Source organism: Demequina maris, assembly GCF_000971155.1.
Lineage (GTDB): Bacteria > Actinomycetota > Actinomycetes > Actinomycetales > Demequinaceae > Demequina > Demequina maris.
The window spans coordinates 1-226263 of record NZ_BBLX01000004.1 but is presented as its reverse complement, the minus strand read 5'-3'; the positions used below and the strand labels follow the sequence as shown (position 1 = coordinate 226263).

210 protein-coding genes, 1 tRNA gene and 1 pseudogene (1 of these 212 only partly in view) are annotated in these 226263 nt (G+C 72.8%); 79 read left to right on the top strand and 133 right to left on the bottom strand.

Going from position 1 to position 226263, the window contains the following annotated elements; all coding sequences use genetic code 11:
* Positions 1 to 200, bottom strand: partial view of a hypothetical protein gene (locus tag AOM02_RS06760; protein ID WP_156156123.1) — the 5' end (the start) only. It extends 385 nt beyond the left edge of the window; 200 of the gene's 585 nt are visible here — the first part of the coding sequence; the start codon lies at positions 198 to 200; its stop codon lies beyond the left edge, outside the window.
* A 308-nt stretch (positions 201 to 508) separates the two neighbouring features.
* Between AOM02_RS06760 and AOM02_RS06755 the strand changes: the two genes are divergently transcribed.
* The gene (locus AOM02_RS06755) at positions 509 to 4672 is read left to right on the top strand and encodes an nSTAND1 domain-containing NTPase (protein WP_169746607.1); all 4164 of its coding nucleotides are present in this window, start codon (positions 509 to 511) and stop codon (positions 4670 to 4672) included.
* A 58-nt stretch (positions 4673 to 4730) separates the two neighbouring features.
* Here the strand turns inward: AOM02_RS06755 and ilvC are convergent, their stop codons facing one another.
* The 6 genes from ilvC to AOM02_RS06725 form a co-directional block, all read right to left on the bottom strand.
* Positions 4731 to 5762 carry a ketol-acid reductoisomerase gene (gene ilvC, locus AOM02_RS06750; protein ID WP_062298034.1) on the bottom strand — a complete coding sequence of 344 codons (1032 nt, stop codon included), beginning with the start codon at positions 5760 to 5762 and terminating at the stop codon, positions 4731 to 4733.
* Between the two features lie 85 nt (positions 5763 to 5847).
* Complete coding sequence (ilvN, locus tag AOM02_RS06745) at positions 5848 to 6369, bottom strand: acetolactate synthase small subunit (protein ID WP_062298032.1); 522 nt, start codon at positions 6367 to 6369, stop codon at positions 5848 to 5850.
* A gap of 5 nt (positions 6370 to 6374) precedes the next feature.
* Positions 6375 to 8246, bottom strand: coding sequence for an acetolactate synthase large subunit (locus tag AOM02_RS06740; protein ID WP_062298030.1), 1872 nt, complete (start codon positions 8244 to 8246; stop codon positions 6375 to 6377).
* Positions 8247 to 8637: 391 nt separating this feature from the next.
* Positions 8638 to 10116, bottom strand: a complete 1479-nt coding sequence (locus tag AOM02_RS06735) for a TolB-like translocation protein (protein ID WP_062298028.1) — start codon at positions 10114 to 10116, stop codon at positions 8638 to 8640.
* A 148-nt stretch (positions 10117 to 10264) separates the two neighbouring features.
* Positions 10265 to 11884 (bottom strand): hypothetical protein, encoded by a 1620-nt coding sequence (locus AOM02_RS06730; protein ID WP_062298026.1) that lies wholly within the window; start codon positions 11882 to 11884, stop codon positions 10265 to 10267.
* A gap of 118 nt (positions 11885 to 12002) precedes the next feature.
* A complete protein-coding gene (locus AOM02_RS06725) occupies positions 12003 to 13343 on the bottom strand; it encodes a TolB family protein (RefSeq protein ID WP_156156122.1) in 1341 nt (446 codons plus the stop codon).
* Here AOM02_RS06725 and AOM02_RS14275 point away from each other — a divergent pair.
* The gene (locus AOM02_RS14275; protein WP_156156121.1) at positions 13321 to 13728 is read left to right on the top strand and encodes a hypothetical protein; all 408 of its coding nucleotides are present in this window, start codon (positions 13321 to 13323) and stop codon (positions 13726 to 13728) included. The two genes, AOM02_RS06725 and AOM02_RS14275, sit on opposite strands and share 23 nt — an antisense overlap.
* A gap of 92 nt (positions 13729 to 13820) precedes the next feature.
* Here the strand turns inward: AOM02_RS14275 and AOM02_RS06720 are convergent, their stop codons facing one another.
* From AOM02_RS06720 to ilvD, 3 genes are all read right to left on the bottom strand, one after another.
* Complete coding sequence (locus tag AOM02_RS06720) at positions 13821 to 14129, bottom strand: zinc-ribbon domain-containing protein (RefSeq protein ID WP_062298022.1); 309 nt, start codon at positions 14127 to 14129, stop codon at positions 13821 to 13823.
* An 83-nt stretch (positions 14130 to 14212) separates the two neighbouring features.
* On the bottom strand, positions 14213 to 15448 hold the full coding sequence (locus AOM02_RS06715; protein ID WP_156156120.1) for a PD40 domain-containing protein: 1236 nt from the start codon (positions 15446 to 15448) through the stop codon (positions 14213 to 14215).
* Positions 15449 to 15683: 235 nt separating this feature from the next.
* The gene (ilvD, locus tag AOM02_RS06710) at positions 15684 to 17381 is read right to left on the bottom strand and encodes a dihydroxy-acid dehydratase (protein WP_062298017.1); all 1698 of its coding nucleotides are present in this window, start codon (positions 17379 to 17381) and stop codon (positions 15684 to 15686) included.
* 295 nt (positions 17382 to 17676) lie between these two features.
* Here ilvD and AOM02_RS06705 point away from each other — a divergent pair, with 295 nt between their 5' ends.
* The 10 genes from AOM02_RS06705 to AOM02_RS06660 all read left to right on the top strand — a co-directional run bounded on the left by AOM02_RS06705 (position 17677) and on the right by AOM02_RS06660 (position 26661).
* Positions 17677 to 19350: a choice-of-anchor I family protein gene (locus tag AOM02_RS06705; protein WP_228373791.1), complete on the top strand. Its 1674-nt coding sequence runs from the start codon at positions 17677 to 17679 to the stop codon at positions 19348 to 19350.
* Positions 19351 to 19567: 217 nt separating this feature from the next.
* Positions 19568 to 20317 (top strand): MerR family transcriptional regulator, encoded by a 750-nt coding sequence (locus AOM02_RS06700; protein ID WP_062298013.1) that lies wholly within the window; start codon positions 19568 to 19570, stop codon positions 20315 to 20317.
* A gap of 104 nt (positions 20318 to 20421) precedes the next feature.
* Positions 20422 to 21168, top strand: coding sequence for an NADPH-dependent FMN reductase (locus AOM02_RS06695; protein WP_062298010.1), 747 nt, complete (start codon positions 20422 to 20424; stop codon positions 21166 to 21168).
* A gap of 157 nt (positions 21169 to 21325) precedes the next feature.
* Positions 21326 to 21880, top strand: coding sequence for an NADPH-dependent FMN reductase (locus AOM02_RS06690; RefSeq protein ID WP_062298007.1), 555 nt, complete (start codon positions 21326 to 21328; stop codon positions 21878 to 21880).
* Between the two features lie 175 nt (positions 21881 to 22055).
* Positions 22056 to 22373 (top strand): hypothetical protein, encoded by a 318-nt coding sequence (locus AOM02_RS06685; RefSeq protein ID WP_062298005.1) that lies wholly within the window; start codon positions 22056 to 22058, stop codon positions 22371 to 22373.
* A gap of 49 nt (positions 22374 to 22422) precedes the next feature.
* Entirely contained in the window at positions 22423 to 23751 is a 1329-nt protein-coding gene (locus AOM02_RS06680) for a cryptochrome/photolyase family protein (RefSeq protein WP_062298002.1), read from the top strand.
* Positions 23752 to 23886: 135 nt separating this feature from the next.
* The gene (locus tag AOM02_RS06675) at positions 23887 to 24213 is read left to right on the top strand and encodes a hypothetical protein (protein WP_062298000.1); all 327 of its coding nucleotides are present in this window, start codon (positions 23887 to 23889) and stop codon (positions 24211 to 24213) included.
* Between the two features lie 109 nt (positions 24214 to 24322).
* Entirely contained in the window at positions 24323 to 25801 is a 1479-nt protein-coding gene (locus AOM02_RS06670; protein ID WP_062297997.1) for a DNA-3-methyladenine glycosylase 2 family protein, read from the top strand.
* Positions 25798 to 26292, top strand: a complete 495-nt coding sequence (locus AOM02_RS06665) for a methylated-DNA--[protein]-cysteine S-methyltransferase (protein ID WP_062297995.1) — start codon at positions 25798 to 25800, stop codon at positions 26290 to 26292. The genes AOM02_RS06670 and AOM02_RS06665 overlap by 4 nt, the downstream gene beginning before the upstream one ends.
* Positions 26293 to 26301: 9 nt before the next feature.
* Complete coding sequence (locus tag AOM02_RS06660; protein WP_062297993.1) at positions 26302 to 26661, top strand: DUF1801 domain-containing protein; 360 nt, start codon at positions 26302 to 26304, stop codon at positions 26659 to 26661.
* Between the two features lie 153 nt (positions 26662 to 26814).
* Here AOM02_RS06660 and AOM02_RS06655 read toward each other — a convergent pair whose 3' ends face one another.
* Positions 26815 to 27765 carry a 2-hydroxyacid dehydrogenase gene (locus AOM02_RS06655; protein WP_062297990.1) on the bottom strand — a complete coding sequence of 317 codons (951 nt, stop codon included), beginning with the start codon at positions 27763 to 27765 and terminating at the stop codon, positions 26815 to 26817.
* Positions 27766 to 27805: 40 nt separating this feature from the next.
* Positions 27806 to 28966 carry an ROK family protein gene (locus AOM02_RS06650; protein WP_062297987.1) on the bottom strand — a complete coding sequence of 387 codons (1161 nt, stop codon included), beginning with the start codon at positions 28964 to 28966 and terminating at the stop codon, positions 27806 to 27808.
* Between the two features lie 228 nt (positions 28967 to 29194).
* Here AOM02_RS06650 and xylA point away from each other — a divergent pair, with 228 nt between their 5' ends.
* Together xylA and AOM02_RS06640 are read left to right on the top strand one after the other, a co-directional pair.
* On the top strand, positions 29195 to 30385 hold the full coding sequence (gene xylA, locus AOM02_RS06645) for a xylose isomerase (protein ID WP_062297985.1): 1191 nt from the start codon (positions 29195 to 29197) through the stop codon (positions 30383 to 30385).
* A 90-nt stretch (positions 30386 to 30475) separates the two neighbouring features.
* A complete protein-coding gene (locus AOM02_RS06640) occupies positions 30476 to 31888 on the top strand; it encodes a xylulokinase (RefSeq protein WP_062297982.1) in 1413 nt (470 codons plus the stop codon).
* 18 nt (positions 31889 to 31906) lie between these two features.
* Here AOM02_RS06640 and AOM02_RS06635 read toward each other — a convergent pair whose 3' ends face one another.
* Positions 31907 to 32686, bottom strand: a complete 780-nt coding sequence (locus AOM02_RS06635; protein ID WP_062297980.1) for a CYTH domain-containing protein — start codon at positions 32684 to 32686, stop codon at positions 31907 to 31909.
* A 197-nt stretch (positions 32687 to 32883) separates the two neighbouring features.
* On the opposite strand from AOM02_RS06635, the gene AOM02_RS06630 reads away from it, so the two are divergent.
* Positions 32884 to 34230, top strand: a complete 1347-nt coding sequence (locus AOM02_RS06630; protein WP_062297978.1) for an anaerobic C4-dicarboxylate transporter family protein — start codon at positions 32884 to 32886, stop codon at positions 34228 to 34230.
* A gap of 40 nt (positions 34231 to 34270) precedes the next feature.
* Positions 34271 to 35614: a M20/M25/M40 family metallo-hydrolase gene (locus tag AOM02_RS06625; RefSeq protein WP_062297976.1), complete on the top strand. Its 1344-nt coding sequence runs from the start codon at positions 34271 to 34273 to the stop codon at positions 35612 to 35614.
* A gap of 11 nt (positions 35615 to 35625) precedes the next feature.
* On the opposite strand, the gene AOM02_RS06620 is transcribed toward AOM02_RS06625, so the two are convergent.
* Positions 35626 to 37731, bottom strand: a complete 2106-nt coding sequence (locus AOM02_RS06620; protein WP_228373790.1) for a heavy metal translocating P-type ATPase — start codon at positions 37729 to 37731, stop codon at positions 35626 to 35628.
* Between the two features lie 231 nt (positions 37732 to 37962).
* Here AOM02_RS06620 and AOM02_RS06615 point away from each other — a divergent pair, with 231 nt between their 5' ends.
* Positions 37963 to 39483, top strand: coding sequence for an HNH endonuclease (locus AOM02_RS06615; protein ID WP_062297973.1), 1521 nt, complete (start codon positions 37963 to 37965; stop codon positions 39481 to 39483).
* Between the two features lie 149 nt (positions 39484 to 39632).
* Here AOM02_RS06615 and AOM02_RS06610 read toward each other — a convergent pair whose 3' ends face one another.
* The 8 genes from AOM02_RS06610 to ligA all read right to left on the bottom strand — a co-directional run bounded on the left by AOM02_RS06610 (position 39633) and on the right by ligA (position 47475).
* Positions 39633 to 40292, bottom strand: a complete 660-nt coding sequence (locus tag AOM02_RS06610) for a polysaccharide deacetylase family protein (RefSeq protein WP_082104926.1) — start codon at positions 40290 to 40292, stop codon at positions 39633 to 39635.
* Between the two features lie 73 nt (positions 40293 to 40365).
* Positions 40366 to 40749: a nuclear transport factor 2 family protein gene (locus AOM02_RS06605; protein WP_062297969.1), complete on the bottom strand. Its 384-nt coding sequence runs from the start codon at positions 40747 to 40749 to the stop codon at positions 40366 to 40368.
* Between the two features lie 260 nt (positions 40750 to 41009).
* A complete protein-coding gene (gene gatB, locus AOM02_RS06600; protein ID WP_062298158.1) occupies positions 41010 to 42518 on the bottom strand; it encodes an Asp-tRNA(Asn)/Glu-tRNA(Gln) amidotransferase subunit GatB in 1509 nt (502 codons plus the stop codon).
* Positions 42519 to 42523: 5 nt separating this feature from the next.
* Positions 42524 to 44047, bottom strand: a complete 1524-nt coding sequence (gene gatA / locus AOM02_RS06595) for an Asp-tRNA(Asn)/Glu-tRNA(Gln) amidotransferase subunit GatA (protein ID WP_062297967.1) — start codon at positions 44045 to 44047, stop codon at positions 42524 to 42526.
* Positions 44047 to 44346 carry an Asp-tRNA(Asn)/Glu-tRNA(Gln) amidotransferase subunit GatC gene (gatC, locus tag AOM02_RS06590; protein WP_062297965.1) on the bottom strand — a complete coding sequence of 100 codons (300 nt, stop codon included), beginning with the start codon at positions 44344 to 44346 and terminating at the stop codon, positions 44047 to 44049. Before gatC ends, gatA begins: the two co-directional genes overlap by 1 nt.
* Positions 44347 to 44447: 101 nt before the next feature.
* Complete coding sequence (locus AOM02_RS06585; RefSeq protein WP_228372734.1) at positions 44448 to 45014, bottom strand: GNAT family N-acetyltransferase; 567 nt, start codon at positions 45012 to 45014, stop codon at positions 44448 to 44450.
* A complete protein-coding gene (locus AOM02_RS06580) occupies positions 45011 to 45241 on the bottom strand; it encodes a DUF6479 family protein (RefSeq protein ID WP_062297961.1) in 231 nt (76 codons plus the stop codon). Before AOM02_RS06580 ends, AOM02_RS06585 begins: the two co-directional genes overlap by 4 nt.
* A gap of 128 nt (positions 45242 to 45369) precedes the next feature.
* Entirely contained in the window at positions 45370 to 47475 is a 2106-nt protein-coding gene (ligA, locus tag AOM02_RS06575; protein ID WP_062297959.1) for an NAD-dependent DNA ligase LigA, read from the bottom strand.
* A gap of 82 nt (positions 47476 to 47557) precedes the next feature.
* Between ligA and AOM02_RS06570 the strand changes: the two genes are divergently transcribed.
* Together AOM02_RS06570 and AOM02_RS06565 are read left to right on the top strand one after the other, a co-directional pair.
* Positions 47558 to 48442, top strand: a complete 885-nt coding sequence (locus AOM02_RS06570) for a M15 family metallopeptidase (RefSeq protein ID WP_062297957.1) — start codon at positions 47558 to 47560, stop codon at positions 48440 to 48442.
* Between the two features lie 33 nt (positions 48443 to 48475).
* Positions 48476 to 49834 (top strand): 8-oxoguanine deaminase, encoded by a 1359-nt coding sequence (locus AOM02_RS06565; RefSeq protein ID WP_062297954.1) that lies wholly within the window; start codon positions 48476 to 48478, stop codon positions 49832 to 49834.
* Between the two features lie 129 nt (positions 49835 to 49963).
* On the opposite strand, the gene AOM02_RS06560 is transcribed toward AOM02_RS06565, so the two are convergent.
* The 5 genes from AOM02_RS06560 to AOM02_RS06540 are packed head-to-tail and all read right to left on the bottom strand — an operon-like array spanning position 49964 to position 54135.
* Positions 49964 to 50539 carry a helix-turn-helix domain-containing protein gene (locus AOM02_RS06560; RefSeq protein WP_062297952.1) on the bottom strand — a complete coding sequence of 192 codons (576 nt, stop codon included), beginning with the start codon at positions 50537 to 50539 and terminating at the stop codon, positions 49964 to 49966.
* A gap of 1 nt (position 50540) precedes the next feature.
* On the bottom strand, positions 50541 to 51416 hold the full coding sequence (locus AOM02_RS06555) for an ABC transporter permease (RefSeq protein ID WP_062297950.1): 876 nt from the start codon (positions 51414 to 51416) through the stop codon (positions 50541 to 50543).
* Positions 51416 to 52213, bottom strand: coding sequence for an ABC transporter permease (locus AOM02_RS06550; protein ID WP_062297947.1), 798 nt, complete (start codon positions 52211 to 52213; stop codon positions 51416 to 51418). Before AOM02_RS06550 ends, AOM02_RS06555 begins: the two co-directional genes overlap by 1 nt.
* Complete coding sequence (locus tag AOM02_RS06545) at positions 52213 to 53037, bottom strand: ABC transporter ATP-binding protein (RefSeq protein WP_062297945.1); 825 nt, start codon at positions 53035 to 53037, stop codon at positions 52213 to 52215. The genes AOM02_RS06550 and AOM02_RS06545 overlap by 1 nt, the downstream gene beginning before the upstream one ends.
* Positions 53038 to 53052: 15 nt before the next feature.
* On the bottom strand, positions 53053 to 54135 hold the full coding sequence (locus AOM02_RS06540) for an ABC transporter substrate-binding protein (RefSeq protein WP_062297942.1): 1083 nt from the start codon (positions 54133 to 54135) through the stop codon (positions 53053 to 53055).
* A gap of 230 nt (positions 54136 to 54365) precedes the next feature.
* On the opposite strand from AOM02_RS06540, the gene AOM02_RS06535 reads away from it, so the two are divergent.
* Both AOM02_RS06535 and AOM02_RS06530 read left to right on the top strand, forming a co-directional pair.
* Positions 54366 to 55166, top strand: a complete 801-nt coding sequence (locus tag AOM02_RS06535; protein ID WP_062297939.1) for an FAD binding domain-containing protein — start codon at positions 54366 to 54368, stop codon at positions 55164 to 55166.
* On the top strand, positions 55163 to 57823 hold the full coding sequence (locus AOM02_RS06530; RefSeq protein ID WP_062297936.1) for a molybdopterin-dependent oxidoreductase: 2661 nt from the start codon (positions 55163 to 55165) through the stop codon (positions 57821 to 57823). Before AOM02_RS06535 ends, AOM02_RS06530 begins: the two co-directional genes overlap by 4 nt.
* On the opposite strand, the gene AOM02_RS06525 is transcribed toward AOM02_RS06530, so the two are convergent.
* Positions 57798 to 58718 (bottom strand): XdhC family protein, encoded by a 921-nt coding sequence (locus AOM02_RS06525; RefSeq protein ID WP_062297934.1) that lies wholly within the window; start codon positions 58716 to 58718, stop codon positions 57798 to 57800. The two genes, AOM02_RS06530 and AOM02_RS06525, sit on opposite strands and share 26 nt — an antisense overlap.
* 35 nt (positions 58719 to 58753) lie before the next feature.
* On the opposite strand from AOM02_RS06525, the gene allB reads away from it, so the two are divergent.
* Complete coding sequence (gene allB / locus AOM02_RS06520; protein WP_062297932.1) at positions 58754 to 60076, top strand: allantoinase AllB; 1323 nt, start codon at positions 58754 to 58756, stop codon at positions 60074 to 60076.
* A gap of 186 nt (positions 60077 to 60262) precedes the next feature.
* Positions 60263 to 61165, top strand: coding sequence for a factor-independent urate hydroxylase (gene pucL, locus AOM02_RS06515; protein ID WP_062297929.1), 903 nt, complete (start codon positions 60263 to 60265; stop codon positions 61163 to 61165).
* Positions 61166 to 61253: 88 nt separating this feature from the next.
* Here pucL and nrdF read toward each other — a convergent pair whose 3' ends face one another.
* Genes nrdF through nrdH form a run of 4 tightly spaced genes read right to left on the bottom strand, consistent with a single transcriptional unit; the run spans position 61254 to position 65038 of the window.
* Entirely contained in the window at positions 61254 to 62228 is a 975-nt protein-coding gene (gene nrdF / locus AOM02_RS06510) for a class 1b ribonucleoside-diphosphate reductase subunit beta (RefSeq protein ID WP_062297927.1), read from the bottom strand.
* Between the two features lie 33 nt (positions 62229 to 62261).
* On the bottom strand, positions 62262 to 64367 hold the full coding sequence (gene nrdE / locus AOM02_RS06505) for a class 1b ribonucleoside-diphosphate reductase subunit alpha (protein ID WP_062298156.1): 2106 nt from the start codon (positions 64365 to 64367) through the stop codon (positions 62262 to 62264).
* A 20-nt stretch (positions 64368 to 64387) separates the two neighbouring features.
* A complete protein-coding gene (gene nrdI, locus AOM02_RS06500) occupies positions 64388 to 64789 on the bottom strand; it encodes a class Ib ribonucleoside-diphosphate reductase assembly flavoprotein NrdI (RefSeq protein WP_062297924.1) in 402 nt (133 codons plus the stop codon).
* Positions 64790 to 64801: 12 nt separating this feature from the next.
* Positions 64802 to 65038 (bottom strand): glutaredoxin-like protein NrdH, encoded by a 237-nt coding sequence (nrdH, locus tag AOM02_RS06495; RefSeq protein WP_062291240.1) that lies wholly within the window; start codon positions 65036 to 65038, stop codon positions 64802 to 64804.
* Between the two features lie 287 nt (positions 65039 to 65325).
* On the opposite strand from nrdH, the gene AOM02_RS06490 reads away from it, so the two are divergent.
* The 5 genes from AOM02_RS06490 (at position 65326) to pgi (ending at position 69754) form a co-directional block, all read left to right on the top strand.
* The gene (locus AOM02_RS06490; RefSeq protein WP_062297922.1) at positions 65326 to 66759 is read left to right on the top strand and encodes an amidohydrolase family protein; all 1434 of its coding nucleotides are present in this window, start codon (positions 65326 to 65328) and stop codon (positions 66757 to 66759) included.
* A gap of 115 nt (positions 66760 to 66874) precedes the next feature.
* Positions 66875 to 67183 carry a hypothetical protein gene (locus AOM02_RS06485; protein ID WP_062297920.1) on the top strand — a complete coding sequence of 103 codons (309 nt, stop codon included), beginning with the start codon at positions 66875 to 66877 and terminating at the stop codon, positions 67181 to 67183.
* Between the two features lie 13 nt (positions 67184 to 67196).
* A complete protein-coding gene (locus AOM02_RS06480) occupies positions 67197 to 67475 on the top strand; it encodes a hypothetical protein (RefSeq protein WP_062297917.1) in 279 nt (92 codons plus the stop codon).
* A gap of 131 nt (positions 67476 to 67606) precedes the next feature.
* Positions 67607 to 67951: a carboxymuconolactone decarboxylase family protein gene (locus tag AOM02_RS06475; RefSeq protein ID WP_062297915.1), complete on the top strand. Its 345-nt coding sequence runs from the start codon at positions 67607 to 67609 to the stop codon at positions 67949 to 67951.
* Between the two features lie 123 nt (positions 67952 to 68074).
* A complete protein-coding gene (pgi, locus tag AOM02_RS06470; protein WP_062297912.1) occupies positions 68075 to 69754 on the top strand; it encodes a glucose-6-phosphate isomerase in 1680 nt (559 codons plus the stop codon).
* Positions 69755 to 69822: 68 nt separating this feature from the next.
* Here pgi and AOM02_RS06465 read toward each other — a convergent pair whose 3' ends face one another.
* The 5 genes from AOM02_RS06465 to AOM02_RS06445 all read right to left on the bottom strand — a co-directional run bounded on the left by AOM02_RS06465 (position 69823) and on the right by AOM02_RS06445 (position 72112).
* Positions 69823 to 70035 carry a helix-turn-helix domain-containing protein gene (locus tag AOM02_RS06465; RefSeq protein ID WP_062297910.1) on the bottom strand — a complete coding sequence of 71 codons (213 nt, stop codon included), beginning with the start codon at positions 70033 to 70035 and terminating at the stop codon, positions 69823 to 69825.
* A complete protein-coding gene (locus AOM02_RS06460) occupies positions 70035 to 70511 on the bottom strand; it encodes a DUF2975 domain-containing protein (protein WP_062297908.1) in 477 nt (158 codons plus the stop codon). The genes AOM02_RS06465 and AOM02_RS06460 overlap by 1 nt, the downstream gene beginning before the upstream one ends.
* A 56-nt stretch (positions 70512 to 70567) precedes the next feature.
* On the bottom strand, positions 70568 to 71218 hold the full coding sequence (locus AOM02_RS06455; RefSeq protein ID WP_228373789.1) for a DsbA family oxidoreductase: 651 nt from the start codon (positions 71216 to 71218) through the stop codon (positions 70568 to 70570).
* Positions 71219 to 71318: 100 nt separating this feature from the next.
* Positions 71319 to 71639, bottom strand: coding sequence for a hydroxyisourate hydrolase (gene uraH / locus AOM02_RS06450; protein ID WP_062297906.1), 321 nt, complete (start codon positions 71637 to 71639; stop codon positions 71319 to 71321).
* Entirely contained in the window at positions 71636 to 72112 is a 477-nt protein-coding gene (locus AOM02_RS06445) for a 2-oxo-4-hydroxy-4-carboxy-5-ureidoimidazoline decarboxylase (protein ID WP_062297904.1), read from the bottom strand. Before AOM02_RS06445 ends, uraH begins: the two co-directional genes overlap by 4 nt.
* A 23-nt stretch (positions 72113 to 72135) precedes the next feature.
* Here AOM02_RS06445 and AOM02_RS06440 point away from each other — a divergent pair, with 23 nt between their 5' ends.
* The gene (locus AOM02_RS06440; RefSeq protein WP_062297901.1) at positions 72136 to 72696 is read left to right on the top strand and encodes a nucleotidyltransferase family protein; all 561 of its coding nucleotides are present in this window, start codon (positions 72136 to 72138) and stop codon (positions 72694 to 72696) included.
* A 12-nt stretch (positions 72697 to 72708) separates the two neighbouring features.
* On the opposite strand, the gene AOM02_RS06435 is transcribed toward AOM02_RS06440, so the two are convergent.
* The 7 genes from AOM02_RS06435 to AOM02_RS06405 all read right to left on the bottom strand — a co-directional run bounded on the left by AOM02_RS06435 (position 72709) and on the right by AOM02_RS06405 (position 80039).
* The gene (locus tag AOM02_RS06435) at positions 72709 to 73557 is read right to left on the bottom strand and encodes a PhzF family phenazine biosynthesis protein (protein ID WP_062297899.1); all 849 of its coding nucleotides are present in this window, start codon (positions 73555 to 73557) and stop codon (positions 72709 to 72711) included.
* A 124-nt stretch (positions 73558 to 73681) separates the two neighbouring features.
* Positions 73682 to 73885 carry a hypothetical protein gene (locus tag AOM02_RS06430; protein ID WP_062297897.1) on the bottom strand — a complete coding sequence of 68 codons (204 nt, stop codon included), beginning with the start codon at positions 73883 to 73885 and terminating at the stop codon, positions 73682 to 73684.
* Between the two features lie 234 nt (positions 73886 to 74119).
* Positions 74120 to 74830, bottom strand: a complete 711-nt coding sequence (locus tag AOM02_RS06425) for a TetR/AcrR family transcriptional regulator (RefSeq protein WP_062297894.1) — start codon at positions 74828 to 74830, stop codon at positions 74120 to 74122.
* Complete coding sequence (locus AOM02_RS06420; RefSeq protein ID WP_062297892.1) at positions 74830 to 76122, bottom strand: allantoate amidohydrolase; 1293 nt, start codon at positions 76120 to 76122, stop codon at positions 74830 to 74832. Before AOM02_RS06420 ends, AOM02_RS06425 begins: the two co-directional genes overlap by 1 nt.
* Complete coding sequence (locus AOM02_RS06415) at positions 76119 to 77345, bottom strand: pyridoxal-phosphate-dependent aminotransferase family protein (RefSeq protein WP_062297889.1); 1227 nt, start codon at positions 77343 to 77345, stop codon at positions 76119 to 76121. Before AOM02_RS06415 ends, AOM02_RS06420 begins: the two co-directional genes overlap by 4 nt.
* Before the next feature lie 28 nt (positions 77346 to 77373).
* Entirely contained in the window at positions 77374 to 78954 is a 1581-nt protein-coding gene (locus AOM02_RS06410) for an AtzH-like domain-containing protein (protein WP_228373788.1), read from the bottom strand.
* Positions 78951 to 80039 (bottom strand): acetamidase/formamidase family protein, encoded by a 1089-nt coding sequence (locus tag AOM02_RS06405; RefSeq protein ID WP_062297886.1) that lies wholly within the window; start codon positions 80037 to 80039, stop codon positions 78951 to 78953. The genes AOM02_RS06410 and AOM02_RS06405 overlap by 4 nt, the downstream gene beginning before the upstream one ends.
* Positions 80040 to 80167: 128 nt before the next feature.
* Between AOM02_RS06405 and AOM02_RS06400 the strand changes: the two genes are divergently transcribed.
* Both AOM02_RS06400 and AOM02_RS06395 read left to right on the top strand, forming a co-directional pair.
* Positions 80168 to 80860 carry a YoaK family protein gene (locus AOM02_RS06400; protein ID WP_062298149.1) on the top strand — a complete coding sequence of 231 codons (693 nt, stop codon included), beginning with the start codon at positions 80168 to 80170 and terminating at the stop codon, positions 80858 to 80860.
* Positions 80861 to 81144: 284 nt separating this feature from the next.
* Complete coding sequence (locus tag AOM02_RS06395; RefSeq protein ID WP_062297884.1) at positions 81145 to 81591, top strand: Hsp20/alpha crystallin family protein; 447 nt, start codon at positions 81145 to 81147, stop codon at positions 81589 to 81591.
* A gap of 54 nt (positions 81592 to 81645) precedes the next feature.
* Here the strand turns inward: AOM02_RS06395 and AOM02_RS06390 are convergent, their stop codons facing one another.
* Together AOM02_RS06390 and AOM02_RS06385 are read right to left on the bottom strand one after the other, a co-directional pair.
* Complete coding sequence (locus tag AOM02_RS06390; protein ID WP_062297881.1) at positions 81646 to 82239, bottom strand: gamma carbonic anhydrase family protein; 594 nt, start codon at positions 82237 to 82239, stop codon at positions 81646 to 81648.
* A gap of 92 nt (positions 82240 to 82331) precedes the next feature.
* Entirely contained in the window at positions 82332 to 83405 is a 1074-nt protein-coding gene (locus AOM02_RS06385; RefSeq protein WP_062297879.1) for an SDR family NAD(P)-dependent oxidoreductase, read from the bottom strand.
* A 212-nt stretch (positions 83406 to 83617) separates the two neighbouring features.
* Between AOM02_RS06385 and AOM02_RS06380 the strand changes: the two genes are divergently transcribed.
* Positions 83618 to 84184, top strand: a complete 567-nt coding sequence (locus AOM02_RS06380) for a TetR family transcriptional regulator (RefSeq protein ID WP_062297876.1) — start codon at positions 83618 to 83620, stop codon at positions 84182 to 84184.
* Here the strand turns inward: AOM02_RS06380 and AOM02_RS06375 are convergent.
* The 4 genes from AOM02_RS06375 to AOM02_RS06360 all read right to left on the bottom strand — a co-directional run bounded on the left by AOM02_RS06375 (position 84181) and on the right by AOM02_RS06360 (position 88574).
* A complete protein-coding gene (locus AOM02_RS06375) occupies positions 84181 to 85221 on the bottom strand; it encodes a LacI family DNA-binding transcriptional regulator (RefSeq protein ID WP_062297874.1) in 1041 nt (346 codons plus the stop codon). The genes AOM02_RS06380 and AOM02_RS06375 overlap by 4 nt on opposite strands.
* Positions 85222 to 85277: 56 nt before the next feature.
* A complete protein-coding gene (locus AOM02_RS06370) occupies positions 85278 to 86096 on the bottom strand; it encodes a carbohydrate ABC transporter permease (RefSeq protein WP_082099575.1) in 819 nt (272 codons plus the stop codon).
* Positions 86097 to 86152: 56 nt separating this feature from the next.
* Positions 86153 to 87160, bottom strand: coding sequence for a carbohydrate ABC transporter permease (locus AOM02_RS06365; RefSeq protein WP_062297869.1), 1008 nt, complete (start codon positions 87158 to 87160; stop codon positions 86153 to 86155).
* Positions 87161 to 87242: 82 nt separating this feature from the next.
* The gene (locus AOM02_RS06360) at positions 87243 to 88574 is read right to left on the bottom strand and encodes an ABC transporter substrate-binding protein (protein ID WP_062297867.1); all 1332 of its coding nucleotides are present in this window, start codon (positions 88572 to 88574) and stop codon (positions 87243 to 87245) included.
* Positions 88575 to 88824: 250 nt separating this feature from the next.
* Here AOM02_RS06360 and AOM02_RS06355 point away from each other — a divergent pair, with 250 nt between their 5' ends.
* A complete protein-coding gene (locus AOM02_RS06355) occupies positions 88825 to 89253 on the top strand; it encodes a hypothetical protein (protein WP_156156119.1) in 429 nt (142 codons plus the stop codon).
* On the opposite strand, the gene mnmA is transcribed toward AOM02_RS06355, so the two are convergent.
* Positions 89254 to 90330 (bottom strand): tRNA 2-thiouridine(34) synthase MnmA, encoded by a 1077-nt coding sequence (gene mnmA, locus AOM02_RS06350; RefSeq protein ID WP_062297862.1) that lies wholly within the window; start codon positions 90328 to 90330, stop codon positions 89254 to 89256. It abuts the gene before it with no gap.
* A gap of 195 nt (positions 90331 to 90525) precedes the next feature.
* Positions 90526 to 91266: an IclR family transcriptional regulator gene (locus AOM02_RS06345; RefSeq protein ID WP_267127684.1), complete on the bottom strand. Its 741-nt coding sequence runs from the start codon at positions 91264 to 91266 to the stop codon at positions 90526 to 90528.
* 120 nt (positions 91267 to 91386) lie between these two features.
* On the opposite strand from AOM02_RS06345, the gene hutH reads away from it, so the two are divergent.
* From hutH to hutI, 5 genes are read left to right on the top strand one after another with little or no spacing between them, the layout of a single operon-like run.
* On the top strand, positions 91387 to 92949 hold the full coding sequence (hutH, locus tag AOM02_RS06340; protein ID WP_228373786.1) for a histidine ammonia-lyase: 1563 nt from the start codon (positions 91387 to 91389) through the stop codon (positions 92947 to 92949).
* A 10-nt stretch (positions 92950 to 92959) separates the two neighbouring features.
* Entirely contained in the window at positions 92960 to 94648 is a 1689-nt protein-coding gene (gene hutU, locus AOM02_RS06335; RefSeq protein WP_062297858.1) for a urocanate hydratase, read from the top strand.
* Positions 94648 to 95898: an allantoate amidohydrolase gene (locus AOM02_RS06330; RefSeq protein WP_062297856.1), complete on the top strand. Its 1251-nt coding sequence runs from the start codon at positions 94648 to 94650 to the stop codon at positions 95896 to 95898. Before hutU ends, AOM02_RS06330 begins: the two co-directional genes overlap by 1 nt.
* Positions 95895 to 97211, top strand: a complete 1317-nt coding sequence (locus AOM02_RS06325; RefSeq protein WP_062297854.1) for a formimidoylglutamate deiminase — start codon at positions 95895 to 95897, stop codon at positions 97209 to 97211. The genes AOM02_RS06330 and AOM02_RS06325 overlap by 4 nt, the downstream gene beginning before the upstream one ends.
* Positions 97204 to 98388 (top strand): imidazolonepropionase, encoded by a 1185-nt coding sequence (gene hutI / locus AOM02_RS06320; protein WP_062297852.1) that lies wholly within the window; start codon positions 97204 to 97206, stop codon positions 98386 to 98388. Before AOM02_RS06325 ends, hutI begins: the two co-directional genes overlap by 8 nt.
* Positions 98389 to 98521: 133 nt before the next feature.
* Here the strand turns inward: hutI and AOM02_RS06315 are convergent, their stop codons facing one another.
* The 5 genes from AOM02_RS06315 to phnD form a co-directional block, all read right to left on the bottom strand.
* Entirely contained in the window at positions 98522 to 99223 is a 702-nt protein-coding gene (locus AOM02_RS06315) for a tyrosine-protein phosphatase (RefSeq protein WP_062297849.1), read from the bottom strand.
* 185 nt (positions 99224 to 99408) lie between these two features.
* A complete protein-coding gene (locus AOM02_RS06310; RefSeq protein WP_062297846.1) occupies positions 99409 to 100122 on the bottom strand; it encodes a tyrosine-protein phosphatase in 714 nt (237 codons plus the stop codon).
* Positions 100119 to 100976, bottom strand: coding sequence for a phosphonate ABC transporter, permease protein PhnE (gene phnE / locus AOM02_RS06305; protein ID WP_082104922.1), 858 nt, complete (start codon positions 100974 to 100976; stop codon positions 100119 to 100121). Before phnE ends, AOM02_RS06310 begins: the two co-directional genes overlap by 4 nt.
* Positions 100973 to 101758 carry a phosphonate ABC transporter ATP-binding protein gene (gene phnC / locus AOM02_RS06300; protein ID WP_062297844.1) on the bottom strand — a complete coding sequence of 262 codons (786 nt, stop codon included), beginning with the start codon at positions 101756 to 101758 and terminating at the stop codon, positions 100973 to 100975. The genes phnE and phnC overlap by 4 nt, the downstream gene beginning before the upstream one ends.
* Positions 101755 to 102627, bottom strand: coding sequence for a phosphate/phosphite/phosphonate ABC transporter substrate-binding protein (gene phnD, locus AOM02_RS06295; RefSeq protein ID WP_062297842.1), 873 nt, complete (start codon positions 102625 to 102627; stop codon positions 101755 to 101757). The genes phnC and phnD overlap by 4 nt, the downstream gene beginning before the upstream one ends.
* A gap of 160 nt (positions 102628 to 102787) precedes the next feature.
* On the opposite strand from phnD, the gene AOM02_RS06290 reads away from it, so the two are divergent.
* Positions 102788 to 103501, top strand: coding sequence for a GntR family transcriptional regulator (locus AOM02_RS06290; protein ID WP_062297840.1), 714 nt, complete (start codon positions 102788 to 102790; stop codon positions 103499 to 103501).
* A 145-nt stretch (positions 103502 to 103646) separates the two neighbouring features.
* On the opposite strand, the gene AOM02_RS06285 is transcribed toward AOM02_RS06290, so the two are convergent.
* The gene (locus AOM02_RS06285) at positions 103647 to 104804 is read right to left on the bottom strand and encodes a cysteine desulfurase family protein (RefSeq protein ID WP_062297837.1); all 1158 of its coding nucleotides are present in this window, start codon (positions 104802 to 104804) and stop codon (positions 103647 to 103649) included.
* 77 nt (positions 104805 to 104881) lie between these two features.
* On the opposite strand from AOM02_RS06285, the gene AOM02_RS06280 reads away from it, so the two are divergent.
* Genes AOM02_RS06280 through AOM02_RS06270 form a run of 3 tightly spaced genes read left to right on the top strand, consistent with a single transcriptional unit; the run spans position 104882 to position 106530 of the window.
* Complete coding sequence (locus tag AOM02_RS06280; RefSeq protein WP_062297834.1) at positions 104882 to 105238, top strand: hypothetical protein; 357 nt, start codon at positions 104882 to 104884, stop codon at positions 105236 to 105238.
* Between the two features lie 56 nt (positions 105239 to 105294).
* Entirely contained in the window at positions 105295 to 106122 is an 828-nt protein-coding gene (locus AOM02_RS06275; RefSeq protein WP_062297832.1) for an oxidoreductase, read from the top strand.
* Positions 106123 to 106125: 3 nt separating this feature from the next.
* Positions 106126 to 106530, top strand: a complete 405-nt coding sequence (locus tag AOM02_RS06270) for a hypothetical protein (RefSeq protein ID WP_062297829.1) — start codon at positions 106126 to 106128, stop codon at positions 106528 to 106530.
* Positions 106531 to 106556: 26 nt separating this feature from the next.
* Here the strand turns inward: AOM02_RS06270 and AOM02_RS06265 are convergent, their stop codons facing one another.
* From AOM02_RS06265 to AOM02_RS06220, 10 genes are all read right to left on the bottom strand, one after another.
* Complete coding sequence (locus AOM02_RS06265; protein ID WP_062297827.1) at positions 106557 to 107510, bottom strand: electron transfer flavoprotein subunit alpha/FixB family protein; 954 nt, start codon at positions 107508 to 107510, stop codon at positions 106557 to 106559.
* Positions 107507 to 108295 (bottom strand): electron transfer flavoprotein subunit beta/FixA family protein, encoded by a 789-nt coding sequence (locus AOM02_RS06260; protein ID WP_062297823.1) that lies wholly within the window; start codon positions 108293 to 108295, stop codon positions 107507 to 107509. Before AOM02_RS06260 ends, AOM02_RS06265 begins: the two co-directional genes overlap by 4 nt.
* 24 nt (positions 108296 to 108319) lie before the next feature.
* Positions 108320 to 109771, bottom strand: a complete 1452-nt coding sequence (locus AOM02_RS06255) for a glycoside hydrolase family 43 protein (RefSeq protein ID WP_156156130.1) — start codon at positions 109769 to 109771, stop codon at positions 108320 to 108322.
* Between the two features lie 10 nt (positions 109772 to 109781).
* Positions 109782 to 111239, bottom strand: a complete 1458-nt coding sequence (locus AOM02_RS06250) for a nucleoside hydrolase-like domain-containing protein (protein WP_062297818.1) — start codon at positions 111237 to 111239, stop codon at positions 109782 to 109784.
* Positions 111236 to 113665, bottom strand: a complete 2430-nt coding sequence (pgmB, locus tag AOM02_RS06245) for a beta-phosphoglucomutase (protein ID WP_082104921.1) — start codon at positions 113663 to 113665, stop codon at positions 111236 to 111238. Before pgmB ends, AOM02_RS06250 begins: the two co-directional genes overlap by 4 nt.
* Positions 113662 to 114900: a family 1 glycosylhydrolase gene (locus AOM02_RS06240; RefSeq protein WP_062297814.1), complete on the bottom strand. Its 1239-nt coding sequence runs from the start codon at positions 114898 to 114900 to the stop codon at positions 113662 to 113664. The genes pgmB and AOM02_RS06240 overlap by 4 nt, the downstream gene beginning before the upstream one ends.
* Positions 114901 to 114955: 55 nt before the next feature.
* Positions 114956 to 115816, bottom strand: a complete 861-nt coding sequence (locus AOM02_RS06235) for an ATP-binding cassette domain-containing protein (protein WP_062298141.1) — start codon at positions 115814 to 115816, stop codon at positions 114956 to 114958.
* Between the two features lie 11 nt (positions 115817 to 115827).
* Positions 115828 to 117624, bottom strand: a complete 1797-nt coding sequence (locus AOM02_RS06230) for a dipeptide/oligopeptide/nickel ABC transporter permease/ATP-binding protein (protein ID WP_062297812.1) — start codon at positions 117622 to 117624, stop codon at positions 115828 to 115830.
* Complete coding sequence (locus AOM02_RS06225; protein ID WP_062297810.1) at positions 117621 to 118562, bottom strand: ABC transporter permease; 942 nt, start codon at positions 118560 to 118562, stop codon at positions 117621 to 117623. The genes AOM02_RS06230 and AOM02_RS06225 overlap by 4 nt, the downstream gene beginning before the upstream one ends.
* Positions 118563 to 118625: 63 nt before the next feature.
* Positions 118626 to 120179 carry an ABC transporter substrate-binding protein gene (locus AOM02_RS06220; protein ID WP_062297808.1) on the bottom strand — a complete coding sequence of 518 codons (1554 nt, stop codon included), beginning with the start codon at positions 120177 to 120179 and terminating at the stop codon, positions 118626 to 118628.
* Between the two features lie 108 nt (positions 120180 to 120287).
* On the opposite strand from AOM02_RS06220, the gene AOM02_RS06215 reads away from it, so the two are divergent.
* The 5 genes from AOM02_RS06215 (at position 120288) to AOM02_RS06195 (ending at position 126295) form a co-directional block, all read left to right on the top strand.
* Positions 120288 to 120908: a TetR/AcrR family transcriptional regulator gene (locus AOM02_RS06215; protein WP_062297805.1), complete on the top strand. Its 621-nt coding sequence runs from the start codon at positions 120288 to 120290 to the stop codon at positions 120906 to 120908.
* 64 nt (positions 120909 to 120972) lie between these two features.
* Positions 120973 to 123750 (top strand): alpha-L-rhamnosidase, encoded by a 2778-nt coding sequence (locus AOM02_RS06210; protein WP_062297802.1) that lies wholly within the window; start codon positions 120973 to 120975, stop codon positions 123748 to 123750.
* Between the two features lie 125 nt (positions 123751 to 123875).
* Entirely contained in the window at positions 123876 to 124805 is a 930-nt protein-coding gene (locus AOM02_RS06205) for a LysR family transcriptional regulator (RefSeq protein WP_062297800.1), read from the top strand.
* 118 nt (positions 124806 to 124923) lie between these two features.
* On the top strand, positions 124924 to 125478 hold the full coding sequence (locus tag AOM02_RS06200) for a quercetin 2,3-dioxygenase (protein ID WP_062297798.1): 555 nt from the start codon (positions 124924 to 124926) through the stop codon (positions 125476 to 125478).
* Positions 125468 to 126295 carry an alpha/beta hydrolase gene (locus AOM02_RS06195; protein WP_228373785.1) on the top strand — a complete coding sequence of 276 codons (828 nt, stop codon included), beginning with the start codon at positions 125468 to 125470 and terminating at the stop codon, positions 126293 to 126295. Before AOM02_RS06200 ends, AOM02_RS06195 begins: the two co-directional genes overlap by 11 nt.
* A gap of 5 nt (positions 126296 to 126300) precedes the next feature.
* Here AOM02_RS06195 and AOM02_RS06190 read toward each other — a convergent pair whose 3' ends face one another.
* Both AOM02_RS06190 and AOM02_RS06185 read right to left on the bottom strand, forming a co-directional pair.
* On the bottom strand, positions 126301 to 127092 hold the full coding sequence (locus AOM02_RS06190) for an IclR family transcriptional regulator (RefSeq protein WP_062297794.1): 792 nt from the start codon (positions 127090 to 127092) through the stop codon (positions 126301 to 126303).
* A gap of 39 nt (positions 127093 to 127131) precedes the next feature.
* Complete coding sequence (locus AOM02_RS06185; RefSeq protein ID WP_062297792.1) at positions 127132 to 127686, bottom strand: carboxymuconolactone decarboxylase family protein; 555 nt, start codon at positions 127684 to 127686, stop codon at positions 127132 to 127134.
* 115 nt (positions 127687 to 127801) lie between these two features.
* On the opposite strand from AOM02_RS06185, the gene AOM02_RS06180 reads away from it, so the two are divergent.
* The 5 genes from AOM02_RS06180 (at position 127802) to glgX (ending at position 133569) form a co-directional block, all read left to right on the top strand.
* Positions 127802 to 128713: an alpha/beta hydrolase fold domain-containing protein gene (locus tag AOM02_RS06180; RefSeq protein WP_062297790.1), complete on the top strand. Its 912-nt coding sequence runs from the start codon at positions 127802 to 127804 to the stop codon at positions 128711 to 128713.
* Between the two features lie 24 nt (positions 128714 to 128737).
* Positions 128738 to 129517 carry an SDR family NAD(P)-dependent oxidoreductase gene (locus tag AOM02_RS06175; protein WP_062297787.1) on the top strand — a complete coding sequence of 260 codons (780 nt, stop codon included), beginning with the start codon at positions 128738 to 128740 and terminating at the stop codon, positions 129515 to 129517.
* 30 nt (positions 129518 to 129547) lie between these two features.
* Positions 129548 to 130423, top strand: a complete 876-nt coding sequence (locus AOM02_RS06170; protein WP_062297785.1) for a fumarylacetoacetate hydrolase family protein — start codon at positions 129548 to 129550, stop codon at positions 130421 to 130423.
* On the top strand, positions 130420 to 131271 hold the full coding sequence (locus AOM02_RS06165; RefSeq protein ID WP_062297782.1) for a fumarylacetoacetate hydrolase family protein: 852 nt from the start codon (positions 130420 to 130422) through the stop codon (positions 131269 to 131271). Before AOM02_RS06170 ends, AOM02_RS06165 begins: the two co-directional genes overlap by 4 nt.
* Positions 131272 to 131415: 144 nt before the next feature.
* Positions 131416 to 133569: a glycogen debranching protein GlgX gene (gene glgX / locus AOM02_RS06160; RefSeq protein ID WP_062298139.1), complete on the top strand. Its 2154-nt coding sequence runs from the start codon at positions 131416 to 131418 to the stop codon at positions 133567 to 133569.
* Positions 133570 to 133632: 63 nt separating this feature from the next.
* On the opposite strand, the gene AOM02_RS06155 is transcribed toward glgX, so the two are convergent.
* The 5 genes from AOM02_RS06155 to AOM02_RS06135 all read right to left on the bottom strand — a co-directional run bounded on the left by AOM02_RS06155 (position 133633) and on the right by AOM02_RS06135 (position 143726).
* Positions 133633 to 137238, bottom strand: coding sequence for a glycosyl hydrolase 53 family protein (locus tag AOM02_RS06155; protein WP_082104918.1), 3606 nt, complete (start codon positions 137236 to 137238; stop codon positions 133633 to 133635).
* 437 nt (positions 137239 to 137675) lie between these two features.
* Entirely contained in the window at positions 137676 to 138572 is an 897-nt protein-coding gene (locus tag AOM02_RS06150; protein WP_062297778.1) for a sugar ABC transporter permease, read from the bottom strand.
* Complete coding sequence (locus tag AOM02_RS06145) at positions 138572 to 140170, bottom strand: ABC transporter permease subunit (RefSeq protein WP_062297776.1); 1599 nt, start codon at positions 140168 to 140170, stop codon at positions 138572 to 138574. The genes AOM02_RS06150 and AOM02_RS06145 overlap by 1 nt, the downstream gene beginning before the upstream one ends.
* Before the next feature lie 96 nt (positions 140171 to 140266).
* On the bottom strand, positions 140267 to 141529 hold the full coding sequence (locus AOM02_RS06140; RefSeq protein ID WP_062297774.1) for a sugar ABC transporter substrate-binding protein: 1263 nt from the start codon (positions 141527 to 141529) through the stop codon (positions 140267 to 140269).
* A gap of 163 nt (positions 141530 to 141692) precedes the next feature.
* Complete coding sequence (locus AOM02_RS06135) at positions 141693 to 143726, bottom strand: beta-galactosidase (RefSeq protein WP_062297772.1); 2034 nt, start codon at positions 143724 to 143726, stop codon at positions 141693 to 141695.
* Positions 143727 to 144050: 324 nt separating this feature from the next.
* Here AOM02_RS06135 and AOM02_RS06130 point away from each other — a divergent pair, with 324 nt between their 5' ends.
* Both AOM02_RS06130 and glgB read left to right on the top strand, forming a co-directional pair.
* On the top strand, positions 144051 to 146051 hold the full coding sequence (locus AOM02_RS06130) for an alpha-1,4-glucan--maltose-1-phosphate maltosyltransferase (RefSeq protein ID WP_062297771.1): 2001 nt from the start codon (positions 144051 to 144053) through the stop codon (positions 146049 to 146051).
* A gap of 34 nt (positions 146052 to 146085) precedes the next feature.
* On the top strand, positions 146086 to 148251 hold the full coding sequence (glgB, locus tag AOM02_RS06125; RefSeq protein ID WP_062297768.1) for a 1,4-alpha-glucan branching protein GlgB: 2166 nt from the start codon (positions 146086 to 146088) through the stop codon (positions 148249 to 148251).
* Between the two features lie 118 nt (positions 148252 to 148369).
* On the opposite strand, the gene AOM02_RS06120 is transcribed toward glgB, so the two are convergent.
* From AOM02_RS06120 to AOM02_RS06110, 3 genes are read right to left on the bottom strand one after another with little or no spacing between them, the layout of a single operon-like run.
* Entirely contained in the window at positions 148370 to 149248 is an 879-nt protein-coding gene (locus tag AOM02_RS06120) for a co-chaperone YbbN (protein WP_062297766.1), read from the bottom strand.
* A gap of 25 nt (positions 149249 to 149273) precedes the next feature.
* The gene (locus AOM02_RS06115; RefSeq protein WP_062297763.1) at positions 149274 to 150251 is read right to left on the bottom strand and encodes a DUF8094 domain-containing protein; all 978 of its coding nucleotides are present in this window, start codon (positions 150249 to 150251) and stop codon (positions 149274 to 149276) included.
* Positions 150248 to 151198: a hypothetical protein gene (locus tag AOM02_RS06110; RefSeq protein WP_156156118.1), complete on the bottom strand. Its 951-nt coding sequence runs from the start codon at positions 151196 to 151198 to the stop codon at positions 150248 to 150250. Before AOM02_RS06110 ends, AOM02_RS06115 begins: the two co-directional genes overlap by 4 nt.
* A 147-nt stretch (positions 151199 to 151345) precedes the next feature.
* Between AOM02_RS06110 and AOM02_RS06105 the strand changes: the two genes are divergently transcribed.
* Both AOM02_RS06105 and AOM02_RS06100 read left to right on the top strand, forming a co-directional pair.
* Entirely contained in the window at positions 151346 to 154489 is a 3144-nt protein-coding gene (locus AOM02_RS06105; protein WP_062297760.1) for a hypothetical protein, read from the top strand.
* A gap of 2 nt (positions 154490 to 154491) precedes the next feature.
* A complete protein-coding gene (locus AOM02_RS06100; protein ID WP_228373053.1) occupies positions 154492 to 154896 on the top strand; it encodes a hypothetical protein in 405 nt (134 codons plus the stop codon).
* A gap of 221 nt (positions 154897 to 155117) precedes the next feature.
* Here the strand turns inward: AOM02_RS06100 and AOM02_RS06095 are convergent, their stop codons facing one another.
* From AOM02_RS06095 to rpmE, 19 genes are all read right to left on the bottom strand, one after another.
* Positions 155118 to 155885, bottom strand: coding sequence for an alpha/beta fold hydrolase (locus tag AOM02_RS06095; protein WP_062297754.1), 768 nt, complete (start codon positions 155883 to 155885; stop codon positions 155118 to 155120).
* A gap of 40 nt (positions 155886 to 155925) precedes the next feature.
* Positions 155926 to 156633, bottom strand: a complete 708-nt coding sequence (locus tag AOM02_RS06090) for an alpha/beta hydrolase (RefSeq protein ID WP_169746609.1) — start codon at positions 156631 to 156633, stop codon at positions 155926 to 155928.
* 19 nt (positions 156634 to 156652) lie between these two features.
* On the bottom strand, positions 156653 to 156964 hold the full coding sequence (locus tag AOM02_RS06085; RefSeq protein ID WP_062297750.1) for an Rv1322 family protein: 312 nt from the start codon (positions 156962 to 156964) through the stop codon (positions 156653 to 156655).
* A 78-nt stretch (positions 156965 to 157042) separates the two neighbouring features.
* Positions 157043 to 158494, bottom strand: a complete 1452-nt coding sequence (locus tag AOM02_RS06080) for a glycoside hydrolase family 1 protein (RefSeq protein WP_062297748.1) — start codon at positions 158492 to 158494, stop codon at positions 157043 to 157045.
* A gap of 156 nt (positions 158495 to 158650) precedes the next feature.
* Entirely contained in the window at positions 158651 to 159346 is a 696-nt protein-coding gene (nucS, locus tag AOM02_RS06075) for an endonuclease NucS (RefSeq protein WP_062297746.1), read from the bottom strand.
* Positions 159346 to 159645 carry a F0F1 ATP synthase subunit epsilon gene (locus tag AOM02_RS06070; protein WP_062297744.1) on the bottom strand — a complete coding sequence of 100 codons (300 nt, stop codon included), beginning with the start codon at positions 159643 to 159645 and terminating at the stop codon, positions 159346 to 159348. Before AOM02_RS06070 ends, nucS begins: the two co-directional genes overlap by 1 nt.
* Before the next feature lie 2 nt (positions 159646 to 159647).
* On the bottom strand, positions 159648 to 161126 hold the full coding sequence (atpD, locus tag AOM02_RS06065) for a F0F1 ATP synthase subunit beta (RefSeq protein ID WP_062297740.1): 1479 nt from the start codon (positions 161124 to 161126) through the stop codon (positions 159648 to 159650).
* Positions 161127 to 161143: 17 nt separating this feature from the next.
* Positions 161144 to 162040, bottom strand: a complete 897-nt coding sequence (locus AOM02_RS06060) for a F0F1 ATP synthase subunit gamma (protein ID WP_062297738.1) — start codon at positions 162038 to 162040, stop codon at positions 161144 to 161146.
* A 3-nt stretch (positions 162041 to 162043) separates the two neighbouring features.
* Positions 162044 to 163675, bottom strand: coding sequence for a F0F1 ATP synthase subunit alpha (gene atpA, locus AOM02_RS06055; protein ID WP_062297736.1), 1632 nt, complete (start codon positions 163673 to 163675; stop codon positions 162044 to 162046).
* 47 nt (positions 163676 to 163722) lie between these two features.
* Positions 163723 to 164535 (bottom strand): F0F1 ATP synthase subunit delta, encoded by an 813-nt coding sequence (locus AOM02_RS06050; protein ID WP_062297733.1) that lies wholly within the window; start codon positions 164533 to 164535, stop codon positions 163723 to 163725.
* A gap of 4 nt (positions 164536 to 164539) precedes the next feature.
* Entirely contained in the window at positions 164540 to 165106 is a 567-nt protein-coding gene (locus AOM02_RS06045) for a F0F1 ATP synthase subunit B (protein ID WP_062298137.1), read from the bottom strand.
* Between the two features lie 2 nt (positions 165107 to 165108).
* Positions 165109 to 165336 (bottom strand): ATP synthase F0 subunit C, encoded by a 228-nt coding sequence (locus AOM02_RS06040; RefSeq protein WP_062291419.1) that lies wholly within the window; start codon positions 165334 to 165336, stop codon positions 165109 to 165111.
* Positions 165337 to 165392: 56 nt separating this feature from the next.
* A complete protein-coding gene (gene atpB, locus AOM02_RS06035; RefSeq protein ID WP_062298135.1) occupies positions 165393 to 166169 on the bottom strand; it encodes a F0F1 ATP synthase subunit A in 777 nt (258 codons plus the stop codon).
* 162 nt (positions 166170 to 166331) lie between these two features.
* Entirely contained in the window at positions 166332 to 166739 is a 408-nt protein-coding gene (locus AOM02_RS06030) for a Cg1360 family ATP-synthase-associated protein (protein WP_062297730.1), read from the bottom strand.
* Positions 166736 to 167992 carry an MraY family glycosyltransferase gene (locus AOM02_RS06025; protein WP_062297727.1) on the bottom strand — a complete coding sequence of 419 codons (1257 nt, stop codon included), beginning with the start codon at positions 167990 to 167992 and terminating at the stop codon, positions 166736 to 166738. Before AOM02_RS06025 ends, AOM02_RS06030 begins: the two co-directional genes overlap by 4 nt.
* Complete coding sequence (locus AOM02_RS06020) at positions 167989 to 168636, bottom strand: L-threonylcarbamoyladenylate synthase (protein ID WP_156156129.1); 648 nt, start codon at positions 168634 to 168636, stop codon at positions 167989 to 167991. The genes AOM02_RS06025 and AOM02_RS06020 overlap by 4 nt, the downstream gene beginning before the upstream one ends.
* Before the next feature lie 16 nt (positions 168637 to 168652).
* Complete coding sequence (prmC, locus tag AOM02_RS06015) at positions 168653 to 169543, bottom strand: peptide chain release factor N(5)-glutamine methyltransferase (protein WP_228373052.1); 891 nt, start codon at positions 169541 to 169543, stop codon at positions 168653 to 168655.
* A gap of 17 nt (positions 169544 to 169560) precedes the next feature.
* Positions 169561 to 170643 (bottom strand): peptide chain release factor 1, encoded by a 1083-nt coding sequence (gene prfA, locus AOM02_RS06010; RefSeq protein WP_062297723.1) that lies wholly within the window; start codon positions 170641 to 170643, stop codon positions 169561 to 169563.
* Positions 170644 to 170656: 13 nt separating this feature from the next.
* Positions 170657 to 170866, bottom strand: a complete 210-nt coding sequence (gene rpmE / locus AOM02_RS06005) for a 50S ribosomal protein L31 (protein ID WP_062291434.1) — start codon at positions 170864 to 170866, stop codon at positions 170657 to 170659.
* Positions 170867 to 171231: 365 nt separating this feature from the next.
* On the opposite strand from rpmE, the gene AOM02_RS06000 reads away from it, so the two are divergent.
* The 3 genes from AOM02_RS06000 to AOM02_RS05990 all read left to right on the top strand — a co-directional run bounded on the left by AOM02_RS06000 (position 171232) and on the right by AOM02_RS05990 (position 173426).
* On the top strand, positions 171232 to 172122 hold the full coding sequence (locus tag AOM02_RS06000) for a DUF559 domain-containing protein (RefSeq protein WP_156156116.1): 891 nt from the start codon (positions 171232 to 171234) through the stop codon (positions 172120 to 172122).
* A 117-nt stretch (positions 172123 to 172239) separates the two neighbouring features.
* Positions 172240 to 172938: a hypothetical protein gene (locus AOM02_RS05995; protein WP_062297719.1), complete on the top strand. Its 699-nt coding sequence runs from the start codon at positions 172240 to 172242 to the stop codon at positions 172936 to 172938.
* A 14-nt stretch (positions 172939 to 172952) separates the two neighbouring features.
* Positions 172953 to 173426: an RNA polymerase sigma factor gene (locus tag AOM02_RS05990; RefSeq protein ID WP_228373784.1), complete on the top strand. Its 474-nt coding sequence runs from the start codon at positions 172953 to 172955 to the stop codon at positions 173424 to 173426.
* A 93-nt stretch (positions 173427 to 173519) separates the two neighbouring features.
* On the opposite strand, the gene rho is transcribed toward AOM02_RS05990, so the two are convergent.
* Positions 173520 to 175277, bottom strand: coding sequence for a transcription termination factor Rho (gene rho / locus AOM02_RS05985; RefSeq protein ID WP_156156128.1), 1758 nt, complete (start codon positions 175275 to 175277; stop codon positions 173520 to 173522).
* A gap of 379 nt (positions 175278 to 175656) precedes the next feature.
* On the opposite strand from rho, the gene AOM02_RS05980 reads away from it, so the two are divergent.
* The 3 genes from AOM02_RS05980 to AOM02_RS05970 are packed head-to-tail and all read left to right on the top strand — an operon-like array spanning position 175657 to position 177514.
* Positions 175657 to 176085, top strand: coding sequence for a DUF6325 family protein (locus tag AOM02_RS05980; RefSeq protein ID WP_062297714.1), 429 nt, complete (start codon positions 175657 to 175659; stop codon positions 176083 to 176085).
* Positions 176086 to 176099: 14 nt separating this feature from the next.
* Positions 176100 to 176474 carry an SHOCT domain-containing protein gene (locus tag AOM02_RS05975; protein ID WP_369344410.1) on the top strand — a complete coding sequence of 125 codons (375 nt, stop codon included), beginning with the start codon at positions 176100 to 176102 and terminating at the stop codon, positions 176472 to 176474.
* Positions 176471 to 177514, top strand: coding sequence for a TIGR00341 family protein (locus AOM02_RS05970; protein ID WP_062297713.1), 1044 nt, complete (start codon positions 176471 to 176473; stop codon positions 177512 to 177514). Before AOM02_RS05975 ends, AOM02_RS05970 begins: the two co-directional genes overlap by 4 nt.
* Before the next feature lie 40 nt (positions 177515 to 177554).
* Here the strand turns inward: AOM02_RS05970 and AOM02_RS05965 are convergent, their stop codons facing one another.
* From AOM02_RS05965 to AOM02_RS05940, 6 genes are all read right to left on the bottom strand, one after another.
* Positions 177555 to 178016, bottom strand: coding sequence for a GyrI-like domain-containing protein (locus AOM02_RS05965; protein WP_062297712.1), 462 nt, complete (start codon positions 178014 to 178016; stop codon positions 177555 to 177557).
* Between the two features lie 82 nt (positions 178017 to 178098).
* The gene (locus AOM02_RS05960; protein ID WP_082104916.1) at positions 178099 to 180084 is read right to left on the bottom strand and encodes an ABC transporter ATP-binding protein; all 1986 of its coding nucleotides are present in this window, start codon (positions 180082 to 180084) and stop codon (positions 178099 to 178101) included.
* Positions 180084 to 181814, bottom strand: coding sequence for an ABC transporter ATP-binding protein (locus AOM02_RS05955; RefSeq protein WP_062297711.1), 1731 nt, complete (start codon positions 181812 to 181814; stop codon positions 180084 to 180086). The genes AOM02_RS05960 and AOM02_RS05955 overlap by 1 nt, the downstream gene beginning before the upstream one ends.
* Positions 181815 to 181818: 4 nt before the next feature.
* A complete protein-coding gene (locus AOM02_RS05950) occupies positions 181819 to 182418 on the bottom strand; it encodes a TetR/AcrR family transcriptional regulator (RefSeq protein ID WP_156156115.1) in 600 nt (199 codons plus the stop codon).
* 25 nt (positions 182419 to 182443) lie between these two features.
* The gene (locus AOM02_RS05945) at positions 182444 to 183046 is read right to left on the bottom strand and encodes a GNAT family N-acetyltransferase (protein ID WP_062297707.1); all 603 of its coding nucleotides are present in this window, start codon (positions 183044 to 183046) and stop codon (positions 182444 to 182446) included.
* On the bottom strand, positions 183043 to 183996 hold the full coding sequence (locus AOM02_RS05940) for an FUSC family protein (protein ID WP_156156114.1): 954 nt from the start codon (positions 183994 to 183996) through the stop codon (positions 183043 to 183045). Before AOM02_RS05940 ends, AOM02_RS05945 begins: the two co-directional genes overlap by 4 nt.
* A 36-nt stretch (positions 183997 to 184032) precedes the next feature.
* Between AOM02_RS05940 and AOM02_RS05935 the strand changes: the two genes are divergently transcribed.
* Together AOM02_RS05935 and AOM02_RS05930 are read left to right on the top strand one after the other, a co-directional pair.
* Positions 184033 to 184971: a trimeric intracellular cation channel family protein gene (locus tag AOM02_RS05935; protein WP_062297704.1), complete on the top strand. Its 939-nt coding sequence runs from the start codon at positions 184033 to 184035 to the stop codon at positions 184969 to 184971.
* Between the two features lie 149 nt (positions 184972 to 185120).
* A complete protein-coding gene (locus AOM02_RS05930) occupies positions 185121 to 186044 on the top strand; it encodes an endonuclease domain-containing protein (RefSeq protein ID WP_062297701.1) in 924 nt (307 codons plus the stop codon).
* A 65-nt stretch (positions 186045 to 186109) separates the two neighbouring features.
* Here AOM02_RS05930 and thrB read toward each other — a convergent pair whose 3' ends face one another.
* The 4 genes from thrB to AOM02_RS05910 form a co-directional block, all read right to left on the bottom strand.
* The gene (gene thrB / locus AOM02_RS05925; protein WP_062297699.1) at positions 186110 to 187042 is read right to left on the bottom strand and encodes a homoserine kinase; all 933 of its coding nucleotides are present in this window, start codon (positions 187040 to 187042) and stop codon (positions 186110 to 186112) included.
* 2 nt (positions 187043 to 187044) lie between these two features.
* Positions 187045 to 188103: a threonine synthase gene (gene thrC / locus AOM02_RS05920; protein WP_062297697.1), complete on the bottom strand. Its 1059-nt coding sequence runs from the start codon at positions 188101 to 188103 to the stop codon at positions 187045 to 187047.
* Positions 188103 to 189398, bottom strand: coding sequence for a homoserine dehydrogenase (locus AOM02_RS05915; RefSeq protein ID WP_156156113.1), 1296 nt, complete (start codon positions 189396 to 189398; stop codon positions 188103 to 188105). The genes thrC and AOM02_RS05915 overlap by 1 nt, the downstream gene beginning before the upstream one ends.
* Before the next feature lie 75 nt (positions 189399 to 189473).
* Positions 189474 to 189863: a winged helix-turn-helix transcriptional regulator gene (locus tag AOM02_RS05910; RefSeq protein ID WP_062297692.1), complete on the bottom strand. Its 390-nt coding sequence runs from the start codon at positions 189861 to 189863 to the stop codon at positions 189474 to 189476.
* 117 nt (positions 189864 to 189980) lie between these two features.
* Between AOM02_RS05910 and AOM02_RS05905 the strand changes: the two genes are divergently transcribed.
* On the top strand, positions 189981 to 190838 hold the full coding sequence (locus AOM02_RS05905; protein WP_062297690.1) for an NAD(P)H-binding protein: 858 nt from the start codon (positions 189981 to 189983) through the stop codon (positions 190836 to 190838).
* Between the two features lie 37 nt (positions 190839 to 190875).
* On the opposite strand, the gene AOM02_RS05900 is transcribed toward AOM02_RS05905, so the two are convergent.
* The 6 genes from AOM02_RS05900 to AOM02_RS05880 all read right to left on the bottom strand — a co-directional run bounded on the left by AOM02_RS05900 (position 190876) and on the right by AOM02_RS05880 (position 195619).
* Positions 190876 to 191085 (bottom strand): hypothetical protein, encoded by a 210-nt coding sequence (locus AOM02_RS05900; protein ID WP_062297688.1) that lies wholly within the window; start codon positions 191083 to 191085, stop codon positions 190876 to 190878.
* Positions 191086 to 191182: 97 nt separating this feature from the next.
* A complete protein-coding gene (locus tag AOM02_RS14270) occupies positions 191183 to 191338 on the bottom strand; it encodes a hypothetical protein (protein WP_156156112.1) in 156 nt (51 codons plus the stop codon).
* A gap of 86 nt (positions 191339 to 191424) precedes the next feature.
* Positions 191425 to 192765, bottom strand: coding sequence for a diaminopimelate decarboxylase (gene lysA / locus AOM02_RS05895; protein WP_062297686.1), 1341 nt, complete (start codon positions 192763 to 192765; stop codon positions 191425 to 191427).
* A 2-nt stretch (positions 192766 to 192767) separates the two neighbouring features.
* Positions 192768 to 194441 carry an arginine--tRNA ligase gene (argS, locus tag AOM02_RS05890; RefSeq protein ID WP_062297684.1) on the bottom strand — a complete coding sequence of 558 codons (1674 nt, stop codon included), beginning with the start codon at positions 194439 to 194441 and terminating at the stop codon, positions 192768 to 192770.
* A 9-nt stretch (positions 194442 to 194450) separates the two neighbouring features.
* Entirely contained in the window at positions 194451 to 195233 is a 783-nt protein-coding gene (locus AOM02_RS05885; protein WP_062297682.1) for an MBL fold metallo-hydrolase, read from the bottom strand.
* Between the two features lie 32 nt (positions 195234 to 195265).
* Complete coding sequence (locus AOM02_RS05880; RefSeq protein WP_062297681.1) at positions 195266 to 195619, bottom strand: hypothetical protein; 354 nt, start codon at positions 195617 to 195619, stop codon at positions 195266 to 195268.
* A gap of 107 nt (positions 195620 to 195726) precedes the next feature.
* On the opposite strand from AOM02_RS05880, the gene AOM02_RS05875 reads away from it, so the two are divergent.
* Positions 195727 to 195799: transfer RNA gene (locus AOM02_RS05875), tRNA-Arg, on the top strand.
* A 238-nt stretch (positions 195800 to 196037) separates the two neighbouring features.
* The gene (gene pyrD, locus AOM02_RS05870; RefSeq protein WP_062297675.1) at positions 196038 to 197180 is read left to right on the top strand and encodes a dihydroorotate dehydrogenase (quinone); all 1143 of its coding nucleotides are present in this window, start codon (positions 196038 to 196040) and stop codon (positions 197178 to 197180) included.
* Between the two features lie 17 nt (positions 197181 to 197197).
* Here pyrD and AOM02_RS05865 read toward each other — a convergent pair whose 3' ends face one another.
* The 7 genes from AOM02_RS05865 to AOM02_RS05835 form a co-directional block, all read right to left on the bottom strand.
* Positions 197198 to 197524 carry a DUF202 domain-containing protein gene (locus AOM02_RS05865; RefSeq protein WP_062297673.1) on the bottom strand — a complete coding sequence of 109 codons (327 nt, stop codon included), beginning with the start codon at positions 197522 to 197524 and terminating at the stop codon, positions 197198 to 197200.
* The gene (locus AOM02_RS05860) at positions 197521 to 197883 is read right to left on the bottom strand and encodes a YidH family protein (protein ID WP_062297670.1); all 363 of its coding nucleotides are present in this window, start codon (positions 197881 to 197883) and stop codon (positions 197521 to 197523) included. The genes AOM02_RS05865 and AOM02_RS05860 overlap by 4 nt, the downstream gene beginning before the upstream one ends.
* Positions 197884 to 197911: 28 nt before the next feature.
* Complete coding sequence (locus AOM02_RS05855) at positions 197912 to 198379, bottom strand: hypothetical protein (RefSeq protein ID WP_062297668.1); 468 nt, start codon at positions 198377 to 198379, stop codon at positions 197912 to 197914.
* A gap of 9 nt (positions 198380 to 198388) precedes the next feature.
* The gene (gene ald, locus AOM02_RS05850) at positions 198389 to 199477 is read right to left on the bottom strand and encodes an alanine dehydrogenase (RefSeq protein ID WP_062297666.1); all 1089 of its coding nucleotides are present in this window, start codon (positions 199475 to 199477) and stop codon (positions 198389 to 198391) included.
* A 288-nt stretch (positions 199478 to 199765) separates the two neighbouring features.
* A complete protein-coding gene (locus AOM02_RS05845; protein WP_169746606.1) occupies positions 199766 to 200557 on the bottom strand; it encodes a M15 family metallopeptidase in 792 nt (263 codons plus the stop codon).
* A gap of 176 nt (positions 200558 to 200733) precedes the next feature.
* The gene (locus AOM02_RS05840; protein WP_062297662.1) at positions 200734 to 201774 is read right to left on the bottom strand and encodes a hemolysin family protein; all 1041 of its coding nucleotides are present in this window, start codon (positions 201772 to 201774) and stop codon (positions 200734 to 200736) included.
* Complete coding sequence (locus AOM02_RS05835; RefSeq protein ID WP_062297660.1) at positions 201771 to 203069, bottom strand: hemolysin family protein; 1299 nt, start codon at positions 203067 to 203069, stop codon at positions 201771 to 201773. Before AOM02_RS05835 ends, AOM02_RS05840 begins: the two co-directional genes overlap by 4 nt.
* Positions 203070 to 203180: 111 nt before the next feature.
* Here AOM02_RS05835 and AOM02_RS05830 point away from each other — a divergent pair, with 111 nt between their 5' ends.
* From AOM02_RS05830 to AOM02_RS05815, 4 genes are all read left to right on the top strand, one after another.
* Entirely contained in the window at positions 203181 to 204071 is an 891-nt protein-coding gene (locus AOM02_RS05830; RefSeq protein WP_062297657.1) for an ATP-binding cassette domain-containing protein, read from the top strand.
* Complete coding sequence (locus AOM02_RS05825; RefSeq protein WP_062297655.1) at positions 204068 to 204865, top strand: ABC transporter permease; 798 nt, start codon at positions 204068 to 204070, stop codon at positions 204863 to 204865. Before AOM02_RS05830 ends, AOM02_RS05825 begins: the two co-directional genes overlap by 4 nt.
* A gap of 302 nt (positions 204866 to 205167) precedes the next feature.
* The gene (locus AOM02_RS05820; protein ID WP_082104914.1) at positions 205168 to 208812 is read left to right on the top strand and encodes a multifunctional oxoglutarate decarboxylase/oxoglutarate dehydrogenase thiamine pyrophosphate-binding subunit/dihydrolipoyllysine-residue succinyltransferase subunit; all 3645 of its coding nucleotides are present in this window, start codon (positions 205168 to 205170) and stop codon (positions 208810 to 208812) included.
* The gene (locus AOM02_RS05815; protein ID WP_062297653.1) at positions 208809 to 209405 is read left to right on the top strand and encodes a GDSL-type esterase/lipase family protein; all 597 of its coding nucleotides are present in this window, start codon (positions 208809 to 208811) and stop codon (positions 209403 to 209405) included. Before AOM02_RS05820 ends, AOM02_RS05815 begins: the two co-directional genes overlap by 4 nt.
* Before the next feature lie 187 nt (positions 209406 to 209592).
* Here the strand turns inward: AOM02_RS05815 and AOM02_RS05810 are convergent, their stop codons facing one another.
* Entirely contained in the window at positions 209593 to 210681 is a 1089-nt protein-coding gene (locus AOM02_RS05810) for a type IV pilus twitching motility protein PilT (protein ID WP_062297651.1), read from the bottom strand.
* Between the two features lie 141 nt (positions 210682 to 210822).
* Here AOM02_RS05810 and AOM02_RS14755 point away from each other — a divergent pair, with 141 nt between their 5' ends.
* Positions 210823 to 210897, top strand: coding sequence for a 50S ribosomal protein bL37 (locus AOM02_RS14755; RefSeq protein WP_416812274.1), 75 nt, complete (start codon positions 210823 to 210825; stop codon positions 210895 to 210897).
* Between the two features lie 103 nt (positions 210898 to 211000).
* Here the strand turns inward: AOM02_RS14755 and rsrA are convergent, their stop codons facing one another.
* Together rsrA and AOM02_RS05800 are read right to left on the bottom strand one after the other, a co-directional pair.
* Positions 211001 to 211249, bottom strand: coding sequence for a mycothiol system anti-sigma-R factor (rsrA, locus tag AOM02_RS05805; protein ID WP_169746605.1), 249 nt, complete (start codon positions 211247 to 211249; stop codon positions 211001 to 211003).
* Positions 211242 to 211847 (bottom strand): sigma-70 family RNA polymerase sigma factor, encoded by a 606-nt coding sequence (locus tag AOM02_RS05800; RefSeq protein WP_062297646.1) that lies wholly within the window; start codon positions 211845 to 211847, stop codon positions 211242 to 211244. Before AOM02_RS05800 ends, rsrA begins: the two co-directional genes overlap by 8 nt.
* A gap of 152 nt (positions 211848 to 211999) precedes the next feature.
* Between AOM02_RS05800 and AOM02_RS05795 the strand changes: the two genes are divergently transcribed.
* Both AOM02_RS05795 and aroA read left to right on the top strand, forming a co-directional pair.
* Complete coding sequence (locus AOM02_RS05795; protein ID WP_062297644.1) at positions 212000 to 212518, top strand: DoxX family membrane protein; 519 nt, start codon at positions 212000 to 212002, stop codon at positions 212516 to 212518.
* Positions 212515 to 213840: a 3-phosphoshikimate 1-carboxyvinyltransferase gene (gene aroA, locus AOM02_RS05790; protein WP_062297642.1), complete on the top strand. Its 1326-nt coding sequence runs from the start codon at positions 212515 to 212517 to the stop codon at positions 213838 to 213840. Before AOM02_RS05795 ends, aroA begins: the two co-directional genes overlap by 4 nt.
* Before the next feature lie 7 nt (positions 213841 to 213847).
* On the opposite strand, the gene AOM02_RS05785 is transcribed toward aroA, so the two are convergent.
* The gene (locus tag AOM02_RS05785; RefSeq protein ID WP_062297640.1) at positions 213848 to 214831 is read right to left on the bottom strand and encodes a Gfo/Idh/MocA family protein; all 984 of its coding nucleotides are present in this window, start codon (positions 214829 to 214831) and stop codon (positions 213848 to 213850) included.
* A gap of 103 nt (positions 214832 to 214934) precedes the next feature.
* On the opposite strand from AOM02_RS05785, the gene rsgA reads away from it, so the two are divergent.
* A complete protein-coding gene (gene rsgA, locus AOM02_RS05780) occupies positions 214935 to 215954 on the top strand; it encodes a ribosome small subunit-dependent GTPase A (protein ID WP_062298129.1) in 1020 nt (339 codons plus the stop codon).
* Between the two features lie 180 nt (positions 215955 to 216134).
* Complete coding sequence (gene hisN, locus AOM02_RS05775) at positions 216135 to 216920, top strand: histidinol-phosphatase (RefSeq protein WP_062297638.1); 786 nt, start codon at positions 216135 to 216137, stop codon at positions 216918 to 216920.
* Positions 216921 to 216939: 19 nt separating this feature from the next.
* Here the strand turns inward: hisN and AOM02_RS05770 are convergent, their stop codons facing one another.
* The 3 genes from AOM02_RS05770 to AOM02_RS05760 are packed head-to-tail and all read right to left on the bottom strand — an operon-like array spanning position 216940 to position 219162.
* Complete coding sequence (locus AOM02_RS05770; RefSeq protein ID WP_062297636.1) at positions 216940 to 217380, bottom strand: DUF6912 family protein; 441 nt, start codon at positions 217378 to 217380, stop codon at positions 216940 to 216942.
* A 4-nt stretch (positions 217381 to 217384) separates the two neighbouring features.
* Complete coding sequence (locus AOM02_RS05765; protein ID WP_062297634.1) at positions 217385 to 218563, bottom strand: CpaE/TadZ family protein; 1179 nt, start codon at positions 218561 to 218563, stop codon at positions 217385 to 217387.
* Positions 218560 to 219162: a CpaB family protein gene (locus AOM02_RS05760; protein ID WP_062297631.1), complete on the bottom strand. Its 603-nt coding sequence runs from the start codon at positions 219160 to 219162 to the stop codon at positions 218560 to 218562. The genes AOM02_RS05765 and AOM02_RS05760 overlap by 4 nt, the downstream gene beginning before the upstream one ends.
* 109 nt (positions 219163 to 219271) lie before the next feature.
* Between AOM02_RS05760 and AOM02_RS05755 the strand changes: the two genes are divergently transcribed.
* Positions 219272 to 219484 (top strand): helix-turn-helix domain-containing protein, encoded by a 213-nt coding sequence (locus AOM02_RS05755; RefSeq protein WP_062297629.1) that lies wholly within the window; start codon positions 219272 to 219274, stop codon positions 219482 to 219484.
* A gap of 3 nt (positions 219485 to 219487) precedes the next feature.
* Here AOM02_RS05755 and AOM02_RS05750 read toward each other — a convergent pair whose 3' ends face one another.
* The gene (locus tag AOM02_RS05750; protein ID WP_062297627.1) at positions 219488 to 219994 is read right to left on the bottom strand and encodes a hypothetical protein; all 507 of its coding nucleotides are present in this window, start codon (positions 219992 to 219994) and stop codon (positions 219488 to 219490) included.
* A 116-nt stretch (positions 219995 to 220110) separates the two neighbouring features.
* Here AOM02_RS05750 and AOM02_RS05745 point away from each other — a divergent pair, with 116 nt between their 5' ends.
* Positions 220111 to 220860, top strand: coding sequence for a LysM peptidoglycan-binding domain-containing protein (locus AOM02_RS05745; RefSeq protein WP_156156109.1), 750 nt, complete (start codon positions 220111 to 220113; stop codon positions 220858 to 220860).
* Entirely contained in the window at positions 220857 to 221249 is a 393-nt protein-coding gene (locus tag AOM02_RS05740) for an Rv3235 family protein (RefSeq protein ID WP_062297623.1), read from the top strand. Before AOM02_RS05745 ends, AOM02_RS05740 begins: the two co-directional genes overlap by 4 nt.
* Before the next feature lie 74 nt (positions 221250 to 221323).
* On the opposite strand, the gene secA is transcribed toward AOM02_RS05740, so the two are convergent.
* The 4 genes and pseudogenes from secA to AOM02_RS14635 all read right to left on the bottom strand — a co-directional run.
* Positions 221324 to 224164, bottom strand: coding sequence for a preprotein translocase subunit SecA (gene secA, locus AOM02_RS05735; RefSeq protein WP_062298127.1), 2841 nt, complete (start codon positions 224162 to 224164; stop codon positions 221324 to 221326).
* A gap of 73 nt (positions 224165 to 224237) precedes the next feature.
* Entirely contained in the window at positions 224238 to 225128 is an 891-nt protein-coding gene (locus AOM02_RS05730; RefSeq protein WP_156156108.1) for a DMT family transporter, read from the bottom strand.
* 39 nt (positions 225129 to 225167) lie between these two features.
* A complete protein-coding gene (hpf, locus tag AOM02_RS05725; RefSeq protein ID WP_062297619.1) occupies positions 225168 to 225815 on the bottom strand; it encodes a ribosome hibernation-promoting factor, HPF/YfiA family in 648 nt (215 codons plus the stop codon).
* 127 nt (positions 225816 to 225942) lie between these two features.
* Positions 225943 to 226263, bottom strand: a pseudogene (locus AOM02_RS14635) (ComF family protein); the annotation flags it as partial.

Here is a 226263-nt window from a genome sequence, read left to right as displayed (position 1 = left end):
GTGTCGCCGCACGGCTGACGCGGGGCCAGCGGGTCCGCGAAGATCGTCACGGCGGGGACACCGAAGCTGCCGGGGGCCACCCACTCGGGCAGGTGGAGGATCACGTCGCCGGAGTCGGTCTCGGTAGCGGACCACCCCGGGAGAAGCGTGTACGAGACATCGAGAGCGGACCCGGCCGCGTCCGCGTTCCAGCCGAGCACGCCGGCCAGGTCCGACGGGACGCAACGCGACTCACGACAGACGAGCTCCGGGCCGCTCGGCGAGGCAACGGGTTCCGCGCCGGCGTGAGCCGCCAGCGCCGTACCCAGGAGCAATCCGCCTGCGGCAAGTGTGGCTCCGCCGACCGATCGGGCGATAGTGATGGACATGTCGACCTCCTTCAGATCGCCTCCAGTCGAGCGCCCGGACGTATGCACCTGGTCTCGAATAGCGGCGCCCGGGTATGCATCCGGTATGCGTTCGCGCGGCAGGTGTTGACCACCCGGAACCACAGCCCGACACTCAAGGCGTGAGGGTCGCAGTCCTCGGGGGGAGGGGCGTCTCGGACGAGCCGAGAGTCAGCCCGCGGGAGCGCGCTGTGCTCGAGGCGCTGCTCGTGTGCCGGCCGGCCGAGGTCGATGCCGACGCGCTTGCCGAGGCCGTGTGGCATGGGGCGCCGCCCACGACGTGGGCGAAGCAGCTCCAGGCATCGATCGGCCGCCTGCGCAAGGCGCTCGGCACCAGCGCGATCGCGACGGTCGCGGGTGGCTATCGCATCGTCCCGCGCCGGGAGGGCGGCGTGCTCGACATCGACGCCGACGACTTCGAGGCCGCCGTGAACCGCGCCCGCGAGCTCGCCTCCGACGGCGAGCAACAGCGCGCGGTCACCAGCCTCGAGCACGCCATCGGCATGTGGCACGGGCGGCCCTACGCGGTCCTCGAGGACTGGCCGCCCGCTCGCGACGAGGCGGATCGGCTCCGCGAGCTGCGCGCATCGGCCGACGACGATCTGCTCGAGGCGCGCCTCGCCGCAGGCGACCACCGGGCCGTGGCCGAACAGGCCGTCGGCCTGTGCGCCGCCGAGCCCTATCGCGAGCGCCGGTGGCACGCGCTCGCGCTCGCGCAGTACCGATGCGAGCGGCAGGCGGAGGCGCTTGCGACCGTGCGCCGTGCGCAACGGCTGCTCGTCGACGAGCTCGGCATCGACCCCGGGCCGTCGCTCGTCTCGCTCGAGGAGGCGATCCTGCGGCACGACGAGCGGCTCCTGGCCGCCCCCGCCGCGCGGCCTCCGAGCCGCGCCTGCCCCTACAAGGGCTTGGCGGAGTACGAGCCCGAGGACGCGGAGCTGTTCTTCGGGCGAGAGGACGACGTGGACACGGTGCTCGAGGCGCTGGACCGCACGCGCTTCGCGGCGGTGTCGGGGCCCTCGGGGATCGGGAAGTCCTCGATCCTCCGGGCGGGCGTCGTGCCCGCCCTGAGGCGGCGCGGGCTCGAGCCGGTGCTGCTGGATGCCACGGCCACCGCGTCCGACGTCGCCCTCGCCTCGGCCTCACGACCGCTGATCGTGGACGACGTGGGCGCGGCGCTCACCGACGAAGGACGCGCGGCGGCACTGTTCAAGTCGCTGGCATCCGCTCATGCGGACGGGGTGCCGGTCGTCGTGGCGCTCCAGTCGCGGCACCTCGACGCCTGCGCCGCGCAAGCGGCGATCGGCCCCCTCGTGACCTCCGGGCTCCATCTCGTCGCGCCACCGACCGCGGCGGCGATCCGGGCGGTCGTCGAGCAGCCCGCATTGCGGTCCGGCCTCGCGATCGAGCACGGCCTCGTCGACGTGATCCTGCACGACGCGCAGCGAGTCGACTCGGCGCTCCCGCTGCTCTCCCACGCGCTCGCCGCGACATGGGAGCGCCGCGAAGGGGCGACCTTGACGATCCAGGCGTACGAGGCCACCGGCGGGCTCGCGGGCGCCGTCGCCCGCTCGGCCGAGCGCGTGTTCGTGAACCTCACCTCCGCCCAGCGCGACGAGTGCCGGGCCGTCATGCGCCGCCTCGTCACCGTCGACGCCACCGGCACCGTGGCGCTCCATGCCGCCGACAGCGCGGCGGTCGAGACCACGCCCGCCCGTGCGGAGGCGGTCGCGCGGCTCGTCTCGGCACGTCTGCTCGTCGCACGCGCCGACGACTACCTCCTCGCGCATGAGGCGCTCACCCGCGAGTGGCCTCGGCTCACGGCGTGGCTCGACGAGGACGCGGAGACCCACCGCCTCGTCGCTCACCTGGCGGCGGCGGCGCGCACGTGGGAGGCCGGAGGAAGGAACGCCGACGATCTCTACCGTGGCTCTCGGCTCGACGCGGCGCGCTCCTGGCAGCACGCATCGACCGACACCTTGGCCGAGGTCGAAAGCGAGTTCCTCTCCGCATCCGAGGTCGAGCGGCAGCGCGAGGCGAGCGTGGTCGCCGACGCGGCGGCCCGCGACGCGCGGAATCGCCGACGGGTGCGCTTCGCCAACGCGGCCGGTGGAGTCGCCGCCGTCGCCGCTCTCGTGCTCGCCGCGGTGGCGATCCTGAACCACCGCACGGCGACCGCCCGGGCCGACGACGAGCTGGTCGCGGCGCTCGCCGACGACGTCACAGCGCTCGCCGGCGCGTCGAGAGAGACCGCCGCTCTCCTCGCGGTCGAGGCCTACGAGCGCTGGCCCGACGACCCGCGCTCGCGCGCGGCATTGTTCGACGTCGCGGCCTCGCATCCCGAGCTCATCCAATCGATCGTGCTGCCGGCGGCTTCGGGCATCGCGGGCGCGGCCGACGCGGAAGGCGACATCGTCGTCGCATCGGCGCGCGGCATCGAGGTGAGGGACGCCGCCGAGCTCACGGCGTTCCGCACCGTCACGAACGATGCGATCGAGGCGGGTGATCGTGCCGTCGCGGTGGCTGCGGACGGATCGCTCGCGGTGGTGCTCGCGCAGTCGACTGGATGCGACCATCCCACCGCGTGCGGCACCCTCACCGCATACGACCTCGTCGAGGGCACCGTCCTCGCCACCGCGGAAGCGACCGTGCCGGAGGGCGCCGATGTCCCGCTCCATGTCGCGATCGGCGCGGGCGGTGCGGTGGTCGCGACCGTCGACCACCCGTCCGGTTCGGTCGACCTGTGGGACGCGCGCACCCTCGCGCTGCGCACGTCGGTGCGGCTGTCGGCGGACGACCCCGACGGCATCGCGGTGGCGGCCGCACCCGACGGCAACCTCGTGGCCGTGGCCGCGGGCACCGTGCACGTCATCGACCCGGCGACCGGGCGCGAGCTCGACGCGTGGCCGGTCGACGAGGCGGCAACCGGGCTGGGCATCGCCGTCACGGCGAACGGCCGGCTGCTGACCTCGGGCGCGTTCCACGTGGCCCTCGTCGACCTCGGCTCCGGCGACGTGGCGTGGACGGTCACGCTGCCGAACGATCAGGAGGGTGCGTGCTCGACCATGGCCGCGCGTCCGGCGGGCCGGACGTACTACTGCGGCGGCTGGTTCGGCGAGATCCAGGAGCGCACACTGGCGCTCGGCGGGCCGACGCAGACAAGATTCGACGTCCAGCACGGCGCGACCGGATCGCTGGTGGCCTCCAACGCCGAGCTCCTCGCCTTCGGCCGGCGCGAGCCGGTCGCGACCCGATGGGCGCTCGACGGGCACGGCCCGGTCCACCGCATCGTCGCGGGACCCGGCTACATCGTCGGAGACGGGTACCGGTCGGACGGGGACGCGTTGCTGGTCTGCAGGCTCGGGCGTGACGGCGACCCGTGCGGGTGGTCGGTGTGGAACGTGCGGTCGGACGAGGTCGAGGCCGAGGTCGAGGGCGATGCCGACGGCCTGAGTTGGGCCTCGGATGACGCGGTCGTCGCCTACTTCCCCTCGACGAACGACATCGGCCGCTACGACCTCGAGGCGCAGCGGCGCACCCTCACCTATCCGATCGGTGCGGACGTCTACGAGCATTTCCGTACCGGTGCGGGCGACCGGCAGATCGCCGCGGACCCTGACGGGACGGTGTGGCCCTTCGACCTGGAGACGGGTGAGCCCGACGGCCCCGTGATCGACGTGCAGGGCATCGCCTCGCACATCGTCGCTTCGCCGAACGACGACTACGTCGTCGTGTCCTCGCACCTCGCCGGGGTCGGCGTCGGAGCGCAGGTCTTCGACCTCCGCACCGGCGAGGCGCTCTCGCCCTTCGTCGACGGCCTCGAGAACGCGGCGATCAACGACGACGGCATGGTCGTGGCTCAGGTCGGTCCGATGATCGGTCGCTTCACGACGGAGCTGGAGCCGATCGCCACCAGCGAGGGGTCGCGCGCGGAGATCGGACGCTTCCAGTTCTCTCAGGCGGGGGACGTGTTCCTCACCGCAGACCTCGACCAGAGCAGCGTGCTCTACGAGTCGGAGACCGGGGCCCGCGTCGCCGGTCCGTTCGTGTCACACGCGCCGCTCGCCTGGCCGGTGTGGCTTCGGTCCGACGGGCTCGAGGTCGCCGTGGACGAGGTGGAGGGCATCGGCATCTGGACGCTCGACCCCGAGATGCTGCGCGACGCCGCCTGCGCGTCTGCGGGACGCGACCTCACCGCCGACGAGTGGCAGACCTATCTCGCGGCCGTCGGCGAGTGGCGCTCGACGTGCGGCTTCGGGGACAAGCCGTCCGCCGCATCGTCCTGAGGCACGACGAAGGGGAGGCCCCCTGCGGGACCTCCCCTTCGCGTTCGGGTAGAGCGGATCAGCGCGCGGCGGAGCCGTCCACGTAGTCCTTGTCCTGGGTCGCGGCCGACCACGAGAACAGCGAGCGCAGCTCCTTGCCGGTCTTCTCGATCGGGTGCGACTCCTCCTTCGAGCGGAGCTCCTTGAACTCCGGCGCGCCGGCGTCCTGGTCCGCGATGAAGCGGGTCGCGAAGGCGCCCGACTGGATGTCCGCGAGGATCGCCTTCATGCTCTCCTTCACCTCGGGGGTGATGACGCGCGGGCCGGAGACGTAGTCGCCGTACTCGGCCGTGTCGGAGATCGACCAGCGCTGCTTCGCGATGCCGCCCTCCCACATCAGGTCGACGATGAGCTTGAGCTCGTGGAGCACCTCGAAGTAGGCGATCTCAGGCTGGTAGCCGGCCTCGGTGAGGACCTCGAAGCCCGCCTGGACCAGGTGCGACATGCCACCGCAGAGGACGGCCTGCTCGCCGAACAGGTCGGTCTCGGTCTCCTCCGTGAAGGTGGTCTTGATGACGCCGGCACGGGTGCCGCCGATCGCCGCCGCGTAGGACAGCGCGAGCGCCCAGGCCTGGCCCGACTCGTCGCGCTCGACGCCGATGATGTCCGGGATGCCGCGGCCCGCGACGTACTCGCGGCGGACGGTGTGGCCCGGGGCCTTCGGGGCGATGAGGATGACGTCGACGCCCTCGGGGGCGTCGATGTAGCCGAAGCGGATGTTGAAGCCGTGCGCGAACGCGAGGGCCTTGCCCGGCGCGAGGTTCGGCGCGATCTCGTCCGCGTAGATGCCGCGCTGGTGCTGGTCCGGCGCGAGGATCATGATGACGTCCGCCCACGCGGTCGCGTCGGCGACGTTCTGGACGGTGAAGCCGTCCTCCTCGGCCTTCGCGATGGACTTCGAGCCGTCGCGCAGCGCAACGTGGACCTCGACACCCGAGTCGCGCAGGTTCTGCGCGTGGGCGTGGCCCTGCGAGCCGTAGCCGACGATGGCCACCTTCTTGCCCTGGATGATCGAGAGGTCGGCGTCCTTCTCGTAGAACAGCTCAGCCATGCTGGGGATCTCCTTCATTTCATGTCGTACGTAGGTGAGAACTGCGGAGGGACGATGCGGCGGTCACCCGCGCATCGTCCGGCGGCTAGGCGGTGGCGACGCGGTCGAGAGCGCGCTCCGTGATGGAGCGGGCGCCGCGGCCGATGGCGACGGTGCCGGACTGGACGATCTCGCGGACGTCGTGCGGCGCGAGGGCCGCAAGCAGCGCCTCGAGCTTGTCCGGCGTGCCGACGGCCTCGATGACGACCGAGTCCGTGGAGACGTCGACGATGTGCGCGCGGAACAGGTCCACGATCTGGAGGACGTCGGTGCGCTGGCGGGCGTCCGCGCGCACCTTGACCAGCAGCAGGTCGCGCTGGACCGAGCGGTCGCGCTCGAGCTCGACGATCTTGAGCACGTGGACCAGCTTGTTGAGCTGCTTGGTCACCTGCTCGAGCGGGAGCTCGTCGACGTCGACGACCACGGTGATGCGCGAGATCTCCGGGTGCTCGGTCTGGCCCACGGCGAGCGAGTGGATGTTGAACGCGCGGCGCGAGAAGAGGCCGGCGACGCGCGCGAGCACGCCGGGCTTGTTCTCGACGAGCACGGACAGGGTGTGCTTGGTCATGGGGGTCAGTCCTCCCGGTCCCACTTGGGGGCGATGCCCTGGGCGTACTGGATCTCGTCGTTGCTGGTGCCGGCGGCGACCATGGGCCACACCATCGCGTCGCGCGACACGGTGAAGTCCACGACCACGGGCTGGTCGTCGATCTCGTTGGCGCGCTTGATGGTCGCGTCGACGTCCGCGTCGGACTCGCAGCGCAGGCCCACGCAGCCCATCGCCTCGGCGAGCTTGACGAAGTCGGGGACGCGGCGCGTGCCGTGGCCGGTGTGCAGGTCCGTGTTGGAGTAGCGGCCCTCGTAGAACAGGGTCTGCCACTGGCGGACCATGCCCAGGCTCGAGTTGTTGATCAGCGCGACCTTGATGGGGATCTCGTTGATCGCGCAGGTGACGAGCTCCTGGTTGGTCATCTGGAAGCAGCCGTCGCCGTCGATCGCCCACACGGTCTGGTCGGGCTGACCCACCTGGGCGCCCATCGCCGCGGGCACCGAGAAGCCCATCGTGCCGAGGCCGCCCGAGTTGATCCACGTGTTGGGGCGCTCGTACTTGATGAACTGGCTGGCCCACATCTGGTGCTGACCCACGCCCGAGGTGTAGATGGTCGACTCGGGGTCGTTGAGCTGGCCCAGGCGCTGGATCACGTGCTGAGGGCTCGACAGGCCGTCGTGCGTCGGCGTGTAGCCGAGCGCGTACGTGGTGCGCCAGTCGTCCAGCTGCGCCCACCAGGCCTCGAGGTCCGGCTTGCCGTAGCGCTCGTGCTCGTGCGCGAGCGCGGGCACCAGGGCCTCGAAGACCTCCTTGAGGTCGCCGACGATCGGCACGTCGACGGCGCGGTTCTTGCCGATCTCCGCAGGGTCGATGTCCGCGTGCACGATGGTCGCGTGCGGCGCGAAGCTGTCGAGATTGCCGGTGACGCGGTCGTCGAAGCGGGCGCCGAGCGCGACGATGAGGTCCGCCTTCTGCAGCGCCGCCACGGCGGGCACGGTGCCGTGCATGCCGGGCATGCCCAGGTGCTGCGGGTGGCTGTCGGGCAGCGCGCCGCGGGCCATCAGCGTGGTGACCACGGCCGCGCCGGAGAGGTCGGTGAGCTTGCGCAGGCCGGCCGCGGCGCCGGCGCGGATCACGCCGCCGCCGACGTACAGCACGGGGCGGCGCGCGGTCGCGAGGAGGCGGGCCGCCTCCTGCACCGTCTTCTGGTGCGGGCGCACGCCGGCGTTGAAGCCGGGCAGCTCGATGCGGCCGGGCCACTGGAAGGTGGTCTTGGCCTGCTGCGCGGACTTCGCGATGTCGACGAGAACCGGGCCGGGACGGCCGTGGCTCGCGATGTAGAAGGCCTCCGCGATGGCCGCGGGGATCTCGGCGGGGTCCGTCACCAGCACGTTGTGCTTGGTGATGGGCGCCGTGATGCCGACGATGTCCGCCTCCTGGAAGGCGTCCGTGCCGATCATCGCCGCGCCCACCTGCCCCGTGATCGCGACCATGGGGATCGAGTCCATGTTCGCGTCCGCGATCGGGGTGACGAGGTTGGTCGCGCCGGGACCGGAGGTCGCGATGCAGACGCCCACCTTGCCGGTCGCGTGGGCGTAGCCCTGTGCGGCGTGGCCGGCGCCCTGCTCGTGGCGCACGAGGATGTGGCGCAGCTTGGACGAGTCCATGAGCGGGTCGTAGGTCGGGAGGATCGCGCCGCCGGGGATGCCGAAGACGTCGGTCGCGCCGGCGCACTCGAGCGAGCGGATGATCGCCTCCGCGCCGGTCATCTCGACGCCGTTGAGCGCGGGATCCGGGTTCGACTGCGGCGTGGGGCGGGCGAGCGTGGGAGCGCTCGGCGCCTGGCGGGCGATGCGGGCCGCGGGCATGCCCGGCTTGGCCTGAACCTGAGCCATCTTCTCTCCTGGTCGTCGGGGTGAGGCGTCCCTTGCGTCCGCCTCGCATGAGAAAACCCCTCAGCCAGGCGGCCTCGGGGTCAGCGCGCGGACGAGTTCGGTGCTACCGGTCGCGGTCCGCGCGCCTGGTAACTCGTACAAGGATCGTCTGCATGCATGCGACTCTACGCCCGGGTCCGGGCGGGTGTCACCATTCGGACAACTAATCTCACATTGTGGTTCACCATCTTGAATTCTGAGACGGAGTGTCCGCGGTGGTGCTCCCCGAGCGGCACTCCCTCCCCTGACACTACGCACGGAATCGGCAGCGACGCGCCGACCGAGCCCCCGCATCGTCCCTCCGGACGCGGCGTGTCGCCGCGAACTCCGTTGGTGCTGTCCGGTGGGACGGTCAGCGGCGGGTGACGACCAGGCGGCCGGAGACGGTCTTGCCGTCGACCGTCGAGCGTCCGTGGCACGTGACGAGGGCGTCGCCGTCGGGCGACCAAGTGGGCGCACACGAGGCCCAGCCCGCGACAGCCTTGCCGAGGTCCGTGGACCGGCCCTGGCTCAGCAGGACCGGGTGCGAGGCGGGCGCGCCGTCGCGCGTCGCGTTCACCATCGCGACGATGCCGGAGCCGTCGGGCACGGGAGCGGCGTAGGAGATCCGCTCGGCGCGGGTGAGGCCCGGGGTCCGGACGCGGGTGACCTCGCCGGTCTCGATGTCGACGGTCCACAGGCGCGTGCGGCCGGAGGGCAGGCCGCCGGTGACGAGCAGCGACGAGTCGTCGGGCATCCACTTCGCGTAGCCCCAGGTCGCTCCTTCGATGCGTGCGACCGCGCGGCTGCCGCGGGTGCCCGTGGGCGCGACGCGCACCTCGAGCTCGTCGCCCTCGACGACGTACGCGATCGCGCTGCGGTCGGCGCTGAGGCGCGGCTCGCCCGGGTCCTCGGACAGCGCGCCGATCATCGTGCGCTCGAGGCCATCGGTGGAGGCCCTCCAGTACGCGAGGCGACCGTTCGCGCGCGGGCCGATGTAGACCACGTCGCCGCTCGGCAGGAACTCCGGGTACGCCCCGGAGCCGATCCACGCCACCGCGCCGTCGGCGACGCGCACGACCGCGACCTCGTAGTCCTCGTAGCGGGGCGCGTCGGACGCCGCCGAGAGGTCGTCCGTGACCGCGATCGCGACGCACGCACCGTCGTCGGACCAGGCGATGCCGGCGGCGACGGACGAGGGGAACTTGGCGAGGAACGACACGGCGCCCTTCGCGCCGTCGACGGTCACGAGCTCGAGCGCCCCGTCCTTCATGCGGCGCGCGACCGCGGCGGTGGTGCCCGACGGATCCCACTCGACCGGCGCCGACACCCAGTCGCTGCCAAGCGCGACCATCGACGTCATCGTGGGCGTGCTGAACAGCTCCACGGTGGAGGCGCCATCGTGGCGCAGGAGCGTGGTGAGGCGCTTGCCGTCGGCGGAGAAGGCCGGCGCGGCGTAGGTCACCGCGACGCCGGTCTGGCTCGGGTCGAGCGTCTCGTTGGACGCGACCGAGTCCGTCGGGAGCACCGAGGCACCCACCTTCACGGTCGTGGTCGGGACCGGCGCGGGCATGCAGACGCCTGCGGGCGCGGCGTCGCCCGCCGCGCGGATGGACGATGCGGAGGAGGCGGTCTCGTCCAGGTCCGGAGCAGCGCTGGGGCCGAGGGAAGAGGCGTCGTCTCCCGTCACGCTCGGGGAGGCGGCGACACTCTCGGCGGCCTCGACCTTCGACTGCGCGACGTCGACGCCGAGGGCGACGGCGAGGGCGATCGCGCCGAGCGCCGCGGGGATCCAGAGGCGCCGGGACGCGCGCCTGCGACGAGCGGTGGGCCCGGGCGCCCCGTCCGTCATCGGTCCCCCAAGGGTCGGTCAACTGTCCCCGTAGATTAGCCTCACCCGGCGCGCCTCGGGAACCACCTCCGGAGGTGTCACGCGATGCCACCGGGGGGATGTCCGGACTGCCCCGTTTTGGGGCTCGCGACCGGGCCCGAGGACCGGCTCAGCGGCGGGTGACCACCAGGTGCCCGAGCACGTCCCTGGGGATGCTCAGCGCCGTCCAGGCGCTCACGACGAGGGTGTCGCCGTCGAGCGACCAGGCGGGCGCCGAGGCCCAGCTCCCGTAGAAGGGCTCGCCCAGCTGGGTGGTGACGCCGTCGCGCACGAGGACGATGCGCATCGTCCGCAGGTCCGAGCCTCCGGGCGGGCTCCCGAGCGTCGTCAGCACGCCCGACCCGTCCGGGAGCGGCGTGCCGGTGTTGAGGATCTCGCCCGCCGCACGGGGCACCTTCAGCCTCGTGACCGTGCCGGTCGCGAGGTCGACCGTCCACATGCCGATGGTCGAGGTGGCCTTCTTGCCGCCACGCACCAGCAGGGCCTGCTCTCCCGGCATCCACTGGACCGTCGCCCAGTAGAGGTCGAGCCGCGCGACCTCACGGTCGCCCGAGCCGTCCTGTCCCGCGACGCGGACCGAGACCGGGCCGCGCTCGTCGACGTACGCGACCCGGGTGCCGTCCGACGATGCGATCGGCGCGCTCACCGTGGCGTTGTCGCTCCAGCGCTTGCCGGCTCCGGAGCCCACGCGCGACTGCTCCACGCCGTCGGCCGAGCTGCGCCACAGCGCCACCCTGCCCGCGTCGACGCGCCAGAACACGAGCGAGCCGTCGGCGGTCCACACAGGCATCGCGCCGGGGCCGATCTCCGTGATCGCGCCGTCGGACAGCCGCACCACGGTGATCGTGTGCACGGACGGGTCGTCGTGGTCGTCCCATCCCACCGGTCCGCGCACGGCGATGGCGAGGCACGAGCCGTCCGCGGACCACGCGACCGACTCGGCGCCGCTGTTCGGGATCGTCGCGAGCACCTTGTGCTGCGCGGTGCGGGCCTCCACCGTGGAGATCTCGAGGGAGTCGTCGGCGAGGCCGCGCGCGACGGCGACCCGCGTGCCGGCGGGGTCCCACGCGGCCTGGGCCTCGGGATTCGCGTCCGAGAGCGACTCGAGGTCGAGGACCGACGCCATGGTGCCCGCGTTCAGCAGGCGGACCGTGTAGCGGCCCTCGCCGGACTCGATCGTGAGGAGGCGGGTGCCGTCGGCGGAGAAGCTCACCTCGGTGTACCCGGGATACAGCTGGGTGGCCTTGGGTGTGATGTCGGTGGTGGTCGCGCCCGCGTCGCCGGGCAGGACCTGGGTGGTCGACCGTGCGGGGACGGCGACGGGGTCGCCCGGGACGCACGCGTGCGCGGCCCGCTCCGCGGCGGCCTGCGCGTCGGCGGCGTCGTCGGCATCGGCGGCGGCCGTGGGCTCGGCGTCGGGCGTCGCGGATGGGCTCGCGGTCGCGGTGGGCGAGGCCGATGCGGTGCTCGTCGCCTCGCCGGGCTCGGCCGCCGCGTCGGGCTCGGTCGTCGCGGTCGTGCTGGGCGAGGCGCTCGCCGCCGGGAGCTCCGCCGCGGCCCGCGCATCGTCCGCCCGTGCGTTGGTCACGATCAGGCCGACCGACAGCGCGATCACGGTCACCGCCGCGGCGGTGGGGATCCACACCTTCGGCTGACGCAGCACAGCCGCCCAGCCTGCGGGGCGCGCCCCGTCGCCGGCCGGCTCCGGTGCCGTCTCGTGCTCGTTCATGCTGCCCCCAGCGGATCGACTGACCTGCAACCTATCGACGCCCGAGACCGCTCAGGCGCCGTTCGGCGTCTCGATCCCATAACGACGCCGCAGCCGGATCGGTTGGGACGTCCGGCGCTCAGGCCACCTTCGAGAGGTAGAACACGGCCTGCGTCGCGCCCTCGCCGTAGAGCTGCTGGGCCACGCGCGTACCGTCGGGCGAGACGAGCGCCCAGCCGTTCGCGACCCAGCCGGTCGGGGCATGCACGGGCGTCACGGTCTTCTCGAACGGCGCGATGGACACCGTGGCCCACATCCTGGACCCGCACACGCGGGCGTACGCGACGAGCTCGTTGCCGGGCGCCCACGCGAGCGCCATGCGGTTGCGCAGCCACGTCGACCTGCCGTCGGAGAGCCGCACCACGGTCACGGCGCCGCTCTTGCCGGCCGCGAGCATCTCCCCGTCGGGGCTCCACACGGATCGCAGCGCGCTGTTGACCTTGTACTCGCGGCCGCCGGTGCCGTCCGGCGCGACGACGAGGACGTTCATCTTCGCGTCGTCCTCCGCGCGCGGCACGGTCGCCGCGACGCGGGTGCCGTCGGGCGACCACACCGGCGCGAAGCGATCCCAGTCGGCGTTCCAGTCGAGGTCGAACTGCAGGTAGCGCTGCTCGCCGAGCTGCGTGACGTGACCGGACGACAGATCCTGCACGTACGCCGCGTAGCGGCCGTCGTAGTCGGGGTCGCCGAAGTACGCGATCCGGCTGCCGTCGGGCGAGTACGACGGGAAGCCCACGCGCCCGAAGATCTCGGATGCCTCACCGGTGGCGAGGTCGACGATGTCGATGCCGCGCTCCGCCAACACCGGCGTCCGGCTGCCACGGGCACCCTTGCCGATGATCACGGACGTGCCGTCGGGGCTCAGGTCGAAGCCGTTCAGGAACTCGTAGGGCCCCACCGTGCCGAGGATCTTGCCGGCGGAGTCCGCGACCACGACCCACCTCGAGTCGTCGCCCTTGCGCATGACGAAGCCCACGCGCGTGCCGTCGGCCGACCAGCGCGCCGTGTTCCAGCCGTCGGCCGACCCTCCGGCACGGCTCGTGAGGTTCACCTTGGAGCCGTCCCTGGTCACCAGCAGGACGGCGTCGGCATTCGCGCGGTGGTAGCCCCCACCCGCGAAGGTCACGAACGCCGAGGAGTCCGGCGACCACAGCGAGTACTCGTCGGCGTTCCCGCCGCCCACGCGCAGGACGTCGGCGGTGCCGGCGGCCTCGCCCTTCTTCCGGCCGTAGGCGTCGCGCGCCTCCTGCCAGTAGTTGCTCACCTGGGATCGCTTGACCTTGTCGGCGTCGTCGCTGCAGATCAGCTCGCCGGTCCAGTCGCCCCAGTCGATCGACCGGGCGAGCGAGGTGCCGGACAGCTCCGGATACGACGGGGCGAGCGGTTCAGTCGCGACGGTGAGGTTCGGGAGCTCGTACACGACCGGCGCGACCGACGGCTCGGTCGACGGCTCGACGGACGGCTCGGGCGACGCGGAGGCGCTCACCGAGGCGCTCGGCGACGGCTCGGCGCTGGAGCCCGCCCCGGACGATGCGGTGGCCGAGGGCGCGGGCTCCGATGAGGTGGTCGCGGTCGGCGTGGCGGTGCTCGAGGGGAGCGCGGCGGCGTCGGTCGAGCCGTCGGATCCCGCGTTCGCGACCACGAGGCCGACCACGACGGCGATCACGGTCGTGGCCGCCGCCATCGGCACCCAGATCTGCGGTCGCCGCATGGTCGCGGCCCACTCGGACCACGCCGATCCCGTGCCGTCGGTCTTCGGCGCCTGCGCCTCGTCGCTCAACTCCGCCCCCAGGGTTCTCGATTGACGAGCAACCTAGCGGCATCGAGTGCCGAACGGGCTACGCGTCGCGTCTCGATCCGATAACGACGCCGCAGGCAGATCGGTTGGGGGCGTTCCTCACCGGCCGAGCGGACCGCCCAGCGGCCCGAGGACACCGCCCTGCGAGGAGGACCGGTTCTCGGCCCAGTAGTCGCGCGGCACGTAGTTCTCGCCGGCGTCGCAGCGGGGGCAGCCCCGCGGCTTGCGGCCGGTGCGGGCACGGACGCGGTCCTCCCAGGTGTGACCGAGATCGTCCTGCCACCAGACCTGCTGCCACGAGCGGGCGTGGATACCTGCGGGAGTGAGCTGGCCGTTCTTCGTCGGGTGCCACTCCCCCGCCAGGCCAGGGAAGCGCTCCGCCAGCGAGTGACCAACCTTGACCGCCATGTTCTCGCTCCTTGTTCGGTCTACCTGGAACGACGCTATCTGGGCGCGGGTTCTCGGCACATCGTCCCCGGGGATGATCCGCGTCAGTGCGCGACGACGTACCAGCGCGGCTTCGTCTCGCCCGGCGCGTACATGCGCGCGAGCTGGGTCCCGTCGGGCGCGATCGCCGTGCGGCCGTAGTAGTACCGCCACCCGTCGGCGACCGCGAGGTAGGTGCGCTTCTTGAAGACGCTGTTCATCACCATGACCTCGCCGCAACCGGTGTAGCTCGTGATCTGCGCGCCGTGGGCGACCGTGTCCTCGAAGGTGCCGCCGCGCGGCGTGAAGGCGCGCGTGCCGGTGTCCAGGTTGTTCGACGCCGCCTGGAAGCCGGCGCGCGTGACGAGCACATGCTCGGTAGTCCAGGTCATCCGGTAGAGCACCGGCGTGCGCCAGGTCTCCGCCAGCTCGCCATCGGCGGTGAGGACCCGGACGACCGCGACGGTGCCCCCGCGCGACACGAGCCCGGCCACGTAGGCGCCGTCGGGCGACCAGCTCGGGGTCATGCGATCCCAGTAGCTCAACAGGTAGTCGTCGAACGCGACGTCGTCCCGTCGCGCGGTCGCGATCAGCTCGTCGTCGCGCAGCAGGACCATGCCGATGCCGTCGAAGGCCGCGATGCTGCGGCCGTCGGGCGAGTACGCGGGCCAGCCCGCGCCGCCCATGACCACGCGCGGCACCAACGTGACCGGATCGACGATCACCAGGTCGGGGTCGTCCGCGACCATGCGGTATCCCCCGCTGCCCCCGTTCGTCAGGCCCACCGCGATCTCGCCCGTGGTCGGCGACACGTCGTAGCCGTTGATGCGCCACGCGCGGGTCACCTCGCTCAGCTCGCGGGTGTCGACGTCGTAGCGGTACAGGACGTGATCGCCGTCGGTGGAGTACGCGACGAACAGCAAGGTCGAGCCGTCGGGCGACCACCGGAGCGGGCTCAGGTTCTCGACCCTCAGCCCGTTCGAGATGATCGCCTTGCGCCCCTCGCGGTCGAGGACCTTGATCCGCGTCCCCATCACGGCAGCGTGCTGCGAGTCGGGCGCCCACAACGGACGGGCGTCCTTCGGAAGGACGGCCGTCGCGGTGTACGTCGTGCCGTCGATCCAGGGCTCGACCGCGGCGTTGGCGCACCGCCGGGTCGACATGTCGCCGGTCGAGGTCAGCGCGGCCTCGAGGATCGGCGCTGTCGCCGCAGGTGCGGCCGTCGCGGGCACCGCCGCCGTCGCGCCGAGCGTCATGGCGATCGCGGCCATGGCCGCCGCCCGCCACGTCCGTGCGCGCACGGACGTCCTCGTCACCTGATCGCCTGTCACCACCATGATCGCCCCCCCGGCTTCTCGATTGATTCGCAACCTAGTGGCATCCCGTGCCGCCGTCGGCTCGCCGCGCTTATCGATTCGATAACGACGCCCCAGGCAGATCGGTTGGGGAGCGATCCTCGCATCGTCGCCGGGAAGCGCGACGCCCCGCCCGGGAAACCCGGGCGGGGCGTCGACGCGGCTGACAGTGAGCGAGGGCTCAGCTGAGGACGGCGCCCTTCGACGCCGAGCCCACGAGCTTCTGGTACTTGCCGAGCACGCCCTTGGTGAAGCGCGCGGGGATCGGCTCCCAGCCCTCCTGGCGCGCGGCCAGCTCCTCGTCGGAGACGTGCAGCTCGAGCGTGCCGTGGGCGACGTCGAGCGTGATCTTGTCGCCGTCGCGCACGAACGCGATCGGGCCGCCGTCCACGGCCTCGGGCGCGATGTGGCCGACGCACAGGCCGGTGGTGCCGCCCGAGAAGCGGCCGTCCGTGATCAGCAGGACGTCCTTGCCCAGGCCCGCACCCTTGATGGCCGCGGTGATGGCGAGCATCTCGCGCATGCCGGGACCGCCCTTGGGGCCCTCGTAGCGGATGACGACGCAGTCGCCGGCCTGGATGGTGCCGTCCTCGAGCGCGTCGAGCGCGGCACGCTCGCGGTCGAAGACGCGGGCGGTGGCCTCGAAGACGTCGTCGTCGAAGCCGGCCGACTTCACCACCGCACCCTCGGGAGCGAGCGAGCCCTTGAGGATCGTGATGCCGCCGGTCTTGTGGATCGGGTTGTTGAGCGCGCGCACCACGCGGCCGTCGATCTTGGCCGGCTTGAGCTCGTCCATGTTCTCGGCGAGCGTCTTCCCGGTGACGGTCATGACGTCGCCGTGCATGAGGCCCGCGTCGAGCAGGGTCTTCATGACGGCGGGCACGCCGCCCACGCGGTCGACGTCGTTCATGACGAACTGGCCGAACGGCTTGAGGTCGCCCAGGTGGGGGACCTTGGAGGCGACGCGCGCGAAGTCGTCGAGCGTGAGGTCCACCTCGGCCTCGTTAGCGATCGCGAGCAGGTGGAGCACGGCGTTGGTCGAGCCGCCGAAGGCCATGACCACGGCGATGGCGTTCTCGAACGCCTCCTTGGTCATGATGTCGCGCGCGGTGATGCCGAGACGCAGCATGTTGACGACCGCCTCGCCCGACTTGTGGGCGTAGTAGTCGCGGCGGCGGTCGGCCGACGGCGGCGCCGCGGAGCCGGGGATCGACATGCCGAGGGCCTCGCCCACGGACGCCATGGTGTTCGCGGTGTACATGCCGCCGCACGCGCCCTCGCCGGGGCAGATCGCCTTCTCGATCGCGAGGCGGTCCTCCTCCGACATGAGGCCGCGGGCGCACGCGCCGACCGCCTCGAACGCGTCGATGATCGTGACGTCCTTGGACGTGCCGTCCGAGAGCGTGACGTGGCCCGGCATGATCGAGCCCGCGTACAGGAACACGCTCGCGAGGTCGAGGCGGGCCGCGGCCATGAGCATGCCGGGCAGCGACTTGTCGCAGCCCGCGAGCAGCACCGAGCCGTCGAGGCGCTCCGCCATCATCACCGTCTCGACCGAGTCCGCGATGAGGTCGCGCGACACGAGCGAGAAGTGCATGCCCTCGTGGCCCATCGAGATGCCGTCGGACACCGAGATGGTGCCGAACTCGAGCGGGTAGCCGCCGCCGGCGTGGACACCGTTCTTGGACGATGCGGCGAGGCGCTGGAGCGACAGGTTGCAGGGGGTGATCTCGTTCCACGAGGACGCGATGCCGATCTGCGGCTTCGCGAAGTCCTCGTCGCCGAGACCGACCGCGCGGAGCATGCCGCGGGACGCGGTCGCCTCCAGGCCGTCAGTGACCTGGCGCGACCGGGGCTTGATGTCGGGGGTCTGCGTCATGAGGCCGAGTCTAGGACGATGCGGTGGGACGCGATGCCCGCATCGTGGACACCCCGCGCGGGGCCGCCACGCGCATCGTCCTTTCGCGCCCGGAGAAGGGACGATGCGCGACGCCCGGGGGCGGCAAGGTTCACCGAGGATTCACCGCCCGGTGTCCGTTTCGTCACCCTCCCATCGATACGTTGAAGGCGGCCGGGCGCGCCCGGGGAGGACCCCGCGCGAGACGCCCGCCATCCCGTTCCACGCACGACCCCCGCGGCCGGGGCTCGGCCGCGCCCGAGCCATGGAGGTCTCCGTGTCACCTGTCACCCGTCCGCTCGCCCGCCGTGGCCTCGCCGTGGGCGCCGTCGTCGCCCTCGGCGCCGCGGCCGCCGCGCCCGCCTACGCCGCGATCGTCGGCGCCCCGATCACGCACTCCGCAAGCGACGCCGCTCTCACGCTCACGCCCATCGGCACCCACGAGACGGGGGTGTTCGACGAGTCGGCGGCCGAGATCGTGCAGTTCCACGCGGACACGCAGCGGCTGTTCACCGTCGACGCCCTCGCGGGCCGGGTGCGCGTGCTCGACGCGAGCGACCCGACCGTCCCGACCGAGGTGCTCGAGCTCGAGACCGCCGGAGTCGTGGCCGCGGACAAGTCGGTGGTCCCCGCCGGCGCCGTCGCGAACTCGGTCGCGGTCCGCGAGGACGGCCTGGTGCTGGTCGCGGTCGAGAACGACCCGAAGACGGACGAGGGCTGGCTGGTGTTCTTCGACGCCGAGGGCGACGGTACAGCGCTCGGCGCGGTGCGCGTCGGCGCTCAGCCCGACATGGTGACGATCACGCCGGACGGCACCAAGGCCGTCACCGCCGACGAGGGCGAGCCCAACGACGACTACGACGTGGACCCCGAGGGCACCGTCAGCATCGTGTCGCTGCCCGGCACCGTCGCGGTGCCGAAGCAGTCCAAGGTCCGCACCGCGACCTTCCACTCCTACGAGGGCAGCCGACTCCCCGACGGCGTGCGCGTCTTCGCCGGCATCGACGGCGCGAACCACCCCGTCTCGCGCAACCTCGAGCCGGAGTACGTGACCGTCGACGAGTCGTCGACGACGGCGTACGTCACCCTGCAGGAGAACAACGCGATCGCGGTGGTGGACCTCCACACCGCGCGCGTCACCGACATCCTGCCGCTCGGCGCCAAGGACCTCTCGATCGAGGGCAACGGGATCGACGCGTCCAACAAGGACGACGCGATCAACATCCAGACCTGGCCGATCTACGGGCTCTACATGCCGGACTCGATCGCGTCGTACTCCGTCGACGGCGAGACCTATCTGGTGACCGCCAACGAGGGCGACGCGCGCGAGTGGGGCGACTACGAGGAGCCGGTCGGGTACGACGACCTCGTGCTGTGCGACGACAACCCCGCGCTCGGCCTCGGCAGCAGCAAGAAGCTGGGCAAGCTCGACTTCACGCCCGAGTCCGGCCTGAGCGCGGACGGCAGCTGCTACGAGGCGCTGTACGCGTTCGGCGCGCGGTCGTTCTCGATCTGGACCACCGACGGCACGCAGGTCTTCGACTCGGGTGACGACTTCGAGCAGATCACCGCCCTCGCGGAGCAGGACCACTTCAACGCGAGCAACACCAACAACGAGCTCGACAACCGCTCGGACAACAAGGGTCCGGAGCCCGAGGGCGTCACGATCGGCGAGGTGGGCGGGCGCACGTACGCGTTCGTCGGCCTCGAGCGCGTGGGCGGCGTGATGGTCTACGACGTCACCGACCCGGCCGCGTCGTCGTTCGTCACCTACGTGAACAACCGCGACTTCGGCATCGACCCCGAGGAGGACCTCGCGTCGGCGGGCGACCTCGGCCCCGAGGGCCTCGCGTTCATCGCGGCGGAGGACTCGCCGTCGGGCACGCCGCTGCTCGCGGTGGCCAACGAGGTGTCCGGCACCACCACGCTGTTCGAGATCACCTCGCACTAGCCGCACGATCGGGAGCCCGGCGGCCGCGCGGTCGCCGGGCTCTCGCGTATCCAGGCTCCGGCGTCGAGCATCCCGTGACTCGTTGCGGGACGCTGCCGCTATTCGTGCACGAAGCACCAGGGCGTGGCGCCTCGTGCAGGAATAGCGGCAGCATGCGCGACACAGACGCCGGATCCCGCTTGACGTTGACGCGACGTCAACTTCTACCGTGGTCGGCATGGACCTCGACATCGCCTCCGTCGCCCGCCTCACGGGCGTGACGAGCCGCACCCTGCGCCACTACGACGCCATCGGGCTGCTCTCCCCCGCGTGGACCGGCCACGACGGCCGGCGCCACTACGGCGAGACGGAGCTGCTGCGGCTCCAGCACATCCTCGTGCTGCGCGAGCTGGACGTGCCGCTCGAGACCATCGCGAGCATCGTCGACACCGACGACCCCACGCTCACCGCCGCGCTGATGCGCGACCACCACGTCGCGCTGCTCGCCCAGCGCGACCGCTTCGCCGCGCTCGCGGAGACCGTCGAGCGCACCCTCACCCGACTCGAGAAGGGACTGCCCATGACCAGCGACGAGATGTTCGAGGGGTTCGACCACGAACGCTACGAGCCCGAGGCCCGCGAGCGCTGGGGGGACGATGCGGTGGCCCGGTCGAATGCCGCGTGGACGGGCATGTCGCCCGAGGCGCAGCGCGCCCACGTCGCCGAGCACGAGGCGGTCGCCGACGCCCTCGCACGGCTCGCGGCGGCCGATGCGGACCCCGCCTCCGACGAGGTCCAGGCGCTGGTGGCGCGCCATCATGCCTGGGTGTCGCTGTTCTGGGCGCCGGGCCGCGAGGCCTACGCCGGACTGGGCCGGATGTACGTCGACGACCCGCGCTTCCGCGCGACCTACGACAAGCACGGCGACGGCACTGCCGAGCTGCTGCGCGACGCGATCGCGGTCTACGCGGAGGGCCTGCCCGAGTAGCCCTCGGGAATGCGTCGCTGAGCAGGAGCGTTGCACCGCGCGACCGCCATGGGAGGCGGCCGTTGTGCCACCGTCTCCACCGCAGTCGAGGAAGGACCCTCCCCATGCCGGTCATCGGTCTCCTGCTGGGCCACCTGCCCCAGGCGCGCACCACCCGTCTCCTGTCGTCGCTCCTGCATGCCGCGGCACCGTCCGGCACGAGGCTCGTCGAGCTCACGCCGAGCGAGCTGCCCCTGCACGCGCCGTACACGGACGCACCGCTCCCGCACGCGGGCATCGAGTGGAAGCGCCAGCTCGACGCCGTCGACGGCCTGCTGGTCATCACGCCGACCCACGAGCGCTCGATCCCCGGCACCCTCAAGCACGCCCTCGACTGGGCATCCGCGTCGCCCACCTCGCTCGAGGACAAGCCGGTGGTCATCGCCGGCGCGGCCGCGCCGGCCGCCGGCAGCTTCATGGCGATCGTGCACCTGCGCACCGTGCTGTCCGACGCGGGCGCGCTCGTGATGGGTCAGCCCGAGCGGACGCTGACGGTGCAGGCCTCCGACTTCAGCGCGCACGGGCATTGCCACAGCGCCGAGCTCGACGCGCAGGCCCACGCCCTCCTCAGCGCGGCGGCCGGCTACGTCGCGCACGTCGCACGCGTCGGCGGCTCGGGGCCCCTGCCCACCGTGCCCACCGACCCCGTGCGCGCGGTCCGCGCCGAGCAGGCGACCGCACCCATGAGCCCTGCCGCGGGTATCGCCGCGTTCGTCGACAGCGTCGCGACCGCCGACCCGCTCGCTACCACCGGCGACCCCCTGTACGCCACGGTGCGCACCGACTCCACGACGGGCGTCCCCGCGGCCTGAGCGGCAGGCCGCCGACCGGAAGCCGGTCGCCGCATCGTCCCCCCGACCGGTTTGTTGAAGCGTCATCTTCTGGAATAGTTGACACGTCATCGTCGTTGCGATGGCCGTCCGACTACGGCGTCGGCGTTCCCACCCCTCCCCCGAACAGGAGACCGTCATGACCCGCATCGGATACATCGCAGGCTCGCTCTCGAGCACCTCCATCAACCGCCAGCTCGGTCGCGCGCTCGCGGCGCTCGCCCCCGAGGGCGTCGAGCTCGTCGAGCTCGACTTCTCGGCGCTCCCCCTCTACACGCCGGACCACGACGCCGCCTACCCGGTCGCCGCGCTCGAGTGGAAGGCCGCGATCGAGGGCGTCGACGGCGTCATCATCCTCACGCCCGAGTACAGCCGCTCGCTGCCGGGCGTCCTCAAGAACGCGCTCGACTGGGCAGCGCGCCCGTGGGGCACCAACTCGTTCAACGGCAAGCCCGTCGCGATCGCAGGCTCGTCCGTGGGCGCCATCGGCACCGCGGTCGCGCAGCAGCACCTGCGCGCGATCCTCGGCCACTTCAACGCCCCGACGCTCGGCCAGCCCGAGGTCTTCCTCCAGCACACCGCGGTCTTCTCGGCCGACGGCTCGCTGCTCGACTCGGCTCGCCCGGTGCTGGAGACCTTCCTCGCGGCGGCGATCGCGCACGTCGAGAAGCACGCGCCGGTCGCCGTCGCGTAACCCCTGCTCTTCAGGCCGAAGGCCCCGTCCGGCATCACGCCGGGCGGGGCCTTCGCGCTGTCCGGGACGGCCGCCTCGCCCTCTGCCTGCGCGCGTCGGACCGCTCGTTCGCCGGTCTTTCGAGGCACGATGCTCGCAGCGGCGCGCAATACCCGTCGGCGCGGAAGGGGTGGGGATGTCCGGACTTCGCAGTGCAAGAACACTCGCCACGGTCCTCGCCGCCGTCGCGCTCGCCGGCTGCACCGACGCCGGCGGCCTCGAGATCACCAACGAGACGGACGCGCGGATCGAGGTGGACGTCGACGACGACGTCACCTACGTCGAGGCCAACGGCGGTGTCATCTACCTCGACCTCGGCTGCACGGACGGCGACGTCACGGTCACGCTCGAGGACGGCACGGTCCTCACCGTCGGGGGGCCCGTCTGCCCGCCCGACCGCATCGTCGTGCGCAAGGGCGGCGCCGAGCTCGTCACGCCCGACGCTGACGACTGAGCCATCGCGCGCCGGAATCCCGCGGCGGGCCATGCGCGTTGGGGGTGGCATGACCTCGGTGTGGTGGATCCGGCGCGACGCGCGCCTCGCGGACAACCCGGCGCTGCTCGCGGCGCAGGAGGACGGGCCGGCGGCGGCCGTCTTCGCGTGGAGCCGCGGCGTCCACCTGTGGTCGGGACGCCGGCGCGCGCACCTCGCGCGGGTGCTGTGGAGCCTGCGCGAGGACACGGGCGGCGCGGTCGGCGTCCGGCGCGGCGACCCGGCCGACGTCATCCTCGCCGTCGCGCGGGAGCACGATGCGTCGGTGGTGTTCGCGGCCCGCGAGGCCTCGCCCGCGGGGATCCGGGCGCAGGACGCCGTCGCGGCCGCGCTCGAGGCGGACGGACGCGAGCTGCGGCTGGTCGGGACGCCGTACGCGGTCGCGCCGGGACGCGTCGTGAAGTCCGACGGCACCGAGTACAAGGTCTTCACCCCGTTCTCGCACGCGTGGCGCGAGCACGGGTGGCGGGAACCCGCCGACCATGCGGACCCGGGCGGCTTCGCGCGCGTCGGCTCGGACGTCGACCTCGACCAGGAGGCGGCGCACGGCGATGCGGACGACCTCCTCGCCGAGCAGCACGAGTTCCGCGAGGACCGCGTGATCGCGGCGTGGGACGACTACGTCGCCGGCGACCTCGCGCGCTACGCGACCGAGCGCGACCGCCCCGATCTCGACTCGACCTCGCACCTGTCGGTGCCGCTCGCGTACGGCCAGATCCACCCGCGCACGGTGCTGGCCGCGACGGCCGCGGTGCGCGGCGAGGCGGCGCGGAAGCTCGAGTCGGAGCTCGCGTGGCGCGAGTTCCACGCGGACGTGCTCTTCCGGCACCCGCGCGCACAGCACGAGTCCCTCACCCCCGCCCTGCCCGAGGACGCCTGGGCCACGGGCACCGAGGCGGACGAGGCGTTCATGGCGTGGCGCGACGGCCGCACGGGCTTCCCGCTCGTCGACGCGGGCATGCGCCAGCTCGCCGCCACCGGCACCATGCACAACCGTGTGCGCATGGTGGTCGCGAGCCTCCTGGTGAAGGACCTGCACCTGCCGTGGCAGCGCGGCGCGTCGTACTTCCGGCGCGCGCTGCTCGACTACGACCACGCGCAGAACCAGCTCAACTGGCAGTGGGTCGCCGGCACCGGCCGCGACGCCGCGCCGTTCTTCCGCATCTTCAACCCCTCCTCCCAGGCCGAGCGCTACGACCCCGACCGCCGCTACGTGCAGCGCTGGGTCGCCGAGGTCGACACCCCCGCCTACCCCGCGCCGATCGTCGACCACGCCGCCGAGAGGGCCGTCGCGCTCGCCGACCTCAAGCGCGGCAAGGCGGCCCGCGCATCGTCCTGACGTAACAGAGTTATTTCCCGGCGGACACGCGCCCGACACACACCGGCCGTAGCGTGGAGCCCGCCAGCGAGGGCGCCTCACAGCGAACGGCCCCGGCCGACGCCCTCGCGGGACGGCGCCCGGGAAGGAGAGGCCATGACACCCGCGTCCTCCGAGTACCTGGGCTATGTGGGGCATCCGGAGCTCCCGCACGGCTACTACCCCTACCTGGGCCGCCGCCCCGGCGAGCGCAGGGACTGGCTCGCCGACGCGTCGGTGGCCGCCGGCGTCGCGCTGCTGTTCCCCGCGGCGATCGTGCTGGGTCACCTGGCCCTCCGCTCCGCTCGAGCCGGCGACGTGCGCTCCGAGGGGCGCGCGCGGCTCGGGCTGCGTCTCGGCTACGGCGTCGCCGCGGCCGCCAACCTCGTCTACCTGGTGCTCGCCGCACGGCACGCCATGACCGCGGGCACACCCGCCACCTGAACCCCGGGCACGGCCGGGAAGGGATCGTCGCCGAGGGGCGATCCCCACCCCGCCGCCATGTCCGATGACCGCGAGCGCGGCCTCACCCGCATGCGTCACACTCGTGAGCATGTGGGACGACGAGACGCGCTATGCGGTGATCCGCGGCAAGGACGCGCGGTACGACGGGCAGTTCTTCACGGCCGTCCGCACGACCGGGATCTACTGCCGTCCGTCGTGCCCGGCGCGCACGCCCGCGCGGGCGAACGTGAGCTTCTATCCGAGCGCCGCCGCCGCGCAGCGCGCCGGCTACCGCTCGTGCCGGCGGTGCTTCCCGGACGATGCGCCGGGCTCGCCCCGCTGGAAGGTGGGCGAGGACGTCGCGAGCCGCGCGGTGCGGCTGATCGACGACGGCGTGGTGGAGCGCGAGGGCGTCGCGGGGCTCGCGCGCCGGCTCGGCTACACCGAGCGGCACGTGTCGCGCGTGCTCGTCGACGAGCTGGGCGCGAGCCCGCAGGCGCTCGCCATCGCGCACCGCCTCCACCACGCGCGGACCCTGCTCGAGACCACCGCGCTGCCCGTCGCGGACGTGGCCTTCGCGGCAGGCTTCGGCTCCGTGCGGCAGTTCAACGACGCCGCGCGTGCCGCATGGGCGCTCACCCCGAGCGAGGTGCGCCGCCGCGCGGGCGGGCCCGCGACGGCGGGCCCGACGACGCTCGAGCTGAGGCTGCGGCACCGGGCGCCCGCCGCCGTGGATCGCGCCCTCGCGTTCGTGGGCGTGCGCGCGGTCGAGGGCGTCGAGACCTGGAACGGGGCCACGTACGGGCGGACGATGCGCCTCCCGCACGGCCCCGGCACGGTCGCCCTGGAGGCCGTCGAGGGGCACGTGCGGGCGCGGCTCGCGCTGGCCGACGTGCGGGACCTCGGCGCCGCGGTCGCGCGCTGCCGGCGGCTGCTCGACCTCGACGCGGACCCGGCCGCCGTGGACGAGGCGCTCGCCGCATCGTCCCTCCTGGCACCGCTGGTCGCCGCGGTCCCAGGCCTCCGCGTGCCGGGCGCCGTGGACCCGTTCGAGATGGTGGTGCGGGCGATCGTGGGCCAGCAGGTCAGCGTCGCGGGCGCGCGGCGGACGCTCGGGACGATGGTCGAGAGGTTCGGAGGAGTACTAAGTGTCCCGGCCGAGAGGACCGAAGGCGATTCTGGAGTACTGAGTGTCCCGACGGGGCCTGGACGGGTGTTCCCGTCCCCCGAGGCGCTCGCCGACGTCGATCCGGCGAGCGGGCTCGTGCCCCAGGCACGCTGGCGCGCGATCTCCGCGGCGGCGCGCGCCATGATCGACGGCTCGCTCGACCTCAGCCCCGGCGCGGACCGCGCCGAGGCGCGGCGGGCGCTGCTCGCGATCCCCGGCATCGGGCCGTGGACGGCGGAGTACGTGGCGCTGCGGGCGCTCGGGGACCCCGACGGGTTCCCCTCGGGCGACCTGGTGCTGCAGAAGGCGGCGGGGCTCGACGGTCGGGCGCTCGCCGAGCAGGCCGAGGCCTGGCGGCCCTGGCGGGCGTACGCGGCCATGCACCTGTGGACCGCGGCGACGGAAGGACGGATCTCATGACCACTCTCACCTCGACCGCGCTGGTGCGGCGCGACATCGCCACCCCGCTCGGCCCGCTCACGCTCGTCGCCGGCGACGGCGGGCTCCGCGGCGCCTACTTCGCCGACCACCGCCGCCGTCCCGAGCTGGACGGCCTGGAGACGCCCACGACGCACGAGACGCTCGACCGCGCGGAGGCCGCCTTCGCGGCGTACTTCGCGGGCGACGCGGAGGACGTCCCGGTCGACGCGGTCGCGCCGGGCACCCCGTTCCAGCGCGAGGTCTGGGAGACGCTCCGCGAGATCCCCGGGGGCGAGACGTGGACGTACGCCCAGGTGGCGGAGCGGATCGGTAGGCCGACGGCGACGCGGGCGGTGGCCGCGGCGATCGGTCGCAACCCGCTCACGGTGGCGGTGCCGTGCCACCGGGTGGTCGGCGCGGACGGCGCGCTCACCGGCTACGCGGGCGGCATCGAGCGCAAGCGGTGGCTGTTGGAGCACGAGCGGGGCTAGCCTCGAGGGATGGCGGACAACGAGGTCGACGCCTGGATGGCGGCGTACGACAACCCGATGAAGGATGTGGTCGAACGGGTGCGGCGGATCGTGCTCGAGGCGGACCCGCGCATGGGCGAGTGCATCAAGTGGCAGGCGCCCACGTTCACGTACCGCGGCAACCTCGCGAGCTTCTTCCCGCGGGCCCGCAAGCACGCCACGCTGATGTTCCACAAGGGCGCGCTGATCCCGGGCGACCACCCGCACCTCGAGGGCGACGGCAAGGAGGGGCGGACCATGACCTTCGCCTCCGTCGAGGAGGCGGACGAGCGCCGCGGCGAGCTCGAGTCGATCGTGGCCGCGTGGATCGCGATGCAGGACGGATCCTGAGAGATTCGCGCCGTTGGTCACGAAACGGTCACGGCCGGTGTGCGCGTCGCGCGACCTATGCCTAGCCTGGCCAGGTGAGGCGCCCTCCGGGTCCCACCACCCGGGACGCGGCGTCACAGCTGAGGGGCGGTGCCTTCCCCGCGGAAGGGGGGCTTACGCGGGGAAGGCGCCCATTCTCACGAAGTTCACCGGGTCGTCACCGTGGCGGCGTGCCTCGATCTGCCGGCGGACGAGGTCCGTGTAGCGCCGGTTGGTGAGCTGCTCGACGCCCGCGACGTGCGGCACCACGATGCAGTTCGGCGCGGACCACAGCGGGTGGCCGTCGGGCAGCGGCTCGGGGTCGGTGACGTCGAGCGCCGCGCGCAGCCGCCCGCTCCCGAGCTCCGCCAGCAGGGCGTCCGTGTCGACCACCTTGCCGCGGCCCACGTTGATGAGCAGCGCATCGTCGCGCATCGCCGCGAGGAAGCCCGCGTCGACGAGCCTGTCCGTGTCCTCGCTGTGGGGCGTCACGATGATCACGATGTCCTGGTGCGGGAGCAGGCTGAGGAGGTCGTCCGCGGCGTGGACGAGCGTGCCGTCCGGTGCGATGCGCGCGCTGCGGGCGACACCCTCGACCGTCACCTCGCAGGCGCGCAGGCGCGACCCGATGGCCTCGCCGATGCTGCCGTAGCCGACGACGAGCGCGCGCGAGTCCGCGAGCGACGGCGCGACGAGGTCCTGCTCCCACACGCCGCGGCGCTGCGAGTCGAGGAACGCGGGCAGGCGCCGCTGCGACGCGAGCGCGAGCAGCAGCGTCATCTCCGCGACGCGCGTGTCGTGCACGCCGCGGGCGTTCGCCAGCGAGACGCCCGGCGGCACGAACGGCAGCGCGTGCTCGTAGCCGGCGGAGGCGATCTGGATGATCTTGAGGTCCGGGCAGGTCGCGAGGCGTCCGTAGAGCCGGCGGCCGCCCGTGAAGTGCGCGAGGCACGCGATGGTGATGCGCTCGCGCTCCTCCTCGGGCGGATCGGACTCGGCGGGGTCCCACACGATGACGCGCGCGTCAGGGCCGACGTCGCCGAGCGCGTCGGCGACGGCCTGGGAGGGCACGGAGACGGTGATCATGCGGCCAGTCTGCCAGGGGCGGCGCCGCGCGCCTCCCCCATCACAGGGCGACGAGCGGGACGCCGGCCGGGTCCTGCAGCAGGGCCGCGAACGCGCGCTCCGCGGCGCCGATAAGGAGGCGGTTGCCGCCGAGCGCCGTGCGGGCGATCGCGACGTCCTCGACGTCGGGACGGAACGCGAGGTCCCGGACCCGTGCGGTGACCAGGTCGCGACGCACGTCGTAGAGCGCGCCCAGGTAGCCGCCGAGCAGCACGAGGTCGGGGTCGAAGGCGCACTCGAGGTTGGCGATCGCCGCGGCGAGCGTCGAGGCGAGCGCGTCCAGCGCGGCGTCGTCGTGCGCGGCGGCGTCGAGGCGCTCCGCGTTGAGCTCGGTCTCGAGGCAGCCCGAGCGCCCGCACGAGCACCGCTCGCCGTCCGAGCGGATCATCATGTGGCCGAACTCGCCGCCGTAGCCGCGGCCGCCGCGCAGCATCCGGCCGCCCACGAGGGCGGCACCGCCGATGCCGGAGGCGGAGCCGTTGAGGAAGACGACGGTGTCGACACCGCGGGCGGCGCCGAAGCTCCACTCGGCACGGAGGCCCATGTTCGCGTCGTTGCCCACCACCACGGGGAGGGTCAGCGCCTCGGCGAGGGTCTCGCGGAAGTCGACGCCGCGCCAGCCGAGGTGGGGCGCGTCGACGACGGTCGCGCTGTCGATCGCGACGAGGCCGGGGACCGCGGCGGCCGCGCCGACGACGCGCAGGCCCGGGATCTCCTCGCCGATCTCGCGCGCGGCCTCCCACGCGAAGGCGGCCGCGTCCTGCGGGGTGGGCGGCGCGTCGACGGAGACGCGGCGGCGCGCGAGGACGGTGCCGTCGATCGCGACCGCGCCGAGCTCGATCGCGTCGACATCCGGGTGGAGCGCGAGCGCCGCGACGTCGCGGCGGGGACGCACGATCAGGCTGGGCCGGCCCACGGCGCCGGTCTCCGCGGCGGCGTCCTCGATGACGAGGCCGAGCTGCGCGAGCTCGGTGACGAGCCCGCCGATGGTCGAGCGGTTGAGCCCGGTGTCGCGGGTGAGCTGCGCGCGGGTGAGCGGGCCGCCGTAGTGGACGGCCGTGAGCAGGGAGGACAGGTTGTGGCGGCGCGTGTTGTCGTTGCGGCTGCCGCGCGCCACGCTCGTGTGCGCCGGTACCGCGGCGCTCGCCAGATCCTCGCCCATCGCTCCTCCTCCGTGCCCGTCAGTATGCCGCGCCCCGCGCCCGTGCGGGACGCGCCTCGCGCACGTCCGGCACGCCGAGCCCCTGGTTCCGAGGCGCGCTGCGGCGCGCCCGACCGTGGACGCCCGGCCGGCCCGCGCATCGTCCCGCCGCGCTTTGACGGGACCCCCGCTCGGGTATATGTTTTCTGCGGGAACATTTTAACCCGCTCAACGATGACTGGAGACGCGATGTCCTTCACCCCCACCCCGGCCGACCACTTCACGTTCGGCCTCTGGACCATTGGATGGCCGGCCGCGGACCCGTTCGGCTCCGCCACCCGCGGCGCCCTGGACCCGGTCGAGGCGATCCACAAGCTCGCCGAGCTGGGCGCGTACGGCATGACCTTCCACGACGACGACCTGTTCCCGTTCGGGTCGTCGGACGCGGACCGCCGCGCCGCCATCGACGCGCTCAAGAAGGCGTGCGAGGAGACTGGGATGAAGATCCCGATGATCACCACGAACACGTTCTCGCACCCGGTCTTCAAGGACGGCGGCGTCACCTCGAACGCGCGCGACGTGCGCCGCTTCACGATCCGCAAGATCCTCCGCAACATCGACCTGGCCGCCGAGCTCGGCGCGAAGACCTTCGTCATGTGGGGCGGCCGCGAGGGCGCCGAGTACGACTTCTCCAAGGACATCCGCGTCGCGCTCGAGCGCTACCGCGAGGCCGCGAACATCTTCGGCGACTACGTCCTCGAGAAGGGCTACGACCTCAAGTTCGCGATCGAGCCCAAGCCGAACGAGCCCCGCGGCGACATCCTGCTGCCGACGGTCGGCCACGCGATGGCCTTCATCAACACGCTCGACCACCCCGAGCTGGTGGGCCTCAACCCCGAGGTGGGCCACGAGCAGATGGCGGGCCTCAACTTCACCGCGGGCATCGCGCAGGCGCTCGACCACGGCAAGCTCTTCCACATCGACCTCAACGGCCAGCGCGGCATCAAGTACGACCAGGACCTGGTCTTCGGCCACGGCGACCTCATCAACGCGTTCTCGCTCGTCGACCTGCTCGAGAACGGCGGCCCGAACGGCTCGCCGGCGTACACGGGCCCCCGCCACTTCGACTACAAGCCCTCGCGCACCGAGGACTTCGACGGCGTGTGGGAGTCCGCGAAGGCGAACATGCGGATGTACCTCATCCTCAAGGAGCGCGCGGCGGCCTTCCGTGCGGACCCCGAGGTCCAGGAGGCCATCGCCGCCACCCGCCAGGACGAGCTCGCGCAGACCACGCTCGGCGCGGGCGAGACCACCGCCGACCTGCTGGCAGACACCTCCGCGTACGAGGACTTCGACCCCGACGCGTACTTCGACGGCAAGGGCTTCGGCTACGTCCGCCTGCAGCAGCTCGCGGTCGAGCACCTCATGGGCGCCCGCTGATCCTTCCCCCCTCCCGGCGTCCCGCCCGTCCTCCCTCCTTGGGGCGGGCGGGGCGCCACTCCCCTTCCTGACCGCTGAAAGGCCCGCCGCATGACGCTCGTCGCCGGAGTCGACTCGTCCACCCAGTCCTGCAAGGTCGTGATCCGCGACCTCGAGTCCGGCGACGTGGTGCGCCAGGGGCGCGCGTCGCACCCGGAAGGCACGTCCGTGGACCCCGCATCCTGGTGGGAGGCGCTGCGGTCCGCGCTCGAGGAGGCGGGCGGGCTCGCCGATGTCGCGGCGATCTCCGTGGGCGGGCAGCAGCACGGGATGGTCGCGCTATCCGAGGACGGCGAGGTCGTCCGGGACGCGCTGCTGTGGAACGACACCCGCTCGGCAGGCGCCGCCGCGGACCTCATCGCGGAGTTCGGGGCGGACGCGCTCGCCGAGCGCACGGGCCTGGTGCCCGTCGCCTCGTTCACCTCGACCAAGCTGCGGTGGCTGCGCGACGCCGAGCCGGAGAACGCCGCCCGCGTGGCCGCGGTGGCCCTCCCCCACGACTGGCTGACCTGGCGCCTGCGCGGCTACGGGCCCGTCGCATCGTCCCCGCTGGGGCCGGTGCTGTCCGAGCTGACGACCGACCGCTCCGACGTCTCCGGGACGGGGTACTGGAACCCCGCCACCGGGGAGTACGACCGCGACCTGCTGGTCGCCGCCCTCGGGCACGATGCGGTGGTGCCGCGCGTGCTCGGGCCCGGCGAGCCCGCGGGCACCGTGCACGGGCTCGACTGCGTGGTCGGGCCGGGCGCGGGCGACAACGCCGCCGCGGGGCTCGGCCTCGGCGCGACGGTCGGCGACGTGGTCGTGTCGCTCGGCACGTCCGGCACCGTCTTCGCGGTGACCGAGCAAGGCTTCCGCGACGCGACGGGCATCGTCGCCGGCTTCGCGTCCGCGTCCGGCGAGCACCTGCCGCTCGTGTGCACCCTCAACGCCTCGCGCGTGCTCGACGCGTTCGCGCGCGTCCTCGGCGTGGGCTACGACGAGCTGGGCGCCCTGGCCATGGAGGCCGAGCCGGGCGCCGGCGGCCTCACCCTGGTCCCCTACTTCGAGGGCGAGCGCACCCCCAACCTCCCCGACGCCACCGCGACGCTGTCGGGCATGACGCTGGCCAACACCACGCGGTCGAACATGGCCCGCGCCGCGATCGAGGGCATGCTCGCCGCGCAGGCGGTGGGCATGGACGCGATCCTGTCCGCGGGCGTGGTCGCGAAGCGGGCGCTGCTGGTCGGCGGCTCGGCGCAGAACCCCGCGGTGCAGGCCATCGCCGCCCAGGTCTTCGACGTGCCCGTCGAGGTGCCCGAGCCCGGCGAGTACGTCGCCGCGGGCGCCGCGGTGCAGGCGGCGTGGGCACTGACCGGCTCGCGCCCCGCGTGGCCGCTGGCCGTGGTCGCGGCCCCCGCGCAGGACACCCGGCCGGAGATCATGGAGGCGTACTCCGCCGCCGCGGGGGCGTACCTGTCCTGATCGCCCAGGCGGTCCCGGTCACTCCCCGATCGAGGCGAAGTACTCGAGCGCGGTGCGGGTCTTGGTCTGCTGCGGCGCGCCCAGGTCGACGCCGCGCGACGCGAGGAAGGCCTTGGTCTCCGCAGCGACCTGGAACGCCTCGGCGGGGGCGCACTTGGTCGACAGCTCCAGGATCTGCGAGCCGTCGGGGTACGCCCAGAGCTCCGCGACCATGCGCCGCCCGAGCTCCGGGGGCGAGAACTTGAGCTTGAGGGTGGTGATGGGGCCGAGCACCCGGAGGTCGTCCCAGTCGACGCCGTCCGGTGCGCGCTCCTCGAACAAGGCGCGCTGCTCCTTGGAGAAGAGCTTCCGGACCGGGCGTTCGCGACGCATCACCTCGTGGATCGGGCCGTCCTCGGAGGCCGCCTTGAGGCTGCCCGAACACACGAAGCCGCCCGGCATCGCGTCGATCTCGACCCCGAAGTCCTTCGACGCGCGCAGGTCGTCGCTCAGGCCCGCGGGGTCCACGGGCCGCAGCTTCACCACCGAGTCGCCCGGCTTGTGCTGGACGCGGCGGGCGCGCAGCACCAGGCCGACGCGGTCGAGCCGGAGGTCCGGGGTGTCGAAGAAGGCCACCTGACGGAGCTCGGCCTGGAGCGGGTCGAGGCCGAGCCTGTCGACCACGCGTCTGCGGTCGGCGCCCGGCACGGTCGCCTTGAGCTCGACCGAGTCGGAGCCCGGCAGCAGGGTGAGGACCTCTCCCAGCTGCTCCGGCGTGAGGGACGGGACTGCGTGCTCGCTCGTCGACGTGGTGCTCATGATCGCGCTCCCGGACGTGCGGCGCCGCCCGTGGCGCCGCTGCTCAGTCCAGCATAGGTTCGGCCCGCGCCGGGCGCCCTGCCCACGGGAGGCGCCCGCCGCATCGTCCCTCCCCAGGCGGCCGTCGGACCTCGCGCGTAATGTCAGCCTGAGGGGTCGACGGCGGCCCCGAGGGGGCCGGCGATGGGGACCGAACCATGACCGTGAGCTTCGTGCTCGAGGCCATCGTGGTGCTCGGGTCGATCGTGCTCGGCACCCGGACGGGCGGCATCGGGGTCGGCATCTGGGGCGGCGTCGGCACCTTCATCCTGGTCTTCCTCTTCGGCGAGGCGCCGGGCGCGGCCCCCATCACCGCGATCGGCATCATCCTCGGCGTGGTCACCGCGGCGGCGCTCATGCAGGCCGCGGGCGGCATCGACTGGATGGTCGCGATGGCGGCGCGGGTGATCGAGAGCCGTCCCAGGCAGATCACCCTCATCGCGCCGCTGACCGCGTTCCTGTTCTGCGCGGGCGCCGGCACGGGCAACATCGTGTTCCCTCTGCTCCCCGTGGTCTACGACCTCTCGGTGAAGAACGGGATCCGTCCCGCGCGGCCGCTGACCGTGACGGTGGTGCAGTCCGGCATCGCGCTGGCCGCCTCGCCGGTGTCCGCCGCGATGGCCGCGATGCTCGCGTTCACCGATGTCGCCCCGTACAACCTCGGCCTCGCGCAGATCCTCGCGATCACCTTCCCCGCGTGCCTCATCGGCATCGTGGTGACGTCGCTCGTGGTGAACCGCATGTGGAAGGACATGGACGACGACCCCGAGATCCAGGAGCGCATCGCGGCGGGCGCGGTCGCGGCGCTGAGGGACGATGCGGGCGGGCGCGCAAGCGCGCGCCTCACCTACACCGCGCGGGGACGGAACGCGGCGGTCACGTTCCTCATCGGGGTGTTCGCGATCGTCGCGTTCGGCATCTTCGAGGGCCTGCGGCCGACGTACACGGTCGACGGCGAGAGCGTGCGCGTCGACATGGGCGTGACGATCATCCTGGTCATGCTCGTGGTCAGCGCGCTCATCGTCTTCGTGGGGCGGCCCCAGGTGAGCGCCGTTCCCGACCAGTCGGTGTTCAAGGCGGGCATGGTGGCCGCCATCGCCCTGTTCGGGATCGCGTGGCTCACCGCCACGTTCATCGCGGCCCACGAGGAGTTCATCGTCGAGTCGGTCGGGTCGTGGGTCACCAGCGTCCCGCTCCTCTTCGCGCTCGCGGTGTTCCTGGTCGCGGCGATGACCACGAGCCAGTCGACCGCGACCAACACCATCGTGCCGATCGGCCTCGCGGCCGGGCTCCCCGTGGGCGCGGTGGCGGGCATGTGGGCCGGCGGCCTCGGCGGCGTCTACACGCTGCCGGCCAACGGCCCGCAGATCGCCGCCGCGAACTTCGACGAGACCGGGTCCACGAAGCTCGGCACCAAGCTCCTCGACCACAGCTTCTTCGTGCCGATGCTCATCCTCTCGGTCACTACAGTCGTGGTCGGAGCGGTGATCGGCGCGTTCTTCTGACCCGACACCCCACGACACCTCGAACGGAAGGCGATCCCTCATGCCCGCATCGGAGATCCAGGAGAAGGTCCGGGCGCTGATGCCCGGCGTCATCGCGAACCTCGAGGAGCTCATCGCGATCCCGTCCGTCGCGTTCCCGGGCTACCCCGAGGAGCCGATGCACCGGATGGCGGAGCGCACGCTCGAGCTGTTCCGCGAGGCCGGGTTCGCGGACGCGCACCTCGCGGAGGTGCCGCACGGCTACCCGCCGATCTACGCGGAGCTGCCCGGGCCCGAGGGGTCGCCCGTGGTCGTGCTGTACGCGCACTACGACGTGCAGCCGGCACCCGAGTCGCAGGGCTGGAGCACCGACCCGTGGACGCCGACGCGCAAGGAGGACGGCCGCGTGTACGGGCGCGGCGCCGCCGACGACAAGTCGGGTCTCGCGACGCACCTGGGCATGATGCGCGCCTTCGACGGGAAGCCGCCGGTCACCATCCGGCTGATCCTCGAGGGCATGGAGGAGACCGAGAGCAACCTCGAGGAGTTCGTCGAGGCGCATCCCGACCTGTTCCAGTGCGACCTGTTCGTCGTGTGCGACATGGGCAACCTGGTCGCCGGCGAGCCCGTGCTCACCACAGCTCTGCGCGGCGACGTCTCGTGCACGGTCACCGTGCGCACGCTCGACCACCCGCTGCACTCGGGCGTCTTCGGCGGCGCCGCCCCGGACGCGATGATGGCGCTCGCGCGCCTCCTGTCGACGCTGGTGGACGATGCGGGCGACGTGGCCGTCGCAGGCGTCACCACCGGCACGTGGGAGGGCGCCGAGCAGAGCGAGGAGAGCTTCCTCGAGGGCGTGCCGCTGCTCGACGGGGTGTCGCTGATCGGCACCGGGACCGTCTCGGACCGCCTGTGGGCGAAGCCGTCGATCAACGCGATCGGCATCGACACGACGTCGATCGCGGGGTCCTCGAACGTGATCCTGCCGCAGGCGAGCGCGAAGATCTCGATGCGCATCGTCCCCGGGACCGACCCGGAGGCCGAGCTCGACGCGCTCGTCGCGCACCTCGAGTCCCACGCGCCGTGGGGCGCGCAGGTCGAGGTGAAGCGGGTCAAGGCCGCGCCGGCGTTCCTGGTGCCCAGCGGCGGCGCTGGCGTCTCCGCCGCCCGCGAGGCCATGTCCGAGGCCTTCGGGTCGGAGGCGTCGGAGGTCGGGTCCGGTGGGTCGATCCCGCTGCTCCAGACGCTCCACGAGGCGTGCCCGGCCGCGGAGTTCGTGCTGTGGGGACCCGAGGACATGGACAAGGCGCGGATCCACGCGTCGGACGAGAGCGTGGACCCGGCCGAGATCGAGCGGATGATCGTGGCGCAGGCGCTGCTGCTGGAGAAGCTCGCCTCGCGGTAGGCGCGCCGTGATCAGGCCTCGGCGGCGGCGACCTCCTCGGGCTTGAGCGTCACGCGGCGCAGCAGCTGCGCGTTCGCGGCCACCACGATGGTCGACAGGCTCATCGCGATCGCCGCGACCGCGGGCGGCATGGTGAGGCCCGCCCACTGGAACGCGCCCGCGGCGACCGGGATCGCCACGGCGTTGTAGCCGGTGGCCCACACGAGGTTCTGGCGCATCTTGCGGTAGCTCGCGTGCGAGAGCTCGATGACGCCGACGACGCCGCGCGGGTCGGAGCCTGCGAGCACCACGCCTGCGGCCTCCATCGCGACGTCGGTGCCGGCGCCGATCGCCAGGCCGACGTCGGCGCGCGCCAGGGCCGGCGCATCGTTCACGCCGTCGCCCACCATGGCGACCCGCTTGCCCTTGCCCTGGAGGTCGGCGACCGCCTGGTCCTTGTCGTCGGGGAGGACCTCGGCGAAGACGTCGTCGATGCCGAGCTCGCGCGCGACCGCGTCCGCGACGGCCTGCGAGTCACCGGTGATGAGGGCGACGTCGATGCCGCGGGCGTGGAGCGCCTCGACGGCCTGGCGGGACTCCTCGCGGATCGGGTCGGCGGTGGTGAAGGCGCCGACGGCCTCGCCGTCGACCACTACGTGCAGCACCGCGCCGCCCTTCTCGCGCCACCCGGCCGCCGCATCGTCCAGGCTCGCCGGCGCCTCGATGCCGAGGTGGTCGAGCAGGCTGGGGCCGCCGACGGCGACGTCCTTGCCGTCGACGCGCGCGCGGACGCCGCGTCCCGGCAGGGTGTCGGCGTCCTCGGCGGCCGGGATGTCGAGGCCGCGGTCCTGAGCCGCCGCGACGACGGCGCGGCCGATGGGGTGCTCCGAGTCCTGCTCGACGGCGGCGGCGAGGGCGAGCATCGTGTCGTCGTCGATGGAGTCGGTGGTGGCGGTGTCGGTGAGCGCGTGCTCGCCGCGGGTGAGGGTGCCGGTCTTGTCGAAGAGGACCGCGTCGATGGTGCGCATGGCCTCGAGCGCGGCGGTGTCCTTGACGAGGATGCCCTGCTTGGCGCTCGTCGAGGTCGCGATCGCGATGACCAGCGGGATGGCGAGGCCGAGCGCGTGGGGGCAGGCGATCACGAGGACGGAGACGGCGGCGGTCAGGCCCTGCGCGGGGTCGCCGAGCGCGGAGTGGACCACGAAGGTGAGGGCGGCGGCGCCGAGGGCGATCCAGAAGAGCCACGCGGCGGCGCGGTCGGCGAGCTTACGCGTGCCCGACCGGCTGTTCTGGGCGTCCTGGACCATGCGCTGGATGCCGGCGAGGGCCGTGTCGTCGCCGGTCGCGGTGACCTCGACGCGCAGCGAGCCGTCGGTCGCGACGGTGCCGGCGACCACGTGGTCGCCCTCGCCCTTGGTCACCGGGGCGGACTCGCCGGTGATCATCGACTCGTCGATGCTGGCGTCGCCCTTGACGATGGTGCCGTCGGCTGGGATGCGGCCGCCGGGGCGGACGACGACGGTGTCGCCGTTCTGGAGGTCTCCGATGCTCACGTGCTCGGTGCCGCCGTCGGGGGTGGTGCGCTCCGCATCGTCCGGCAGCAGCTCCGCGAGGGCGGCGAGGGCGCCCTGCGCCTGGCCGACCGCCTTCATCTCCTGCCAGTGGCCGAGGAGCATCACGACGATCAGCGCGGCGAGCTCCCACCAGAAGCTGAGGTCGCCGATGCCGAAGGTGGCCGCGGCGGAGGCGCCGAAGGCGACGGTGATCGCGAGGGAGATCAGGGTCATCATGCCGGGCTTGCGGACGGTGATCTCGTCGCGCCAGGCCATGCTGAGGAAGGGCCAGCCGCCCCAGAGGAAGATCACGGTGCCGAGCACCGGCGGGATCCATGCCGAGCCGGGCAGGTCGTACCCGAGCCAGCCCTCGACCATCTCGCTCGTCGCGATCACGGGGATCGCGAGGAGGAGGTTCCACCAGAACAGCCTTCTGAAGAGGTCTGCGTGGCCGCTGTGGTCCGTGCCGTGGTGGGCGTGGGCGTCGTGGGACTCGTGGGTCTCGTGGTTCTCGTGATTGCTGTGGGCTTCGTGCTGATCGTGCGTGGAAGCGTCGTGCTGCATCGTGGCGTGGTCGTGAGCCATGGGGACCTCCTCAGGAGTGGCAACAATTCCGCACGCTATTCCTTCCATCCCGCTGGAAGGTCAAGCGAGTGCGCGCGGCAGGGCGCCCCGCGCCTCCGAACACCCCGGCATCGCGTGGCCCCGGCGCGCCGGCGAGGCGATGTCCACAGACCTTCGCTCCGCAGGTTTTTCCACATCTACCTGGGGTGATGGTCGGTCCGCACTGTCAGACCCTCGTGGTGAGATGGATCCATGGAAGCCTCGTACCTGTTCGATGCCGGTCCCGGTGGCGCCGCCGCCGGGGTCGACGCGTTCGGGCATGCGTGCCGGGAGGCACGGGCGGCCGTGGGGACGATGCGTGGGCTGGCCGCGGTGGGTGACGCCGGTGCTGCGGTCGCGCGGCTGGGAGATGCGGCACAGCTGGCGCGCGAGCTCGACATGGTACTGGCGCGTACGGCGCGGGATATCGAGACCGGATCGGATGTGCCCGGAGGTGGGGTCGCGAAGCAGCACGGCTATCGCGGCGCGGCGGATCTTGTCGCCGCGACGATGGGCACCACCCGGGCCGAGGCATTCCGGCTGCTCGAGGTCGGGCGGGCGCTCGAGGAGATGGAGAGCGGCAAGCCCGGGCCTGACGACCCCGAGGACGATCCGGATGACGAGGGCAACCCGGAGAACAACCCGGGTGACGACCCGCCGCCGGCTCCCCAGCCGAAGCCCAAGCCTCAACCCAGAGCCAAGCCCCAGCCGCGCTATCCCGCGGTTGCCGCGTCCCTGGACGCCGGCGAGATCTCCGCGGACTGCGGCGCCCAGATCATCACCATGCTCGACGCCCTCTCCCCCGACGTACCTGCCGAGTTCAAGCAGGACGCCGCCGCCCAGCTGGTGGAGCGCGCGAAGGGGTTGGATGCGTCCCGGTTCGCCAAGATCGTCTCCCGCTTCAAGGCGGCCCTCGACGTGGAGCAGCACGAGCGCAACCTCGCGCGCATGCGGGCGCGACGTCACCTGCGCATCTTCGAGAACCGTGCCGGGATGCTCGTCATCAACGGGGAGCTCGACCCCGAGACCGCAGCACCCCTCAGGGCCGCGTTGGACAAGCTCGTCGGGGATGCGATGCGCACGAGCCGCGACGCACCTGGCGTGGACCTGCGCACGACCGATCAGATGCGCGCAGACTCGCTGGCCGATCTGGCCCGTCACGCCCTGGGCTGTGAGACGACCACCGCGTTGTTCGGCACCACCACCGTCGTCGTGCGCGCCACCGCCACCGACCTGGAGAAGGGCACAGGGTTGGGCGAGGTCGACGGCTGCACGCAGCCCATCAGCATGACCACGGCGCAACGCATGATCACCTCCGCGATCCTCATCCCCGCGCTGTCGGGTGAGAAGGGCGAGGCGCTCAACCTCGGGCGGCGCCAGTATCCGTTCTCACGCGCGCAACGCATCGCTGTAGGTGAGCGTGACGGCGGGTGTGCGTTCTGCGGCGCCCCTCCGGCCTGGTGCGAGGCCCACCACATCGTCTACTGGTCCAGGGGCGGCCGGACCGACATCAGCAACTGCGTCCTGCTGTGCTCCCACTGTCATCACGTCATCCACGATCAAGGCTGGCAGATCCGGGCTACCGACACCGAGGTCTGGTTCATCCCGCCCGCATCCGTCGATGCGTCGAGAACGCCGCGTCAGGGCGGACGCGCCAGGTTCGGCGCACCTCGACCCTGGAACACCACCTGCACCGGCGAGGACGAACCCGGCGCTCCGCCCGAACCCTCGTAGCTGGCCCGCCCCGCGGCGCCACCCCTCTGGGGCGGCGCCGTACAGCCACGTCCCAGCGCCCTCACCTCACGCCCGGAAGCCTGGAACGCGTGCGGGCAACTGGCCGGCGTGGACGTCGCGCGCGAGGACTGCGGAGGCTGCCGAGATTCCTAGGGCATCTCCGGAAGGACGAAGCTCCAGCCCTCGTCGAGCCGCTCCGAGACCACCTCGATGACGGCGTCGACGGTGCCGGCCCGGTTGCCGCCGCCGTCGTGCAGAAGCACCAGCTCCCCCGGCACCATGGCCAGCCGCAATCGCGAGGCGAGCACCGCCGGGTCCTGCTCCACCCAGTCCTCGACCGTGTTGGCGACGTCGAGCGGCTGCATGCCCAGCCGCACGGCCACCGGCGCCGTCACGCCCCACGAACCGTTGGGCGCACGCCAGTACGGGACCGGGACGTCGTCGCCCACGGCGCCCTCGATGATGCCGAGGTTCTTGAGCATGTCGTCGCGCACGTCGAGGGCGTTCCACTGCCCCATGTCCTCGTACGAGGTGGCGTGGTTGCAGAGCACGTGCCCGTCGGCGACGATGCGGCGCAGCACATCCGCGCCCGACGGGATGGGCGTGCCGTCGGCCGAGATGCCCGACGGCCGCAGGATCTCCTCGCCGATGACGGCGAAGACCGCGCGGATCCCGCGCGACTTGAGGAAGTCGAGCAGCCGGATCGTGTCGAGGCCGTTGGGGCCATCGTCGAAGGTGAGGGCGCAGGCCGGGCCGGAGCGAGCGAGGCCTCCGCTCGCGACGCGGCGCACAGGGGTCTCGGTCAGCATGATCCGAGGCTATCGCCGTGGGATGGGAGCCGGCGTGCACCCGGGCAGCGGCGGGTCGATCGTCGCACCCGCATCAGAACATCCCGTTGTCGTTCTTGGCGTGCTCGGGCACCACCTCCAGCACGTCCCAGTGCTCGACGACCTTGCCGTCATCGTCGAGCCGGAAGATGTCGATGCCGGCGTACACGACGCCGCCTGGCCACCGCTGGCGGCAATGGAGCACCACGTGGTCGCCCTCGGCGAACGCTCGCACCACCTCGACATGCTTGCCCGGATACTCGTCGGCCATCCGCTCGAAGTAACTGGCGAAGCCCTCCTTGCCGTCCTCGACGTCGGGGTTGTGCTGGATGTAGTCGGCGCCCGCGTAGCGCTCGAGCGCCTCTCGCGGACGGCAGTCGTTGAACATGAGCTCGTAGAACGCGATGACGTCGCGCTTGCGCGTCTCGAGATCGGGCATGGCTCGCTCCCTTGCGTCGCCGGACGTGGACCAGAGGCGCCAACGCCGCCGTGCACCATGCGATTCCCGCTCCGGGCCGGACCCGCGCCCGGGCCTCGCCCGCGCCCGGGCCACGCGCGCTCCAGGCCGGGCCCGCTCCAGGCCGATGCGCCGCCCGGCCCGTCCCCCACCACCCTCGGGGCCGCCATGGGAAAGCACGCGACCCCGCCCGGAGCCGGGCGGGGTCGCGAGACGATGCTGCGGGATCGGGAGCGCCGGGGCTAGCCCTCCACGCCGGCGCGCTGGAGGATGATCTCCCGCACGCGACCCGCGTCGGCCTGGCCGCGCGTGGCCTTCATGACCGCGCCCACGATCGCGCCCGCGGCCTGGACCTTGCCGTCCTGGATCTTGGCGAGGACGTCGGGCTGGGCGGCCAGCGCATCGTCCACCGCCTTCTCGAGCGCCGAGTCGTCGGAGACGACCTCGAGGCCGCGCGACGCGACCACCTCGGCGGGCGAGCCCTCGCCCGCGAGGACGCCCTCAAGCGCCTGGCGCGCGAGCTTGTCGTTGATCCTGCCCTCGTCGATGAGCCCCTGGAGCTCGGCGACGGCGTCGGGGGTGACAGGCAGCTCGATGAGCGCGACCTCACGGTCGTTGGCGACACGCGACAGCTCGCCCATCCACCACTTGCGCGCGGCCTGGGCTGACGTCCCCGCCTGCACGGTGGCGGCGATGAGGACCAGAGCGTCGGCCGCGACCACGTCGCGCATCTCGAGATCGCTGAAGCCCCACTCCTCGCGCAGGCGCGCCCGCATCTTGGCGGGGTGCTCGGGGATGGTGCTGCGGAGCTCCTCGACCCACTCGCGCGACGGCTCGACCGGCAGCAGGTCCGGCTCCGGGAAGTAGCGGTAGTCCTCCGCCTCCTCCTTGGAGCGGCCCGGCGTGGTCGAGGAGGTGTCCTCGTGCCAGTGGCGCGTCTCCTGGACCACGTGCTCGCCCGAGAGCAGCAGCATCGCCTGGCGCGCGGCCTCGAAGTGCACCGCCCGCTCGATCGCGCGCAGCGAGTTCACGTTCTTGGTCTCGGAGCGCTTGCCGAACGGCACGTCGTCCTGCGACTCCCCCGCCACGGCCTTGGGGCGCAGCGAGAGGTTGACGTCGGCGCGGACCGAGCCCTGCTCCATGCGGCCGTCCGAGATGCCCAGGGCGCGGACGATGTCGCGGATCGTCGCGACGTAGGCGCGCGCGACCTCCGCGGTACGGGCACCCATGCCCGTGATCGGCTTGGTGACGATCTCGACCAGCGGCACGCCGCCGCGGTTGTAGTCGACCAGCGAGTAGTCGGCGCCCTGGATGCCGCCGGTGCCACCCACGTGGGTGTTCTTGCCGGCGTCCTCCTCCATGTGCGCGCGCTCGATGCCGATCGTCACCACGGTGCCGTCGTCGAGGACCACGTCGAGGGAGCCCTCGTAGCAGGTCGGCTCGTCGTACTGCGAGATCTGGTAGTCCTTCGCGAGGTCCGGGTAGAAGTAGTTCTTCCGGGCGAAGCGCGAGGACTCGCGGATCGAGCAGCCCAGGGCCAGGCCCAGGCGAATCGCCGACTCGACGGCCTTCTCGTTTGTCACCGGCATCGCGCCCGGCAGGCCGAGGCAGACGGGGCAGACCTGGGTGTTGGGCTCCGCGCCGAACTCGTTCGCGCAGCCGCAGAACATCTTGGTCTTCGTGTTGAGCTCGACGTGGACCTCGATGCCGAAGACCGGATCGAAGTCCTCCATCGCCTGCTCGTACGTCATCGTGGTCACTCGGCCACCTCCAGCTCGGGCGCCTGCGCGGACAGCGGGCCGCCCCACTCGGCGGTCAGCGACGCCTCGAGGGCGGCGCCGATGCGGTACAGACGGGCGTCCTCGTGCGCCGGCGCCAGGATCTGGAAGCCGACCGGCAGGCCGTCCTCGGGCGCGACGCCCGAGGGCAGCGACATGCCGGGGATGCCCGCGAGGTTCGCGGGGATGGTCGCGATGTCGTTGAGGTACATCGCCAGCGGGTCGTCGATGCGCTCGCCGATCTTGAACGGCGTGGTCGGCGTCGTGGGCGACACGAGCACGTCGCACTGCGCGAACGCCGCGTCGAAGTCGCGCTGCACCAGGGTGCGGACCTTCTGCGCCGAGCCGTAGTAGGCGTCGTAATAGCCCGCGGACAGCGCGTAGGTGCCGAGGATGATGCGGCGCTTGACCTCGTCGCCGAAGCCCTCGGCGCGGGTCGCGAGCATCGTCTTCTCGACCGTGGCCTTCTCGACGCGGAGGCCGAAGCGCACCGAGTCGAACTTCGCCAGGTTGGACGACGCCTCCGACGGAAGGATCACGTAGTACGCGGCGAGCGCGTACTCGAAGGACGGGCACGAGACCTCGACGATCTCGGCGCCCATGCCGCGCAGACGCTCGAGCGACTCCTCGAAGCGCTGCGTGACGCCGGCCTGGTAGCCGCCGTCGGCGCCGCTGAGCTCGCGCACCACGCCGATCTTCACGCCCGTGAGGTCCTGGCGCGCGCCCTCGAGCGCGGCCTCGACCACGGCGGGGACCGGCTCGTCGAGCGAGGTCGCGTCCATCTCGTCGTGGCCGCCCATGACCTCGTGCAGCAGCGCCGTGTCGAGCACGGTGCGGCCGCACGGGCCGAGCTGGTCGAGGGACGATGCGAGCGCGATCGCGCCGAAGCGGGACACACCGCCGTAGGTGGGCTTCACGCCGACCGTCGCGGTGACCGACGCGGGCTGGCGGATCGAGCCGCCGGTGTCCGAGCCGATCGTCAGGGGCGCCTCGAAGGCCGCGAGCGCCGCGGCCGAGCCACCGCCCGAACCGCCGGGGATACGGTCGAGGTCCCACGGGTTGCGCGTCGGGCCGTAGCCCGAGTGCTCCGTCGACGAGCCCATCGCGAACTCGTCCATGTTGGTCTTGCCGAGGATCGGCATGCGCGCCTCGCGGACGCGGCGGGTCACCGTCGCGTCGTACGGCGGGATCCAGCCCTCGAGGATGCGCGAGCCCGCCGTGGTGGGCAGGCCCTTCGTCACGAGGACGTCCTTGATGCCGATCGGCACGCCCGCCAGGCGGGGCAGCTCGACGCCCGCGGCGCGGTCCGCGTCGACGGCTCGCGCGGTCTCGAGGGCACCCTCGGCGTCGATGTGGAGGAAGGCGTGGACGGGGCCGTCCACGGCGGCGATGCGGTCAAGGTGCGCCTGCACCAGCTCGACCGAGGTCACCTCGCCGGCGGCGAGGGCGTCGGCCATCCGGGCGGCGGTGGCGCGGGTCCAGTCGATGGTGGTCTCCGACATCAGGCCTCCTCCCCCAGGATCTGCGGGACGCGGAAGCGCCCGTCCTCCGCCTCGGGGGCGGCGGCCAGCGCATCGTCCTGCGAGAGCGACGGGCGGACCTCGTCCTCGCGGTGGATGTTGGCCATGGGGATCGGGTGGCTCGTCGCCGGGACGTCCTCGCCGGCGACCTCGGCCACCTTGGCGACGGCGTCGACGATCACGGCGAGCTGGCCCGAGAGGCGGTCGAGGTCCGCGTCGGTCATGTCGATGCGGGCGAGCGCCGCGAGGCGCGCCACATCGGATCGCTCAAGGGAAGACATGGCGTCGAGTCTAGTGGCGCCGGGTCCGCCTCACGCTCCCGCCGGGGTTCCGCTCCGGGTTCCGCTCCGGGTTCCGCTCCGCGTTCCGCGGAACGTCGGGCTCAGGGCTCCCACGAGTAGGCCAGCAGGCGCACCGCGCCCTCCGGCGGCTCGCCGTGCTCGAGCGGCACCCGCGTGACCGAGCCGTCCTCGTTGTCGAACACCACCCAGTCGAGCTCCTCGCGCCGGCGGAAGCCGACGCTCTCGTACAGCCGGTGGGCGGCATGCATCGTGTCGAGGGTCGACAGGACGATGCGCGTGGCCCCCTTCTCGACGGCCCGGTCCATCGCCGCCTGGGTGAGCGTGCGGCCGATGCCGCGCCCGCGCTCGATGGGCGACACGGCGAGCATGCGCAGCTCGTACTCCGCGTCCTCGGCGAGCTCGATGAAGGGGCTGCCCGGCGGCACCAGCGTGATGGTGCCGACGATCGCGCCCTCGCCCCGCTCGCCGTCGATCATGGCGAGCAGCTCGGCGTCCTTGGCGCGCGCGGCGGCGTCGCGCAGCTGTGGGAGATAGGGGTGCGCGTGGTCGATCAGCCCATCGGCGAGGTAGGCGAGCGCCGTCAGCTCGCCGATCTCCTGGAGGCGGGACTTCTCGTCCGGCCCGACCTTGCGCACGGCGAATCTCACTGTGGACCCTCCCGGGGATCGATGCGACGGTCCCACTGGGGCGTCGACGTGTCGGATGGTGTGCCCTCGACGGGGTCCGGGTGCTGGCCCGTGGGCCCGCGTCCGGCGTCCTCCGGCGGTGGCGGCGGGGTGGTCTGGCGCCTGCCGACCGCGATCACGATCGCGATGACGAGCACGACGAGGACCACCAGCCCGGCGACCGCGCCGATGACAAGTGCGGTGTTCATCGTGGCTCCTCACTCCCCCTCCCGGCCAGACTACCCACGCCGCCGCGCGGGCGTCAGAGGAATCTGCCGCGCGCTCCGCGGGGCGCCGCCCGGCGGGGTTCCGGGGCACCCGACGGGAATGCAGAGGGTCAGTCGAGCGCCGTCGGGCCGCCCTCGAGGAGGCGCACGAAGGCCGCCTCGTCGAGCGTCGGCACGCCCAGCTCCTCGGCCTTCGCCGCCTTGGAGCCCGCGTTCGCGCCCACCACGACGTAGTGGGTCTTCTTGGAGACGGACGATGCGGCCTTGCCCCCGCGCGAGATGATCGCCTCCTTCACGGAGTCGCGGGTGAAGCCCTCGAGCGAGCCCGTCGCGACCACGGTGAGGCCCTCGAGCGTGCGCGCGACCGACTCGTCGCGCTCGTCCTCCATGCGCACCCCGGCCGCCGCCCAGCGGTCGACGATGTCGACGTGCCACGGCACCGTGAACCACTGCAGGACGGACTCGGCGATCACCGGCCCCACGCCGTCGACCGCCGCGAGCTCCTCCTCCGAGGCCGCACGGATCGCGTCCATCGAGCCGAAGGCGGTCGCGAGCGCGCGGGACGCGGTGGGTCCCACGTGGCGGATGGACAGGGAGACGACCACGCGCCACAGCGGCTGGGTGCGCGCGCCGGCGAGGTTCTCGAGGAGCTTGAGGCCGTTCGCCGAGACGTCGCCCGCCTTGCGCCCCTCGACCCCGGCCTCCACCTGACGCTTGGTGAGCTTCTCGTCCACCTCGTACGTGAACAGCGGGACCCGGCGCAGGTCCTCCTCGGTGAGGTCGAACAGGCCGGCCTCGTTGGGCAGCACGCCGCTCTCGACGAGCGCGGCCGCGGCCTTCTCGCCCAGCACCTCGACGTCGAGCGCGCCGCGCGAGCCGATGAAGGCGATGCGGTCGACGATCTGCGCCGGGCAGCCCTCGGCGTTCGGGCAGCGGAGGTCCTTGTCGCCCTCCTTCTGCTCCACCAGCGGCGTGCCGCACGACGGGCACTCCCCCGGCATCGTCCACTCGCGCTCCTCGCCGGTGCGCGCCGCGACCACCGGGCCCACGATCTCGGGGATGACGTCGCCGGCCTTGCGCAGCACCACGGTGTCGCCGATCAGCACGCCCTTGCGGGCCACCTCGTGCGCGTTGTGCAGCGTCGCGTAGGTCACGGTCGAGCCGGCGACGAGCACCGGGGTCATGACGCCGTAGGGCGTGACGCGGCCCGTGCGGCCGACGTCGACGCGGATGTCCTCGAGGGTGGTGTGGACCTCCTCGGGCGGGAACTTGTAGGCGATCGCCCAGCGCGGCGCGCGGCTCGTGGAGCCCAGGGCCCCCTGCACGCCGCGGTCGTCGACCTTGAGGACCGCGCCGTCGATCTCGTGGATGAGGTCGTGGCGGCGCTCCTCGAGGTCGCGCAGGTACGCATCCACCTGGTCGACGCCCGTGACGACGCGCGCGTGCTCCGTGACCGGCAGGCCCCAGGACGCGAGCACCTCGTAGATGCCGTGCTGCGTGCCGGCGCTGGGATGGGGCGTGGTGTCGCCCCACTCGAGGGCGCCCAGCGCGTACGTGGTGACCGCGAGCGGGCGCGTCGCGGTCACGGCCGGGTCCTTCTGGCGCAGCGAGCCGGCGGCGGTGTTGCGGGGGTTCGCGTACGGCGCCTTGCCCTCCTCGAGCAGGCGCGCGTTGAGCTCCTCGAAGGCCGCGACCGGCAGGAAGACCTCGCCGCGCACCTCGACCAGCGCGGGCACATGGTCGCCCGCCAGCGTGCGCGGCAGGCCCGCGATGGTGAGCACGTTCGCGGTGACGTCCTCGCCGGTGGTGCCGTCGCCGCGCGTGACGCCGCGCACCAGCGCGCCGCCCTCGTACGTGAGCGAGATCGACAGCCCGTCGATCTTGGGCTCGCACACGACGGCCTGCGGGCCGGCCTCCTTCTCGACGCGACCCAGCCACGCCTCGACGTCCTCGATCGAGAACGCGTTGTCGAGGCTCATCATCCGCTCGCGGTGCTTCACCGACGCGAAGCCGGTCGCGACCGTGCCGCCGACGGTCTGGGTGGGGCTCTCCGGCGTCGCCAGCTCGGGGTGCAGCGCCTCGATCCCGCGCAGCTCGCGCTCGAGGGCGTCGTACTCGGCGTCCGAGACGGTGGGGGCGGCGAGCTCGTAGTAGGCGTGGCGGTGGGCCTCGATCTCCTGGACGAGCTCCTGGTGGCGGGCGCGGGGGTCGGTCACGGCACTATCCCACCACGTCCGTCCGACACCGGCCGCCCGCCCGGCCCTGGCATCGTCCCCCGCCGGTCAGTACCGTGTCCGCATGCGCGCCCCCGTCCTCGTCGCCGTCGCGACCCTGCTCCTGACCGCCTGCACGGCGGCCGAGGCCCCCACGCCGCGCGCCACCGTGACCGAGACGCCCGAGCCGCAGCCCGCGATCACCGCGACCGTCACGCCCGAGCCCGTGGCGGATCCCTCGATCGATGTCATCGCGAACCCCTTCGCCCGTCCCGACTGGCTGGGCACCGAGGTGCTCGTCAAGCAGGACAACGACCTCGGGAAGCCGGTCGAGACGCCCGAGGAGCTGCGCGACCGCCGCCTCGAGCCCGGCAAGACCGCGTACTCCGACCCCGAGACCGACGACTGGTTCGTCGAGATCTCGGCGATCCCCGACGACGTCCTCAAGCGCTCGAGCTGGCGGAAGCAGTGCCCGGTCGAGCCCGCGGACCTCGCCTACATCGTGATGCCGTTCTGGGGCTTCGACCTCCAGGCCCACACCGGCGAGATGATCACCAACGCGGCGCACGCCGAGGAGCTCGCGAGCGTCTTCGAGCAGATGTACGCCCGCAAGTTCCCCATCGAGGAGATGCGCGTCACCACGTGGGACGAGGTGCGCGGCGACCACACCGGCGACCAGAACATCACCATCTCGTTCGAGTGCCGCAAGGTCACCGGCGGCTTCGACGTGTGGTCCGAGCACGCGTCCGGCCTCGCGGTCGACATCAACCCGTTCCACAACCCCTGGGTGCGTGACGGCTACGTGTTCCCCGAGCTCGCGGGCGCCTACCGCGACCGCGAGTGGCTGCGACCGGGCATGATCGAGACGCAGCGGCAGATCATCAAGGACTTCACCGCGGTCGGCTGGGAGTGGGGCGGCACCTGGACCGACCTCGACGACTGGATGCACTTCTCCGCCACCGGCCTCTGACGGGACGATGCGCGGCTCACCCGAGGAGGGCCCATGGCAGGCAGCACGCTGATCGAGGGCGGGTACATCGCGACGATGGACCCCGCCGGCACCGAGATCACCCGCGGGTGGGTCACCGTCCGGGGCGGGCGCATCGTCGCGGTGGGCGAGGGCTCGGCGCCCTCCGACGTGCGCGACGCCTTCCCCGACGTCGTCGACGCCACCGGCGCGCTCGTGACCCCGGGCCTGGTCAACACGCACCACCACCTCTACCAGTGGCTCACGCGCGGCTGGGCGCAGGACTCGATCCTGTTCGACTGGCTGGTCGCGCTCTACCCCACGTGGTCGCGCATCGACGCCGACACCGCCGGCGCCGCCGCCGCCGGGGCCATGGCCGTGCTCGCGCGCTCCGGCTGCACCACGGTGGGCGACCACCACTACATCTTCCCGCAGGGGTCCGGCGACATCGTGGGGTCGATCGTGCACGAGGCCGCCGAGCTGGGGCTGAGGCTCCACGCGACCCGCGGCTCCATGGACCTGGGCGCGTCGGACGGCGGGCTGCCGCCCGATTTCGCGGTCGAGACCACGGCCGATGCGCTGGCCGCCTCCGCGGAGGCCGTCACCCGGTACCACGACGCCTCGTTCGACTCGATGGTGCGGGTCGCGATCGCGCCCTGCTCGCCGTTCTCGGTCACGTCGGACCTGCTGCGCGAGTCCGCGACGCTCGCCCGCGACCTGCACGTGCGCCTCCACACGCACGGCGCCGAGACGGTCGAGGAGGAGGCCTTCTGCCGGGAGCGCTTCGGGATGTCGCCGACCGACTACCTCGAGTCGCTCGGCTGGCTCGGCCCCGACGTGTGGATGGCGCACTGCGTGCACCTGTCCGACGCCGACGTCGCGCGCGTCGCCGAGTCCGGGACGGGCGTGGCGCACTGCCCGTCGTCGAACGCGCGGCTCGCGGCCGGCATCGCACCCATCAGGTCCCTGGTGGACGCCGGAGCGCCGGTGGGGCTCGGCGTCGACGGCGCGGCCTCGAACGAGCACGGGCGGCTCGGCTCCGAGATCCGTCAGGCCGCGCTGCTCGCGCGGCTGCGCGACGGGGCCGGGGCGATGTCGGGCCGCGACGCGCTGCGGCTGGCCACGATGGGCGGCGCGCGGGTGCTGGGACGCGAGAAGGAGATCGGCTCGCTCGAGCCCGGCAAGCTCGCCGACATCGTGCTGTGGGAGCTCGGCGAGATCGAGCACGCGGGGATCGCAGACCCCGTGGCGGCGCTGGGGCTGGGCTCGCTGCCGCGGGTGCGGCGGATGCTGGTGCAGGGCGAGGACGTCGTCGTCGACGGGGCGCTGGCTCGCGTGGACGAGCGCGCGATCGCGGGACGCGTGGTCGAGGCGGCCGCGCGGCTGAAGGGTTGAGCCTCCCCCGGCGACACGGATCGGCACCATAGGGACCGCACCGGCCCGTGAGGCGACACGATCCCCGGCCCCAAGCGTGGCGTCCGGGGCGTCCGGGGCGTCCGGGGCATCCGGGTGCCGGGCCGGAGGTCAGCGCACCTGCTGCTTGACCACCAGCAGCCGGTACGGACCGCCCCACCAGCGGTGGCTCACCCCGCCGGCGTAGTAGACCGAGTCGCCGACCCCGAGGCGGTGGGCCTTGCCGTCGGTCTCGACCTCCGCCTCCCCTTCGACCACGAAGACGAACTCGTCCTCCGCGTGCACGAAGACCTCGCCGGGGCCGACCGCCTCGGACTCCACGAGGATCGGCGTGAACGGCCGCGCCCCGCGCACGAGCGAGACGGCGGGGCCGCGCGCGAAGCCCTGCGGCGTGGGCCGGCGGGAGCCCGCCCGCGAGACCTCGATGCGGCGCGGGGCCGCGCCGTCGTCGGCCTCGGCGGCCGCCACGAGCTCGACCGGGCTCGTCTCGAGCGCGACCGCGATCCGCCGCAGCGACTGCAGCGACAGGTTCGCCAGCCCCCGCTCGACCTGCGACAGGAACGGATGCGACAGCCCGGTGGACTCCGCGAGCGACACGAGCGTGAGCCCGCGCGCCTTCCGCAGCTCCCGCAGGCGGGCGCCGAGCCGCGCGGCGGACTCGTCCGGCCCGCCCTGCGCCTCGGTCACCTCACACCTGCTTGGACGGGTGCATGCCCATCCGTGCGAGCACCGTGTTCTCGAGGATCTGGACCAGGTTGTAGAGGACCAGCGACACGAAGGTCACCACGACCACGGACGCCCACAGCTCGTCGAACTTCGCCGACGTCGCGTAGCCGTTGATGACGCCGCCGATGCCCGAGCCGGTCGCGAGCCACTCCGCGAGCAGCGCACCGGTGATCGCGCCCGGCACGGACACGCGCACCGCCGCGAAGAACGCCGGCAGCGACGCGGGCAGCGCCACGGCGCTCAGCTGCTTGATCGAGCCGCCGCCGTAGACCTGCACCACCTCGAGCGACTGGGTCGACGCCTGCTGGAGGCCGTACGCGATGTTCACGAGCGCCGGGAACAGGACGACGATGCCGCCCATGACCGCCACCGTCATGAACTCGCGGCCGAAGATCATGATGATCACCGGCGCGAAGGCGATGAGGGGCACCGAGCGCAGCAGCAGCGCGAGCGGCATCACCGCGTGCTCGAAGCCCTTGGACAGGCGGAAGCCGATCGCGCCCGCGAGCGCCAGCAGGAGTCCCGCGACGAAGCCGATGACGGCGTCGCCCAGGGTCACCCACAGGTTGGCCATGATCTCGGCGCGGTTCTCCGCCGCATCGTCCTCGACGAAGAAGAAGTTCCACACGTCGGCGGGGCCCTTCGCCACGTAGGGCGACAGGTCGGAGGCCCACAGCACCAGCTGCCACATCACCACGACGGTGACGAGCGTGAGGGCGAACGTGAGCAGCGAGCTGCCCAGGGACCTCAGCGTGGTGCGGCGCGCCTGGCGGCGGACCTGGGCCGCGAGCTCCGCGACCTCGGGACCCGCCTGCTGCGGCTGCTGAGTGACGGCCATCAGACGGTCGCTCCCTTCGCCCACGGGGTCGACAGCCGCGTCAGCATGCCGACCAGGAGATAGAGGATCAGCGCGATCGCGCCCGAGGCGAGCGCGATGCCCCACACGCGGGGCGAGTTGAGCGACTGCTGCGCGATGATCATCGCCGGGCCGATGCCCGTCTCGACCTTGCCGAAGTACTCGCCGAGCACCGCGCCCAGGAAGGCCGCGGGCACCGCGATCTGCAGCGCGGTGAGCACCGCCGGCAGGGCCGCGACCACGCGGACCTTGCGCAGCTGGACCCACGCGTTGCCGCCGTAGACGTGGACCACGTCAAGGCTGGCCTTGTCGGCCGCGTGCAGGCCCAGCAGCGAGCCGACCACCGTGGTGAAGAACACCGACAGCGCCGCGATGAAGATCGCGGTGCCGGAGGGCTCGCCCTTCTTGGGCACCTCGAAGATCAGCACGAGCAGCGGGCCGATCGCGACGATCGGGATGCAGTACGAGATCACGGCGAGCTGCATGACCGCGCCCTCGAGGCGCGGCAGCACCATGACGAGCGCGGCGAGCACGAGCGCCACCCCGTTGCCCCACAGGTAGCCCTGCACGGCCTCGTTGAGGGTGACCGAGAAGTTGGTGAGGTAGTAGTCGAAGCCGACGTTGCCGTACTCCTGGACCACCTGCACCGGGCTCGGGATCGCCTTGGTGTTGCCCGAGCCGACGTTCGCGAAGATCGTGACGGACGCGATCCACCAGAACGCGACCAGCCCGAGGGCGCTGAGGGACGCGATGGCCCACGGCGGGAGCCGGCGCTCCATCACTCGTCCTCGGTGGCCGCGCCGCCGGCGCCGAACAGCAGCTCGGAGGCCTGGTCGACGTAGGCGTGGAACTCGGGGCTGCGCTGGATGTCGGGCGTGCGCGGGCGCGGCAGGTCGATCTGCATGACCTCCTTGACGCGGCCCGGGCGCGGGCTCATCACGGCGACCTGGTCGGCGAGGAAGATCGCCTCCGAGATGCCGTGCGTCACCAGCAGTGTCGTCGCCGGCTTCGCCGCGAGGATGCGCATGAGCTCGAGGTTGAGGCGCTGGCGCGTCATGTCGTCGAGCGCGCCGAACGGCTCGTCGAGCAGCAGCACCGAGGGCTTGAGCACGAGCGCGCGGGCGATCGACACGCGCTGGCGCATGCCGCCCGAGAGCTGGGCCGGCTTGGCCTTCTCGAAGCCCTTGAGGCCCACGAGCTCGACGAGCTCCTCGATGTAGTCGTGGTCCACCGGCTTGCCGGAGACCTCGAACGGAAGCTTGATGTTCTGGTACACGTTGCGCCACGGCAGCAGCGCCGAGTCCTGGAACGCGATGCCCAGCTCGTTGTAGGCGCGGAGATCCTTGGGCGATCGCCCGTCGACGCGCGTCGAGCCGCTGGTCGGCTGCTCGAGGCCGGCGAGGATGCGCAGGATCGTCGACTTGCCGCAGCCCGAGGGGCCCAGCAGCGCCAGGAAGGACCCGCGGTCCGTGTGGAGGTTCGCGTCCTGGAGCGCGGTGACGGTCTTCTTCCCGGAGGTGAAGACCTTGCTGAGCCCGGAGATCTGCAGGCCGGTGCCCGGGGCGGTCTCGCCCCGGGCACCGGACTCGGTGACGTCGGTCACTGGTGCTCCCGCAGATCAGCCCGCGTAGGCGACGAGCTCGGGGTGCTCCTCGTAGACCTCGGCCAGCAGGCTGAGGTCGAAGAGGTCGGCGGCCTCGAGCTCGATGCCCGCGCCGGCGAGCGACTCGAGGGTGGACGCCTGGAGCGCGTCGGAGATGGTGAAGAGGCCGTTCGCGGCGGTCTCGTCCGAGACCACGAGGTCCTCGGCCTGCGCGATCGCGCCCGCGATCGAGTTCTCCGGGTTGAGCTCGAGGTCGGCGCCGTACTCCTCGTACGCGAGGCGGGCGCCCTCCTCCGGGTCGTTCACGGCGTCGGTCCAGCCGAGGATCTCGGCGTACAGGAACGCCTTGAGCGCGTCGCGGTTCTCCGCGATCGACTGGTCGGTGACGGTGAAGGTCTCCGCGACGAACGGCAGGCCGTTGTCCGCGAAGGGCAGGTTCACGGTGTCGTAGCCGGCCGCCGCGACGGTGATCGACTCGTTGGTGAGGTACGCGATGAAGCCGTCGACCTCGCCGTTGGTGAGCGGCGCGGGGTCGTACTGGACCGGCACGATCTCGACGTCGTCCTCGGTGAGGCCGTTCGCCGCGAGCAGCGCCATGAAGAGCGCGGTGTTGGAGTCCTGGACGCCGATCTTCTTGCCGACCATGTCCTGGGCGGTCGCGATGTTGCCGCCGTCCGCCAGCGACAGGACCGTGAAGGGGTTCTTCTGGTACGTGGTGCCGATGATCTTCAGCGGCGCCTCCTCGGCGGCCACGGCCGAGCCGATGGAGACCGCGTCCGACAGCGCGATGTCGGCGGTGCCGGACAGCAGCTCGGCGGCGCCGGTCGACGGGCCGGGGACGAGCTCGACGGCGTCGAAGCCGGCCTCGGTGTAGTAGCCCGCCGAGTCCGCGAAGAACTCGCCCGAGAACTCCTCGTTCTTGATCCACGACAGCTGGACGGTGAAGTCGCCGTACGACGCCGCCTCCATGGTGTCGTCGGAGGCGGAGGTCGCCGGGTCTGCGTCGCTGGACGAGCAGGCCGCGAGCGCGATCGCGGCGATCGCCGCGCCGGCAGCGGCGGCCGTGAGCCGCCCCGCCTTGCCGTTGATGAAACGCATGAGTTCTCCCTCGTGAATGGACGCAAGGTCAGCCGAGGGAGCATCGTGGTGGGGTCTCTCCCGCGGCGCCCGGACATGACTCCGGCACGTCGGCACGACGTTATGGAATGTAGATTTCATGAACATGCGTCGTTGTGTTTCGCCCTCGTAAATTCAGGGTTCCGTGACATAAACGTGACATTCGTGCGTGGCAGACTCGCCGGCAGGTCACGCTTCGAGAGGAGGTGCGCGTGGACCTCGCCGCGGTCACCGGCTACCGGGTCGCCACGTCCCGCGCCGACCTCGCCCTCGCGCCCGGCGAGCGCTTCCTCGCCGGCGGCACGTGGCTGTTCTCAGAGCCCAACCGCGACATCACCGGGCTGGTCGACCTCGCCGGGCTGCCCGGGCCGCGGCTCGAGGTGAGCCGCGAGGGCCTGCGCATCGGCGCCACGTGCACCATCGCGGAGCTGCTGTCCCTGCCGCCGCACATCGGCTGGTCCGCGCAGCCGCTGTTCGCCGAGGCGGCGGACGCGCTGCTCGCGAGCTTCAAGATCTGGAACGAGGCGACCGTCGTCGGCAACGTGTGCCGCGCCTACTCGGCCGCCGCGATGCTCGCCGCGTGCGTGACGCTCGACGCCGAGGCGCTCGTGTGGACCGCCGACGGCGAGGACCGCATCGTCCCCGTCGCGTCCCTGCCGACGGGCAACGGCACCACGACGCTCGCGCACGGCGACCTGGTCCGCGAGATCCGGATCGGCGCCGACGCGCTCCGCTCCCGCACCGCGCTGCGCAAGATCGCGCTGGCCGAGCTCGGCCGCTCGGGCGCCGTCGTCACGGGACGCGCGCACGCCGACGGCCGCACCGTCATCGTCGTCACGGCCGCCACGCTCACCCCCACGGTGCTGCGGTACGCCGCGCCCCCGGACCCCGCGACCGCGCGGGACGATGCGCGGGCCGCGGAGGGCTTCTACACGGACGCCCTCGGCGCCGCGGACTGGCGCCGCCACGTGGCCGGCGTGCTCGCGGCCGAGGTCGCGGAGGAGCTCGCATGAGGATCTCGGTGGACGGGGACGCGGTCGATGGCGAGCCCACGCCCGGCCAGTGCCTGCGCACCTACCTGCGCGAGCAGGGCCGCTTCGAGGTGAAGAAGGGCTGCGACGCGGGCGACTGCGGCGCGTGCACGGTGCTCGTCGACGGCCGACCCGTGCACTCGTGCCTCTACCCCGCGCAGCGCGCCGAGGGCCGCGCCGTCACCACCGCCGGCGGGCTCGCCCCGGGCGACGAGCCGCACCCCGTCCAGGAGTCCTTCGCGCGCCACTTCGCCTTTCAGTGCGGCTACTGCACGCCGGGCATGACCGTGACCGCGTCGACGCTCACCGAGGACGACCTGCCCGACCTCGAGCGCCGCCTCAAGGGCAACCTGTGCCGCTGCACCGGCTACCGGCCCATCCGCGAGGCCGTCGAGCACGGCCTGCGCGGCTGCCCCGGGTCGTGCGTCGGCTGCGGCGAGCCCGGGGACGATGCGGCGGTCGCCGCGGGCGCGAGCGCGCGGCCGCCCGCCGCCGACCGTGTGGTGCAGGGCCGCGAGCCGTACACGTTCGACACCGAGGTGCCAGGGCTCACCCACCTCAAGGTCCTCGGCTCGCCCCACGCGCACGCGCGCATCGTCGCGATCGACGCGTCCGCGGCGCTCGCGCTGCCCGGCGTCGTGGCGGTGCTCACGCACGAGGACGCGCCCGGCGTCCGCTTCTCGACCGCGCGCCACGGCAACCGGCTCGACGACCCGCGCGACACCCGGATCCTCGACGACGTCGTCCGCTTCCGCGGCCAGCGCGTCGCCGCGGTGGTGGCCGAGACCGCGGCCGCGGCGGAGGCGGGCTGCGCCGCGCTGCGCGTCGAGTACGAGGTGCTGGCGGCGGTCACCGACCCCGAGGAGGCCCGCTCGCCCGGGGCGCCACTGGTGCACCCCGGGCTGACCCCCGAGGACGGGGTCGAGGACGCCTCACGCAACCTCGTCGCCGCCTGGCGCGGCGCGTACGGCAACGTCGGGCGGGGACTCGCGCGCGCCACCGCGGTCGCGACCGGCACCTGGTCGAACGCGCGCGTGAGCCATGCCCAGCTCGAGACCCACGGCTCGATCGGCTGGCTCGACGACGACGGCCGGCTCACGGTCCGTTCGAGCACGCAGGTGCCGTTCCTCGCGCGGGACGAGCTCGCGCTGGTGCTCGGCCTCGACCGCGAGCGCGTGCGCGTCTTCACGGCGCGGGTGGGCGGCGGCTTCGGCGGCAAGCAGGAGATCTTCACCGAGGACATCGTGGCGCTGGCCGTGCTGCGCACCGGACGACCCGTCGCGTACGAGATGACGCGCGAGGAGGAGTTCGTGCGCACCGCGACGCGCCACCCCTTCCGGGTCACCGCGACGCTCGGGGCCGACTCCGACGGCCGGCTCACCGCCATGGACATCGAGGTGCTGTCCAACACCGGCGCGTACGCCAACCACGCGATCGGCGTGATGTTCCACGGCTGCGCCGAGTCGCTCGAGGCGTACCGCTCCCCCGCCAAGCGGCTCGACGCCGCGGTGGTCTACACCAACACGACGCCCGCGGGCGCGTTCCGCGGCTACGGGCTGGGGCAGGTGATCTTCGCGGTCGAGTCCGCGCTCGACGAGCTCGCGCTGAAGCTCGGGATCGACCCGTTCGAGCTGCGCCGCCGCAACGCGGTCAAGGACGGCGACAAGCTGGGCGTCACCGAGCGCCGCCACCACGACGATCTCGTCTTCGGGTCCTACGGCCTCGACCAGTGCCTGGATCTCGCGGAGGCCGCGCTCGTGCGCGGCAACGGCGTCGAGGCGCCCGCGGGCTGGGCCGTCGGCGAGGGCATGGCGCTCAGCATGATCGCGACCATCCCGCCGCGCGGCCACCGCGCTACCGCCTCCGTGACCGCCTACCCGGACGGCACCATGCTCGTCGCGGCGGGCACCGTCGAGTTCGGCAACGGCACCCACACCGTCCTCACGCAGATCGCGGCCGAGGCGCTGGGCGTCGCGCCCTCCGCGGTGCGGCTGCGCACCTCCGACACCGACGCCACCGAGCACGACACGGGCGCGTGGGGCTCCACCGGCATCACCGTCGCCGGCAAGGCGGTGCACGCGGCGGCCGTCGCGCTGCGATCGCTGCTCGACGCCGGCGAGCCGGTCCCGGCCGAGGGCCTCACCGCGCACGGCCAGACCGACGGCAAGGTGCGCTCGCTCGCCTTCAACGTCCACGCCGTCCGGGTCGCGGTGGACGTCGAGACCGGCACCGTGCGGATCCTGCAGTCGATCCAGGCGGCCGACGCGGGCGTGGTCCTCAACCCCGCGCAATGCCGCGGCCAGATCGAGGGCGGCGTCGCTCAGGGCATCGGCTCCGCGCTGTACGAGGAGCTGGTCATGGGCGACCACGGGGCGCCCACCAACCCCGCCTTCCGCGTCTACCGGGTCCCGCAGATGGCCGACGTCCCCGCGACCGAGGTGTACTTCGCCGACACCTCCGACTCGCTCGGGCCGTACGGCGCGAAGTCGATGTCGGAGTCGCCCTACAACCCCGTGGCGCCCGCGCTGGCGAACGCGATCCGGCGGGCGATCGGCGCGCGGCCCATGGAGCTCCCGATGACCCGCGACCGCGTGTGGCGGCTCGCGGCCGGCCTCAGCCCGCGGGGCGCGGATGGATGACGCCGCCGGTCTCGCGCAGCGGCCGCCCGCTCGCGCCCGTGCGCACCGCGAGCACCTCGGCGAGGATCGCGACCGCGGTCTCGGCGGGGCTCGACCCGCCCAGGTCGAGGCCGATCGGCGACCGGAGCCGGCCCAGCGCATCGTCCCCCACCCCGGCCTCCCGCAGCCGATCGACCCGGCGCTCGTGCGTGACGCGCGAGCCCATCGCGCCGACGTAGCCGGCGGGCGAGGCGAGCGCGACCTCGAGCGCGGGCACGTCGACGCGGTCGTCGTGGGTGAGCACGCAGATCGCCGTGCTGGGCTCGATCTCGAGGTCGCGCAGGTAGGCGTCGGGCCATGCGACGTGCACCTCGTGCGCGTCGGGCAGGCGCTCGGGCGTCGCGAAGACGGGCCGCGGGTCGACGACCAGCACGCGGTAGCCGAGCGCGCGCCCGGCCGCCGCGAGCGCGGGCGAGAAGTCCACGGCGCCGACGATCACCAGGCGCGGGGCGCGCGGCCGGACGATGCGATGGCCGCCGGGGAGGGTGAGCGTCGCCTCGCCGTCCGCGAGCGAGGCCTCCAGCGCGTCGATGACCTCGCGGTCGCCGGGCCCCACGTGGAAGGCGACCACGTCGACCGCGCCGCCGCAGGCCAGGCCGGGACGGTAGAGGTCCGGCTCCCCGCCCAGGGTGGCCGTGACGGGCGCCGGGTCCGCGTGGCGCGCGAGCGCGAGCTCGTAGGCCTCGGACTCGAGGCAGCCGCCCGAGATCGCGCCGATCGCGCGGCCGTCCGCGCACACCGCGATCGTGGAGCCCGGGGCGCGCGGGGTGGAGCCGTGGACGCCGGTCACCACCACGACGCCCAGCGCGCCGCCCTCGTGCAGCACCCCCAGCGCCTCGCGCGCGATCTCGAACACGTCCGTCAGTCTGTCAGCAGCCGGGAAGGGAATCCATGACCCACGACCTCGTCATCCGCGCCGCCCGCGCGATCCTGCCCACCGGTGAGGAGCCCGCGTCCGTCGCGATCGAGGCGGGACGCATCGTCGCCGTCGGGCCGCTCGACGCGCCGATGACCGCCGGCGTCGAGATCGCGCTCGGCCCCGACGAGGTGCTCATGCCGGGCGGCGTCGACACCCACGTGCACGTCAACGAGCCCGGCCGCACCGAGTGGGAGGGCTTCGACTCGGCCACCCGCGCGGCCCGCGCCGGCGGCGTCACCACGCTCATCGACATGCCGCTCAACTCGATCCCCCCGACGACGACGCCCGAGGCGCTGGCGGTCAAGCGCGCGGTCGCCGCCGGGAAGTCGCACGTCACGGTCGGCTTCTGGGGCGGCGCCGTGCCGGAGAACCTGGGATCGCTGCGGGCGCTGTGGGACGAGGGCGTGTTCGGCTTCAAGTGCTTCCTCGCGCCCAGCGGGGTCGACGAGTTCGGCCACCTCGACCGGGACCAGCTGCGCGCCGCGATGGAGGAGATCGCGGGCTTCGGCGGGCTGCTCATCGTGCACGCCGAGGATCCGGACGTGCTGTCCGCGCACGAGGACGGCATCGGGCGCGGCTACGGCTCGTTCGTGGCCTCGCGGCCCGAGGAGGCCGAGACCAGCGCGATCGCCGCCGTGATCGACGGGGTGCGGGCCACCGGGGTGCGGGCGCACATCCTGCACCTGTCCGCCGCGTCCGCGCTGCCGCTCGTCGCGGCCGCCAAGGCCGAGGGGCTGCCGCTCACGGCGGAGACCTGCCCGCACTACCTGACCTTCGACGCCGAGCACATCGCCGACGGCGCGACCCAGTACAAGTGCTGCCCTCCCATCCGCTCCGAGGCGAACCGCGATGCCCTGTGGGACGCGCTCGCCGACGGCGTGATCGACTTCATCGCCTCCGACCACTCCCCCGCGACCGCGGACCTCAAGCTCGCCGGGGCGGGCGACTTCTCGGTCGCGTGGGGCGGGATCGCGGGCCTGCAGGTGGCCCTGCCGGCGGTGTGGACCGGCGCACGGCTGCGCGGCTACCCGCTGTCCGCCGTGTCCGCGTGGACGTCCGCGATCCCGGCCGCGTGGGCCGGGCTGGACGCCAAGGGCGCGATCGCCGCGGGCCGCGACGCCGACCTCGTCGTCTTCGCGCCCGAGGTCCCGTGGGAGGTGCACGCGGACGCCCTCGAGCACCGCAACAAGGTGACCGCCTTCGACGGGCACGCGCTCGCCGGCCGCGTGCGCCGGGTGTGGATCGCGGGCTCCGAGGAGGCCGAGGGCACGCTGCTCGACCGCCCCTCCCTCTGACAGCCGCAACGGAACCTGGCGCGACACGCCGCGGTGCCCGGCGCATCGTCCCGCGACACGCCGGGAGACCGGGACCCGCTCCGTTGCAGGTGTCGGGGCGGGAGAACGATGTGACGCCTCGAAATGTCGATGAAACCGACATGCCCTAGCGTGGCGACGCATCATCGGAACGCGTGAGAGGCAGCCATGGCGATCATCCTCGGGGACCACCAGTACGGCAAGGCGGAGAACCGCATCGTCAGGATCGTGCGGGACAGCCCGCGCCACGAGATCCGCGACGTCAACGTGTCGACGTGCCTGCGCGGACGCTTCGAGGACGCGCACCTCACCGGCGACCAGGGCGCCGTGCTCCCCACCGACACGCAGAAGCAGACCTCGTACGCGTTCGCCAAGACCGTGGGGCTCGCGTCGCTCGAGAGGTACGCGCTCGCGCTGGCCACGCACTTCGTCGCGGACGTCGAGCCCGTGGACCAGGCGCGCGTCGAGCTCGAGGAGTTCGCGTGGGAGCGCGTGTCGGTGGGCGGCGCCGAGCACGACTTCTCGTGGGTCCGGTCGGGCCAAGAGGTGCGCACGGTCGCGGTCACCGTCGAGGACGGCGCGACCTGGATCACGGGCGGCCTCAAGGACCTCGTGGTGCTGAAGTCCTCGGGCTCCGAGTTCCACGGCTTCCTCAAGGACGAGTACACGGTGCTCGAGCCCACCTCGGACCGCATCATGGCGACGTCGCTCGTCGCGAAGTGGCGCTTCGGCGACGTCGACGCCGCGACCTTCGACTTCGACGAGGGCTACGCGGAGATCAAGGCCGCGCTGGTCGAGACCTTCGCCGGCTTCCACTCCCTCGCGCTGCAGCAGACGCTGTACGAGATGGGCAAGGCCGCCCTCGAGGCGGTCCCCGAGCTGGTCGAGGTGCGCCTGTCGGCGCCCAACAAGCACCACTTCGCGTACGACCTCGCGCGCTTCGGCATCGCCAACGACAACGAGGTCTTCCACGCCGACGACCGGCCGTACGGCCTCATCCAGGCGTCGGTGACGCGGGACGATGCGCCGGCCGCCGGCCCCGCCTGGCAGCAGTACTCCGGGCTGGTCTGAGCGCGGCGCGACGCCGCATCGTCCCCCGGACGCAGCGAGGCCCCGCACCTGACGGTGCGGGGCCTCGCTGCGTGGACGGATCCGGGGCTCAGAAGTCCCAGTCGTCGTCCGTGGTCTCCTCGTGCTTGCCGATCACGTACGACGAGCCCGAGCCCGAGAAGAAGTCGTGGTTCTCGTCCGCGTTGGGCGACAGCGCCGACAGGATCGCGGGGCTCACGTCCGTGACGGTGGACGGGAACAGCGCCTCGTAGCCCAGGTTCATGAGGGCCTTGTTGGCGTTGTAGTGCAGGAACTTCTTGACGTCCTCGGCCATGCCCAGGGGGTCGTAGAGGTCGTGCGTGTACTGGACCTCGTTCTCGTAGAGGTCGTACAGGAGCGAGAACGTGTAGTCCTTGAGCTCCTCGCGGCGGGCCTCCGACTCCAGCTCGAGCCCCTTCTGGAACTTGTAGCCGATGTAGTAGCCGTGGACGGCCTCGTCGCGGATGATGAGGCGGATGAGGTCGGCCGTGTTCGTCAGCTTGGCGCGGCTGGACCAGTACATGGGCAGGTAGAAGCCCGAGTAGAAGAGGAAGCTCTCGAGCAGGGTCGAGGCGACCTTCCTCTTGAGCGGGTCGTCGCCGTGGTAGTAGTCCAGGACGATCTGCGCCTTGCGCTGCAGGTTCTGGTTCTCGGTGGACCAGCGGAACGCGGCGTCGATCTCGGGCGTCGAGCACAGCGTCGAGAAGATCGACGAGTAGCTCTTGGCGTGCACCGACTCCATGAACGCGATGTTCGTGTAGACGGCCTCCTCGTGCGGGGTGAGCGCGTCGGGGATGAGCGAGACGGCACCCACGGTGCCCTGGATGGTGTCCAGCAGCGTGAGGCCGGTGAACACGCGCATCGTGAGCGTCTGCTCCTCGGCGGTGAGCGTGTTCCACGACTGCACGTCGCCGGACAGCGGCACCTTCTCGGGCAGCCAGAAGTTGGCCGTGAGGCGGTTCCAGACCTCGACGTCCTTCTCGTCCTGGATGCGGTTCCAGTTGATGGCGTCCACGTGGCTGACCAGCGTGAGCTTCTCTGTCATGTCAGTTCCTTTTCAAGCACAGGCGGGGGGACGCTACAGCATGCAGCTGACGCAGCCCTCGACCTCGGTGCCCTCGAGCGCCATCTGGCGGATGCGGATGTAGTAGATGGTCTTGATGCCCTTGCGCCAGGCGTAGATCTGCGCCTTGTTGATGTCGCGCGTGGTGGCGGTGTCGGGGAAGAACAGGGTCAGCGACAGGCCCTGGTCCACGTGCTGCGTGGCCGCGGCGTACGTGTCGATGATCTTCTCGGGGCCGATCTCGTACGCGTCCTGGAAGTACTCCAGGTTGTCGTTGTCCATGAAGGGCGCCGGGTAGTACACGCGGCCCAGCTTGCCCTCCTTGCGGATCTCGATGCGCGACGCGATCGGGTGGATCGAGGAGGTCGAGTTGTTGATGTACGAGATCGAGCCGGTGGGCGGGACGGCCTGGAGGTTCTGGTTGAAGATGCCGTGCTCCTGGACCTTCGCCTTGAGCGCGCGCCAGTCGTCCTGGGTGGGGATCGCGATGCCGGCGTCCGCGAAGATCTCCGCGACGCGGGCGGTCGCGGGGACCCACTCCTGCTCGGTGTACTTGTCGAAGAACGCGCCGCTCGCGTAGGTCGAGTTCTCGAAGCCCTCGAAGGCCGTGCCCTGCTCCTTCGCGATGGTGTTCGAGGCCGCGATCGCGTGGAACAGCACCGTGTAGAAGTAGATGTTGGTGAAGTCCACCCCCTCCTCGGAGCCGTAGTGGATCCGCTCGCGGCCCAGGTAGCCGTGGAGGTTCATCTGGCCGAGGCCGATCGCGTGGGCGCGGTCGTTGCCGTAGCGGATCGACGGCACCGCGTCGATGGCCGACTGGGTCGACACCGCGGTGAGGCCGCGCACGGCGATCTCGACCGTCTTCGCGAGGTCGCCGCCGTCCATCGCGGTGGCGATGTTCATCGAGCCCAGGTTGCAGGAGATGTCCTTGCCGATCTCCGCGTACGTGAGGTCCTCGTTGAAGGTCGACGGGGTGTTGACCTGGAGGATCTCCGAGCACAGGTTCGACATGTTGATGCGGCCCGCGACCGGGTTCGCCTTGTTCACCGTGTCCTCGAACACGACGTACGGGTAGCCCGACTCGAACTGTAGCTCCGCGACCGTCTGGAAGAACTGGCGGGCCGAGATCTTGGTCTTGCGGATCCGCGCGTCGTCCACCATCTCGTGGTACTTCTCGCTGATCGAGATGTCGCCGAACGGGACGCCGTAGACGCGCTCGACGTCGTACGGGCTGAAGAGGTACATCTCCTCGTTCTTGCGGGCGAGCTCGAACGTGATGTCCGGCACGACGACGCCGAGCGACAGCGTCTTGATGCGGATCTTCTCGTCGGCGTTCTCACGCTTGGTGTCGAGGAACTTCATGATGTCGGGGTGGTGCGCCGAGAGGTACACCGCGCCCGCGCCCTGACGCGCGCCCAGCTGGTTCGCGTAGGTGAAGGAGTCCTCGAGGAGCTTCATCACGGGGATGATGCCCGAGGACTGGTTCTCGATGTGCTTGATCGGCGCGCCGGCCTCGCGGATGTTCGACAGCGACAGGGCGACGCCGCCGCCGCGCTTCGACAGCTGCAGCGCGGAGTTGATCGAGCGGCCGATCGACTCCATGTTGTCCTCGATGCGCAGCAGGAAGCACGAGACGAACTCGCCGCGCTGGGCCTTGCCCGCGTTGAGGAAGGTCGGGGTCGCGGGCTGGAAGCGGCCCGCGACGATCTCGTCGACGAGGCTGGTCGCGAGCGCCTCGTCGCCGGCGGCGAGCGTGAGGGCGACCATCACGACGCGGTCCTCGTAGCGCTCGAGGTAGCGCTTGCCGTCGAACGTCTTCAGCGTGTAGCTCGTGTAGTACTTGAACGCGCCGAGGAAGGTCGGGAAGCGGAACTTCTTGGAGTACGCGCGCTCGGTCAGCTGCTGGATGAACGCGAAGTCGTACTGCGCGAGCACCTCGGGCTCGTAGTACTTCTTCTCGACCAGGTAGTCGAGGCGCTCCTTGAGCGAGTGGAAGAAGACCGTGTTCTGGTTGACGTGCTGGAGGAAGTACTCGCGCGCCGCCTCGCGGTCCTTGTCGAACTGGATCCTCCCCTCGGTGTCGTAGAGGTTCAGCATCGCGTTGAGCGAGTGGTAGTCCATGCCCGTGCGGGGGGCGTCGATCACTGTTGCTTCCACAGCACATCCAATCCGTTGCGGACGGCGTCCACGTCGTCCTGCGTTCCGAAGAGTTCGAACTTGAACAGGTGCGGCACCTTGCACTTCTGGGCGACGATGTCGCCGGCGATGCAGTAGGCCGAACCGAAGTTGGTGTTGCCCGCGCTGATCACTCCCCTGATGAGCGAGCGGTTGTGCTCGTCGTTCAGGAACTTGATGACCTGCTTGGGCACGGCGCCGCGGTCATTGCCGCCGCCGTAGGTGGGGACGACGAGCACGTAGGGCTCGTCGACCTTGAGGGGCTCGTCCGTGGAGTACAGCGGGATCCGATCCGCCGGCACGCCCAGCTTCTGGACGAAGCGGTGGGTGTTGCCGGAGGTGGAGCTGAAGTAGACGAGCGAGGCCATGCGGCGGAGTGCTTAGGAGGCGGCCCGCTCGGCGAGGGCGGCGATGCGGTCGGGCTGGAAGCCGGACCAGTGCTCGTCGCCGGCGATGACCACGGGGGCCTGCAGGTAGCCGAGCTTCATGACGGTGTCGTAGGCGTCCTGGTCCTCGGTGACGTCGAAGATCTGGAACTCGAGGTCGGCGCGCTCGAGCGCCTTCTTGGTGGCCGTGCACTGCACGCAGGCGGGCTTCGAGTAGACCGAGATCGTCATGGGGACGTCCTTTCGAGAGACGAAACGTGAGACAGCAAGCGCCACTATATATGGGGCCTGCTCCCGAGTGCCACCACTAGATGGTGTGTTTCATCCACAGTTTTCCCCACATTTTTCCCACAACGGGGCACGCTGCCTGTGGGTAGCCGGGCGCGCCGCGCGCGACACGCCGGGACAACCTGTGGACAGAGGCCCGCGCTCCCGAAACGCCGCCGAAACGGGCGCGGTCTACGGTGACGGGATACGTCCTCCGCGCACGGGTGGGCGCTGGGGGAGGTTTCACAGGGATGGCAGAACCGGCAATGGCCGCCGCGCACGAGCTCCGCGTGTTCCGCGCGCACGTGTTCCACATCGCGGGCGCGCCCGCGCAGACCGACGTGGCCTCCCATCTCGTGTCGCTGCCGGACGGCGCTCTGGTGGTCGACGCGGAGGGCATGATCGCGTGGATCGGGCCGTGGGACTCGCTGCCCGCGGACTACGCCGACGCCCCGGTCACCCGTGCCGACTACCTGCTGCCCGGCTTCGTCGACGCGCACGTCCACTTCCCGCAGTCGTACGCGACGGCGGCGCACGGCGGCGGCCAGCTCCTCGAGTGGCTCGACCACTGCATCTTCCCCACCGAGTCGCGCTTCGCGGACCCCGACTTCGCCGACCGCGCCGCGCGCTACTTCACGCGCCGCCGCATCGCCGCGGGCACCACGGCCGCGATGGTCTTCGGCTCGGCCTTCCCCGTCGCGCAGGACGCGCTCTACCGGCAGACCCTGGCCGCGGGGCTGCGGGTGGTGTCCGGCCGCGGCGTGCAGACCGTGGGGCCGCCCGCCGCATCGTCCCTCCTCACGTCCGAGGAGAAGGCCATCGAGCTGGTCGCCGACGAGATCGACCGCTGGCACGCCGTGGACACGGGCGACCCGTGCTCGGCGCTCGTGCAGGTCGCGATCGTGCCCCGCTTCTCGCTGTCGGTGACGCAGCGCACGCTGGCCGCGATGGGCGAGCTGTACGAGGAGGCGCAGCTCCACGGCGTCTACTTCCACTCGCACCTCAACGAGAACAACCGCAAGGGCGACGGCGAGATCGCCGCCGTGCTCGGGTCCTACGGGGTCGAGGCGTACCTCGACACGTACGACGGGCGTTTCCTGCCCGGCTCGCGGATGGGAGGCCGGTCGCTGCTGGGCCGCCGGTCGTCCCTCGCGCACGCGGTGCACTGCCAGCCGCGCGAGCTCGCGCGCATGGCGGAGACGGGCACCTCGATCGCGCACTGCCCCACCTCGCAGCTGTTCCTGGGCTCGGGGACGATGCCGTGGCGGGCCACCGTGGAGACGGGGGTCAACGTGGCGCTGGGCTCGGACATCGGCGCCGGCGACGAGTGGCTGATCTCGCGCGTGGCCGGCGACGCGTACAAGGTCCACATCTCCGAGTTCGGGGACGCGGGCACCGCGCTGCACCCGGCCGAGCTGCTGTTCGCGGCGACGCTGGCGGGCGCGCGGGCGCTCGACATGGAGCACGCGTTCGGCAACCTCGACGCAGGCAAGGACGCCGACTTCCTGCTGATCGACACGTCCCGCTGGGAGCCGCTCGAGGGGATGCTCTCGATGGGGATCCGGTCCGACGACGAGGAGCAGGCGACGCTCGAGGAGCTGTTCACGCTGCTCGTCGGGCTGCGCCAGCCGGCGATCGCCGGGGTGTTCGTGCAGGGTCGGCAGGCGGTCGCGCCGGAGCTGTAGCGCTCCCCCGCCCCGCGACCCCGCGAAGTGGTAGACCACTGTCGGTTCCGCGGCATCTCTGCGCGCCAGGGGTAGGCCATTGTCGTCACGCCTGGTCTGCGACTAGTTTCGAGCCATGCATCCGACGGCGAAGCGCTGCGCCCAGTGGGCGGCCGGGCTCGTGCTCGTCGGCACCGCCGCGATCGTCTTCGGCACCGAGCTCCTGATCCGCGCCTCCGAGCACCTCGGGCAGAACGGCGCCCTCGCGTTCTGGCTGCTCGACTACGTGATCGGCGGGATCCGACTGTTCGCCGTGCCGATCGCCGCCGCCCTGGTGGCCGCGGCCGTGATCATCCAGGCGGTCGCGCCGGCCCGCGCGGCCGCCCGCCCGACAGCCGAGCCGGAGACCGGCGCACCCGAGGCCGGGGAGCCCCTCGCACCGTGAGAGGATTCCCGCCATGGCTGTGGTGGGTGACCGGATCGCGGAGCGCGCCGCCGACGACTTCGGCCGCTCCGCCCCGCGCGTGGTGAGCGCGCTCGAGCGGCTCCGCGTGAGCCCGAGCGCCGACCCCGAGCGCATCCAGGCCGCCGTCCTCATCGCCGCCCGCGGCGACCTCACCCTGCTCGACGACGCGCTCGAGCACGCGCGGGAGGACCACCGCGACCTGCTCGACCGCGCGGGGCTCGCGGGCGACGACTGGCGCGAGCGGCTGGACGCCGCGCTCGGCCACGGCTGAGCCCCGAGGCCCACGCCGCATCGTCCCGGACCAAGGTCCCGAGCCTGATCGGCACCTGCTTCCTAGCGTGGAACCGGGTCCCCGAGCCCGGCAACGCCGCCGGGCGTCCACTGTCGGAAGGACGCGGGACCATGAACCACTTCGAGCACTACGACGACGTGATGTGCGGGATCGGCGCGCTGGGCGATCACATCCCCGGCACCATCAAGGGCTTCTTCAACCTCCATCACGCCGCGCTCGAGGACGGCGCGCTCACCAAGAGCGAGAAGGAGCTCATCGCCCTCGCGATCGCGATCGCGGTGCGCTGCGGCGGCTGCATCACGTGCCACGTCAAGGACGCGCTCTCGGCGGGCGCCACGCCGGAGCAGATCTACGAGACCATCGGCGTCGCGATCCTCATGGGCGGCGGCCCCGCCGCGGTGTACGGCAACGAGGCGCGCAAGGCCGTCGAGGAGTTCGTCGGCGCGGCCGTCTGAGCCCAGCGGCGGGGCGGCCGGTCGTGAGGGAGGCCGCCGCCTCGCCGCCCGCCCGCCCGGGTGGGGACCTCCGCCGCCCCAGGTCCCGGGCGCATCGCCCCCGATCGGACTAGCCTGGCAACCGTGACTGCACCCATCGATCCCACGACCACGTCCGCCTGGGCCGAGCTCGAGGCCCTCCACGCATCGTTCACCCCGGATCTCCGCGGGTGGTTCGCCGCCGACGCCTCGCGCGTCGAGCGCTTCTCGCTCCCCCTCGCCGACCTCCACGTCGACCTGTCGAAGAACCTCGTCACCGACGAGATCCTCGCCTCCCTGGTCAAGCTGGCCGAGGAGACCGGCGTCGCCGCGCGCTACTCGGCGATGCTCGCGGGCGAGCACATCAACACCACCGAGGACCGTGCCGTCCTCCACACCGCGCTGCGCCGCCCCGCCGGCGCCTCCCCCGCGCTCGAGGTCGACGGCCAGGACGTCGACAAGGATGTCCAGGACGTCCTCGGCGCGATCGACGCCTTCGCCGCGCGCGTCCGCTCGGGCGAGTGGAAGGGCGTGACCGGCAAGTCGGTGACGCACATCGTCAACATCGGCATCGGCGGCTCGGACCTGGGTCCCGTCATGGTCTACGAGGCGCTCGAGCCGTACGCGACCGCGGGCATCGAGGCGCGCTTCGTGTCCAACATCGACCCCACCGACATGGGCCAGAAGGTCAAGGGCCTCGACCCCGAGACCACCCTGTTCATCGTCGCGTCGAAGACCTTCACCACCCTCGAGACGCTCACCAACGCGCGCCTCGCCCGCGACTGGCTGTGGGACTCGCTCGCCGAGGCCGGCGTCCCCGTCGCGACCGACGCCGAGAAGGACGATGCGGTCGCGCACCACTTCGTCGCCGTCTCGACCGCGCTCGACAAGGTCGCGGCCTTCGGCATCGACCCGACCAACGCCTTCGGCTTCTGGGACTGGGTGGGCGGCCGCTACTCGGTCGACTCGGCGATCGGCCTGTCGCTCGCGATCGCGCTCGGCCCGGACGTGTTCCGCGAGCTGCTCGCCGGCTTCCACGCCGTCGACACGCACGTCGCGGAGACGCCGCTCGAGAAGAACGTGCCCGTCCTCATGGGCCTGCTCAACGTCTGGTACTGCAACTTCCTGGGCTCGCAGTCGCACGCCGTGCTGCCGTACGCGCAGCAGCTGCACCGCTTCCCGGCGTACCTGCAGCAGCTCACGATGGAGTCCAACGGCAAGTCGGTCCGCTGGGACGGCTCGCCCGTCACCACCGACACCGGAGAGATCTTCTGGGGCGAGCCCGGCACCAACGGCCAGCACGCGTTCTACCAGCTCATCCACCAGGGCACGCGGCTCATCCCGGCGGACTTCATCGCCGTCGTGAACCCGGCCTACCCGCTCGAGGACGGCGGCCAGGACGTCCACGCGCTGTTCCTCGCGAACTTCCTCGCGCAGACCAAGGCGCTCGCCTTCGGCAAGACCGCGGAGGAGGTCGAGGCGGAGGGCACCACCGGCGCGCTCGTCCCCGCCCGCACGTTCGCGGGCAACAAGCCGACCACGTCGATCTTCGCGCCGTCGCTCACCCCGTCCGTGGTGGGCCAGCTCATCGCGCTGTACGAGCACATCACCTTCACGCAGTCCGTGGTGTGGGGCATCAACGCCTTCGACCAGTGGGGCGTGGAGCTGGGCAAGAAGCTCGCACTCGAGATCGCCCCGGCGATCGAGGGGGACGATGCGGCGCTCGCCTCGCAGGACGCGTCCACCCAGGCGCTCATCGCCTACTACCGGGCGAACCGCGCCTGACCTCAGGCATGGCGGAGGGGGTCGGCCCGTCGGGCCGGCCCCCTTTCGCCGTCTGCGGGGACGATGCGTCAGGCGCCGTCCGGCTCCCACCGCAGGAGGTCGCCCGGCTGGCAGTCCAGCACCTCGCAGATGCGTTCCAGGGTGGAGAAGCGGATCGCCTTCGCGCGGCCGTTCTTGAGGACGGCGACGTTCGCGGGCGACAGGCCCACGGCGGCGGCGAACTCGCCGACCGGCATCTTGCGGCGCGCGAGCATCACGTCGAGGTCGACGACGACGGGCATCAGATGACCTCCGCGAGCTCGGCGCGGTCGGCGATGGCGGCGACGAGCAGCCCGCGCATCACGAGCATGAGGAGCACGAACGTGCCGCCGGCCACGAGGGAGCCCACGAGTCCCAGCGCCACCCCGGGCGCATGGAAGCCCACGATGACCCAGGTGTTCGCGGCCGTCGCCACCACGATGCCGGTGGCGATCGCGCCGCACCAGATGATCGCGTCGACCCAGCGCAGCGCACGCCCGCTGTAGATCCGACCGCTCGCCACCATGGCGAGCAGCGCCCAGATGGCGACGACCGCCGCCTGGACGCACGCGATCGTGGCGATGCCGGCGATCGAGTACGGCACCTCGAGGCCGACGAACCAGGGGTCCTCGGCGCCGTTCGCCTGCGCCATGAGCACCACGAGGACCTGGCCGAGGACGGATCCGACGAGGACGAGCACGAGCAGGGCGCGGAGCCCGTTGATGACGACGGAGTTCACCTCTCGATAATCGAGAGATTTCTGTTGATTGTCAATCGGCGGAGGCCGGTGCGCGGCTAGACGGTCGCGGCCTCCCGGGCCTCGCGCGCCTTCTGCAGCGCCAGCTCGAAGGTCGACACCGGCTGCGCTCCCGAGATCGCGAAGGCGTTGTCGAACACGAAGAACGGCACCCCGCTCGCGCCGTACGCGGCGGCCTGCACGATGTCCGCCTCGACGGCCTCCGCGTACGCGTCCGACGAGACCACGGCGCGCGCCTCCGCCTCGTCCAGGCCCGCCTCGGCGGCGAGACGCACGAGCGTGTCCGCGTCGTCCATCAGCGCGCCCTCGGTGAACTGCGCCTGCATGAACCGGTCCTTGAGCGCCGGGCCCAGGCCGCGCTCGTGCGCGAGGTGCAGGAGCCGGTGGGCGTCACGCGTGTTCGCGGTCATGTACCTGTCGAAGCGGTACTCGATGCCCGCCTCGGCGCCCAGGCCCTCGAGACGCGCGTTCATCTCGAGGACCTTGTCGACGGTGGTGCTGAACTTCTCCGCGAGCGCCTCCGAGTGAGGACGGTTGACGCCCGTCGGCTGGGAGGGGTCGAGCTGGAAGCTGCGGTAGCGGATGGACACGTCCTCGCCCGACGCGGCGACCGCCTCCTCGAGGCGGCGCTTGCCGAGGTAGCACCACGGGCACGCGATGTCGGACCAGATGTCGATCTCGATAGTCATGCCGCAAGAACGTACACGAGCCCGCCGCGATTCCTGACACGTCAACTACCCGGGCGTGCGCGGGAGGCGGCGCTGTCGGGGCGGAGCGAGGAGGGCGGGCTCAGGACCCGCGGTAGGTCGAGTAGCCGAACGGGCTCAGCAGCAGCGGCACGTGATAGTGCGGGTCGCCGTCGACGCCGAAGGCGATGCGCACCTCGGGGTAGAACGTCGCGACGCCGTGGTCGGCGAACCACTCCCCCGTCGCGAACACCAGCTGGTAGGTGCCCTCGTGCAGGCGGTCCGGGCCGAGCGTCGAGATACGCCCGTCGGCGTCCGTGACGCCGGTCGCGAGCTCCTCGGTGCCGCGCAGCAGCCGCACGTGGATCCCCGCGGCGGGGCGTCCGTGCACCGAGTCGAGCACGTGGGTGGTGACGTGGCTCATGCCGCCTCCTCGCCGTACGTCGTGCGCAGCCTCAGCAGCGCGATGCCGCGCAGCTGGTCCGCCACCTCGGCGAGCTCGGCCGCGTCGTCGTTCTCGAGCCTACGCTCGATCTCCCCCACGATCTCCTCGCGCGAGCGCCCCGCCGCGCGGATGAGGAACACGCGACCGAACCGGGCCTCGTAGTCCGCGTTGAGCGCCGCGAGCCGGGCCGCGAGCGCCTCGTCGGGCGAGGCCGAGGCCCGCTGCTCGGAGCGCGAGAACCTGGCCTCCGCATCGTCCCCCTCGCGACGCTCGCCGATGCGGGGGTGGGCGGACAGCGCCTCGTCGATCTCCGCGGGCGTGAGCGGGGTGCCGGCGGACACCGCCGCGCGCTCGAGCTCGAGCATCGTGGCGTACGCGCGGCCGGACAGGGCGTCGGCCCAGCGGGCGACGTTGAGGCATGCGAGAAGGTCGTCTCGCCGGGGCTCGATCATGGTTCCTCCCTAGGATGAACAGCATGGCAGAGAGGCTGGTCGGCGTGGTGCTCGCAGCGGGGGCCGGCACGCGCTTCGGTGGACCGAAGGCCCTGGCACGGGACGATGCGGGGGCCTGGCTCCCGCGCGCCTGCACCCTGCTCGCGGACGCGGGCTGCGAACCGGTGGTCGCGGTGCTCGGCGCGGGCGCCGACGAGGCGCGGCATCTGCTGCCCAAGGGCGCCCACGGCGTGGTCGCGGAGGCGTGGCACGAGGGCATCGGCTCGAGCCTGCGAGCGGGCATCGAGATCGCCCGGGCCGCGCACGCGGACGCGGTGCTCGTGACGCTCGTGGACCTGCCCGCGCTCGCCCCCGAGGCCGTGGCGCGGGTCGCGGAGCGCTTCACCGGGGACCCGCGCGTGCTCGCGCGCGCGGTCGACGGCGGCGTGCCGGGCCACCCGGTGCTGGTGGGCGCGGCCCACCTGGGGCCGCTGCTCGCGACGGTGGGCGGCGAGCGGGGCGCGGCGCACTACCTCGCCGGGCACCACGCGGAGGAGGTCGACTGCACCGGCCTCGGCGCCGCCTCGGACGTCGACGCGCACTGAGCAGACGGTGCCTCAGGCCTCGATCGTGCCGCTGATGGCGACCTCGGTCGCGCCGCCGATCCACAGCTCGCCGTCCGCGGCCTCGACCGCGATGCGCCCGGCACGCCCGATCGCGGTGCCCTGGGCCGCCGTGTAGGGCGCGCGCAGCACGCCGGCGGCGGTGAGCCACTGCGCGAGCGACGCGTTGAGGCTCCCGGTCACGGGGTCCTCCGCCATCGGCGTGCCGGCGTCGTACATGAAGGCGCGCACCTCGAGAGCGACGCCGTCGGCCCGTCCCGCGGCGGGACCGGCGACCCCGTAGAAGCCCCGCTCGGAGCGCGCGCCGGCGTCGGGCGCGACCGCGAGCACGCGGTCGGCGTCGGCGAGCAGCAGCCCCATCCAGCCCGGGCCGTTGTCGACCCACGCGGCGTCGACGATCTCGTCGCGGCGCAGTCGCAGCCGCGCGCACGCCTCGTCGAGGTCGGCGTCGGACACCGGTCCTGACCTTCTCAGGGCCGGGGCCGCGAAGGCGAACCGGTCGCCGTCGACGCGGATCGGCACGAGGCCGACGCCGCACTCCTGCACCAGCGCGCCGGCGTCCCGCGGCACGCCGCCCGCGTCGAGCCACGCGCGTGCGGTGCCGAGCGTGGGATGCCCGGCGAAGGGAAGCTCCTCCGCGACGGTGAAGATCCGCACGCGGTAGTCGGCCGCGGGGTCGGTGGGCGGCAGGACGAACGTCGTCTCCGACAGGTTCGTCCACCGCGCGATGCGGGCCATGTCGGCGTCGGTGAGGCCATCGGCGTCGAGGACGACCGCGACCGGGTTGCCGGTGAAGGGGCCGGAGCCGAACACGTCGACCTGGCGGAAGGGATGGGTGGTCATGCCCGCGAGCGTAGGCGGGGCGCACGGCGCGGCGACAGGTCCGCCGTCGCTCCGGGTGGCACCGGGACGGCCGTGCCGGACGGGGCGAGGGCGGCCCCGCTGATCGCGGGGCCGCCCTCGCGCGTCACTGACCCGACATCGGCGACAGGTTGTCGTCGAAGGTCAGCGTCGGGATGTCGACGACGTCGCCGGAGACCGACGACGGGGTGTTCGAGCCGCTCGAGGCGACGATGGCGATCCAGACGACCGCCGCGATGATGGCGACCGCAGCCAGGCCGACCATGATGCGGATCCGGGTGTGATGCTGCTCCGCGTGCGTGTCTGCCATGTCCGTCTCCCGGGGACTTGCGCCGTGTGGCGCGGGCAGGGGCCGAAGGCGGGGAGGCGTGCGCCGCGGGCGCCTGCGGGGTCGGGCGACCACGTCCGGCCCGGCACTCGTGCCCGCACTCCCCCTCGAAGGCCCGGGCCCGTGGGGCCCGGCCTGATCCGAGAGCGCTGCTCTCGTTGCGCAATTCGACGCTACGCCCGCCCGGGAGGCATCGAAAGCCCCCAGAAATGGGGGTCAGCCGTCGGCGACGTCCCCGCGCCGGCCCCAGCCGTGGACCTGCGCCATCGTGGGCTGCGACACGTGGAACGGCATCGGCGGCACCTCGATGTCCGCCAGGTCCCGCCCGTCCGCGCTCGCGTGCGCGGGCGCGAGCCCGCGCCGGCCGAGCGCGAGGTGGCGGCGCCACCCGAAGTCGGTCGCGGGCGTCGCCTCGGCGGCGAGGGTGCCCGCGGTGAGCGCCAGGGTGGTGAGATCCGTCGTGAGGACGTCGGACGCGAGCAGGCCCGCGGCCTGCCCGTCCGCGACGAGCGCCCGCACGCCGATCACGCCCCGCGGGTCCACCGGCCGTCCCGGACGGAGCCGGGACCCCCGGGCGGCGAGCTGCGAGTAGGAACGATGCGCCGCGATCGCCGCGACCATCGCGTCGAAGAACGCGTCGAGCCGGGTCGCGATGTCCGGATGCGCCGCCTCGAGCGCCACGATCGTGGCGGCCTCCACGTCCGCGGCGGCGGCCTCGTAGAGCTCGGCCAGCAGGTCGTCGCGGCTCGCGAAGTGACGGTAGAGCGTCGCCTCCCCCACACCGGCCCGCACGGCCACGACGCCGAGCGGCGTGTCGATGCCGGTCTCGTCGAACACGGCGAACGCGGCGTCGATGAGCCGGGCATGGTTGGCGCGGTAGTCGCCCCGCTCGGCGCGGGGGCGTCGAGCGGTCGCGGACTCGGCCATCACGACACCGTAGCGGCTCCCTGCCGGTGCGCGATAGAGAGCACCGCCGCCTCGAAGGCGTCGATCGCGAGCGCGACGTCCTCGACGGTGACGGTCTCGTCGGGGTGATGGCTGATGCCGCCGTTGCCGTTGCGGACGAAGAGCATGGCGTACGGCGTGAGCGACGCGATCGCCATCGCGTCGTGGCCCGCCTTCGACTGGACCTCCATCGCCTCGGGCTCGCCCGTGACCGCGCGGATGCCGTGCTCGACGGCCTCGCTGAGCCTCCGCTCGGAGGAGGTGGCCGGGGCCACGTGCCGCAGCGTCTCGGTGAACTGGAGCCGGCGGCGCCCCGCGGCCTCGACCGCGCGGGCGCGCATCCGCTCCCACGCGCCGTCGCGCTGCGCGTCCGAGGCGGCGCGCACGTCGAGCGAGAGCTCGGCGCGCCCCGGGATGACGTTCGCGGCGCCCGGCTCGACCCGCATCTCCCCGACCGTGCCGACCACCCCCTCGGTGAGGGCCACCTGCTCGACCGCGAGCGCCGTCTCGGCCGCGCCGAGCAGCGCGTCGCGGCGGTGGAGCATGGGGACGCCGCCGGCGTGGCCGGCCTGCCCCTCCATGACGAGGTCGAACCGCTTGGCGCCCATGATCCCGGACACGACGCCGAGGGGCCGGCCGGCGTCGAGCAGCAGCGGGCCCTGCTCGATGTGCGCCTCGAGGTAGCCGATCACGGCGGCGGGGTCGAGCGCCGCCGCGGTGACCCGGTCCGGGTCGAGGCCGAACGCGCTATAGGCGTCCCGCATCGTCACCCCGTCGTCGTCCGTCAGGTCGAGCCACTCCTCGTCGAAGGTGCCCGCGACGGCGAACGAGCCGAGCAGCGTGCGCCCGAAGCGCACGCCCTCCTCGTCCGCGAAGCCCAGCACCTCGAGCCCGAACGGCAGCCGCACCCCGTGCTCGCTGAGGCGCTCCACGACCGCGATCGCGATCATCACGCCGAGGATCCCGTCGTAGCGGCCCGCGTCCGGCACCGTGTCGAGGTGCGAGCCGAGCAGGAGCACCGGGGCGTGCGGGCCCTCGCCCGGGTACGAGCCGCGCGCGTTGCCCGCCTCGTCCTGCCACGCGCGCATGCCCGCGGCCTCGATCCACTCGGCGACCTGGGCGTTGGCCCGCGCGTGCTCGGGCGACAGGTAGACGCGCTCGATGCCGCCCTCCATCGAGGAGATGCCGGCGAGCACGTCGCAGCGGCGCAGCGCCTCGCGCGCGTCCGCGAGCGCGGCCTCGGACGGGCCCTTCGCGCGCGATCGGCGGCTCATGCGGCGGCCCCGTACACGTCGTACGCGGCCTCGACGCCCCCGCCCGCCGGCAGCGCGACGCCCTGACGGCGCAGCACGGCCTCGAGGGCCGCGAGCGTCGCGAGGACCGCATCGGTCCGCGCGTTCCATCCCATGGTGCCGATGCGCCACACGCGCCCCGCGAGCGGCCCGAACGAGGTGCCGATCTCGATCCCGAAGTCGCGCAGCAGCGATCCGCGCACGGCCTCGCCGTCGACTCCCTCCGGGATCTCGACCGCGACGATGTTCGCCATCCGGTGCGCGCGGTCGCCGTAGACGGTCAGGCCGAGGCCCTCGACGCCGGCGAGCATGGCCCGGCCGTGCAGGTCGTGCCGCACCTGGTACGCGTCGAGCCCCTCCTCGAGCACGAGGCGGGCGCACTCGCGCGCGCCGTAGAGCATCGTCGTGGCCTCGGTGTGGTGGTTGAGGCGCCGGGGCGACCAGTAGTCGAAGATCATCGCGAGGTCGAAGTAGTTCGAGCGGATCGGGTGCGCGACCGCGGGGTCGCCGGGCTCGCGGATGCCGGCCTCGATGCTGCGGCGCGACTCGATCACCTCGACGGCGCGCGGCGAGAACGTCGCCGGGGCCGAGCCCGAGGGCCCGTTGAGGCACTTCTGCAGGCCCGCGGTCGCGGCGTCGACGCCCCACGCGTCCGTGGGGAACGGGTTGCCGCCCAACGTCGCGGTGACGTCCGCGTAGAGCAGGCAGTCGAAGCGGTCGCACAGCTCGCGCAGCCCCTCGAAGGGCTGGCGCATCGTGGTCGAGGTGTCGCCGTGCACCATCGCGAGCACCTTCGGGCGGGCGCGCTCCATCGCGGCCGCGATGGCCTCGAGCGGCACCACCTCGCCCCACGGCGCGTCGACGGTGTGCACCTCGGCGCCGCATCGTCCCGCGATCTCGACGAGCAGGTGGCCGAAGCGGCCCATCACCGGCACGAGGACGCGGTCGCCGGGCTCGAGGAGCGACACCAGCGCCGCCTCGATCGCGCCGCGCGCGGTGGAGTCGATGAGCAGCGTGTGCGCGTTCGCGGTCGCGAAGACGCCGCGGTAGAGGTCCTGCACCTCGCCCATCGCGTCGGTCATGAAGGGGTCGTACTGCCCGACCAGCTGCGCCGACATCGCCTGCAGCACGCGCGGGTGCGCCGAGATGGGGCCGGGCCCCATGAGCAGGCGCGCGGGCGGGTCGATCGGGCCTGGCAGGGACATCGGGGCCTCCCCGGAATGTTGATGTGGCTTACACAGTCTGCCCGAGCGATGTTTCGCCCGGATTGCGCACCGCGGCCTCGAGCGCGAGCCCCGCCTCGACCAGCGCGAGGTCCGATCCGCGCGGCCCGACCAGGCACAGGCCCACCGGCCCGTCGGGGGTGTCGAGCAGCGGCACGGAGAGCGCGGGGCGGCCGGTGAGGCCCGCGATCGCGGTGATCGACAGGGTCGCGCGGCGGCGCGACTCGAGCTCGGCGTCGCTCGCGTCGAGCCGCGGGGCGGACGATGCGGCGGCCGGGACGATCAGGATGCCGTCGCCGAGCTCGAGGTCGAGGCGGGCGGCGAGCAGCCCCGCGTCGGCGAGCGCGTGCTCCTCCTGCTCGGGCGTGACGTCGCGGGCGAGGTCGAAGCGCTCCTGGACGTCGGGCGCGAGCACGCCGGGGTGCGACTCGACCCATGCCCCGTCGCTGCGCCACGCCTCGGCCTGCTGCGTCACGCGGAACGCGGTGAGCAGGTCGTCGAGCGCGGGCACGTCGACAGGGCACACCCGCAGCCCGGTGGCGGCGAGGGCGGCCAGCGCGGCGTCGAAGGCGTCGCGGACGCCCGCGCCGCAGGACATCATCACGGCGGGCGCCGCGAGGAACGCGCCCGAGCCGGGGACCGCGTCGGCGCCGGCGAGCCCCACGGCCGCCACCCGGCGCATCGTCTCTCCGTCGCGGGTGAGCCAGCCGGCGGTGTCGTAGCGCGGCGCGAGCGGCCACACGTGCTCGAGGCTCACGGCGCCGTGGGTCGGGCGCAGGCCCCACAGGCCCATGTAGGAGGCGGGCACGCGGATCGAGCCGGCGGTGTCGCTGCCGAGGCCGATGCTGGCCTGGCCGAGCGCGACCGCGGCGGCGGGGCCGGAGCTCGAGCCGCCCGGGATCGCGCCGGGCAAGGCGGGGTTGGGCGGGGTGCCGTAGTCGGGGTTGAGGCCCGCGATGGAGTAGGCGAACTGGTCGGTCTGTGCGATGCCGACGACATCCGCGCCGGCGTCGAGCAGCGCCTGCACGGCCGGCGCGCTCGCGTCCTCGACGGGCGCCTCGGCCAGGAACGCGCGCACGCCGACGCCGATGCGGTGGCCGGCCACCGCGAACAGGTCCTTGACGGCGACGGTCTCGCCCGCGAGCGGGCCCTCGCCCGCGCCGGCGACGAGCGGCGCGCCGACCGCGCGCCACACCCGGGTGTCGAACGCCGGCGCGGGGGCGGTGACGTGCGCGGCGGCGATCCGCCACGCGCCGTCGTCCGCGCGGCGCCACAGCTGGGTGACGAGGCCGCGGCCGCCTCCCAACGGGACGTTGACGGTGGTGACGTGCGCCGCATCGTCCCCCGCGAGGTGGACGCGCAGCTCGGCGACCTCGCGGGCTCCCGCGCCGCCGCGGCGGGCGCGGAAGCCGGCGATGCGGGCGTGGCCCGTGAGGAGGCCGTTGCGGTCGCCGCGGACGGTGTCGGCGCCGCGCTCGAAGAAGTCGGCGAGCGCGTCGAGGTCGTCGGCGACCAGCGCCTCCTCGTACGCGAGCACCGCCTCGACCAGGCCCTCGGGCGCGGGCGCGCCCCCCTCGATGCGAACCCTCACCTGACCCCCTCGAAGTCGGCGCGACGGATGCGGGCATGGACGCCCGTGACCAGGTCGACGACCTGGGAGATCTCGAAGTCGGTGGCGGCCGACAGGTACGCGTACGCGAGGTGCGGCGCCATCCCGTAGCGCGCGCCGAGCAGCGCGATGGCCTGACGGACGCACGCGCGCATGGCCTCGTCGAGGTCCGCGTCGAGCCCGGTGGGCATGAGGTGGGTCGCGTCGGCCGCGAGGGGCGTGACGAGGGCGCCGAACTCGCGCGCCGCGTCCGTCGCGTCGAGCACGTCGAGGCGGATCCGCGCGCGCAGCGACGCCTCGAGCGCGGTCAGGGCGACCTCGCCGTTGCCCTGCGCGAAGTGCGGGTCGCCCACGTACGCGAGCGCGCCGGGCACCTGCACCGGGATATAGAGCGTCGCGCCGGCGGTGAGGTGGCGGATGTCGATGTTGCCGCCGTGCGGACCGGGCGGGACCGAATGGGCCGCCTCGTCGGTGTCGGTGGCGACGCCCATGATGCCGAGGAAGGGGGCGAGCGGGAACGACACCGTGCGCTCGCCGCCCTCGGTGAGCGGCAGGCGACCGCGCCACTCGCCGTGCTCGTCGGGCGCGATGGGGGTGAAGACCGAGACGTCGGCGGGGCCGGCGGGCATCTCCCCCGGCAGCGCCCCGCGGCCGTGCCGGTTCGAGATGACGCCGTAAGGAACGCGCGGGGTGGCGTCGAGCAGCGTCATCGCGAGGAGGTCGCCCGGGCGCGCGCCGCGCACCTCGATGGGTCCGGTCACCACGTGCGGTCCGTCCGCGGCGGTGCGCGCGCCGGTCGCGGCGATCGCGATGGCGTCCTCGAGCACGTCCTCGGGGGCAACCCCGTGCCCGGCGAAGAACGCGGCCGGGTCCGAGCCCTGGTCCGGGAGGAGGCCCTCGTGGCTGACGGTGTCGACGGTGAGCGCGGCGCCGGGGTCCACGGTGAGGACGGGAGCGTCGCCGCACTTGGGCAGCCGGCCCCAACGCACGGCGCCCGGCTCCGCGGGGAGGTAGACCGCATCGTCCACGCGCGCGCCGGGCTGGAGTGTGCCCTGGTAGTCGCCCACGCGACCTCCCCTCGGTGCGCGCTGAACGGCGTGCCCTAGTCTTGGGCCGAGACTACAGCCGCCCCGGGACGTGGCCTCGGAGCCCGGACCGGGGCCTCACGCCTTCCGGAGGTCCCGTGCTCGACCGCATGCGCCGCAACCCGTCCAGCGCCCACCTGGGCCTCATGCTCGCGCTGACGTTCTCCACGGGGATCATCGACGCCGTCGGCTACCTGGGCCTCGACCGCGTCTTCACCGGCAACATGACCGGCAACGTCGTCATCCTCGGCATGGGTCTCGCGGGCGACACCGGGCTGCCCGTCCTCGGCCCGCTGATCGCGCTCGCCGGCTTCATGGGCGGCGCGGCGGCGGGCGGGCGCGCGCTGCGGGGCGCCGAGGACGCATGGACCGCGCGCCACACCGTGCTGTTCGCGGTGGTGGGCATCGTCATCGCGCTGGCCGCGGTGCCCGCGTCCGTGGTCGAGGAGCCCGGCGAGCTGCTGCAGTACGCGATCACGCTCGGGCTGGGCGCCGCGATGGGCTGCCAGGCCGCGGTCGCGCGCCACGTCGCGGTCAAGGACGTCACCACGGTGGTGGTCACCTCGACGATCACGGGCCTGGCGTCGGACTCGGTGCTGGGCAAGGGCGGCGGCCAGCCGTGGAAGCGCCGCGCGGGCGCGATCGTGCTGATCGGCGCGGGCGCGCTCACGGGCGCGCTGCTGCTCAAGCTCCACATCGGGGCGGGCATGGCGCTGTCGGCGATCATCACCCTCGTGGTCGCGTGGCTCGGCCACGTGTCGCACCCCAGCCGCCTCGCGCGCCTGCCCTACGACCAGGTCTGAGCGCCTCCCGGCTCCGGCCCCACCGGCCCCGGCGACCCGGCGACCCGCCTGCAGGACCCTCGCCCGAACGATCCGTCAGGCGTGCCGGAACCGACCCACCAGTCGGATCGATCGTCCGACGATCCGCCGTCCGGGAACCGCCAGAAGATCACTCTGCCAGGTGCGACGCTGAGACTTGAGCGGATCACGCTCAAGTCCTATCATGAAGGCGGAGCGCCACGATGCGCTCGCCCGCGAGGGCGCCATCCCACGCGGGCCGACAGCCCCCTGAAGGAGGTCAGATCATGGCACGAGAGGTTCTCCGTCGCTCCGTTCCGGCCAGCGCCGCCACGCCGTGGCCGGACGAGTTCCAGCGCCTCGTCCAGCAGTTCTTCGGCGACACGGACACGTCGCTCGCCGGCGCCTTCTCCCCCGCCCTCGACGTCGAGGAGACCGAGGACGGGTACACGATGCACGTCGAGCTCCCGGGCGTGAAGCCCGACGAGGTGGACGTGTCCCTCGAGGAGAACGTGCTCACCGTCTCCGGTGAGAGGAACTTCTACGAGGAGAAGAACGCGGAGGGCTTCCGCCGCGTGGAGCGTCGATTCGGACGCTTCCACCGCGCGGTGCGCCTGCCCGACCGCGTCGACCCGGACCACGTCAAGGCGACCTACAAGGACGGCCTGCTGACCGTCACGGTCCCGAAGTCCGAGGCCGCCAAGCCGCGCCGCATCGAGGTCGGCACCGACTGACCCGGCACGACGCACGAGGGCCCGGGAGGCCTCGCCTCCCGGGCCCTCGCACGCTCAGCCGATGATCTCGTCGTCCGCGTGCGCGCCGTAAAACTCGCTCTGGCCCCGCAGCAGCTCGCGCATGCTCGTCTCGCGCTCGACGCCGTAGACCGTGCCGGTGAAGTCGAGCTGCTGCTGGATCGCCCATACCTCCTCGTGGCGGTCGGGCGGCAGCATCGTCGCGGGGGTGCCGACGGCGATCCACCCGATCGGCACGATCGCGCCCTGGTGGATCCGGGTGTTGACCTGCACCACGGCGCGGATGCGCACCTCGCAGCCGTGCTCGAGGACGGCACCCGGGAACAGCGCCGCGCCGGTCGCGACGAAGCACTCGTCGCCCACGACGGCGCCGTTCACGTGCACATGCGGCCCGAGCACGACCGCGTCGCCGATGCGCACGTCGTGCCCCTTGCGGGCCTTGACCACGGCGTTCTCCATCACCACGGTGTCCTCGCCGACGACGACGCGCCCGTCCTCGGCGGTCAGGACCGCGCCGTGCAGCACGCGCACCCCCGGGCCCAGGACGACGTCGCCGCACACCACGGCGGTAGGTGCCACGGTGGCGGTCGGATCGATGGTCGGGGACTTCCCACGATGCGTGACGATCATGGGCCCCATCGTAGGGAGGCACCCGGACGATGCACGAGGGCCCCGGGGAGCGCACGCTCCCCGGGGCCCTGGCGCCATACGCGAGCTCCGGCTCAGATGGCGGCCCACCCGCCGTCCGACGGCAGGATCACGCCGTTGAGGTTCACGCCGTCGTCGCTCAGCAGGAAGCAGATCGACGCCGCGAGCTGGTCGGCCGAGACCGGCGCGGGCAGGATCGCCATCGCCTGCTCGATGCGCTCCTGGCCGAGCTCCGAGTCGAAGCGCGCCTCGATGTTGGTGATGACCGGTCCGGGCGAGACCGCGTTGACGCGGATGCCGCTCGGCGCGTACATGAACGACGTGCTCTTGGTGATGCCGACGACCGCGTGCTTCGACGCGGTGTACGCGACGCCTGCGGCGGAGCCGCGCAGGCCCGCCTCGGACGCGATGTTCACGATCGAGCCGCGACGTGCGGGCACCATGCGCTTGAGGACGGCCCGGCTGAGGCGCATGAGCCCCTCGACGTTGACCGCGAACACCCGCTCCCAGACCTCGTCGGAGACCTCGTGCAGCGGGGTCATGTTGTCCATGATCCCGGCGACGTTGGCGAGCGCGTCGATGCGGTCGCCCGCAGCCTCGAGCACGCGCGCGATGTCGTCCTCCTTGGTCACGTCGGCCGTCACGACGGTGATGTCGAGGCCGTCGTGCTCGGCCGCGAACTCCTTCAGTCGCGGCTCGGAGATGTCGAGGGCGATGACGCGGCCGCCCTCGCGGGCGACGCGCGACGCGGTGGCGCGGCCGATGCCGGATCCCGCCCCGGTCACGACCACCGTCTGGCCGGTGAAGCGGCCCTCGGTGATGCGCTCCTCCCACTCGGGTGCCTCGTCGGCGTCCACCTCGGCGACGGCAGCCTCGGGGGCCGCGGGCGCCTCGGCGACGGGGGCGCCGCCGGCGGCCACGCGCCGCTCGGTCTCGGCGATCATCCCGTCGAGCATCTCCTGCGAGAAGCGTCCGCCGCTGATCTTGATGAGCTTGTTCATGGAGAAGCGCTTGACGGGGCCGAGCGCGCGCTCGGTCTGGCCGCCCTGCGCGAGCATCTCGCGCATGACCTGACCGCCGACAGGGTGGGCGAGCCAGTCGGCGACCTTGGTGTCTCCGGTGGGGAGGGAGGGGACGGTGGTGGGCATGGGGATTCCTTTCCTCGGGCGCGGGTCACGTGGGGCGTGGGGCGCCGATGCGCCGCTCGCGCCGTGTTCGCCGGGGTCGAACCAGGCCGGGTCGCGCCGCCGGGCGACGCGCGAGACGGGCCGTGCCACACCCTCGAGCCATCCCCATCGCGCTCCCAGACCAGGAATTCCGGACAACCTTGTCCGGTAGCTTCACCCTATACATTCGACGCATGGCGACAAAGTCGAACCGCGGGCCCGGAGCGGCCGCCGAGAACAGGGCGGCGCTCGTCGCGGCGGCGCGCGACGTGTTCGCGGAGCAGGGCGTCGACGGTCCCATCTCGGCGGTGGCCCGACGGGCGGGGGTGGGCCAGGCGAGCCTGTACCGCCACTTCCCCTCGCGCGAGGAGCTCGCGTTCGCGGTCTTCGACGAGAACCTGGCCGCGATCGAGCGGCTCGCGGCCGATCCCGCCACGACGCTGCGCGACCTCACGGACCTCATCACGCACCAGATCGAGGGCACGGCGGCCGTGATCACCTACTTCGCGCGCGAGGACGATCCTCAGTTGCGCGGGCTCGAGGACCGCATGGCGGCGGCCCTCGCCCCCAAGGTCGACGCGGCGCGCGCGAGCGGCACGCTCGCCGACGCGACGACGGTGGCGGACGTGCTCCTGGCGGTCGGCATGCTCGCGGCGCTCGTCGCGCGGGTGCCGGCCGACCGCCGGCACGCGCGCGTCGAGGACGCGTGGGCCCTGGTGATGCGCGGCCTCGGCCCGGGGGCGCCGCGCGAGCGGTCCTAGGCGGACTCGCGCACCACGAGCTCGGTGGGCAGGATGAGCTCGCGCGCGACGTCGGGCGCACCGGCGAGCACCTTGATGAGGATGTCCGCCATGTGCCAGCCCATCTCGTGCGACGGCTGGCGGACCGTGGTGAGCGGGACACCCGCCGTGAGCGCCGCCGCGCTGTCGTCGAAGCCGACCACCGCGACGTCCTCGGGGATGCGGATGCCGCGGTCGAGCAGCACCGGGATCGCGCCCGCGGCCATGAGGTCGGACGCGACGAAGACGCCGTCGACGCGCTCGCGTCCCTCGAGCATCTCGCGCATCGCGCTGGTGCCGCCGAACATCGTGAAGTCGCCGTCGACCACGGGTCCGGCCGCGACGCCGGCCTCGTCGAGCGCCTGGCGCCAGCCGGTGACACGGTCGATCGAGCTCTGCATGGTGAGCGGGCCCGCGATGAGACCGATGCGGCGGCAGCCCCGCTCGATGAGCCGGCGTGTCGCGGTCGCCGCGCCCGCGACGTTGTCGACGTCGACGACGTAGGTGTCGAGCCCGGAGACCGACGGCCGGCCGCCGAAGACCACCGGCAGCGCCTCCGTGATGCGCCGCAGGAACCGGTCGCTGGTGTGGTGGGACACGACGATGGCGCCGTCGACGGCGCCGCCGCCGAGGTAGCGCATCGTCTTCCCGCTCGGCTCGTGGTTGGCGATCATGAGGTTGAGGACGTAGTCGGAGTCCTCGAGGCGGGCGTCGATGCCCGCGACGATGTCCGCGAAGAACAGGTCGCCGAAGAACCGGTTGACGTCCTCGGGCGCGACCAGCGCGATGGCCTGCGACTGCTGGCTCACGAGCGAGCGGGCCGCGCGGTTGGGGACGTAGCCGAGCTCCTGCACCGCGCGGCGCACGGCGTCGGCGATGGGCGCCGAGACCGACGTCGAGCCGTTGACCACGCGCGACACGGTCGCGCGCGAGACGCCCGCCCGGGCCGCGACGAGCTCGAGCGTGGGCGCCGGGTGGCGACCGGGGGCGGTCACCTGGGGATCCTCATCGGCGGGCATGAGGCCATCCTTGCGGAGATGGCCCCATGCCGGCCGACGACGCGCGGCATGGCCGCCTAGCCCTTCACCGCCCCCGCCATGATGCCGGAGACGAGCTGACGCCCGGCGAACATGAACAGGAGGAGCAGCGGCACCGTTGCCAGCAGCACGCCCGCGAGGACCAGGGAGTAGTCGACGAAGTAGTTCGCCTGCAGGATCGACAGCGACACCGGCAGCGTCGGGTTCTTCGAGTCGAGCACGATGTACGGCCACATGAAGTTGTTCCACGACGTCACGAACGTGAAGAGGAACAGCATCGCCGCGGCCGGTCGCGCGGCCGGCAGGCCCACGTGCCAGAAGGTGCGGATCATCGAGCACCCGTCCACGCGTGCCGCCTCGATGAGCTCCGTCGGCAGCGCCTGCGAGATGTACTGGGTCATCCAGAACACGCCGAAGGCGGTCACGAGGCCCGGGATGATGACCGCGCCGATGCTGCCGGTCCAGCCGAACTTCTGCATGAGGATGTACAGCGGCACGACGCCGAGCTGGACGGGCACCGCCATGGTCGCGACGACCGCGATGAGGAGCGGGCCCGAGCCCTTGAAGCGCAGCTTCGCGAACGCGTAGCCGGCGAGCGTCGACAGGACGACCGTCGACACCGCCATCGTCGTGGAGACGATGATCGAGTTGCTGAGCGCCTTCCAGAAGTTGACCGCGGGGTTGTTGATGACGGTCGCGGCGTTCTCGAGGAAGTTGCCGCCGGGCCACCACGACATGTTCGGGTCGTTGATGGTGAAGCGGTCGCCCGAGGCGATGAGGAACGACCAGTAGAACGGGAAGACCGACGCGATCAGGAAGACCGCGAGCGAGGCGTAGACGAACCAGCCGGGCCGCATCGTCGAGACGGCGCTCGCGCCCGTCTTCTTGCGCTTGAGGGGGTTGGCGATGGCGGTCACTTGGTCACCTTCTTCGGCTTCTTCGGCTTGGCGGCGGTGTCGCTCGCGATGAACCGCCTGGTGACGGCGAAGTTCAGCAGGCCGAACGCGACGATGATGAGGAACAGGATCCAGGCGACGGCGGCCGCGCGGCCGAAGTTGAACTCGCCCCAACCCATGTTGTAGAGGTACAGCGTGATGGTCTCCCACTGATGGTTGGAGCCACCGCGGCCGTTGGTGTCGTACATGCGCGGCTCGTCGAAGATCTGCAGGCCGCCGATGGTCGACGTGATGATGACGAAGATCATCGTGGGGCGGATCTGCGGCAGCGTCACGGAGAAGAAGCGGCGCATCGTGCCCGCGCCGTCGATCGCCGCGGCCTCGTAGAGGTCGCGCGGGATGGCCTGCATCGCGGCGAGCAGGATCAGCGCGTTGTAGCCGGTCCAGCGGAAGTTCACCATGGTGGCGATCGCGAAGTGGCTCGGGATCACGTCGACGTGCCAGCGGATGCTGTCGAGGCCGAGGTCGTTGAGCAGCGAGTTGATGAGGCCGTACTTGTCGCCGAACATGTTCGAGAAGATCAGCGCGACCGCGACGGGCGCGACGACGTACGGGAGCAGGACGCCCATGCGCCAGAAGGTCTTGGCGCGGATGTTCTTGTCAAGCATCGCGGCGATGAACGTGGCGACGATGATCTGCGGCAGCGACGACAGCACGAAGATCGAGAAGGTGTTGCGCAGCGACAGCCAGAACTCGCGGTCCTGCAGCACGAAGGCGAAGTTGTCGAAGCCGGTGAACGTGCCGGTGTTGCGCACGAGGTCCCAGTCCTGGAACGAGATGACCGCGGTGTAGACGATCGGGAACAGCCCGACCAGCGCGAAGACGATCCAGAACGGCGAGATGTAGAGGTACGGCGAGAGCTTGACGTCCCAGCGTCCGAGACGCTGCCGCCAGGTGAGCGGCGCGCGCCCGCGCGGGGCGCCGGGGGGCGTCGGGGCCTCGGTCTGAGGCTGAGTGGTGGTCATGAGGTGGTTCCCCTGGTCGTGACGGTCGGTGCGACGGGTGCGGGCCGCCTCCCGTGGGAGACGGCCCGCACCGGACTGGCTATCAGCCGATCGCGTTGACGTCGGACTCGAACTGCTTCCAGGACTCCTCGGCGGACATGGTGCCCTCGTCCACGCGGCGGAGCGCGTTCACCATGGCGTCGTTGACCTCGAAGTAGTGGGGGCCCTTGTACGGGGCGACCGTCACGGCGGCGGCGCGCTCCGAGTAGATCTCACCGGCCGGCGCGTCGTTGAAGAACGCGCGGGTGTAGGACGTCACGGCGTCCGAGGCCGCGGCCTCCTCCGAGCTCGGGAAGGCGCCGACGTTCTCGAACGCCTTGGCCTGCTGCTCGGGAGCGGTCAGCCACGCGGCGAGCTCGGCGGCCGCCTCGACGTTCTCGCCACCGGCCGGGACGGTCAGGTACGAGCCGCCCCAGTTGCCGCCGCCGTTCGGGAAGGCGTTGGCGATGTCCCAGTTGCCGTCGGGGGCGTTGCCCTCGATGACACCGAGCATCCAGGACGGGCAGGGCATCGCGGCGAAGTCGCCGTTGGCCATGCCGGCCGCCCAGTCGTCGCCCCACTGCTGGAGGCCGGCGGACAGGCCCGCGTCGGACGCCGCGGTGAGGGTGTCGTAGATGTCCTTCACCTCGGGGTTGTCCAGGGCGATGATCTCGTCCGTGGCCGGGTCCTCGTAGGGCGCCTCGAGCTGGCCGATCATGGCCTGCAGCACGGCGGCGTTCTCCTCGTAGAAGCCCTTGCCGGTCGCGTCCGAGTACTGCTTCGCCAGGTCGAAGAAGTTGTCCCAGTCGCCGTCGATGGCGGCCGACATCGCGTCGCGCGAGGCGTCCATGCCCGCGGCCTCGATGGCGTCGACGTTGTAGCAGATCGACTCGGGGCCGATGTCGGTGCCGTAGCCGATGAGGCGGCCGTCGGCGTCCGTGGCGGCGTCGACCTTCCACTGCAGCCAGTTGCCGTCGAGCTCGGGGTTGGTGAGGTCCGCGAGGAGGTCCGAGTACTGCATGGCCTCGGGCAGCCAGTCGACCTCGATCGCCTCGACGTCGGCGAGACCGCCGGGGCCGAGCTTGGTGAAGAAGTTCTCGCGGGCGGTGTTCGAGGTGTCCGCGACGTTGTAGACGATGGTGACGTTGGGGTGCAGCTCCTGGTACTCCGCGATGAGGTCGTACGCGTAGTCCGCGCCGCCCTCGGAGTCGGCCGAGTAGCCGAACTGGTTGAAGGTCGCGAGGGTCAGGGTGACAGGCTCGTCCATGGAGCCGCCCGCGGCGGCCGAGTCCGACGACTCCGGCTCGCTGGACGACCCGCACCCGGCGAGCGCGATGGCGAGGGTTGCCGCTCCGGCGGCGAACCCGAGGGTGGTCTTGCGGCGTGAGAGGCTCACGTTCACTCCTTTGTGTCCGTACTGCTGGCGGTGATCGTGAGAGCGCTCTCCCTGTGAGAGCGCTCTCTCGCATCGGCTTCAAAGTATTGCTCCGGGCGGGGCGTGTCAAACCGTTTCGACAGCGGGTTGGCATTCGTGGCCGAAACGTTACGAATCCGTGATGAGGCCGCGCGCGGGGACGATGCGGGGGTGGCCGGATCGTGACCGGGCGCCCCTGGCGCCACGCCCCGGCACGCGCCAGGATGACCTCATGAAACGTGCCTTAGCAGGGGTGATCCTGCTCGCGCTGGCGGGCTGCGGCGCGCATGACACGGGTGACCTCGACGCACCCGGCAGCCCCGTCGCGCGCTACGACTGGGACCCCGCGGACGGGGGCGAAGCGGCGCTGTTGGAGGGCGTGCTGGAGCTGCACGACGGCTGCGTGTACGTCGTCGGCGGCGGGGACGCGGCGGGCATGACGACCGTGCCCGTGTTCCCCCGCGCGCTCACGTCATGGGACGCCGAGGCCCAGGTGCTCACGTATGCGGGCCGCGACTATGCGATGGGCGACGAGGTCTCGGCGGGCGGGGGCTGGGGCCCGCCCAACGAGGACATGACGATCCCGGAGGGATGCGAGCCGGACGCGTGGGGCGAGGTCATGCACGTCCAGGACGTGGACCTCGAGCCCTACGCGGGCTGATCAGCGGGCGATGGTCGCCTGGCCGAGCACGCGTGACCCCTGGTAGACCACCAGGGACTGGCCCGCGGCGACCCCGCGCATCGGCTCCTCGAGCACGACCGTGAGCAGCGCATCGTCCCGCGTCGCGGTGCCCGGGACAGGCGTGCCGTGGGCGCGCACCTGCACCTCGACGGCGGTGGCCTCGCGGGCCGGCACGTCGTCGGCGAGCCACACGACGTCCTCGCCGGTCAGGGTGCGCACGCTGAGCAGGGTCTCGGGCCCGACGGTGACGACGTTGCGGGCGGTGTCGATCCCGGTGACGTAGCGGGGGGCGCCGTCGGCGGCCGGGCGCGGCAGCCGCAGGCCCTTGCGCTGGCCGACGGTGAACGCGTAGGCGCCCTCGTGCGCGCCGACGACCTCGCCCGTCTCGTCGACGATGTCGCCGGGCCGCTCCCCCAGCTCGCGGGCGAGGAAGCCCTTGGTGTCGCCGTCGGCGACGAAGCAGATGTCGTACGAGTCGGGCTTGTTCGACACCCCGAGCCCGCGCGCGACGGCCTCGGCCCGCACCTCGGCCTTCGACGCGACGGTGCCGAGCGGGAACATCGCGCGGGCGAGCCGCTCGGCGCCCATGACGGCGAGCACGTACGACTGGTCCTTTGCGGCGTCGGCGGCGCGGTGGAGCTCGCGCCCGCCGTCGTCGCGGACGTCGATGCGCGCGTAGTGGCCGGTGCAGACCGCGTCGAAGCCCAGCGCGATGCCGCGCTCGAGCAACGTGTCGAACTTGATGTGCTCGTTGCAGCGCACGCACGGGTTGGGGGTGCGGCCGGCCGCGTACTCGGACAGGAAGTCGGCGACGACGGTGTCGTGGAACTCGTCGCTCAGGTCCCACACGTAGTACGGGATGCCCAGCTTGTCGGCGGCCCGGCGCGCGTCGTTCGCGTCCTCGATGCTGCAGCAGCCGCGCGAGCCGGTGCGGTGCTCGGCGCGGCTGCGCGAGAGCGCCATGTGCACGCCGACGACGTCGTGGCCGGAGTCCTTCGCGCGCGCGGCCGCGACGGCGGAGTCGACCCCGCCGGACAGGGCGGCGAGCACGCGCATGGGGACCTCCCGGATTCGGACCCGTCAAGTGTACGGGGGCGCTGCACGGCCCCTCCCGCCCGCCTCCTCGCCCCCGCCTCGCCGTCGGATCCATCGGCGATCGATCCTCCCAGCGGGTCGGAACCAGCACGGGGGAAGGACCGATGCGGTGACGCTCCGCCGTGCAGGCTGGGGGGCGCGGGACGATGCGGCGGCTCAGCGGCGGCCGATGCGGCGCTCGAGCTCGGCGGCGTCGCGCGTCACGGCGGACACGAGCGCGGCGCGGCGCCCCTCGTCGACGCGGTCCGCGGCGAAGGTGACCGCGATCGCGGCGACGGGCCAGCCCGTGTGGTCGCGCACGGCCACCGCGACCGACGCGAGCCCCGGCGTCACGTCACCGTCCTCCCACGCGTGGCCGCGCGCCCGCGTGAGCCGCACCATCTCCTTGAGCTCGCGGTACGACCGCGGCGAGCCCTCGGGCGCCGAGGCGAAGGCGTCGCGCCCCGGGTAGGTCGCGCGGATCTGCGCGTCGGGCAGCGCCGCGAGGATCGCGCGGCCCGTCGCGGTCGCGAGCGCGGGCAGGCGCACGCCCACGTCTGTGACGAGGGTCGGCCGTCGCGGCGCGCGCTCCTCCACGATGTAGACGACGTCGCGTCCCTCCAGCACCGCGAGGTGCGCGGACTCCCCCACCCGGTCGACCAGGCCCGCGAGCACCGGGGCGCCCAGCCTCGACAGCGGCTGCTGGCGCGCGTAGCCCGAACCGAGCTCGTGCGCCGCGACCCCGAGGCCGTAGCGCGACTCCTCCGGCACGTGCACGACGTAGCCGTGATCGATCATCGCCGCGAGCTGGCGGTAGAGCGAGGCGCGCGGGATGCCGAGCGCCGCCGCGAGGGCGCCCGCGGACACCGGGCCGCGCTGGCGCCCGAGGTACGTGAGGATCGCCAGGGCCTGGTCCACGGCGGGCGCCGCGGCACGGGGGGAGGGCGATGTTTCCGGCACGTCTCTAGTCTCACATATGAGACAGGAACGGTTCGTGACGGCGACCGGAGACGCCCCGGCTGGCCTTGGATGGACCTCATGACCACCCTCGACATGCACGTCTCGACCGTCACGCTCGGCAGCGGCGCCCCGACCCCCGCCGAGGTCGCGGCCATCGCCCGCGACGACGCCCGCATCGTGCTCGATCCCGCCGCGCTCGACGCGATGGCCGCCTCGCGCGCCGTCATCGAGTCCCTCGCGCAGGACCCCCAGCCGCACTACGGCGTCTCCACCGGCTTCGGCGCGCTGGCCACCACGTTCATCGACCGCGAGCGCCGCGCGCAGCTCCAGCTCAGCCTGGTCCGCTCGCACGCCGCCGGATCCGGCCCCGAGGTCGAGCGCGAGGTGATCCGCGCCCTCGCGACGCTGCGCCTGTCGACGCTGCTCACGGGCCGCACCGGCGCCCGTCCGCTGGTGGCGGAGACCTACGCCGCGATGCTCAACGCCGGCATCACCCCCGTGGTGCACGAGTACGGCTCGCTGGGCTGCTCGGGCGACCTCGCCCCGCTGAGCCACGTGGCGCTCGCCGTGATCGGCGAGGGCCCCGTCCGCGACCGCGAGGGCACCCTGATGGACTCCGCCGACGCGCTCGCCGCGGCCGGCATCACCCCCGTCGCGCTCGAGGAGAAGGAGGGCCTGGCCCTCATCAACGGCACCGACGGCATGCTCGGCCAGCTCATCCTCGCGCTCGCCGACCTCGACCGCCTCGTCACCACCGCCGACGTCACCGCGGCGATGAGCGTCGAGGCGCTGCTCGGCTCGGACTCCCCGTTCGCCGAGGACCTCCAGCAGCTGCGCCCGCACCCCGGCCTCGACGCCTCGGCGCGCAACATGCGCCGCGTGCTGGCCGGCTCGCCCGTCGTCGCGAGCCACCGCGGCCCCGAGTGCACCCGCGTCCAGGACGCGTACTCGCTGCGCTGCGCGCCCCAGGTCGCCGGCGCCGTGCGCGACACCATGGCGCACGCGCGCCTCGTGGCCTCCCGCGAGCTCGCCTCCGCGGTCGACAACCCGGTGGTCACGCCCGACGGCCGTGTCGAGTCCAACGGCAGCTTCCACGGCGCGCCCGTCGCGTACGTGCTCGACTTCCTCGCGATCGCCGTGGCGGACCTCGCGAGCATGTCCGAGCGCCGCATCGACCGCCTGCTCGACCCCGCCCGCAACCACGGCCTGCCGCCGTTCCTCGCGCACGAGGTGGGCGTCGACTCGGGCCTCATGATCGCCCAGTACACGGCCGCTGGCATCGTCTCCGAGCTCAAGCGCCTGGCGGCACCCGCCTCGGTGGACTCCATCCCCTCGTCCGCGATGCAGGAGGACCACGTGTCGATGGGCTGGCACGCGGCCCGCAAGCTCCGCACCGCGGTCGATGGCCTGGCCCGCGTCCTCGGCATCGAGCTGCTCGCCTCCTCGCGCGGCCTCGCCCTCCGGGCGCCGCTCGAGCCGTCCGAGGCCACCGGCGCCGCGGCGGCCCTCATCGCGGACGCCGCCCGCCCGGGCGCCGACCGCTTCCTCTCCCCCGAGATCGACGCCGCGGCCGACGCCGTGCGCTCGGGCGACGTCCTCCGCGCGGTCGAGGACCGCATCGGCCCCCTCGACCACGCCTAAGGAGCACCCCATGACGACCACCGACACCACCCGCACCGTCCGCGCCGCCCGCGGCACCGCGCTCACCGCGAAGTCCTGGCAGACCGAGGCGCCGATGCGCATGCTTATGAACAACCTCGATCCCGAGGTCGCCGAGCGCCCCGAGGACCTCGTGGTCTACGGCGGCACCGGCCGCGCCGCCCGCAGCTGGGAGGCGTACGACGCGATCGTCGCGACGCTCACGGAGCTCGAGGACGACGAGACCCTGCTCGTGCAGTCCGGCAAGCCCGTCGGCGTGTTCCGCACCCACGAGTGGGCGCCCCGCGTGCTCATCGCGAACTCCAACCTCGTGGGCGACTGGGCGACGTGGCCCGAGTTCCGCCGCCTCGAGGCGCAGGGCCTCACCATGTACGGCCAGATGACCGCGGGCTCGTGGATCTACATCGGCACGCAGGGCATCCTCCAGGGCACCTACGAGACCTTCGCCGCCGCCGCGCGCCAGCGCGCCGAGCGCGAGGGCCGCGACCCGCGCACCGCCTCGCTGCGGGGCACCCTGACTCTGACCGGCGGCGCCGGCGGCATGGGCGGCGCGCAGCCGCTGGCCGTCACCCTCAACGAGGGCGCGTGCCTCATCGTCGACGTCGACGCCTCGCGCCTCGAGCGCCGCGTCGCGCACGGCTACCTCGACGTGGTCGCCGCGGACCTGGACGATGCGGTGGCCCGGGCGGTCGCCGCGAAGGACGAGGGCCGCGCGCTGTCCGTCGGCGTCGTCGGCAACGCGGCCGAGGTCGTCCCCGAGCTGCTGCGCCGCGGGGTGCCGATCGACCTGGTCACCGACCAGACCTCGGCCCACGACCCGCTGTCCTACCTGCCGATCGGCTACACGGTCGAGGAGTGGCACGCCCGCGCCGAGGCCGACCCGGAGGGCTTCACGCGCGACGCCCGCGCCGCGATGGCGGCGCACGTCGAGGCCATGGTGGGCTTCATGGACGCCGGCGCCGACGTGTTCGACTACGGCAACTCGATCCGCGCGGAGGCGGAGCTGGGCGGCTACGACCGCGCGTTCGCCTTCCCCGGCTTCGTGCCGGCATACATCCGCCCGCAGTTCGAGGAGGGCCGTGGCCCGTTCCGCTGGGCCGCGCTGTCGGGCGACCCGGAGGACATCGCCAAGACGGACCGCGCCCTCATGGAGCTGTTCCCCGAGCACGAGTCGCTGCACCGCTGGCTCACCGCCGCGGGCGAGAAGGTCCACTTCGAGGGCCTGCCCGCGCGCATCTGCTGGCTCGGCTACCAGGAGCGTCACCTCGCGGGTCTCAAGTTCAACGCGATGGTCGCGTCCGGCGAGCTGTCGGCGCCGATCGTGATCGGCCGCGACCACCTCGACTCGGGCTCGGTGGCCTCGCCGTACCGCGAGACCGAGGCGATGAAGGACGGCTCGGACGCGATCGCCGACTGGCCGCTGCTCAACGCGCTGCTCAACACCGCGTCGGGCGCGACCTGGGTGTCGCTGCACCACGGCGGCGGCGTCGGCATCGGCCGCTCGATCCACGCGGGCCAGGTGATCGTCGCGGACGGCACCGACCTCGCGGCGGAGAAGATCGCACGCGTGCTCGTCAACGACCCGGGCACCGGCGTGATGCGCCACGTCGACGCGGGCTACCAGCACGCGAAGGACGTCGCGCGCGAGCGCGGCCTCCACGTCCCGATGCTGGACGCCTGATGGCCGACGTCGCCGCCCCTGCCGTGCTCGACGCGGTCGCCGCGCTCGCCGAGCTCGCCCCCGTCGGGGCGGACCCGGTGCGCGGCGGCTGGTCGCGTCACCTGCTCGACGACGCCGACCGCGACATGCGCGCGTGGTTCGTCCGCACCGCGACCGCGATGGGCCTCGAGGTGGAGGCCGACCGCAACGCCAACCTGTGGGCCACGTGGCGCGCTGAGGGCGCCACGGGCAAGGCCGTCGCGACCGGCTCCCACCTCGACTCGGTGCCCGGCGGCGGCCCGCTCGACGGCCCGCTCGGCGTGGTCTCGGGCCTCGCCGCCGTGTCGCGGCTGATGGCCGAGGGCCACTCCCCGGCGCACCCGATCAGGGTCGCGAGCTTCGCCGAGGAGGAGGGCGCCCGCTTCGGCGTCCCGTGCCTGGGCTCGCAGCTCCTCGCGGGCGAGATCGACACGGACCGCGTGCGCGCGCTCACCGACGCCGGCGGCGCCACGTGCGCCCAGGTCCTCGAGGACGGCGGCTACGACCCGGCCCTCATCGGCCACGATCCCGACCGCCTCGCGGACCTGGCGCTCTACCTGGAGCTCCACGTCGAGCAGGGCTGCCAGCTCGCGCCGCTCGGCCACCCCGTCGGCCTCGCGACCAGCATCCTCGCGCACGGGCGCTGGCGGATCACCGTCACGGGCCGCGGCGACCACGCGGGCGCCACCGAGCTGGTCTCGCGCCACGACCCGATGCTGGTCGCGGCCGCCGCGGTCCAGGCGGCGCGTGCGCGCGCCGTCGAGACCGACCCCGCCGCGCGCGCCCGCGCCACGGTGGGCAAGGTCCAGGTCGTCCCCGGCGGGTCCAACGCGATCGCGTCCGAGGTGCACCTGTGGCTCGACGCGCGTGCGGAGCACGACGAGGAGGTGAGGGACCTGGTGGCCCGCGTCGTCGCGGACGTCGAGGGGGCGAGCGCGGCCGAGGGCTGCCGGGTCTCCGTCTCCGAGGAGTCGTTCAGCACGCGCGTCGAGTTCGACGACGCCCTCACCGACCGCATCGGCGCGGCGCTCGCGCCCGCGTTCGGCGTCGTGCCCCGGATCCCCACGGGCGCGGGCCACGACGCCGGCATCCTCGCCGCGCACCTGCCCACCGCGATGCTGTTCGTCCGCAACCCCGACGGCGTCTCGCACTCGCCCCTCGAAGGCGCGTCGGACGAGGACATCCGCGCGGGCGTCGACGCCCTCACCGACGCGCTGCGGGCCCTCACGTGAGGATCGCCTGCGACCGCCTCGTCCTGCCCGACGAGGTGCGCGCCGACGTCCTGGTCGAGCTGGACGATGCGGGGGTCGTGACCGCGATCGGGCCGGCCGGGGCGGGGGCCCCGGCGGACCTCGTCGTCGACGTCGCGGCGCCCGCCTTCGCCAACACGCACAGCCACGCGTTCCACCGGCTGCTGCGCGGCCGCACCAACGGCGGCGGCGGCGACTTCTGGCGCTGGCGCGACGTCATGTACGGCGTCGCCGGCACGCTCGACCCGGACGGCCTGCGTGCCGCCGCGACCTCCGTGTACGCGGAGATGGTCGCCGCCGGCTACTCCGCGGTGGGCGAGTTCCACTACCTCCACCACCGTCCCGACGGCACGCCGTACGCGGGCCACGACATGGAGCTCGCGCTCGCCGACGCGGCCGCCGAGGCGGGGATCCGGCTCACGCTGCTCGACACGGTCTACCTGCGCGGCGGCTTCGGCCGCGCGCTCGAGGGCGCGCAGCGGCGCTTCTCAGACGGCAGCCTCGAGCGGTGGCACGCGCGCTGGCACGCGCTGGACGATGCCCTGCGCGCCTCCCACCCGGAGGTCACGCTAGGCGCCGCGATCCACTCGGTGCGCGCCGTCGATCCCGACCACCTCGCGTACATGGTCGCGGGCCTCCCCCACGAGGTCCCGCTGCACCTCCACCTGTCCGAGCAGACCCGCGAGAACGAGGAGTGCCTCGCCGAGACGGAGCTCACCCCCACCGGGCTGCTCGACCGGGCCGGCGTCCTCGACGCGCGCACCACGGTGGTGCACGCGACCCATCTCACCGAGGGCGACATCGCGACGCTCGGCGCGGCCCGGGTCTCGGTGTCGATGTGCCCGACCACCGAGGCGGACCTCGGCGACGGCCTGGGCCACAGCGAGGCGCTGCGCGACGCGGGCGCGCGCCTCACGGTGGGCTCCGACCAGAACGTCGTGATCGACCCCTTCGACGAGCTGCGCCGCCTCGAGGGCGGGGCACGGCTCGCGTCGCATCGTCGCGGCGTGCTGTCGCCCGCGGACCTGTGGCGTGCCGGCACGGCCGACGGCCACACGTCGGTCGCGCCGACCGACGCGCCGGCGCAGCGCCTCGAGGTCGGCCACCCCCTCGACCTCGTCGTCCTCGACGCCGCCTCCCCGCGCACGGTCGGCTCGGACGCGTCCGAGCTGGTCCTCACCGCATCGTCCGCCGACGTCCTCGGCACCGTCGTGCGCGGCGTCCACCGCGCATCGTCCGACCTGCGCCGCCTCGCGGCGGAGTCCTACCCGCGAACGGAGCCCGCCCATGCCTAGCGAGGCCATCGTCAACATCGGCGTCCTCGCCACCATGGAGGACGGCGAGGGCCTCATGGGCCTCCGCCGCGACGCCGCGGTCGTGATCGAGGACGGACGGATCGCGTGGGTGGGTCCCACCGCGCACGCACCCGCTGCCGATGCGACCTTCGACGCCGGCGGCGCGGCCGTCATCCCCGGCTTCGTGGACTCGCACACGCACACGGTGTTCGGCGGGGACCGGTCCGCGGAGTTCGACGCCCGCATGTCGGGCGCGCCGTACACGGCCGGCGGCATCCGCTCGACGGTGGCGGCGACGCGCGAGGCCTCGACCGAGGAGCTCGCGGAACGCACCCGGCACCTGCTCGAGGAGGCGCTCCGCCAGGGCACCACCACCGCGGAGATCAAGAGCGGCTACGGCCTCGACGTGGCGACCGAGCGCCGCCTGCTCGAGGTCGCGTCCCGCTTCACCGAGGAGACGACCTTCCTGGGCGCGCACGTGGTCGCCCCGGAGATGCGCGACCGCCGCGGCGACTACGTGGACCTCGTCGCGGGCGACATGCTCGCCGCGGCCGGGCCGCTCGCGCGCTGGATCGACGTGTTCTGCGAGGAGGGCGCCTTCGACGTCGAGGAGACGCGGCGCATCCTGACCGCGGGCCGCGAGGCGGGCCTCGAGCTGCGCCTGCACGCGAACCAGCTGACGATGTCCGGGGCCGCCGCGCTGGGCGTCGAGCTCGGCGCCGCGAGCATCGACCACTGCACGTTCCTGTCCGACGAGGACGTGGAGGCGTTGGCGGGATCGGACACGGTCGCGACGTTCGTTCCCGGCGCCGAGTTCTCGACGCGCCAGCCGTACCCGCGCATCGAGCGGCTGCGCGACGCGGGCGCGACCTGGGCGATCGCCTCGGACTGCAACCCCGGGTCCTCGTTCACGACGTCGATGCCGTTCTGCATCGCGCTCGCCGTGCGCGACATGGGGATGACGCCGGCGGAGGCGATCCGTGCGGCGACGCGCGGCGGGGCGCAGGCGCTGCGCCGCACCGACGTGGGCCGCGTCGCCGTGGATGCCCGCGCCGACCTCGCTCTGCTGGACGCACCGGATCCGGTCCACCTCGCCTACCGGCCCGGCGTGCCGCTGGTGACGCGGGTGTGGCGGGACGGCGTCGCGACCCGGACCTGGGAGCCGCGCGCGTCCTAGCTACGCATGCGCCTCTCCACACGATGGCGCTCGCTTCCGGTCGATTCGATGCAAGTTCCGCACGTCTTCCCTGGTGCCAGGTGGACAGTTGCAGAATCCGTGTGGAGAGGTGCTCGCGTGCTCGCGGGCGCGTTCAGCCGAGCAGCCGCTCCCTCAGCGCGTCGAGGTCCGCGGGCGTGCCGCCGTGGGCGAGGAACCAGGGCTCGGCTCCCCCGGCGGCGGTCCACGCGTCGAGCACGGACTCGATCGCGGCGGCGGGCGCCGTGAGCATCTCGGCGGGGATGCGGGACAGGTCCACGCCGTGGCCTCCGCCCGCCCAGCCGGCGCTGATCCGCGCGATCACGCCCTGCATGTTCGCCGCCGTCGCGACGTAGTCCGCGACGATGCGCTCGCGCGGCGCGCCCACGAGGCTGAGGACCAGCGCCACCGACACGCCCGTGCGGTCCTTGCCCGCCGAGCAGTGCACCAGCACCGGCCCGGGCGCGGTCCCCACCGCGACGGCGACGCTCGCGAGCGCGCGGCCGGCCGGGCCGGTGGTCATCGCCCGGTAGAGGCTCACGAGCTCGGACCCGGGCGCGGCGGCGCCCAGCCCCGCCTCGGCCAGCAGGGGGATCGACCGGATGCTCGCCGCGGCCGCGAGCGGGTGGAGCGCATGGGCCTCGTCGACGTCGCGGAGGTCCACGACGGTGGCGGGCGGCCACGGCGCCAGGCCCGCGGGCGCGTCGTCCCCCGCGAACGGCGCGTCGGACCGGAAGGCGACCCCGCCGCGCAGGCCCGGCCACGCCGCCGCGATGTCGCGGGCGTTGGCGAGCACGGGCAGGGTCTCGATGGTCATGGCGGCTCCGGGCGCGAGAGGGTCGGGTGTCGCCTCCATACCTACCACCTCGGGCACACGGCATCCCAGGTGCCGTGGTCCCGTCCTCGTCCCCGGGGCGCGACGATGCCCCGGCGGGCACGGGGCGCGACGGGGCATCGGGACGGGGTCGGGCGCGCACCCCCGGAGCGCGCCCGACCCGGGGCTCAGCCGAGCAGCCGCTCGCGCAGCGCCTCGACGTCGGCCGTGGTGCCGCCGTGCGCGAGGAACCATGCCTCGGCCCCGCCGGCGGCCGCCCATGCGTCGAGCACCGCCTCGATGGCGGCGGCGGGCGCGCTTGTCATCTCGCGCATCATCTCCTCGAGATCGACCCCCTCGGGCAGCGGCGGCATCTCGCCGCTCCACGAGCTCCGCGACCGCGCCATCACACCGCGCATGTTCGCGTGCGTGGCCACGTAGTCCGCCACGATGGCCTCGCGGTCGACGCCGACGAGCGCCAGCGTGAGCGCCACCGACACCCCGGTGCGGTCCTTGCCCGCGGTGCAGTGCACCAGGACGGGGCCGGGCTCGCCGGCGATCGCGACCACGGCGCGGACGATCGCCCGGGCGGGGGCGCCGACGACCATGTCGCGGTACAGGTCGACGAGGGACCTCTTCATCATCGACGGATCGAACACGGCGTCGCCGAGCACCGGGATCGCGTGGATGGTCGCGGAGTCCGCGAACGGGTGCGAGCCGTCGAACTCGCGGGCGTCGCGCAGGTCGACCACCGCGGCGGGCGGCCAGGGCGCGAGGCCCTCGGGCGCATCGTCCCCCGCGAGGGGCGCGTCGGAGCGGAACACCGCGCCGGCGCGCAGGCCGGGTGCGGCGCCCGCAAGGTCGCGGGCGTTGGCGAGCACGGGCAGGATCTCGGTGGTCATACGAACCTCTTCCGGACGTAGGAGGACAGCAGGTCGAGCGTCATGACGACGACCAGGACGACGAGCACGATGGTCATCACGGAGCCGTACTCGAACAGCCGCAGCTGCTGGTTGAGCTCCATGCCGATGCCGCCGGCGCCGACGAGGCCGAGCAGCGACGCCGCGCGGACGTTGCCGTCGAGGACGAGCAGCGTGTAGCTCGCCATCGTCGGCAGCTGCTGCGGGAGCAGCACCCACGCGATGCGCTGGGACTTCCGCGCGCCGGTCGCGGCGGCCGCGTCCCAGGCCCGCATGTCGGCGGTCTCGAAGATGTCCGCGAACAGGCGCGCCACGCCGAACGCCGTGCCCACCATGATCGCGAGGGTTCCCGCGAAGGCTCCGAGGCCCACGGCGGACACGAACAGCAGCGCCCACATGAGCTCGGGGATCGCACGGAACACGTTGACGACCACGCGGGTGGTGTCGCGGATCCACGGCTGCGGGAAGATGTTCCGCGCGGCCAGGAGGCTCAGCGGGATCGCGAGCAGCACGCCGAACACGGTGCCGGTGATCGCGATGCCGAGCGTCTCGAACATGAGCTCGATCGCGACCGGCAGCTCCTCGAGGTTCGGCGGGAACATGCGGCCCACGAAGTCCGCCACGTGCGGCAGGCCGTCGACGAGCGCCGGGCCCGAGAAGCCCGTCGAGGTCGAGGACCAGCCCAGCAGCGCGACCACGCCCACGGCGCCCGCGATGGTGCCCCAGCTGGGGCGGCGCAGGCGCGCGAGGCGCTCGATCTCGTCGCGGCGGGTGGGCGCCTGCCGCGGCGTCTTCTCGGGCGCCGGGTCCGGCGCCTTGTCGATGGTCGCGGTCATGCCGCCACCTCCTCTCGCTCCGCGGCCTGCGCCGCGAGGCCCTCGTTCGCGTACAGGTCGGCGAGCAGCGCGTCCGTGACCTCCCCGACGGGCAGGTCGAAGACGACGCGGCCCTCGCGCATCCCGACGATGCGCTGGGCGACGCGGCGCGCGAGCGACACGTCGTGCAGGTTGAGGACGGCGGTGAGCCCCTCCTCGCGCACCATGCGCACGATGTCGTCGATCACGCCGGCGGCGAGCACCGGGTCGAGGTTCGCCACGGGCTCGTCCGCCAGGAGCAGCTCGGGCCGCTGCGACAGCGCGCGGGCCAGGGCGACGCGCTGGCGCTGGCCGCCGGAGAGCGAGTCGGCGCGCTTGCGCACCTGCTCGCCGAGTCCGACGCGGGTGAGCAGCTCGACCGCGAGCGTGCGGTCGCGGCGGCTCATCCAGTGCGCGAGGCTCGTCACCGGGTTCGCGGTCGCGAGGCGCCCGACGAGCACGTTGGACAGCACGCTCGCGCGGCCCACCAGGTGGAACTCCTGGAAGACCAGCCCGATGCGGTGGTGCGCGAGGCGGCGCTCCCGGCCGCGCAGCCCGGCGAGGTCGACGTCCTCGACCCTGACGACGCCCGAGGTGGGGCGCTCGAGCCCCGCGAAGCACTTGAACAGCGTGGACTTGCCGGCGCCCGAGGGGCCGAGCACGGCGACGATCTCGCCGCGCTGGACCCCGACGCTCACCTCGGTGAGCGCCTGGGTGCCGTCGGGATAGCGGAAGGTGACGTCCGCGGCCTCGAGGACGGTCACTCGACGTCCTCGAGGTTCACGCCCAGCTCCTTGGCGGCGTCCTCGAAGATGGTCCAATCCGCGTCGGCGGGGTCGATGACCTCGGTCGCGCCGCCCATGACCTGGAGGACCTCCGGGTCGGAGCTGCCCACGAAGACCGCGGAGACCTGCTGGTAGATCTCCTCGGACAGGCCCTCGCGGCCCACCACGACGGTCGAGATCGGGATCGGGTCGGACTCCGCGACCTTGGTGACGAGCGACTCGTCCAGCGCGCCGGCCTCGACCATGTAGTCCCACAGCTGCGAGGCCACGCCCGCGCAGTCCGCGCTGCCCTGCATCACGGCGATCGCCGCGGTGTCGTGACCGCCGGCGTAGGTCTCGTTGAGGCTGTCGAGGTCGACGCCCGCCTCCTTGAGGACCAGCTTGGGGATGAAGTTGCCCGAGGTGGAGCCCGGGTCGACGAAGGCGACGGTCTCGTCGTCGATGTCGGACAGCTCCTCGACGCCCGAGGCGGTCGAGCAGATGATGAGCGACGAGTACGGCGCGCCGGTGGCGGCGGCGATGAGCTCGACGTCCGCGACCTTCTGCGCGAGGACGGCGGGGAAGGGGCTGAAGATCGCCATGTCGATGAGGTCGGAGCGCATGGCCTCGACGATGCCGAGGTAGTCGCCGGTCTCGGTGAGCTCGACGGGGATGCCGGTGGCCTCCTCGATGATGCCGGCGAGGGGCTCGAGCATGTCGAGATACTCGGCGTCGGCCTCACCCGGGGGCACTCCGAGCTTGAGGACCTCGGGGGTCTCGTTCGCGGCTGCGGCCGAGCAGCCGGCGAGGAGTGCGGCGGCGAACGCGGCGCCGGCGGTGACGCCGGCGATCTTGCGGGAGCGGATCATTTCCTGCCTTCGGTGAGAAGTTCGTGGCCGGTCGTCTAGACGACTCCGACGACGGAGAACGTAGCGACGGCGCCTCAACCGGCGGTGAATCCGCGGTGACGTCCAGGTGAACGCACATGTCGTCTAGATGAATTCTCGATCCGCGCCCTAACCTGGCCCTATGACGATCGACCGGTCCCTCGCGACGCCCCTCCATGTCCAGGTCGAGGAGCAGCTGCTCGACGACCTCGACGCGGGGGTGTGGGCCGCCGGCGAGCGGCTGCCCGCCGAGCCCGAGCTGGCCGCCCGCTTCGGTGTCAACCGGCTCACGGTGCGCGAGGCGATCGCCTCGCTGCGCCGCACCGGCCGGGTGGTGGCACGCCAGGGAGCCGGCACGTTCGTGACCGCCCCCCCGTTGCGCATCGACCTCGACGCCGCCGGGCGCCCCACGGGCGACGCCGCCGACGAGGCCATGAGGACGTTCCGCGAGTCCGTGCTCGAGGTCAGGCGTGCGCCGCTGCGCGGCGAGGCGCGCGCCGAGCTCGGCCTCGACGAGGGCATCGAGCTCGAGACCCTCGCACATCTCGGGGACGCGCCGGTGATGCGCACCGTCTACAGCCTCGTCACCCCGATGGATGCCGAGGAGGTCCGCGCGCGCCTCACGGGGCCGTGGATGCCCGAGCACTTCGACGCGATCGTGGGAGCCCCGCTGCGCTCCGGCTGGCGCGCCTTCGACGCCGTGCCCGCGCCGCGCCGCGTGGCCAACCTGCTCGATATCGAGGTCGGCGCCCCGGTGCTGCGCCGCAGCGGCGTCAACGTCGACGCGGGCGGGGTCGCGCGGACGTTCCACGTCCGGTCGTACCGCTCGGACCGCCTGCGCATCGTCCTGCGCTAGTCGCCCCGGTCGCCCGCCCCAGCCGCGCACCTGTCCACACAAGCGTGGCCGGATCGGGCCGATCCGCTGCAGCTCCCGCATGTCCGCCCTGGTGCCGGGCGGAGAGACGCAGAATCTGTGTGGAGAGGCGCATCGGCGCGGGGCGTCAGCGCCCCGACGCCGCCCGCGCCCGCGCGACGGCGTCGGGCAACGCCGCCAGGACCGCCGCGACGTCCTCGTCGGTCGACGTCCTCCCCAGGCTGAGCCTCACGGTGCACGCCGCATCGTCCGCGGACCAGCCCATCGCCATCGCGACGTGGCTCGACTGCACCACCCCCGCGGTGCACGCGGAGCCGGAGCTCGCGGCGATGCCGGCCGCGTCGAGGAGAAACAGCACCGACTCGGCCCGGGCGCCGGGGACGACCAGGTGGACGATGCCCGGGAGACGATGCGCCGGATCCGACGGCCCGGACACGGTCGCCTCGGGCACGTGTGCCCGCAGGCCCTCGACCAGGCGGGCGCGGAGCCGCTCGAGGCGGGCGCGCTCGGCGTCGCGCTCGGCCACCGCATCGTCCAGCGCGGCCGCGAAGGCGGCGGCGCCGGGCGCGTCGAGCGTGCCCGAGCGGACCGACCGCTGCTGCCCTCCGCCGTGCGCGACCGGCACGAGCGGCAGCCCGCGGCGCGCGAGCAGCGCGCCCACGCCGACCGGTCCGCCTACCTTGTGCGCCGACACGGTGAGCGCGTCGAGCCCGGAGCGATGGAGATGCACGTCGAGGTACGGCGCGGCCTGGACCGCGTCCGCGTGCACGGGGACGCCGTGGGCCCGGGCGGCCGCGACCACGTCCGCGACGGGCTGGACGGTGCCGACCTCGTTGTTCGCCCACATGACCGACACGAGCGAGGTGGTGGCGCCCACGGCGCCCGCGAGCGCGGCGGCGTCCACCCGGCCCGCGGGGTCGATGGGCAGCTCGACCAGGTCCGCGTCGCCGCGCTCCGCGAGCCACCGCGCGGGGTCGAGCACCGCGTGGTGCTCGACCGCGGAGATCACGAGGTCGCGGCGTGACGGGTCCTCCGCGGCGCGTCCCCAGTGCAGCCCCTTGATCGCGAGGTTGTCCGCCTCCGTCCCGCCGGACGTGAGGATCACCTCGGCGGCGTCGGCGCCGAGCGCGGCGGCGATGCGCTCGCGCGCGTCCTCGACGATCGCGCGGGCGCGCCGCCCGGCCGCGTGCAGGGACGACGGGTTGCCGACCTGCTCCGCCGCTGCGAGCCACGCCTCCCGCGCGGACGCCCGCAGCGGCGTCGTGGCCGCGTGGTCGAGGTACATGCCGCCAGTCTAGGAAGACCTCCTTCCCCGCCGGCCCCCGCGCCGCTAGCGTGTGCGCAACGGCAGAGGGGCGCGCGATGGACGACAGCTACAACGACCGCATGGCCGAGCAGGCGCGGCTCCAGCACGAGGAGATGGCGCGCATCCACCACCAGCAGGCGATGGACGATGCGACGCTCGCCGCCGGCGTCGCCCAGCCCTTCGCGTTCCTGCGCCACCGCGGCACGGGCACCGCGGGCGACGAGCTCCCCGTCGTGTCGGCGGTCCGCGTGGTCGGGGCGGTGCTCACCATCGCCCGGATCGTCCTCGTGCTCGCCTTCGCCGGGATGTTCCTCTACGTCCTGCTGACCATCCTGGGCTCCTGGGACGCGGCGCCCGGCTCCGGCGACACCGTCTGGATCGAGACCGACGACGGGACCGTGGTCGCGCCGTAGCCGGGACCCGCGCGCGCTAGCGTGGCCGGAGACCCACGGCTAGCGAAGGAGCCCCCATGGCCACCTGGTTCATCACCGGATGCTCGACCGGCATCGGCCGCGCGACGGCGGAGAGGGCGGCGGAGGCGGGCCACCGCGTCGTCGCGACCGCGCGCCGCCCCGAGACGCTCGACGACCTCGCCGCACGCTTCCCCGACACCGTCCTCGCCCTCCCGCTCGAGGTGAGGGACGATGCGGCGATCGAGGCGGCCTGCGAGGCCGCCGTGGCGCGCTTCGGCCACGTCGACGTGCTGGTCAACAACGCCGGCATCGGCTACTTCTCCACGATCGAGGAGTCCGACCCCGAGGACGCGCAGGAGGTGATGGACGCGAACTTCTGGGGCGCCGCCAAGGTCACCACGGCGCTGCTGCCCCACATGCGCGAGCGCCGCTCGGGCCGCATCTTCACGGTGTCCTCGATCGCCGGCGTGCGGGGTTCCGCGGGCCTCGGCTACTACTGCGCCTCGAAGTTCGCGGTGTCCGGCTTCATGGAGGCTCTCGCCGCCGAGGTGCGCCACCTGGGAATCCGCGTCACGCTGCTCGAGCCGGGCCCGATCCGCACGCTGTGGATCCCGAGCGGCGCCAAGAACGAGGAGATCCTCCCCGACTACGCGGAGGTCATGCAGCCGTTCTGGGACCGGATTCACGCACTGCCGGGCAACCAGCCGGGCTCCCCCGCGGCGGCGGCCGAGGCGATGCTGCGGCTGGCCGACGAGCCCGAGCCGCCGATGCACCTGATCTGCGGCCGGCATGCGGTCACCCAGACACGCGCGAAGCTCGAGCGCCTGGGCGCCGAGGTGGACCGGTGGGAGGATCTCTCCCTCAGCATCGACAGGGAGGACTGAACGATGGCGGGCATCCCGGGGGGCGAGTCGCTCCACAAGCTCGTGTTCGCCGTGCTCGAGCACGGCGTCCGGTCGATGGGCCGGCCGGAGGGCCTGTCGCCCGCGCTCGTCGAGGAGACCGGCACCGGCGAGCGCACCATCAAGCAGTTCTCGGGCGCGGCGCTGGACACCATGGTGAAGGCGGCGCGCGAGGGCGCGGGCGCGAGCTCCGCGGAGCGCGTCGCGATCTGCTGGGACGGGCTCCTGACCGGAAAGGACGGCGACGAGCGCGCCATCATGGTCGTCGCGCAGGAGCGCGGCCAGCAGCGCTCGCTCGTCTTCGCGCAGCGCTACTCGCTCGACGGGGCGACGGTCGTGCCCGAGGGCAGGCCGGGCCTGGTCGCCGAGCGCGCCTCGATGCTCGGCTGAGACGGCGCGGACGTGCCGCGGGGCCCTCAGGCCCCGCGGACCTCCTTGATGCGCGCGATCGCCTGCGGGATCACGTCGCCGAGGTCCCCCACGACGCCGAAGTCCGCGATCTCGAAGATCGGCGCGTCGGGGTCGATGTTGACCGCGACGATCGTGCCCGAGGCCTGCATGCCGCCGCGGTGGTGCACCGCGCCCGAGATGCCGCACGCCACGTACAGCGCGGGGGTCACCGTGGTGCCGGTCTGTCCCACCATGTGCTCGTGCGAGATCCAGCCCTCGTCGGTGGCGTCGCGCGACGCGCCGACGGCGCCGCCGAGCAGCTCCGCGAGCTCGCGCACGAGCGTGTAGTCGCCGTTGGTGCCGCGGCCGCCGGAGACCACGACGGGCGCCTCGGCCAGCGGCACGCCCTCGGGCGCGGGGACGGGCTCGAGCGCCACGACGGTCTCGCGCGCCTCGGGCAGGTTCTCGGCGACCCCGACCACGATCGCGGCGCCCGGCGTCTCCGCCGGCACGGCCTGCGTCGTGTTGGGGCGGATCCCCACGATCGCCTTGTCCGTTGCGATCCTGGTCCGGACGTTCCAGGTGGCGGCGAACACGGTCTGCATCGTCTCGACGTGGCCGTCGACCAGCTCCGCGCCGGCCGCGTCGACCACGACGCCGGCGCCGGTCGCGAGCGCGAGCCGCGTCGCGACCTCCTTGTTGACGAAGTTCGAGATCATCAGCACCACGGCGGCGTCGCCGGTGGCATCGGCGAGCGCGGCGGCGGCCTTGGCCGGCAGGCGGGCCTCGTCGCCGACGGCGACCACGCGCACCTCCTCGGCGCCGTACACGCCGAGGCTCGCGGCCTCCGCGGCCGCAGGCTCCTCGCCGATCCACACCGCCACGGGCGTGCCGAGCGTGCGCGCGAGCGTGAGCGCCTCGAAGGTGGGCTGCGTGACGACGCCCTCGCGGGCCTCGACCAGGACGGCGACGGTGCTCATGCGAGCCCCCTCTCGATGAGGAAGTCGGCGAGGGCGACGCCGCCCTCCCCCGTGTCGGTGACGACGGTGCGGTCCTCCTTCGGGGGACGCGGCGAGGCGTCGACGACGACGGTGCGCGCGGCGCCCGCGCCCACCGACTCCGGCGCGATGCCGAGGTCCGCCAGCGTCCACGTGGTCACCGGCTTGGAGCGGGCCGCCATGATCAGCTTGAAGTTGGGGTAGCGCGGCTTGTTGGCCTCGTCGGTGACCGACACGACCGCCGGCAGCGACGCGGACACGGTCTCGTGCGCGTCGGGCAGGTGCCGCACGATGGTGGCGGTGCTGCCGTCGACCGTGAGCCCCGAGGCGAGCGTGAGCTGAGCCCAGTCGAGCTCCGCCGCGAGCGCGGTCGGGAGCATCGACGTGAGGCCGTCGAGCGCGGCCATGCCGGTGATGACGAGGTCGAGCGGGGCCTCGTCGTTGATCTTCTCGACCGCCGCGGCGATCACCTTCGCGGTGCCGAAGACGTCCGAGCCCGCGACGGCCGCGTCGGAGACGTGGACGGCGTGGTCGACGCCCAGCTGGAGGGCCTTGCGGACCGCCGCCACCGCATCGTCCCCGCCCACGGTGAGGGCGTAGACCTCGCCCTCGCCGGCGGCCTCCTTGAGCTGCAGGGCGGCCTCGACCGCGTTCTCGTCGAGCTCGTTCATCGTGCCGTCGTCCCCGGTACGCGTCACGGCCCCCTCGGTGAAGGAGCGCTGCGACTGCAGGTCGGGGACGAACTTCACCGTCACCAGGATGCGCATGGGGCTCAGCCTAGCGGGGGCGCGTCAGGCAAGCCCCGGGAGGTATCGGGCCTCGGAGACGCGCGCGGGACCGCCGAGCGCCTCGACCCCGAGCATGCGCCCGGTGAACCCGCCGGCCACCTCCGTCGACAGGTGGCGCCCGTCGAGCTCGGCGAGCGCGACGAAGGCGCCGTCGCGCTCGACACCCAGCCCCACGGCATCGGGCCCGGCGCTCTCGCCCAGCGCCGGCTCGGACGGGCGGACGCGGATCGCGAGCCGGTCCCCCGCCGCCGCGGGCGCCTCCCCGAGCACCTGGTCGAAGGGGGCGCTGACCGCGCGGGCCCGGGCGGTCCCGCCCACCAGCTCGACGCCGTACCAGTGGGACGCGTCGATCCGCACGGACAGGCACGCGTCGCCGTCGACGACCGCGACGCTCGCGTCCCAGCCGCAGTCGACGATGCGCGCGCACAGCACGCGGCCCTGCTCCGGCTCCGCGGCGGCGCGCCCCTCGTCCAGCACGAGCCCGTCCCCGACCCGGGCGAACGATGCGGGGTCCGCCGACGGGGCGACCCACCGGGCATCGAGCGCGGGGGCGTCGAAGGCGTCCGCCCACGCACGGTCCCGCGCGGGCAGGTCGGAACGGTCCTCGACGACGGCGGGCCAGTCGTCGACCCAGTCGACGCCGGCCACGAAGGTCTCGCGGCCGAGCACGTGGAAGCGCGGGTGCGAGCCCGCCTGCCGGATGCCGAGGTGCACCATCGCCCAGGTGCCGTCGGCCCGCTCGACCATGTCCGCGTGGCCGACCGCCTGGACCGGATGCTCGGTGCTGCGGTGGCTGAGGATCGGGTTGCCGGGGTGCGCCTCGAAGGGCCCGCGCGGGCTGCGCGACCGGGCGACGGAGACGCCGTGACCGAGGTGCGTGCCTCCCTCGGCGACCATGAGGTACCACCAGCCGCCGCGGCGGTACAGGTGCGGGCCCTCGGTATCCGCGAGCCCGGTCCCCTCCCAGATCACGGTCTCCTCGCCGAGGCGCGCGCCGGACTCCGGGTCGATCGGCACCTGGTGGATGCCGGGAGGGCCGAAGCCGCGCCACGTGAGCAGGCACGTGCCGTCGTCGTCCCACGCGAGGTCGGGGTCGATCCCGATCGTGCCCGGCACGAAGGCCGGCGCCGACCATGGCCCGGCCGGGTCCGGGGCGTGGGTGATCAGCTGCCCCTCGCCGATGCGGCGGATCGACGTGGTCGCGAGCCAGAACCGGCCGTCACGGTGGCGCAGCGTGGGGGCGAAGATGCCCGAGCTGGCCCCGGCGGCTCCCGACGGCGCCGCGACGACGTCCGCGTCCGCGATCGCGTGCCCGACGAGCTCCCAGGTCACCAGGTCGGTCGACCGGTGGATCGGCACGCCCGGTACGTACTCGAACGACGACGTCGCGACGTAGTACGCGTCGCCCGCGCGGCAGATCGACGGGTCCGGGTGGAAGCCCGGCAGGATCGGCATGGTCACCGGTTCAGCCCTCCGTCTCGTCGGCGATCGTGAGGACGATGCGGGCGTACGCGGTGAGCGGCGGCTCACCCCGGTCGGTCGCCTCGAGGATCACGTGGACAGTCTGTCCCGGCGCCGCGTCGGCCGGGACGTGCACGGTGACCTCCGCATCGTCGCCGCGCGCGAGCGTCGCCGCCGAGGGGCACGTGCCGGCCTCGCGGTACTCCCATGCCTCCACGGAGACGGCGTCCCCGTCCGGGTCCTCGACCCGCCAGCGGATCACCACGCGCTCGCCTGCGGCGGCCGTGACGTCGAGCCCCGTCGTGACCTCGATGCGCGGGGCGTGGTTCGCGTCCGCGTACGCGTCCGTGACGCTCCACCGGAGGCGCGCCGCGAAGTCGTTCTGGAAGGCGGGGACCCAGCGCGCGGCGTCCCCCCAGTCGACCGGCGGCATCGAGAAGTCCATGCTGAACCCGTCGGAGCCCCACCGGTGCGGGTCGTCGGCATCGGGCACCTGCCGTCCGCCCCAGCCGCCCCACGTCGGGTGCTCCCAGCTCCTCAGGCCGTTGGCGACGTGCAGCGCGAAGTTGGAGGAGTCGCCCTCCGAGATGAACGCGCCTGGCTCCTCCACCGGGAAGAACACCTGGTAGCCGCGCGCCTCGAGCTCCTCGCGACCGACGCCGCGCAGGCCGAAGTAGTCCTCCTTGTCGAAGCCGTCCGCCATCTGGAGGCCGTCGCCCCAGACGCGGTACGCCGCCCCGATCGGGCCGACCCGGGACACGTGCTCCCGCGTCCACGCGGAGGAGTAGAAGCGGTGCGTCGCGGGCGGCGTCACCTGACGCGCGCCGTAGCCCCACACGACGGTCGCGACCTGGCGCAGCTCCAGCTCGGGCCAGCGCGGTCGGATGTAGTCCGCGAACGTCGAGTCCTGCTCCCCCCAGCTGGTGAGGACGGTGCGCGCCATGATGCGGGTACGGAGCGCCTCCCAGCCCGGGGTGCCGGCGTGGCGCTCCTCGACCGACATGAGCGCGCGGGCGATCGTGTTGAGCCCGCCCCAGGCCTGCAGCACCAGGGTGCCGGGCTCGTCGTCGGTCAACAGGTCCGCGATGAGGTCCGATCCGGGCGTCGCGTCGCGGGTGTCGCCCTCGGTCGCGACGTTGCCCTCGCGCACGAGCGCCCGCAGGGCGCCCGGCGCCGGGTAGCGCGCATCGTGCACCCGCAGCGCGTCGTGGACGCGCGCGTAGGCGTCGATGGCCTGATCGATGTGGCCCCGCGCTCCGGCGGGGGGCCACCGGAACGGCGCGACGCCCCGCGCCGGGTCGCCGGCCCAGTGGAACATGCTGGAGCTGTAGACGAGCCCGACCAGCTCGATCTCGTTGCTGTAGAGCACCAGCCGCAGCATCGAGTTGAGGTCGTCGAGCTCCGGGTCCGTGGTGACGACCACGCGCACCCGGTCGCCGCCCGGCTCCCCCGCGCCGGTCACCAGCGCGCGTCCTCGTACCCCGCGAACGCGTCGACCGGGCTCTCGCCGCGGAAGGCGATCTCGCCGGAGAGCGCGGCCGCGACCGCCTCGACCGTCTCCGGGTTGTTCGCGTAGGCGTTGACGTAGGTGCGGATGAACGGCACGTCCTGGAGGTGGAACGGGCTGCCGAGCGACACCACCAGCGTCGGGATCTCGGTGACGTGGCGCGGCAGGTTGCCCGCGGTGAACGGCGCCCACTCGATCCGGGCGCTCGTGACGTTGGAGCGCGGCTGGATGTCGACCAGGTAGATCACCGCGTCGTAGTGGTCGAGCAGGTCCGCGCCGTTGACGCCGCCGTCCACGCCCACGCGCTTGAACATCGTCGACCCGGGCGGGCCGTCCTCGAACAGCGTCGCCGCGAAGCCGCGCGAGCGCAGCGCCTCGCAGAACGACTCCGCGGGACCGGTGCCGGACAAGAAGCCGCGCAGCGAGTACACGAGCACGCGGGGCGTCCGCTCCGGCGACAGCGGAAGGAGCCCCGCCTCCTTGTCCTTGACGAGCGTGACCGCGGCCTCGGCCTGCGCGCGGGCCCACGCGCGGTGGGTCCCGGTGTCGATCCCGTCGAGCCCCGGCACCAGCTCCTCCGGGGACGATGCGCGGTGCAGGCCGAGAGCGGCCTTGAGGGCGAGCACGCGGGTCACCGCCTCGTCGAGCCGTGCGGCGCTGATGACGCCCGACTCGACGCCGGCGCGCATGTGCGCGAGATCCTCGGCGTAGTCCGGGGTGAACAGGAACATGTCGCAGCCGGCGGCCACCGTCGCGGGGACCAGCTCGCGGCGCGGCATCCGCATGAGGAGCCCACCCATGAGCGAGGCGTCGGTGATGACCACGCCGTTGAAGCCCATCCGCTCGCGCAGCAGCTCGGTCGTGAGCTCGGGGGCGAGCGACGCGGGCAGGATGTCCTCGTCCGCGATGCCCGGGCGCAGCGCGCGCGAGTACGCCGGCAGCGCGATGTGCGCCGCCATGACCGACAGCGCGCCCGCCTCGATCGACGCGCGGTACGCCTCGCCGAAGGTGGACTCCCACTCCTCCACGCTCAACGTGTTGACCGACGTCAGCAGGTGCTGGTCGCGGTCGTCGACGCCGTCGCCGGGCCAGTGCTTGACCGAGGCCGCCATGCCGTGGTCCTGCAGCCCGCGCACGAACTCCACGCCCATGCGGCGCACGCGGTCGGCGTCCGAGCCGAAGCCGCGGTTGAGGACGATGGGGTTGCGGACGTTGGACTGGATGTCGACGATCGGCGCGAAGTCCCAGGTCACGCCGAGCGCGCGGCCCTCGACGGCGGCGACCTGGCCCATCCGGTACGCGCACGAGTCGTCGCCCGTCGCGGCGGCCTGGAGCGGGGTCCCGACCTGCGTCGCCATGAAGCTCGCGCCGTCGGCGCCGTTCTCGAGGTTGCCCGCGATGAGCGCCGGGATCGAGGAGGCGGCCTGGATGTGGCGGTTGAGGCTCACGGCCTCGTCGACCGGCGCGGGGCGGCGCATCCAGCCACCGGGCTCGGCGAGGGCGATCTCCGCGTCGACCTGCTCGGGGGCGTTGGCCATGAGGAAGAACAGCTGGCCCAGCTTCTGCTCGAGCGTGAGGCCGGCGAGGGTGTCCCGCACCCAGGCCTGCGCCGCATCGTCCAGGTGGAAGGGTGCGGCATCGAGCCGCACGCCGTCGCCCGTCGCGGTCGTGGTCATGGTCTCCTCCTCGAGACGTGCCGCGAGCGTACCCGCGAAGGTGATGCCGCGCGCGGAGAGCGCGTCGACGGCGTGGAGCCCAGGGATGACGGCATCGGCCTCGGCCAGCACGGCGGGGTCGCCGATGCCGACGGCCGTCATGCCGGCCGCCTTGGCCGCCTGGACGCCGGCGATGGCGTCCTCGAAGACGAGGCACGCGTCGGGGTCGACGCCGAGCGCCTCGGCGCCGGCGAGGAAGACCCGCGGGTGGGGCTTCGCCTCCGTCACCACCGACCCGTCGACGATCGCGTCGAACAGGCCCGTGATGCCCAGGCGCTCCAAGATGAGCGGGGCGTTGCGGCTGGCCGAGCCCAGCGCCGTACGCACGCCGCGGGCGCGCAGGTCCTCGAGGACCTCACGCGCGCCGGGGAGCATGTCCGCCGGCGTGATCGACGCGATCGCGGCGACGTAGCGGGCGTTCTTCTCGTCGGCGAGGCGCGCGGCCGTGGCCCCGTCCACCTCGACGCCGCCGATCTCGAGGACGATGCGCAGCGCGCCCATGCGACCCACGCCCTTGAGCCGCTCCTCGTCCTCGTCCGCGAGGGAGAAGCCCAGCTCCGCGGCGGTCTCCCTCCAGGCGGCGAAGTGGTGGACGGCGGTGTCGACGATCACGCCGTCGAGGTCGAACAGCGCCGCCGAGGCGGCGACCGGCGGGGCCAAGGTCATCGGCCCGCCCCGGTCGCCACCGGGGTGCGGCGGCGGATCTCGGCGGCGTACACGCCCGCGGAGGGCTTGGGGGTGCGCGCGAAGGTGTCGCGGTCCACCTCGTGCAGCCCGAACCTGGGCCCGTACGCGAAGATCCACTCGTAGTTGTCGAGCAGCGTCCAGTGGCAGTAGCCGAGCACCGGCACGCCGTCCGCGATCGCGCGGTCGAGACTCGCGAGGGCCGCCGGCAGGAAGGCGCACCGCTCCGCATCGTCCTGCGTGTTGATGCCGTGCTCGCTCACGAGGATGGGCGCGCCGGACGCCTCGTGGATGTAGCGGACCGCGCCCCCGAGCGAGTCCGGCTCCGGCGGGGTGTGCCCGCCCTCCGCCCCCGCGCGGCCGTCGGGACCGTGGACGATGCGCTCGTAGTTCTGCACGCCGATGAAGTCGTCGTCCGCGCACAGGCGGACCCAGCGGCCGTAGCACTCCTCGCGCACGCGGTCGCGCTCGGCCTCGCCGCCGGGGGCGGCGACGTCGTCGGCGACGGCGAGCGACAGCCCCACCGGCAGGTCGGGGCGCACGGCCTTGATCGCGGCCCGCGCCGCGACGTGGGCGCGCTCGAAGCCTTCCTCGAACACGTCCAGCTCCTCGAGCACCTGGACGTTGCCCGCCCGGTACCGCTCCACGCCCGCGGCCGCCGAGGCGGCGTGGAGGTTCGCGCGGTGCGCCTCCCACACCTGCGGCGGCAGGAACCCGCCCGCGAGCTGGCGCTGCAGGTTGGGCTCGTTGAGGGTCACGGCGAGCGCGATCCGGTCGCCGATGCGCTCCATCACCAGGGTGCAGAAGCGCGCGAAGCGCTCCGCCGCATCGTCCGCGAGCCACGAGCCGCGGCACGCGAACCAGTGAGGCGCGGTGAAGTGGCTGAAGGTCACGATCGGCGCGAGCCCGCGGGCGAGGCAGCCGTCGATGACGTCCTCGTAGTGCGCGAGCGCGGTCTCGTCGACGCTCCCCTCCTCGGGCTCGACGCGGCACCACTCCACGGAGAAGCGGTACGCGTTGAGGCCCATGTCCACGGCGAGGTCGAGGTCCCTCTCCCACAGCTCCCAGCTGCGGCAGGCGCTCCCCGAGGGTTCGGCGAACACGCTCGGCTGCGTGAGCTCGAGGAACGAGGTGTCCGACGTGGTGTCGTCGCCGTCGGTCTGGTGGCCGGCGGTGGCGACGCCCCAGAGGAACGATGCGGGGGTCGAGGCGGTCATGCTTCTCCTTCGGGCCGCGACGGTGCGGCGGGTGGATCGGTCGGGTGCGTCGCGCTCAGGCCGCGCCGGCCTGGAGGTCCTGGTCGGCGTGGAGCTGCTTGAGGCGCAGCCGGTCGGCCCGCCGCTGCTCCTGCGCGACCGGGTCCGGGACCGGCGACGCGAGCAGCAGCCGCTGCGTGTACGGGTGCTCCGGCTGCGAGGTGACGGTGTCGCCGTCGCCCCACTCGACGAGCTCGCCGTGCAGCAGCACGGCCACGCGGTGGGACATCTCGCGCACGACCGCGAGGTCGTGGGAGATGAACAGGTAGGCGACGCCCGTGCGCTCCTGGATCTCCAGGAACAGCTCGAGCACGCGGGCCTGGGTGGACAGGTCGAGCGCGGAGACCGGCTCGTCGCAGATGATGAGCGTCGGGTCGAGCGCGAGGGCCCGCGCGATCGCCACGCGCTGGCGCTGGCCGCCCGAGAACTCGCGCGGCATGCGGTCCGCGGCGTCGGAGGGCAGCCTGACCATGTCGAGGAGCTCGCGCACGCGCGCCTGCGCCTCCCGCTTGGGGGTCTTGCGGACGATCATCGGCTCGGTGAGGGAGTCGCCGATCGTGAGCGACGGGTTGAGCGACGAGTAGGGGTCCTGGTAGACGACCTGGATGTCGCGCGTGAGCTCGCGGCGGCGCTGCTTCGTGGGGTGCGAGATGTCCTCGCCGTTGAACGTCACCGTGCCGGCCGACACCGGCGCGAGGCCGAGGATCGCACGCCCGATGGTGGTCTTGCCCGAGCCCGACTCGCCCACGAGGCCCACGGTCTCGCCGGGCCTGATGTCGAAGCTCACGCCCTTGACGGCGCGGAACGGCTGCGCGCGGAACCCGCGGCCGGGGTACTCGACCTGGAGCCCGTCGACGGTGAGCAGGGAGTCGGTCATGGTGGTGTCCTTCACTTCAGGGCCCCCGTCCCGAGCAGGCCGGCGCTCGTGACGCCCGCGAGGGGCGCGCGCGGCGCCCCCTTCGGGATCGCCTCGAACAGCGCGCGGGTGTAGGGGTGGCGGGGGTCGTCGAACACGTCCGCGGTGGCGCCCGTCTCGACCATGACCCCCTTCTGCATGACGGAGACGCGGTCGCAGATGTCGGCCACGACGCCGAAGTTGTGGGTGACGATGAGGATCGCCATCCCGAGCTCCTCCTGGAGGTCCCGGAGCAGGTCGAGGACCTCGGCCTGCACCGTGACGTCGAGCGCGGTGGTGGGCTCGTCGGCGATGAGCAGGTCGGGGTGGGACGCGACCGCGCCCGCGATGAGCACGCGCTGCGCCATGCCGCCCGAGAGCTGGTGCGGGTACGAGCCGAACGCGCGCTCGGGGTCGGGGATGCCCACCCGGGCGAGCAGCGCCAGCGCGCGCTCCTTCGCCTCCTTGCGCGACAGCCCCGCGGCCTTCACGAGCGGCTCCGTGAGCTGGTGGCCCACCGTGAACGACGGGTCGAGGTTCGACATGGGCTCCTGGGGCACGTAGGCGATGCGGGTGCCGCGGAGGCGGTTCATCTGCGCGTCGCTCAGCCCGGTGAGCTCCTGGCCGTCGAACACGATCGAGCCGGCCATCACCTTGCCGCCCTTGGGCAGCAGGCCGAGCACCGAGAACGCTGTCTGCGTCTTGCCCGAGCCCGACTCGCCGATGAGGCCGTGGGTCTCGCCGCGGCGCACGGTCAGACGACCGCCCTTGACCACCGTGGCGTAGCCGTCGCCCGCCTGGTAGGCGACCGCGAGGTCGCGGACCGCGAGGAGCGGCTCCGAGGCGTCCTCGCCGCCGTGGTCGACCACCGCGGGGACGTCCTCGTCGAGCGACCACGCCGGCGCCTTGCGCGACCGGCGACGCTCCGACGTGCCCTCGAGCTCGTCGCGCAGCGCGGTGCCGAGCAGCGTGAGCGCCACGGTGGTGAGGCCGAGCGCGAGCGCGGGCCACAGCACGAGGGTCGCGGAGCGGGTGATGTTGTAGAAGCCCTCGTTGAGCATCTGCCCCCACGTCGGGATCGTGGGGTCGCCCAGGCCGAGGAAGTCGAAGCCGGCCTGCATGCCGATGCCGGCGGCGATCACGCCCGACATCAGCAGGATCACGGGGGCGCGGACCGCGAGCAGCACGTGGCGGCCGATGATGCGGCCGTCGCCGAGACCCGAGGTGCGGGCCGCGTCCACGTAGAGCTCGCCCCGGACGGCGCGAACCGAGTTGTAGACGACGCGGTAGTAGACGGGCGAGATGAAGATGCCGAAGATCGCCATGGTCCACCACATCGAGGGGCCGATCACGGCGCGCGCGGCGATCAGCACGATGATCGACGGCAGCGACATGGTCAGCGCGGTGAACCACGCGCCCACCGCGTCGACGAACCCGCCGTAGTAGCCGGCGATGAGGCCGGCCGTGACCCCCACGAGGGAGGCGACGGCCATGACGAGCAGGCCGCCCGCGAGCGAGAACGCGGTCGCGATGAGCAGCCGCGACCAGATGTCGCGCCCAGCCGAGTCGCCGCCGAGGAGGTACTCCCCGCCCGGCTCCGCGAAGATCATGCTGAGGCTCGTCTCGGTCGGGTCGTGCGGCGCGATCCACGGCGCGATCACGCCGACGACCACGATCACGGCGAGGACGATCATCGAGACGCCGCCGAGCGGGTGGACGAGCAGGCGACGGAGGACGCCGCGGCGAGGGGCGCCGGTGGCGGACGATGCGGTGGTGGTCGGGGTGCTCATGAGACACGCACCTTCGGGTTGACCCAGGCCTGGATGACATCGACCAGGGTGTTGACGACGACGACGATGACGCCGGTGACGACGACGATGCCCATGACGACGGGGATGTCGCCCTGGGACGTGCTCGACAGCGCCAGCGGGCCGAGGCCGGGGATGGAGAACAGCTGCTCGACGATGACGGCACCGCCGAGCAGGATGACGAACTGGAGGCCCAGCACGGTGAGGGCGGGCCCGGCGGCGTTGCGCAGGACGTGCTGGTAGACGACGCTGCGGCGCGGGAGCCCGCGGCTGCGCAGCGTGCGGACGTAGTCGCGCTCGAACGCGTCGATCATCGCCCCGCGCACCTGCTGCGCGACGCCGCCGATCGAGCCGAGGGTCAGCGCGATCACGGGCAGCGCGATCGAGAGGAGCCACTCGGAGGGCGACTCCGAGAAGCGCGTATAGCCCGTCGCCGGGAACCAGTCGAGCTCGATCGCGAAGACCAGGACGAGGGCCATCGCGAGCAGGAAGCCGGGGATCGCCTGGCCGATGACGGCCAGGATCTGGACCGCGCGGTCGAGCCAGCCGCGGCGGGTGGCCGCGAGCGCGCCGAGCGTGATGCCGATGACGGCGGTGAGGAGCACCGACCCGACGGCGAGCGTCACGGTCACGGACATGCGGGTGGTGACGGCCTCGGTGACCTCCTGGCCGCTGAACCACGAGCGGCCGAGGTCGCCGGTGAGCGCCGAGCCGGCCCAGTCGAGGAACTGGACGATCGCGGGCCGGTCGAGGCCGAGCCGCTCCTCCACGACCGCGACCGCCTCGGGTCCGGCCTGCTGGCCGGCGATCCGCTGCGCGGTGTCGCTGTTGCCGAGCTGGAGGAAGAAGAAGGTGAGCACCGCGAGGGTGACGATGAGGCCGACGCCTGTCGCGAGGCGCTTGCCGACGAAGCTGAGCATGATGTCTCCGAGGGGGGTGGAGGCCGGTGGGGGCGGGCGTGCCCGCCCCCACCGGCGTTCCGGTTACGCGGGGGTGATGTCCCAGAGGTTGGCCACGGCCTGGCCGGACTTGTTCGTCACGGCGAAGCCGTCCGCGGTGACGATCACGCCGAGCACGCGGTAGAAGGGGGCGAACCACGCCTCCTCGACCATGTAGGCGTTGAGCTCCTGCGCGGCCGCGGCGCCGTCCTCACCGCCGAGGCGGATGCGGGCCGCGAGGCCCTCGACCGTCTCGTCGGCCTGGTGGAAGACGTTCCACGCGGCCCCGGGCGCGATCGCCTGGTTGTAGGTCTGCCACGCGAGGGGCTCCTGGTTGAGGCCGAAGTTGAAGGCCGACCAGGTGCCGCCCAGCAGGTCGCCGAAGAAGCTCTCACCGGCCTGCTCGTACTCGATGAAGATGTTCGACTCGGCCAGCACGCCCGCGATGAGCTCGTACTCCGAGGCGGGGACGAAGCCCGTCTGCGGCATCACGATGGTGACGCCGTCGGCGTAGCCGGCCTCGGCGAGCAGCGCCTTCGCCTTCTCGGGGTCGTACGGGTAGGCGTCGTCGAGCGCGGCGTCGAACGCGTCGCCCTCGGTGTTGAAGATCTGCGTGGTGACCTCGCCGTAGCCGGCCTCGAGGCCCTGGAGCAGGCCCTCGCGGTCGAGCGCGTAGTTGATCGCCTGGCGCACCCGGACGTCGCCGAGCGCCTCGTTGTTCATGCCCCAGCGGTCCGCGAGGATGATGCCCTTCCAGTTCACCGGCTCCGAGTTGATGGTGTAGCCGGCGGACTCGGCGTCCGGGATCTGCGTGACCGAGTTGAGGTTCGCCACGTCCACCTGGTTGTCGCGCAGCGCGTTGAGCAGCGCCGAGGCGTCCGCGTAGTAGTTGATGGTGAGCGAGTCGAAGTGCTGGTCCTCGGGGGCCCAGTAGTCCTCGTTCGGCGTGAACACGTAGGTCGCGCCGATCGTCGACGCGGCCGTGTCGAGCACGTACGGGCCCGTGCCGACCGGGGTGGTCTGCGCGTCCTCGGCGTCGAACGTCGAGGGCGAGGCGATGAGGCCGGCCTGCAGGCTGAGGTTGATCTCGAGCGCCGGGTCGGGCGCGGAGAGCGTGATGACGACCGTGTCCTCGTCCGCCGCGGTGACGTCGGCGACCGCGTCGAGAAGGCCGCGGTCGGGCGAGGCGCCCTCGCGGAAGCGGTTGAGGTTGTCGACGACGACCTGCGCGTCGAGCGCGGTGCCGTCGGTGAACGTCACGCCGTCGCGGATGTCGAGGGTGAGCTCGGTGAGGTCGTCGTTGTACTCCCACGCCTCGGCGAGACCCGGCTCGATCTCGTTCGTCGCGGACGTCCGGAGCAGGCTGTCGTAGACCGCCATGTAGTAGGTGGCCTCGTTGCCCCAGGCCGCGTCCGCGGCGATCCAGGTCGAGATGTCGACGACCGAGCCGTAGCGGAGATCCCCGCCCTCGACGACGGCGCCGGCCGAGTCGCCGCTCGCGCCCGCGCTGGGGGAGTCGTCGGCGCCCGTGGACGAGCAGGCGGTGAGGGTGATGGCGGCGGCACCTGCCAGTGCGGCGAGCCGTGTAGTGCGAAGCATCGTTGCTTTCCTCCTTGAGGTGACGTCATCGGCGACGTGGTGGTGACGCTAGCACGCAATTTCTTAAGGGTGCAAGAATTTCAGATCACGACCTGATAACCTCGCTTCATGGCAACGCAACGGGGCGCCTACAGGAAGTCGGCGAAGCGTCGGGAGGAGATCCTCGACGCCGCCTTCGACGTGTTCTCGCGCCAGGGGTACACGGCCGCATCGGTCAACGAGATCGCCCGCACGGTCGGGATGACGCAGCCCGGGCTGCTGCACCACTTCGGGTCCAAGCTCGCGTTGCTCGAGGCGGTGATGGAGCGCCGCGACCAGCTCGCGCTCGACATCCTGTCCGGACGCCACGACGTCGAGTTCCTGCGCGGACTCCTGGAGATCGCGCGGCGAAACAAGGCCGTACCAGGGCTGATTCGCCTCTATTCGATCCTCGCCGCCGAGTCCTCCGCACCGGACCATCCGGCCCACGCGTACATCTCGCGGCGTTTCGGGTTCGTCGTCGAGGGCACGACCCGCGCGTTCGAGGAGATCCGGGACCGCGGGCTCCTGCGCGAGGGTGTCGACCCGCGCACCGCGGCGATCGAGACCACGGCGATGGCGGAGGGCCTGCAGCTGCTGTGGCTGCAGGGCGTCGAGGTCGACATGGAGACCATCGTGCGCGGCAACTTCGAGAACTACCTCACCGTACCGCTCGCGCGGCTCGACGAGGCACCCGTCCGCGGCGCCTGAACCACCCCGCATCTTTCACCCATAAGAAATTGACGGCGCTTCCGCGCGCCGCCCGAGGAGCACCATGCAGCCCACCGCCTCCCTCCGCCTCACCCGCCACCCGGACGGCGTCGCGACCACCGCGACGCCCACCCTCGGCTGGCGCGTCACGACCGACGCGCCCGGCTGGATCCAGGCCTGGGCCGAGCTCGCCGACGGCACCGGCGCGGTGCACCGCCTCGTGGGCTCCGACGCCGTCGCGGTGGCCTGGCCCTTCGCGCCGCTCGCCCCGGGCGAGCGGCGCACGCTCACGGTGCGCGTCGCATCGTCCACGGGGGTCGAGACCGGGTGGAGCGCCCCGCTCGAGGTGCGCGCGGGCTTCCTCGGCGCGGGCGCGTGGGAGGCCGCGTTCGTCGGCCTCGCGGATCCCGATCGCGTGGCCCAGCCGGCGCTGCTGCGCCACGCCTTCGACCTGCCCGAGGCCCCCGTCGAGGCCGTGCTCTTCGCGAGCGCGATCGGCGCCCACGCGACCAGCATCAACGGGACGCGCACCGACGACCGCGTGCTCGCCCCCGGCTGGAGCGCGTACGACAAGCGGATCCAGCTCGACAGCACCGACGTGACCGGCCTGCTCCGCGCGGGCGCGAACACGATCGGCGTCGTGCTCGCCGGGGCGTGGCGCACCGAGGGCTACGGCTTCTTCGGCCGCCCGCAGCGCGTGTACGGCGAGCAGCCGTCCTACGCGGCGCAGCTGTGGATGCGCTTCGCCGACGGTACCGAGCGCACCGTCGCCACCGGGCCCGACTGGCTCGCGCGCGGCGACGGCCCCATCACGGAGTCGAGCATCTACGCGGGCGAGACGGTCGACCTGCGACGTGCGGTCGAGGGCTGGGATGAGCCCGGCATCGCGACCGACGGCTGGGCGCCCGTCGCGGTCGAGGAGGTCGCCCTCGCGCCCGAGCCGCGCCTCGCTCCCCCGGTGCGGGTCACCGAGGAGGTCGCCGTCGTCGAGGTGATCACCACCCCGTCGGGCGCCACGGTGCTCGACTTCGGCCAGAACCTCGTCGGCCGGGTCCGGGCGATCGTCGACGGCCCCGCGGGCGCCGTGATCACGCTGCGTCACGCCGAGGTCCTCGAGCACGGCGAGATGGGCATGCGGCCGCTGCGCGCCGCGGTCCAGACCGACACGTTCACGCTCGCCGGCACGGGCGCCGAGGCGCTCGAGCCCGAGTTCACGTTCCACGGCTTCCGCTACGTCGAGGTGACGGGCTGGCCCGGCGAGCTCGACCCGGCGGCGTTCACCGCGCGGGTGCTCCACAGCGACATGGCCCGCACCGCCCGCTTCGACAGCTCGCACCCGCTGGTGAACCGCCTGCATGAGAACGTCGTGTGGGGCATGCGCGGCAACTTCCTGTCCGTCCCCACGGACTGCCCGCAGCGCGACGAGCGCCTCGGCTGGACCGGCGACATCCAGGTGTTCTCCCCCACCGCCGCGACGCTGCACGACTGCGACGCGTTCCTCGCGGACTGGCTCGTCGACCTCGCGCGCGAGCAGGAGGCGCACGCCGGCGTCGTGCCGATGGTGGTGCCCGACGCGCTCCGCGGCCACGCGCGCCCCGCCGCCGCGTGGGGCGACGCCGCCACCGTGGTCCCGTGGGAGCTCTACCGCCGCTACGGCGACCGCGAGGTCCTCGCGGACCAGCTGCCGAGCATGCGCGCGTGGGCCGACGTCCTGCTCGCCCAGGCCGGCGAGAGGCGCCTGTGGGAGGGCTCGATGCAGTTCGGCGACTGGCTCGACCCCGACGCCCCGGCCGACCAGCCCGGCGCCGCCAAGGTGTCGCGCGACATCGTCGCGACCGCGTACGTCGCCCGCTCCGCGCGCATCGTCTCGCAGGCCGCCGCCGTGCTCGGGGACGATGCGACGGCCGCCGCCTACGCGCTCCACGCGGAGGAGGTCGCCGCGGCCTTCCGCGCCGCATACGTCACCCCCGCCGGGCGCATGATGTCCGACGCGCCCACCGCGTACGCGCTGGCGATCGGCTTCGACCTCGTCACCGACCCCGGGCTGCGGGACGCGCTGGGCGCGCGCCTCGCCGAGCGGGTCCGCGCCACGCGCTACCGGATCAGCACGGGCTTCGTCGGCACGCCGCTGATCCTGGGCGCGCTCGCCGCGACCGGCCACGCCGACGCCGCCGCGCGCCTGCTGCTCCAGACCGACTGCCCGTCGTGGCTCTACCCCGTCACGCTGGGCGCCACCACGATCTGGGAGCGGTGGGACTCGATGCTCCCGGACGGCTCGATCAACCCGGGCGAGATGACGAGCTTCAACCACTACGCGCTCGGCGCCGTGGCGGACTGGCTCCACCGGTCGCTCGCGGGCCTGTCGCTCGCGACGCCCGGCGGCGCGCGCCTCACGATCGCGCCCACGCCCGTCGCGGGATTCGACCACGCGTCCTCGACCCAGGAGACGCCGCTCGGCACCGCATCGTCCGCGTGGCGGCGCGAGGGCGACGAGGTCGTCGTCGAGGCGGTCGTGCCGCCGAACGCGACCGCGACGGTCGTGCTGCCGTGGGGCGACGCGCCGGTCGAGGTCGGGTCCGGCGCGCACGCCTTCCGCGGCACGCTTCCCGCCCCGGCGGCGCCTGCCGGACCGTACTCGCTCGCCACGCCGCTGGCGGCGATCGCGGACGACCCGGAGGCCTTCGCGGTGCTCATGGCGACGCTGCGCGGGTTCAGCGAGGGCTACGCGGCCGGCTTCGCGGCGCGCACCTCGTGGACCGAGGGCAGCGCGCTGCAGGACGTGCTGTTCGGCGTCCCGCCGCACACCCTGGAGGAGCTGGACGCGGCGCTCGCCGCGGTCTGACGCCCGCCGTCACGAGGCCGGGGCCCGCACGGCATGTGCGGAACCCTGGCCTCGGCCGCGTCGCCACGGTTAGGCTGTGCCTCACGATCGGGGCGACGAGGCCCCGCTCGCCCCGGAGGTGGTCGGTGGACGTCTCGGTCCCCACGCTGCGCTACTTCAGCGTGCTCGCGCAGGAGCTGCACTTCGGCCGGGCCGCCGAGCGCCTGTCCATCTCCTCCCCGTCGCTGAGCCAGCAGATCGCCGGGCTCGAGCGCACCGTGGGCGGGCTGCTGTTCGAGCGCACCTCGCGCTCCGTGACGCTCACGCCGCTGGGCGCGGAGATGCTGCCCCACGCGACGCGGGTGCTCGACGCGCACGACGACCTCACCGCGTGGATCGCCGAGCAGCGCACGCCGGCCGAGACGACGCTCCGCCTCGGCGTCGTCGCGGCGGGCGCCGGCCCCCTCACCGCGGCGATCATGACCGCGGTCGCCGAGATCCCCCACCTGCGGCTCGAGATGAGGCGCGTCGGCTTCTTCGACGTCGAGCGGGAGCTGCTCTCGCGACGCGTGGACGCCGTGCTCGCCCCCGCACCGCTCCCGCACGACCAGGACGTTCTCGCCACCGCGCCGCTGTGGACCGAGCCGCGCGTGCTCATCATGCGCGCCGACCACCCGCTCGCGGGGCGCGCCTCCATCTCGATCGACGAGGTGCGCGACGAGACCTTCGTCGCGGTCTCCGGCGACCATGCCGACGCGATCGCATGGTGGACCGTCGACCCGCGGCCCGACGGCTCGCACCCGCGCCTGGGCCCCCGCGCCGACGACATCGAGGGGCTGCTCGAGCTGGTGTCGGCAGGCATGGGGGTCAACATCGCGGCCGCCTCCGCGGCGGCTCACTATCCGCGCGCCGACCTCGCGTTCGTGCCCATCGACGACATCGAGCCGGCGACCATCCTGCTGTGCACGCGGCGCCGGCGGGAGCCGACGGTGGCGGCCTTCGCGGAGATCGCCCAGGCAGAGGCCCGGCGCGCCCGAGCGACCGCCGACGGCGGCGCCGCGGCGCCTCGTCCATAGGCGACGCCTAACGAAACGTAGGGATCTCGAACTTCCCCGCCGGGACCTTCGTCCCGGATGCTGGTGCCCAGCGGCCCGACGACGAGGTCGGCCGCGGACCAACAAGGAGGTTGGCTCGATGTCCCCGAACGAGACCCCGGCCCTGGCGCCGCTACACGCAGGGATCCTGCCCGGAGAGCCCAAGCCGTTCTACCTGGACGATGGCGAGGGCGAGAAGTCCGTCGTCTTCGACACCCTCTTCACCATCCTGCTCACCGGCGACGAGACCGACGGCCAGTACGACGTCTTCAGCTGCGAGGGCAACGCGGGCGACATCATCCCGGCCCACATCCACCCCTTCACCCACGAGATCTTCTTCATCATGGAGGGCGCCGTCCACCTCTGGATGGACGACGAGCAGGGCTTCAAGGACGACAAGGTCCTCACCACCGGCGGCTTCGGCTACGTCCCCAAGGGCACGATCCACGCGTTCCGCATGGAGGCCACCTCGAAGATCATGGGCGTGAGCTCCGCGGGCTTCGCGCGCTTCTTCCACGGCATCGGCCGCCCCACGGACAAGCCGGGCATCCCCACGCCCGAGGAGTTCTACATCCCGTCCTTCGACCAGATGAAGGCCGCCGGCGAGATCTACGGCACGGTCTTCCGCCCCGACTACAACTTCCTTGACGACTGAGCTCGCGGCGGCCGTGACGGCTGACCCCGCGGCCCCGGCCGTGCTCCGCGACCTCGTGTTCGCGGAGCCGGTCGGGTTCCGCCCCCTGAGCCTCGACCTCCACCGGGCGCCGGCCGCAGGCGCGCCGGTCGTGGTGTTCGTCCACGGCGGCGGCTGGCGCGTCGGCAGCCGCCGCGACATGACCCCGACCATGCCGGGCGACGCGCCCTTCGCGCGGATCGCCGCCGCCGGACTGACCGTCGCGTCGGTCGACTACCGCCTCAGCGGCGAGGCCTGCTTCCCCGCCCAGGTGGACGACCTCGCCGCGGCCCTCGCCTGGCTGCGCGAGCACGGTGAGGAGCTCGGCATCGACGCCTCCCGCATCGTCCTGTGGGGCGAGTCGGCCGGCGCCACGCTGGCCGCGCTCGTCGCCCTGGGTCCGGACGATGCGCGGGCCGGAGTGCGCGGGGTCGTGGACTGGTACGGCCCGGCGGACCTGGTGACGCTCGCCGAGGGCCAGGACGCCCTCGACGACCCGGGCCTGCGGGAGGCGGGCTGGCTGGGACACGCGGTGGGCGCGGACGTCGACCGCGCGCACGAGGCGAGCCCCGTGTGGCGGGTCGCGCCGGGGGCGCCGCCGTTCCACATCGCGCACGGCACGTCGGACGGCGCCGTGCCGCCCTCGCAGAGCGTCGCGATGGCGCAGGCGCTGCTGGCGGCCGGGGCCGACGCGGAGCTCACGCTCGTGCCCGGCGCGGGGCACCTGTGGCAGGGCGAGGTCGACCGGGAGGCGATCCTCGACGCCGCGATCGCCTTCGCGCGCCGCGTGACGTCGTGAGCGGCCTAGAGCGCCCGCAGCCGCAGCGAGATGTCGTCCGCGGTCGCGCGGAGCGCCTCGAGCAGCGAACCGCGCAGCTCCTCGACGTCGTGGCGGTTGGCCGCGACGGCGATGTTGATCGCGGCCGCGGGGCTGCCGTCACGCCCGAGCACCGGGACCGAGACCGAGCGCAGCCCCGCCGCGACCTCCTGGTCCTGGAGCGCGAAGCCGTCGTCCCGGATCGCCGCGAGCGCGGGCTCGAGCTCGGCGGCGGAGCGCGCCGCGTTGGGGCCCACCGCGCGCGAGAAGTCGTAGCCGGCGAGGACGTCCCGGCGCTCCTGCTCGGGCAGGTAGGCCAGCAGCAGCTTGCCCATCGAGGTGACGGGCGCGGGCAGCGTCGAGCCCACCTGGACGTTCGCGGTGACCAGGTCGGAGTTGCGCAGCCGCACCAGGTAGAGCACCTCGTCGCCGACGAGCACGCCCATGTTGACGGTCTCCCCCGTGGCCTCCGCGAGACGGCGCAGGGGCTGCTCGCTCACCTGCACGAGGCTCGAGCCGCGCAGCGCCGCCGAGCCGAGCGTCAGCACGGCGACGCCCGGCCGGATGGTGCCGTCCTCCGAGCGCTCGACGAAGCCTCCCTCCTCGAGCGTCGCGACCACGCGGAACGCGGTGGGCATGGGGATGCCCGTGCGGTCGCTGATGTCGCGCAGCTTGAGCTCGGTCACGGTCTCGTCGAAGAGGCGCAGCACGTCCAGCCCCTTCGCGAGCGCCTCGATGCGGTAGCGGCTGCCCGCCTTGGCCTCGACATCAGCTTTCATAGTGTGAAACCTAACCCCTTCGTCCGGTATGGGACCGCGTCACCCGCCGACGCGGAAGATCCTCAGCTGCAGCGCGAGCGTCGCGTAGTAGCCCACGAGGGTCGAGAGCTCGAAGACCCCCGCGGCGCCGAGCGCCTCCTCGGCCTCGGCCCACGCCTCGTCGTCGAGGTCGCCGTCGAGCAGCGCGACCGTCGCGCGCACCACGGCAGCCTCGTCCCCGCCGAAGACCGCGGCATCCTCGCGGCGCAGCGCGGCGAGCTCATCGTCGGACAGGCCCGCCGCGCGGCCCACGGCCTCGTGCGCCTCGCGCTCGAAGTCGCTGTCCCAGCGCTCCGCGACCAGCAGGATCGCGATCTCGCGGCACCGGTCCGTGAGCGAGCCGCGGTAGCGGATCGCCGCGCCGAGGTCCTGCAGCGCGCCTCCGAGGCCGGGCGCGAGCAGCATCGCGTTGAAGGGCCCGCGCAGGGATCCATCGGGACGGGTGAGCGCGAAGTGCTGCGGGCCGGCGGCGCGCGGACCGCCCGCGATCGCGTCGTAGAGCGCGCGGCCGTCCGGGTCGAGCGACTCCGGGGGCAGCCCCTGCAGCCGAGCCATCGGCACCTCCCTGTGTCGATCGACAGGGCCGGCGGGTCGCGGTTGACGCCGCATCGGTCCCGCCGTAGATTCAACCATTAAAAATGCTTTTTGGTCAATGAAAGCGGGATCAACGATGATCACGATCGCCACCGAGGACATCGCGCTCCGGGCGGGAGGCCACGGATTCGGCATCCGGGTCTACCCCGCGGCGCGTCCCGACGGCACGATCATGGTCTGGCTCCACGGCGGCGCCTTCATCTTCGGCGACCTCGACGTGCCCGAGGCGGATGGCACCGCGCGCCACCTCGCCGAGCACGGCACGTCCGTGGTCTCCGTCGACTACACGCTCGCCCCGATCGATGCGCTGTCCTCTATCCCGCTTCCCCCGCCGCAGGAGGGCATGCCTGCGCCCGAGGACCTGGTCAAGGCGCTCGACAGCGGCCGCCCGCGCGCGCCGTTCCCGGTCGCGTCACTGCAGGCCGTCGCGGCGTTCGACTGGGCGGCGGAGCACGCGCTCGACCTGGGCGGACACGCACGCGCGGTCGCGATCGGCGGCGCGAGCGCGGGAGGCAACCTCGCCGGGGGCGCCGCCCTGCGCCTGCGGGACCGCGGCGGGAACGTGCCCAGCGCATCGTGCCTCATCTATCCGGTCCTGCACCCGACGCTGCCGAAGCCCGACGACGAGCTGGCGGCCAAGATCGCGGCCCTCGCCTCCGGGTTCGACATGTCCCCGGAGGCGACCGCCGCGATCGGCGCCAACTACCTCGGCGGCGCCTCGCCCGACGACCCGTACGCGTTCCCCGCGGGCCATGACCCCCGCGGCCTGCCTCCCACCTTGATCGTCAACGCCGACAGCGACCGCCTGCGCGCCTCGGGCCAGGCCTACGCCGCGGAGCTCGCCGCGGCCGGCGTCGACGTCGAGGTGGCCCGCGCGGCCGGCTCGGAGCACGGCTTCCTCAACGGCCTCGAGGACCCGCACCGGATCGCCGTGCTCGCCCGCATGTCCCGCTTCATCCACGAGCGCGCCGCCGCGGCGCGCGCCTGACCCCCGCCTCGAAGGAGAGACGCCATGACCCAGATCTTCCCCCGCTTCGCCGGAAAGACGGTGCTCGTCACGGGCGCCGGCACCGGCTTCGGCGCCGAGATCGCGGTGCGCGCCGCGCAGGAGGGCGCGCGCGTCGCGGTGCACTACCGGAGCTCGCGCGCGGGCGCCGAGCACACGCTCGAGCGCATCCGCGAGGCCGGCTCCGACGGGATCCTGGTCCAGGCCGACATCATCAGCTGGGACCAGATCAAGCGCATGGCGGACGAGGTGTGGGAGGCCTTCGGCGGCCTCGACGTGCTCGTCAACAACGTGGGCGACGTGTCGAGCGAGCAGATGTCCTGGAAGGAGCTCACCCAGGAGGCGCTCGACGCCGTGGTGGACGTGGACGTCAAGGGGACGCTGCTGATGACCCACGAGTTCGGCGCCCGCATGCTCGAGCAGGGCCACGGCAGCATCGTGAACGTCGGCTCGACGGTGGTCGTCAAGGGCTCGCCCCGCGCGCCCCAGTACGCCGCCGCGAAGTACGCGATCCTCGGCATCACCAAGTCCTACGCGAAGGCCTTCGCCCCCGCGGTGCGGGTCAACACCTTCGCTCCCGGCTTCATGGAGACGGAGCGGCTGCTCCAGCGCGAGGACTGGAAGAGCGGCCGCCGCGAGGTGCTCATCTCGCAGACCCCCATGGGCCACATCCCGCCGCCCGAGTTCGTCGCCGGCGCGTGCCTGTGGCTCGCGACCGACGAGGCGGCGCACCTCACCGGCGGCTACATGCTGGCCGACGGCGGCTTCAACATGGTCGGCGCCTGAGCGCGGACCCCGGACACCCCTAGGAGAGACATGAAGCTCATCACCTTCGACGAGGGCCGCGTCGGCCGCCTCGAGCTCGAGGAGGGCGTCGTCATCGAGCTCGACGTGCCGTCCACGCGCGAGTACTTCGAGCGCGGCGGCCAGGTCGGCGAGACCGGCGAGCGCCTGCGCTACGAGGACGTCACGCTGCGCGCCCCCATCCGCCCCAAGAAGTTCTTCCACACCGCGGGCAACTTCATCGACCACCACAACGAGCTCACGGCCGTCGACTGGTCGCACCCGGTCCACAAGGGCATCGTGTTCTTCCAGAACCTCGACGCGATCATCGGCCCCGAGGACCCGATCGTGTACCCCGAGGGCCTGACCAAGGAGCTCGACTACGAGCTCGAGCTGGCCATCGTCATCGGCAAGGGCGGCAAGTTCTTCGGCCCCGACGAGGCGGAGGACTACATCGCGGGCTTCACGGTGTTCAACGACATCACCGCGCGCGACATCCAGCGCAAGGAGATGGAGTCGGGCGTCTTCTCCTTCTCGAAGGGCATCGACACGTTCTGCCCGATCGGCCCGTGGATCGTCACCAAGGACGAGATCCCCGACATGCACAACATGGCGATGGAGCTGCGCGTCAACGGAGAGGTGCGCCAGCAGGGCAACACCAACGCCACGCGCATCACGTGGCCGCACCTGGTCGCGTACCACTCGCCGCAGATCTACTCCCCCGGCGACCTCATCACCACGGGCACGATCTCAGGCGTCGCCGCGGTGCAGAAGAACCCGTTCGACTTCTACCTCAACCCCGGCGACGTGGTCGAGGCCGAGATCGAGGGCATCGGCGTGCTCCGCAACCCCGTGATCTCGTGGCAGGACGCGTACGGCGAGCCCGCGCCCCAGCGGGTCGACTGGTGAGGATCGCGAACCTCGCCGGACGGCTCGTCCTCGTCACCGAGGACGAGCGGTCCGTCGACGTCGCCGAGGCCTCGGGCGGCCGCTTCGGCCCCGACCCCATGTCCGCCTTCGCGGATTGGCGGGCGTTCCGCACGTGGGCCGACGAGGTCCTGGCGGACGACCGCCCGGGCCTGCGCCGCTCGCCCCTCGACCGGGCGCGGCTCGGCCCGCCGGTGCCGCGCCCGCCGCAGATCCTCGCGATCGGCGTCAACTACCGCGAGCACGCGGACGAGGCCGGCTACCCGCCGGACAGCCTCCCCGTGACGTTCACCAAGTTCGCGTCGAGCCTCACGGGGGACGATGCGGCGGTGGCGCTGCCGCCCGGGAACGTCGACTGGGAGGTGGAGATGGTGGTGGCGATCGGCGTCGGCGGCCACGCCATCGCCCGCGAGGACGCGTGGGACCACGTCGCGGGCCTCACCGTCGGCCAGGACCTGTCGGAGCGCATCGCGCAGCTCGAGGGCGCGAAGCCGCAGTTCAGCCTCGCGAAGTCGCACCCGGGCTTCTCCCCGACCGGTCCGTGGCTCGTGACCCCCGACTCCGTTCCGGATCGCGACGACCTGCCGATCTCGTGCGCGATCGACGGCGAGACGATGCAGGACTCGCGCACGTCGCGCATGATCTACGACGTCCCGGAGCTGGTCGCGCGGCTGTCCGCCGTGCTGACGCTGCTGCCCGGCGACCTCATCTTCACCGGCACCCCGGCCGGCATCGGGAACCGGCGCACGCCGCCGCGGTTCCTGCGCGCCGGCGAGACCCTCGTGAGCACGATCCCAGGGGTGGGCGAGCTCACGACGCGGCTCACGTAGCCGCCGTCGGGGAGGCCGGATCGCTCCTCCGCGGGCCTCCCCGACGGCCTCACCCCCGCGACGGCGACGCACGGGCGCGCCGCGCATCGTCCCTCCCGGGAAGCAATCCTGGGTCTGAGAGCGTTCCTGCCTGACAATATGGACATGACCACCCCCACCGTCGCCCCGTCGCCCGACCCGCACCGCCTCGGCGTGCACCTCGTCGAAGGCGGGGCGATCGTCGCGGTCTACGCCGCGCACGCGACCGCGATGCACCTGTGCCTGTTCTCCGACGACGACCGCGCGGAGACCCGGATCCAGCTGCACGGCCCCCAGAACGGCATCTGGCACGCGTTCGTGCCGGGCATCGGGGTGGGCCAGCGCTACGGCTTCCGCGCCACGGGTCCCTGGCTGCCCAAGCAGGGCCACCGGTACAACCCGGCCAAGCTGCTGCTCGACCCCTACGGGCGCGGCATCGAGGGACGCCTCACCCCGATGACCGAGCCGGGCGCCAAGGCGCTGCTGAGCTCGCGGGACGCCACCGACTCCGCCCCGCTGATGCCGCGCTCCGTGGTGACGGAGAAGCCGTCGGGACCGTGGCAGACGCCGCATCCGCGCGTGCCGTGGGCGGACACCGTCATCTACGAGACGCACGTCAAGGGCCTCACCAAGACCATGCCGGGCGTCCCCGAGGAGCTGCGCGGCACGTACGCGGGCCTCGCGCACCCGGCCGCGATCGAGTACCTCAACGGGCTCGGCGTGACCGCGGTGGAGCTGCTGCCCGTCCACGCGTTCGCGCCGGAGCCGCACCTCGAGCACGGCGGCCTCGACTCGTACTGGGGCTACTCGACGCTCGGCTTCTTCGCGCCGCACGCGGGGTACGCCACCGAGGCCGCGCGCGCGGCCGGCGCGCAGGCCGTCCAGGACGAGTTCTGCGGCATGGTCGACCTGCTCCACCAGGGCGGGCTCGAGGTCATCCTCGACGTGGTCTACAACCACACCTGCGAGGGCTCCAGCTCGGACCGCGTGCTGTCGTGGAAGGGGCTCGACAACCGCGTCTACTACCGCAGCCAGACGCACGCCCCGCAGCACTACGACGACACCACGGGCACCGGCAACACGCTCGACTTCTCGCACCCGCTGGTGAGCAAGATGGCCCTCGACTCGCTGCGCTACTGGGCGACCGAGATGCACGTCGACGGCTTCCGCTTCGACCTCGCCGCCACTCTCGGGCGCACGATGCAGGGCTTCTCGAGCGACCACCCGTTCCTCGTGGGCCTCATCACCGACCCGGTGCTGGGCGGCCTCAAGCTCATCGCGGAGCCGTGGGACATCGGCCTCGGCGGCTGGCAGGTGGGCAACTTCCCGCAGCCCATGGGCGAGTGGAACGACCGCTTCCGCGACTACACGCGCGCGTTCTGGCTCCAGTGGGGCGCCGCCAGCTCGGGCCAGCGCCACCACCCGACCGCGCCCGAGCTCGCGACGCGCATCGCGGGCTCGTCCGACCTGTTCGGGCACTCGGAGCCGTACGGCATGCGCGGCCCGATCGCATCCGTCAACTTCATCACAGCGCACGACGGCTTCACCGCGCACGACCTCACGGCCTACAACCACAAGCACAACGAGGCCAACGGCGAGGACAACCGCGACGGCACCGACAACAACCGGTCCTTCAACCACGGCGTCGAGGGCCCGACCGAGGACGAGCTGATCCTGCACGCCCGTCGCCGGTCGATCCGCAACATGCTGGGCACGCTGCTCATCTCCGCGGGCACGCCGATGATCCTGGGCGGCGACGAGTTCGGGCGCAGCCAGGGCGGCAACAACAACGCGTACTGCCAGGACAACGAGATCTCGTGGTTCGACTGGGACCTCGACGACTGGCAGGTGGAACTGCAGGCGTCGATCGCCGAGTTGCTGCGGCTGCGGCGCGAGAACCGCGTGCTGCGCCCCGGACGCTTCTACGACGGCGTCGACGAGGACCCCACCGACCAGCTGTACCGCGCGGACTCCGCGTGGTTCCGCCACGACGGCGAGCATGAGGACGAGGACTGGTGGGAGGACCCGGAGACGCGCGTGGTCCAGTTCATGCGGTCCCTGTCGCGGCCCGCGGAGGCCGACGCGCTCGTGGTGGTCAACGGGAACGATGCGGCGGCCGAGGTGCGCATCCCCGAGGACCAGGGCGCGCCGTGGCGCCTCGCGTGGGACAGCGCGTGGGACTCGCTGGCCGAGCGCACGTCCGAGGTCGTGAAGCCCGGCGACACGCAGACGATGGAGGCGCTGTCGCTGCGCCTCTACCTCACCGAGCCCGAGGCCTGAGCCCGGCGTCGGCGGGCGCGGTGCGCGCGCGAGGCGAGGACGCCTCGCGCGCGCACCGGCCTGCTAGCCGAAGTACCGCACGAACCGCGGGTGGGAGATCACCCGGTCCGTCAGGTAGCCCTCCTTGGACACCGTCTCCTTGACGCGGATCCACGCGCCGCGGTCGGCGTTGCGGACCGTGTACGTGGAGCCGGTGGCGCCGGCGATCGGCTTGCCGTTGCGCAGCCACTGGTACGCGTACGCGTCGGGCGTGGGCCTCCAGCCCGTGACGGGGACCGACAGGCGCGAGCCGACGGCCGGGTTGCCGGTGATCCACGGGCGGTCGGGCTTGGCCATCACCTTGGGCACCGCGAGCGGCTCGGAGACGACCGTGGTGTCGAGGCGGCCCGCCTTGGTCGCGGTCACCACGACCTTGAGGTTCTTGCCCCGGTCGATGCCGCGGACCAGGTACGTGGCACGCGTCTCGCCCGCGATCGGCTTGCCGTTGCGCAGCCACTGGTACGTGACCGTGGTGGGGGTCGGCTCCCACGTGCCCAGGCGGGCGCGCAGCAGCGAGCCGGCCTTGGCCTTGCCCGTGATCGTCGGCACCGGTGCGGCGTCGAAGGCCACGGGCTCGAGCTCGAGCGCCGCGAGCGCCTGCTCGACGAGCGCCGCGGCGTCGTCGACCGTGGACTGCTGCGGGTGCTCCGCGCCGAGGACCACGTTCGCCGCCTCGACCGCGAGGTCAAGCGCCGCGAGCGAGTCCGCGGTGTAGCGGGACCGGTCGAGCGCCGTCGCCTGGTCGAGCGCGGCCGTGAGCGCGGCCGTGTCGGCCACAGGCACGTCGACCCGCTCGAGGACGACGTCGTCGAGGTAGCCCCACGCATCGTGCTGCGTGGTGCCCGCGAAGGCGACGGTGAGGACGCCGCCCTCGCCCACGGTCACCTCGGTGCTCGCCGTCACCCACTCGTTCCAGGCGCCGAACGTGAAGCCGGCCGAGGCCTCGTCCACCGCGGAGGTCGCCGTGAGCGCGAGGGTGGCACTGCCGCCGCCCCGGATGCTTCCGGAGAGCCGGTAGGTTCCGGCCGCGAGGCCGCTCACCTCCTGGGTTGCGCTGACGTCGAACGCCGCGCCGGTGCCGTTCCACAGGTTGAGCGCGTAGCTGCCGTGCTGCGGGCCGTCGCCGTTGACCCAGAAGGTGCCGACGTCGCCCGCCGGCCACGGGGTCGCCTCGAGGTTCCACGGCGACACGTCGTCGCCGCCCTTCTCGAAGCCGCCGTTGAGCAGCAGCGCCCGCGCGGTCACCGTCACGGTGGCGGTCGCCGTGCGGCCGCCGTCGGTCACGCCCGTCACGGTGTAGACGCCGGGGCCGTCGATCCACGCGAGCGAGCCGTTCCACACCACGGGCTCCGTGGTGGTGGTCTCGTCGTAGGCGTCGAGCGTGACGGTGCCGGGGAGCTCGATGGCGTCCCCCTCGGTGACCGTGAGCGCCACCGGGCGCACCGTGGGCTCCGGGATGCTGCCGTCGCCGGGCTCGAGCGCGTCGATCGCGGCGCGCACCGCCGCGACCGCCGCGTCGACAGAGGCCTGGCTCGGCTGGTCGGAGCCGAGCACGAAGCCCGCGCGGCGCAGCGACTTGTCGACCTGGAACATCGACACCGCCGACCACTCGCCGCGGTCGAGCGCCTCGGCCTCGGCGACGACATCCGCCAAAGCGGACGTGTCCGCCTCCGCGACGGGGACGTCAGCGACGAGCGCGAAGTCGTCGAACGAGCCCCATGCGCCGTCAGTGACGATCACAGTCGCGGAGATCGTGATGGCGTCGCCGGCGTTGACGTGGATGAGGTCGGTGACCGGGTGCTGCCAGACGTTGTAGCCCGCCAGCGAGAACTCCCGGTTGACCGTGGCGATGCCGGACGATGCGCTGATGTAGGTGGTCTCCCCCGCCACCTTCGCGCGGCCCTGGGCGTACACCGACAGCCGGTAGTCGCCCTCGGGGACCCCGGTGATCTCCTGGATCACCGTGCGGGTGCCGCCGCTGGCCGTGTAGAAGTGCGCGGAGCGGGTCGAGTCCAGCGGGTCGGAGGTCGACGACAGGTTGGCGGTGCCCGTCCAGGGCGCGACGCCGTCCTCGAAGCCCGGGTTGACCACGTAGTTGGTCGAGTCGACCGTGGGGTCGAGGACCGTGAGGGTCGCCGTGACGGCATCGCCGCCCGCGGTCACGCCGTGGACGGTGTACTGCCCGGCGCCCGTGGCCCAGGACTGGTCGAAGGTCCAGGTGACCGCCGCATCCTCGGAGGTGCCGTCGGTGTACTTGACGGTCACGGTCGCGGGCAGGGTGATCGCGTCGCCGTCGTTCACGGTGAGGTCGGGCGCCGCGATCTGGTCGACCTCGCGCGGCGCGACGGTGCCGGTGCGGACGTAGTCCCACACGCGCAGCGACTCGAGCGGGGTGCCGTCGAAGTCGAACAGCGCCTGGTTGTCCCAGCCGGAGCCGCCGTAGTTGGCGGCCGCGTCGGCCGAGTACTCGCCGGCGTAGGAGGACGCCCAGCCGGAGCCGAACTCCTCCCACAGGAGCGCGTTCTGCTCGGCCTCCTCCGGGGGGCCGACGGGCAGCCACGCGGGCTCCCAGTAGAAGACGCCCAGGCCGGCGTCGCCGACGTCCGCGACCGCCGCGATGACGTCGCGTACCGCGAGCGCCTGACCCTGCACCGTGGAGGAGTACTGGTCGTAGGCCGTGCGGATGTTGTTGGCGTACCCGTCGCCGTCCTCGAGGGTGTGCGCCCATGAGGTCTCCGCGACGATGACGTCCTTGCCGTACGTCTCCGCGACGTTGCTCAGCTGCGTCGTGAGGTTCGCGGTGGTGCCGTGCCAGTACGCGTAGTACGAGCTGGCGAACACGTCGTAGTCGATCTCGTCGCCGGTGCCCTCGACGCCGTCGGGGCCCTCGGCGAGCTGCGCGGCGTAGCCCAGGTACGTGCCCCGCTCGGGGTTCGTGAAGTGCACCGCGACCTTGGCGTCCGGCACGGTGTCGCGCACCGCCTGGGAGCCGGCCTGGAACAGCGCCGCGGACGCGGGCCAGCTCTCGCCCGAGAGCTGGAGGTTGGTGGTCTCGTTGCCGATCTGCACCATCCCGACGTCGACGCCCGCGTCCTCCATGGTCTGGAGCGCGTCGGCGGTGAAGTCGTAGAGCGCGTCGGCCTTCTCGGCGGCGGTCATCCCGTCCCAGGCCTTCGGCACGGGCTGCTGGCCCGGGTGCGCCCAGAAGTCCGCGTAGTGGAAGTCGACGAACACCCTCATGCCGGCGGCGGTGGCGCGCTGGCCGATCTCGGTGGCGCGCGCGACGTCGACCGTGCCGCCGCCGTAGCCGTGGCCCTCGCCGTCGTACGGGTCGTTCCACACGCGGATGCGCGCGTAGTTGACGCCCGCGTCCGCCATGACCTCGAACAGGTCGGCCTCCTGGCCGTCGAAGTCCTTGAACGTCACGCCGCTCTCCTCGAGCGACAGCACCGACGACGCGTCGACGCCGTTCATGAAGTCCGCTGCGAGGTTCTCGACCTGCGGCACCGTGATGCCCGCCTCGAGGGGCTCATCCGCGGCGGCGGCCGCGCCTGGCACCGCGACGACGCCGCAGACCGCCATGGCGGTCGCCGCGGTCGCGGCGCTTGTGGACCTGAGAGTGAGTCTCATGATTCCTTCCCTGTGATCGACAGTGATCTGCCGGCACGAGCCGGCGGTCCGGGCGCGGGGGGTGGGTCCGTGCCGGGTGGGATCCTCACGGGCGGCGTGGCGTCGCGGGGCCTCCCTGCCCCGTCCCGCACGACTCCCCTGCGAATCGGATGGCCTCACGGCCGCTGTCCGACGAGCGCGGTCCCACCGCACCCTGTGAACGGTCCCAACCTAACGCGCCCGGCGCGCCCGGGCGGGGGCCTCGGCGCGGATCGTGACACAACTGTGACCGGTTCCAACCGGGCGACGCGTGCACTCGCGCGCTCTCAGGGCACCGGGGCGGGGCGCATCGTCCCCGGGGTGGCCGCGCATCGTCCGCCCGTCGCCCGCCCGGGCACAGGAACGGGGTCCGGAGCGGCGCTGCGCCGCTGCGGACCCCGTCCCTGGAAGGAAGGCCGTCAGCCCTTGACGGATCCCGACGTGAGGCCTCCCACGATGAGCTTCTGGAGCGACAGGAACAGCACCAGGATGGGCGTCGCGGCGATCACCGCGCCGGCGGAGAAGATGCCCCAGCGCGCGGTGAGCTGGTCGGACACCCAGTTGTACATGCCGATCGCGAGCGTCCAGTTCTCCTGCGACACGAGCACCACCCTCGCGAGGATGTAGTCGTTGAACGCCGAGATGAACGCGAGCAGGCCCACCACCGCGAGGATCGGGCGCACCAGCGGGATGATCATGCCCCAGAAGATCTGCGCGTGGCTGGCGCCGTCGATCTTCGCGGCCTCGTCCATCTCCGCGGGGATGGAGTTGAAGAAGCCGTACATGAGGAACGTGTTCGCGCCGAGCGCGGTCCCCAGGTAGACGCAGATCAGCGCGAGCTTGGAGTTGATGCCCAGCGACGGGACCACCTCGCCGAGGGAGATCAGCAGCAGGAAGATCGCGACGAACGCGAGCGTCTGCGGGAACATCTGCAGGATCAGCAGGCCCGTCAGCGACGTGCGCCGGCCCTTGAAGCGGAAGCGCGAGAACGCGTACGCGGCGGCCGCGCCCATGAGCACCGCGCCCACCGCCGCGGCCACGCCGATGACGAGGGAGTTGCCCATCCACGTCCAGAAGAGCGTGTCGTTGAGCTCCTGGTAGTTGACGAGGCTGAACGAGGCGAACAGCTGCGACGCGCTCGCGAGGCTGCCGCGCTCGTCGAACGACGCGGACAGCACGAACACGAGCGGGAAGGCCGCGTAGAAGATCACCAGCGCGGCGAACGGGTACTTCCAGCCGACCTCGGCCCACCACCGCTTGCGGCGGGTGGCGTTGCGGCGGTTGTCCCTGCTGGTGGCGGTAGCGTCGGTGGCCATCAGATCTCCTCCAGCTTCTTGGTCTGTCGGAAGGCGAGCGCCGAGACGATGCCCACGACGACGAACACGACGATGGACAGCGCGGACGCGAGGCCGTAGTCGGCTCTACCTCCCTGCACGCCGGAGATCTGATAGATCGCGGTGATGAGGAGGTCGGTCGCGCCTAATGGCACGCTCGTATCGTCGAAGTTCGGCCCGCCGTCGGTGAGCATGAAGATGATGTTGAAGTTGTTGAAGTTGAACGCGAACGACGCGATCGCGAGCGGCGCCGTCGAGACGAGCAGCAGCGGGAACGTGATCGATCGGAACTGGCGCCAGCGGCCGGCGCCGTCGATCTTGGCCGCCTCCATCGTCTCGGAGGACAGCGACTGCAGCGCGCCGGTGCAGATGAGGAACCAGTAGGGGTAGCCCAGCCACAGGTTCACCATGATCACCGAGAGGCGCGCCAGCCACGGGTCGCCGAGCCAGTCGATGTCGGCGCCGAAGAAGAACCAGTCGTTGATGATGCCGAACTCGGCGTTGAGCATGCCGCGCCAGACGAGCGCCGTCAGGAACGAGATGAACGTGTACGGGAGGATGAAGAGCGTGCGGAGCGTCTTCTGGCCGCGCACGCGATCGTCGTTGAAGATCAGCGCGAAGAAGAGGCCGAGCAGGAAGCTCGTCGCGACCGTGAGGAACGCGAAGGCGAACGTCCAGGCGGTGATGCGCAGCAGCGGCTTGGCGTAGTCGGGGTCGCTGACCGCCTTGCTGAAGTTCTCGAGACCGACGCCCACGTACCACCCGGTGGGCAGGCTCGAACCGTCGTCGCCCACGAAGGTGCCGCGGTCGTTCGGGCTGTACACGACGCCCGAGTCGGTGTCGGTGAGCGTGTCCGCGTCGGGATCCCACACGAGGGACGAGCGGTAGATCTTCGCGGTCGAGCCCTCTCGCGTGCGCAGGGAGCCGTCGTTGGCGTCCTCGGAGACCGGCACGCGGAGGTCGGTCACCTCCTTGGCGAGCGCCTGGTCCGAGAGCAGGTCGCCGATCGGCACGACCTCCCAGCCGTCGACCGACGTCGGCTTGCCGCTGTCGTCGAGGCTGCCGCCGACCTCCTGGAGCGGCTGCTCCTCGGTGCCGACCTTGACCACGCCCTCGTCGCCGATGGCGAAGCCGATCGTGTCGCCGTCGCGGACCACCGCGAGCGGGTAGGTGGCCGAGCCCTCGACCTCGCGCTCGGCCTGGATGAGCGCGGCGTCGACGGCCTGCTGCTTCGTGCCGTTGTGGCCGGCGCCGTAGTTGGTGGTCGCGACGTAGGCCGTGTAGCCCATCGCGAACACCTGGAAGACGAGCAGGAACACGAGCCCCGGGTAGACGTACTTGAGCGGCAGGAACCGCTTGGAGAAGTACACCCAGTCGGCGACCACGAGGAACAGCACGAGCGCGGCGAGGATCGCCCACGCCTCCGCGTTCCAGGCCGACATGATGGCGGCGACGCCCAGGGCGTTGATCACCATCATGAGCAGCAGCTTCACGATGAAGCCCCAGCCCAGGCCCTGCCAGCTGCGCGCGTGGGCCTCCTTGTGCGGAGCCGGCGCGTGCGCCTCGGTGTCGGTGGACATCTGCTCTCCTGTTCCCATCAGCTCGTCGGCCCCTGCCGGGGTCCTCCGGTGCGGGGCGGGACGCGTGTGGCGCCCCGCCCCGCGAGGTGGAACCTCTTAGCCCTCGAGGGCCGCGGTGAGGTCGGTGATCATCTTGTTCCAGGTCTTGACCGGGTCAGCACCCTTGATGATCTTGGACTCGGCAGCGTTCCAGTAGTCCCACACGGAGCCCATCTCGGGGATGGACGGCATCGGGACGCCCTGGTCGGCCGAGGCCTGGAAGCCCTCGATCGCCTCGGGGAAGGCGGCCGACGAGGTGTCGACACCCTCGTACGCGGGGAGGCGCGGGTCGGCGTCGTAGAGCGCCTGCATGGCGTCCGGCGTCGCGATGTAGTTGGTGAGGAACGTGTTCGCGAGGAGCGCGTTCTCCGACTGCGACGAGACGTAGAACGCCTGGACGCCCACGAACGGCGCGGCGGTCTCGCCACCGGCCGACGGCACCGGGTTCACCTTGAAGTTGACGTCGGCGTAGTCGCCGAGCGCCCAGGGGCCCTGGACCGTGAACGCGCACTTGCCCGAGTTGAAGAGCTCGTTGTTGGTCGCGTAGTCGATGGTGGTCGAGATCAGGCCGGTGCCCTTCTCGCCGTTCTCGCCGAGCCACGTGGCGAAGGCCTCGCCCGCGTCGCCGCCCATGCCGACCTCGGAGGTGTACGAGCCACCCTCCTGGACGAACACCGGGGCACCGAACGACGTCTGGAACGGGTACATGGTGTAGCCGTCACCGGTCGCGCCGTTCGTGTTGATGCAGAACGGGTACTTGGCGCCCGAGTCCTTGCCGGCCTTGATCATGTCGTCCCACGTCGCCGGGGCGTCCTCGCCAACGAGGTCCGTGTTCTGGATCAGGGCGATGGCCTCGGTCGAGTACGGCATGCCGTAGACCTGGCCGTCGTAGGTGACCGCGTCCACGGCGACCTGCGAGAAGCTCGAGGCGTTCGCGCCGAGGTCGACGGTGTTGACGACACCGTCGGTGACGAAGGCGCCCAGCCAGTCGTGGGCACCGATGGTGATGTCCGGGCCCTCGCCGGTCGGGACCTGGGCGAGGAAGTCGGCACGGAGGTCGTCGAAGTTCTTCTGGACGAGCTCGACGGTCGCGCCGGTCTCCTCCTCGAACGCCGCGGCCGCGGCCTCGACGGCGGGCTGACGGTTCTCGTCGACCCAGATGGTGAGCGTGAGACCCGTGGCGTCGATGGCCGACGAGGTCTCGGAGGCCGAGGCCTCGGGGGTGGAGCTGGCCTCCTCCGTCGTCGTGCCCGACGAGCACGCGGCGAGAAGCGCGACAGACGTCGCCACAACGGCGACCTTGCCGATCGTGTTACGCATGGATATTCCTTCCAGAGTGGAGCCACATTGCGCGCCTCTGGTGAGATCGCGTCTCTGCGACAGGTTACTTCCGAGTGGGTCCCCCGGTCGGGAGCCCCGGATCTTCAGTTGGTTCCAACAGGTCTGGGTTCGGCACCGGCGCAGCCCGGTCCCTCCCCGCGGGTCAGACCTCCTCACCTCCGGTCGTGCCCGCGGTGCGGACGACGGCGACGCCGCCTCCCGGCACCTCGAGCTCGCCATCGGTCTCGCGCCCGGTCAGCAGGTCGGTTCCTGCCACCGGGAGCAGAGCTGCGTCGTCACCGTGGTTGACGGCGACGACGAAGTCCTCAGCAGCGCCGTGACGCGTCACGACCTCGAGGGTCTCGGGAAGCCCCGAGGCCTCGACGCCGGCGTCGGCGTAGACCGCGTCGAACACGGCCTTGAGCGCGTGCACGTCGAGGCGCGTGCCGACGTACCAGCCCACGCCCTTCCCGTGCTCGTTGCGGGTGATCGCGGGCATGCCGGCGCCCGGGCCGGTCGCGTTCTCCGCGACCACCTCGGCGCCCGCGAGCGCGATGTCCTCCTGCCACACGTCGGAGGGCAGCTCGAGCGGCTCGCCGCGCGTCCAGCGCACGGTCGCCGTCTCGCCCTCGCGCAGCGGCAGGAACTCCTCGACCGTGAGGCCGAGCGCGTCCTTGAGCGGGGCGACGAAGCCACCCTCGTGGACCGCGTCGTGCTCGTCGACGATCGCGGAGAAGAAGTTCACGAGCAGCGTGCCACCGGCCTCGACGTAGCGCGTGAGGTTCGCGGCGGACGATGCGGTGAGCAGGTACGAGGCGGGGGCCACGACGAGCTTGTAGCCCGACAGGTCCTGGCCCGGGTGCGCGAAGTCGACGGTCACGCCGTCGCGCCACAGGCGCTCGTAGAAGGCGCGCATCCGCTCGCGGAACTGCACGTCGTCGGAGGGGCGCCACTCGAGGTCCTGGGCCCACAGCGACTCCCAGTCGTAGAGCACCGCGACGTCGGCCTGCACGACCGAGCCGCGGACCGCCGCGGCGTCCTCGAGGTGCCCGCCGAGCTCGACGACCTCGCGGAAGACGCGGGACGAGGCGCCGGCGTGCGGGAGCATCGCCGAGTGGAACTTCTCCGCGCCGGAGCGGGAGGCGCGCCACTGGAAGAACATGATCGCGTCGGCGCCGCGGCCGAGGTGGGTGAGCGCGTTGCGGCGCATCTCTCCGGGGCGCTTGGCGGTGTTGCGGCCCTGCCAGTTGACCGCGGACGTGGAGTGCTCCATGAGGATCCACGGCTTGCCGCCGGCGACGGAGCGGGTGAGGTCGGCGGACAGCGCGAGGCCCACGTGCGCGTCGGGGTCGGGCGACCACAGGTAGTGGTCGTCGGAGACGACGTCGACGAGCTCGGCCCACTTCCACAGGTCCGTGTTCCACGACTGGTGGGCCATGAAGTTGGTGGTGATGGGCTGGTCCGCGTGCGCGCGGATCGCATCGCGCTCGATCACGAAGCACTCGCGCAGCTGGTCGTCGGTGAACCGCGCCCAGTCCAGCTTCATCGCGGGGTTCACGATGGTGGGCGTGGCGGCGGGGGCGACCACGTGCTCCCATGCGCCGTAGCGCTGACCCCAGAACGCGGTGCCCCAGGCGGCGTTGAGCGCGTCGAGCGAGCCGTAGCGCTCCTCGAGCCAGCGCCGCCACGAGGCGACGGCGCGCGGGCCGAAGTCCTCGGCGACGGGCACGCCGTACTCGTTGTGGATGTGCCACATCACCACGGCCGGGTGGTCGCCGTAGCGCTCCGCGAGCGCGCCCGCCATGCGGGCGATCGCCTCGCGGTACTCGGGAGCGGCGTGGGAGGCCATGCCGCGCGAGCCGAAGCCCATGACGGTGCCGTCCTTGTCCGTCACGCGGGCGTCCGGGTAGCGGTGGAAGAACCAGGCGGGCGGCGAGACCGACGGCGTGCCCAGGTCCGCGGCGATGCCGTGGGCGTGGAGCAGGTCGAGCAGGTCGTCCATCCACGCGAAGTCGTAGACGCCCTCCTCGGGCTCGAGCATGGCCCACGAGAAGATGCCGACGGACACGATGTTCACGCCGGCCTCGCGCATGAGACGCACGTCCTCGTCCCACGTCTCGCGGGGCCACTGCTCGGGGTTGTAGTCGCCGCCGTAGGCGAGACCCTCGAGCAGGGGCCAGCTCATCGCTGCCGTCATGACACTCCTCCGGCCCCCGAAGGAGCCTCGCAAAACCGTGGCGGCCGTCCTTGGCCGCCCGTACTGGGACCGATCACAGTCTATGACCCTCGGACCGTGTCCCTACAAATCGAGCGCTGCGTCGTGACCCATTCGAGACACGTCGTTATCGATCCGTGACCGCGCACAACCTCCTTTGGATGCAAGCGGTTACATGAACCGCGTGCCACACATTACATGGTGTTCGGACGGGCGCACGACACCGCAGGTCCCGGGTCGGCGACACCCCTGGCACGCGGGGCTCCCTGGTATCGCTCGCCGCGCATTGCGAGTAGGTTCGGGGGCATGGCCCGCTCCGCTGAGACGTCCGTCGGTCGCATCCCCATCGTGGGGGTCCAGCCCTCGCTCGAGGAGGGGCGCTGGCCGGCCCGCGCGGTGGTCGGCGAGGCCGTCCCGATCACCGCCACGATCTTCCGCGAGGGCCACGACGCCGAGGGCGCGACCGTCGTCGTGACACGGCCGGACGGCCGCCACGAGCGCCTGCCGATGCCGCTGCACGACTGGGGCACCAGCACCTACCGCGCGATCCTCACCCCCCGCCACGAGGGGCTGCACCGCTTCCGGGTGGAGGCCTGGTCGGACCCGGTGTCGACCTGGCGCCACGCGGCCGAGGTCAAGGTCCACGCGGGCGTCGACGTCCAGCTCATGCTCGACGAGGGCGTCGCGATCCTCACGCGCGCGCTCACCGAGGTGCGTCACACGCCGGCCCGCAAGGCGCTCCTCGAGGGCGCGATCGCCTCGCTCCAGGACGGCTCCCTGGCGCCCGAGGCCCGCCTCGCCCCCGCATCGTCCCCCGAGCTCAAGGCGGCCCTCACGGCGGCGCCGCTGCGCGACTGGGTCACCACGTCCGCCGAGTACCCGCTGCTCGTGCAGCGCGAGAAGGCCCTGGTATCGGCCTGGTACGAGATCTTCCCGCGGTCCGAGGGCGCCCGCATCGTCAAGCGCACCGGCGAGTGGACCTCGGGCACGTTCACGACCGCCGCGAAGCGCCTGCCGGCGATCGCGGACATGGGCTTCGACGTCGTCTACCTCACCCCGATCCACCCGATCGGGCTCACGCACCGCAAGGGCCGCAACAACTCGCTCAAGGCCGAGCCGAGCGACCCGGGCAGCCCGTACGCGATCGGCGCCGCCGAGGGCGGCCACGACGCGATCCACCCGGACCTGGGGACGATGCGCGGGTTCCGGTCCTTCGTCAAGGCCGCCCGGTCCGTGGGCCTCGAGGTCGCGCTCGACGTCGCGCTGCAGTGCTCCCCCGACCACCCGTGGGTGACGGAGCACCCCGAGTGGTTCACGCAGCGGCTCGACGGCACCATCGCGTACGCCGAGAACCCGCCCAAGAAGTACCAGGACATCTACCCGCTCAACTTCGACAACGACCCCGAGGGCATCTACCACGCCATCCGCGACATGCTGCAGGTGTGGATCGACGCCGGCGTCACGCTGTTCCGCGTCGACAACCCGCACACCAAGCCGCTGACGTTCTGGGAGCGGCTGCTGCGCGACATCGCCGAGGACCACCCCGAGGTGATCTTCCTGTCGGAGGCCTTCACGCGGCCGGCGATGATGCACACGCTCGCCAAGATCGGCTTCCACCAGAGCTACACGTACTTCACGTGGCGCCAGAACGCGGAGGAGATGGGCGAGTACCTCGAGGAGGTGTCGGGCGACGCGTCCTTCTACATGCGCCCGAACTTCTGGCCCACCACGCACGACATCCTCACGCCCGACATGCAGCACGGCGGGCCCGCGATCTACCGGATGCGCGCGGTGCTCGCCGCGACCGGCTCGCCCTCGTACGGCATCTACACCGGCTACGAGTTCGTGGAGAACGTGCCGCGGCCGGGCGTCGAGGAGCAGATCGACAACGAGAAGTACGAGTTCAAGCAGCGCGACTGGGCGGACGCCGACCGCTACGGCATCAGGACGCTGCTCACCACGCTCAACCGGACGCGCGCCGCGCACCCGGCGCTGCGGAGGCTGCGCGGGCTGCGCGTCCACCCGACGACGAACCCCGAGATCCTGTGCTTCTCGCGGCACCTGCCGGCCGAGGAGTCCCCGACCGGCCGGCCGGACACGGTCATCGTGGTCGCGAGCTTCGACCCGCACCACGTCCAGTCCGGCGTGGTCACGCTCGACCTCGCGGCGCTCGGCCTCGCCGACGATGCGCGGCTCGTCGTCGACGACGTCGTCGGCGGCGCCACCTACACGTGGGGGCGCGACTTCTACGTCCGCCTCGACCCCGCAGTCACGCTCGCTCACGCGGCGGTCGTGAGGCCCTCATGACCTCGACCGCCGCCCACCAGCAGAAAGGGTGCTGATGCCCCGCCGACTCGACCAGGCCGTGCTCGCCGATATCGCGCGCGGCACGCATCACGACCCGCACGCCGTCCTGGGCCCCCACCCGGACGCCGGCGCCGTCACGATCCGCGTGCTGCGCCCGCTCGCCGACGTGGTGGAGATCGAGACGCTCGAGGGCCGCTTCGCCGCCGAGCATGAGCACCACGGGATCTGGTCCGTGGTGCTGCCCGGCGAGGAGATCCCCGACTACCGGGTCCACACGACGTACGGCGAGAGCACGTCGGTCGCTGACGACCCGTACCGCTTCATGCCGCTCCTGGGCGAGCTCGACCTGCACCTCATCCGCGAGGGGCGCCACGAGCGCCTGTGGAGCGTGCTCGGCGCGAACGTGCACCGCCTCGAGTCCGTGCTGGGCGAGGTCGAGGGCACCGACTTCGCGGTGTGGGCGCCCAACGCCCGCGCGGTGCGCGTGGTGGGCGAGTTCAACCACTGGCAGGGCGCGACGCACGCGATGCGCACGCTCGGCGCGTCCGGCATCTGGGAGCTCTTCATCCCGGGCGTCGTCGCGGGCACCACCTACAAGTTCGAGATCCTCGACAAGAACGGCCACTGGCGGCAGAAGGCCGACCCGATGGCCCGCCGCACCGAGCTGCCGCCTGCGACCGCCTCGGTGGTCGAGGAGTCCGGCTACGCGTGGGGCGACGCCGACTGGATCGAGCAGCGCGCGGCCTCGCAGCCGCACCGCAGCGCCATGTCGGTCTACGAGGTGCACCTCGGGTCCTGGCGCCAGGGCCTGGGCTACGTCGAGCTCGCCGACCAGCTCACCGCCTACGTCTCGGAGATGGGCTTCACCCACGTCGAGTTCCTGCCCGTGATGGAGCACCCGTTCGGCGGCTCATGGGGCTACCAGGTGTCGGGCTACTACGCGCCCACCTCGCGCTTCGGCTCGCCCGACGAGCTGCGTTACCTCATCGACACGCTGCACCGCGCCGGCATCGGCGTGCTCCTCGACTGGGTGCCGGGCCACTTCCCCAAGGACGAGTGGGCGCTCGGCCGCTTCGACGGCACCCCGCTGTACGAGCACCCCGACCCGCTGCGCGGCGAGCAGCCGGACTGGGGCACCTTCATCTTCGACTTCGGACGCGCGGAGGTGCGCAACTTCCTCGTGGCCAACGCCGTGTACTGGCTCCAGGAGTTCCACGCGGACGGGCTGCGCGTCGACGCCGTCGCGTCGATGCTCTACCTCGACTACTCGCGCGAGGCCGGCCAGTGGCGCCCCAACGTCCACGGCGGGCGCGAGAACCTCGACGCGATCGCGTTCCTGCAGGAGACGAACGCGACGGCCTACCGCAGCGCCCCCGGCGTCGTGATGATCGCCGAGGAGTCCACCGCGTGGCCCGGCGTCACCGCGCCCACGAGCGCGGGCGGCCTGGGCTTCGGGCTCAAGTGGAACATGGGCTGGATGAACGACACGCTGCGGTACATGGGCGAGGAGCCCGTGCACCGCTCGTACCACCACCACACCGTGACGTTCTCGCTGATGTACGCGTTCTCGGAGCACTACATGCTGCCGCTGTCGCACGACGAGGTGGTGCACGGCAAGGGCTCGCTCGTCGACCGCTTCCCCGGCGACCACTGGCAGAAGATGGCCACGCTGCGCGCGCTGCTCACGTACCAGTGGACGCACCCGGGCAAGACGCTCGTGTTCATGGGCTGCGAGTTCGGCCAGTACGCCGAGTGGTCCGAGGGCCGCTCGCTCGACTGGTGGCACCTCGAGGACCGCCTCCACGAGGGCGTGCGCCGCATGCTCGCGGACCTCAACCGCCTCTACCGCGACACTCCCCCGCTGTTCGAGCGCGACTCGGACCCGGCCGGGTTCCGGTGGATCGACGCCGACGACTCGCGGCGCAACACGCTCGCCTTCCTCCGCATGGACGAGGCGGGCGAGCCCGTCGCGGTCGTCGTGAACTTCGCGGGCGTGCCGCACGACAACTACGCGCTGCCGCTGCCGCAGGCCGGCGGCTGGGACGAGGTCTTCAACACGGACTCGGAGTCCTACGGCGGCTCCGGCGTGGGCAACCTGGGCCACGTGGACGCGGTCGCGCGGTCGATGCACGGCTTCCCCGCCGTCGCCACGATCCGCGTGCCCCCGCTCGGCGCGGTCATCCTGCGCCCGTCGAGGTAGCCCCCGCCGGTTCGCTCCGCACGGTTCGACACGCGACACGCCGGCGATGAGCCCCTGATCGGGGCTCATCGCCGGCGTGTCGTCTCCGGAACCGTGCGGAGCGAACTCGCGTGACGGGTCAGTAGAGCGCCGACGCGAGCGCCTGACGCGCCCGCAGCACCCGCGGGTCCGCGGGGTCGACCACGTCGAAGAGCTCGAGCAGGCGCGCGCGCACGCGCTCGCGGTCGTCCCCGGCGGTCGCCCGGACCAGGTCGACGAGCCGGCCGAACGCATCCTCCAGCTGCCCGCCGAGCACGTCCATGTCCGCGACCGCGAGCTGCGCGTCGATGTCGTCCGGCGCATCGGCCGCGGCTTTGCGCACGGCGCCCAGGTCGGCCGTCCGCGCGCGCGCCATCAGGCGCACCTGCGAGCGGCCCGCGCGGGCCTCGGCGTCCTTGGGGTTCTCCCGCAGCGCCTTGTCGAAGGCCGCCTCGGCGGCGTCGAGGTCGCCGCGGTCGATCGCGTCGTGCGCCTCCTGGTGCAGCGGCGGCAAGGGCTCGGGCTGGTCCTCCTGGGGCGCCTCCCCGGCGCCCAGCCCGGCGGCGGCGCCCATCTGGCGCGCGGCCTCGACGACCTGGCCGAGCACCTCGACCAGCTGCTCGCGCGTGGCGGCGCCCTGGAACAGGGGCGCCGGACGGCCGCCGATGAGGGCGACCGCGGCCGGCACGCCGCGGATCTGGAAGGCCTGCGCGATCGCGGGCTGCGCGTCGATGTCGCATGCGGCGGCGTTGACGCCGACCGACGCCGCCACCTCCTCGATCTCGCGCGCGAGCTCCTCGCTCTGCGGCGAGGACGCGGAGACGAAGGCGATGACCACCGGGCGCTGCAGCGACTGCTGCGCGAGCTCCTGGAAGGCGGCCTCGTCGATCGTCGCGAGCCCCGAGTCGGCGCGGCGCGAGCGCGCCGCGAGCGCGCCGAGGTCGACGGCGCCGCGCAGGGCGGCGGGGGTGTCGGTCATGGGTGTCTGCCTCCTCCTGGCCGGGCTACTTGGCCTCGACCGAGACCAGGTGATGGTCGGCCGCGACGACGGTGGGCTTGCCCCCGCCGTCGGCAGGCACGTGGATGACCACCAGGTCGTTGTACGTGTGGGTGACGCGGTCCTTGAGCTTGCCCTTGACGAGCGCCTTGTCCGCGTCGGAGATCGACACGGTGGCGCCGCCCTTGACGCGCAGCGAGGACGTGACCACGAGCGGGGCGAACACGAGCGCGCCGCCGTCCGCGGTGGCCATCGCGTACGTGTCGTCCAGCTGCGGCTGCACGGTGTCGACGTAGCTGCCGTCGCCCTTCTTGGCGGCCGCGGTGAGCACCTTGCGGGCCGCGAACAGGCGGGCGCGGTAGGTGTCCGCCGCGAAGTCGTCCGCGAAGTCGCTCTTCGCGCCCTGGCGCAGGAGCTTGACGTAGTCCCGCACCACCTGCTCGGGCGACGGGTCGACGGCGTCCGAGTCGAGCGGCAGCTGGTTGGAGCCGACCGCCGGGCCCGGCATCGCGGGCAGCGTCGCGCCGGGCACCATGTGCGCCCAGTTCTGCATGACGTAGTCCGCGTCGATGTCCTCCTGGAGCCACACGAGCACCACCGGGGTGGCGTCCTCGGGGGCCTCGGACACGCCCACCATCAGGCGCGGGAACACGCCCTCGGCGCTGACGTAGACCGCCTGCATCGTGGACGGGATCTCCTCGATGGCCTGCTTGTCGCCGGCCTTGCGCAGCTGATACTCGACGCCGCGCACGGTGACGGCGGTGCCGCCCACGCGCTCGCCGAGGAGGCTCGCCTTGCGGGCCTCGTCCGCCGCCTCGAGCTCCGCGAAGGTCGCGGGCACGATGCGGTCGATCTGGGTCTGCGTGATGGCCGAGGTCTCCTGCGCGGCGGGCGCCGCGACCGGCTCGGGCACGGCGGGCGTGCAGCCGGCGAGCACCACGAGCCCGGCGACGGCGGCCGCCGCGAGGGTGGTCTGCCTCCTCATGAGCGCTCCTCTCCGTCGGCGCCGCCTGCGGCGGGCGCATCGTCCTCCGGGGCCGGCTCGCTGGCCTCGTCGGCGCGGGGCACCTCGCCGGTGGTCGGGTCGGACTCGGCCGGGACCACCGGGATGCCGCCGGTGGCGGTCTGCGTCTCGCGACGCTCGCGGCGGCCGCCCGGCGTGGCCGGGGTCGTGGGCTTGCGCCCGGCGACCGCGGTCTCCACCTTCGATCCCGCGCCGCGGTGGTCGAACAGGAGCGACACGAGCGCGATGAGGCCCGCGACGGTCAGCACGCCGCCCCACCACTTGAGGGGCGTCACCCAGCCGTCGTTGACGACGCGGTCGATCGTCATCGTCACCCCGGTGAGCGGGGCGCCGTCGGCGGACTCGACCGCGATGGTCAGCCCGACCGGGAGCGCGTCGGCCTCGAGCTCGAGGGTGCCGTCGGCGTCCCAGGACTCGCGCCAGATGTCGGCCAGCTCGGGCGTGGCGGAGGCACCCTCCTCGGCCGAGGCCGACGGCGAGGCGTCCGCGGACGGCTCCGCGGACGTCGAGGCCGAGGCGTCGGCGGAGGGCTCCTCCGAGGCCGTGGCGGACGCCGAGGCGGAGGCGCTCGGCTCCGCGGTCTGCGGCTCGTCGGCGGCGAGCGCCTCGGTCGACAGGTCGTCCCAGCTGACGACGCCCGTGAGGACGGTCGTCTCGCGGGACGCGGCCCAGTCCTCGGCGTCCTCGGTGCGGCCGGCGTAGGCGACGATCTCGCCGTCGCCCTCGACGGTGATGGTGCCGCCCGGCGCCATGGCGACCATGGCGGGGCCGATCAGCAGGACGGGGGTGTCGACCGCAGCGCTCGGCGTGCCGAAGGACGCCGGGCGCATCGCATCGGCGATCAGGCCGCCGATGAGAAGGAGCAGCCCGAGCGCCCCCGCGATGAGCGCGGTGGTGCGCAAAGTCACGTGATTCTCCGTTCGTCTCGCTGTTCACTTTACGAGACATGCCCCGAACGCGGCTCCCCGCGACTTTGTTCCGTGCGGGGCACGGGCACTACCCTGAGGGTCGAATGCGCGACCCGCGCCTCCCCCGGCGCGCGATCTAGGAGAGCCATGGCCGAAGAGAACCTGCCGTTCCCGCTTGTGATGCGCGGCTACGACCGCGAGGCGGTGGCCGCCCACATCGCGCGCCTCGAGGACGCGGTACGCGAGCAGACCGGCGCGGTCGACGAGGCGCGCCGCGAGGCGCAGCAGGCCCGGTCCTCCCTGGACGAGGCGCAGAAGGCGCTCCGCGAGTCCGAGCAGCCCACCTACAAGGGCCTCGGCGCGCGCGTCGAGCAGCTCCTCCGCTCCGCCGAGGAGCAGTCCTCCGACGTCATCGCCCGCGCGAACACCCACGCCCAGGACACGGTCGCCCGCGCCAACGTCGCCGCCCAGCAGCTACGTGCCCGCGCGGACAACGAGGTCGCCGAGATCCTCGCGCAGAGCCGCCGCGAGGCCGACGAGATCAAGACGCAGGCCGAGCACACCGCCGCGGGGCTCCGCGAGGCCGCCGAGCGGCAGGCCGGCGAGTCCGTCGAGCGCGCGCAGCGCGACGCCGAGCGCATCCGGTCCGCGGCCGAGGCCGAGGCCGCCGAGGTCCGCGCCACCGGCGAGCGCGAGGCGCACACCCTGCGCGCCTCCGTCGAGCGCGAGGCCACCGAGCTGCGCGTCACCAGCCAGCGCGAGGCGGCCGACCTGGTCGACGCCGCGCGCGCCGACTCCGAGCAGAAGCTCGCCCACGCGCACCAGGAGTCGAGCCGCCTGCGCGACGAGGCCGCCGCGTTCCTCGCCGCCTCGCACGCCGAGGCGGACGAGCTCACCGAGGCGACCCGCGTCGAGACCGAGGCGCTGAGGTCGGACGCCGCGCGCATCGTCGCCGAGGCGCGCGAGGAGGCGAAGGCCACCCGCAAGGCCGCCGAGGCCGCGGCCGGCCACTCGATCGGCGAGGCCGAGCGCGAGGCCGCGAACCTGCGCGCCGTCGCCGAGGCCGAGGCCTCCGACATGCGCATCTCCGCCGAGAGCGACGCCGCGACGCTGCGCAACGACGCCGCCGCGGCGCTCGCCCAGGCGAACGACGAGGCCCAGGAGATGCGCGAAGAGGCCGAGCACGACGCCGCCGAGGCGCGCCGCGTCGCGGCCGAGGAGGTCGCTCAGCTGCGCGCGCTCGCCGAGCGCGAGACCGGCCAGCAGCGCCGCGAGGCCGACGCCTACGTCGCGGACCTGCGCCACACCGCCGAGGAGGAGGTGGCGCAGCTGCGCCACGCCGCCGATCAGGAGGTCGGCGAGCTCCGCGCGGCCGCCGCCCGCGACACGGCCGCGCAGCGCACCGCCGCGCAGGCCGAGGCGACGGAGCTGCGCGACAGCGCCGACGCGTACGCCGCCGAGCTGCGCCAGGAGACCGAGGCGTGGGTCGCGCACCTGCGCCAGGAGACCGAGGGCTGGGCGGCGCACGAGCGCCGCGAGGCCGAGGGCTACGCCGCCGCGCTCCGCAAGGAGACGGACGGCTGGGCCGCGAACGAGCGCCGCGAGACCGACGCCGCCGTCACGGCGCTGCGCGAGGCCACCGAGGCATGGGCGGCCAACGAGCGCCGCGACGTCGAGGGCTACGCCGCCGGGCTCCGCGAGGAGACGGAGGCATGGGCCGCGAACGAGCGCCGCGAGGCCGAGCACTACGCGGCGACGCAGCGCGAGGACGCCGACGGCTACGCCGCGGCGCTGCGCAAGCGCGTCGAGGGCGAGGTCGCCGCGCTCCGCGAGGACGCCGAGACGTACGCCGCCGGCCTGCGCAAGGAGGTCGAGGCGGAGGTCGCGGCCCTGCGCGACGAGACCGAGGCGTGGGTCGCGAACGAGCGCCGCACCGCCGCCGCGGAGGTGGCCGCGCTCCGCGCCGCGACCGCCGCGTGGGCCGCCGACGAGCGCCAGGCCACCGAGGAGGACCTCGCCGCGCAGCGCCGCGAGCACGAGGAGCTCATCGCCACCCAGCGCCAGGACGCCGACGTCTACGACGCCGACACCCGTCGCGAGGCGGACGCGTACGCCGCCGAGACCCGCCGCGTGGCCGACGCCTACTCGACGCACGAGCGCCAGACGGCCGAGGCGTACGCCGCCGAGCAGCACCGCGGCGCGGACGTGTACGCGGCGCAGCAGCGCCGCGACGCGGACGCCTACGCCGCGCAGCAGCGCCGCGAGGCCGACAGCTACGCGACGCACGTCCGCGAGGCCGCCGACGAGGAGGTCACGCAGCTGCGTGACGAGGTCGCCGCGGAGATCGCGGAGCAGCGCCAGTCCGCGCAGGCCGAGGCCGACGCGCTCCACGCCGAGGCCGAGGCCTTCGTCAAGGACTCGCGCCGTCAGGCCGCCGAGCTGCGCCGCGCCGCGGACGAGGAGGCCACCGCCGTGCGCGGGGCCGCCACCACGGACGCGCTGCAGATGCGTCAGGCCGCCGAGTCGGAGACCGCGGACCTGCGCGCCACGGTCAACGCGGAGCTCGCCGAGCTGCGCTCGACCGCCGACGCCGAGGCCGCCCGCCTCACCCGCGAGGCGGAGACCGCGCTCGCGCGCGCCCAGCAGCAGGCCTCGGACCTGCGCGCCACCAGCGACCGCGAGGCGAAGGACACCGTCGCCAACGGCAAGGCCGAGGCGAAGCGCCTGGTCGACACCGCGACCACCGAGTCCACCCGCATGCGCGAGGAGGCCCAGGCCGCGGCCGAGGCCGCGCACGAGGAGGCCCGCCGCACCCGCGAGGACCTCGAGCTCGAGGTCGTCACCACCCGCGAGCAGGCCGAGCGCGAGCTCACCCGCCGCCACGAGGAGGCGACCGCCGAGACGGCCGCGATGGTCGCGGATGCCAAGCGCCGCACCTCCGAGGCGGAGGACCGCCTGAGCGCGACGCTCGAGCGTGCCGAGTCGGTGCGCCGCGAGGCCGAGGTCCACTCGCAGACGCTGCTGACGAACGCCCGCAACAACGCCGACGAGATCGTCTCCGAGGCGCGTGAGCACGCCGAGGCGATCATCTCCGAGGCCGTGAGCGACGCCGAGCGCGAGCGCACCATGGCCGCGCGCGAGGTCGACGAGCTCAACCGTCAGCGCGAGTCGATCACCACGTACCTCGACGACCTGCGCGGCCTGCTCTCCTCCGACCCGGTGGGCAACCTCGCCCGTGCGAGCCGCCTTCAGGCCGAGCACGAGGCCGAGGCGGAGCGCTCCGAGGCGTGAGCGTGGACGCGCGCGGTGACCATCAGCGGCGGGCGGACGCCCTCGACCGGCAGCGCCAGGCGGAGACCCGCCAGGCGGCCGCGCTGATCGAGGCCTTCGCGCGCGACGCCGCCGCCGCGGGGATCCGCCCCGAGGCGCTCACCGCGCGCACCTACAGCGGCTCGGGCCGCGTGCGCACCCAGGTGAGCGGCTGGTACCTCAAGCGGGACCGCTCCGTGGGCGTGGGCACCGACGGCGCCTTCTACGTGCTGTCGACGCCGGGCGGCCTGCGCGAGCGCCTGCGCGGCGCGACCCTGACGCCGTCCGACCCGCCGCTCGAGCTGGGTCGCGGGGCCCGCGACGGCGAGTCCCTGCCGCTGGTCGAGGCGCTGCGCCTGCGGCTCGCGGCCGGCGACGACTGGGCCTGAGGCTCGCGGGAGAAGGGGCGGGGGAGCACCTCACGCCCCCCTCGTGGTGAGGTGCCCCCCGCACACGCCATGGTGGCACGCCGCTCCCCGCGCCCGCCAGGTCCCGGCGCAAGAATTCACAAATCGGAAACGCGGGACATCCCGCCCACGCGGGAGCGCCGTTCAGAGCGCCGTACGGAGCGCCGCACGGGACGATGCGCGGGGCGGCCCCGCGGCGTCGTTCAGCCCGCGGCGTCGGCGCGGTCGACGAGGTCCGCGACCAGCGCGGCCACGCGCTGCGGGTCCTCCCACGCGCTGAGGTGGCCCACGCCGTCGAGGACCACGGCCTCGACGCCCAGCGCCTCCGCCATCGCATGCGCGGCGTCCTCGCCCGCGATCGCATCGTGCTCCCCCACCGCCACGAGCGCCGGCACCTCGAGCGCCGCCAGCACCTCGGTGCGGTCGGGCCGCGCCGCCATGGCGCGCTGGCCCCACGCGATCCCGTCGCCCCCGTGCCGCGCGATGTTGCCCGCGACGGCGGCGACGAGCGCCTCACGGCCCTCCCCCGGCGTGCCCACGAGCCCCTCGGCGGCGCCGCGGGGGTCCGGGTGGCCCTCGGCCCCGTCCACCTTCTCCGCGAGCGCGAGGCGGGCCTCACGGGCCTCGTCGGTGTCGGCGGCGGCCTTGGTGCCGAGCAGACCGATGCCGGCGACGGCCTCGGGGTGCCGCTCGGCGACGGCCATCGCGATGTAGCCGCCCATCGAGCAGCCGACCCACACCGCCTTGTCGCGGCCCGTCACCTCGCGCATCGCGAGCACCGCGGCGTCCGCGATGAGCTCGAGCGACGGCTCCTCGTCGGGCAGCGGCATGTCGCCGATGCCCGGCACGTCGAACGTGATGATGTCGCCCGGGAGCGCGGGCAGCGCGTCGATGAGCGGATCCCACTGGGATCGATCGACGGGGAAGGCGTTGAGCAGGACCAGGGGTGTGCCGTCGGGTACGAGGCTCACGGGCGACTCCTTCGCATCGTGCCAGGTCGAATCCCTCGCCTCATTCCACCATGGACGCGGGCACCTCGCCCGGAAGCGGGGCGCGCTCCGGCGCCACGCGCGCGACGATCGCGTCGAGGACGATGCGCACGAACCTCTCCCCCACCCACAGGTGCTTGGCCTCGGGCACGGGGATCAGCTCGAGCTGGGTGAGGGGGGCGAAGCGCTCGCGCGCCTCGTCCGGCTGGAGGAAGTCGTCGTGCTCCGGCACGAGCGCCGTCACGGGCTTGCCGGTGGCCGCCCACGCGCGCATGTCGTCCTCGGTGGCACGATGCAGCGGCGGCGACAGCAGGATCGCGCCCTCGACGTCGAGGTCGCTGCCATGCATGAGGGTGAGCTCCGTGCCGAAGCTCCAGCCCACCAGCCACCGGTGCTGCAGCCCGCGGCTCACCGCGAAGTCGACGGCGGCGCGCACGTCGGCGGCCTCCGTGACGCCCTCGCCGAACTCCCCGTCGCTCGTGCCGCGCGGCGACGACGTGCCGCGCGTGTTGAAGCGCAGCACCGCGACGCCCGCGAGCGCCGGCAGCCGCCAGGCGGCCTTGCGGTAGACGTGCGAGTCCATGAAGCCGCCGTGCGTGGGCAGCGGGTGGAGCGTGATGAGGGTCGCCGTGACGGGGCCCTCCGCGGGGAGCGCGAGCTCGCCGACGAGCGTGAGACCGTCCTCCGTGCGCAGCTCGATGTCCTCGCGGTCCGCCCGCAGGACCGTCATGGAGCGCAGCTCCTCCGTCTCAGCCACGCGACCTCCCGAACGTCTCCCAGCACGCGGTGTGCCAGTGGCGGCGCGCCGCGGCGGCCGCCTCCTCGCCGAACAGCCCTCCCGTGGCCCACGCGACGATGTGCTGCTGGTCGCCGGGGATGTCCCGCGAGCAGCAGGGGCACGTGAACGTGCGGTCGCTCGGGCGGGGCACCGCCACGAAGTACTCCTCGCCGCCGGGGCCCGTCTCCACGCGCGCGCTGCCGCCGGCACGGAGCCGGTCGACGTCGAGCTCGGGATGGGGCTGGCCGTACGGGCGCTTGGAGGAGCGACGACCGGAGGGCATGCCGTCCAGTCTACGGGCGCCCGCCGGGGCGTCTCCCCGCCCGCGCATCGTCCCGCCGCGCCCTCCCGGCCGTGCCGGTCAGTACGTGCGCGCGGGGGTCTCCACGTGCGCCGGCAGCTCCGCGAGCGGCAGCGGGTCGCGCCGCGCGATCGTCTCGCGGTACCAGTACGCCGAGTCCTTCCAGCGGCGCTCCTGCGTGCCGTAGTCGACGCGCACCAGGCCGAAGCGCTTGGCGTAGCCCTGCGCCCACTCGAAGTTGTCCATGAGGCTCCACGCCATGTAGCCGCGCACGTCCGCGCCCTCGGCGATCGCGGTCTCGACGGCCCGCAGGTGGTCGTGCAGGTACGACACGCGCGCGGCGTCGCGGACCCGGCCGTCGCCGTCGAGGACGTCGTCCCACGCGCCGCCGTTCTCCGTGACGTAGAGCGGGCGGCCGGTCTCGCGGTGGATCTTCATGAGGTGCCCGTGGAGCGCGCCCGGGTCGACGTTCCACCCCATCGCCGTCAGCTCCCCCGGCGGGGTCATGAACTCGATCTCCTCGTCGCCGGGCCACGGCGAGTTCGCGCCGGCCTTGTGGCCGTCCGCGAGGGTCGCGACGTCGGACGATGCGGCGGCCTTGCGCGGGTTGTGGCGCACCACGTGCGAGGCGTAGTAATTCACGCCGAACCAGTCGACGGTGTCGCGCATCTCCTCGAGGTCGCCATCGTGCACGAACGACCAGTCGGTGAGGTGCGCGGTGTTCGGCGCGAGGATTGCCGGGTACGTGCCCTCGACCAGGGGCTGGTGGAACATCGTGTTGGCGAGCGCGTCGATGTGCGCGGCGGCCTCGCGGTCCTTCGGGTTCGACGGGTCCCACGGGCGCGGCGTGTGCGAGTTGTTGACGATGCCGACCTGGAGGTCGGGACGCGCCGCCTTGATCGCGCGGTAGGCGCGGGCGTGCGCGAGCAGCAGGTGGTGCGCCGCGGTGAGGCCCTCGACGTCGTCGGCGTGGCCGGGGGCGTGCGCGCCGGCGCCGTAGCCGACGAACGAGCTCACCCACGGCTCGTTGAACGTCGCCCACACGTCGACGTCGTCGCCGAGCTCCTCGACCATGCGCACCGCGTAGTCCACGAACGCGTCGACCGTGGCGCGGCTGAGCCAGCCGCCCTCGTCCTCGAGCGCCTGCGGGAGGTCCCAGTGGTACAGCGTCGCGAGCGGGCGGATGCCCTTGTCCTTGAGGCGGGCGACGAGCGCCTTGTAGAAGGCGATGCCCTCGTCGTTGAACGCGCCGGTGCCGGTCGGCTGCACGCGCGGCCACGCGATCGAGAAGCGGTACGCCTGCAGGCCCAGGTCCGCCATCATGTCGACGTCCTGCTCCCACCGGTGGTAGTGGTCGCAGGCCACGTCGCCGCTGTCCCCGCCGACGACCTTGTCGGGCGTGTGGGAGAACGTGTCCCAGATGGACGGGCCGCGGCCGCCCTCGGTGGCGGCGCCCTCGATCTGGTAGGCGGCCGTCGCCGCGCCGAGGATGAAGCTGTCAGGGAAGGTCATGCGGCGAGCCTAGCCGAAACGATTCGACCCGAGACCCGCCGTGCGCCTCTCCACACGGCTTCTGCACTGATCCACCAGAGGCGCCGCTCATACACGCGAGATGTCCGGATCAAGGGCGATCCGCGGCCCGGCGTGTGGAGAGGCGTCCGCGTCGGGTCAGAAGAGGCGGTCGCTGAGGTCCTCGTTGCCGCGCATCGCCTCGTAGTCGAGGAGCAGGCAGCGGATGCCGCGGTCCTCGGCGAGGACGCGCGCCTGCGGCTTGATCTCCTGCGCCGCGAACACGCCCTGCACGGGGGCGAGCAGCGGGTCGCGGTTCATCAGCTCGAGGTAGCGCGTGAGCTGCTCGACGCCGTCGATCTCGCCGCGGCGCTTGATCTCGACGGCGACCGAGGCGCCGCCCGAGTCGCGGGCGAGGATGTCGACGGGGCCGATGGCGGTCGGGTGCTCGCGGCGCACCAGCGTGTGGCCGTCACCGAGGAGCGTGATCTGCGCGGCGAGGAGCTCCTGGAGGTGCGCCTCGACGCCGTCCTTGATGAGGCCGGGGTCGACGCCGAGCTCATGCTCGGTGTCGGCGAGGATCTCGTGGAGCTCGATCTCGAGCCGGTCGTCGGTCTTGTCGTGCTGGACGACCCAGACCTCCGAGACGCCGCGCTCCGCGGCCTCCTCCGTGAGGGAGGAGGACCGCAGAGTGCACGGCGGGCTCATCCAGTTGAGCGGCTTGTACGAGCCGCCGTCCGAATGGAGCAGCACCGAGCCGTCGGCCTTGACCATGATGGCTCGGGTCGCGAGCGGGAGATGCGCCGACAGCCGCCCGGTGTACCGGGCCGCGCAGCGCGCGATCACCACCCGCATCAGGAGGCGGCCGTCTCCTCGGCCTCGCCCGACGCCGCGAGCGGCGCGACGGGCTCCACGACGACGGTCACGACGTCGCGGTCGAAGGAGACGAAGCCCCCGTCGATGGGGAACTCGGCGTCCCCGTCGGCCCCGCCGCGCACGCGCACGGTGCCCGCCCGCAGGACGGACAGCACCGGCTCGTGCCCGGTCAGGAGGCCGATCTCGCCCTCGACGGTCGGGGCGACGAGACGCTCCGCCGACCCCGACCAGAGGACCCGGTCGGGGGCGACGACGTCGACGGTGAGGGGACCGGCCATGATCAGCCGATCTCCTTCTGGATGCGGGCCCAGTTGCGCTCGAGGTCCTCGAGGCCACCGATGTTGAAGAACGCCTGCTCCGAGATGTGGTCGTACTTGCCGTTGACCAGGCCCGAGAAGGCCTCGACGGTCTCGGTCAGCGGGACCGTGGAGCCCTCGACGCCCGTGAACTGGGTCGCCATGTAGGTGTTCTGCGAGAGGAACTGCTGGATCTTGCGCGCACGCGCGACGATGATCTTGTCCTCCTCGGAGAGCTCGTCCACACCGAGGATCGCGATGATGTCCTGCAGCTCCTTGTTGCGCTGGAGGATCGACTTCACGGCGTTCGCGGTCTCGTAGTGGTCGCGGCCCACGTAGCGCGGGTCGAGGATGCGCGAGGTCGACGCCAGCGGGTCCACCGCGGGGTACAGGCCGCGCGACGCGATCTCACGCGACAGCTCGGTGGTCGCGTCGAGGTGCGCGAACGTGGTGGCCGGCGCCGGGTCGGTGTAGTCGTCCGCGGGCACGTAGATCGCCTGCAGCGAGGTGATCGAGTGGCCACGCGTCGAGGTGATGCGCTCCTGGAGCTGACCCATCTCGTCCGCGAGGTTGGGCTGGTAGCCCACCGCGGAGGGCATGCGGCCGAGCAGCGTCGACACCTCGGAGCCCGCCTGCGTGAAGCGGAAGATGTTGTCGATGAACAGCAGCACGTCCTGCTTCTGGACGTCGCGGAAGTACTCCGCCATCGTCAGCGCCGACAGGGCGACGCGCAGACGCGTGCCCGGCGGCTCGTCCATCTGGCCGAAGACCAGGGCGGTCTGCTTGATGACGCCCGACTCGGTCATCTCCTCGATGAGGTCGTTGCCCTCACGGGTGCGCTCGCCGACGCCGGCGAACACCGACACACCGTTGTGGTTGTTGGCGACGCGGTAGATCATCTCCTGGATGAGGACGGTCTTGCCGACGCCCGCACCACCGAAGAGGCCGATCTTTCCACCCTGCACGTACGGGGTGAGGAGGTCGATGACCTTGATGCCGGTCTCGAACATCTGGGTCTTCGACTCGAGCTGGTCGAAGGCCGGGGGCTTGCGGTGGATGGGCCAGGTCTCGGTGACCTCGACCTTCTCGCCCTCGGTGGCGTTGAGGATCTCGCCGGTCACGTTGAACACGTGGCCCTTGGTGACGTCGCCGACGGGCACCGAGATAGGCGCGCCGGTGTCGGTGACCTCGGCGCCGCGGACGAGGCCGTCCGTGGGCTTCAGCGCGATGGCGCGCACGAGGTTGTCGCCCAGGTGCTGCGCGACCTCGAGGGTCATGTGCAGCACGCCCTCGTCCTCACCCTGCGCCGACAGGTCGATGTCGACCGTGAGGGCGTTGTAGATGTCGGGGATCGCGTCGGCCGGGAACTCGATGTCGACGACCGGGCCGACGACACGCGAGACGCGACCGACGACGGGCGCGTCCGCGGCGTTGGCCGGGGTGGTCTCTGCGGTGGTGGTCATGGATCTCTCGCTTCTTGTCACGAGGCCGCGAGCGCATCGGCGCCCGAGACGATCTCGCTGATTTCCTGGGTGATCTCGGCCTGGCGCGCCTGGTTGGCGAGCCTGGTGTAGTTGCGGATGATGTCCTCGGCGTTCGAGGTCGCGGTGTTCATCGCGCGCTGACGGCTGGCGAGCTCGGAGGCCGCGCAGTGCAGGAGGCTGCCGAAGATGCGCGACTCGATGTAGCGCGGCAGCAGTGCGTCGAGCACCAGCTCCGGCGACGGCTCGAAGTCGTACAGCGGCTGCACCTCACCCTCCTCGACCTCCTCGACGCCCTCGACGATCTCGAGGGGCAGGAGGCGCAGGACCTGCGCCTGCTGGGTCACCATCGAGACGAAGCGGGTGCCGACGATGTAGATCTCGTCGACGCCGCCGTCCTCGGCGGGCGCCTGGAAGCGGGCGAAGAGGGCCTGGGCCATCTCGCGTGCGGTCTCGCGGGTCGGCGCGTCCGAGCCGCCGGTCCACTGACCGGCGAGCTCGCGGCGACGGAACGCGAAGTACGACACGGCGCGGCGGCCGGCGGCGAACTGCACGACCTCCTTGCCGTCGGCCATGAGACGGCCACGGAGGCGCTCGGCCTCACGGATGACGTTCGCCGAGTAGGCGCCCGCCATGCCGCGGTCCGCGCTGATGACCAGCACGGCCGCGCGGCCGGTGTCCGTGCGCGGGGTCGTCAGCGGGTGGTCGACGCTCGAGTGCGTCGCCACCGCGCTGATCGCGCGGGTGATGGCCCGCGTGTACGGGGTGGCCTGCTCCACACGGAGCCGGGCCTTCCCGATACGCGAGGCGGCGATGAGCTCCATCGCGCGGAAGATCTTCTTGAGCGAGCTGGTCGCCCTGATCCTCTGCCGATAGACGCGCTGCTGTCCGGCCATCGGCTACTTCTTCTCCGCGACGATGCGCTCCTGCTCGACCGCCACGGCCTCGCCGTCGTCGACGGTCGAGTCGGTGGTGAGGTTCACGCTCTCGCCCTCGAGGAAGGTCGAGACGTAGTCGTCGACGTTCTTCTCGAGCTCCGCCGCCGTCTCGTCCGAGAGCTTCCCGGTCGAGGCGATGTCGTCGAGGATCGAGGTGTTGCGACGCAGGTGGTCGAGGAGCTCGCGCTCGAAGCGCAGCACGTCGCCCAGCGCGATCTTGTCGAGCTTGCCCTTGGTGCCGGCCCAGATCGAGACGACCTGCTCCTCCACCGGGTACGGCGAGTACTGGGGCTGCTTGAGCAGCTCCATGAGGCGCGCACCGCGGGTCAGCTGCTGACGCGAGGCCGCGTCGAGGTCGGACGCGAACATCGCGAAGGCCTCGAGCGAGCGGTACTGCGCGAGGTCGATCTTCAGCGTTCCGGAGACCGACTTCATCGCCTTGACCTGCGCCGAGCCGCCGACGCGCGACACCGAGATGCCGACGTCGATCGCGGGACGCTGGTTCGCGTTGAACAGGTCGGACTGCAGGAAGATCTGGCCGTCCGTGATGGAGATGACGTTGGTCGGGATGTACGCCGACACGTCGTTCGCCTTGGTCTCGATGACCGGGAGGCCCGTCATCGAGCCGGCGCCCATCTCATCCGACAGCTTCGCGCAGCGCTCGAGCAGGCGGGAGTGCAGGTAGAACACGTCGCCGGGGTACGCCTCGCGGCCCGGCGGGCGGCGGAGCAGGAGGGAGACGGCGCGGTAGGCCTCGGCCTGCTTCGACAGGTCGTCGAAGATGATGAGGACGTGCTTGCCGTCGTACATCCAGTGCTGGCCGATGGCCGAGCCGGTGTAGGGCGCGAGGTACTTGAAGCCGGCCGGGTCGGACGCGGGGGCCGCGACGATGGTCGTGTACTCGAGCGCGCCGGCCTCCTCGAGGGCGCCGCGCACCGAGGCGATGGTCGAGCCCTTCTGGCCGATGGCGACGTAGATGCAGCGGACCTGCTTCGTCGGGTCGCCGGTCTCCCAGTTCGCCTTCTGGTTGATGATCGTGTCGATCGCGATGGCGGTCTTGCCGGTCTGGCGGTCGCCGATGATCAGCTGGCGCTGGCCGCGGCCGATCGGGATCATCGCGTCGATGGCCTTGAGGCCGGTCTGCAGCGGCTCGTGGACCGACTTGCGCTGCATGACGCCGGGCGCCTGCAGCTCGAGGGCGCGGCGCGCCTCCGTCGCGATCTCGCCGAGGCCGTCGATCGGGTTGCCGAGCGGGTCGACCACGCGGCCGAGGTAGCCGTCGCCGACGGCGACCGAGAGCACCTCGCCGGTGCGCTGGACCGTCTGGCCCTCCTCGATGCCGGTGAACTCGCCGAGCACGACGACGCCGATCTCGCGGACGTCGAGGTTGAGCGCGAGGCCGAGCGTGCCGTCCTCGAAGCGCAGCAGCTCGTTGGCCATGCAGCCCGGGAGCCCCTCGACCTGCGCGATGCCGTCGGCCGCGAGCGTCACGCGGCCGACCTCGTCGACCACGGCGCCCTTCGGCTCGTAGGACTTCACGTAGCTGTCGAGTGCAGCCCGGATCTCGTCGGGGCTGATCGTCAACTCTGCCATGCCATCTCTCCTGTCAGTGCCGCGGTGGCGGCGAATGGTGCGTCGGACTAACCGACAAGTCGTCGTCGTGCTTCGTCGAGCCGGGACAGCACGGTGCCGTCCACCACCTCGGACCCGACCTGGACTCGGATGCCGCCCAGGACCTCGGGGTCCACGGCGACGTTGATGAGGACATCGCGCCCGTACGCCTCCGAGAGGATGCGCGCGAGGCGGGTGCGCTGGTCCGCGCTGAGCTCGACCGCGGCCGTGACGTGCGCCACGACCTTCTCGCGGTGCTCCGCGGCCGAGTCGAGGAGCGCGTCGATCGCCGGGATGAGCCGGCGGCCGCGCGGGTTGCCCACGACGCGACGCAGCAGCGCCTCGGTGGTCGGCAGCAGCTTGCCGCCGAGCACGCCGTCGAGGAGCGCGATGCGCGCCTCCTTGGTCGCCGCCCGGTTGCTGAGCGCCGAGAGCAGCTCGCGGTTCGCGACCAGCTCGCGCTGGACGCGGAACAGCTGCTCCTGGACCTCGTCCAGGGTGCCCTCCTCCTGCGAGTACGCGAAGATCGCGCGCTCGCCGGCGTCGTCGACGGCCTCGGCGAGGTCCTCGTCGGCCGACCAGCGGGATCCCGCGAACGACGCGAGGACGTCCTTGACCCGGGGGTCGTAGGCCGAGAACACCGCGGAGACCAGCCCGCCCTTCGCCTCGGGCGAGCGGGCGGGGTCGGTCAGCGCACGGCGGAGCGAGCCCGACGCGTCGATGGCGTCGACCGCGGCGAAGAGCTGGTCGGCAAGGACCAGGCCCTCCCGGCCGCTCGCCGTCACCACGGGCTCGAACTGACGGAGCACGGCGTCACGCGACGTCTGGCTCGTTCCACGCATGTGCCTAGCCCTCCGCCTTCACCGTCGACTCGAGGTCGGTGAGGAACGCGTCGATCACGCGCTGCTGACGCGCGTCGTCCGCGAGCGACTCGCCCACGATGCGCGACGCGAGGTCGGTCGCGAGCGTGCCCACCTCGGTGCGCAGCGAGACCACGGCCTGGTGGCGCTCGGCGTCGATCTGGCGCTGGGCCGTCTCGACGATGCGCTCCGCGTCCGTGCCGGCACGGCGACGTGCCTCGGCCAGGATCTGGGCGGCCTCGACGCGTGCGTCCTCGCGGATGCGCGCGGCCTCGGCACGGGCCTCGGTGAGCTGAGCCGTGTACTCCTCGAGCGCGGCGGCGGCCTCGGCCTGAGCCTTCTCGGCCTTCTCGATGCCGCCCTGGATGAGCTCCGCGCGCTCGTCGAGCACCTTCTGGATCTTGGGGAGGAACACCCGCGTGAAGACCACCGCGATGATCGTGAAGATCACGAGCGACCACAGCAGGTCGTACGGGGCGGGCAGGATCAGGTCCGCACCCTCCACGTCCGAGGTGTGCGCCTCCTCCGCGAGAAGCAGAGTCTGGGCGAGCATCATCAGAAGATGAAGCCGGTGACCAGGCCGAGAAGCGCGAGCACCTCGACGAACGCGACACCGATGAACATCGTGGCGCGGAGCTGGCCGGAGACCTCAGGCTGGCGGGCCATGCCCTCGATGGTCTTGCCGATCAGGATGCCCAGACCGATGCCGGGGCCGATCGCCGCGAGACCGTAGCCGATGGTCGCGACGTTGCCGGAGACCTCAGCGAGAGTGGTGGTGTCCACTGTGTGTTTCCTTCCGTTGTGACGAGGCCGGGGCTTCCGGCCGCGCAGGCTTGGGTTTAGTGCTCTTCCTCGAGCGCCATGTTGAGGTACACGGCCGCGAGCATGGTGAAGACGTACGCCTGAAGCAGGGCGACGAAGATCTCGAACAGGGTGAAGGCGAAGCCCGCCGCGAAGGTCACGGTCGCGGTCGCCTTCATCGCGCCGGCGGCGGCGAAGAAGAAGTACTGGGTGGCCGAGAAGCACAGGACCAGCAGCAGGTGGCCCGCGATCATGTTGGCCGCGAGTCGCAGCGCCAGCGTGGCGGGGCGCAGGATGAACACCTGCAGGAACTCGATGGGCGTGAGGAGCAGGTAGATGCCCTTCGGGACGCCCGGCGGGAAGAGGCTGTTCTTGAGGTAGCCCCCGAGGCCGTGCTTCTTCACGCCCTGAGCGAGGTACAGCACGTACACGAACAGCGCCATGATGATCGGCAGGCCGATCAGCGAGGTGCTCGCGATGTTGAGGAACGGGATCACGCCCGTGATGTTGAAGAAGATGATCGCGAGGAACAGCGTCGTGAGGAACGGCAGGAAGCGCTTGCCCTCGTGGCCCATCACGGGCTCGACGATCTGGTCCTTGACGAAGTCGAGCATGAACTCGAGCGCGCCCTGGAGGCGGCCGGGGACGACCTTCGCGCGGTTGGCGACGAACCAGAACAGCGCGATCAGCGCGATCGCGGCGATGACGCGCACCATCATGATGCGGTTGAACTCGAAGATCGTGCCGTCGCCGAAGATGGCCGGCGGGAAGAAGTCGGTGATCGACGGGGCGTGGAAGCCGTCCGAGCTGAACATCTGCTGGATGTAGCTCTTCGACTCTCCCGAGTCGGTGGCTTCAGCGCTCACGACCGCGGCCAGTAGGTTCCCCACGAAGTCTCCTGTGCGAATGGCTTCTTGGGCGCGGACCACTGTCCGGCGCCGTTGACTGGCCGCTAGCCTAACGCATCACAGGCGGGACTAAGTACCCGGATCCGCGTACGGAATGCGCGCTTTGCGCAGCACCATGATGTCCACCACGAGGGACGCCACGATGCCCGTCACGGCGGTCGCCGCGAAGGCGCCGCGGTGGAACGACTCGACGCCCTGGAGCAGCAGCAGCGCGACGATGATGACGAGCATCTTGCCCAGCCACGAGAACGCCACGATGCCAGCCATGACGTGCGGAGGCTTGGTGTGCCCGACCAGCATCGCGACCTGCGTGGGGATCGCGCCGAGCGCGGCGACGCCGGCGCCGACGAGCGCGGCGACGGCGCCCGCGGCGCCGACGACGGCCCATGCGACGGCCGCGCCGATCACGGCGATCGCGGCGATGACGACGATCGTGATCCGGATCGCTCGGCGGTACAGCTGCTCCTCGGCGGTCACTTCTCCTCCTCGGGACGGGTGACGGGGGACGATGCGGGGGCCGCGCCGGGCGCCGCGGCGACGGCGGGCGCGGCGCCCGCCTCCGCATCGTCCGGGTGGCGCCCCTCCGGCGTGATGCGCTGGAGCGCGAAGACCGCGTGGCCCGCGCGCCTCCACTGGCGCGAGAAGAACCGCGCGAGGCGCGGCGAGAACGTGATCGCCGCGGCGGCGGCGATGCCGATGCCGGTGGCGACGGCGGCGCCCCACAGCGGCAGGAAGACGAGGGAGATGGTGCCGAACGACAGCACCGCGGTCCAGATGTAGAGGACCGTGACGGCCCACCGGTGCGAGTGGCCGCGGCGCAGCAGCAGGTGGTGCAGGTGGTGCTTGTCGGGCGAGAACGGCGACTCCCCGCGCGCGGTGCGTCTGATCACCGCGGCGGTCATGTCGACCAGCGGGACGGCGAGCACCATGATCGGCAGCAGGATCGGGATGAAGGCCGGGATGCGCTCGCGCTCCGACACGACCGCGGGGTCGATCTGGCCGGTGACGATGATCGCGGCCGCGGCCAGCATGAGGCCCAGCACCATCGAGCCGGAGTCGCCCATGAAGATGCGCGCGGGATGGACGTTGTGCGGCAGGAACCCCAGGCACGCGCCCACGAGCAGCGCGACCACGATCGCGGCGAGCGACGAGTAGTCCCCCGGCGTCGCCGAGCGCGCGAGCATGTACGTGTACGCGAAGAACGCGACGCCGCCGATCGCGATCATGCCGGCGGCGAGCCCGTCGAGGCCGTCGACGAAGTTCACCGCGTTCATCGCGATGACCACGACGAAGACCGTGGCGATGAGCGACACGTACGAGCTGCCGATCGTCACGCCCGCGATGGGCACCGTGACGAGCTGGACCCCGCCGGACGCGAGCACGAGCCCCGCGAGGAACTGCCCCGCGAGCTTCGCCATCCAGTCGAGGTCGAAGATGTCGTCGATCATGCCGAGCGCGCACACGATCGCGGCGGCGGCGAGCACCGCCCACGCCTCGCGGCCGGCCTCGAAGACCGGGAACAGGAACGGGATCGCGGAGGCGACGCTGCCCGCCACGGCGATCCCCAGGAAGATGGCGATGCCGCCCAGGCGCGGGATCGGGGTCGTGTGCACGTCGCGCGCGCGGACCGCGGTGATGGCGCCCACGCGGAAGGCGAGGTGGCGCATCGCCGGCGTCGCGACGTAGGTCACGAGCGCCGCGATCGCCATGAGGGTGAGGTAGACCTTCACCCGTCGTCACCTGCGACGGCGTCCTCCCCCACGATCTCGACGATGCGGTCGCGGGTGATGCCGCCCTCGCGCACGATGCGCAGGCGGTCGCCCGTCGCGTCGACGATGGTGGAGGCCACGCCGAGCGGGCTGTCGCCCGCGTCCAGGTAGACGGCGACGGCGTCGCCGAGCTGCTCGTGCGCACCCTCCGCCGTGGTGGCCGCGGGCTGCCCGGTGCGGTTCGCGCTCGTCACGGCGAGCGGGCCGGTGCGGTTGAGCAGCGCGAGCGCGGCGGCGTGGTCCGGGACGCGCAGCGCCACCGTGCCGCCGGTCTCCCCCAGGTCCCACGCGAGCGAGGGCTGCGAGCGGACGATCACCGTGAGCGCGCCGGGCCAGCACGCCTCCATCAGCGCGCGCGCCGGCTCGCTGACGTCGCGCGCGAGGCCGTCGACGGTGCGCACGGCCGGGATCAGCACCGGCGGCGGCATCTGACGGTCGCGTCCCTTGGCCGCGAGCACGGCCGCGACCGCGGGCGGGCTGAACGCGTTGGCGCCGACGCCGTAGACGGTGTCCGTGGGGAGCACGATGATCGCGCCGCGGTGGACCGCGTCGACGGCGGCGTCGAGCGACGGCCCCCAGGTCGCGGGGTCGTGGGTGTCGAGGATCACGACGACAAGTCTCTCAGACACCCACCCGGGTCGCGACGAGCATGCGGTCGCGGCCGTTGAGGTCGGTGAGCGTGCGGACGTCGCCCCACCATTCGGACGACTCGGCGTAGGCGCGCAGGGCCGGGCCCTGCTCGTCGCCGTGCTCCATCACCACGATGCCGCCGACGCGCAGCAGGCGCTGCGCCTCGTCGAGGATCGCGCGCGGCACCTCGAGCCCGTCGTCGCCGAGGCCGTAGAGCGCCTGCGGCGGGTCGTGGAGCGCGACCTCGGGGTCGCGCGGGACCGCGTCGACGGGGACGTACGGCGGGTTGGTCACCACCACGTCCGCGCATGTGTCGAACTGGCGCAGGCAGTTGCGGGCGTCGGCGTAGACCGAGCGCAGCCGCGTGCGCACGTCGGCGGGCTGGGCGCGCGCGTTGAGGCGCAGGTAGACCAGCGCCTCCTCGCTCGCCTCGACCATCGCGACCTGGGCCTCGGGCACCTCGGTGGCGATGGAGATGCCGATCGCGCCCGAGCCGGCGCAGAGGTCCGTGACGCGCACCTCGCCGCGCATCTCGAGCGCCTCGCGGGCCGCGGCGATCGCGACGCCCGCGACGACCTCGGTCTCGGGGCGCGGGATGAAGACGCCCGGCCCGACCTGCAGCTCGAGCGAGCGGAAGTAGGCCTTGCCGGTGATGTGCTGCAGCGGCTCGCGGTCGACGCGCCGCGTCACGCGGGCCTCGAGCAGGTCGAGGTCGGCGCCCGGGGGCCACTCGTCGTCGCGGGCCGCGGCGGTGCGGATGTACGAAGGCTCGAGCCCCAGGGTGTGCGCGATCAGCACGATCGCGTCGTGGTACGGCGACGGCACGCCGGCCTCGGCGAGGCGCTGGGTGGTCGCGCGCAGACGCGTTCCTACGGTGGGCACGCTCGGAGTCTAGGGCCTTACTCGGCCGCGGACAGGCGCGCCGCCTCGTCCGCGTCGATCGCGGACTGGATGACGGGCTGCAGGTCGCCCGCGAGCACCTGGTCGAGGTTGTACGACTTGTAGCCCGTGCGGTGGTCCGCGATGCGGTTCTCGGGGAAGTTGTACGTGCGGATGCGCTCCGAGCGGTCGACCGTGCGGATCTGCGACTTGCGCAGGTCCGACGCCTCGGCCTCGGCGGCCTCCTTCTGCGCGGCGAGGAGGCGGGCGCGCAGGATGCGCAGCGCCGACTCCTTGTTCTGCAGCTGGCTCTTCTCGTTCTGGCAGCTCACCACGATGCCCGTGGGCAGGTGGGTGAGGCGCACGGCCGAGTCCGTGGTGTTGACCGACTGGCCGCCCGGGCCCGACGAGCGGTACACGTCGACGCGCACCTCGTTCATGTCGATCTCGACCTCGGAGACCTCCTCGACCTCCGGGTACACGAGCACACCGGCGGCGGAGGTGTGGATGCGGCCCTGCGACTCGGTCGCAGGCACGCGCTGGACGCGGTGGACGCCGCCCTCGTACTTGAGCTGGGCCCAGACGCCGTCCTCGGGCTCGACGGCGCCGCGCGCCTTCACCGCGACGGAGACGTCCTTGTACCCGCCCATGTCGGTGTGCACGGCCTCGAGGACCTCGGCCTTCCAGCCCTTGGTCTCGGCGAACTTGAGGTACATCTTCAGCAGGTCGCCCGCGAACAGCGCGGACTCCTCGCCGCCCTCGCCCGACTTGATCTCGAGGATCACGTCGCGGGCGTCGTCGGGGTCGCGAGGGATGAGGATGCGCCGGAGGTGCTCCGTGGCCTCCTCGACGGCGCCCTCGAGGGCCGGGATCTCCGCGGCCATCTCGGGGTCGAGGTCCGCCAGCTCCGTGGCGGCCTCGAGATCGTCCTGGGCAGACTGCCAGGCACGATGCGCGGCGACGACGCGGCCGAGCTCCGCGAAGCGACGCCCGAGCGTGCGCGCACGACCGCCATCCGCGTGAACGGCGGGATCGGCGAGCTGCTGCTCGATGTCGGCGTACTCGTCCAGCATGGGCTGGACGGCTGCGAAGGCCTCGGCCACGTCGTGGGGCGCGTTACTTCTTGTTGCCGTAGCGGCGCTCGAAGCGCGCCACGCGACCACCGGTGTCCATGATCTTCTGCTTGCCCGTGTAGAACGGGTGGCAGGCCGAGCAGACCTCGACGCTGATCGCGCCGGCCGTCACGGTGGACTTGGTCTCGAACGTGTTACCGCAGGTGCACGTGACAGTGGTGGCCACGTACTCGGGGTGGATGTCCTTCTTCATGATCTCCCTTAGTTCGCCACCGGGTCCTCCGCGTATCTCGCGTCGGTGAACCGGCAACCGTGGACCCCGTCCGCAGGCGGGGCCAACGAACTATTCTGCCATGCCTGTCAAGCCCGGCCCAATCCGCGCATCGTCCCCTCGCGCGCCCGTCACCCTTCAACACGCTGGGAGGTGCTCAGTGCCCGTTCCGTCGCGATTCGAGCACTTGGCACCTCGCAGGAGTCATCCGTTCGCCACGTGACCGGCGTCCACGACCTCCTGGGCGCCGCGCGCCCTCCACAGATCCGTGCCTGGGACTGATCGAGCTCCCGCCGCGACGGTTGCCTGGCGGCATGCGCCCGTCGCCCGACCAGCAGAGTCCGCGCATGACGCTCGCGGACTTCCTTGCCGCGAATCCTCACGCCTACACCCGGGACGAGCTGGTCCGCGCGTGGTCGCGGCGCCAGCTGGACAACGGAACCGACGCCGGCACCGTCGCCCGCCCTCTCACGGGCGTCTACTGCGGCAGCGCCCACACCCTCGACCCGACCGTGCGCGGTGAGGCGCTCAACCTGTGGCAGCCCGACGGCGCGGTGACCGGCGCGGGTGCGCTTCACCTCTACGACCAGTGCCTGCCGAAGCCCGAGCACCTCGACCTGCTCGTCCCGCACGGTCGTCGCCTCGACGTGCCGCCCTGGGTTCGGCTGCGCCAATGCGGCCCGACGCGCTCGACCATCCGCGCGGGAGGGGTCGTGAGCGCGCCCATGCCGAGGGCCTTGCTCGATGCATGGCGGTACGCACCGGCCCCCGACCGACGAGATCTGCTGTGGGAGGCGCTGTGGGCGCGGGTGTGCACGTGGCGCCAGCTGCGGTCCGAGCTCGACCGCGCTCCCAAGGTCGCCGGTCGCCGCGATCTGGAGCGCGTGCTGGGCTGGTTCGCGGAGGGCGCGACCACCCCGCTCGAGGTGCGCGCGAAGCACGAGACCTTCGCGGATCCACGGTTCCGCGACTTCGAGTGGCAGGTGCCGCTCGCCCTCCCCTCGCGCAGGGCGGTCCCCGACATGCTGCATCGCCGCGCAATGGTCGCGGTCGAGCTCGACGGCGACCGCGTGCACGCGACTCGCGAGGCTCGCGACAGGGATCGGGCGCGTCGGACCGATCTCGCGGCCGCCGGCTACATCGTCGTCGGCTTCGGATGGAGCGACATCACCGAGCGGCCCGCGTGGTGCCGCGAACGGCTGCTCGCGGTGGTGGCGGCGCGACTGAACGCGTTGTGAGGTGCTCATTGCTCGAACCGGCTGGATTCGGGCACCGAGCACCTCAAGGCGCGGTGGTGAAAACGCCGTGGACGCTTGCGAGCGGTTCCGGCATGAAGGGATATGAATGCACCACGCATGACCGATCTCGACGACCTCCTCGCACTCTCGACGCCGCCCGCCTCTGCGGACGGACCCGCGCTCGACGCGGCGATCGTCGCGCTCATCGGTGAGGCACGGAGCACCGCGACCCCCGCGCACACGTGGCGCCGCCGCACGCTCTGGGCCGGCCTGGTGGCGGCGCTCGTCGGGATCGGCGGCGCTACCGCGTACGCGACGGGCACCCACCGTGGCGAGGCGTGGAACGACCTCACCGACGAGGCCGAGGTCGACGCGACGCGGATCGAGTGGATGACCACCCTGCCCGCAGGGACCACGTGCGTCGAGCGGCTCACAGGGGTAGGCCTCACCGAGCAGCAGGTGACCGCGATCGAGTCCGCCCTGGCCAACCCCGACCGGCTGCTCGCGCTCGACGGTGGAGCGGTCCGCGACGAGTTCCTCGAGTACTACGACCGCAACGACTTCCAGCAGGACCTTGCCGACCGGGACACGTGGGAGTCGTGGATCGACGCGGGCTATGCGGCTGTCGCAGAGATCGACCTCGCCGCCGGCCGCGGTGCGCTCGCGGACGAGGTCCTCGACGTGGTCCCGCCGGGCGCTGAGAACGAGATCTTCATCCACACCTCGATGCGGCTCATCATCGACGGGCTCACCGCGCAGGGCATCGACGCGATGAGGCTCGTGACCCCCGAGACCGCGTGCGAGGCCGGCGAGTGAGCGCAGCGGATCGAGTGCTCGAAGACGCCCTGCGCGAGCACGGCGGCGACCTGCTGCGCTACCTGCAGCGCCGCTCGCCGGAGATCGCGGCGGATCTGCTCGGCGAGACGATGCTCGTGGCGTGGCGGCGCAAGGCGGACGCACCCGAGGCCGCATCAGAGCTCCGTCCGTGGCTCTTCGGGATCGCGCGCACGTGCCTGCGCGGCCACCGGCGAGACGAGTCCCGACGACTCCGTCTGGCGGATCGGATCGCGGCGCTCGCGCCGATGCCTGCCGATACCGACGACGCGCTCGCGCTCGACGTCCGCGCCGCGATCGCCGCTCTCCCGGCACCCCAGCGCGAGCTCGTGGAGCTCGTGCACTGGGAAGGTTTCTCGCTCGCGGACGCCGCCGCGGTGATCGGGACCAATCCCTCCACCGCCCGGTCGCGCTACGCCAAGGCGAGGGCCACGCTCGAGGCGACCCTTGCGTCGTCCGTCCACGGGTAGACGAACGCCCTGTGAGGTGCTCGGTGCCCGATCTGAAGCGATTCGAGCACTAAGCACCTCACAGGGCGCTATGGCAGCGGCGGAATCGCCGCCCTACTTCTCCTCGTCCGAGCCCGGCGTGGTCTTGGCGACCTGCATGAGGAACTCGGCGTTGGTGCGGTTCTCCTTGAGCTTGCCCAGGAGCAGCTCGATGGCCTGCTGCTGCTCGAGCGCGGTGAGCACGCGACGCAGCTTCCACATGACCTTGAGCTCCTCCTGGCTCATGAGGATCTCCTCGCGGCGCGTGCCCGACGCGTTGACGTCGACGGCCGGGAAGATGCGGCGGTCGGCGAGCGTCCGCGAGAGCTTGAGCTCCATGTTGCCGGTGCCCTTGAACTCCTCGAAGATCACCTCGTCGGCCTTCGAGCCGGTCTCGACCAGGGCGGTCGCGAGGATGGTCAGCGAGCCGCCGTTCTCGATGTTGCGCGCGGCGCCGAAGAAGCGCTTGGGCGGGTAGAGCGCCGACGAGTCGACACCGCCCGACAGGATGCGGCCCGAGGCGGGCGCCGAGATGTTGTACGCGCGGCCCAGGCGGGTGATCGAGTCGAGCAGCACGACGACGTCGTGACCCATCTCGACGAGGCGCTTGGCGCGCTCGATCGCGAGCTCGGCGACCGTGGTGTGGTCGTCGGCGGGACGGTCGAAGGTCGAGGCGATGACCTCGCCCTTGACCGTGCGCTGCATGTCGGTGACCTCCTCGGGGCGCTCGTCGACGAGCACGACCATGAGGTGGACCTCGGGGTTGTTCGTGGTGATCGCGTTGGCGATCGACTGCAGCACGAGCGTCTTGCCGGCCTTCGGCGGCGACACGATGAGGCCGCGCTGGCCCTTGCCGATGGGCGCCACGAGGTCGATCACGCGGTTGGTCATGTTGCGCGGCTCGGTCTCGAGGTGCAGGCGGTGCTGCGGGTACAGCGGCGTGAGGTCGCCGAACGCGGGGCGGTGACGCGCGTCGTCCGGGGACTGGCCGTTGACCTTGTCGACGCCGGCGAGGGCGTTGAACTTCTGGCGCTGGCCGCGCTCGCCCGGGCGGGGCGGGCGGACGGTGCCGGTGATGGCGTCGCCCTTGCGCAGGCCGTACTTCTTGATCTGGTTCATCGACACGTACACGTCCGACTTGCCGGGCAGGTAGCCGGTGGTGCGGATGAACGCGTAGTTGTCGAGGATGTCGACGATGCCGCCGACCGGGGTCAGCTCCTCGTCGTCGCGGACGTCGTCGTCGTCGAGCTGCTGGGTCGGGCTGGTCGCGCCCTCGACCACGTCGCGCTCCCGGCCGCGTCCACGGCCGCGGCCACGGCCACGGCGGCGGCGGCTGCCGCGCTCGTCGTCGTCCTGCGCCTGCTGCTGGCGCTGCTGGCCCTGCTGCTGACGGCGCTCGCCGTCCTGCTCGCCGTCCTCGGCCCGCTCGCCCTGCTGGCGGTCGCCGCGAGGCAGGTCGAGGTTGACGGCCTCCTTGGCGCGGCGCGCGCGGGACTCGGCGTCCTCGGAGCCCTGCTTGTCCGCCGGCGCGTCCTTGTCGCCGCGGGGCAGGTCGAGGTTGACGGCCTCCTTGGCGCGGCGCGCGCGGGACTCGGCGTCCTCGGACTCGGGGGCCGACTGCGGGGCCTCGGCGCGGCGGCGCGGCTGGCGCGCGGCGGCGGGCTTGTCGGCGGCCGGCTTCTTCTCGTCGCTGCTGTCGGCCTTCGGGGCCGACTTCTTGGCGGGCACGACGCCGCCGTTCTTGATCGCCTCGACCAGGTCCGCCTTGCGCATGCGCGCGGTGCCGGAGACGCCGAGCTCGGCGGCGAGCGCCTGGAGCTGCGGAAGCTTCATCGCGGTGAGGGTGGCGGTCTGGTCGGGCGCCACGGTCGTGTCTGTCACGTACTGTCCTTTCCTCGCACGAGCCCCTGTGGCTCCAGAAGTGCGAGATCGTCCACGTGGGTACGGCTGACGGGCATCGTCGGCAGACGCCTGCAACGTGGATAGCGTTCGTCCGGGGCGCTGAGCGCCGTTCCGGGGGAAGCGGGTCCAGGCTATCACCGCAGGCTTCACGGAACAATCACCCCTGGTGGTGACGCGCGTCACGTCCGCGGCACCGGGTGCCGCCGCATCGTCCCTCGTTCCTGTTGCCGGTCCCCTGCGGCGGGCCTAGCCTGCGAGGAGGGGGCGCGCGGGCGTCCCAGGCCCCGACTTCGAGCCAAGGAGCAGCGCCATGATCGGTCCCGTCGAGATCGTCACCATCGCCTTCGCGGAGAGCCGGTTCGACGGCTCGATCCTCGCGGAGATCAAGAAGCTGGTCGAGACGGGGGTGATCTCCATCGTCGACGCCATCGTGGTGCACAAGAAGGACGACGAGTCCGTCGAGATCGTCGAGCTCGCGGAGATCACCGACGACCCGGAGGTGACCGCGCTGAGCGACCTGCTCGCGCGCCTCGACGGGCTGCTCAACGACGAGGACGCCGAGATCCTCGCCGACTCGCTGCCGCCCGGCGCGTCCGCCGCGATCCTGTGCTTCGAGCACTCGTGGGTGGTGCCGCTGCGGGACGCGATCGCCGCGGCCGGCGGCGAGCTGCTCGACACCGTCCGGGTGCCGGGCCCGGTGGTGCAGGAGGTCCTCGACGCCGTCAGCGCCGAGGCATAGGGAGGAGCGGGACGATGCGCAGGATGGGACGACCGGGCCTGGTGGGCACGATGGCGCGGACGGCGGTCATCGCCGGCACCGCGCAGGCGGTGGGCGGCCGGGTGTCGCGCCGCCAGAACCAGCGCTGGAGCGCGCAGGAGCAGCAGGCCCAGCAGGAGCAGTACGCCGCCGAGCAGCAGGCGTACCAGGCGCAGCAGTCGCAGGCGCAGATGGCGTCGATGCAGGCCGAGCTTGCGCAGTTGCAACAGCAGCAGACGCCCCAGGTCGCGGCGGCGCCCGCGGGCGGAGGCGACCTCATGGGCGAGCTGCAGAAGCTCGCGCAGATGAAGGAGGCGGGCATCCTGTCGGACGCCGAGTTCGCGGCCGCCAAGGCGAAGCTGCTCGGGTGACCACCCCCGCGTCGACACCACGCGAGTCGCGCCGCGGCGCGAAGCTCAACTCTGTCGACTACATGCGGGAGGCGGTGCTCTTCGAGGGCGAGCGCGTCCGCGCGCAGCACACGCGCTTCTGGCTGCTGCTCATCCTCGCGTCGATCATCGCCACCGCCGGCGTGGTCGCGGACTCCACGGCGACCGTGATCGGCGCGATGATCGTCGCGCCGCTCATGCGGCCGATCCAGGGCACCATGCTGTCGACGGTGCTCGGCGACCACCGCAACCTCATGCGGTCGATGTGGCTGATGGTGGCGGGAGCCCTCGCGGCGATCGGGGTCGGCTTCGTCATCGGCCTCATCGTGATCCAGCCGATCACCGCGGCGACGAACGCGCAGGTCGCGGCCCGCGTCTCCCCCGGCGTCGTGGATCTGCTCGCCGCGCTCGCCACGGGCGTCGTCGGCTCGATCGCGCTGCTGCGCTCCGACATCTCGGACACCCTGCCCGGGGTCGCGATCGCGATCTCGCTGGTGCCGCCGCTGGTGGTCGTGGGGCTGACCTTCGAGTCGGGCGCGTGGTCGCAGGGCCTGGGCGCCCTGCTGCTGTTCGTCACGAACGTCGCGGCGATCCTGGCGACGGGGTCCGTCGTGATGGCGATCTACGGCTTCGCCAACGTGCGGATCGAGATGGCCGAGGACAAGGAGGCCGAGCGGCGCCGCCGCGCGCGCTCGTACCTCACGACGATCGTGCTCGTCGTGATCGTCGCGGTGCCGCTGTCGTACTCGACCGCGCACACGATCGAGTCGCGCTCGCGCATGGGGCGCGTCACGTCGTTCGTGGACGATGCGACCCAGGGCACGCGCTGGGACCTCGTGTCGGTGACGCCGCGCGAGGCCGGCCGCATCCACGTGATCGTCAAGGGCCAGCCGCCCCTGCCGGACATGGAGAAGGTCTACCAGGCCATGGAGGACGACGGGCTCGACACGTCGCTCATCGAGATCGAGCTGGTGCCCACCTACACGTTCGACTCCGAGCACCTCGAGACGCCCGAGACCTGAGCGGGCGCGCCGCGCCTCAGGCGGCGTCTCAGGCGGCGCCTCAGGCGACGACCGGGAACTCGAGGCGCGTACGCAGCTCCGCCTCGGGCGTCACGTCGGGGTCGTCGACGTAGATCTCGCGCGGGCCGCCGGCGGGCCGCAGCCCTCGCGCGCCGAGCTCCGCCGCCATCGCCGCGTACGTCGCGCCGAGCCCCGCGTACGGCCCCACGTGGATCGCCGTCGCGAAGGTGCCGCCGGGCAGCGCCTGCACGTCCACGTCGTCCAGCTCGGTGACGTCGGGATCGATGGGCACCGCGACGACCATGAGCAGCGGCTTCCCCTCCACCATCGACTCGGGGTACCACGCGAGCGGCGGCCCCGCGGGTGTGAGCCCGTTGCGGTCGATCGCCGTCATGATCGCGCCGAACGCCTCCGCCATCGCCGGGCCGATCTCCTCGACGGGCGTCCGTCGGGTCACGGACGCCACCGGCATCGGGTCCACCTCGACGACCTCGAGCTCCATGTCCGCCTCCTGCGCGGGCGACCCACGGCGGACCGGACCCGCGCTCCACGCCAGCCTACGACCGGGGCCGCGGCGACGCGCGTCAGCCCCGGTCCACCCCCGCATCGTCGAGCTCCTCGCCGCGGTGCGGCGGGGCGCCCGGGTGCGGCACCGACGGGTCGTCGAACACCGTGGCGAGCTCGCCGGTGGCGGGGTCGACCGGGTCGATCGGCGGCTCCACCTCCTCGAGCGGGGCGGCGAACTGCGCCTCGTACAGGCGCGCGTACGCACCCTTGGCGGCGAGCAGCTCGTGGTGGTCGCCCTGCTCGACGATCGACCCGTTCTCCATCACGAGGATCAGGTCCGCGTCGCGGATGGTCGACAGGCGGTGCGCGATGACGAAGGCCGTGCGATCCTTGCGCAGCTCGGCCATCGCGCGCTGGACGAGCAGCTCGGTGCGGGTGTCCACGGAGGACGTCGCCTCGTCGAGGATCAGCACCTGCGGCCGCGCGACGAACGCGCGCGCGATCGTGACGAGCTGACGCTCGCCCGCGGACAGGTTCGTCGCGTCGTCGTCGAGGACCGTGTCGTAGCCGTCGGGCAGCGAGTGCACGAAGCGGTCGACGTAGGCGGCCTTCGCGGCGTCGAGGATCTCCTCGTCCGTCGCGCCGGGCCGGCCGTAGGCGATGTTGTCACGGATGGTGCCGCCGAAGAGCCACGTGTCCTGGAGCACCATGCCGGTGCGCGAGCGCAGGTCCTGGCGGGTCATCTGCGCGATGTCCGTGCCGTCGAGCGTGATGCGGCCGCCCTTGAGCTCGTAGAACCGCATGATGAGGTTGACGAGCGTGGTCTTTCCGGCGCCCGTCGGTCCCACGATCGCGACCGTGCGGCCGGGCTCGACGGTGAGGTCGAGGTCGTCGATGAGCGGCTTGTCGTCGACGTAGCGGAACGACACGTCCTCGAACACGAGGCGGCCGTGGTCGTCGTCGGGGGTTTCGGCCGGGTCCGCGTCCGCGCCCTGCTCGTCGGCGTCGAGCAGCTCGAACACGCGCTCCGCGGACGCGACGCCCGACTGCAGCAGGTTCGCCATCGATCCCAGCTGGCTGATGGGCTGCTGGAACTGGCGCGAGTACTGGATGAACGCCTGCACGTCGCCCAGCGTCATGGTGCCGCTCGCGACGCGCAGCCCGCCGATGACCGCGATGGCCACGTAGACGAGGTTCCCGATGAACATCGCGCTCGGCATGATGATGCCGGAGATGAACTGCGCGCCGAAGCTCGCCTCGTAGAGCTCCTCGTTCTTGCGCGCGAACTCGGCCCGCGACTCGCGGCCGCGCCCGAACACCTTGACGAGCGCGTGGCCGGTGTAGCCCTCCTCGATCTGCGAGTTGAGGTCGCCGGTGTGCTTCCACTGCGCGACGAACTTGGGCTGCGAGCGCTTGGCGATCTGGGCCACGATCACCGCGGTGAGCGGGATGGACACGAGCGCGACGAGCGCGAGCTCCCACGAGATCGAGAACATCATCCCGAGGATGCCGATCACGGTGAGGACCGAGATGAACAGCTGGCTGAGCGTCTGCTGGAGCGTCTGCGAGATGTTGTCGATGTCGTTCGTCACGCGGCTGAGCAGGTCGCCGCGCTGGTGGCGGTCGAAGTAGCTCAGCGGCAGGTGGTGGATCTTCTCCTCGACGCTCTCGCGCAGCCGGAACACGGTGCGCTGCGTGACGCCGTTGAGGATGAAGCCCTGCAGCAGGCCCAGGATCGCGGAGCCGATGTAGATGATGACGACCCACAGCAGGATGCCGTGGAGCTTGGGGAAGTCGACGCCGCCGGCGAGGAAGCCCTCGAAGATGACCGTGGTCGCGTTGCCTAGGATCTTCGGGCCCACGACGGACAGGGCCACGGAGCCCGCGCCGAGGATCACGACCACGACGACGAACGCCATCTCGGGCCTGAGCAGGCCGGCCAGTCGCTTGCCCGACTCCTTGAAGTTCGACGCCTTCTCGGTGGGGGCGCCCATGCCGGGCCCCATCGGGCCGCCGTGCTGGCGCTGCGGGGGACGATTCTTGGTCTCGGTGCGCTCGCTCATCAGGCCACCTCCTCCGCTCGCAGCTGGGTACTGACGATCTCCTGGTACGTGGGCGAGGTCTCGAGCAGCTCGGCGTGCGTGCCGCGGTCGACGATGCGCCCGTCCTCCATCACCAGGATCTGGTCCGCGTCGACGATGCTCGACACGCGCTGGGCGACGACGATCACGGTCACGTCGGTCACGTCGCGCCCGAGGGCCGCGCGCAGCCGGGCGTCGGTGGCGGTGTCGAGCGCGCTGAACGAGTCGTCGAACACGAGCACGTCCGGGCGCCGCACGAGCGCGCGGGCGATCGACAGGCGCTGGCGCTGACCGCCCGACACCGTGGTGCCGCCCTGCGCGACCGCGGTGTCGAGCTGCTCGGGCATGGCCCGCACGAAGTCCTCGCCCTGCGCGATCGCGAGCGCGCCCCACAGCTCGTCGTCGGTGGCCTCCTCGCGGCCGTAGCGGAGGTTGCTCGCGACGGTCCCGGCGAACAGGTACGGGCGCTGCGGGACCACGCCGATGCGCGACCAGAGCGACTCGAGGCGCGCCTCGCGCACGTCGACGCCGCCCACGCGGACGGTGCCGCCGGTCGCGTCGTACAGGCGCGGGATGAGGTTGATGAGGGTGGTCTTGCCCGCGCCGGTCGAGCCGATGATCGCCGTGGTGGTGCCGCGACGCGCGGTGAACGAGATGTCCGCGAGCACGGGCTGCTCGGCGCCCGGGTACGTGAAGGTCACCTCGTCGAAGACCACGTCGCCGGTCGAGGGGACCTCGACCGCCGCATCGTCCTCGATCACGGTCGACCGGGTGGCGAGCACCGCGCCGATGCGGTCCGCGGAGACCGCGGCGCGGGGCACGAGCACGAAGAGGAACGTCGCCATGAGGACGGAGAACAGGATCTGGATGAGGTAGCTGAGGAACGCGGTGAGCGCGCCCACCTGCATCTCGCCGGAGTCGATGCGGTAGCCGCCGAACCAGATCACCGCGGCGGAGCCGAGGTTCACCACGAGCAGCACGAGCGGGAACATCGCGGCCATGAGGCGGCCGGCCTTGAGGGCGGACTCGGTGACGAGGTCGTTGGCCTCGGCGAAGCGCGTCTCCTCGACGGGCTCGCGGACGAAGGCGCGGATCACGCGGATGCCCGTGAGCTGCTCGCGCAGCACGCGGTTGATGCCGTCGATGCGCGTCTGCATGCGGCGGAAGTGGGGCACCATGCGCCACACGATGAGCAGCACGATGACGAGCAGCACGGGGATCGCGACCGCCATGATCCACGACAGCTCGGGGTCCTGGTCGATCGCGAGGATCACGCCGCCGATCAGGGTGAACGGCGTCGTCATGAGCATGGTGCACGTCATGAGGACGAGCATCTGCACCTGCTGGACGTCGTTGCTCGTGCGGGTGATGAGCGAGGGCGCGCCGAAGCGCTGCACCTCGGCCTCGGAGAACGTCCCGACGCGGCCGAAGATGTCGGCGCGGAGGTCGCGGCCCACGCGCATCGCGAGCTTGGCGCCGAAGTAGACGGCGGTGATGGTGGTCGCGACGCCCACGAACGACAGCGCGAGCATCCAGCCGCCCATGCGCCAGATGTAGCCGGTGTCGCCGGTGGCGACGCCCTTGTCGATGATGTCGGCGTTGAGCGTGGGCAGGTACAGGTTCACCATCGCCTGCGCGAACTGGAACACGACGACGCCCGCGAGGAGGCGCCAGTACGGCCTGACCGAGCTCACCAGGAGCTTCCAGAGCATGGGATCAGTCCCCTTCCTTGGCGATACCGCGCAGGATGAAGTCGGCGAGCTCGGACGGGTCCGAGGTGCCTCCGTTGGTGAGGAACGGCATCGTGGTGCCGAACACCAGGATGCGCAGATAGTCGACGGCTGTCGCGACGGGGACGCGCAGCCGGTGGGCGTCGGGCTCGAGCAGCCGGGCGACGACGTCGGTGGTCTCGCTCAGGGGCGGGTTGCGGTGCGGGTGCTCCTCGCCCGCGCGGTGGCGGGCGTGGTCCCGCGGGCCGAGCGCCGACATGAAGCGCACGACGGCCGAGACGCGACCGTGCATGAGCCCCACGACGCGCTCGACCTTGGCGTCGAGCGGCGCGTCCGGGTCGATGGACTCGAGCTCCGCGAGGAGCGCGGTCGGGTCCATGACGCGGGTGATCGCGGCGTCGATGAGCTCGGTCTTGTCCGCGAACGCGCGGAAGACGGTGCCCTCGGCGATGCCGGCGGCGTCGGCGATCTCCCGCGTGGTGACCTCGGCGCCGCGCTCGAGGATGAGCGGGATCGCGGCGTCGACGATCGACGCGCGTCGCTCCTCGGGGGCCATGGGGGCCGCCCGCCGGGTCCGGGTGGTCACCCGCTCACCCTAAGTGAGTGAGCACTCACTCCGCAAGCTGGGCGGCGCCGAGGAGACGGCCGAAGGTGACCGTCGCATTGTCCCCGCCCACGGCGACGAAGCCGACGCGGGGGTAGAACGCCTGGGCGCCCGCGTTCGCGCGCTCGGCGACGAGGTGGACGCCCGGCACGCCGCGCGAGGCCAGGAGCGCGCAGGCGGCGTCGATGAGGGCCCGGCCGGCTCCTTTGCCCTGCTGGTCGGGCAGCAGGTCGATGTGGAGGTGGGCCGGGTACGCGTCGAGGTGCGGGATCAGCATGCGGGCAGGGTCCTCGGCCGAGGGCAGGAGCCAGGCGTCGTCGGGGGTGCGCTCGACGTGCGTCGGGCCGACCCTCGGCCACCACTCCTCGACGAACCAGCGCTGGAACGCCGCGGTGTCGGACGTGCCGAGCACGTAGCCGCGCGGCTCGCCGCCGTCGTCCCACACGAGGCAGAATCCGCCCGGGCCGTGCAGGTACGGGGTCGCGTAGAGGTCGGCGAGGGCCGCGTCGTCGCCGAAGCGACCCGTCGCATCGTCCCCCTGTGCTCCGGTGAGCAGGCAGATGCGGGCGATCGCGGGATGGTCCGCGGCGGTCGCGGGGCGGATGCTCACGCCGCCTCGCCCTCCCGCTCGAGGCGTGCGATGAGCAGCGCCAGGCCGATCGCGAGGATCACGCCCACCACCGTGAGACCGATGCGCTGCAGGGCCGCGTCCCACGCCCCCGCCGGCGAGGCGCCGCCCGCCAGGAGGACGATGACGGCGGCGGTGAACGCGGCGCCCCGGATCTCGTCCTTGGCGATGCTCCACGCCAGCCCGCCCACCGCGGCGGCCACGGCGAGCGCGATCGCCAGCCCGGCCGGCAGGACCGATGCGAGCACGGCGCCGGCGAGCGTGCCGACCACCGTGCCGACCACCCTGCGCCGCGCACGCGCCGTGGTCTCGCCGCTGACGGGCACCAGCACCGCGCTGAGGGCGACCACGAGCCAGAGGGCATGCTCGAGGTCAAGCGCGCGGCCCACCCCGATCGCGATGCCCGAGCCGGCGGCCAGCGCCGACACGTAGGCGATGGTGGTGCGACGCGGCAGCGCCGCCGCAGGAAGCTTCGCGAGCCCCACCGCCGCGAGCACGAGGGGCACCGCGACGGCCGCCGCGGCGACGCCGACCATCGCGGCCCACGGCCCGATGTCGGCCGCCGACGTGCCGGCGACGGCGAGCACCACCGGCGCCGTGCCGGTCACCGGGCCGTAGCGCAGCACGACCGGGAGGGTCACCGCGGCCGAGGCGGCCGTGAGGAGGCCCAGCACGAGCGCATCGTCCCGTGCGAGGGTCGCGAGCGCGGCCAGGACGGCGATCGCGAGACCGAGCGCGACCGCGTGCCAGCGCGGCCCGCTCATCAACGACACCATCACGACGGTGAGCCCGCCCAGGGCCGCGCCGACTCCGGCGCCCACGCCGGCCACGATGCCGACCGCCACCGCCACGGCGACCAGCACCGCGACCACGACGGCTGCCAGCCTCAACGCCTTCCCGGGGGGAAGCAGCGACGATCTTCGTGATCCCATGCGACGAGCCTAGGGGCGCGCCCGTAGGCTCGTGCCGTGATCGTCGCAGCAGATCTCATCGACATGCCCCAGTGGATCTACGTCGCCGCCGTGTTCATCGGCGCGCTCGGCGGGGCGATCCGTGCCGGCGAGGACGAGCACACCGACCTCGTCGGGGTCCTGACGCTGTCCGCCGCCATGGGCTTCGGCGGCGCGATCATCCGCGACATCCTGCTCGGGCGGCTCCCCCCGCAGTCGCTGCGCGACCCGTCGTACTTCATCGCCGCCGGCGCCGCGGCGGGCGTCGGCATGCTGTTCCTCTACTACCTGCGCAAGCTGGGCCGGCTGCTGTGGTGGCTCGACTCGATCATCATCGGCGTCTTCGCCGTGGTCGGCGTCAACACCGCGCTGCTCACCGGCGTGCGGTGGCTGCCGGCGATCGTGATCGGCATGATCGCGTCCGTCGGCGGGCTGATGCTGTGCGACGTGCTCCAGGGCAGGCCGTCCTCGATCATGTACATGGGCCCGCCGAACGCCGTCGCCGGACTCGGCGCCGGCGTCGCCTACGTGCTGCTCGCCCGGCCGACCGAGCCGATCGTGACGCTCGTGCTCTCGACCGCCGTCGCCGTGCTGATCCGCCTCTCCGGGCCGCTGTTCCACGTCACCGTGCTGCAGCCGCGCAAGCATGCGTACGAACTCAAGATGCGCCGCGCGTTCCGGCGCGCCCGCCACGAGGGGACGCTCCCCGAGGGCGTGGCCGAGCTCAGCCCCGCGACCGGCTCGCTCGCCGCGGTGACGCTCGCGCATCCGCAGCCGTCGCCCGAGCCCGAGGTCTGGGACGAGGCCGAGGAGTCCGTCGACGCGGTCGCGGCCACGGAGACCCTGGTCATCGACGAGTACGGCCCCGGCCTGGGCCACGCCTCGCCGTCGCAGGAGTGGGCCGCCGCGGTGGAGGCGGAGGAGACGGACGAGCCCGAGGAGAAGGACGCCCCGTAGCCGCTCCCCCGCGCCACCTACCCAGCGATACCGCTGATGGTGCGGATCGGGCCGGTTGCGAGGTCCCCGGTACCGGTGGTGGTGCGTTTGCTCCACCGAACCGGGCATCACGGTGGTGGAGGGACGCGTTCCCGACGAGTCTCTGCTCCATGTCGACGTCGCTGCTTCCACCCGAGATCCACGCCGCACCGCGGTCGTACTCGCGCGCCGAGCTCACCGCTCTGCTCGGCGACCGCCGGCTCCGCACGGCGCTCGCGACGGGCGAGGTGCGACGGCTGCTCCCCGATCGGTACGCGACAGTCGCCCAATCGATGTCCTTCGTCGTCCGAGCCCACGCGGCGACCGTCAGCACCGGCGGCATCGTCACCGGCGCCGGTGCGCTGTTCGCGTGGGGATCAGACGGGCGTGCGCCGCAGCGGATGCTGGTGCACGTCAGACCCGGCCTCGAGCGCGACTGTCCGGACTGGCTGACGCTGACGCGCGCGGCGCCGCGCCCCCGCGCCTTCGACTGGAACGGGGTCGCTCTCGGCGATCCGGCGACCGCGATCGTGCATCTCTGGAGGCAGGCCGGGGCTCTCGGGGCGCGGGGGGCCACGCTCGCCGCGCTCCAGCGAGGTCTGACCTCGGTCGAGTCGCTTCACCTCACGTGCGACGCGCTGCCGCGGTTGCGCCATCGTGCTGGTCTGCTCGACACCCTCGACGCCTTCGAGTCCGGCGCCCACAGCTTCCTTGAGTACGAGGGCCTTCGACGCGTCTTCGTCGGGACCGACTTCGCACGGCTCCTCCGCCAGCACCTCGTCGTCGCGCGCGGGAACCGCTACCGGCTCGACACCTACGACCCCGAGACCCGCACAGCGATCGAGCTCGACGGCTCGAGGCACCACCTCGCGGGCGAGCGCAGGGAGCATGACATCCGCCGGGACGCGGATCTGGCGACGCTCGGGATCCTCACCGTGAGGCTCGCGTACAAGGACGTGATGGATCGTCCCGACTGGTGCAGGCAGACCGTCCTCGCGGTGCTCGCCGACCGATCCGCACGCTCAGTGGTACCGCAGAGATCGGATGAGCGCTGATCCGCACCACCAGCGGTACGGCTGGGACCCGGCGCGGAGCGGCGTGCGGCGACCAGACGGCCTGGCTACAGCCGGACGCCGGTCGCGCCCAGCACCCGCTCGCGGGTGTGGATGCAGTGCCAGCGGTCGTCGCCGATGCCCTCGGCCCACGTCAGCAGCCCGGACTCCAGCCCCTCGGCGGCCAGGCCCGTCCCGAGCACCAGCACCGACGGGCCCGCGCCCGACACCACGGCGGCGAGACCGCGCGACCGCAGCTCCTTCACCATCGCGGACGCCGGGCCGAGCACGTCGACCCGGTAGTTCTGGTGGAGCTTGTCCTCCGTGGCCGCGAAGAGGTCCTCCGGGCGCCCGGCGAGCGCGTTCACGAGCAGCGCGGCGCGGCCGACGTTGAAGGCCGCGTCGACGTGGGGCACGCGCGCGGGCAGGACGGCGCGCGCCTCCTTGGTCGGCAGCGTCGAGCCGGGCACGAGCACGGCGGTCTCGATCTCGTCGGACACCACCAGCGGTCGGGCGTGCACGCCCGACGCGTCCTTCCAAGCCACGGTCGCGCCGCCGTAGATCGCGGGCGCGGCGTTGTCGGGGTGCCCCTCGAACGCGTTCGCAAGCGTGAGCACCTCCTCGGCGGGCAGCGCCTCCGGCTCGGCGATCAGGCTGCGCGCGGCGACGATGCCGGCGACGACGGCCGCCGCGGACGAGCCGAGGCCGCGGCCGTGCGGGATGCGGTTGACGGCGCGGATCTCGAGGCCGGTCTGCGACGCGCCCACGTGGTCGAGCGCCGCACGCAGCGCCTGCACCACCAGGTGGGACTCGTCGCGGGGCAGCGAGGCCGCGCCCTCGCCCTCGATCTCGACGCTCACCGAGGACGATGCGACGGCCCGCACCTCGAGGTCGTCGACGAGGCCGAGCGCCATGCCGAGCGCATCGAAGCCGGGACCGAGGTTGCCCGCGGTCGCCGGCACGGAGACGCGGACGTGGTCCGCGGCCAGCCGCATCGCCATGGTCAGAGGCCGAGCGCCGCGGCGGCGGCCTCGACGTCGACGGGGATGACCGTCGGCTCGACCTGACGGCCGCCCAGCGCGGTCGCGGTGTCCTTGAGCCCGTTGCCCGTCACGGTGCACGTGATGGTGGCGCCGCGCGGCACCTCGCCCAGCGCGGCGGCCGCGAGCAGGCCCGCGATCGGCGCCGCGGACGCGGGCTCGACGAACACACCGACGTCGGCGGCCAGGCGCGCCTGGGCGGACAGGATCTGCGCGTCGGAGACGGCGCGGATCCAGCCGCCGGACTCGTCGCGCGCGGCGACGGCGAGGTCCCACGAGGCGGGCTTGCCGATGCGGATCGCGGTCGCGACGGTCTCGGGGTCCTTGATCGGGTGGCCGGCGACGAACGGCGCGGCTCCCGCCGCCTGCACGCCCCACACCCTCGGCAGGCGGGTGGAGTCGCCGTGCTCGAGCGCCTCCTTGAAGCCCATCCAGTACGCGGAGATGTTGCCCGCGTTGCCGACGGGGAGCATGTGGATGTCGGGGGCGTCGCCCAGCTGGTCGACGATCTCGAACGCGCCGGTCTTCTGCCCCTGGAGGCGGTACGGGTTGACCGAGTTCACGAGCGCGATCGGGTACGACTCCGACAGCGCGCGCACGATGTCGAGGCACTCGTCGAAGTTGCCGTCGACCTGCACGAGGTCCGCGCCGTGCACGATGGCCTGCGCCATCTTTCCGGCCGCGATCTTGCCCTGCGGGATCATCACGACGCAGCGCAGCCCGGCGTGCGCGGCGTAGGCCGCGGCGGACGCCGAGGTGTTGCCGGTCGACGCGCACACCACCGTGTGGTCGCCGTCCTTCACGACCTGCGTGATCGCGGACGTCATGCCGCGGTCCTTGAACGAGCCGGTCGGGTTCATGCCCTCGACCTTGACGAAGACCTCCGCGCCCACCTCCGAGGAGATCGACGGCGCGTGGACCAGCGGCGTGCCGCCCTCGCCCAGCGAGACGATGCGGTCGCCCTCGTCGAAGGGCATGCGGTCCAGGTACTCGCGGATGATGCCGCCCCACACGTGCGCCACTACTCCCCCTCGATCCTCAGCACGGACTTGACCTCGTCGACGGCGTCGCTCGCGCGGAGCTCGTCGACGGTCGCACGCAGGTCGCGCTCGGGCGCCGCGTACGTCGACAGGATGAGCCCCGCGTGCGTCTGCCCCGGCACCTGCCGGACGATCTCGATCCCGACGCCGTGCTTCTGGAACACGGTCGCGACGGCCGCCAGCACGCCAGGCCGGTCCTCGACCGCCATGCGCACCGAGTAGCGCGTGAGCGCGGCGTCCATGGGCAGCACCTCGTGGACCGCGTAGTTCGACTCGCGCGGGCCCTTGCCGCCGATCGCCTTGTGGCGCGCGACGGACACGATGTCGCCGAGGACGGCCGAGGCGGTAGGCGTGCCGCCCGCGCCCTGGCCGTAGAACATGAGGCCGCCGGCGGACTCCGCCTCGATGAAGACCGCGTTGAACGCGCCGTGCACGCCCGCGAGCGGGTGGTTCTCGGACACGAGGGCCGGGTGCACGCGCACCGTGACGCCGCCCGCGGTGCGCTCCGCGATCGCGAGGAGCTTGATGACCTGGCGGGTCTCGCGCGCCGCGATCACGTCGTCGGCGGTGATGGCGGAGATGCCCTCGCAGTAGACGTCGGACAGCGCGACCCGCTGGTGGAACGCGAGGGACGCGAGGATCGCGGCCTTGGCCGCCGCATCGTGCCCCTCGACGTCGGCCGTTGGGTCGGCCTCGGCGTAGCCGAGCTCCTGCGCCTGCTTGAGCGCGACGTCGTAGTCGAGCCCGCGGCGGGTCATCTCGTCGAGGATGTAGTTGGTGGTGCCGTTGACGATGCCGAGGATGCGCGTGATGTGGTCGCCCGCGAGCGACTCGCGCACCGGCCGCACCAGCGGGATCGCGCCGGCCACGGCGGCCTCGAAGTAGAGGTCGACGTTCGCGGCGTCGGCGGCCTCGTACAGCTCGGGGCCGTGGGCCGCGACCAGCGCCTTGTTCGCGGTGACGACGGACGCGCCGCCCGCGATCGCCTCGAGGATGAGGGTGCGCGCCGGCTCGATGCCGCCCATGAGCTCGACCACGACGTCGGCCTCGGCGACGAGCGCGGAGGCGTCCGAGGTCAGCAGCTCGCGGGGCACGTACGGACCGCGGTCCTTGGACGTGTCGCGCACGTGGATGCCGATGAGCTCGAGCGGGGCGCCCACGCGCGCCGCGAGGTCGTCCGCCTCCTGCGTCAGCAGTCGCACGACCTCCGAGCCGACGGTTCCGGGGCCGAGGAGGGCGACCTTGACGGGGGGAAGGGGGCTGGGCACGGCTCCCACTCTAGCGTGAGGGGAAGGGCCGTCCGGGCGGTCCCGACGGGGGGACGATGCGGCGGCCGGGCGGGCCGGAGCGGCTCACCTGGCGTCGTAGTCGAGGCGCGCGCGGTCGATCTCGGGCACGGCGCCCTCGAGCACGTCTGCGAGGGCGCGCAGCCCCTCGGCGACGCGCAGCCCGAGCGGCGTGAGCGCGTAGTCGACGCGGGGCGGGATGGTGCCCGCGACGTCGCGGGTGAGGAGCCCGTCGCGCTCGAGCCCGCGCAGCGCCTGGGCGAGCATCCGCTCGCTCACGCCCTCGACGCGGCGGCGCAGCTCGCCGAAGCGGTGAGGCCCCTCCGCGAGCGCGAGCAGCACCAGCGACGACCAGCGCGACGTGACGTCCTCGAAGGCCGCGCGCGAGGTGCAGGCGCGCGCGAACACGTCCGTCACCAGCGCCGGCGACGGGTCCGCGGCCTCGGTCCCCTCCATGCCGACCACGGTACAGGCACGGCGTCGGGTACGAACGGAATAGATGGCACTAACGAATAGTTAGTGCTCCCGAGAGGCGGGGCGCCCGGTCCCGCCGACGCAGGGAAGGACACCCCCATGACCACGTATGCCGTCACCGGCGCCAGCGGCCACCTCGGCCGGCTCATCGTCGAGAGCCTCCTCGCGCGCGGCGCCTCCCCCGCCGACGTGGTCGCGATCGCGCGCACCACCGCGAAGGTCGAGGACTTGGCCGCGCGCGGCGTCACCGTCCGCTTCGGCGACTACACGGACCCGGCGTCGCTCGACGCGGCCCTCGCGGGCGTCGACCGGCTCGCGCTCGTGTCCGGCTCCGAGGTGGGGCAGCGCGCCGTCCAGCACGCCAACGTGATCGCCGCGGCCGAGCGCGCCGGGGTGGCGCGCCTCGTCTACACGTCGATCCTGGGCGCCGACACCACCAGCAACCCGCTCGCGGCCGAGCACCTCGCCACCGAGCACGCGCTCGCCGCGTCGTCCATCCCGGCGACGATCCTGCGCAACGGCTGGTACCTCGAGAACTACACCGGCCAGCTCGCGACCTACGCCGAGACCGGCACGGTGCTGGGCGCGACCGGCGGCGCGACGATCGCCGCGGCCGCGCGCGCCGACTACGCGGAGGCGGCCGCCGTCGCCCTCCTGCAGGACGCCGAGGGCGACGTGTACGAGCTCGGCGGCACTCGGTTCACCCTCACGGACCTCGCCGCCGAGGCCGCGACCGCGACCGGCGCGGAGATCGCGCACTCGGACGTGTCGGTCGAGCGCCTCGCCTCCACGTTCGAGGAGGTCGGCATGGAGCCCGGCGTCGCGGCGTTCTGGGCGGCCATCGACGGCTCGATCGCCAAGGGCGAGCTCGACACCGACAGCACCGCGCTCGCGGACCTCATCGGCCGCCCCACGACCCCGCTCGCGGACGCGGTCGCCGCGGCCGCGCGCGCCTGACCCCGCTCCCGGGCGCCGACCGGGCCCGCCGCCTCTCCTAGAGGTAGCGCGCCTCGTCGCCGCCCTCGTCCCCCTCGGGCTCGTCGTCGAGGGGGACGAGCGGGCCGTCCGCGGGCGCCTCCTCGTCGATCTCGTCCTCGGGGTCGACGGAGGTGTCGTACGCGGCGGCCTCCGCCTCCCGCTCGCGCTCGACCGCGGCCTCCATCTGCTCCATCGCCGCGGTCTCCGCGTCGTACTGCTCGGTCATCACGCACCCCCTCGGGGTCCCGGTTCCCGGAGGGCCTCGTCGCCCTCCCTCGGGTGAACGCGCGCGGGTCGCCGGGACGTTCCTGCGCGCGCCGCTGTCAGTCGGAGTGCCGCTCGATCGGGTGGAGGATCTCCATCTCGACGGCGACCGGCGGGATCACGTCGCCCGCGTCGTCGTCGGGCATCTCGTCCCATTCGCTCGTCGGCGCGGGGTCGAAGACACCGAGGTGCGGCTTGTCCTGACCGGTGGGCATGGCGGCTCCCTTCGTCGCTGGCGGGGACTCCCCACCAGTCAACCGCGCATCCCCCGGGCGCGCGAGGCGAGCGACGATGCGCCGGCTCAGTCGGGCGCGACGTCCCAGCTGAAGAGGTCCTCGAGGGTGTCGCGTCGCACGAGCAGCTCCGCCTCGCCGTCCCGCACCGCGACCACGGCGGGGCGCAGGACGGAGTTGTAGTTGCTCGCCATCACGCGTCCGTACGCGCCGGTCGCGGGCACGGCCAGCAGGTCGCCGCGGGCCGTGTCGTGCGGCAGGTCGACGTCGCGCACCACGATGTCGCCGCTCTCGCAGTGCTTGCCCACCACGCGGCTGAGCGCGGGCTCGGCGTCCGAGAGCCGCGACGCGACCGTGGCGGTGTACTCGGCGCCGTAGGTGATGGTGCGCATGTTGTCGCTCATGCCGCCGTCGACCGCGACGTACTGGCGCTCGCCGCCGTCCTCGAGGCCCACGCGCTTGACCACGCCGACGCGGTAGAGCGTCATGCCGGCGGGGCCCGCGATGGCGCGGCCCGGCTCGATCGAGAGGTGGGGCCACGTGCCGCCGACCTTCGCGACCGCGGCCGCCACCGCCTCGGCCATGCCGTGGGCGGCGTCCGCGGGGGTGAGCTCCTCGCCGTGCGGCGTGTAGCGGATCGCGTAGCCGCCGCCCAGGTCGACCTCGGGCAGGTCGACGCCGACCTCGGCGCGGAACGCCGCGCGCAGGCCGAGCATGCGCTCGGCGCTCTCCTGGAACGCCTCGAGCGACAGGATCTGGCTGCCGATGTGCGTGTGGATGCCGCGCAGGTCGATGCCCTCGGCGTCGTGGCACTCGACGAGCGCCTCGAAGGCGGCGCCGGCCGCGAGCGACAGCCCGAACTTCTGGTCCTCGTGCGAGGTGGCGATGTACTCGTGGCCGCCCGCGTGCACGCCGGTGGTGACGCGCACCAGCACCGGGGCCACCGTGCCCATCTCGCGGGCGATGGCGTCGAGCGTCTCGATCTCGGTGAACGAGTCGACGATGATGCGGCCGACGCCCACCTCGAGCGCGCGCCGCAGCTCCGCGTCCGACTTGTTGTTGCCGTGCAGGCCGATGTGCGCCGCGGGCATGCCGCCCCGCAGCGCGAGCTCGAGCTCGCCGCCGGACGCGACGTCCATGCACAGGTCCTCGGCGCGCATCCAGCGCGCGACCTTGGAGGACAGGAACGCCTTGGACGCGTAGTAGACGTCCACCTTGGCGCCGTGGCGGCCGAAGGCCGTGGTGAAGGAGTCGCGGAACGCGGCGGCGCGCGCCCGCATGTCCTCCTCGTCGACCACGTACAGCGGCGTGCCGAAGCGGCCGGCCAGCTCGCGCACGTCGACGCCGCCCACGGACAGGGCGCCGTCCTCGCCGCGCGTGACGGTCCTCGAGAACACGGCGGCGGTCATCGTCACATCCTCTCGGGGGCGGAGACGCCGAGCAGCGCCAGGCCGTTGCGCAGGACCTGGCCCGTCGCATCGTTCACCCACAGGCGGGTGCGGTGCAGGTCGGTGACCTGCTCGTCGCCCTGCGGGGTGACGCGGGTGCGGTCGTACCACTGGTTGAACGCCGCGGCGACGTCCTCGAGGTAGCGCGCGACGCGGTGCTGCTCGCGGAAGTCGACGGCCTGGGCGACGATGCGCGGGAACTCGCCGAGGATGCCCAGCAGCGCGGACTCGGTCTCGTGCGTGAGCAGCGACGGGTCGAAGCCGTCCTCGCGGCGGATGCCGTACTCGGCGGCGTTGCGCGCCACACCGGCGGTGCGGGCGTGCGCGTACTGCACGTAGAAGACGGGGTTCGCGTTGCTCGCGGAGGCGAGCAGGTCGAGGTCGATGTCGATCGTCGAGTCCGCGCTCGAGCGGGCGAGCGCATAGCGCGCGGCGTCCACCGAGGTCGCGTCGACGAGGTCCGCCATGGTGACCACGGTGCCCGCGCGCTTCGACATGCGCACCGGCTGGCCGTCCTTCACGAGGTTGACCAGCTGGCCGATGATGACCTCGACCGAGTCGGCGTCGTAGCCCAGCGCCGCGGCGGCGGCCTTGAGGCGCGCGATGTAGCCGTGGTGGTCGGCGCCGAGCAGGTAGATGAAGCGGTCCGCGCCGCGCTCGTGCTTGTCGCGGATGTACGCGATGTCGCCGGCGATGTACGCGGGCTTGCCGTCCGACTTGATGACCACGCGGTCCTTGTCGTCGCCGTACTCGGTCGAGCGCAGCCACCACGCGCCGTCGGCCTCGTACAGCGCGCCGGAGTCCTTGAGCTCGGCGACGGCCTTCTCGACCTTGCCCGACTTGTGCAGCGAGTCCTCGTGGAAGTACACGTCGAAGTCGACGCCGAAGTCGTGCAGCGACGCCTTGACCTCGTCGAACATGAGGTGCACGCCGCGGGCGCGGAAGAACTCCTGCATCTCCTCGCGCGGCAGCTCGAGCGGGTCGCGGTCGCCCGCCTCCATCGCCTCGATGAGGACGCGGTTCGCGGTCTCCTGGATGTAGTCGCCGCCGTAGCCGTTCTCGGGGGTGTCCTCGCCGAGGATGGCCGCGACCAGGGACTTCGCGAAGTTGTCGATCTGCGAGCCGTGGTCGTTGAAGTAGTACTCGCGGACCACGGTGGCGCCGTGGAACTCGAGCAGGCGCGCGAGCGAGTCGCCGACGGCGGCCCAGCGGGCGCCGCCCAGGTGCACGGGGCCGGTCGGGTTCGCGGACACGAACTCGAGGTTCACGTTGTGGCCCGTGAGGGACTCGCCGCGGCCGTAGTCGTCGCCGTAGTCGACGATGCCCTTGGCGAGCAGGCCGGCCGCGTCGGCGTCGAGGAAGATGTTGATGAAGCCCGGCCCGGCGACCTCGGCGGTCGCGATGCCGTCGATGTCGTTGAGGCGCTCGACCAGCGTCTGCGCGAACTCGCGCGGGTTGGTGCCGGCCTTCTTCGCCAGCTGCATCGCGACGTTCGTCGCCCAGTCGCCGTGCTCGCGCTGGCGCGGTCGCTCGACGCGCGCCTCCGGGACGTCGAAGGGGGACAGCTGGAAGTCGCTGTCGTCGATGCCGGCCAGGATCGCGGCGCGGATGGTCGCGGAGAGCTCTTCGGGGGTCACCAGGCCATTCTAGGCGTGGGCCGGCGTGCTCCACGCGCGCGGGAGGCTGACCGCCGCGCCCTTCTCCAGGAGGACGATGCGGTCGCGCGCCGGATCGTCCGCGAGCGCGCGGCGCAGGGCGGGCCGGGGCTCGGAGAAGTGCGCCCAGTCGTCGATGTGCACGGGCACCACCGCGGCGCCCGGCCACAGGTCCGCGATCGCGGCGGTGCGGGCCGCGTCCGCGGTGAGCAGCGCATCGTCCAGCCGTGCGACCCGCGCCGCGCCCGCGCACACGAGGGCGACGCCCACGTCCGGGAAGCGGTGCGCGACCTGCGCGGCGATCTCGACCTCGGAGTTGTCGCCGGAGAAGTACACGGTGGGCCAGCCCGCCGCCTCGAGCACGAAGCCGGTGACCTCGGCGAGCCGGTCGAGCATCGCCGAGGGCCCGTGCTGCGCCGGGACGGCCGTCACCCGGACGGGCGCGTGCGCGCCGTACACGGTGACGCTGTGCCAGGGCTTGAGCCCCACGACGCCGGGGACGCGGGACGATGCGCCGGGCGTGGAGAGCACGTGCCCCGCGGCGGCGAGCGCCGCGCGTCCCGCGTGGTCGAGGTTGTCCGCGTGCTCGTCGTGCGACAGCAGCACGAGGTGCACGTGGCCGATGTGCTCGGGCCCGAAGGCCGGGCCGGCGAGCTTGGTGAGGTTGCCGTAGGCCCCCGGCGGGTCGAACGTCGGATCGGTGAGGATCGTGAGGCCGGCGTAGCCGACGACCACGGTGGGGCCGCCGACCAGGGCGAGCTCGACGGCGGGCATGGGATCAGTGTGGACCGCGCGCCCGGTCCGCGCTAGGGCAGGACGCGTCCGACCGGGTCCGGGCACTGGACCGGGAAGGACTCCGCGCACGCCTCGACCCACACCTCGAGCCGGTCCCCCACGGACAGGTCGGACCCGGTGACGGCCTCCCCGTCGGGCCCCTCGAGCGCGCCCTGCGCGGCGAAGTCGAACACGGTGCCCTCGAAGTACTCGTAGCCCGGGTCGGGGGCGAAGCCCACCGCGATGACGCCCGCGGAGTCGTCGACGCTCGTGACCGTGCCGACCGCGTCGGCGTCCCGGGCGTCGCGGACGTCGGCGCCGCGCGGCTCGCACGCCGCGAGGACGAGCGCCAGCGCGACGGCGGCGACGGGGATGCGGGTGCGCACGCCTCAGCATCCCACGGCCGCACCGCGCGGCGCCGGGCGCTCCGGCGCGGGGTCTCGCGGCGCGGCGCCCTGCTGATATCCTCGTTCGGCCCGGCCAGTCCGGGCTGGCCCCCGTAGCTCAGCGGATAGAGCGCCGGTTTCCGGTACCGTAGGTCGCAGGTTCGATTCCTGTCGGGGGCACTCCGTGAACGAGGCCCGGTGCATGCGCCGGGCCTCTTGTCATGTCCGCCCCACCGCCTTCCTACCTGGGGCCTCGCCCGGCAGCGCCCCGGGTGCCAGGACCCGAGGTCCCGGTCCGCCGCGCCCCCGACGGGCTAGCGTGACGCCGACCTCACCGACGAGCGACGCGACGACCTCGCGCGAGCCCGTCCCCGCCTCGCAACCGCCGTGCCGCAGCACAGACCAGGAAGCGGGCGACATGGGTGCGATGGCACGCGGCGCGATGACCACCGTCTACACGAAGGCGGTCAAGCCGACCATCTTCAGGATCCACCCCGACAGGGTCCACGACGACATGATCACGCACGGGTCGTGGGCGCAGCGGATCACCCCCGCGATGGCGGCCGCCGAGGCGCTCCTCCGGCATGAGGACCCGGCCCTCGTCACCGAGGCGTACGGCCTCACGCTGCGCAACCCGCTCGGGCTGGGCGCGGGCCTCGACAAGAACGTCGCGATCCCGGGGATCCTGCAGGCGACCGGCTTCGGCTTCCTCACGTTCGGCTCGGTGACCTCGCGCGTGTGCGCCGGCAACCCGCGCCCGTGGTTCCACCGCCTCCCCGAGCACGAGTCGCTCGTCGTGCACGTGGGCCTCGCGAACGGCGGGGTGGACGCGGTCGCGGCCCGGCTGCGCGACCTCGCAGCCGAGGGGAACCCGCGCTACACGTCGCTCCCCTTCAAGCTCTCGATCGCGCGCACGAACGACGGCTGCACCGGCGACGTCGCGGAGGGCGTCGAGGACTACCTCGCCTCGGTGCGGGCGCTCGACGGGCTGAGCCCGCTAATCGAGCTCAACATCTCGTGCCCCAACACGACGGTCGGCGAGGCGTTCACGGAACCGGAGGCGCTGGACCGGCTGCTCGCGGCGGTCGACGAGGCGGCGCCGTCCCAACGCATCGTGCTGAAGATGCCGTCCGACAAGACGTGGGAGCGCTTCCGCGACCTCGTCGACGTCGCCCTCGACCACCGGGTGCACGGCCTCACCATCGCGAACCTCCGCAAGGACCGCGACAGCGTCACGATGGACCCCGCCATCCGCGGCAACCTGTCGGGCCGGCCCGTGCGCGACCTCAGCACCGAGATCGTGCGGCGCACGTACCTCCACGCGGGCGACCGCCTCACGCTCGCGGGCATGGGCGGCGTCTTCGACGGCCGGCACGCGTACGACAAGATCACCGCGGGCGCGACGCTCGTCGAGCTCGTGTCGGGACTCGTCTTCCGCGGCCCGGCGGTCGTGGGCACCATCGCGCGTGAGCTCGTCGAGCTCGCGCGGGCGGACGGCTTCGCGCGCGTCCAGGACGCGGTCGGGTCCCGTGCGGAGGAGCCGGTCGACGCCGCGCGCTGACCCGGCACGGGCCTTGCCTACCCCAGCAGGGCGTAGGCGAGGCACGCGCACCCGAGCAGCACCACGGTGAGCGTGAGCCCCGCCACGGCGACGCCGGGTCCCGGGTGGCGCCCGGTGCGGTGGAGGTGACGGTGCACGACGCGGTACCGCAGCGCCGCGACCATGAGCGTCGCGATCGCGCATGCCGCGCCCGCGAAGGCGAGCACCACCGCGGGCAGGCCCGCCGGGATGAACACCTGCGCCGCGGCCACGGACGCGACCGCGAAGGCCAGCGCGGTGCGCTGCCACGCGAGCGCGGTCCGCTCGCCCGCCAGCCCGTCGTCGTAGACCCGGTCCTCGCTCACACGAGCATCCCGACGACCACGAGCACCATGCCGACGACCACGCCGACCGTGATGAGCATCCCGACGCGCGGCCCCGGCAGCGGCGTGCCGAGCCGCAGCGCACGCTCGGCGCGGAGCCACCCCACCAGCCCCGCGATGCCGGCGACGATGCCGAGCGCGCTGAACAGCACGGCGACGACGAGGCGGATCGTCGGGTGCACGGGCGCGTCGAGCGCCTCGAGCCCCACCCCCGCGGCGAACAGCGCCAGCGCGGTGCGGGTCCATGCGAGGTAGGTGCGCTCGTTCGCGAGCGAGAAGCGCGCGTCGGGGGCGTCGCCCACGCCGTAGACGCGGCGCGGGAACCCCGGCGAGTCGGCCATGCCGCCAGCCTAGGGCGGCGGCGACCGCTCAGGGCAGCGGCACGAGCACGGCGGTGTCGTCGAGCGCGCGGTCGCCCTCGACGTCGACCTCGCAGGCGAGGTGCTCCTCGGAGTCGAGCCACCACACCACCGTGACGTGGTCGCGCCCCTGCTCCGCGAGCGCGGCGGCGGACGCGTCCGCCTCGGACCCGTCGACCTCGACCCCCGCGGACTCGAGGAGCCCCTGCTGCTCGAGGAAGTCACGCAGGTCCCGCCACTCCGCGCTGCCGTAGACGTCCCCGGCGACGATGCGCGCCGGCACCTCGCCGTCCTCCGCGGAGGCCTCGTAGGCGGCCTCGCAGGCCCGCACCGCGTCCGACCGGCCCGCGCTCATGCCCGAGCGCAGCGATGCGGCGACGAACGCGCCGACGACCACGAGCAGCGCGACCGAGGCCGCGATCACGAGCGGCATCCACGTGCGCGGGGTCGCGGGTTCGGGCTGGTCGGGGCCGGGCATGCGCTCAGCCTAGGCGCGCGCCGGGACCTCCCCGAGCGCCGCCGCGACGGCCGGGTGGACGATGCGCCCATCCCGCACGTTCACCCCGGCGGCGAGCGCGGGGTCCGCGGCCACCGCATCGTCCACCCCGTCGGCCAGGCGCAGGACGTACGGCAGCGTCACGTTGGTGAGCGCCCGGGTCGCGGTGACGCCCACCGCGGCGGGCATGTTCGTGACGGCGTAGAGCTGCGAGCCGGCGACCTCGCGCACGGGGTCCTCGTGGGTCGTGGGGCGCGAGTCCTCGAAGCAGCCGCCCTGGTCGATCGCGATGTCGACCAGCACGCTGCCGCGCGGCATCGACTCGACCATCGCGTGCGTGACGACGGTGGGGGCGCGCCGTCCCGGCACCAGCACCGCCCCGATCACGAGGTCGGAGCCGCGCACCGCCTCCTCGATCGCGTGCGCCGTCGACGCGACGGTGCGCACGCGCCCGCCGTGGCGCTCGTCGAGGCGGCGCAGGGCCGCCAGCGACAGGTCGAGCGCGGTGACGTCGGCGCCGAGCGCGGCCGCCTGCGCGATCGCCTGCGCGCCCGCGACGCCCGCGCCCAGCACGGTGACGCGGGCGCCCGGCACGCCCGGCACGCCCGCGAGCAGCACCCCGCGGCCGCCCTGAGGGCCGAGGAGATGATGCGCGCCGGCCAGGACGGCGAGCCGGCCGGCGACCTCGCTCATGGGCGTGAGCAGCGGCAGCGAGCCGTCCGCGAGCTGGACCGTGTCGTACGACAGCGCCGTGGTGCCCGCCGCGACGAGCGCCGCCGCGAGCGCGGGGTTCGCGGCGAGGTGCAGGAACGTGAACAGCGCGTTGTCGCGCAGCAGGCTGAGCTCGTCCGCCTGCGGCTCCTTGACCTTGAGGACGAGGTCCGCGGCCCACGCGTCGGCGCCGGAGACGATCCGGGCGCCGGCGGACTCGAGCTCCGCGTCCTCGATGCCCGCGCGGCGCCCCGCACCCGCCTCGACGAGCACCTCGTGGCCGCGGGCGGCCAGGGCGTGGACACCCGCGGGCGCGATGGCGACGCGCGTCTCGCCGCTCTTGGTCTCGGTGGGGACCCCGACTCGCACGACCGCCTCCTCGCGATGCGCCCTCGTCTCCAGTCCTACACCCCGGGGACGCCGCTCCACCCCGCGACGCGGGCCCGAGGACGACGAAGCCCGCGACCTCGGCGGTCGCCCGGCTGCCGGATCGATCCCGGATCGGTCCGTCGTAGGGGTCGGAACCGGCACGTACGACGGAGCGTCGCCCGCATCGTCCGGCGTCGGGGCGGGTGCCCCGGGCGCGTAGGGCGGGCCCGAGGACGACGAAGCCCGCGACCTCGGGGGTCGCGGGCTCGGGTGGCGGGTGGGTCCGGGTCAGTACGCGTCGTACGTGTTGTACTCCCAGTGCCACGGCTCGTACTTGGACGTCTTCGCCCAGTCCGGGTTCCAGAAGCCGTACGTGGCGGCGTTGAGCGACAGCCACGAGTAGTAGACGCCGGAGGCATGCGTGCGGCACAGGTCGACCGCGAGGCCCAGGCCGTGCATCGAGGTGCCGGGCGTCGCCGCGAGGTAGCCACGCGTCGCCTTGGTCGAGTACTGGCTGGCGAGGTCGCGGTACGTGCCGGAGAGGCAGATGTCGGTGCCGAACTCGGAACGGAAGCGCTCGTTGAGCGCCGCGAACGCGAGCGCCGCGTCGGGGCGCAGGTACTGGCCCGCGACCCACAGCTCGCACAGCTGGTCGCTGCGGAGCTGGCCGTTGGACATGTTCGGGTCGAACTCGGGGTTGCAGTTCGGCAGCAGGTTCGAGGCGATCGGCACGTCGTTGGCGGTGAGGATCGCGCCGGACTGGTCGTCGACCGTCGGCAGCGGCAGGTCGGAGGACTCGAACTGCGGTCCCGCGCCGAGGATCGCGGTCGCGGTGGTGGGCGCCTGGCCCTTGACCACGCCGGGGAGCTTCTCGGCGGCGTTCGCGTACGGCGCGATGGTGCCCATCACGGGGTAGACGACCATGGCGGCGAGGAAGCCGACGATCACGCCCGCGCGGGTGCCGTACTTGCGGCGCCGGCGCGTGGTGCGGACCTGCAGCTCCTGCGTGTGCTCGATGCGGCGCTCCTTGCGGGAGCGGTGGCCGGGACGCGCGACATGAAGGGAGCTGAGCTTGCTCACCATCGCCTCCCGGGGGCATCGGAGTTCGGATACGACGGGCGCCCTGCGGTGTCATCTCCGCCGGGCGTCCGCGTCAATTATTACCAAACGGTAACGATGACTCCAACCCCCGGGCGTGTCTGGTGGGTCACACGCCACGCACGAGGGCCGGGAACGGTCACCGTCCTGCTACCCGCCTACGCGCTCGCGTCGCGCCGCGCGAGCGAGTCGCGCACCTCGCCGACGAGCTCCTCGAGGATGTCCTCGAGGAAGACCATGCCGACCGTGCGGCCGTCGTCCACCACGGCCGCGACGTGCGCGCCCGAGCGGCGCATGAGCGCGAGCGCGAACTCGACCTCGGCGCCGTGCACCACGGACGGGAGGTCGCGCACGCGCCACGCCTGGATGGGCTCCTCGCGCTCGCCGGGGCGCGCGTAGAGCGCGTCCTTGATGTGCAGGTAGCCCACGAACGACCCGTCGTCGGCCACGGGGAAGCGCGAGAAGCCCGTGTCCGTCGCGATCCGCTCGAGATCCTCGACGGTGGCTCCGAGATCGAGGGCGCGGACCTGCGCGACGGGCACCATCACCTCCTCGACCGACCGCTCCGAGAACTCGATCGCGGTGGTGAGCAGCCCCGTCGGGTCGGAGATCGTCCCCTCGGCGGAGGACCTCTCGACGATCGAGTGCACCTCGTCGGCCGTGAAGGCGCTCGCGACCTCGTCCTTGGGCTCGAAGCCGAGCAGGCGCACGGTGCCGTTGGCGATCCAGTTGAGCGCGACGATGATCGGCCGCACCACGCGCGCGATCGCGACCAGCGGCGGGCCGAACACCAGCGCGGCGCGGTCGGGGCTCGACACCGCCGCGTTCTTGGGCACCATCTCGCCGACCACCACGTGCAGCCCCACGATCACGAGCAGCGCGATCGCGACCGCGACGGCGTGCGCCGCCTCGTCGCCGAGGCCGAGCGCGTGCATCAGCGGCTCGAGCGCGTGGGCGAGGGCCGGCTCGGCGACCACACCGAGCGCGACCGAGCACACGGTGATGCCCAGCTGCGCCGTGGCGAGCATGAGCGACACGTTCTCCATCGCCCACAGGACCGTGCGCGCGGCGCGCGAGCCCGCGGCGGCGCGCGGCTCGATCGAGCTGCGGCGGGCGGAGATGATCGCGAACTCGGCGCCCACGAAGAACGCGTTCGCGAGGAGCAGCCCCACGACCGCGAGGACCATGCCGGCGCTCATGCCTCGTCCTCCTCGGTCGCGACCGGCGTGAGCCGGACGCGGTCGATGCGGCGGCCGTCCATCCGCTCGATGCGCACGCGCACGCCGGGCGCGTCGACCGTGTCGCCCGGCTCGGCCACGCGGCCGAGCCGCGCCATGGCGAAGCCGCCGAGCGTCTCGTAGGCCGGCGACTCGGGGATCACCAGGCCGGTGCGCTCGAGCACCTCGTCGGGGCGCAGCTCGCCGGGCACGATCCACGCGCCGCCGGGCGCGCGGTGCACGGCGGCACGGCGCCGGTCGTGCTCGTCGGCGACGTCGCCCACGAGCTCCTCGACGACGTCCTCGAGCGTGACGAGCCCGGCGGTGCCGCCGTACTCGTCGACGACGATCGCGCACTGGTACCCGAGCCCGCGCAGCTCGACGAGGAGCGGGCCCATCTGCATCGTCTCGGGGATGCGGGGGGCGTCCGCCATGAGCGCGCGCACGGGCACCTCGGGGCGACGATGCGCGGGCACCGCGATCGCGGCGCGCAGGTGGACGAGGCCCAGCACGTCGTCGGTGCCGTCCCCGACGACCGGGAAGCGCGAGTGGCCGGTGGCGCGCGACGCGGCGATGACGTCGGCCGCGGTCGCGTCGCGGCCGAGCGTGTGGACGCGGGTGCGGTCCGTCATGACGTCGATCGCGGCGAGGTCGTCGAGCTCGATCGAGTTCTTGAGCAGCAGGGCCGTCGACGGCGCGAGCGTGCCCGCCTCCGCGCTGCGGCTCACGAGCGCGGCGAGCTCCTGGCGCGAGCGGCCGCCCGCGAGCTCCTCCTTGGGCTCGATGCCCATGAGGCGCAGGATGCCGTTCGCGGCGCCGTTGAGGGACGCGATGACGGGCCGCAGCGCGGCGGTGAACGCCATGTTGAGCGGCGCGGCGACCCGCGCGGTGCGTGCCGGCTCCGCGAGCGCGAGGTTCTTGGGGATGAGCTCGCCCACGATCATCGAGAACGCGTTGACGAGCACCAGCGAGAGGGTGCCGGCGAGGCCCGCGATCGCGGCGCGCGACAGGGTGCTGGTCTCGAGCGGGATCGACAGCAGCTCGACCAGCGCCGGCTGGGCGGTGTAGCCCAGCAGGATCGTGGTGAGGGTGATGCCCACCTGGGCCCCCGACAGCTGCGTGGAGAGGCGGCGGAGCGCGCCCTTGACCCGGCGGCCGCGCGCATCGTCCTCGACGTGGGAGGGGTCGAGCGCGACGAGGGAGAACTCGGCGGCGACGAACACCGCGGTGCCGAGCGTGAGGAGCACCCCGACGCCCACGAGGAGCCATGCGGTCATGGTCGGCTGGAACTGTCGGGGTCCATGGTGTCGAAAGGATACAGGCGGACGGCGCGACGTCACAGGCCCCCACTGTTATAGTTCATCTATAACAACTCATGAGGAGGCGGCATGGACGGGCTACGCATCGAGATCGCGGCGCTGACGAAGCGCTTCGGGGCGGTGACGGCGGTCGACGATGCGTCGTTCGCCGCGGAGCCGGGGCGTGTGACCGGCTTCCTCGGCCCCAACGGCGCGGGCAAGTCCACGACCCTGCGCGCGCTGCTCGGGCTGGTCTCCCCCACCTCCGGCGGCGCCCTCATCGGCGGCCGCCCGTACGCCGAGGTCGAGCGACCGGCGACGGTCGTCGGCGCGCAGCTCGAGCCGTCGTTCCACCCGGGCCGGACCGCGCGCGACCACCTGCGGGTGGTCGCGCCCCTCGCGGGGGCGGACGATGCGCGGTGCGACGAGGCGCTCGCGGCCGTCGGCATGACGGAGGCCGCGCACCGTCGCGTCGGAGGCTTCTCGATGGGCATGCGCCAGCGCCTCGGGCTCGCCACGGCGCTGCTCGGCGAGCCGTCCGCGCTCGTGCTGGACGAGCCCGCCAACGGTCTCGACCCGGCGGGCATCACGTGGATGCGCGGCTTCGTGCGGGACTTCGCCGCGCGCGGCGGGACGGTGCTGCTGTCCTCGCACCTGCTCGGCGAGGTCGAGCAGACGGTCGACGACGTCGTCGTGATCGCGAAGGGCCGGATCCGCCACGCGTCGTCCCTCGCGGACCTGCGCGCGCTCGCCCACCCCGCCGCCACGCTGCGCTCGCCCGATGCCGACCGGCTCGCGGTGCTCGCCCGGGAGTGGCCGGGGGCGCACCTCGCCTCCCCGACCGAGCTGGTCGTGCCGCGCGCCGGCGCCGCCGAGGTGGGCGCGCGGGCGTTCGCGGCCGGCGTCGAGGTGCACGGCCTCGCCGAGGCCGGCGAGACTCTCGAGCAGGTGTTCCTGCGCCTCACGGAGGACGCCGCATGAGCGCCGCGATCCGCGCCGAGATCCGCAAGATCCTCACCACCCGCCTGTGGTGGGCGCTGCTGCTCGCCATGGTCGCGGCTGTCGCGGTCCTCGCCGGCTCGCTCGCGCTCGCGACCGCGCTCGGCGGGCAGGCCGCGGGCGACGAGCTGGCGGTGCCGCCGGACCAGCTCGCGCTCACCGTCTACTCGGCCGGCGTCACGCTCGGCTACGTCTTCCCGGTGGCCTTCGGCGCGATCGTGGTGACGCAGGAGTTCCGCCACCGCACGTTCCAGACGTCGGTCCTCGCCGAGCCGCGGCGCACCCGCGTCGCCGTGGCCAAGCTCGTCGCCACCGTCCCGTTCGCGCTCGCGTACGGCGTCGCGAGCTCCGCCGCCGCCCTCGCCGCCGGGGCGCCCGCGCTCGCGCTGGCCGGCGACGGCGCCATGCTGGACGATCCCGCGACCTGGCGGACGCTCGGCCTCGGCGCGGTCGCGATGGCCGCGTGGATGCTCGTCGGGGTCGGCTTCGGCACGCTCGTGACGAACCAGGTGGCCGTGATCGTGGGGCTCATCATGTGGACGCAGATCGTCGAGCCGCTCGTGCGCATCGCGCTCGGGTACTGGGACGCCGCCGCCCCGGTCGCCCGCTTCCTGCCCGGGGCCGCCGGCGAGGCCGTCGCGGGGACGAGCTTCTACTCGGCGACGGGGCTGTCCGACCTGCTGCCGGCGTGGGCCGGGCTCCTGGTCCTGCTGGGGTACGGCCTGGTGGCGGCGGCGATCGGCTGGCGCACGTCGTTCCGGCACGACATCACGTAAAAGTTCCCCAAAAGTTTCGGAAGTTGGTTCCGAGCGCACCACCTTTGGGGGAAGGATAGGGATCACAGATCACCATCGACGCTGATGCGCCAAGAAAGCGAGCGGCCTCAACCGTGTCCCCAGACACCTCCGCGCCCGACACCGACCGCGTCTCAGTCGCCCGTGCAGCAGGTGCCCCGTCCGTTGCGTCGCTCATCCTGGGCGGAGAGCACGGGGCCGATGCCACGCCGGGCGACTCCTCGACGCGCCAGGAGACCCCTGCAGCCGGGCAGTCCTCGATCCCCCAGCCCCCGACCCAGCCGATGCCGACGGTGACCGCCGGCGCGGTGCCCCCGCCGCCCCCGCCGCCGCCCGCGCGGCGCGCCGACGTGCCGGCCCCTGCGGCCGAGCCCGCGGTGGAGGCCGCGACGCCCGCCGCCGAGGAGGCGCCGGCCACGGCCCCCGCGCCCGCCCCGGCCCCGGCCGCCGCATCGTCCGACGACACGGACCCGACCGCGACGCAGCCGATCGCGACCGCGCAGGCGCCCACCGCGGCCTACCTGCAGCGCCCGGAGTTCACGCCCGTCGCGACCAAGGACGTGCAGCAGGGCGTCGAGCGCCTGCGCGGCCCCGCCGCGCGCGTCGTGCAGAACATGGAGGCGAGCCTCACGGTGCCGACCGCGACCTCGGTCCGCACGGTGCCCGCGAAGCTGCTCATGGACAACCGCGTCGTGGTCAACAACCACCTCGCGCGCACCCGCGGCGGCAAGGTGTCGTTCACGCACCTCATCGGCTTCGCGATCGTCGAGGCGCTCGCGGAGTTCCCCGCGATGAACGCCGCGTACACCGAGGAGGACGGCAAGCCGGCCGTCCGCACCCCCGCCTCCGTCAACCTGGGCCTCGCGATCGACCTCGCGCGCCCGGACGGCTCGCGCCAGCTCCTCGTCCCGTCCATCAAGGGCGCGGACCGCATGGACTTCGCCGACTTCTGGTCCGCCTACGAGGACGTGGTCCGCCGCGCCCGCAACGGCGCGCTCCAGGCGGCCGACTTCCAGGGCACGACCCTCACGCTCACCAACCCGGGCACGCTCGGCACGGTCCACTCGGTGCCGCGCCTCATGGACGGCCAGGGCGCGATCATCGGCGTCGGCTCGATGGACTACCCCGCCGAGTTCCTCGGCGCGGCGGAGGAGACGGTCGCCCGTCTCGGCGTGTCCAAGGTGATGACGATCACCTCGACCTACGACCACCGCGTCATCCAGGGCGCGCAGTCGGGCGAGTTCCTCGGCATCGTGCACCGCAAGCTGCTGGGCCTCGACGGCTTCTACGACCGCGTCTTCTCGTCGATGCGCGTCCCGTACGAGCCGGTCCGGTGGATCCAGGACACCACGACGGACCCCGCGATCGAGGCCGCGAAGCCGGCGCGCATCGCGGAGCTCATCCACGCGTACCGCTCGCGCGGCCACCTCATGGCCGACGTCGACCCGCTGAGCTCGCGCCCGCGCAAGCACCCCGACCTCGACGTCCAGACCCACGGCCTCACGCTGTGGGACCTCGACCGCACGTACGAGACGGGCGGCTTCGCCGGCCAGGGCTCGTGGAAGATGCGGACGGTGCTGAGCCGCCTGCGCGACGCGTACTGCCGCACCATCGGCCTCGAGTACATGCACATCGCGGACCGCGAGCAGCGGTCGTTCTTCCAGGACCGCCTCGAGCACGGCTACACCAAGCCGACCCGCGAGGAGCACCTGCGCATCCTCCACCGCCTCAACGCGGCGGAGGCCTTCGAGGCCTTCCTCCAGACCAAGTTCGTGGGCCAGAAGCGCTTCTCGCTCGAGGGCGGCGAGTCGCTCATCCCGCTGCTCGACTCGGTCATGAGCGCGGCGGCCGAGTCCGGCGTGCACGAGGTCTGCATCGGCATGGCCCACCGCGGCCGCCTCAACGTGCTCGCGAACCTCGCGGGCAAGAGCTACGGCCAGATCTTCTCCGAGTTCGAGGGCACCGCGGTGCCCGGCTCGGTCCAGGGCTCGGGCGACGTCAAGTACCACCTCGGCACGGAGGGCACGTTCACCGCCGAGTCGGGCGCCACCACGCGCGTCTACCTCGCGGCGAACCCCTCGCACCTCGAGGCGGTCGACCCGGTCCTCGAGGGCATCGTGCGCGCCAAGCTCGACGCGCTCGGCGCGGACCCGGCGACGGACGGCTACCCCGTGCTCCCCGTGCTCGTCCACGGCGACGCGGCCTTCGCGGGCCAGGGCGTGGTGCTCGAGACGCTCAACATGGCGCTGCTCAAGGGCTACCGCACCGGCGGCACCGTGCACGTCATCATCAACAACCAGGTCGGCTTCACCACCGGCCCGGAGAGCTCGCGCTCGACCCGGTACTGCACCGACATCGCCAAGGGCTTCCAGATCCCGATCTTCCACGTCAACGGCGACGACCCGGAGGCGTGCGTGCGCGCCGCCCGGCTCGCGTTCGAGTACCGCGAGCGGTTCGGGCGCGACGTCATCGTCGACATGGTCTGCTACCGCCGTCGCGGCCACAACGAGGGCGACGACCCGTCGATGACGCAGCCGCGCATGTACGACCTCATCGAGGGCAAGCGCTCGGTGCGCCACCTCTACACCGAGGCGCTCATCCGCCGCGGCGACATCACCACCGAGGAGGCCGAGTCGGTCTCGAAGGACTACCTCGCCCAGCTCGAGCGCGTCTTCATCGAGACCCGCGAGGGCTACAAGCCGGCCTCGGACACCGAGTCGATCTCGGGCCTCGAGCTGCCGTCGTCGCAGTCCTCGGACGCCGGCATCATGGTCGGCTGGAAGACCGCCGTCAGCGCGAGCCAGATCGAGCGCATCGGCCGCGCCCACGTGCGCCCGCCGGAGGGCTTCTCGGTCCATCCCAAGCTCGAGAAGCTGCTCGAGCGGCGCGAGACGATGAGCCGCGAGGGCGGCATCGACTGGGGCTACGGCGAGATCCTCGCCTTCGGCACGCTGCTGCAGGAGGGCGTCCCGGTCCGCGTGTCCGGCCAGGACTCGCGCCGCGGCACGTTCGTCCAGCGCCACGCGGTCTACCACGACCGCAACACGGGCTCGGAGTGGACGCCGCTGCTGTACCTGTCCTCGGACCAGGGCCGCCTGCACATCTTCGACTCCCCGCTGTCGGAGTACGGCGTGCTCGGCTTCGAGTACGGCTACTCGGTCGAGCGCCCCGACGCGCTCGTCCTGTGGGAGGCGCAGTTCGGCGACTTCGTCAACGGCGCGCAGACGATCATCGACGAGTTCATCTCCTCCGCCGAGCAGAAGTGGGGCCAGTCCTCCTCCGTCGTGCTGCTGCTGCCGCACGGCTTCGAGGGCCAGGGCCCGGACCACTCCTCGGCACGCGTCGAGCGCTTCCTGCAGATGTGCGGCGAGGAGAACATGATCGCCGCCATGCCGTCGACCCCGGCGAGCTACTTCCACCTGCTGCGCCGCCAGGCGTACAACCGCCCGCGCAAGCCGCTCGTGGTGTTCACCCCGAAGTCGATGCTCCGCCTGCGCGCGGCGCAGTCGGCGGTCGAGGACTTCACCACCGGCACGTTCCGCGAGGTGATCGGGGACGATGCGGTGGATCCGGCCTCGGTCGACCGGGTCCTGCTGTGCGCCGGCAAGGTCTACTACGACCTCGTCGCGGAGCGGGACCGCACGGGCGACACGACAACCGCTATCGTGCGACTCGAGCAGCTGTACCCGCTCGCGCACGACGCCATCCGCGAGGCGCTCGCCCCGTTCGACGGCGCCGAGCTCGTGTGGGTCCAGGAGGAGCCTCTGAACCAGGGAGCGTGGTCGCGCATGTCGCTGAGCCTGCCGCAGGTCGTCGGCACCACCGTCGGGGTGGTGTCCCGCCCGGCGTCCGCGTCGCCCGCCTCGGGCCTCGCGTCGCGCCACGCGGCGGAGCAGTCGGAGCTGGTCACGCGGGCCTTCACCCGATGAGGAACGTCTTCCTCGTCGGCGACGAGCTCGTGGCCGGCCACGGCGATCCCAAGGCGCTCGGGTGGGCGGGACGCGTCGCGGCCCGCACCCTCCCGCTCGCGCCCGACCTGGCCTTCCACACGCTCGCGGTGCCCCACGAGACCACCGGCGAGATGACGAGCCGCTGGGACGAGGAGGCGCTGCGCCGCACCCTGCGCACCGAGCCCGAGGCGAACCACGTGCTGTTCGCGATCGGCCGGCACGACGTGCACCGCGGCGTCTCCCCCACGATGACCCGGCTCAACATCGCCAACTTCCTCGACCGCGCGCACGCGCTCGGCTTCGAGACGCTCATCGCGGGTCCCCCGCCGGGCGCCGAGGCCGACAACGCGCGCATCGCGGAGCTCGCCGCGGTGTGCGAGGACGCCGCGTCGCGCCGCGGCGTGGGCTACATCGACATGTACGGCCCGCTCGCCCGCCACGAGCAGTGGGCCGCGGACATGGCCACCGGCCACGACGCGCTGCCGATGCAGGCGGGCTACGGCCTCATGGCGTGGCTCGTGCTGCACTCGCGGTGGCACTCGTGGCTCGGCATCGAGCCGCCGGCCGCCTGAGGCGCACCGGCCCGTCCGTCAGCAGCCCGCATGTCGCATCGATCGTCGATCGGTCCGACATGCGGGCTGTTCGATGCCCGGATGTCGCATCCGATCCTGATCGGTCCGACGCCGGGGCCGGAGCGACGCCGGGACGCACGAGGGGCCGCCACCCGGTCGGGTGGCGGCCCCTCGTACGTGACGGCTGCTAGTCGACGACGCCGGCGCCGCGGAGCTCGACCAGCAGGTCGTGCGGGCGCGAGGCGATCGCGACGGCGTCGTCGAGCGCGACGACGTTGTCCCGGACCAGCTGGAACAGGTGCTGGTCGAACGTCTGCATCTTGTAGTACTCGCCCTCGGAGATGAGGTCGAGGATGGGCGGCTGGCTCGACGGGTCGACGATCGCCTCGGCGGTGCGGCCCGTGTTGACCATGACCTCCGCGACGAGCGTGCGGCCGGTGCCGTCGCCGCGGCGCACGAGGCGCTGCGAGACGATGCCGCGCAGCGTCTGCGCGAGCGTCGCGCGGACCTGGTTCTGCTCGTGCGGGGTGAAGAAGTCGACGATGCGGTTGATCGTGTCCTGCGCGTCCACCGTGTGCAGCGTCGCGAGCACGAGGTGGCCGGTCTCGGCCGCGGACAGCGCGGCGCGCACGGTCTCGATGTCGCGCATCTCGCCGACCATGATGACGTCGGGGTCCTGACGCATCGCGGCACGCAGCGCGCTGGTGAAGTCCAGGGTGTCCGAGCGCACCTCGCGCTGCGAGATGATCGCCTTCTTGTCCTGGTGGAGGACCTCGATGGGGTCCTCGATCGTGACGATGTTGACCTCGCGGTACGAGTTGATGAGGTCGATCATCGACGCCAGGGTCGTGGTCTTGCCGGAGCCCGTCGGGCCCGTGACGAGGACGAGCCCGCGAGGCTCGAGCGCGAGGTCGGCGATGACGCCCGGCAGGCCGAGCTCCTCGAAGCTCTGCGCGCCCACCGCGACGCGGCGGAAGACCAGGCCCTCGGCGCCGCGCGCGACGTAGGCGTTGACGCGGAAGCGGCCGACGCCGGACAGCGAGAACGCGAAGTCGGCCTCGTGGGTATCGCGGAACGCGGGCACCAGGTCCTCGGGGAGGACCTGCGCGACCATGTGCTGCGTGTCCTCGGGGGTCAGCGGCGGCACCTGGAGCTTGCGGAGCCGGCCGTCGACGCGCACGCGGGGCGCGGAGCCCACCTTGCAGTGCAGGTCGGAGCCGCCCGTCGAGGCAAGCGCGTGCAGGAACGGGATGACTGACTGGGGCTGATCGCTCACGGTTCCTCCATCGGCATCCGGATTGGGCGGCTTGAGGGGGAGCGTATCGCCAACCTCCGCGCGGCGGACCCCCGGTGTGACGAGGTCCTCAGATGTGGGAGGATAGGGGGTCTTTGTTTCGCGTCCAGAAAGGGGAACGTTGTGAGCAAGCGAGGCCGTAAGCGCAAGTCGCGCGCGAAGGGTGGCGCCAACCACGGCAAGCGGCCCAACGCCTGAGCCGTTCCGCCCGGATACGAGAAGAAGCCGCATCGGCCTGGCCGATGCGGCTTCTGTCGTCCTCGGCCCCCGACCGGGGGGACGATGCGCGGGCGCGGAGGGGCTACGAGGCGCCGTCCGGCCGCGTCGCGCGGATGGTCGTGAGGATGCGCGCGCGGAGGTCCTCGGGCGCGACATCGTGGCCGGTCTTGTTGACGAGCCGCTTGATCTTCTCGTTGATCTTGTGCTCCGCCTCGCAGGGCGGGCACTCCTTGAGGTGCTCCCCGATCCGATGGATCTCATCCTCGGGCAGCTCGTGATCGATGTACTCGAAGAGGCGGTCGAGCGCCTCCTCGCACTCCGGCTTAGGCACGGCATGCACCCCCGTCCTTGTCCTTCTTCACCGGGGTCCTCTCATAGAGACCACGCTCGGCGGCGTAGTCCCGCAGCTTCTCTCGCAGGAGCTTGCGGCCGCGATGCAGCCGCGACATGACCGTCCCCACCGGGGTGTCCATGATCTCCGCGATCTCCTTGTAGGCGAACCCCTCCACATCGGAGAGGTAGACGGCCATGCGGAAGTCCTCCGACAGCTCGGACAGCGCGCGCTTGACCTCGTCGTCACCGAGCGAGTCCAGCGCCGCGTCCTCGGCCGAGGCGAGCCCGCTCGACGTGTGCTCCGCGGCGGCGGCGAGCTGCCAGTCCTCGACCGAGTCGGCGTCGGAGCGCTTGGGCTCGCGCTGCTTCTTCCGGTACGTGTTGATGAACGCGTTCGTCTGGATCCGGTACAGCCACGCCTTGAGGTTGGTGCCCGGGGTGAACTTGTCCTGCGCGGCGAAGGCCTTCGCGAAGGTCTCCTGCACGAGGTCCTCCGCGTCCGCGCCGTTGCGCGTCATGCGCAGGGCAGCCGCATAGAGCTGGTCCATGTAGGACAGCGCCTGGGACTCGAAGTCGAACTCTGCTGTGTCGGTCATCGGTTGCGAGCGTACAGCGGTGCGCCGACGTGCCGGTGCACGCGACGCCGTTGGCCTCTCCACAGTGGTCGTCACATCGATCGGTAACCGCACCGCGTCCGGGATCATTCCCTCCCCTGACGAGGAGCGTCTCGCTTGGTAGCGTAGGAGGCATGTTGCGTGCACTTGCCAGGCCGCTGCTCGCCTCGTGGTTCGTCTACGGAGGCGTCCAGAGCTACCTCGAGCCCGAGACGCGCGCCGCGCGCGTCGCCCCGACCATCGAGCCCGCCCTCAAGGAGCTGGGCCTCGAGGAGGTGAAGACCGTCGACCTCGTGAAGGTCCACGGCGCCGCCTCCGTCGCGCTCGCCGCGGCGCTCGCGCTGTCGCGCAGCCCGCGCACCGCCGCCCTTGGCCTCGCGGGCCTCGCCAGCGCCACCGCCGCGCTCGCCCACCCCTTCTGGAAGGAGGAGGACGAGGCGCGCAAGGAGGAGGAGCTCGAGCAGTTCCTCAAGAACCTGTCGCTCGTGGGCGGCGTGCTGCTCGCGGCGACCGCGGGCCACAGCCAGCGCCACATCGACCGCAAGAAGGCGAAGAAGGCGAAGGCCAAGGAGAAGGCCGCGGAGGCGAAGGCGAAGGAGAAGGAGGCCAAGGCGGCCCTCAAGGCCGCCGGCTCCAAGAAGAACGCCGCGTGAGCGGCGCCCTTCCCCTCGGCACCGGTCCCGGCGAGGTCTGGGACGCGCCCGTCGCGCATCGTCCCCTCGACGCGACCGTCGACGTGCCCGGATCCAAGTCGCTCACCAACCGCCACCTCGTGCTCGCGGCGCTCGCCGCGGAGCCGGTCACGGTGCGCGGCGGCCTGCGCTCGCGCGACTCGGACCTGATGATCGGCGCGCTGCGCGGCCTCGGGATCGCGGTGGACGATGCGGGCGAGGAGTGGCGGGTCACGCCGGGCCCGATCCGGGGCGGCGCCCACGTCGACTGCGGGCTCGCGGGCACCGTGATGCGCTTCGTGCCGCCGATGGTGCTGCTGGCGGACGGCCCCGTGAGCTTCGACGGCGACGAGGGCGCCCGGGTGCGCCCCATGGGGCCGCTGCTCGACGCGCTGCGCCTGCTCGGCGCGACCGTCGACGACGACGGCCGGGGCACCCTGCCGTTCACCGTCACCCCGCCCGCCGAGGTGCCGGACGTGGTCGAGGTGGATGCCTCGTCGTCCTCGCAGTTCGTCACGGGGCTGCTGCTCACCGCGCCGCGGCTGCCCGAGGGCCTCACGGTGCGGCACACCGGCGCGACGCTGCCGAGCCTGCCGCACATCGACATGACGTGCGCGACGCTGCGCGAGGCGGGCATCCGCGTCGACCAGCCCGACGAGCGCACGTGGGTGGTCCACCCCGGCGAGATCCGTCCGGGCGAGGTGCGCGTCGAGCCCGACCTCAGCAACGCGGGCCCGTTCATGGCCGCCGCGCTCATCGCGGGCGGCACCGTCCGCATCCCCGGCTGGCCCGCACGGACCACGCAGCCCGGCGCCTACTACCCCGAGCTGCTCACCCGCATGGGCGCCGCCTGCACGCTCGACGGCGACGTCATGACGGTCACCGGCGACGGCAGAGTCCGCGGCATCGAGGCGGACCTGTCCCCCGCCGGCGAGATCACCCCCACCATCGCGGCGCTGTGCGCGGTCGCGCACGGCCCGAGCCGGCTCACCGGCATCGGCCACCTGCGCGGGCACGAGACCGACCGGCTCGCCGCGCTGGCCGCCGAGGTGACGCGCCTGGGCGGCGAGTGCGCGGCGGACGACGACTCGCTCGCGTTCGGCGGCCTGCCCGCGGGCGGCATCGGCGCCGCGGGCCTGCACGGCGCCGTCATGGAGACGTACCACGACCACCGGATGGCGACCTTCGCGGCGATCGTGGGCCTCGCGGTGCCGGGTGTGCGGGTGCTGAACGTGGGCACCACCGCGAAGACCATGCCGGGCTTCCCTGCGATGTGGGGCGGCATGCTCGGCGTCGACGGCTGACCACCGCTCACACCGCGACGCGCGCGCCTTCCTCGTACGACCGGATGATGGCGTGCGCGACCTCGAGCGCGCGCCGGCCCTCGCGCGCGTGCACGGGAGGCTCGTCGCCCGCCCGGAACGCCGCGAGCAGGCGTTCGACGTGGCGGTCGAACGTGTACTCGAAGGTCCGCGCCTCGTCGTCGAAGTAGCCGGCCTCCCACACGCGGCGCGTGGCGTCGCCCGCGGCGGACACGGTCAGGCGCTTGACGGTGTCCTCGATGAGCAGCCGGCCGCGCGTGCCGTTGACCTCGACGAGGTGCGTGTCGGGGTACGCGTAGGACGAGTCGTACGTGCCCACCAGGCTGCCCACCGCGCCCCCGGCGAAGTGCAGGGCCACCGCGAGCGTCGTGTACGTGCCGGGCCGCGTCATGTCCGTCATCTGGGCGGCGACGCTGTCGATCGGGCCGCACAGGTGCTCGAGCATGTCGATGCCGTGCACCTGCGTCTCGATGAGGTTGGCGTGCGGGCTGGTGCCGAAGTTCGGCTCGCCGCCGAAGCGCCACGTCGCGAACACGACGTCGCCGAGCTCGCCCGCGTCGATGGCGGCCTTGGCGCGCGCCACCGGCTCGGCGAAGCGGTGGTTGAGGTTGATCGCGAAGAACAGCCCCCTCGCGTCGGCCTCCCCGAGCAGCGCGTCCGCCTCCTCGAGCGAGAACACGAGCGGCTTCTCCACGAGCAGCGGGACGTCCCGGCGCAGCAGGCGCAGGGTGGGGTCGAAGTGCGCCTCGTTGGGCAGGCATACCGTCACCAGGTCGGGGCGCGCGTCGTCGAGCATCGCGTCGAGGTCGGTGTACGGCGTGGTGTCGAACGCGGCGGCCCGCGCGGCGGTGCGGCCGGGGTCGCGTCCCACGATGCCGACGAGCGCGGTGTCGCGCCTCCTCGAGAAGATCCGCGCGTGCTGCGCCCCCCAGCCGCCGGTGCCCACCACCGCCACCCTCAGCACGTCGCCCATGACGCATCCCTTCGTCCCTCCCGAGCGTAGGCCGCCCACGCGCGCCGCGCCGGGTCGCGACCGCTCGGTAGGCTGGGCGCATGCCCTCGACGCCGGACCGCACGTGAGCGACTGGAGCCGCTACGACGAGTCCGACGCGCGCGTGCGCCCCAACCGGCGCGGCTCGCGGCCGCGGACCAAGGTGCGGCCCGCGCACGAGGAGGCCGAGCCCGGCATCGTGACCGGCGTCGACCGCGGCCGCTACACCGTGCGGATGGACGATGCGGTGATCACCGCGGTCAAGGCGCGCGAGCTCGGGCGGCGCGGCCTCGTGATCGGCGACCACGTGGGCGTGGTGGGCGACACCTCGGGCAGGCCGGACACGCTCGCGCGCATCGTGCGGCGCGAGCCCCGCGCCACCGCGCTGCGGCGCACGGCCGACGACACCGACGCGACCGAGCGGGTGATCGTCGCCAACGCCGAGCAGCTCGCCATCGTCACCGCGCTCGCGGACCCCGAGCCGAACCCCCGCATGATCGACCGCTGCCTCGTCGCGGCCTTCGACGCGGGCATGGAGGCCGTGCTCGTGCTCACCAAGGCCGACCTCGCGGACGCGTCCGAGCTGCGGGCGGCGTACGAGCCGCTCGGCGTGCGCGTGCTCGAGACGTCCGTCCGGCGCGAGGGCGGGCCCGACCAGGACCCCGGCTTCGTCGCGCTGCGGGACTCGCTCGAGGGCGCCACCACCGTGCTCGTGGGCTACTCGGGCGTGGGCAAGTCGACCCTCGTCAACGCGCTCGTGCCGGACGCCGGCCGCGCGGTGGGCGTGGTCAACGACGTCACGGGCCGCGGCCGCCACACCTCGACCTCGGCGGTGCTGTACGAGGTGCCGACGGGCGGGCGCATCGTCGACACCCCCGGCGTGCGGTCGTTCGGGCTCGCGCACGTGGACCCCGAGCACTTCATCCTGGCGTTCCCCGACGTGGCCGCTGCGGCCGACGAGCGCTGCCCCCGCGGCTGCACGCACGAGTCGGCCGAGGCGGGCTGCGAGCTCGACGCGTGGGCCGGCGACGTGCCGGAACGTCACGCGCGCGTCGACTCGATCCGCCGCCTGCTCGCGTCGCGCGCCGCGGGCGACCAGTACTGATCCCGCCCCCGCCCCGGCCCGCCCCGCACCGGCCCCGCGCTCCAGAACCGCAAGTCACACATCTGACGACCGGTGCGCCCGTGATCGTGCGGGGATCGCGGGACACCCGGCGCGAGGTGTGTGACTTGCGGAAGGTCGCCGGGCGGGTGCGCCGCGCATCGTCGCCGGTAGGTTGAGGTCATGACCGACGCCCCCTACGCCGACGACCTGCTGCTCGCCCTCGCGATCGCCGACGAGGTCGACCGCCTCACGCTCGCGAACTTCGCGACCGGCGAGCTGACCGTCGAGACCAAGCCCGACGACACGCCGGTGACGGCCGTGGACCGCGCCGCCGAGCGCCTCGCGCGCGACCTGATCGCTCAGCACCGCCCGGACGACGCGTTCGTGGGCGAGGAGTACGGCACGACGGGCGAGTCGGCGCGGCGCTGGGTGGTCGACCCGATCGACGGCACCAAGAACTTCATCCGCGACGTGCCGGTGTGGGCGACGCTCATCTCGCTGCTCGACGGCGACGACGTCGTGGTGGGCGTGGTGAGCGCCCCCGCGCTGCACCGGCGCTGGTTCGCCGCGCGCGGCCAGGGCGCGTGGCTCGGCGCCTCGGAGGCGACGGCCCGCCCGCTGCACGTCTCCGCGGTGGGCACGCTCGCGGAGGCCTCGCTGTCGTACTCGGACCTGTCCGAGTGGGAGGCCTTCGGGCGCCTGCCGGCCTTCATGGACCTCATGCGCGACGTGTGGCGCACGCGGGGCTACGGCGACTTCTGGAGCTACATGATGGTCGCCGAGGGCGCGGTGGACATCGCCGCGGAGCCCGAGCTCGCGCTGTACGACATGGCCGCGCTGGTGCCGATCGTCGAGGAGGCGGGCGGCCGCTTCACCGGCGTCGACGGGACGCCCGGGCCCCATGGCGGCAACGCGCTCGTGACGAACGGCCTGCTGCACGACGAGGTGCTCGCGCGCCTGCGCTGACGTGCGCGGCGGGGCCGACCTACCCGACGGGCACGTGCGACAGCTCGGTGGCGTCGTACCAGAGCATGTCGCGCTCCTCGAGCCGGTCGAGGGCGTCGTCGTCACCGCCGCGGGCGCCGCTGACGTCGTCCGCCGCGCCCGGCTCGTCGACGAAGGCGCACGCGATCGCCGAGGCGGGGAGCCGCCCCTGGACGCGCACGGCCGCGGGGTGGAGGTCCGGGTCGGTCTCGCACTCGGCGCGGGTGAGCTCGGCCACGACGACGACGCGCAGCGGCGAGCCGACCTCGATCACCGACGCGCGCGCGGCGACGTCGCGCGCGATCTCCGCGAGCTCGTCGCCGTCGTCCGAGTCGACGATGTCGAGCAGGCGCTCCGTCACCGCGTAGGCGATCGGCGGCTCCCACAGCCCGTCCGCGCAGCGAGGAAGGTCGTCGACCGTGGCCGGGATGTACACGCGCATGGGATCAGTCTGTCACCGTCGCGGGCGCGTCACGCGCGGCGCGCGCGGCCGCCACGACGACCTCCCCCATCGACGCGATCGCCCTCCGCAGCGGCGAGCGCGGCGCGGCCTCGGCCAGGGTGCGGCCGTCGCGGGCGGCGGCATCGCACGCCCTCAGGTCCCAGGGCAGCGGCCACACCTCGGTGACGCCCGCGTGCCGTCCCAGCGCGGCCGCGATCGCGTCCTCGGGCCGCGGCCCCGCCACAGCCGCGCGGATGCGGTTGACCGCGACGACGGGCGTCGGCCCGTCGTGGTCGAGGAGCACGTGCACGAGCCGCACGAGCTGGTGCGGCTCGGCCCCGCCGACCGCGATGACCGCGTCGGCCTCCGCGAGGCCCGCGAGCGTCGCGCCGTCGCGGCGCGGCCCCGGTCCCGGCGCGGAGGCGCCCGCGTCCGCGGGCGCCGCGAGGTCGAGCACGACGACGTCGGCGGCGGCGCGCAGCGCGGGCCACAGCCGCTCGAGGCCGGGGGCCGTCACCTCGGGCCAGCGGGCGGCCCGCGTCAGGCCCGTGAGCACGCGCAGCCGCGGAGCCACCTCGAGCGCGTGACGGTCGAGCAGCGCCCCGGCGTCCTCGCCGCGCGCCGCGGCGCGGGCGGCCGCCGCGATGCCGGGCGCCTCGTCCGCGAGGCCGAGCGCCGTGGCCACCGACGCCCCGTACGTGTCGAGGTCGACCAGGATCGTGCGATGCCCCGCGAGCGCCGCCTCCGCCGCGAGGTTGACCGCGACGGTGGTGCGCCCCGGCGCTCCACCGCTGCCCCACACGGCGATCATCGCCGCCGTCCCCCGTTCCGGCGGCGCGACGAACTCGGGCGCGGGCCCGCTCACGGCCGCCAGCACGGCCTCGGCGAGCGCGGACCGCGCGACCGCGATCCCGAGGGCCTCGAGCCGGGAGCCGGGCCCGCCCCCGACGCCCACGATCCCCGCGCCCGCGGCGCGGATCGCCGCCACCGCATCGGCGTCGAGGTGCGGCTGGTCGGAGAGCACGACGACTGCGCCGAGCCCGGCGCGGGCGACCGCGACCGCCTCGGCCAGGTCCGCGCACCGGCGCACGACCGCGAGGCGGGGGTGCGCGTCGACCTCCGCCACCACCGCCGCCTCGGCCTCGCCGCGCACGGAGACGATGACGCCGAGCGGCGCGCTCATCCGATCCCCACGACCGCGACCTCCGCCGCGGTCGCGAGCGCGTCGAGGAGGTCGCCCACCTGGTCCGCGGGGACCACGACGTAGACCGTCTCGCCGCCGAGCCCGAACGAGCCGTCGTCGCGCTGCACCGCGGACACGACGAGCGACTCGCCGACGCGTGCGGAGCCGCCCCCGTCGGGGGTGACCCAGACGTCGACGACGGCGCCGGCGTCGACGCCGTCCGCCACCGGAGCGGAGGCGACCACCGCGACCGGCCGGCCGTCGAAGTCCTCGCGCGCGGCGACCGCGCCCGCGGGGACGAGCTCGCCCGCGCCGACCGCGCGCGTGAGCACCCGGCCGAACGGCGCGTCGTCCGGCGCCTCGAGGTAGCCCTCCCCCACCCGCACGTGGGCGACCACCAGGTTGGAGTCGTCGAGGACCGTGCCGGGCGCGAGCGTCCCCGCGGCCGCGTACACGGGCGTGGTGCGGTCGGCCGCGCGCAGCGCGAGGGCCACGCCCACGACCGCGATCACGATGAGCAGGACCCCCACGACCAGGCGCGGGTCGCGCCAGCCCGGCGGCCGCAACCGCGCCGCCACCACCTGAACGTCGTCGCCCATCGGCACCCCCCACAGCCGCCGGATGCCACCATCATGCCTGGTGCGAGGCCGCCACGGGAAGCCCTGTGGAGATCGGGCGACCGTGGCGGCGCCGTGTCACAATGGCCGGGTGCCACCCCGGTTCCTCAAGCTCAGCGACGTCCAGGAGATCCTCAACATCTCCTCGCCCCAGGCGTACGCGCTCGTCCGCTCGGGCGACCTGCCCGCGATCCAGGTGGGCGGCCGCGGCCAGTGGCGCGTCGAGGAGAGCGAGCTCGAGGCCTACATCGCGCGCCAGTACGCTCTCGCCCGCGAGCACCTCAAGGAGCGCGACGCCCGCTGACGGTCAGCCCGCGCGCACCGCGAGCACCGCGCCGAGCGGCACGGTCCGCATCGTCCCCTCGCTGACGAGATCGAGGTGGTCCGCCCCGACGGACGCGATGGTCCCGCGCCACGTCCCGCCGTCGGACTCGACCGCGACCGGCAGGCCCGCGTCGGCGACCTCGCGCAGCGCCGAGGCGAGCGAGAGCCGGCGGCGCACCTCGGTCAGGGGCGCGGCGCCGTGCCCCAGCCCCTCGACCGCGGCGATCGCCGCGAGCGGCACCACGACCTGACCGTCCGCGGCGTCGAGCAGCACCCACGCTCCCGCAACGTCCGCGACGATGCCCGTCGCCCGCGCGCCGCCACGCAGCACCAGCCGCACGCGGGCGCCTGCCTGCGCCGCCAGCCGTCCCGCGAGGGCGACCGCCGCGCGCTCGTCCCGCGTGCGCTCGGCGATCTCCGCGTCGACCTCGGCGCGCTCGGCGACGTCCAGCCGCGACTCGAGGTCCGCGAACAGCAGCTCCCAGCGCATGCCGTCACGCTAGCGGCCGTGTCCACAGCGGGGAATCCCGGGTGGACAAACCGGACACGCTCGACTACATCAGGAGATATCAAACAGCATCAAACTGCATCAAACGGAGGCGAGAGATGAGAGCAGGGGCGGGGACGATGCGGCGGACCGGACCGGCGGGACCGGCCGACGCGGCCGGGGTCCGGGCGCGCGACGCGGGGGCGGCAGCGGCGGCGCTCACGGCCGCGGCGGCCGGGTCGGGCGTCGCGGTGCTCGCGTGGCGCGCCGCCGAGGCCGTGGACTGGCGCCTCTGGGAGGCGTCGGACGCGGTGGTCGCCGCCGCCGGGATCGCCGGCGCGGTGCTCGCGCTGAGGTTCTGCGTCGAGGTCGTCGCCGCCGCGGTGGCGATGGCCCGGGGCGCCACCGCCCCGGCATGGACCGGGCGCCTCGCACGCGCCGTCGCCGGTGGGCTCGCCGCGACGCTGCTGGGCGCGGGCGTCGCGCATGCGGACGATCCACCGCCGTCGGCGGGCTGGCTCCCCGCGGCGGCGGGGGCCGTCGTCGCGACGGCGCCCGCACCCGCGCCATGGACCCCGGCGACGCGCACGCCGAGCCCGGCCCGCATCGTCCCCGCGGAGGCCCCCGCGAACGTCCCGGCGACGGGGTCGGCCCATCAGGAGGACCCCGTCCACGTGGTCGTGCCGGGCGAGTCGCTGTGGTCGATCACGGCGGACGCGCTGGGCGACGGGGCCTCGGCCGCGGACGTCGCCGCCGCGTGGCCGCGGCTCTACGCGGCCAACCGGGACGAGGTCGGCCCCGACCCGGACCTCATCCACCCCGGGCTGCGCCTCGCGCTGCCCGGACCGCTCGCGGGGGACGCGCGATGAGCGCCGAGCCGGCCTGGTCGCCCCGACCCGCGCGACCCGACGTCTACGGCCGGCCCCGCGCCGTGCTCGGCGACCCGACCCCCCTCGCATGCACGGTCGCGCTCACCGCGATCGAGGTGGTCCACGGCGGCGACGGGCTGGACTCCCTGCTGCGCTGGATCACCCCCGACGTCCGCGACCGCCTCGCCCGCCAGCACTCGCTCGCGCGCCGCGCGGGCCGGCGCGGCGGCGCCGACGCGCGCATCCTCCGGGCCCGCGCCTGCCGGGTGTCACGCGAGGCGGCCGAGATCGGCGCGGTCGCGCGGATCGCCGGCCGGTCCCACGCGGTCGCGATCCGGCTCGAGGACCGCGCGGGCCGCTGGGTCATCACGGTGCTCGACATCGGCTGAGGCGCGGCGCGCCCAAGACGCGCGCGAGGGCGGCACCCGCCGGGTGCCGCCCTCGTCGCCGGGCCGCGTGAGCCCTACAGCTCCGCACCCTCCTCGTTCTTGCCGTGGCACATCTTGTACTTGCGCCCCGAGCCGCACGGGCACGGCGAGTTCTTGCCGGCACCCGGGAAGGTGCGGCCGTCGTCCCACGGCCTGGGGCCGCTGGGCTGCGCCGGGGCGGCCACCTTCGCGGTGCCCGAGCCGTCCTGCGACGGGCCGGAGAACGTCAGCGCGCCCATGCGGGCCTGCACCGGGCCGCCCGCCGAGCCGGTGACCGGCGTGGCGACGATGCGCTGGCCGGCCGGTCCCGCCGCAGTGGCGGCGCCGCCGCCGGCGAGGCGCTGCGCCGGGGCCTGCTGCGCGGTCGCGGCGGCGGAGTCCGCCGTCACGGGCGCCTGCGGCGCGGGCGCCTCCTTCTTCTCGACGCGGTACAGGATCGAGACGGCCTGCTCCTTGATGGCGTCCGACATCGCCTCGAACAGCTGGAAGCCCTCGCGCTGGTACTCGATGAGCGGGTCGCGCTGACCCATCGCGCGCAGGCCGATGCCCTCCTTGAGGTAGTCCATCTCGTAGAGGTGCTCGCGCCACTTGAAGTCCAGGACCTGGAGCAGCACCTGGCGCTCGACCTGGCGCATCACGTCGCCGCCGAGCTTGTTCTCGACGAACTCGTACTGGAGCTTCGCGTCCGCGACGAGCTCGCGCTCGAGGAACGCGGTCGACAGGCCGGACAGGTCGCCGGCCTCCTCGATGACCTCGTCGATGTCGATCGACACCGGGTAGACGGAGCGGAGGTCCTTCCACAGCGCCTCGAGGTCCCAGTCGTCGGGCGAGCCCACGAGCGTGGCGGAGCGCACGTACGCCGTGACCACGTCCCGGACGAAGCCCTCCATCTGCTCGTGCATGTCCTCGCCGTCGAGCACGCGGCGGCGCTCGGTGAAGATGATCTTGCGCTGCGAGTTCAGGACGTCGTCGTACTTGAGGATGTTCTTGCGGATCTCGTGGTTGCGGCCCTCGATCTGCGCCTGCGCGCTCTGCACGCCGCGGGTCAGCACCTTCGACTCGATCGGCATGTCGTCGGGCAGGGCGGACGAGTTCATCACCGACGCCGCGAGGCCGGACTGGAACATCCGCATGAGGTCGTCCTCGAGCGAGAGGTAGAAGCGGCTCTCACCCGGGTCGCCCTGTCGGCCGGAGCGGCCGCGCAGCTGGTTGTCGATGCGGCGCGACTCGTGGCGCTCGGTGCCGAGCACGTACAGGCCGCCCGCCTCGAGGACCTCGTCGCGCTCCGTCTCGACGTCCGCCTTGGCCTCCGCGAAGACGTCCTTCCAGACCTTCTCGTACTCCTCGGGGCTCTCGTTGGGGTCGAGGCCGCGCGCCTGCATCTCGGCGACCGCGCGGAACTCCGGGTTGCCGCCGAGCATGATGTCGGTACCGCGGCCGGCCATGTTGGTGGCGACGGTGACGGCGCCCTTGCGGCCCGCCTCCGCGACGATCGCCGCCTCCTTCTCGTGGTGCTTCGCGTTGAGCACCGTGTGGACGATGCCGTGCTTGCGCAGCTCCTTCGAGAGCGTCTCCGACTTCTCCACCGAGACGGTGCCGACGAGCACCGGCTGGCCCTTCTCGTTGCGCTCGAGGATGTCCTCGATGACCGCGGTGAGCTTGGCCTGGTGGGACTTGTAGAGCAGGTCCGACTGGTCGGCGCGGATCATCGGCCGGTTCGTCGGGATGGGGATGACGCCCATGCCGTACGTCGAGTGCAGCTCCGCCGCCTCGGTCTGGGCGGTGCCCGTCATGCCGGCGATCTTCTCGTACTGGCGGAAGTAGTTCTGCAGCGTGATCGACGCGTAGGTCTGGTTCTCGGCCTTGATCGGCACGCGCTCCTTGGCCTCGATGGCCTGGTGGAGGCCCTCCGAGTAACGGCGGCCCTTGAGGAGGCGGCCCGTGTGCTCGTCGACGATGTCGACCTCGCCGGCCTGCACCACGTAGTCGCGGTCGCGGCGGAACAGCTCCTTGGCCTTGATCGCGTTGTTGAGGAAGCCGATGAGCGGCGTGTTGGCCGGGTCGTAGAGGTTCTCGATGCCGAGCGCCGCCTCGACCTTGTCGATGCCGGGCTCGAGGATGCCGACCGCGCGCTTCTTCTCCTCGACCTCGTAGTCGACGTCGACCTCCATCTCCTGGGCGAGACGCGCGAACTCGACGTACCAGCGGTTGTTGTCGCCCGAGGCGGGGCCGGAGACGATCAGCGGGGTGCGCGCCTCGTCGATGAGGATCGAGTCGACCTCGTCGACGATCGCGTAGTGGTAGCCGCGCTGCACGAGCTGCGACGGGTCGAGCGCCATGTTGTCGCGCAGGTGGTCGAAGCCGAACTCGTTGTTGGTGCCGTAGGTGATGTCCGCCCGGTACTGCTGGCGGCGCACCTCGGGCGACTGGTTCGCGACGATGCAGCCCGTCGTCATGCCGAGGAAGCGGAACACGCGGCCCATGAGGTCCGACTGGTAGCTCGCGAGGTAGTCGTTCACCGTGACGACGTGCACGCCCTTGCCGTCGAGGGCGTTGAGGTACGCGGGCAGGGTCGCGACGAGGGTCTTGCCCTCACCGGTCTTCATCTCCGCGATGTTGCCGTGGTGGAGCGCGCCGCCTCCCATGAGCTGCACGTCGAAGTGACGCATGCCGAGCGTGCGGCGGGACGCCTCACGGACCGCGGCGAACGCCTCCGGCATGAGCGAGTCGAGGCTCTCGCCGCCCTCGCGGCGCTCCTTGAACTCGTCGGTGAGGGCGCGGAGCTCGTCGTCCGACAGCGCCTCGTACGCCTCCTCCAGGGCGTTGGTGAGCGTCACCACCTTCTGCAGACGGCGGAGCTCGCGCCCCTCGCCCATACGGATGATGCGGTCGATCACAGCCACGTTGCGCTCCTCGAAAGCCTGTACAGTCCCCGACCATCGTAGGCGGTCAATGGATGCTCTCCGGCTCGTCTCGCTGTGGGCGCAACAGCACCACCGCGCTCGCGAGCACCGCGCCGCCGACGACGCCGCCCCAGCCGAGCCGCTCGCCCAGGACGATCGCGCCGAGGATCGCCGCGACGAGCGGCTCCAGGAGGCTCACGACGGTCGCGACGAACGGCGGCACCGTGGCGAGCCCCGAGAGGAACGCCAGGTAGGCCAGCGCCGTCGACACGACGCCCAGCGCCGCGGCGAGCCCCCACGACGCCGCCCCGGACGGCACGCCCCAGCCGAGCACCAGCGCGACGGGCACGAGCAGCAGCCCGCCGGCGGTGAACGACAGGGCGGTCAGGCGCGCCGCGCCCAGGCCGGGCACCGGCGCGCGGTTGACCACCGTGACGCCCGCGAAGGCGGAACCGGCGACCACCGCGACGGCCACGCCGAGGAGCGCCCGGTCGCCGGCGGCCAGCGACGACCCCAGCAGGAGGCCCAGCCCGCCGAGGGCGAGCACGAGCGCGAGGACCCGGCGCCCGTCGGGCCGGTCCCCGTGGCGCCACCAGTCCCACAGCGCGACCCACGCGGGCGCGGAGCCGATCGTCACGAGCGTGGACAGGCCCACGCCCGCGAGCGCGATGCCGGTGAAGTAGAGCACCTCGAAGGCGGCGGTCAGCGCGCCCGTCGCGAGAATCCGCACCACCGCGGCACGGTCGAGGGACCCCAGCCCGAGCGCGCCGCGGGCCGCGAGCCACACGCTGAGGACGATGCCCGCGATGACCATGCGCCACATCGCGACCGACGCGGGCGGCACGTCGCTGTGCTCCGCCAGGAGGGTCCCGAGGAGGCCGCCGGTGCCCCACAGGGTCGCCGCGAGGACGACGGACATGAAATGGCGGGGCTGCACCGGGGAAATCTATCCGGTGCAGCCCCGCCGCGACAGGGATCAGGCGGTCTCGCGGGCCTCCTCGGCCGCCGCCTGCTCGAGGTGGATCACGCCGTAGGTCCAGCCGCGGCGGCGGTACACCGCTGACGCGAGGCCGGAGTCGACGTCGTGGAAGAGGAAGAAGTCATGGCCGACCAGCTCCATCTGGTCGAGCGCATCCGCGACGGTCATGGGCGTGGCCGCGTGGGTCTTGGAACGGATGACGATCGGCGTGCCGTCGATAGGGATCTCGCGGTGCGAGCCCTCGGGCGCACCCTCCCACGCCTCGACGCTGGTCGCGCGGTCGTCCACGGCGTCCTCCACCGGCTCGGGCGCGGGCACCGTGTGGAGCCCGCTCTTGCCCTGGTGCCGATGTGCCTTGCGCTCGTGGAGCTTGCGCAGCTGCTCGACCAGCTTCTGCATCGCGCCGTCGAGCGCGACGAACCGGTCCTCGGCCGCCGCCTCGGCGCGCACGACTCCGCGTCCGCGCACCGTGATCTCGACGCGCTCGCGGTCGTTGGCGTGCTTGGGATTCCTCTCATGGACCACATGGATGTCCGCGCGGGTCGCGCGAGGGGCCAGGGCCTCGACCTTCTCCATCTTCTCGAAGATCCTCTGCCGCATGTCCTCGGAGACCTTGGTGTGACGTCCCACGATGGCGATGTCCATGACGAAAACTCCTTCACTGTCGCTGGGGCCCCGCAGGGGCCAGGGGCAAGGGGTCGGCGCTTGTCACGCCTGGTGCATCACCTCCTCGCCTGGAAGGTGTCCGACGTTCTTCGTCGTCCTGGACCTCCTACCCTAGCGCGCCGGAGGCGCTTGCGGGCCGGACTCTCAGCACTTCCCCAGGTGCCGGGGCCGATGCCAGCACGAGGGCCCCCACGGGCACCAGCGGGGAGCCCTCGAGGGCGCCCGCGGCGCGTGCCAGCGTGGCCCCCGTGGTGACCACGTCGTCGACGAGGACGGCCGGCCGCGGGCCCGCGGCGGACCGCGCGCCGGTCCGCAGCCGCGCGGGTCCCGCCCGCCACCGCCCGCGGTCCCCCGCCCCGCGCGAGGCGCCTCGTGCGGGCGCCAGCGCGGCCACCACGGACGCGGGCACGCCGCCGTCCACGAGCCC

Bases quoted from the DNA above. Each gene is read 5' to 3' on its own strand.
- ilvC (WP_062298034.1), bottom strand. From the start codon at position 5,762: ATGGCTGAGCTGTTCTACGAGAAGGACGCCGACCTCTCGATCATCCAG.
- ilvN (WP_062298032.1), bottom strand. From the start codon at position 6,369: ATGACCAAGCACACCCTGTCCGTGCTCGTCGAGAACAAGCCCGGCGTG.
- AOM02_RS06740 (WP_062298030.1), bottom strand. From the start codon at position 8,246: ATGGCTCAGGTTCAGGCCAAGCCGGGCATGCCCGCGGCCCGCATCGCC.
- AOM02_RS06735 (WP_062298028.1), bottom strand. From the start codon at position 10,116: ATGACGGACGGGGCGCCCGGGCCCACCGCTCGTCGCAGGCGCGCGTCC.
- AOM02_RS06730 (WP_062298026.1), bottom strand. From the start codon at position 11,884: ATGAACGAGCACGAGACGGCACCGGAGCCGGCCGGCGACGGGGCGCGC.
- AOM02_RS06720 (WP_062298022.1), bottom strand. From the start codon at position 14,129: ATGGCGGTCAAGGTTGGTCACTCGCTGGCGGAGCGCTTCCCTGGCCTG.
- ilvD (WP_062298017.1), bottom strand. From the start codon at position 17,381: ATGACGCAGACCCCCGACATCAAGCCCCGGTCGCGCCAGGTCACTGAC.
- AOM02_RS06700 (WP_062298013.1), top strand. From the start codon at position 19,568: ATGGACCTCGACATCGCCTCCGTCGCCCGCCTCACGGGCGTGACGAGC.
- AOM02_RS06695 (WP_062298010.1), top strand. From the start codon at position 20,422: ATGCCGGTCATCGGTCTCCTGCTGGGCCACCTGCCCCAGGCGCGCACC.
- AOM02_RS06690 (WP_062298007.1), top strand. From the start codon at position 21,326: ATGACCCGCATCGGATACATCGCAGGCTCGCTCTCGAGCACCTCCATC.
- AOM02_RS06685 (WP_062298005.1), top strand. From the start codon at position 22,056: ATGTCCGGACTTCGCAGTGCAAGAACACTCGCCACGGTCCTCGCCGCC.
- AOM02_RS06680 (WP_062298002.1), top strand. From the start codon at position 22,423: ATGACCTCGGTGTGGTGGATCCGGCGCGACGCGCGCCTCGCGGACAAC.
- AOM02_RS06675 (WP_062298000.1), top strand. From the start codon at position 23,887: ATGACACCCGCGTCCTCCGAGTACCTGGGCTATGTGGGGCATCCGGAG.
- AOM02_RS06670 (WP_062297997.1), top strand. From the start codon at position 24,323: ATGTGGGACGACGAGACGCGCTATGCGGTGATCCGCGGCAAGGACGCG.
- AOM02_RS06665 (WP_062297995.1), top strand. From the start codon at position 25,798: ATGACCACTCTCACCTCGACCGCGCTGGTGCGGCGCGACATCGCCACC.
- AOM02_RS06660 (WP_062297993.1), top strand. From the start codon at position 26,302: ATGGCGGACAACGAGGTCGACGCCTGGATGGCGGCGTACGACAACCCG.
- AOM02_RS06655 (WP_062297990.1), bottom strand. From the start codon at position 27,765: ATGATCACCGTCTCCGTGCCCTCCCAGGCCGTCGCCGACGCGCTCGGC.
- AOM02_RS06650 (WP_062297987.1), bottom strand. From the start codon at position 28,966: ATGGGCGAGGATCTGGCGAGCGCCGCGGTACCGGCGCACACGAGCGTG.
- xylA (WP_062297985.1), top strand. From the start codon at position 29,195: ATGTCCTTCACCCCCACCCCGGCCGACCACTTCACGTTCGGCCTCTGG.
- AOM02_RS06640 (WP_062297982.1), top strand. From the start codon at position 30,476: ATGACGCTCGTCGCCGGAGTCGACTCGTCCACCCAGTCCTGCAAGGTC.
- AOM02_RS06635 (WP_062297980.1), bottom strand. From the start codon at position 32,686: ATGAGCACCACGTCGACGAGCGAGCACGCAGTCCCGTCCCTCACGCCG.
- AOM02_RS06630 (WP_062297978.1), top strand. From the start codon at position 32,884: ATGACCGTGAGCTTCGTGCTCGAGGCCATCGTGGTGCTCGGGTCGATC.
- AOM02_RS06625 (WP_062297976.1), top strand. From the start codon at position 34,271: ATGCCCGCATCGGAGATCCAGGAGAAGGTCCGGGCGCTGATGCCCGGC.
- AOM02_RS06620 (WP_228373790.1), bottom strand. From the start codon at position 37,731: ATGGCTCACGACCACGCCACGATGCAGCACGACGCTTCCACGCACGAT.
- AOM02_RS06615 (WP_062297973.1), top strand. From the start codon at position 37,963: ATGGAAGCCTCGTACCTGTTCGATGCCGGTCCCGGTGGCGCCGCCGCC.
- AOM02_RS06610 (WP_082104926.1), bottom strand. From the start codon at position 40,292: ATGCTGACCGAGACCCCTGTGCGCCGCGTCGCGAGCGGAGGCCTCGCT.
- AOM02_RS06605 (WP_062297969.1), bottom strand. From the start codon at position 40,749: ATGCCCGATCTCGAGACGCGCAAGCGCGACGTCATCGCGTTCTACGAG.
- gatB (WP_062298158.1), bottom strand. From the start codon at position 42,518: ATGACGTACGAGCAGGCGATGGAGGACTTCGATCCGGTCTTCGGCATC.
- gatA (WP_062297967.1), bottom strand. From the start codon at position 44,047: ATGTCGGAGACCACCATCGACTGGACCCGCGCCACCGCCGCCCGGATG.
- gatC (WP_062297965.1), bottom strand. From the start codon at position 44,346: ATGTCTTCCCTTGAGCGATCCGATGTGGCGCGCCTCGCGGCGCTCGCC.
- AOM02_RS06580 (WP_062297961.1), bottom strand. From the start codon at position 45,241: ATGAACACCGCACTTGTCATCGGCGCGGTCGCCGGGCTGGTGGTCCTC.
- AOM02_RS06570 (WP_062297957.1), top strand. From the start codon at position 47,558: ATGCGCGCCCCCGTCCTCGTCGCCGTCGCGACCCTGCTCCTGACCGCC.
- AOM02_RS06565 (WP_062297954.1), top strand. From the start codon at position 48,476: ATGGCAGGCAGCACGCTGATCGAGGGCGGGTACATCGCGACGATGGAC.
- AOM02_RS06555 (WP_062297950.1), bottom strand. From the start codon at position 51,416: ATGGCCGTCACTCAGCAGCCGCAGCAGGCGGGTCCCGAGGTCGCGGAG.
- AOM02_RS06550 (WP_062297947.1), bottom strand. From the start codon at position 52,213: ATGGAGCGCCGGCTCCCGCCGTGGGCCATCGCGTCCCTCAGCGCCCTC.
- AOM02_RS06540 (WP_062297942.1), bottom strand. From the start codon at position 54,135: ATGCGTTTCATCAACGGCAAGGCGGGGCGGCTCACGGCCGCCGCTGCC.
- AOM02_RS06530 (WP_062297936.1), top strand. From the start codon at position 55,163: ATGAGGATCTCGGTGGACGGGGACGCGGTCGATGGCGAGCCCACGCCC.
- allB (WP_062297932.1), top strand. From the start codon at position 58,754: ATGACCCACGACCTCGTCATCCGCGCCGCCCGCGCGATCCTGCCCACC.
- pucL (WP_062297929.1), top strand. From the start codon at position 60,263: ATGGCGATCATCCTCGGGGACCACCAGTACGGCAAGGCGGAGAACCGC.
- nrdF (WP_062297927.1), bottom strand. From the start codon at position 62,228: ATGACAGAGAAGCTCACGCTGGTCAGCCACGTGGACGCCATCAACTGG.
- nrdE (WP_062298156.1), bottom strand. From the start codon at position 64,367: ATGGACTACCACTCGCTCAACGCGATGCTGAACCTCTACGACACCGAG.
- nrdI (WP_062297924.1), bottom strand. From the start codon at position 64,789: ATGGCCTCGCTCGTCTACTTCAGCTCCACCTCCGGCAACACCCACCGC.
- nrdH (WP_062291240.1), bottom strand. From the start codon at position 65,038: ATGACGATCTCGGTCTACTCGAAGCCCGCCTGCGTGCAGTGCACGGCC.
- AOM02_RS06490 (WP_062297922.1), top strand. From the start codon at position 65,326: ATGGCAGAACCGGCAATGGCCGCCGCGCACGAGCTCCGCGTGTTCCGC.
- AOM02_RS06485 (WP_062297920.1), top strand. From the start codon at position 66,875: ATGCATCCGACGGCGAAGCGCTGCGCCCAGTGGGCGGCCGGGCTCGTG.
- AOM02_RS06480 (WP_062297917.1), top strand. From the start codon at position 67,197: ATGGCTGTGGTGGGTGACCGGATCGCGGAGCGCGCCGCCGACGACTTC.
- AOM02_RS06475 (WP_062297915.1), top strand. From the start codon at position 67,607: ATGAACCACTTCGAGCACTACGACGACGTGATGTGCGGGATCGGCGCG.
- AOM02_RS06465 (WP_062297910.1), bottom strand. From the start codon at position 70,035: ATGCCCGTCGTCGTCGACCTCGACGTGATGCTCGCGCGCCGCAAGATG.
- AOM02_RS06455 (WP_228373789.1), bottom strand. From the start codon at position 71,218: ATGACTATCGAGATCGACATCTGGTCCGACATCGCGTGCCCGTGGTGC.
- uraH (WP_062297906.1), bottom strand. From the start codon at position 71,639: ATGAGCCACGTCACCACCCACGTGCTCGACTCGGTGCACGGACGCCCC.
- AOM02_RS06445 (WP_062297904.1), bottom strand. From the start codon at position 72,112: ATGATCGAGCCCCGGCGAGACGACCTTCTCGCATGCCTCAACGTCGCC.
- AOM02_RS06440 (WP_062297901.1), top strand. From the start codon at position 72,136: ATGGCAGAGAGGCTGGTCGGCGTGGTGCTCGCAGCGGGGGCCGGCACG.
- AOM02_RS06435 (WP_062297899.1), bottom strand. From the start codon at position 73,557: ATGACCACCCATCCCTTCCGCCAGGTCGACGTGTTCGGCTCCGGCCCC.
- AOM02_RS06430 (WP_062297897.1), bottom strand. From the start codon at position 73,885: ATGGCAGACACGCACGCGGAGCAGCATCACACCCGGATCCGCATCATG.
- AOM02_RS06425 (WP_062297894.1), bottom strand. From the start codon at position 74,830: ATGGCCGAGTCCGCGACCGCTCGACGCCCCCGCGCCGAGCGGGGCGAC.
- AOM02_RS06420 (WP_062297892.1), bottom strand. From the start codon at position 76,122: ATGAGCCGCCGATCGCGCGCGAAGGGCCCGTCCGAGGCCGCGCTCGCG.
- AOM02_RS06415 (WP_062297889.1), bottom strand. From the start codon at position 77,345: ATGTCCCTGCCAGGCCCGATCGACCCGCCCGCGCGCCTGCTCATGGGG.
- AOM02_RS06400 (WP_062298149.1), top strand. From the start codon at position 80,168: ATGCGCCGCAACCCGTCCAGCGCCCACCTGGGCCTCATGCTCGCGCTG.
- AOM02_RS06395 (WP_062297884.1), top strand. From the start codon at position 81,145: ATGGCACGAGAGGTTCTCCGTCGCTCCGTTCCGGCCAGCGCCGCCACG.
- AOM02_RS06390 (WP_062297881.1), bottom strand. From the start codon at position 82,239: ATGATCGTCACGCATCGTGGGAAGTCCCCGACCATCGATCCGACCGCC.
- AOM02_RS06385 (WP_062297879.1), bottom strand. From the start codon at position 83,405: ATGCCCACCACCGTCCCCTCCCTCCCCACCGGAGACACCAAGGTCGCC.
- AOM02_RS06380 (WP_062297876.1), top strand. From the start codon at position 83,618: ATGGCGACAAAGTCGAACCGCGGGCCCGGAGCGGCCGCCGAGAACAGG.
- AOM02_RS06375 (WP_062297874.1), bottom strand. From the start codon at position 85,221: ATGCCCGCCGATGAGGATCCCCAGGTGACCGCCCCCGGTCGCCACCCG.
- AOM02_RS06370 (WP_082099575.1), bottom strand. From the start codon at position 86,096: ATGCGGCCCGGCTGGTTCGTCTACGCCTCGCTCGCGGTCTTCCTGATC.
- AOM02_RS06365 (WP_062297869.1), bottom strand. From the start codon at position 87,160: ATGACCACCACTCAGCCTCAGACCGAGGCCCCGACGCCCCCCGGCGCC.
- AOM02_RS06355 (WP_156156119.1), top strand. From the start codon at position 88,825: ATGAAACGTGCCTTAGCAGGGGTGATCCTGCTCGCGCTGGCGGGCTGC.
- mnmA (WP_062297862.1), bottom strand. From the start codon at position 90,330: ATGCGCGTGCTCGCCGCCCTGTCCGGCGGGGTCGACTCCGCCGTCGCG.
- hutH (WP_228373786.1), top strand. From the start codon at position 91,387: ATGACCACCCTCGACATGCACGTCTCGACCGTCACGCTCGGCAGCGGC.
- hutU (WP_062297858.1), top strand. From the start codon at position 92,960: ATGACGACCACCGACACCACCCGCACCGTCCGCGCCGCCCGCGGCACC.
- AOM02_RS06330 (WP_062297856.1), top strand. From the start codon at position 94,648: ATGGCCGACGTCGCCGCCCCTGCCGTGCTCGACGCGGTCGCCGCGCTC.
- hutI (WP_062297852.1), top strand. From the start codon at position 97,204: ATGCCTAGCGAGGCCATCGTCAACATCGGCGTCCTCGCCACCATGGAG.
- AOM02_RS06315 (WP_062297849.1), bottom strand. From the start codon at position 99,223: ATGACCATCGAGACCCTGCCCGTGCTCGCCAACGCCCGCGACATCGCG.
- AOM02_RS06310 (WP_062297846.1), bottom strand. From the start codon at position 100,122: ATGACCACCGAGATCCTGCCCGTGCTCGCCAACGCCCGCGACCTTGCG.
- phnE (WP_082104922.1), bottom strand. From the start codon at position 100,976: ATGACCGCGACCATCGACAAGGCGCCGGACCCGGCGCCCGAGAAGACG.
- phnD (WP_062297842.1), bottom strand. From the start codon at position 102,627: ATGATCCGCTCCCGCAAGATCGCCGGCGTCACCGCCGGCGCCGCGTTC.
- AOM02_RS06290 (WP_062297840.1), top strand. From the start codon at position 102,788: ATGACGATCGACCGGTCCCTCGCGACGCCCCTCCATGTCCAGGTCGAG.
- AOM02_RS06285 (WP_062297837.1), bottom strand. From the start codon at position 104,804: ATGTACCTCGACCACGCGGCCACGACGCCGCTGCGGGCGTCCGCGCGG.
- AOM02_RS06280 (WP_062297834.1), top strand. From the start codon at position 104,882: ATGGACGACAGCTACAACGACCGCATGGCCGAGCAGGCGCGGCTCCAG.
- AOM02_RS06275 (WP_062297832.1), top strand. From the start codon at position 105,295: ATGGCCACCTGGTTCATCACCGGATGCTCGACCGGCATCGGCCGCGCG.
- AOM02_RS06270 (WP_062297829.1), top strand. From the start codon at position 106,126: ATGGCGGGCATCCCGGGGGGCGAGTCGCTCCACAAGCTCGTGTTCGCC.
- AOM02_RS06265 (WP_062297827.1), bottom strand. From the start codon at position 107,510: ATGAGCACCGTCGCCGTCCTGGTCGAGGCCCGCGAGGGCGTCGTCACG.
- AOM02_RS06260 (WP_062297823.1), bottom strand. From the start codon at position 108,295: ATGCGCATCCTGGTGACGGTGAAGTTCGTCCCCGACCTGCAGTCGCAG.
- AOM02_RS06255 (WP_156156130.1), bottom strand. From the start codon at position 109,771: ATGCCGATCCTGCCGGGCTTCCACCCGGACCCGTCGATCTGCCGCGCG.
- pgmB (WP_082104921.1), bottom strand. From the start codon at position 113,665: ATGACCTTGGCCCCGCCGGTCGCCGCCTCGGCGGCGCTGTTCGACCTC.
- AOM02_RS06240 (WP_062297814.1), bottom strand. From the start codon at position 114,900: ATGACCGCCTCGACCCCCGCATCGTTCCTCTGGGGCGTCGCCACCGCC.
- AOM02_RS06235 (WP_062298141.1), bottom strand. From the start codon at position 115,816: ATGACCGACTCCCTGCTCACCGTCGACGGGCTCCAGGTCGAGTACCCC.
- AOM02_RS06230 (WP_062297812.1), bottom strand. From the start codon at position 117,624: ATGAGCACCCCGACCACCACCGCATCGTCCGCCACCGGCGCCCCTCGC.
- AOM02_RS06225 (WP_062297810.1), bottom strand. From the start codon at position 118,562: ATGCTCAGCTTCGTCGGCAAGCGCCTCGCGACAGGCGTCGGCCTCATC.
- AOM02_RS06220 (WP_062297808.1), bottom strand. From the start codon at position 120,179: ATGCTTCGCACTACACGGCTCGCCGCACTGGCAGGTGCCGCCGCCATC.
- AOM02_RS06215 (WP_062297805.1), top strand. From the start codon at position 120,288: ATGGCAACGCAACGGGGCGCCTACAGGAAGTCGGCGAAGCGTCGGGAG.
- AOM02_RS06210 (WP_062297802.1), top strand. From the start codon at position 120,973: ATGCAGCCCACCGCCTCCCTCCGCCTCACCCGCCACCCGGACGGCGTC.
- AOM02_RS06200 (WP_062297798.1), top strand. From the start codon at position 124,924: ATGTCCCCGAACGAGACCCCGGCCCTGGCGCCGCTACACGCAGGGATC.
- AOM02_RS06190 (WP_062297794.1), bottom strand. From the start codon at position 127,092: ATGAAAGCTGATGTCGAGGCCAAGGCGGGCAGCCGCTACCGCATCGAG.
- AOM02_RS06185 (WP_062297792.1), bottom strand. From the start codon at position 127,686: ATGGCTCGGCTGCAGGGGCTGCCCCCGGAGTCGCTCGACCCGGACGGC.
- AOM02_RS06180 (WP_062297790.1), top strand. From the start codon at position 127,802: ATGATCACGATCGCCACCGAGGACATCGCGCTCCGGGCGGGAGGCCAC.
- AOM02_RS06175 (WP_062297787.1), top strand. From the start codon at position 128,738: ATGACCCAGATCTTCCCCCGCTTCGCCGGAAAGACGGTGCTCGTCACG.
- AOM02_RS06170 (WP_062297785.1), top strand. From the start codon at position 129,548: ATGAAGCTCATCACCTTCGACGAGGGCCGCGTCGGCCGCCTCGAGCTC.
- glgX (WP_062298139.1), top strand. From the start codon at position 131,416: ATGACCACCCCCACCGTCGCCCCGTCGCCCGACCCGCACCGCCTCGGC.
- AOM02_RS06155 (WP_082104918.1), bottom strand. From the start codon at position 137,238: ATGAGACTCACTCTCAGGTCCACAAGCGCCGCGACCGCGGCGACCGCC.
- AOM02_RS06150 (WP_062297778.1), bottom strand. From the start codon at position 138,572: ATGGCCACCGACGCTACCGCCACCAGCAGGGACAACCGCCGCAACGCC.
- AOM02_RS06145 (WP_062297776.1), bottom strand. From the start codon at position 140,170: ATGTCCACCGACACCGAGGCGCACGCGCCGGCTCCGCACAAGGAGGCC.
- AOM02_RS06140 (WP_062297774.1), bottom strand. From the start codon at position 141,529: ATGCGTAACACGATCGGCAAGGTCGCCGTTGTGGCGACGTCTGTCGCG.
- AOM02_RS06135 (WP_062297772.1), bottom strand. From the start codon at position 143,726: ATGACGGCAGCGATGAGCTGGCCCCTGCTCGAGGGTCTCGCCTACGGC.
- AOM02_RS06130 (WP_062297771.1), top strand. From the start codon at position 144,051: ATGGCCCGCTCCGCTGAGACGTCCGTCGGTCGCATCCCCATCGTGGGG.
- glgB (WP_062297768.1), top strand. From the start codon at position 146,086: ATGCCCCGCCGACTCGACCAGGCCGTGCTCGCCGATATCGCGCGCGGC.
- AOM02_RS06120 (WP_062297766.1), bottom strand. From the start codon at position 149,248: ATGACCGACACCCCCGCCGCCCTGCGCGGCGCCGTCGACCTCGGCGCG.
- AOM02_RS06115 (WP_062297763.1), bottom strand. From the start codon at position 150,251: ATGAGGAGGCAGACCACCCTCGCGGCGGCCGCCGTCGCCGGGCTCGTG.
- AOM02_RS06105 (WP_062297760.1), top strand. From the start codon at position 151,346: ATGGCCGAAGAGAACCTGCCGTTCCCGCTTGTGATGCGCGGCTACGAC.
- AOM02_RS06090 (WP_169746609.1), bottom strand. From the start codon at position 156,633: ATGACGGTCCTGCGGGCGGACCGCGAGGACATCGAGCTGCGCACGGAG.
- AOM02_RS06085 (WP_062297750.1), bottom strand. From the start codon at position 156,964: ATGCCCTCCGGTCGTCGCTCCTCCAAGCGCCCGTACGGCCAGCCCCAT.
- AOM02_RS06080 (WP_062297748.1), bottom strand. From the start codon at position 158,494: ATGACCTTCCCTGACAGCTTCATCCTCGGCGCGGCGACGGCCGCCTAC.
- nucS (WP_062297746.1), bottom strand. From the start codon at position 159,346: ATGCGGGTGGTGATCGCGCGCTGCGCGGCCCGGTACACCGGGCGGCTG.
- AOM02_RS06070 (WP_062297744.1), bottom strand. From the start codon at position 159,645: ATGGCCGGTCCCCTCACCGTCGACGTCGTCGCCCCCGACCGGGTCCTC.
- atpD (WP_062297740.1), bottom strand. From the start codon at position 161,126: ATGACCACCACCGCAGAGACCACCCCGGCCAACGCCGCGGACGCGCCC.
- AOM02_RS06060 (WP_062297738.1), bottom strand. From the start codon at position 162,040: ATGGCCGGACAGCAGCGCGTCTATCGGCAGAGGATCAGGGCGACCAGC.
- atpA (WP_062297736.1), bottom strand. From the start codon at position 163,675: ATGGCAGAGTTGACGATCAGCCCCGACGAGATCCGGGCTGCACTCGAC.
- AOM02_RS06050 (WP_062297733.1), bottom strand. From the start codon at position 164,535: ATGCGTGGAACGAGCCAGACGTCGCGTGACGCCGTGCTCCGTCAGTTC.
- AOM02_RS06045 (WP_062298137.1), bottom strand. From the start codon at position 165,106: ATGCTCGCCCAGACTCTGCTTCTCGCGGAGGAGGCGCACACCTCGGAC.
- atpB (WP_062298135.1), bottom strand. From the start codon at position 166,169: ATGTTCAGCTCGGACGGCTTCCACGCCCCGTCGATCACCGACTTCTTC.
- rpmE (WP_062291434.1), bottom strand. From the start codon at position 170,866: ATGAAGAAGGACATCCACCCCGAGTACGTGGCCACCACTGTCACGTGC.
- AOM02_RS06000 (WP_156156116.1), top strand. From the start codon at position 171,232: ATGACGCTCGCGGACTTCCTTGCCGCGAATCCTCACGCCTACACCCGG.
- AOM02_RS05995 (WP_062297719.1), top strand. From the start codon at position 172,240: ATGACCGATCTCGACGACCTCCTCGCACTCTCGACGCCGCCCGCCTCT.
- rho (WP_156156128.1), bottom strand. From the start codon at position 175,277: ATGAAGCTTCCGCAGCTCCAGGCGCTCGCCGCCGAGCTCGGCGTCTCC.
- AOM02_RS05980 (WP_062297714.1), top strand. From the start codon at position 175,657: ATGATCGGTCCCGTCGAGATCGTCACCATCGCCTTCGCGGAGAGCCGG.
- AOM02_RS05975 (WP_369344410.1), top strand. From the start codon at position 176,100: ATGCGCAGGATGGGACGACCGGGCCTGGTGGGCACGATGGCGCGGACG.
- AOM02_RS05965 (WP_062297712.1), bottom strand. From the start codon at position 178,016: ATGGAGCTCGAGGTCGTCGAGGTGGACCCGATGCCGGTGGCGTCCGTG.
- AOM02_RS05960 (WP_082104916.1), bottom strand. From the start codon at position 180,084: ATGAGCGAGCGCACCGAGACCAAGAATCGTCCCCCGCAGCGCCAGCAC.
- AOM02_RS05955 (WP_062297711.1), bottom strand. From the start codon at position 181,814: ATGCTCTGGAAGCTCCTGGTGAGCTCGGTCAGGCCGTACTGGCGCCTC.
- AOM02_RS05940 (WP_156156114.1), bottom strand. From the start codon at position 183,996: ATGGGATCACGAAGATCGTCGCTGCTTCCCCCCGGGAAGGCGTTGAGG.
- AOM02_RS05930 (WP_062297701.1), top strand. From the start codon at position 185,121: ATGTCGACGTCGCTGCTTCCACCCGAGATCCACGCCGCACCGCGGTCG.
- thrB (WP_062297699.1), bottom strand. From the start codon at position 187,042: ATGGCGATGCGGCTGGCCGCGGACCACGTCCGCGTCTCCGTGCCGGCG.
- AOM02_RS05910 (WP_062297692.1), bottom strand. From the start codon at position 189,863: ATGGAGGGGACCGAGGCCGCGGACCCGTCGCCGGCGCTGGTGACGGAC.
- AOM02_RS05905 (WP_062297690.1), top strand. From the start codon at position 189,981: ATGACCACGTATGCCGTCACCGGCGCCAGCGGCCACCTCGGCCGGCTC.
- AOM02_RS05900 (WP_062297688.1), bottom strand. From the start codon at position 191,085: ATGACCGAGCAGTACGACGCGGAGACCGCGGCGATGGAGCAGATGGAG.
- AOM02_RS14270 (WP_156156112.1), bottom strand. From the start codon at position 191,338: ATGCCCACCGGTCAGGACAAGCCGCACCTCGGTGTCTTCGACCCCGCG.
- lysA (WP_062297686.1), bottom strand. From the start codon at position 192,765: ATGACCGCCGCCGTGTTCTCGAGGACCGTCACGCGCGGCGAGGACGGC.
- AOM02_RS05885 (WP_062297682.1), bottom strand. From the start codon at position 195,233: ATGCCCGCCGTCGAGCTCGCCCTGGTCGGCGGCCCCACCGTGGTCGTC.
- pyrD (WP_062297675.1), top strand. From the start codon at position 196,038: ATGGGTGCGATGGCACGCGGCGCGATGACCACCGTCTACACGAAGGCG.
- AOM02_RS05860 (WP_062297670.1), bottom strand. From the start codon at position 197,883: ATGGCCGACTCGCCGGGGTTCCCGCGCCGCGTCTACGGCGTGGGCGAC.
- AOM02_RS05855 (WP_062297668.1), bottom strand. From the start codon at position 198,379: ATGCCCGGCCCCGACCAGCCCGAACCCGCGACCCCGCGCACGTGGATG.
- AOM02_RS05840 (WP_062297662.1), bottom strand. From the start codon at position 201,774: ATGAGCGCCGGCATGGTCCTCGCGGTCGTGGGGCTGCTCCTCGCGAAC.
- AOM02_RS05835 (WP_062297660.1), bottom strand. From the start codon at position 203,069: ATGACCGCATGGCTCCTCGTGGGCGTCGGGGTGCTCCTCACGCTCGGC.
- AOM02_RS05830 (WP_062297657.1), top strand. From the start codon at position 203,181: ATGGACGGGCTACGCATCGAGATCGCGGCGCTGACGAAGCGCTTCGGG.
- AOM02_RS05825 (WP_062297655.1), top strand. From the start codon at position 204,068: ATGAGCGCCGCGATCCGCGCCGAGATCCGCAAGATCCTCACCACCCGC.
- AOM02_RS05820 (WP_082104914.1), top strand. From the start codon at position 205,168: ATGCCGACGGTGACCGCCGGCGCGGTGCCCCCGCCGCCCCCGCCGCCG.
- AOM02_RS05815 (WP_062297653.1), top strand. From the start codon at position 208,809: ATGAGGAACGTCTTCCTCGTCGGCGACGAGCTCGTGGCCGGCCACGGC.
- AOM02_RS05800 (WP_062297646.1), bottom strand. From the start codon at position 211,847: ATGACCGACACAGCAGAGTTCGACTTCGAGTCCCAGGCGCTGTCCTAC.
- AOM02_RS05795 (WP_062297644.1), top strand. From the start codon at position 212,000: ATGTTGCGTGCACTTGCCAGGCCGCTGCTCGCCTCGTGGTTCGTCTAC.
- AOM02_RS05785 (WP_062297640.1), bottom strand. From the start codon at position 214,831: ATGGGCGACGTGCTGAGGGTGGCGGTGGTGGGCACCGGCGGCTGGGGG.
- hisN (WP_062297638.1), top strand. From the start codon at position 216,135: ATGACCGACGCCCCCTACGCCGACGACCTGCTGCTCGCCCTCGCGATC.
- AOM02_RS05770 (WP_062297636.1), bottom strand. From the start codon at position 217,380: ATGCGCGTGTACATCCCGGCCACGGTCGACGACCTTCCTCGCTGCGCG.
- AOM02_RS05765 (WP_062297634.1), bottom strand. From the start codon at position 218,563: ATGAGCGCGCCGCTCGGCGTCATCGTCTCCGTGCGCGGCGAGGCCGAG.
- AOM02_RS05760 (WP_062297631.1), bottom strand. From the start codon at position 219,162: ATGGGCGACGACGTTCAGGTGGTGGCGGCGCGGTTGCGGCCGCCGGGC.
- AOM02_RS05750 (WP_062297627.1), bottom strand. From the start codon at position 219,994: ATGCGCTGGGAGCTGCTGTTCGCGGACCTCGAGTCGCGGCTGGACGTC.
- AOM02_RS05745 (WP_156156109.1), top strand. From the start codon at position 220,111: ATGAGAGCAGGGGCGGGGACGATGCGGCGGACCGGACCGGCGGGACCG.
- AOM02_RS05740 (WP_062297623.1), top strand. From the start codon at position 220,857: ATGAGCGCCGAGCCGGCCTGGTCGCCCCGACCCGCGCGACCCGACGTC.
- secA (WP_062298127.1), bottom strand. From the start codon at position 224,164: ATGGGCGAGGGGCGCGAGCTCCGCCGTCTGCAGAAGGTGGTGACGCTC.
- hpf (WP_062297619.1), bottom strand. From the start codon at position 225,815: ATGGACATCGCCATCGTGGGACGTCACACCAAGGTCTCCGAGGACATG.